We start from the raw sequence: 201,313 nt of genomic DNA, 5'->3' as shown, positions 1-201,313 counted from the left end.
GGTGGGAGGCTTTGAAGGCGTGACGCCAGTTGCGCTGGAGCCGTCCTTGAAATACCACCCTTGTATGTTTGATGTTCTAACGCAGGGCCCTGAATCGGGCTCGCGGACAGTGCCTGGTGGGTAGTTTGACTGGGGCGGTCTCCTCCCAAAGAGTAACGGAGGAGCACGAAGGTTGGCTAATCCTGGTCGGACATCAGGAGGTTAGTGCAATGGCATAAGCCAGCTTAACTGCGAGACGGACAGGTCGAGCAGGTACGAAAGTAGGTCATAGTGATCCGGTGGTTCTGAATGGAAGGGCCATCGCTCAACGGATAAAAGGTACTCCGGGGATAACAGGCTGATACCGCCCAAGAGTTCATATCGACGGCGGTGTTTGGCACCTCGATGTCGGCTCATCACATCCTGGGGCTGAAGTCGGTCCCAAGGGTATGGCTGTTCGCCATTTAAAGTGGTACGCGAGCTGGGTTCAGAACGTCGTGAGACAGTTCGGTCCCTATCTGCCGTGGGCGTTGGATGATTGAAGGGAGTTGCTCCTAGTACGAGAGGACCGGAGTGAACGAACCTCTGGTGTTCGGGTTGTCACGCCAGTGGCACTGCCCGGTAGCTAAGTTCGGAATCGATAACCGCTGAAAGCATCTAAGCGGGAAGCGAGCCCTGAGATGAGTCATCCCTGACCCCTTGAGGGTCCTAAAGGGCCGTTGGAGACCACAACGTTGATAGGCGGGGTGTGTAAGTGCAGCGATGCATTGAGCTAACCCGTACTAATTACCCGTGAGGCTTAACCATACAACACCCAAGAAGTGTTCTGGGCCTTGTAGCGAATGAACGAACTACTCAAATTCAGTGATAGCGAAGCCAACAGGCATTTCGTTATTCACGTCAGCTTTCTAGATTAAGAATTTGCCTGGCGGCAATAGCGCCGTGGAACCACCTGATCCCATGCCGAACTCAGAAGTGAAACGCGGTAGCGCCGATGGTAGTGTGGCATTCGCCATGCGAGAGTAGGACACTGCCAGGCACCTAATTAGCAATAAGCTAGCCGAATGCGGAGCGGTAGTTCAGTCGGTTAGAATACCGGCCTGTCACGCCGGGGGTCGCGGGTTCGAGTCCCGTCCGCTCCGCCACTAAATAGAAGGCCTTCCCGATTGGGAAGGCCTTTTTGCTATGGGCGATTTGCCGATTGGCCACAGCGGTGCACGCCAGAATAGACACAAAAGCCCGGTTATCAGACCGGGCTTTTTCGTATGAAAATCCATCCGGCTTGTTCATTTTTACTGGTCTGCTTTTGGCTTGTGGTGCGCGATTAGGGTTGTATCTCGCTTATAACTCGGTAGAGTAGGGGCATCTTGAGTTTGCCTGTCCCGCGCCGAGTTTGCCGGGTTCCAGGTGTAACTTGGCCAGTTTTTATCAACCTTAAGCTAGTGGTATCGATATGGAACAAGTAAACAAGTCCACCTTCAGCGATGTACTGGAATATGTGCGTATGTCCCGTCGCCAGAACAAACTCAAGCGTGAAATTGCGGATAACGAGAAGAAGATCCGTGACAACCAGAAGCGTGTACTGCTGCTCGATAACCTGAGCGACTATATCAAGCCGGGTATGAGCATTGATGAAGTGCAGGCCATCATCGCCAACATGCGTACCGACTATGAAGAGCGTGTTGATGACCACATCATCAAGAACGCCGAGCTCTCCAAAGAGCGTAAAGAGCTGAGCACCAAGCTGAAGAGCATGAGTTCCCACAAGTAATGCTTCGCTCACCTTGTTAAACAACACCGGCCATTGGCCGGTGTTTTGTTATCAGCTCTGATCTCTGCCACTCCTGCAACAATCGGCTCCCCTTTTCAGAGTTGCCCTGTTACCATCAATGCAAAGCGGTCAATAGTTTCAAGCCATTGACTTGAAACGACTAAGCTTGATTGAAACACAATAAATTGCGCAACCATGGTGGGGCTTTTTATGGGCGCATCAGAACAGACGGATTTGACACAAGTGGCATCTCAAGATTCATCTGTCCAGACCACGGACGGGAACCCCAAGCGCAAGCGTCGTTCCTGGTGGCGCTGGCTGTTTTGTTTCCTCTTCCTCGCGTGTCTTGGGGCTGTGATCGCTCTGGTTGGCTACGAGATGAAAACCTCGAAGCTGCAATCTCAGGAGATCTCGCGCTATGCCGCCAAGCTTACCTATCAGGTTGAGCCCGGCCAGAGCAAGCAAATCGCTTTCCCTGAAGATGGGCCGTTCGACAAGCGACTTGGCTACGTACAACTGCCAATGATGCAGGAACGGCTGCTGCAACGGGGCTATCAGGTGAGCAAGCAGGTGCATTTCTCCGATGCGCTCTACGACTACGCCAAGCGTGGCTTCTTTGTCCCCTATACCGAGAAGGTTCAGGCCGGGCTGTCGCTCTATGATTGCCGCGCCGAACCTTTCTACCAGTTCCGGTATCCGACCCATCACTATCCGGATTTTGCCTCGATCCCGCCGCTCATCATCCAGTCGCTGCTCTTTATCGAGAACCGCGACCTGCTGAGCAATGAGGAGCCGTTGGCCAACCCGGCTGTGGATTGGCCACGCTTTGCCAAAGCGGCTGTTTCTCAGGTAGGCAAAGCGCTGGATATGCAGGATCAATCTGCTGGCGGCAGTACCCTGGCAACCCAGGTGGAGAAGTATCGTCACTCTCCTGACGGCTTGACCATGTCCCCCACCGAGAAGATCCGCCAGATGGCATCTGCCAGTGTGCGAGCCTACCGACTTGGGCCAGAGACGCTGGAAGCGCGCAAACTGGTGGCTTGGGCCTATCTCAACTCGGTGCCCCTCTCGGCAGCTCCCGGCTACGGCGAGGTGCACGGGTTGGGTGATGGCCTATGGGTTTGGTTTGGCGCCAATGTCGAGGATGTAAACCGTCTGCTGGATCCTGCTCGTAACCAGAACGCCTCGCTGGCGGAGCAGGGCCTGGCGCTGCGTCAGGTGGTGTCTTTGATGATCGCCCACCGTCGTCCCTCCTACTATCTGGCTCAGGGGCGGAGCGCGCTGGCAACGCTGACCGATAGCTATCTGCGCCTGTTTGTGCAGGAGGGGATGATTACGCCTCCGCTGATGGAAGCAGCCCTCAAGGCCAAGGTAACTTTCCGCGACTTTTTGCAATCTCCAGCTGTCACTAAGGTCAATAACAGCAAGGGGTTGCAGGTAGCTCGTACCCGTCTGAGCCGGCAGCTCGGGGTGCAGCTTTACGATCTCGACCGGATGGATCTGACGGCCGAGACCAGCCTCAATATGCCGTTGCAGAACGAGATTTCTCACTATCTGCAACAGCTGGCTGACCCCGCTTTTGCGGCACAGGTCGGCCTGTTTGGTGAGCGCCTGCTTTCCCCCGAGAAGACCGGTGATGTGCGTTACAGCTTCACCCTGTTCGAGAAGTCGCCGGAAGGGTTCAAGGTGCGGGTGCAGACCGACAACACCGATCAGCCGTTCGACATCAACGAAGGATCCAAGCTCGAGCTGGGCTCCACTGCCAAGCTGCGGGTGCTGACCACCTATCTGGAGATAGTGGCCGAGCTGCATGACAACTATGCAGACATGCCGACAGCGAGCCTGCGCAAACTGGCTGATGCCTCTCAGGATAACCTCAGCCGTTGGGCCATCTCCTATCTGATGACTGCGAAGGACAAGAGCCTGCCCACGATGCTGGAGGCAGCGCTGGATCGCCAATACTCAGCGAGCCCCAGCGAAGGCTTCTTTACCGGTGGCGGCATGCACACCTTCAACAACTTCCGTAAAGAGGATAACGGCCGTATCCCGGCGATCCGAGATGCGCTGCGCGAGTCCATCAACCTGCCGTTTGTCCGCCTGTTGCGCGACATTGTGCGGTATAGCCTCTACAAGGAGGGGAACCGCGCCCAGCTGCTCAAGGATGACAAGGATCCGCGCCGTCAGGAGTATCTGGCCAAGTTTGCCGACAAGGAGGGTCAAACCTATCTGCTGCGTTTCTGGCGCAAGTATCACGGCAAGAGTGCCGATGAGCAGCTCGATACCTTCCTGGATGGGTTGAAGCCGAGTGCTGTGCGTCTGGCGGCGGTTCACCGCTATCTGATGCCGGATGCAGATCTGGCGACCTTCTCGGCATTCCTTGCCAAGCGTCTGCCAAATGAGAAGCTGAGTGGAAAACGGATCGAGCAGCTCTATGTCAGCTACGGTCCGGGTAAGTATTCACTGCCGGATCAGGGCTATATCGCGCGGGTGCACCCGCTGGAGCTGTGGCTGCTCTCCTACCTCAAGGAGTTCGACAAGGCGACTTTTGCCGATGCGGTTGCGGCAAGCCGTGACGAGCGGCAGGAGGTTTACAGCTGGCTGTTCAAGACCCGTCACCGCAGCGCCCGTGACAGCCGTATCCGCACCATGCTGGAGGTTGAGGCTTTCCTCGATATTCATCAGCGCTGGGCGCGGCTGGGCTATCCGTTCGACCATCTGGTACCGTCGCTGGCGACTGCGTTGGGAAGCTCGGGCGATCGTCCGGCAGCCTTGGCCGAGTTGATGGGGATTATCCAGAACGGCGGTATCCGGGTACCGACGCTGCGCATCGAGCATCTCTCGTTTGCCAGAGGAACCCCCTTCGAGACCGAGTTCGATCCGACCCATACCGAAGGGACACGCGTCTTGCCGGCCGAGGTGGCGACAGCGCTGCGCAATGCACTCTCCAAGGTTGTCGAAGGGGGGACGGCGAAGCGGATTGCCGGCGCCTTTACCATGCCGGATGGCACCGTGCTGGCAATGGGTGGCAAGACGGGGACCGGTGACAACCGGATCGAGACGGTCGGGCGCTATGGCAATGTGACCAGCTCGCAGGCTCGCAACCGTACCGCGACCTTCGTCTTCTATCTGGGGGATGATCACTTCGGCACGCTGACGGCTTACGTGCCGGGCAGCCAATCGGACAAGTTCCGGTTCACCTCCGCACTGCCAGTGCAGGTGCTCAAGGGGATGGCGCCGCTGCTGATCCCCTATCTGCAACCGGGTTCCCATACCCAGTGTCTGGCCACTCAGTGAGTGGCAGACAGAGATAAAAACGGGGAGGCTTTGAAGCCTCCCCGTTTTGTTTTCAGCTTGATGATCTAGGGCTGATTCGTCAGGCATTCAGGATGAACTGTTCAATCACCTGAGCCACGCCATCTTCATCGTTGCGAGCGGTTGTGTGCTGGGCCAGCGCCTTGATTTCGTCGGTGGCGTTGCCCATGGCGACACCCAGTCCTGCGTATTCGATCATATGGTGGTCATTGCCGGCATCACCCACGCAGATCACCTGAGATGCATCCAAGCCGAGATGCTCGGCCAGCGCGGCGACCCCGGTCCCCTTGTTGCTCTGCTTGTTCATAAATTCGAGGAAGAAGGGGGCGCTCTGCACCACTGTGTAGCGCTCATAGAGCTCTGCGGGCAGGCGCTCGATGGCGCGGGCGAGCTGGGGCGGTTCGTCGATCATCATCACCTTCATGATCTGCTCGTCGGCCGGCAGGGTGGCGAAGTCGATCAGATTGATGGGCATGCCGATAAGACGGGATTCATGCTCGGTGTAACGGCTGACGCGCGGGCTGATAAGCCCCTTGGTGACGGAAAAACCGTGTACGTTCACCTCCAGCTCGTCGGCCAGTTTGGCGACGGCGCTGGCATCGCTGCCGGTCAGCAGCTGGCTGCGGATGATGCGCTGATCGGCAACCTGCTGTACCAGAGCGCCGTTGTAGCAGATGACATAGTCATGCTCCCCGGTGAGGCCGAGCTCGACCAGATAACGGCTCATCCCCTCCAGCGGCCGGCCAGAGGCCAGTACCACGGTGACACCTTTGGCACGAGCAGCCGTGATGGCGGCGTGGGTGCGGGGAGTAATCTGGCCTTGCGGGTTGAGCAGGGTGCCATCCATATCCAATGCGATCAGCTTGTACATCATTCACTACCTGAGTCTGGGCGGCCCGCCCAATGGGGCCTGGGAAGTGGCGAGTGTAGCGAAAATCGGCGGCCGGATCACGGTCGCTACTGATATGAATAGGGGCAGCTTGACCTATTTATGCGCCTCATAGGGGATCATCTGAAGTTGATCCTCCCTGATGCAGAAGTGGATGGGGCCATGTTCAATATCGACCCGGTTGTGGTGATGGGCCATCTCTACCTCGATACCGGGGAAGAGATGCTGGGTGGCGATGATGTCCATCTCTGCCATCAGCTTTTGCAGCTCTTCGTGGTTGGCGGCAAGTTGCTCTTCCAGCTGGCGGAGCTCCTGCTGATGGCGCTCTCGGATTGGTTTGAGCTTGCGCAGGGTATCGGGATTGCGTTTTTCAGTGGGGAGTTGCACCAGCCGCATCACCAACTCCTTGATCTTGTCGAGCTGCTCCTGACAGAGCTGTTGCTGTTGTTTGAGCTGATGTTCCTGCTCCTTGTGAGTAAAGTAGCCGCCGAGGATCTGCAGCTTGGTATGGTTGCCGGCCGATGCTCCGAGCACGGGAGAGATGATAAGCCGGTTGGCGATGGCGAGCCCTCCCAGCAGGTTTCCTTTGCGCATCCCGCTGTCACCCACCTTGATGTCCTGACCGCTGCGGCTGTAGCAGTGGCTGAGCTGGGTCTGGATCTGGATATCGCCGCCGGCCTCCAGCTGGGCATATTGGGCGTAGTTGGCGTGGATCTCCCCCTGCGCGTTGAGCTGGCAGAGGTACTCGCCCTGTTCATTGCGCCGACCTATGATGCCGTGACGCACCGTGATGGTGCCTCCCGCTTCAATCCAGCCTCCCTCGATAAAGCCGCCGACGACGATGTCACCGCTCACCGAGATCTTCATGCCCGGATTGACATCATCATTGACGATGAGCCCCCCCTCGAAGGTGATGTGACCGTGGCGGGCATCCACCCGCTTCACGCTCAGCACCTCATCCACCTTCATTCCCGCCTTCTCCTGACAGGGGAGACCTGCGCGGCTTGCAATCAGCAGGTCCGGGTCATCGGGCGAGAAGAAGGTGCCCTCTCCGGCACTCATGGGGCTGTCCTTGCCATGCTTGGCAGGGAGCTCCTGACCGGTCACGGTGAAGCCGGGGACGCCCTGAGTTGCCGGGTGACGGCGCATCAGCTGGGCACCTGCCTTGACGGTGACGATGGAGCCGAGATCCCTCAGGTCGACCCGGCCATGATCCAGCTCCTGAGGTTTGAGAATACGTTCGGCAGGGGTCTCCACCAGCCGCTCGTAGCGGGTGTCCTGGCCGTTGACGGCGGCCTGGCCGCGGGCGATGACCAGTTTCAGCATGCTGCCGGGGGCCGCTTCCTTGGCGGAGAGGATGGCGGTAGCAAGCAGAGCCTCGCTGACCCCCTGCTTCACCTCGCTGATGGAGATCGCCTCTTGCAACTGTTCGAGGGTCAGGTACTTGCCACCCCAGTCGGCGGTGATCTGGGCGCTGGCACTCATCCGGTCTTTCTCGACCACAATCATCACCTTGGCATCGTGCCGCTTGGCGATGGGGATGGGTGTCGTTGGGACAGAGGCGGCAGGGTTGCCTTGCAGCATGTTGAGCAGGGTGATCGACTGTTTGATCCCCTCCGTCAGGGGTTGGTAGCGGCGGCAGTTGGAGGCGAGCAGCAGAGTCTGCACATCCTGTTCGGTGACAGGTTTGGTGAGTCCCGGCGCGATGCGCAGGCAGACCTGATCCATGTCACTTGATAGCAGCAGCCACTCTTTGCTTAACACCGGCTCTCCTTGCTGGGTGGGAGAGGGAAGTGCCCCTCTACTGTCATTAAATCTCTCAATGATGGATAAAGCGAATCACTGAGCCGAAGAGTGTGCAGTATTTGGATATTTCTGCTGGAAGGTCAATGGATTGAGTGCAAATGGGTGACGGGATCGTAAGAAATGACAGTGCTGATTGGAGATGACCCGGCCCAATGCCGGATCATGGAAACGAGCCTGTGCGGCGCAGAAGATTCAGGATTGGTTTTCAGCGTTGGTCAGTCGCCGAGCCGGGCCGTTCTGGTCAGGGTGAGGTAATCGGCCAGTACCGGCAATCCCAGCAGATGGCGGCGCAGCATGTCGAGGGCGGCGAAGGCGAGGATCTTGCGGCGGCTCTCGGGATCCGGGTGGCTGACCTTGAGGGTCTGACCGAACGAGATTTCATCGGCGCAGAGCAGCAGTGGCACGCCGTCCGGGCCAGCCTGGCCTATGGTCAGACTCACTCCATGGGGAGTGCCCGTCAGCTGGGCAAGCTCGCAGCTCAAGGCGCTGCTAAAGCTGGCCTCCAGCACAGCGTGTTCATGGCACATGGCCAGCAAGGCCCCCCGGCTCTCACATTCATACAGAGTGAGTGGTTTCTCTCCCAGCAGAGTGAGGATCTGCTGCGCCGGTTCGAGATCCCCTCTGCCGACCAGCCAGGGCTCGATGGGGGCGAGCAGTCGCGCTTCGGCTGCATCCATGTCTGCCGTGCTGGCACCATGACCGATGAGCTTCAGCTCGATAAGCGGCATAGCGGATCGGTAACCGAGTTCGATCCCGCTGGGCCAAGGGGCCGCATCCAGCATATCGCTGAGGGCTGATTCCGAGACGCCGAAGGTGTAGAAGCGGCGCAGCTCGGTATCGGTCTGGGTGCCGGCCAGCACCTTGAGGCGAGGCAAGATCTGTTCGCACACCATCTGTTTGAATTCGAAGGGGACGCCCGGGGTGAAGAAGAGCCAGCTCAGGCCGTGGCTGGCCGGGTGAGCAACCACAAAACCGCAGGCGGTACCGACCGGATTGTCGAGGATCTCGCAAGCCTGCGGCAGCCAGGCCTGCTTGGCATTGCTGGTGGGCATGGTGCGGCCCCGGCTGGCGTAGCGTGCTTCGATGGTGGCGAGCCAGTCAGGAAACAGGGTGAGCGGCTGGCCGAAGGCTTCGGCTGCCGCCTGGGCGGTGAGATCGTCGGCAGTGGGGCCGAGTCCGCCACACACCAGCACCACCTCGGCACGGCTGGCGCTCTCTTGCAGCACGCTTTTCAGGTCGGCGAGGTTGTCCCCCACCGTCAGGCGGCGGCGCACCTGCCAGCCCTGTTCCAGCAGCAGGGCGCTGAGCCAGGCGGCATTGGTATCCACCACCAGACCCGTCACTATCTCGTCTCCGGTGCTGATGATCTCGATACGCATGACGGGCTCCTTGTGCTGAAACGGGGAAAAGAGAGGGCTACTGGCCTGCGGGGATCAGGGCTTGTTGTGCTCGAAGTAGTAGCTGATCCGGGTGCGCGGATTGAGGTACTCGAACACCGCTGGCGGCAACCGCTTGGGATGGATCACCTTGGCGATGGAGAGCTCGGCCTGCTGCAGGTCGATGATGGCCGCCTCCTGGCGCGGGATGCGTGGATCGTACACCAGCACCGAGGGGTAGAGCAGGCGGGAGGCGTTGACCGACATCACCAGCCCGACTTGACCGTTGGAGAGCTGCACCACGCTGCCGGGCGGGTAGATCCCCATCAGCCGGATCAGCATGCTGAGGTACTCCGGATTGAACTGGGCCTTGCGCTGCTTGTAGAGACCGCTCAGGGCCGAGTAGGGCACCTTGGCCTGCATATGGCAGAGGTTATCGTATTCGTTGATGAGGGAGACCATCTGGGTCAGCGGATCGAGCTGCCCCTTCTTGAGCCCCTCCGGCCCGCTGCCATCCAGATATTCGTGGTGGTGCAGCACTATGCCCTTCGCTTCGGCCGGGAAATCCTTGGCCAGATTGAGCAGGTCCAGCCCGTAGCGCGGGTGCTGGGCCATCAGGTTTTGCTCCGGCTTGGTCAGCGGCTCGGTCTTGCGCAGGATCTGGCTCGGGATCTTCAGCTTGCCGATGTCGTGGAACAGGGCTCCCATGCCAACCTGGCGGATCTCGTCGGCCGTCATGCAGCACTCCTTGGCCAGCAGCATGCTGAGCACGCTCACATTGAGGGAGTGGAAGTAGAGGTTGTTGCCATCCTCGCCGTCAGAGACGAGATGGAGCACCATCTCGTCTACCGAGAGCAACTGCTCGGTCATGGCGTTGACCAGGTCCTGCGCCTCGCCGATGGCATTGAGGGGGCGTGACTGGATCTTGCTCATTACGCTGCGCACCTGCGCCAGCGACTGCTGGAACTGCTTTTCGCACTGCTGCAAATTGCGGCGATAGAGCTGCAACTGCTCGATGCGGCGATCCTTCTCCTGCTGCATCTGGGCCTGACGCTGGGCTGCATCGGCGTTTTCCGATTGCTGGGTGACGGCATGTGCCTGCTCGAGAGGCTTGGGCGGTACATCGCTCTTGTCGGGAATGATGGTCACCAGTTTGAGGCCCAGGCGACGGATCAGTTCGATCTCTTCTTCATTCTTGATTTTGAAGCTGGAAAACAGGAACGGGTGTTCGCGCCACCCCAGTGGCAGGGATACATAGTTGCCGACTTGCAGTCGATCTACGGAAATCTTGATACCGGTCATTATCTTGGATGCAGGGGAGATACTGAGCCGTATGCTAGTCAAAGGCGAGGGTGAATACAAAAGGTATCTGATGACAGGGTGAACGCTTTATTATAGGCTTCTGGATGTCCAGACATATTTACCGATGCAGTACAGGGAGTAAGCATGCCGATCAAGATCCCGGACCAGTTACCCGCCGCCGAAGTGCTGGGGCAGGAGAACATCTTCGTGATGACGGAATCACGGGCCGTCACCCAGAACATCCGCCCGCTGCGGGTGTTGATCCTCAATTTGATGCCCAAGAAGATTGAGACCGAGATCCAGCTGATGCGGATGCTCTCCAACTCGCCGCTACAGGTGGATGTGGATCTGCTGCGCATCGACGATCGGGAGTCGAAGAACACGCCGCAGGCGCATCTTGAGAACTTCTATCACGACTTCGAGCAGGTGCGTGGCAACAACTATGACGGCATGATCATCACCGGGGCGCCGCTCGGGCTGGTGGAGTTCGAGGAGGTGGTTTACTGGCCGCGCATCGTCGAGATCATCGAGTGGTCCCATCAGCATGTGACCTCCACTCTGTTCCTCTGCTGGGCAGTGCAGGCGGCGCTGAAAGCCCTGTATGGCATGGAGAAGCAGACCCGGGGTGAGAAGCTCTCCGGCGTTTATCACCACCACCGCCTCGACGAGCACGAGCCGCTGCTGCGCGGCTTTGATGACGAGTTTGTCGCGCCTCACTCCCGCTATGCGGCGTTCGACGGCGACCTGATCCGCGCTCACACCGATCTGCAGATTTTCGCTGAATCAGCAGAGGCGGGAGTCTATCTGGCGGCCACCAAGGATTGTCGTCAGGTCTTCGTGACCGGCCATCCCGAGTACGATGCGTTGACCCTTGACGGTGAATATCGCCGGGATCTGGCTGCGGGGCTCGACCCCATCATCCCGGTCAACTACTACCCGAACAACGACCCTAGCCAGACCCCGCGCGCCAGCTGGCGCAGCCACGGCCATCTGCTGTTCTCCAACTGGCTCAACTACTACGTCTATCAGCTCACCAGCTACAGGGTGGAGGATATCGGCAAGGTCTTTACCTACGACCAGAGCGGCAAGTAGTTCAGGCGTTGTGCTCCAGTCGATCGGCCTGCTGCTGCAGCCAGTGGCGGTGGGTATCCAGAGTGAATGCCTTGGGTCTGTGGGCCTTGACGGTGGCCATCGCCTCGTCAAGGGGCCGGCCAAGGGAGATCAGCAGAAGGGCGGCCAGCAGTCCGGTGCGACCGCTTCCCCCCTTGCAGTGGATGACCAGATGTTTGCCATCGCGCAGCAGCTCGGTCAGCCGGGGCAGAAGTTGCAGCCAGCTCTGCTCGAAACAGGAGTCGGGGGCCTGATCATCTTCGATGGGAAGGTGGAACCAGCGCATTCCCTCCCGTTCGACCTGCACACCAAGGTGGGCGAGGTCGAAGCGGGCCAGTTCGGCGTCAGTCATCAGGGTGATGACGGCGTGGGCCCCGGCCAGTCGCAGCTGGTCAAGGGCGAGAGTCAGCGGCACCTGCTGGGTGCCCGGACAGGGGGTCAGCAGCAGCTGACCATCGACGCGGGGAAGCTCCAGGCTCCAGAAGGGATGAAACGGGTGCATGGCGGATCCTCGTATGGTGGCCGGTTTACCGAGCCCGGCGAATGGCGCCAAGCATAGGCAGGGCGGGGGGGATGTCAATGGCCGTTGTGTTTGGCCCGGTTTACGGGCAGAGTCTAAAAAATTGAGCGGTTAGAGGAGTGAAGATGAGAAATCTGGATCAACTGGATTTGGATATCCTGGCCCATCTGTTTCGGGATGCAGGCATGACCAACAAGGATCTGGCCGCGCTGGTGGGGGTTGCTCCCTCCACCTGTCTGGAACGGGTACGCAAGCTGCAACAGGACGGGGTGCTCAAAGGGGCGCACTGCGAGGTCGATTATCAGGCCCTCGGTGGTCACATTCAGGCTATGGTATCCCTGCAACTGGCCCGTCACAGCCGCCAGATCATCGACGATTTTCGCGATGCCATTCTGGTGCTGCCCGAGGTGATCAGCCTGTTCCACATGGGCGGCAAGGATGATTTCCTGGTGCACCTCTGCGTGGCCGATACCGAACACCTGCGCAACTTTGTCTTCGATCACTTCACCTCCCGCGAAGAGGTGGTGCATCTCGAGACCTCGCTGGTGTTCGAGCACAGGTTCAGCCGCTCGCTGCCCTGTTTCCCCCAGCCATAATGCCAGTGTGAAAAAACCGCCTTTCGGCGGTTTTTTTCTATCGGGTTGCGCTGGTTGATGGCGCCTGTTCGGCAGCGGCGGTTCGCTCATCTTTAGCCGTCCGGTAGAGCCCCTTCTGATAAGCCAGGCTGCCCCAGAGCGCCAGCCCCAGCGTCGCCTCTTTCATGGCGGCTGGTTGTGCCACCGGCGTCAGTGTTTCGGTGGCGTCGTCATAACGATACCCCTCAGCCGGACGCTCCGGTTGCAGGATCACCACATCCTGACCGCGCATCAGGGCAAAGTTCTTGTCGTACTGCATGATGGCGCGCCCCAGCCAGTCGGCTGGCATGCGGGTGAGATCCTTGCCGAGCATCGGATAGTCGGCACTGATCCCCATCAGGGAGAGCAGGGTCGGTGCCATGTCGATCTGGCTGACGATGCGCGGATCTTTCTTCGGCGCTATGCCCTCGCCCACGATAACCCCCGGGATATGGAAGCGGGGAATGGGCACCAGACTGGCGCCACTGACCCGGCTGTCGTGGTCGGCGATGACCAGAAACAGCGTGTCTTTCCAGTACTCTGAATTTCTCGCCTTTTTGAAGAACTCGCCGATGGCGTAATCCGCATACTTGGCCGCGTTGTTGCGAGTCTGCTTGGGCTGCTCATAGAGGGCGATGCGATTGTCGGGAAATTCGAACGGATCGTGGTTGCTGGAGCTGAATACCAGACTGAAGAAGGGTTTGCCCTGTTTGTGCAGCCCTCTGAAGGTTTCGTCAGCCTTGGCCATCAGGTCCTCGTCGGAGGCGCCCCATGAACCCTTGAACACCGGATTGTCAAAATCCTTCTGCTCGACGATGGTGGTGAAGCCATTGCCGAGGAAGAAGCTGCGCATGTTGTCGAAGTGGCTCTCGCCGCCGTAGATAAAGCTGGTGTCGTAACCTCGCTGCTTAAGCAAATCCGCGATGGTGAAGAAGTTGGTCTGGCTCTTGCCGAGTTTGACCACGGCCTGTGCCGGGGTCGGCGTGAAGCCGGTCAGTACCGCCTCGATACCACGCACCGAGCGGGTGCCGGTGGCGTATAGCTGCTCGAACGCCCAACCCTCTTTCGACAGAGCATCGATGTTGGGGGTGAGTGGCAGGCCGCCGAGGGAGCCGACGAACTGGGCGCCCAGGCTCTCCTGCAGCAGGATCACCAGATTCTTCGGTTTGCCGCCGTAGCTGGCTTCGTTGAAGGTCTGGCTTGGCAAGGTGTCGGAGCTGAACTCATGGGCGGCCCGGCCACTCTCTTGACGCACAATCTCGATGATCTGCTTGTCAGTCATCTTGCCGTAAAACTGGCTGGCATCCTCTTCGTCTCCCATTTGCTTGATGGCAAAGAAGAGGGAGTAGGCGGAGTTGACGGTCAGAGCATTGACCAGCGGGTCATCGGCAAAGGCGACCATGGCCGGGTTCAGGGCGCGATGGCCCAGGCTGGAGCGGGCACCGAGAAAACCTATGGCCAGAATGAGCAGGGCGAAGGCGGGCCGCCAGTACCAGCGCGGGAAGGTGAGATCGCGCAGCAGACGGCCACTCAGCCACCAGCCTCCGGTCAGCACGGCGCCACTGAAAACCACCGCCAGCAACAGCTCGGCTTTGCGGCCCGCCCACAGCATGGAGAGCACCTCTTTCGGATAGATGAGGTACTCCACATAGAGGCGATTGGGGCGCACGCCATATTCGGTGACAAACGAGGGGGTGGAGATCTCGAGGAAGAGCATCAGCCAGAGCCCGACGGTCAGCCAGACGCGCATCAGCTGCATCCAGCCCCGACCGATGGCGTGAGGCCCGGCCAGCAGCAGGGTAAACATGGCCGGGACACCCCAGAGCCAGCAGATTGTGGCGAAATCGACCCGGATCCCTTGCAGCAGCATCTCCTGCCAGCCGGCGACGGCATCGACCCGTTCCAGTTGCCAAATCCCCAGCGCAATACGGCTGAGAGTCAGAGAGCCAAGGGCAAGCGCACAGAAGACGGCAAAAGGCCAGAACGGGCCTAGCCGCTGTTTCAGAGTTGTCATGGTTGTTCCTGATTGAGCCTGTAAGCATCTGTCCACAGATGCTTTTTTTGTTTTGTCGGGAGATATGACAAGGAGATGGGGAGAAGGTTGCGCGCGGATCGCGGTAAAAGAGATAAATTGCGTGCTGCTTATGCAAAAGTGTGACATCAGACCGCCATTGCACACAGCATAACCTGCTGCCGGAAGTGTGAGCCGGCACGCTAATGGGGTCATGACAGCTATTTATAATTGCCGCGAATTATCTGGGTGGAGCCGAAGGATGCCGGTCTTTATCGATGTCGACTATTTGCAGGGATGGCGCCTGTTTCTGGTGTTGTCGGATGGCACAACAGGCGTGCTGGATCTGACCCCGTGGCGAGGTCAGCCGCTGTTTGCTGCGCTGGAGACGGAGCGTCATTGCGCCCGGGTCTTCATCAACCGCCACCACCAGCTGGAGTGGCCTGTCGGCTGCACGCTATCCGCCCATGAGGTCTATCACCTCATCATGCCGATGGACGAGCGGGAAGCCTTCCGCTAATCCCTGCTTTTTGTGAGCCAACGCCAGATTCCTGTTGCTGGAATGTTTGGGCGTTTGCCTTCCTGAATCAAATTGGGTAAAAACAGCGCAACATTTTGCCAACCTGGCTTTGTTTCGTCTGATCAAGGCTTGCCGCACTCATGCAGCAGGCCTTTTTTGCGACCAGAGGTCAAACCTTTCCCTTGCTGAAAGGTTTGGCTGGCAAGATGAAAAAAACATAACAAACAAATACATAAGGAAAATGTATGGCTTGTCATATGCGCACTCCTCTTGCCCTGCTGGTGGGAGGGTTGGCCTGTCACGGCGCTGCCGGGCAGGAGCAGATTCAGCAACCGGAAACCATGGTGGTCGTGGCGAGTCGCCCCGCCAGCACCCTGGAGGTGACGCTCGATCCCAAGAAACCCGGCTCTCCCATGCCGGCGGCTGATGGTGCCGGTTATCTCAAAAACGTCACCGGCATGAGCATGGTGCGCAAGGGGGGGCTGGGCGGTGATCCCGTGCTGCGGGGGATGGGGATGTCCCGCCTCAACGTGCAGATGGATGGCGGCATGCTGGCCGGTGGTTGTGGCGGCCGCATGGACCCGCCCACCGCCTATGTGTTCCCCCAATCCTTTGACCGGATCCGGGTGCTGAAAGGGCCGCAATCCCTCGAGCAGGGGGCCACCCTGGCGGGAACTGTGCTGTTTGAGCGGGACAAACCCGAGTTTATGGCGCCGGGCTTCAAGAGCGACGCCTCAGCCCTCTTTGGCAGCTTCGGCCGCGATGACCAGATGGTCGACATGACGGCAGGCTCGACCGATGGTTATCTGCGCGGTCAGTTCACCCACTCCGACAGCGATGATTACCGCGATGGCCATGGCAACAAGGTGCGATCCTTCTATCGCCGCGAGAACGGCACCGCCCAGCTGGGCTGGACGCCGGGGGAGCACACCTGGTTGGAACTCACCGCCGAGCGCAGCAATGCCCGCGCCGCCTATGCGGACCGCACCATGGATGGCCCCATGTTTGATCGCGAATCCTTCGGGCTGAAGCTCAAGCAGGAGGAGATCACCACTCACTGGCAGCGCAGCGAGCTGACCCTGTGGGACAACTACATCGACCACATCATGGACAACTTCAGCCTGCGGCAAAACAGCGGCATGAAGATGCTCTCCAACCCGGATCGCCGCAACACCGGCGGGCGCTGGGCCAACGACATCGCCCTGCCTGCCGACTGGCTGCTGACCGCCGGGTTCGACAGCAACCGGGATCAACACAGATTTCGCAAGGATCTGGATTATGCAGACAAGCCACGTCAGCGCACCCTGCGTTTCGAGCAGCAGGGCGGTTTTGCCGAGCTGGGGCGCCAGCAGGGGGCCCACAGCTACAAGGGGGGGTATCGTCAGGATCGGGTCGAGACAACCCGTTATGGTGCGGGTGATCAGACCCTCTACAGCGAGACCGAGCACCTCGACAGCGGTTTTGGTCGCTATGAGTACCAGTGGTCGCCCCGCTGGTTCAGCTATCTGGCGTGGGGACAGGCAGAGCGGGCGCCGGACTACTGGGAGCGCAACAAGGACAGCACTCCGTTCACCCTCAACCCGGAGCGCAGCCGCCAGTGGGACGCAGGGCTGGCTCTGCGCAGCCGCGAGCTGGATCTGACCCTCTCCCTCTTTAGCGCCAACATCAAGGATTACCTGCTCTACAACAGCAAGTCGAACCAGGTGCGCAATATCGATGCCCAGACCCGGGGCGGCGAGCTGGAGGGGCGCTGGCAGTTTGCCGAGCAGTGGCGTCTCGATGGTGGTCTGGCGGTGGTCTACGGCGAAAACCAGAGCGACAACAAACCGCTGGCCCAGATGCCGCCCCTCGATGGCAAGCTGGCGCTGGGCTGGCAGCCGGACGAAGCGCTGAGCTTCACCCTGCTGGGGCGCGCCGTGGCGGCGCAGGATCGGGTAGATCTCTGGTCCGGTACCGTTGCGGGTCAGGATCAGGGGGAGACTCCGGGCTTCTTCACCATGAACCTGAGCGGCGCCTGGCAGTTTGCCAAGGGGTGGCAGCTCTCGGCCGGGGTAGACAACCTGTTCGACACCTTCTACTACGAGCACCTCTCCAAGTCGGTGCACAGCAGTCAGGCCGGGTTGGGCTATGAGCAGAGCGGCCGCATTCCCGAGCCGGGGCGTGCCTACTGGATCTCGGTTAACTACCGCTTTGCCTCCGACGGCGTGCTCTGAGCAAGACGAGCGGGTAACGTTTTCAGTCACAGACCCCTCTGCGAGCGCTCGCTATCATGGCGAAAAGCAGGTGCATTCAGACACTTGTACTCACAGCGGGAACATGACAATGAAACAGGGAACGTTGCGTTATGGCGGCCTCATCGGGGCCGCCCTGTTACTCGCCGCCTGCGGCGGCAGTGGAAGTTCTGGCGGGGGGAGTACGCCTCCCGTCGTCAATCCGCCGGTTACTCACCCTCCGGTCGCCACGGCCAGTCGGGCCTGCTACGGCGATGAGCAACCCGCCTGCAATCTGCGCATCTATCAGGTGATGGTGGAGTCTTTCGTCGATGGTGACGGCAGTGCCAACTACGGCGTCGGCTACGGCCCCTCCCGCCACAACGGTGATCTGCAGGGGATCATCGACAGCCTCGACCACATCAAGAGCCTCAACGTCAATGCCATCTGGCTCACCCCCGTGTTCGACTCCTGCGCAGGGCAAGGGGGTGATGACAAGCTCGATGCCACCGGCTACTTCGCCTGCGACTTCTTCAACGTCGATCCCAACTTCGGCAGCAATGCCCAGCTGAAAAAGCTGGTGGACGGGGCGCACCAGCGCGGCCTCTACGTCTTCCTCGATGGGGTGTTTGGCCACGTCAACAAGGTGGGGGTGAGCAAGCCTTCACCGGCCGGCTTGCTGCCCGCCCTCAAGAGCGGCGGTGCCGGTTATCCGGGTCAGCTGGTGGATTACAGCCAGCCCCAGAGTCTCGCCTACTTCAAGGAGGTGGCCCGCTACTGGGTCGAGCAGTACGGCATCGACGGCTGGCGCCTCGATCAGGCCTATCAGCTGAGCCTCGATGAGTGGCGCGCCATTCGCCGCGAGGTGGCGCAGGCCAGCGCGGCGCGCAAGGCGGCCGGTCAGCAGTGGGGCACCCTCGGCTATATGGTGGGCGAGGTGTGGAAGGGGGCCGACGAGATCCGCGCCCAGGCTTACGGCAGCAGCGACAATCCGGCGCTCTCGTCGGCGTTCGATTTCCCGCTGCGCTACGGCATCGTACAGGCGCTGGCGGTGGAGGAGTCCGGCAAGGGCGGGCAGGGGGCCAGCGTGCTAGACGCCAGCTGGAACAAGGTGGAGAACTACCCGAAACACGCCATGCCGAACCTGATGCTGGGCAACCACGATCTGGTGCGTTTCGGCGATCTGCTGGAGCGAGGCCACTTCAATCCGGCGGAGTACTGGCAGCGCCACAAGGCCGCCTTCAGCTTCCTCGCTGCCCGCTCCGGCCCCATCACTCTCTACTACGGCGAGGAGTTTGGCGACGAGGTGCCGGGCTTTGCCGCCAAGGTGGGTGGTGACTGCGCGGCGTTGGGACTGTGCGACGATCATGTGGCCCGCAGCGACGGCAAGGTGCCCGGTGTCACCGGCTTTGTACCGGGCAGCGAGCAGGCAGAGCTCAAGCTGTGGCTCAGTCAGCTGCTGGCCCTGCGCGCCGCCCACCCCGCCCTCTATCAGGGGGAGCGGGTCAAGCTGGTGGCCGAGGGGAGCCTCTATGGCGACATCAAGGAGACGGCAGCAGAGCAGATCGTCTACCTGCTCAACGTCTCGAACACGCCCCAGAGCTATGCACTGCCGGTCGGCAAATTGCGCAGCGGCAGTGCGCTGGTGGATCTGCAGAGCGGCGAGAGCCTGGCCATTGGCGGCAGCAGCGTAACGGTGGAGTTGCCACCTCTCACTGGTCGCTTCCTGTTGCTGCAATAGCGCGACCACGATCCAATGCAAAGGGCTCCATAGCGGAGCCCTTTTTCATGGCGATACCCGTCGCGGTGTCGTTCTACTTCTCGATGCCGCTGCCCAGCTCATCCGGGCGGGGAGCGGCTGGCGGGTGACCATTGCCGTTGCCATTGCGCCAGCTCTCCAGCCGGTTGTGCACCCCGCGGCGCAGGCTCTTGAAGCTGGTCTCCAGATAGTCGACACCGACCAGAATGGAGAGGGTGACGCCGGTGAGCAGCAGCGCCTGATGGAGCATCTGCATGCCGATGAGGGCGCCGAGGGCGGCCAGCATCCAGACGGTAGCGGCGGAGGTGACCCCCAGTACCTGACCATCCCGGGTCATCATCACCCCGGCACCGAGAAAGCCGATGCCAGTGATGAGCTGGCCCAGCACCCGTGCCTGATCGGCGCTCTGGGGGCTGAGGGCGGCGCCGATGGCGAGAAAGCAGTAGGTGCCGAGGATGATGAGCGAGGAGGTGCGGATGCCGACCGGCTTGCCGCGCAGCTGGCGCTCCAGCCCTACCAGAGTGCCGCACACCAGACAGACCAGGATGTTCTCCCAGCCAAGGGGAGCAATGTCCCACCAATCAGTCGTCATCATATCCACCTCTGCAATCGATGCTTGTTGTTATCCGGCCGCGCTCTGCCCCCGGTTCTCCAGCCGCTGGCGGAAGGCGCGGGCGAGGCGCTCGTAGAGGTCCTTTGCCTCTCTGTCCTCAATATCGCCACGTATCCAGGGATTGTCGATGATTTCCAGCAGCACGCAGTCGCGCCCCTGCTGGCGCAGGTCGACCCCGAACAGGCCGTTGCCGAGCTGATGCACCGCACGGCGGGCAGTTTGCAGCACCCGTTCTGGCACTTCGTTCAGTGGCAGCGCCTCGATCCGGCTCATGTCGAGAGGGTGCTTGCGGCGGCGGATGCGGTTGCCGGGCTCGGGGCGGAAACGGCGGCAGGCAAACAGCGGAGATCCATCGAGAAAGCCGATGCGCCAGTCGAACTCGGCGGGGATCCGGCTCTGCACCAGCAGCAGGGCGGATCTCCCCAGCCCCTCGTCCAGCAGGCGAGCCAGCTGCTGCTCGTCGCTGGCCATGGCCAGATCCCGTCCCTGCGCCCCGTCGGGCACCTTCACCATCAGCGGCAGGCCGAGCCGCTGTACCAGCTCGTCGACATGGTGGCGGCCGCGGCGGGTCACCACCATGGTGGGCGGCATGGGCACGCCGCTGCGCACCATCAGCTCGTAGAGATAGAGCTTGTTGCTGCAGGCGAGGATGGCGCGGGAGCTGTCGATCACCGGCATCTTGAGCTGCTCGGCGCGGCGGGCAAATTCGAAGGTGTAGTGGCCGACCGCCGTCTCGGAGCGCAGCCAGAGGGTGTCGAACTCCGGCAGCCGCTCGATGGCTGACGGCGCCAGAATTTCGGCCCGGATCCCCTGCGCCGCGGCCGCATTGATAAAGCGCTCCAGCGCCACTGCATCGCTGCTGGCGCGGCCGTCGTTGGGGTCGACCAGAATGGCGAGCTGGTAGAGCGGCGGCGCCTGCTCCTCGTCGCCGGTGCCCACCAGTGCCTGGGCGTGGTGCAGCATCAACTCTTTCTCGCTCGAGCTCAGCTCCAGCGGTGACAGGCTCTGCTGCTGGCGCACCGACCAGCCGTGGCGGCCGCGCTTGAGGGTCAGCTCCTGCAGCGGCAGCTGGCTGAGGCCGTAGTAGTAGCGGGCCAGCCCCGCCAGCTCGCTCTGTTCGCACTGACCGAAAATGGCGCGCACTCGGATTCGGCCCTCGCTCTGCTGGGCAAGCCACCCCTGCAATTTTCGCCACAGCTTGGCCGGTGGCTGCTGGGGTTGCAGCTGGCTGATGGCCTGCAAACCCGGCAGACAGTGGTGGCCGCGGGCCTGGGCCAACAGCGAGCAGTAGTAGCCGGCGCTCAGGTGTTCCAGATTGCGGCAGAGGTTGATGATGCGGGGGCGGCCGCCGGTGGTGGGCACCCCGTGTTGCAGGTAGGTGCGGGCGGTCAGCAGATAATCGGCATGGCAGGGCCAGTCGCCCAGCTCTTCGACGATGACGTAGGTACTCATATATTCGGCTCCACAGATGAAACTGCCTTAAGCGGCAGGATCCCCAGTGGGCTTCGATGCACCGACAAGCACGACAATGGCGCGAGGGGAAACAAGAGGTTACAGTGCCTAATATTCTGCCTTGGTAACTTGTGATACAAGTCGCATTTTTGGTGCTGAGGATAAATAACCGAACAAGGACTCCCCGTGTTGACCGTCCGCGCCGCCCGACCCAGCGATCTGGGCGCCATCGTTAAACTGGAACGCTACTGTTTTCCTCCCGAGGTCGCCTTTGGCCGCAGTCGCTGGCACTATCTGCTCGCCCAGGCCAGAGGCCGCACCCTGCTGGTGCTGGATGAGAAGGAGCAGCTGATGGGCTATCTCTGCCTGCTGGAGCACAAGGGGTGGGATCGTCTCATCGTGCAGACCCTCGCCATCCGCTGGACCATCCGCCGTCAGGGCTGGGCGCGGCGCCTGCTGGAGCAGGTGATCCGCGAAGGACAGGAGGCTGGCTGGGGGGCGATCCGGCTGGAGGTGGCAGATGCCAACGCCGAGGCACTGGCGCTCTATCGGGGGCTGGGGTTCAAAGCCACCCAGCGGCTGCCCGACTACTATGGCCCGGGTCAGCACGCCCATCGGCTGGTGCTGAAGCTGGCCGGAGAGAGGAGAGAAGAGGAGGGGGGATGAGCTGCGACAACTGTCTCGCCACCGCCATCAGGGCCAAACTGGGGCGCTGCCCGGTCTGCGCCGGCCAGACCTTTGTCATCGGCATGGTCGGCTGGCTGGTCTGGTGGTGGTGTGGCGCCGACACCTCGGTCAACGCCCTCACCGCCCTGCTGTTTGCGCTGGGTGGCTCGGCCCTCCTGCTGCTCCATCTGGCGGTATTTGTCTGGCGCAAGGCGACCGGACGTGAATTGAGCGATGAATAAATCAGATTGGTTTCAACAACATAAATAACAATATCGGTTGAGATAATGGAGGTTCAGATGATAGCAATGGTAACGGGCGCCTCGTCCGGTTTTGGTGAGTCCATCAGCCGCCAGCTGGTGCAGGCGGGCTACAAGGTGATCGGTACCGGTCGCCGTGCCGTGCGGCTGGCCGCGCTGGCCGACGAGCTGGGTGCGCAGTTCCTGCCGCTGGCGTTCGACGTGCAGGACAAGGCGGCCACCCGCGCCGCCATCGCTGCTCTGCCGGCCGAATGGAGCGAGGTGGATCTGTTGGTCAACAACGCCGGGCTGGCGCTGGGGCTGGAGCCGGCCCACAAGGCGGATCTGGAAGATTGGGAGCAGATGATCGCCACCAACATCAGCGGTCTGACCCTGCTCACCCGATTGCTGCTGCCGGGCATGGTGGCGCGCAATCGCGGCCACGTCATCAACATCGGCTCCATCGCCGGCACCTACCCCTATCCGGGCGGCAACGTCTACGGCGCCACCAAGGCGTTCGTGAAGCAGTTCAGCCTCAACCTGCGCGCCGATCTGGCGGGTACCGCCATCCGCGTCACCAACGTGGAGCCGGGCCTGTGCGGCGGCACCGAGTTCTCCAACGTGCGCTTCCACGGTGATGATGCCAAGGCGGCCTCCGTCTATCAGGGGGTGGATTCGATCCAGCCGGAAGATATCGCCAATACCGTGCTCTGGGTGAGCCAGCAACCGGCTCACGTCAACATCAACAGCATCGAGATCATGCCGGTGGCGCAGACCTTCGGCCCGCTCAATATCAGCCGTCGCTGATCGCTCCATTGGCTGAAACGAAAGAGGCTCCCGTGGGAGCCTCTTTGCGTTGGCGAGCCGGTCACAAGCTCATGATCTTCTTGAACTCCTCCGGCGAATACTTCTTCTCGGTGCGCTTGGTCAGATCCGTCATCAGCTTGTAGCGCAGCGTTTTGGCCATCTGATAGGTCTGCTCCAACTGGCCATAGGAGTAGTCGGCGGCCAGCCCTATGGCAGTAGCCTTGTCGCTGGCATAGGCCTGTTTCAGGCTCTTGTCGAGCAGGGCCACCTCCTTGTAAAGCTTGTTGCTCTCCTTGCTCCAGACGCCGCGCAGCAGCGGCAGGTACTTGTCCGGATCGGCGCTGGCCAGCGCGGTCAGGCTGCGGAACTGCCAGTAGGCAGAATCATCGGAGTAGCTGTCGCTGCCGGTGCGATAGGGCAGGGGATAGTTTTCCAGCGTGTTGTAGAGCGGCACCATCACAGATTCGGCCAGTACGCCGTAGCTCTGCCAGATCAATCCCTGCAGCTCTTTGGGCATCTCCTTGCGCAGCTGGATGACGTGAGATTCCAGCTGGCGATCGATGCGGATCGGCCGCTCTGCCTTGCCCGCCAGCGGCGTGCCCTCATAGGTGGCGCTCAGCAGTTTGGCTACGTCCGGCACGGCGATGGGGGCATCCGGCTTCATAAAGAGCGGATATTGCGCCTGCCGGGTCGGCTGCGGCTGGCTGGCGGTCAGCATTTTCTGGCCAAGCCACTCCCGATCCACGTTATACGGGTCAGCGATGACCCCGAACGCCTTGGCGAAGTTGAACTCTTTCGGGTCGGCGTTATCCAGCAGTTTGTGTTCGCGTACAAACTCCAGCAGCTTGGGCGAGTGCAGCACATCGGCGCTGTCGAGATTGACGCCGTGGATCCGTAGGCCGTTGGCCACCATGGCGTAGCTGTCGTCCGGCACCCGCACCGCAATCCAGTGGTGGCCGGAGCCGATCTCCATCAGCCAGGCCTCGTTCACATCCGCCAGATAGAGGCTGTTGCCCTCACCGGCGCCATATTGCTCCACATAGCGGCCAAGCAGCTCGACCCCCTCCTTGGCTGTCCTGGCCTGCGGCAGGATCAGGGTGGGGATGATAGCTTCAATCACTCCCTTCTCGATCAGCGGATCGGCTTTCTGGGCCTTGTCGTTGACCTCGGCACTGGTGGTGGCCGAAATGGCGACGTTGAACTCGTTGATGCCGCGCTCCTCGTAATACTTGCCGTCAGAGTCGCTGGCTGTGGCATCCCAGTCACGGATGGCGGAGTAGGCGAAAAACACCTTGGGCATCGGCACTTCCAGTCCGTTGCCCAGCTTCCAGACCTTGCCCTCGTTCTGCTGCGCGGGCCGGAAGGCGAGGTACTTGTTCCAGTTGTTGACGCCAAAGTCCTCGTTTCTGGCGATCATCACGCTGCCATCGGCACTGGCGCCCTTGCCGACGATAAGGCCGGTACAGGCGTCGGCACTGGTGCCAAGCAGGGTGAGCAGGGTGGCGGAGAGAAGACTCAAGGTGTGTTTTTTCATAGGTGTCCCCTAAGGGTTGCTGTGAGTGAGAGTCAGGCGAGGGGATGAGGTGTGGGGAGGCTGCAACTCCGAACTGGCAGCGGAGTGCGCTCGGCAGATTGGTCTGCCTGTTATTGGTTTTACGAACAGATCATCCATGACACGGCTGGCTGGTTGTTATGTGCGCCAAAATTGTATTCCTGAGTGGTTGTTTGTTTTGTGATCGACGGAGCGTTCCTGCGGTTTATAGGGTGCAGTGTTTGTGGGGCAGCGGTATGTGTCGGAAATCGGGGTAAAAGCAGCGGATGAGTCATGATTCTGACGCTGCGTCGGGGCTGTAACCGCTGGCAAGCTTGCCAGAGTGGGGATCTCGCCCAATCTGACAAGTTGGCCTGTAACTTGCTGGTTTTATTGTCAAAGGTGGGGCCAGACCCCATACCGCCGCATTCAGTCAGCCCGCTCCGGCGGGTCGGCACACAGAACGGGAGTCTTCATGGATATCAAACCCTACAGCCAGCAGCTTGCCCAGAGCGCCTCCAACAACCGCGCCCTCGCCACCCTCAACAGTGCCAGTAGCGGCGGACAGGGTGGTGGCTGGGAGGAGATGGTCAGCCTCTCCACCCAGCGCATGACCAGTCAGGCCCAGCAGGTGCTCACCTATGAACATCTGGCCAAGAACAGCAAGCTGCCGCCGGCGCTCGACATGAGCTCCGACAAGGGGGGCGTGGTGCAACAGCTGGTGGACAAGGCGCTCGGGTTTGATCGCAAGAAATTCAACGAGATAGAAGACAAACTCAAGGCTATCGCCGACAACAAGAAGCTGACGCCGGAAGAGCGGGCCGAGCAGAGCAAGCCGCTCAACGAGCAGAAAGATGCGATGCTGAAAGAGGCGATGGATCGCCTGACCGGCAAGAAGAGCTCATCCAAAGATGAGGCCAAAACCGCCTGATCCCGTCACTGTTGTGAGAGATACCTGGTCGGCACAGATGGGCCAGTGTCGACCGCCGATGGGCAAGCTTCTGCCACCTCTTTTGACCTCACCTCCCCACAGGCGCACAATGTCCGCGCATTGAGCCAGTCGAGGAGTCCGCCGTGTACAACTTCCAATATGCCAATCCGACCCGCATCTGTTTCGGTGAAGGGCAGATCGCCAGCCTGCCCGAACTGATCCCGCCCGGCAGCCGGCTGCTGGTGCTCTACGGCGGTGGCAGCATCAAGCAGAACGGGGTGTATGAGCAGTTGACCCGGGCGCTGGAAGGGGTGACGTGGCAGGAGTTTTCCGGCATCGGTGCCAACCCCAGATTCGAGCTGTTGATGGAGGCGGTGGCGCAGGTGAAACGCGAGCGCATCGACTTCCTGCTGGCGGTCGGTGGCGGCTCGGTAGTCGATGGCACCAAGTTTGTCGCGGCGGCCGCCTGCTACGAGGGGGATGATCCCTGGGACATCTGCGGCAAGCAGGCGAGCGTGCACAAGGCGCTGCCGATGGGCTGTGTGCTGACTCTGCCGGCGACCGGCTCAGAGAGCAATCCCACCTCGGTGGTGAGCCGGGGGGATGTGAAGATCTCCTTCAGAAGCCCGCTGGTGCAGCCGCAGTTTGCGGTGCTCGACCCGACCACCACCTTCAGCCTGCCGCCGCGCCAGACCGGCAACGGGGTGGTGGATGCCTTTGTCCATATTGCCGAGCAGTACCTCACCTTCCCGGTGGGGGGCGAGGTGCAGGACAGACTGGCGGAGGGGCTGCTGCAGGTGCTGGTGGAAAACGGCCCCAAGGCGCTGGCGGAGCCGACCAACTATCAGGTGCGGGCCAATCTGATGTGGGCGGCCAGTCTGGCGCTCAACGGCCTTATCGGTTGCGGGGTGCCGCAGGATTGGGCTTCTCACGCCATCGGCCATCAGCTGACGGCGCTTTACGGGCTCGACCACGGCCAGAGTCTGGCGGTGGTGCTGCCCGCCCTGCTGCGGGAGCGGGCTGCGCAGAAGCAGGAGAAGCTGGCCCAGTTTGCCGAGCGGGTGTGGCACTCCAGCCGCGAGGATTATGCCCTGCGCATCGAAGAGGCGATTATCCGCACCGAACAGTTCTTCCAGCAGATGGGGCTAGGCACCCGCCTCTCTGACTATGGCCTCAGCGAAAGCTGCATTCCGGCGGTCTGCTCCAACCTCAAGCGGGTCGGGCGCACCGCGCTCGGGGAGCAGCAGGATATCGACCCGGATCAGGTCGCGCGGATCCTCGCCCAGGCACTGTGAATCACCAAAGGGAGGATCGGGGGCACTCCCTCATCTGACCGCCAGAGTGACAGGTGTATGCGCCAAACAAGATTGTTGCAAGAAAAGCTGACTATAAAATTTATTTGTTGCGCTGGTGAAATAATCGCGCGACCACGCCAGCGGCTTGTTTCATCAGTGCTGGCAAATCCCGCTGGCCGATCTTCCGGTCAATTCGTGCTGGCCTGGGGCTATCCCCGGCAATAACAAGGGCCGCTTGCTGCGGCCCTTGGTGTATCTGTTACTCGGTACGTGCCTTGAGGTAGCCGGCGTAGTCCGGGATCTGCACGCTGAACGCCTGCCGCATATGGGGGCTGTCCATGATGAAGTCGGCGGTCGCTTCGTTGGTGGCAACCGGGATGTTCCACACTGCAGCAAGTCGCAGCAGCGCCTTCACATCCGGATCGTGCGGCACCGCATTGAGGGGATCCCAGAAGAAGATCAGTACGTCGATCTTCCCTTCGGCAATCAGGGCGCCAAGCTGCTGGTCGCCACCCATGGGGCCGGAGAAGAGGCAGGTGATGGGCAGCTCGGCCTTTTTGCCGAGCATGGTGCCGGTGGTGCCGGTGGCATAGAGGTGGTGGAGCTTGAGCTCCTCCTTGCGGCGCATGACCCAGTTCAGCAGAGGGGTTTTCATGTTGTCGTGAGCGACCAGTGCCACCCGCTTGTGGGGTGCCATCTCGCGTGCAATCTGTTCCATGAAGGTATCCGTAGCGTTGTGATTGGAATTGAGCCGTATCCTAATCGAAAGCCATGACAGATGCTGTGTCGGGCGTATTAACTGTGATCCTGCCGGAAAGTTTTCGGGCAATGGTGGCCCAAATGAAGAGACCCGCCAGCAGCGGGTCTCTTCATTTGAGTTCTTTGGCGGGTCAGGAGCCGTGGTGCAACTGCGCCTGCTGGTAGTTCTCCAGCCCGATGCGATCGATGAGATCGAGCTGGGTCTCCAGCCAGTCCACATGCTCCTCCTCATCTTCCAGGATCTCCTGAAACAGGTCGCGGCTGATGTAATCCTGCACCGATTCGGCGTAGGCAATGGCCACTTTCAGGTCGGGAATGGCATCCATCTCCAGCGAGAGGTCGCAGCGCAGCATCTCTTCCACCGTTTCACCGATGCGCAGCTTGCCGAGATCCTGCAGATTGGGCAGCCCTTCGAGAAACAGCACCCGCTTGACCAGCTCGTCGGCGTGCTTCATCTCGTCGATGGATTCGTGGTACTCCTTGTGCCCGAGTGCCTTGAGGCCCCAGTCATCGTAGATGCGGGCGTGCAGGAAGTATTGGTTGATGGCTATCAGCTCATTGGCCAGCACCTTGTTGAGGTGGGCAATGATCTTGGGGTCTCCTTTCATCGACAGTGCTCCTTGGTTCGTGCCAGATGTGGCAATCATCAGAGCTTAGTCGAGAAACATGACGACTTCGGGATGGCGGCGGATCAGGCCACTTCGTAGTAGAGCGGGGTTTGCTCCTGCTCCATCTTGTCGAGCTCGGCGGCGATGATCTCCATGGTCATGCGCACGCACTTGCCACACTGGGCGCCCACCTCGAGCGACTGCTTGAGCTGGCGGAATTCGCTGCTACCAGACTGCACCGCCTTGCGGATCTGGGTATCTGTGATGCCGCGGCATAAACAGACGTACATGGTGGATTACCTCATCTGAAATTGAGTGAAATCTAAATGAGAGTGGTTCGCAATGCAAATAACCATTGGTAATAAGATCCCCCGCTTGCCACTTGTCACCCCCTTGGGGAGAATGCCCTGATACAGAGGGAACCATCATGCTCAAGAAACTGTTCAGCGCCCTGTTCGGGGGCGAGCCAGCCAAGGCTGCGGAGGCCACCCCCACCGAATATGCCGGCTATCTCATCTATCCGGAACCCATGGCCGAAGGTGGCCAGTACCGGCTGGCAGGCCGCATCACCAAAGAGGTGGACGGCGTGCTGCAAACCCACCGCTTTATCCGCTCCGATCTGTTTGCCAACCCGGCCGATGCCGAGCGCTTCATGGTGCAGAAGGCCCACACCTTTATCGATCAGATGGGGGAGCGCATGTTCGAGCCCCGCAAACCGGCTGACAGCCAGGCTTCATGACGCCGCCTGAGCTCAACAGCCTGCGCGAGGCGCTGGCCCGCGCCGGCGAGCGGCGCCTGATCTGGTTGGAGGGGGAGGAGGCCGACTGCATTGCCCGCGCCCAATCCCTGCTCGGCGAGACCGTCTTCTGGCTGGGGGCGGGGCCCGAGTGCTATGCCCCGCAACCTGCCGCCAAGGCGCTGCAGCGGCTCGGTCAGGAGTGCGACACGCTGGTGTTCAACGCCTTCAGCGGCTTTCATCCCGATGCCTTCGGGGCGTTGGCGGGCACTCTGCGCGCCGGTGGCTTGCTGTTGCTGCTAACGCCGCCCAGAGCACAGTGGCCTTCATGGCCGGATCCCGATCGGATTCGGCTGGTGGCGCAGCCGGAGGAGGCCGGTCGGGCCGCTCACGGCTTTATCGCCCGGCTGGTGCGGTTGCTGGCGGGGGATCCCGCCCTCTTGCTGGAGCCGCCGGTTTGCTCGCTGCCGTGGCAACCGCTTGGGCCGGAGCGCAGGCTGAGCTGCGATCAGGCGCGGGCGCTGCCCGCCATCCACAAGGTGTTGCACGGTCATCGCCGCCGGCCGCTGGTGCTGAGTGCCGACCGCGGTCGTGGCAAGAGTGCGCTGCTGGGGCTGGCTGCCGCCGAGCTGCTGCGCCAGCAACCCTCGCTGAACATAGTAGTGACGGCTCCCTCGCAGGCGACGGTGGCGACCCTGTTTGTCCACGCCGCGCGCGGGTTAGATACTACGCCGGAACAGCTGATCGGGCTGAGCTACTGCTCGCCGGATCGGCTGGTGCACGAGGCGATGAATCCCGATCTGCTGCTGGTAGATGAAGCTGCCGCCATTCCGACCCCGCTGCTTGAAGCCATGCTGGCCCGCCACAGCCGCATTGTGTTTGCCACCACCGAGCACGGTTACGAGGGGACGGGGCGCGGTTTTCACCTGCGCTTCAAGCGGGTGCTCGATAGCCAGACCCCGGAATGGCAGGAGATCCAACTCTCTGAGCCCATTCGCTGGAGTGAGCGCGATCCGCTGGAGCCGCTGATTTTCCGCCTGCTCGGCCTCAATGCCGAAGTGGCAACGCCCTTGCCGCCAGCCAGCCCAAGCTGGCGTCTGGTCAGTCAGGAGGTGCTGGCGAGCGACGAGGCGTTGCTCAACCAGCTGTTTGGCCTGCTGGTGCTGGCTCACTACCAGACCACGCCGAGCGATCTCAGGTCCCTGCTGGAGAGCCCGGATCTCGACATCCATCTGCTGGAGCAGGATGCGAGCCTGCTGGGGGTGGCCTTGGTAGCGCGGGAAGGGGAAATAGACCCTGAACTTGCCGAGGCGATCTGGGCCGGGCGTCGCCGTCCGCGTGGCCATCTGCTGCCCCAGTCGCTGCTGGCCCACGCCGGTTTCAAAACGGCGGGGGGGCGCAGCTACGCCCGGGTAATGCGTATCGCCATCCACCCCGAGCTGCATCGCCACGGGTTGGGGTTGCTGCTGCTTGGCAAGCTTGAGGAGCACTATCGCCAGATTGGCATCGACTACCTCGGCTCTGCCTTTTCGGCCAGCGCTGACCTGCTTCCCTTCTGGCGCAAGGCCGGGCTGGCGGTGCTGCGCATCGGCCTGCAGCGGGATGCCGCCAGCGGCTGCCACGCAGCCCTGCTGCTCAAAGCGCTGAAACCCGAGCATGAAATCGAGTTGAATCAATGGCAGCAGCGTTTTGTACGCCAGCTGCCGACCTTGCTGGCGGGTGAGTTGAATGGATTGGATCCCGAGTTGGTATGGCAATGCCTGCAAGGCAGTACCGTCACCGCGCCCAAGCTTGGCGAGTTCGAGCGCGACGAGGTTGAGTGCTTTGCCCATCATCACAAGCCGTTTGAACTGAGCCAATCCAGCCTGCAGTTGTGGCTGGCGCGCAATCTGGATGTGTTGGCTTCACTGACTCCTGACGAACGTGCTCTGCTGATTGCCCCAATCTGGCAATACGCAGAGTGGGGGGCGCTGGCTGCGAGGTTGCAACTGGCGGGCAAGCCCGCCGTTATCAAGGCGCTGCGGGCGCTGCTGGCGCGTCTCCTGATCTCCCCTACCACTCGATAGGTTTGCCCTGCCAGTCGAGAAAGCTCAGCTCGCCATCCGGTTGCAGCCGGTTCATCAGGTTAACCAGATGGCCGGCCACCCGCTCGGGACTCTGCACGTTTCCCGCCGGTACGTTGGCGTGAAACGGGCGAGAGAGTGGGGTATCCACGGTGCCGGGATGGAAGGCCAGCAATTTGACGCCGGGGGCCCGCCGGGCCAGCTCGATGGCGGCACACTTGAGCAGCATGTTGAGGGCGGCCTTGGATGCGCGATAGCCATACCAGCCGCCAGCCCGGTTGTCGCCAATGCTGCCGACCCGGGCGCTGAGAACGGCCAGAGTGCAGGGATCGCGGCCAAACAGCGGTAACAGCTGGCTGATCCAGCGCAGCGGCAGCAAGGCGTTGGTCTGGTAAAGATGGGTCATGGCCGCGAGATTGAGTGCCTCCAGCCGCTTCTCCGGCTGGATCTCCCCCTGATGCAGGATGCCGTTGCATATCACCACCCGATGGGGTCGCGGCGCCAACTCCGCGATACGGGCTACCGCAGCTACCATCTGCTCATCGCTGTAATCGCAACATAGCCAGTGTAGACCCGGTGATGAGAGGCCAGCAGGTGCGGGCTGACGACTGATAGCAATCACTGGCCCGACACCCGCCGCCAACCAGTGTGCGACCAGCGCCGCCCCGATACCGCCAGAAGCGCCAATCACGACGACACCTTCACTCATCTCTGGCTCCTTATCAGCGCATGGATTTGTCCTGATTGGCAGATACGATCGTGCCAGCCTGCGGGATCAAGCGGTTAAGGCTGCAATCTTGCCGAGATCCGAGCCGCTGGGCGAATTCCATTCCTATACTGAGGGAAAACCGCAGCGGAGTGCTGCCTGCGCAACCAGAGCATGAGAGTCACCATGATGGCCAAAGACGGGGAAGAGCGTAAATCCATTCTGACCGAGAGCGGCACCAACGAGCTCGAGATCATCGAATTTCACCTTAAGAAGCAGCTGCCGGACGGGCGCGAGAAGATCGCCTACTACGGGATCAACGTCGCCAAGGTGCGCGAGGTGATCCGGGTGCCGGAGACCACCGACTACCCCAACGCCCAGCGCCATATGGTGGGGGTTTTCTCCCTGCGGGATCGCCTCATCCCGCTGGTGGATCTGGCGGGGTGGCTCGGCATCAAGACCAACCCAGACCCCAGCCACAAGGTGGTGATCGTCACCGACTTCAACAAGATGGCCAACGGGTTTCTGATTGACAGCGTCAGCCGGATTCACCGGGTATCCTGGGAGGATGTGGAGTCCCCCAGCCAGTTTCTGGAGGCTGGGGAGAACGACTGTGTGGTGGCCGTGGTCAGGCGCGATGGCAACCTCATCATGATCCTCGATTTCGAGAAGATCATCGCCGACATCAACCCCGAGCTCAGCATGGAGAAGTACGACGTCACTCAGGATCGCAAGGTGATCATCGACGATCGCATGATGGCGCTGCGTCAGAGCAAAACCATTCTGGTGGTCGACGACTCGGCCTTTATCCGCAAGATGATCGAAACCACCCTGCGTACCGCCGGCTATAACGTGATCACGGCCAAGGATGGGGGAGAGGGGCTGGAGATGATGACGGATTTCGATCGTCTGGCCCAGGAGGAGAGGATGCCGGTCTCCGGCTTCGTCAATGCGGTGATAACGGATGTGGAGATGCCGCGCATGGACGGCATGCACCTGCTCAAGCGGTTGCGGGAGACCCCCTCCTACAAGGAGATGCCCATCGTGATGTTCTCTTCGCTGATGAGCGATGACAACCGCCAGAAGGCGCTGCAACTGGGGGCGAACGATACCATCACCAAACCCGAGATTGGGCGGATGGTGGGGATGATGGATCACATGCTGCTGGGGATAGCGCTCCCTTCGCCCGCCAACAATATCTGATAGCGGATTAGCCAAGAGAAAACGGCCACCTTATGGGGTGGCCGTTTTGTTTTTACTGGTTATCCGAAGGTCAGGCTGGTTTTTCCTGATCGAGCGTCACCCTCAGGAGGCAACGCTGGCACTGGCTGCTGAGGGGGCAATCGGCAGTTCGATAACCTGTTTGGCCGGCTCTTCGGCAGGCTTGGGTGGCTTGATGCAGGGCTGCTGGGTACCGATGGTGCTGAGCGACAGGCAGGGGATCGGCAGACCGATATGGACGGGTTCGCCGAGAAACTTGGGCCCCTTGTCCAGCACGTAGAGATCGACCAGCCCCATCACCCGGGCAAACACCTCGCGGATCCGGGTGCGGATGCCCTGATAGGCGCTGGGATCATCGGCGTTGAAGCCGACCGCATCGATGCCAAAGTGACGGGCAATAAAGATGGCCCGCTCGTTGTGAAAGCCCTGGGAGACCACGGTAAAGCGATCCTGACCGAACACCTCTTTGGCTCTGACCACAGAGTCGAGGGTGCGAAAGCCGGCGAAATCCATGTAGATGGCGGAGGCCGGGATCCCCGCCTTGATCAGGGCGCGCCGCATCTGGCGCGGTTCGTTGTACTGCAGGGTAGCGTTGTCGCCGGAGACCAGGATGTAGTCCACCTTGGCATTGTTGTAGAGCTCGGCCGCCGCCTTGATGCGGTATTTGAAGTAGTGGTTGGGGCCACCGCCCGAGAGGTATTTGGAGGTGCCCAGCACCACGGCAACCCGGTTGTATGGCACATCGCTCACCTTGTCGAAGGTGTAGTGGCGTGCATCCGAGACGATCCACTCGCTATAGGCCAGCACCGAGGCAATCAGGGCCAGCAGTGACAGCAGGCAGGCGAGGAGGATCTTGGCAAACTTCTTCATGCGCGATGCGGTTTGGGTCTGAAATTGGGAATGGCTTCCGGCATTCTATTACAACTCGGCTGTTGGCGTCAGGCTTGATAGCAGTAGCGGGACGCATTGGGGCAGGGCTTGTCGCAGGAAATCACGGATATAAAGAGGGGCTGCGCTGGCAGCCCCTCGACGTTTGCAGGCCCGGATCAGTGAGCCGAGTCATTGGCCTTGCAGGCTTCCGACTCCTTGTTGGCTTGCCACCATGGCAGCAGATCCCGGCTCAGCCACGCCTGATAGGCTGCGCTGTCATTGGCGATCAGCTTGTCGAGCTCCGCCTCGAAGTCGCTCAGCGCCTGCTGCCGATCCGGATTGCGCAGTGCCTGCGCCATCGCCAGCCAGCTGGCATTGCGACCGGTATCGTTGAGGAAGCGGTGCACAGTGTACGGACCAGGAGTAGACCATCTCACCTCCCTGGTCGTAATCAAGGTGCAGGATGGATGCCAGAGTCGGCCGCTGGTTGGCGGGGCGGTTGCTCACATTGTCCAGACCTCTGGCAAAGCACTGGCCATGGGCGATGTACTCCGCCACCCCCTCGGCCCACCAGGTGGTGCGATTGAGGGGATAGTGGCCAAAGCTGCCGTACTGGTTGAAGCGGCCGTCGAGATAGTGAACATACTCGTGGCGCAGGTTCCACACCTGGAAGGCGGGGCGTTTCCACTCGGCCTCATAGGCAAAGAAGCGGGCCTGATTGCCGGGGCGAGCCGGATCTCCCTCGATGTAAATGCCGCCATTGTCGGTGGAGACGCCAAAGAGGGCGCCGCCGTACCGACTCCAGTCGGCGGAGGAGTTGAAGATCACCAGCTCCAGTGCCTCGTTGTGATCATCCGCCACCGGTTGTTCGCCGGTTTCCATCAGCTGGTGGAAATGCTGCTCTTCCTCACCCAGCTCGCGGCAGATCCCTTCGGCCTGAGCCTGGGTAAGATCCTGGGCGCGCAGGCGCAGGGTCGGTGAACAGGTGTGCTCGAAGGGCAGGATATCCTCCATGCGGATTGGGGTGCAGAGCCCGGCAAACTCGCCGCTGACACAGGCTTCGCTGGTGCGATCCGTGTAGGTGAGGTAGTAGCTGGAGAGGGTGAGGGAGACCTCTTCCAGCAGGGCTGCGGGCTGATTACCTCCCGGAACCAGCCCGTGCTGGCGCATGATGGCGATGACATCGCGGTCGAGCTGCTGGCGATAGCTGTTTGCCTCGTCCGGTCTGGTGTAGCGCATCATCTGATAGAGACGGCTGTGGGCATCGAGGATGTTGTTGAAGATAAACAGATCCCGTGAACCGTCACGCTGTTTCCAGAGTGCCAGCTCACTCATGCCGAGCATACGCAGGCTCTGGCGGATGGCTGTCTCCTGCGCCAGCATGGTGGCGGTGAAGTCCGCCTGCTGGCCATAGGATGCGCTCTGATCGACCAGATTGAGCAGTTCGAACAGCCCGTCAGCCCAGGGCTTGTGGCCATTGATCTGTGCCGCATGTTGCACTGCATAGCCGAGCGCCTGATTGAGCTGGGCCAGCATGGGGGCAGCGCTTTGCCGGAAGGCTTCCTGTCCCAGCTGTCCTTGGGCGGCCACGCTCCACGCTTCCAGCACGGTTCCGGCCTGATCCTGCGGTTCTGCGCCCAGCAGCAAGGGGTGGTTGAGCAGGTCAATCATGACGCCAGACAGTGCGCGGGCAACCTGATCGCTCTCCTGCTTGATGCCGCCGTGATAGTTGTGGGCGCGCACATAGTAGAGCAGCTTGTCCATCGCCGGATGGGTCGGCTGATTGGCCGCCAGCAGGGCACGCATGCCGCGCACCACCGCCATCAGCTTGGCATCGTCGTGACCATAGTCCGGCTGCCACGCTGGGCTGTTCTGCCCGCTCACATCGGCCACCAGCTTGGCTGCGTCGGCATCGAGCAGATCCGTATCGGGTTGCTCGGGCTCCGAGCAGGGGCGGCCGTTGGCGCGGCGGCACTCCAGTTGTTCCTCCTTGCTATCAAGGATGATGGGGCGGTTGAGTACCCGGCTCTCCTGCCACTCGTCGGTTTCCGGCAGCGGCTGCCACTCGGCCCCGGCGATCGAGTATTGGTAACCACTGTCCTTGAGGGTTACGGCGACGTTGCTGCCAGCCGGGATCACCTGACGGCAGATGCGATAGCGGATGGTATTGGTTCCCTCCTTGCGCTCCTGCGGTTCGTCGCACTCCTGCTGTGGCGTGAGCTGATCGAGCTGCCACTGATAACGGCGCCAGACGTGGATCTCGCTCACCTGAGCGGCTGCCTGAGAGCCGCGGTTCGGTTGCAGGCGGAAGAAGATCTGCTCCAGCCGGCCATCCCGTTCGCTGGGGCTCTCTTCCAGTACATGCAGCTGTTGCCAATCCTGTGGCTGGTAGTGCCACTCCGGCTCGGCGCAGCGCCCCTGTGCGTTGAGTTCACAGCGGTCCAGTTCGCGCTCGCTCTGTCCCAGGATCACCGCAGAGGGGAGTGGCAGGCGATCCTGGCGGGTGGCGGTCGGCGTGCCGGCCAGCTGCTCCCAGCGGCCCTGTTTCATGCCATAGCCGAAGTCATAGCTGCTGGCGGGGATCAGCTTGCCGGCCGGAACCCGATCTTCACAGCGGACGAAGCGGATCTGCCAGCCGGACTCTACCCTGAGCTGGGGCTCGCCACACTGCTGCTCGGCGAGGGCCGCGAGGTCGCTCCCCTGCCAGTCAAAGCGGCGATAGACCCTGAGCTGCTGATAGGGAGCGCTGGTGCTGCGAGCCTTGAGCTCGTAGGTGATCTCGGTGATGCGCGCGGCGAGTTGCCGGCTCGACTCCCCGGTCAGCTGGTACTGTTGCCAGTCGCTGGGGGAGTAGTTGGCCTGTGTTGAGGAGGCAAAAAGTAGAGGTGCTGCCAATAGCAGCCACCCGGAACCTGAACGATTCATTTTTATCCCTTGTTATTGTCTGCGTTGTAACCGACAGGCAATCTATAGGGATTCAAAAGAATATCAATGGTGATTTAAAAAATATAAAAATCAATAAGATGTGCTTTATTTTTCGGGCGGGTGGTATGATGGCGCTTCAGCAGTAGTAAAGGCTCACATGAGACATTTTCATGTATGGAGTGAAATCACGAAAATGGGAGCAACATCACATCCGGTTCTTGAGGCCAAGTCTGTTGACTTAATGAACCTCCGCTCTCTCATCCCGGTGTTGGCCGGTTCTAGAGAGCGGCAGACCCGTTGTTAGCCGCAAATCCAGCGACATACCTCTAATGCCGCGAAGGGCCCTCAGAGATAGCTGACAGTCACAATGGTCATGCTGCCACTATCAGCAACTTTATAGCTGATGGTGTTGCTGAGGAGATGGGTTTGACCACTTTGCCACAGTTTATTCAAAGCCATGCTTTGCTGGTTGGAGCCTGAATAGCAGGTCACGCTGCTGTCAGAAAAATTGCATGGGGTCTCATAGATCGTTCCGCTGAAAGTGATAGTGCCATCGTATGCAGAGGCTGCCATTGGCATCAGCGATGTGCCAACGAGCAACGCAGAACAGATTGACAATGCGGATTTACGAGCTAAGCGGGAGAGGGTGTGTTGAGCTTTCATTTCAATGTCCTTTTCGTCACTGGGTGGTACGAAAAGGGCAACGCAATATGAAGAAGATGCACATAAACAACTACATCAATCTTCTCAGATGGCGGCTCCGCTGTCTTAGGCATGGTAACCCTTAGACCGGTGGCTTTGCGTCCCGACCTTTCGATCGGTTTGCCCTTTACTCTATGTGTAGATGATAACACCCCACTTTGTGAAATCAATCATCCTAAAAAAAGTCTGGGATATCAGTCACACATCGGTTGTATTGAGTGCTATGACCATAGTAAATGACTCCCATTCATCTAAAAAATAGATTCTTCGGTTCATTTTTCGTAACAGGTATTAATATGTTTTATTTTATAAAAGTAACTTGCCATACCCTGAATATCTAAAATGATAGATTACCTGATTACCTGATTACCTGATTACCTGATTACCTGATTACCTGATTACCTGATTACCTGATTACCTGATTACCTGATTACCTGATTACCTGATTACCTGATTACCTGATTACCTGATTACCTGATTACCTGATTACCTGATTACCTGATTACCTGATTACCTGATTACCTGATTACCTGATTACCTGATTACCTGATTACCTGATTACCTGATTACCTGATTACCTGATTACCTGATTACCTGATTACCTGATTACCTGATTACCTGATTACCTCTTTGGTGGTGGTTCGCAAGGTTGGTGATAACTATTACCAAATAACTTGAAGTTATTTTTGTTTTGCTTTTGTTGTGTGCTTGTTAACCTCTTTAAATTCATGGCCTGACAATATTGAGATAGATGTCTCTTATATGAACTTTATTTATTTCATGAGATCTCATTATGTTGTGTGGTCGTGATAACTATTTGTTTTCATTGTGTTTATAAAAAAATTTATACAAATCAAAATGTATTTGATGTGCATCAAACGAGTCGTTAATTTGCTCGTCAAGCAAAAGCGGAATGCGGCTTTCTACACAGAAAACAAGGATGCATGTAGCTGTGCGGTTCAGGGGTAGCGGGAACTAGCCCTGATGCGGTGTGCTGCTTTTGCTTATTTAAATAAACCTGAAAAGGCACAGTTTATTATTGGCATGACCTCTCATCGGCTTAATGAGGGGCGAGCACCAACAGTTGCTGTGCAGTATATCGCCGCATCACTAAATATCGTGACTCCAGCATGATGTGAGTGATGCAGTACAACACACGTTAATGTAGGTATAAACGAATGAAAGCTAATAAGATTCTGGTTGCTATGGGTGTTGGTTCCATGCTGCTGTGCGGCTCCGCTTTTGCTGCTGGCGGCGCTGGTTCAGGTAAAGTCACCTTTAACGGTGAAATCATCAACGCCCCTTGCTCTGTAGCCCCTGAGTCTGTTGACCAGGTAGTTGAAATGGGTCAGATCAGCACTAAAGAGCTGGCCAATGGTGGTGAGTCCAGCTCCAAGCCGTTCAGCATCAAGCTGCTGAACTGTGAAATCTCCGACAAGGATGATGCCGTCAAGGTGACCTTCAGTGGTGCCAAAGACCCGGTAGATTCCACCCTGCTGGTGATCGGTGGTGGTGACGCCGCTGGTGCCGGTATCAAGATGACCGCTCCGGGCGGTGCTCCGATTGTTCTGGGTGCCCCGACTGCCGCCTTCGGCCTGGTCAACGGTGATAACGAGCTGCCCTTCAGCGCCGTGCTGAAAGGTTATGCAAGCCAAGACACCAACCCGCTGAAAGCAGGCGCTTTCACTGCAGTGACCAACTTTACTCTCTCCTACGAGTAATAGAGTGCCTTAACGTGTGACAAGGGTTGTGGTGGTGTGAGCCACCACAACCTCACACATTCTGTCTCCTCACATCGAACCTTGATCATGAAAACTTCAATGATGACGGCCATGGTGCTGCAGCTGGTGATGATGGCGGGATCAGTCCACGCCAATGAACGCACGGATGGATTGGCCGAATCGGGCTGTACGCTTGAGGTGCTGCGCAGCATTCCGCTGCAGGCTCAGCAACCTGGCACGCTGAAAATCAGCGGCTGTCAGGTGGAAGGGGCGACAGAGGCATTACTGCCTTTTATTTCCATGTCCGTGCGCGGTGCCATGAGCGATGAGCTGGGCATTCTCAACAACGGCCAATATCACAAGGTATCCGGCGAGCGTTTTATTGTTTCGGATATCGTCAACAGTGATCTGGAATTCAATTTGGGGCTAACCAGCAGTCAACTGTTTTTTCCGGACAGTACGACGTTGTTGGAACTCAATTATATGTAAGCAAGCCAATTGCTTAGTGTAGATACCTCATTACGTGAGACCGTTATGCAATTCCTAGAGTGAAAATATGAGCGTTTCAACATCAGACTCTGTGAGAAAAAAACATTATTCAAAAATGGCTTTTATGCTATGCGTGCCAGGCCTGATGGCGGTGGCAAATCACGCATGGGCAGAAACGGAGTTTAATATTGATGCGCTCGATCTGGATGAGCGAACCAAGATCGACCTCTCCCAGTTTGCCGACGAAGGCTATATCCTGCCCGGCGACTATTACCTCGAGATCGAGGTCAACAAGAACAAGCTGCCCCTGCAGAAGATCCCTTTCTACGAGACCGATACAGGTAAGGGAAAGGGCGGGGTTGCCTGCCTGCCGCAAGAGGTGATCCCCAAGCTGGCGCTGACCGACGAGGCTGTCGCCAAGATCGATTCCTGGCACGATGGCCAGTGTGCCAACCTGCTGGCACTGGACGGCGTGGTGATCTCCAACGACATCGGTAACGGTTTGCTGCGCATCGCCGTGCCCCAGGCGTGGATGAAGTACAGCGATCCCAACTGGATTCCGCCCGAGCAATGGGATGAAGGGATCACGGGGATGATGCTGGATTACAACATCAATGCCCAGGTCAACGAAGGGGATGGTTACTCCAATCGCAATATCAGCAGCTACGGTACTCTGGGGTTCAACTACGGAGCCTGGCGTCTGCGGGGTGACTATCAGGCCAGCTCTTACTGGGGCGACAATGAGCGGACGTCGACCGAGCTAAACCGCATCTATGCCTATCGTCCGCTGCCGAACATGGCCGCCAAGCTGACGGTAGGTGAGCAGCAGCTCAACTCTCAGCTGATCGATGGCTTCCGCTATACCGGCGTCAACCTAGCCAATGACGAGCGCATGCTGCCGCCTAGCCTGCAGGGTTATGCGCCGGAAGTGAGCGGTATTGCCAAGACTAACGCCAAGGTGACCATCTCCCAGTCCGGCCGGGTCATCTATGAGACCAACGTACCGGCTGGTCCGTTTCGCATCCAGGGGCTGGATAGCTCGGTGCGCGGCCGCCTCGACGTGCGGGTAGAGGAGCAGGATGGCAGCGTCAACTCGTTCCAGGTAGACACCGCGACCGTTCCCTACCTGACTCGCCCCGGCTACGTCCGATACAACCTGGCGGTCGGCGCCCCTTCAGAACAGAGTGATTCGGTTCATGATGTGCACGGTTCGGCCTTTGTGACCGGTGATTTCTCCTGGGGGGTGGCGAACTCCTGGTCGCTGTACGGTGGCAGCCTAATCGCCGGTGAATACAATTCCATGGGATTGGGTATCGGTCGCGACCTCTATGCGTTTGGTGCCATCTCGGCTGACCTGACCCAATCCATCTCCAAGCTGCCTGGCCTGTCGACCAAGATTGGCCAGTCGGTGCGGGTGAACTACGCCAAGCAGTTCGATGAATACAACAGCTCGATCACCTTTGCAGGTTATCGCTTCTCCCAACATGACTTCATGACAATGTCGCAGTTCCTCAATAACAAGGAGCGGTTGGAGAAAAACGAGACCACCTCGAGTGATGACTACAACAACTGGGGTGACAAGGAGCTCTATACCATCACCGCCAACAAGACCTTCTGGGCAGATGATGCAGCCAAGGCGCTGACTGTCTATCTGGACTACACCCACAGAACCTACTGGCAACACGATGCCGAGGATCGCTACGGCCTCACTATCAACAAGAGCGTGAATATTGGCAGCTTCAAGGATGTCTCTGTCTATGTGTCAGCCTACAAGACCAAGACCGAGAACTACGAGGATGACAAGAGCGTAATGCTGACCCTGAGTATGCCGATCGGGGATAGAAAGAGCGCGGGATATAGCGTGCAGTCCTCCAATGGCAAGGTAACCCATATGGCAACCTATCAGGACTACAGTCGGCCCGATGATACCTATCAGCTGGGGGCAGGTGTGCAGAGCAACGGCCACGCCGTGGCGCGGGGTTACTACAACCACAACAGCGACATCGGGGCGGTCAGTCTCAATGCCTATAGCGTGCAGAGCGAATACACCTCGGTCGGTGCCAGCCTGCGCGGCGGTCTGACGGCAACCGAGCACGGGGCGGCCCTGCACCAGGCGACCCGCCGTGGCGGTACCCGTATGATGGTGGATACCGACAAGACCTCCGGCGTCTCCTTCAACAACGGTCGTGCCGTGACCAACCGTTTTGGCGTCGCGGTGATCAGCGATATGACCGACTATCGCAAGAGCGACACCCGGGTCGATGTGGATCAGCTGAGCGACGACATCGATGCGATGAATGCCATTAAGCAAGGAACCCTGACTGAGGGCGCAATTGGGTATAATGCCTTCGAAATTGCGGAAGGGTTCAAGCTGCTTGCCAATATCAGATTGCCCGACGGCTCAGTGCCGCCGTTTGGTGCTACCGTCGTCAAGGATTCCGGCCGGGTACTCTCGGTAGTGGATGAAGATGGCCTGGTCTATCTGACCGGGGTGAAACCGAATGAAGCGTTTGAACTCTCCTGGGGCGGTGCCCGCCAGTGCAAGATAGTGGCACCGCAACAAGTAACCGATCTGTCGATGAAGACTCTCACTTGCAAGTAATGGGATACCGATGAAAAAGCTGCTCTCTTATATCTGTCTGGCCGTGATGGGCATGACCTCGCTCAACGTCAGTGCCGCCATCGTGCTGGATCGTACTCGCGCCGTCTATCCGGGCGGTGCCAAGTCCATCAGTCTCAATATCAAGAACGAGAACCAGAAGCTGCCCTACCTGGCACAGGCCTGGATTGAAGATGCCCAGGGCCAGAAGATCTCTTCTCCCTTCGTGGTGCTGCCGCCGGTACAACGGGTGGATGCCAATCAGAAGTCCATCGTGCGCATCGCCAGTGTGCCGGCCATCGACAGCCTGCCCAAGGATCGCGAGTCTATCTATTACTTCAACCTGCGTGAGATCCCGCCCAAGAGCGAGAAGAGCAATGTGATGCAGATCGCCGTGCAGTCCAAGATCAAGCTGTTCTACCGCCCCGAGGCCATCCTGCCCGAGCGTGGGGCAGTCTGGCAGGATCAGGTGCTGATCACCAAGCAGGGCAAAGCTCTGAAGGTCAACAACCCGACCCCTTACTACATCACCTACGTGGGCCTCGGCCATCCGAAGGGCAAGGAGCGGACCACCATCAAGGGTTTCTCCGCCTTTATGGTTGCCCCCAAGTCAGAGCAGACGGTCACCATCCCGGAAGCACTGGGTAATGAATTTGTGATCAGTTACGTCAATGACTACGGCGGATATATGGATATCAAATACCAGTGCAAAGGTGAGCGTTGTGAAAGCATTAAAGAGAAATAAACTTATGCTATATAAGGTATCTCTCGCTGGATTATTGGCTGCATTATGTCCAGCGCTCGCATATGGCAATGGCTATGTATATCCGGATAGTGGTACCTACGAATATAATATAGATCTAGGCCAATCCGATATTCAAAATAAAAAAGGCTATGTGACCGATCCCCCCATGAAATGGGATTTGGGACAGCAATATAGTGCTCACATTGACTGTTCAAATGGTCGGATAACTGGGCCGACCTACTTCAAGGCCGTCATGAATGAATCTATGTCACCCATTGGTGATGGTTTTATGAAGTTGAATGAATTTCTTGATATGAAGGTAGAAATATGGTTTGAAGGGAATCGGATGTCATATGTTACAGCCCCATTCACAGAAGAAAGCAATAGATTGACATGGACATGTCGTTCTCAATCTGATCGTTTTAGTTATCGTAGCGGTAGTAAAGGAAAAGTCACATTTAGGGTTCGCAAACCAATTATCAATGGTGTGCAGATTGAAGATCGTAAGGTAGTCGAAATGTTTGGTCGCCTAGGTGGAAATGCTGCTAATGGTTACGGGGCTGTGGCTATGTCTCGCATCATAATTAAATCTGCTCTGCTATATGTTCCGGAAAAGTGTGTAATAAATGGTGGGCAGACAATAGAAGTAGAGTTTGGTGATATACCTGGTAGTGGTCTTGATGGCAATAATTTTGAAAAAACATTGCCATTGACCTTTCGCTGTGAAGGGGGAGTATTTGAAGGTGATGCTCTAAAGATTAACTTGGGTATTTCTGGTAAGCCGACATCCTTTAACCAAGAATATTTACGAACCACCAAGGATGGCTATCAAGGCGGGGCAGTAATTCCAGAACTGGGGATCAGATTCAAACAACTGGATGGATCCCCATTGTTATTAAACAAATTTTATCCGGTTTCTATGCAGGGCAATATCGGTGATTGGGGCTTTATCGCTGCGCCAGTAACACCCGCAGGAGCGGATATCCCTGCTGGTGATTTTTATGCGACTGCCACCATCGTTGCAGAGTTCCAGTGAGGAGTTGTCATATGTTGCGGACATTGTGGATAGGTTTGGCGCTTTGCCCGATGCTGGCCGTGACGGCGGCCCCTCGTGCTGGCGATGATCTGGAGTTGCTGGGCAATACCGTTCATCTCCATGGCCGGATCATCGATCAGCCATGCGTGGTTGCCCCGGAATCCGTTGACCAAGAGGTCGACATGGGGGTGGTCGACGTGAAGGAGCTCTATGCCAGCGGGGCTGGGGCTCAGGTGCCCTTTGTCATCCGCCTAACCAACTGCAAGTCCGGGATCTTCCGTATGGCCAAGGTGACCTTTACCGGCTCGCAGGATACCCAGCTCAGCGGCGGGTTGGCATTCACGGCCGGGGTTGCCAAGGGCGCTGGTATCCGCCTATATGATGTGACCCAATCACCTCTGAATTTGGGTACTGCCTCTCGCGGCTATCAGCTGGGAGGTGCGGAAGATAATCAGCTGCAATTCTTTGCCCGGGTTGAAGGGCACCCGGATGCGCTGGCGGCCAAGAACATCCAGCCTGGCGACTATTCTGCCGTCGCCAATTTCATCGTTGCTTATGAATAAACTCAGAAGTCGTTGCGCTGGATGACTTTTGAATTACCATGGCTGGGCCAGGTGATGACGCCGCCCAGATAACTGGAGAGGTAAATTCCGCCTGGCAATTGAATGAACTGGGACTTTTGTTTAGGTGGCGTCAGCGCAGCCACTAGAGTGGCCACCATACCGTTATTGGTCAGTGCCTGCTGGTCAATGAAATTGACAATGGTATTTTTGATCTCGACCGAAATATCTCCGTTATCCCGCTCCAGATCCCCGACGGAATCCATATTGAACAGTATCTTTCCCTGATTGTCGGTCGCTATCATGGTTGCCACAACTATTTCCCTGTTCATGGTTACAATGAATTTACTCTTTCTGGTTATCTCTACCCAGTTGTCCGGTGCCTGACAATTTCTGTGATATCTGATAGTGGTATCTGGATTGTTGTAATAGTTGTGGGAAACATTGTCTCCCTGTTGGGTCATAGTTGTGATGACGCATTGCACTTCTTCAGCCACCGGATGACCACTGCGCAGCAAAAACACATTCTCTGATAATTTTTTGAGATTATTATCTATGGAAAAATAGCTGATAGCTTCTTTGCCAACCAAAATGGAGATCTGCTCATCGGCCTTGCGCGGAATTCGCTTTATCAAGGGGGTTATTGAATCTATTTTGACATTCAGCGCTTTTTCTGTATCGCTGGTCATATAGAGAGAAATCTGGCTGAGATTGATAGTGCGCAGCGTATTCGCCGTCACATAGTTATAAATAAAGATGGCCAGTGAAGTCAGTGAAACTAGCAGCAACACAAACAGCAGAATACGTTTGGGGTTGAAATAGCGGTCATATTTTCGACGAGTATATTGCCGTCTGGCTTGAGGGGGATGGGAAGTCATCGCCGCTTGAGTTTCTTCATTTGACGTTGGTTCTTCCGTTTCACCTGCTGCCTCAATAGGGGCACAAAAGATATATCCCACTCGCGGAATAGTGTCGATAGCATCCATCAAACTGAATGATTCCAGCTTTCTTCTCAATGAGAGGATCTGCCGGTTCAAATTGGTGTCGGTATTGTCCTGATTGGGCCACAAGGCATCCTGCAGCTTGCTTCTGGGAATGACAGTACCTGCCTCATCACACAGCATTTCGAGCAGCTCGGCTTCCTTGTTGCTGAGCTTGATGTCCTTGTCTCCTTTTGAGAGTCGGAATATTGCAGCGGAGAAAAAGATATCCTCTGCAATTTTATAAATTTTGTTACTCATGTGTGACTCGTCTTACTGCTAAGGAGTGCATTTTACCACCATGCTGTCTTTGTTCAAATAATGATAAATTACTAATTTCCTTTGCTATCAAGCAGTTATCTCATTGCTTAAATGCATGGTGGGAGATATGGTACTACAGCTCATTAATTTGGTTCAAAAAATGTGCAAAAAAATGGCCGTTTATGTAATCGTTCTCACTTACTCCTGCCTGTGCGGGAAATTTTGACGCCGTCAGTATTTTCTTTCGAATAATGTGCGTATTTGGATGACACTTGCATGCCGGTTTTTGTCGCATGGCCGATTATTGCGCCTTAAAAAAATTCTGATATTGCTTGCGCTGGGGTTTGAGATTACCGCCGAGATTGGGCCAGGGGAGCCAGCGGTCGGGCACCATAAAGCCGGGCAGGGTGGCACGGATCCAGGTTTCCAGCTCGGGGTAGGGACCGGTTTACCGTGCCAGTCGATAAAGGCGGCGGGGCGCTGTCCCCACTCGTCGCTTGGTACCGGCACCACCAGTGCCTGGGCGACAGCCGGGTGGTCCACCAGCCGCTGCTCGATGGTTTCGGGCTGGATATTTTCGCCCCCCGAGATAAAGAGGTTGTCGAGTCGCCCCTCTACCACCAGTTCGCCGCTCTCGCTGAAGTGGCCCTTGTCGCGGGTATGAAACCAACCGTCAGCATCAAGGGGCAGATCGAGAGTTCCACCGCGGTAGTAACCGGCAAACAGGGTGGCGCCGCGCACGCAGATCTCCTGCTCCCTGATGCACACCTCCCGTCCCGGTAGCGGGCGGCCGACCACACCGGTATTGCCGGGGATGGTGGTGCAGACCTGACTGCCCATCTCGGAGAGGCCATAACTCACCTTGGGTTCGAGCCCCATGGCGCAGAGACGGCTCACCAGCGGCTGCGGGATGGCGGCACCACCGAGCAGCAGCTCGCGCAGGCGAGTGCGGGCGGGGTCAAAGCCCTCTGCCAGCAGGCGCCAGAGCTGGGTCGGCACCAGCGAGAGATGGGTGATGGGTTGCTGTTCAAGCCGCGCCTTGAGCGGCTGACTGCGATCGTCCAGCACCAGAGTGGCGCCCGCCAGAAAGACCCGAAACAGGATGGCGTAACCGCCAACGTGAAACAGCGGCAGCGAGAGCAGCCAGCCGCACCCCTGATCGAGCGGGATCAGGGCGGCTGAACCGCGAGCCGAAGCCAGATGGTTGGCCAGCCGGTGTACCACGGCCTTCGGCGTACCGCTGGAGCCCGAGGTGAGGATCATGTTGTTGAGCTGGGCAGGCTCCAACATAGAGTTGCTTTCGTCTGCTGCCAGCTCATGGGCGAAGTCGAGGCGCAAGGGTTGCCAGCTGCCCGTCGGGATCTCGCCAGCCGACCAGAAGGCAGTGGCATCGAGCAGGGTTGCCAGCTCGGCCTGCCGCGCCGGCGGAAAGGCGGGATTGAGCGGACAGAAGATGATGCCGCTGCGCACGCAGGCCCACGCCAGCAGCACATCCTGCTGCGCGCCGCGCACTACCGCTGCAAGGTGATCGCCGCGCTGGAGCCCAGCTTCTGCCAGCTGCTGGCAGAGGCTGTTGATGTGGCGATCGAGCTGGCGATAGCTGAGCGTGGTCGGGCCATGGATGGCGATATGGTCGGGCGTGAGCCCGGCCCTGCGGCGTACCGGGCAGGCTTCCTTGCTGTAGGCGGGCTCAATCACGGAGAAACAGCTGGGTCAGTTGGCTCACGTCGGGCTTGCCATTGCTATCGAGCAGATCCCCCGCCATCCAGCGACGGGTATCGAGACCGGGTGCCTGCTCCGGCGCCCACTCACCCGCCAGACGGGCGAGCTGATTCAGCCCGAGACCCGACTCGAAGCAGGAGGAGATGATCACCTTGAGCCGCAGTTCGCGGGCACGGTTGACCAGCGCTTCGATGTTGGCGAGCGAGCCGAGCAGGGTGGGTTTGAGCACCAGCGCCTTCAACTGCGGGATGGGTTCCCATGGCTTGCCCTTTGCCAAAAGTTCGTCCAGCGCTACCGGCATGCCGGTGCGGTTGGCAACGAAGGCGATATCGGCGAAGTCGGCGCAAGGGTCTTCCAGATACTCGATGCGGTTCGGGTCGAGATGGCCGCAGAAAGTCCAGGCCTCCTCGCGGGTCCAGCCCTGGTTGGCATCCAGCACCAGCTTGAGGGAGGGCACCCGATCGCACAGCAGGCGGATCAGTGCCAGCTCGTCACGCATCGGATAGCGGGCTACCTTCAGCTTGGCCTTGCTGGGGGTGCTGTGGAGCCACTCTTTCCAATTTTTCAGCAGCTCTTGCGGCGAGCCCTGAATAAGGGGGTAAGGCGCGGGCAGCGGGTTGCTCTGCTCCGGCCATTTGCGGCGTGCGCAGTCGAGGCCAAATTGCACCGACGGCAGCACGGGATTCGGGGTATCTCCGGCGGCCATGGCCGCCAGAGCGGCGAGCGCTTCCTGCTCCGCCTGTTGCAGGCTCTCTTGCGAGAAGCCGGGCAGGGGGGCAATTTCCCCCCAGCCGTCGTTGATGCGCACCAACAGCCCCTCTCGCGCCACCTCCACCTTGCCGTGAAAGGTCAGTGGCTGGGTAAAAGGCAGTTGATAGCGATAGAGGGCTAGTGTCATCAGGGGTTCCGCTTGTATTTGGAGAAGTCGGGACGGCGTTTTTCGTTGAACGCGTTGCGCCCTTCCTGACCCTCTTCGGTCATGTAGAACAGCATGGTGGCATTGCCAGCCAGCTCCTGCAACCCTGCCTGGCCGTCACAATCGGCATTGAGGGCCGCCTTCAGGCAGCGCAGCGCCATCGGGCTGTTTTGCAGCATCTCGCGGCACCAGCGTACGGTTTCGCGCTCCAGATCCGCCAGCGGCACGACGGTGTTGACCAGACCCATGTCGAGGGCTTGCCGGGCATCGTACATGCGGCAGAGGAACCAGATTTCGCGGGCTTTCTTCTGGCCGACGATGCGGGCCATGTAGGAGGCGCCCCAACCGCCGTCGAAGGAGCCCACTTTCGGGCCGGTCTGGCCAAACTGGGCGTTGTCGGCGGCGATGGTCAGGTCACACATCATGTGCAGCACGTGGCCGCCACCGACCGCATAGCCGGCGACCATGGCCACCACCGGTTTCGGGCAAGTGCGGATGTCGCGCTGGAAGTCGAGCACGTTGAGGTGATGAGTCCCCTCGTCATCGCGGTAGCCACCGTAGTCGCCGCGGATCTTCTGGTCGCCGCCGGCACAGAAGGCCTTTTCGCCGAAACCGGTCAGGATGATGGTACCGACCTGATCGTCATAACGGGCATCGGCCAGCGCCTGCAGCATCTCTTTGACGGTGCGGGGACGGAAGGCGTTGCGCACCTGGGGGCGGTTGATAGTGATCTTGGCAATGCCATCGCCGGACTTGTGATAGAGGATGTCCTCGTAACCGGCGGAGCAATCACGCCACTCGACAGGTGCGTAGAGTTCCGCTTCAGTCATTGCTTCAATCATGACTCTTCTCTTCTTGTTGTTGGTTGACCCACTCCGCAAGGAGTCGGGCAAAAGCCTCGGGCTGGTGGGCATGCAGGTTATGGCCGCCATCCAGCTCCAAGTGGTTGATTTTGCGATGCTGACTCGCCATGAGGCAAGCCAGCTGATGGAATTTGTGATCCCGCTTGCCGCTGACATAAGTGACAGGCAACTCGCCTTGCGCCAGCCAGGAAGCGAGATCCGGCTGCTTGCCAAGGGAGGTGGCGCGCAGCATGGCGGCCACGGCCTTGCCGTCGTTGCCAAGGCGGCGAGCGATCTGGCGGGCGCGGGCCGCCTCGTCGAGATCGGCAAACACCCCCTGCCGATACCAGTCGGCCAGCACGTCAGCCAGAGGCTCGCGCTCGAAGCGCCCTGCCCAGCTCTCATCGTGGGCGATGCGGGCGGCCCACTCACCGGCTGGCAGCCCCGGGTGGCAGTTCTCCAGCAGCAGTCCCAACAGCCCCGCCGGCTCACGGCTGGCGTGGTAGAGGGCCAGTCGTCCGCCCAGCGAGTAGCCGACCAGCAGGTAGCGCTCGATACCGCGACTGGCGAGCTCGCGGCACAGCCACTGGTGACTCTGCTCGAAGTCGTTGACCCGCAGCTCGTGATGCTGGCCGTGACCCGGCAGGTCGAGGGCAATGCAGTGGTGGCCGGGCAGGCGGTCAATGACCGGTTGCCAGTCGTTTGCATCGCCGAGCAGACCGTGCAGCAGAACCAGCGGTGTGTCGTTACAGCTCACGGATGGTGGCTCCCAATGCCTTGAGATCATCGGCCACCTGCTCGCTCGGTACCCTGATCTCGATCAGGGTAACGCCACCCTTGAGGGCCAAACCGTACTCCTGCTCGAACCCGGCCAGGGTCGTCGGCGCGCGGTAGGCGAGGCCAAACATGGCTGCGGCATGTTCAAAGCCGAGGCCGTGGGGCAGCCGGTAGTAGCTCTCCAGCAGCTCCCCTTCGGTGGGCACCGGCAACAGGCGAAAGATGCTGCCGCCATCATTGTTGAGCAGGATCACCACCAGCGGCTGGCTCGCCTTGCTGAGCAGGGCCAGGCTGTTGAGATCGTGCAGGGCGCTCAGATCGCCGATCAGCAGGGTGGTGGGTAGGTTGCTGCTTTGCGCAAATCCGTAAGCGGTGGCGATGAGGCCGTCGATGCCGGAGGCGCCGCGGTTGGTCATCACCCGGCTCGGCCCCTTGCCTGTTTCGCCGAGCATGTCCATCAGCCGAGCCGGCATGCTGTTGCCGACAAAGAGCTGCCCCTCGATAAGGCTATTGATGCGATGGCAGACTCCGAGCTCTGAAAAGCGATCGCAGGCGGCGGCTATTGCCTGACCGACCGGCTGCAGCAGAGTTGGCAACCGATGCCAGGGAGCCTTGCTGGCCGTGACCGGATGGGCAGAGGCAAAAGCGCCGGCACTGCAGAGCAGGCGGTTGCGCAGCCGGTAGTCGGGATCGAGCCGCGCCGGCTGCGGGTCCACCAGCCAGTAGTCGTGCCACGCCTGCTGCTTGATGAACTGGCCAAGGCGCTTGGAGACCAGTCGGGCACCAAATTGCAGCAGCACCTCAGCACGGCCCAGCTCGACGGCCACGGCTGCATTGTTGAGGGCGAGATCCAGCTCGATCAGATTGCGGCGATCGAAGCGCAGCTGGCTCTGGATATCGGCCAGCAGCGGCCAGCCAAGCCGCTCCGCCAGCTCGGCGGCAGCCTCTGCTTGCTGCGGGTCGGTAATGCGACCGGCAACAACGATGCCGCGTTTTTGCCGAAAGTTTTCCCACTCTGCCTGAGGGGGGCAGCTCGGCTCGCTCTGTTGCCACGGGCTCCAGGGCGTCTGCGAGCCGAGCCAGTTGCCGAGGGGGGCCAGATAGTCGGAGAAATCCTGATAGTGTTCACCCGGGTAGAGAGGCTCGGGGTACATGCAGTTGAAGTGCACCACCCCGGGGGTGAGTGCCTGCCTGGCCAAGGCTTGATCTACCGAACTCAGCACAAACGCTGCCGGAATGGTCGGAGTGGGGCTTGGCAGGTTCTGCTGATAGACGGGGTAGCGGCCGAAGATCCCCTGCTGGTCGATCGCCTGATTGGCGCCGTTGTCGATAAGCTCGTGGGGGCGATCGGCGGAGAGAATAATCAGCGGCACGCCGGTGAGCTGGGCCTCGGCCACCGCGGGCCAGAGGTTGGCCACTGCGGTGCCCGAGGTCATGATCACCGCCACCGGGCGATAGCTCCCCTTGGCCAGCCCGAGCGCCATAAAGCCGAGACCACGCTCGTCAAAGTGCAGGTGGCGGCGAAAGCCCTGATGTGCCGCAGCCGCCATGGTCAGCGGCGCGGAGCGGGAGCCGGGAGCCAGCACCAGATCGCGCACGCCGAGGCGAAAGAGCTCCTCCAGCAACAGGGAGGAGCCAGACATGGTTGAAGGTGGCGTGCTGATTTGAAAACGGGCGGCAGGCAAACACTTCGCTGGCTGGCTCTTTACGGGTGGGCATAGGGGCTCTCGTGGCGTGAAAAGGGTGAATGACTATCCCAGCAGGGAGAGCACATTGGCGATCTTGTTGTCGAGCTCGGCCCACTCTGCGGCAGGCTCGGAACCGGCGACGATGCCGGCACCTGCAAACAGGGTGACGCTGCCGGGCTGGATGCGGGCGCTGCGGATGGCGACCGAAAACTCCGAGGTCTCCCGGCTCAGCATGCCGCAGGCGCCGGCGTACCAGCCGCGCTCGTAGGGTTCGAACTCGCGGATAAAGGCGAGCGCCGCCTCGCGCGGGGCACCGCCCACCGCCGGAGTCGGGTGGAGGGCGTCGAGCAGTTGCCAGTCGCAGACGCCGGGCTTGAGTTCTGCCTCGATATCGCACTTGAGGTGTTGCAGCAGCCGCAGTTTGAGAATGCGCGGCTCGGTCAGGGTGGCATCGTGGGCCAGTGGCGCCAGTCGGCTCAGGATGTCGGCGTGAACCAGCCGGTTCTCCAGCCGGTTTTTGCTGTCGGTGAGCAGCTCGGTGGCCAGCGCTTCATCGGTCGCCTCGTCGCCGGAGCGGCGAATGGTGCCCGCCAGCGCCTCGGTAAAGAGGTGACGCTCCTCGCGGCGGTAGAGCCGCTCGGGGGAGCAGGCGATAAAGGCTTGCTCTGGAGAGAATTGGAAACCGAAGTGGAAGCAATCCTGTGCGTGGTTGGCCCACTGATCCAGCATGGCCCAGGGATTGATCTGGCCGGCGTCGTGCTGGCTGGTCAGCACGCTTTCGCGCGACAACACCACCTTGGGGGTGCTGGCCTGAAAGTCGGGGGCGGTGACGCGCTCCACCAGCGTCTGCCAGCGCTCGGGGCCGGGGCAGTCGTGACGATGCCAGCGCTGTTTTTGCAGCGGGGGCAGCGGCGCTTCCGGTTGCAGCGCATCGAGGGCGGTTTCGGCCGCGTGCAGCTCCTGCTCCAGATTGTCGCCGGTCAGCCAGAGGTTGAGGCAGAGGCTGACGCACTCGCCGCGGCGCACCAGCTCGATGCGCGGCAGTACGAAACGGCAGGCGCCAAAGCCCTGCCAGCCCGGCTGGGTCGGGTCGAACGCCAGACCGCCATAGTAGCGGGGGCTGTCATCATGGGGCTCTGCCGTGTTGCTGCATACCTGACGGATATCTTCCGGCGCAGTCAGCTCCTGAATGGCGCCCAGCGCGACATATTCGGGGCTGCTCTGGCCACGGGCATGCCAATAGATACGCGGATAGAGGGTTTGCGCCGCGAGCCAGCTCAGAAAAGAGCGGATCTCGAACGTCACGCGCAGCCGCACGAAGCCGCTGGCCTTGCTGTGACGCAGGGCGTCCAGTTGTTGCTTGATATGGGTCTGAGCCAACATGGATTCTTGTCTGAGCCGGATAGTAACGGCCGATCCCGCAGCGGGATGCCGTAGGTTTATGCCAAAGGCGATGATTTCCTATATATTATCTGCCCATTCGTCCATGTAAATCGCCCGAGGGTGCTGCACTCTCAGGGGCCAAGTATACCCAAATCCGGTTCGATAACCCTTAATCCGATCAATATCCGATAGTTTGGCCATCACAATATGACAAATAACGTATCTGTTTGGTTGCTGGCGGCGCGTTTGCGCACCTTGCCGCTCGCCTGCTCCTCCATCCTGCTGGGCTCCGGGCTGGCTGCCAGCCGCGGTGCTTTCGATGGCACCATCATGGCGCTCTCCCTGCTGACCGCCATCCTGCTGCAGATCCTCTCCAATCTGGCCAACGACTATGGCGATGCGGTCTCCGGTGCCGACAACGGTGAGCGGATCGGGCCACAACGGGCAGTCGTTTCCGGCCTGATCACCCGCAAGCAGATGTGCGTGGCGATGGCGCTGACCGCGCTGGCGGCGGTGGCCAGCGGCCTGCTGCTGCTCGGTTGCGCCTTTGGTGGCCAGTGGTTGCAGATCCTCACCTTTGTGGTGCTGGGGGGGGCGGCCATTGTCGCTGCAGTGACCTACACGGTTGGCAAGACTCCCTATGGCTACCGCGGTTTTGGCGATATCTCGGTGTTCCTCTTCTTTGGCCTGCTCGGGGTACTTGGCTCCTACTACCTCTTTACCAAGACGCTGGAGCTGGATCTGCTGCTCCCTGCGACAGCCTGTGGCCTGCTGGCGACCGCGGTGCTCAACATCAACAATGTGCGCGATATCGAGACCGATGCCGCCAGCGGCAAGATCACTCTGGCAGTACGCCTTGGCCGCAATCGTGCCATCGCCTATCACTGGGTTCTGCTGGGGGCGGCGCTGCTGGCGACCATCGCCTTTATCCTGACCCAGCCCGCCAGCTTCTGGCCGTGGATCTTCCTGCCCGCCATGAAGCCGCTCACCGATGCCGCCAGAACCCTGCGCGAAAGCTTCGATGGCGAGGTGCTGACCGGTGCCCTCAAGAAGACTGCCATCAGCGCATTTCTGTTCAGCCTGCTGCTCTCCATCGGGTTGGCGCTCTCCTGAGACTTACTGGATGGAACGGCGATAAATGAAAAGGGCTCCCGAACGGGAGCCCTTTTTGATCGTTATCGAGGCAGCTCAGCTGGCCTTGGCAAGCGCCGGAGTCCGGCGGGAGAAGAGCAGGGTATCCAGCAGCCAGATGGCGACCAGCGAGGCGCCCACCAGCGGGAAGGCAATGCCCAGCAGGATCAGCAGGGTGATGGCGCCACGCATCGGCGGAAGTTTGGCGGGCAGCGGCGGTGCGGCGAGACGGCCCTGCGGGCGGCGGCACCACCAGATCCAGAGACCGCTCACGGCGCTGGCCAGCACCATCAGGCAGATGAGCAGCATGGCAAGCTGGTGGGGCCAGCCGTAGAGCTTGCCCATGTGCAGCATGACGCCACTCTCCACCGTTTTGGCGACCGGGCCGTAATCCTGCCAGCGCACATCGGCCAGCACCTTGCCACTGTATTGATCGATATGCAGGGTAGCGTCGTTGCGCGGGTCATCGGCAAAGATCGCGATGGTATAGACACCGGTGGTGCCGACCGGCGGGGTGATGCTGTACCCCGGACTCACCTTCCGGGCAGTGGAGATATCCACCACCTGTTGCAGCGGGATCCGCTGGCTGGCCATCACCATTCCCTCGTGCTCGCCGTGGTTCATGGCGCCGTGATCGTGCCCCTCATCAACCGGCTGCGAGCTGGGCATGGGGGTGTTCTCCACCGCCCAGGGGACGGTCTGCTCGTGGGCCTGATTCAGGCTGCGGGCCAGCGGTGCCGATTTGGGCACCTCGTTCCACATGGCGGCCGGGAAGCGGTTCCAGACTGCGGCAAACTGGTCGCCCCAGAAGCCGGTCCAGGTCATGCCGCTTAACAGCAATAGCAGCAGGAAACCTGCGCCCCAGAAGCCGATAACGGCGTGCAGATCGCGCCACCAGAGGCGGCCACGCTGGTTGACTCTGGGCCAGAGAATACCGCCCACGCCGGGCCCCTTGCGCGGCCACCAGAGATAGAGTCCGCTCAACAGCAACACAATGCCCCAGCCTGCTGCCAGCTCGATCAGCCGATCTCCCGTTTTGCCGAGCAGCAGCTCGGCGTGCAGAGCGCGAGCGACCGCCTGCAGATTCCACTTGTTATCCATGGTACCGAGCAGGGCGCCGCTGGCGGGATCGAGGAACAGGGTCAGTTCGCGATCCCCCTGATTGACGATGAACTGGGCGCTGGCATCCGGGCTGGCGGGCGGCAGATATTTGCGCAGGCTGGCGTCCGGCATGGCGATCATCGCCTTGGCCAGCAGCTGGTCGGCACTCAGGGTTTGACTGGCGGGGGTAACCTTCATCAGCTCGGGATACATCAGGTTGTCGAGCTGGGGTTTGAACAGATAGACGATCCCGGTCAGTGACAGCAGGATCAGAAAGGGGGCGACAAAGAGCCCTGCATAGAAGTGCCAGCGCCAGATCCGCTGGTAGTGGTTAGAATCCCTGCTTTTCATTGCCCGTCCTTGTTGAGTGTTCAAACATTTCTGTAGGTGGAAGGTTTGTGGTGGCGCGGATAATAGCAGCAACGTTTCGTTAACTGCAATCACACATTCTGGCTATTCGTCTGACCATGCGAGACGGTGCCGCCAGCGGGATATTCGCGACATAACCCGCTCGGGAAGGGTTGGGGGGAGACCGGATTTATCTGGACTTTCCCATATAAATTATTACGTTATGGTAACAATCCGATTTCGGATGCCAATAAAAAGAGGGACGCAAGGATGCAGCCGCACGGTCAATTCGAGATGGAACGCAGGGGGCAGATGATGATCTGCCGGCCGAGCGGCCCCTTCAATCTGGCGGGGGCCGCCGCCTATGAAGCGCACTTTGCCCGTGAGCTGACCGGGTTGGCGGCGCATCCCTGGGGAATCGTCGAGGTGGCGACCGAGTTTGAAGCGGCCGGGCCTGAGGTGCTGAGCCGTTTTCGCCGCCAGTTTGGCTGGTGTGCCGAGAACGGCTGTCTCTTTCTGGCGGTTGTGCTGTCGGGGGGATTCAAGCGCTATCTGGCTGATCAAATCTTCAAAGGCCTGCCGTTTCGGGCGGTGCACTATTTCGAGCAGGAGGGGGCTGCCATTCGCTGGCTGGATCAGGAGCTATCGCTCTGCGAAGTGTGAGCAGCCGATCCACTCACGTCAGCTGAGGTTGATAAACCACTTGTCCCGCTCGTCGATGCAGTCGGGTTCCCCCATCTCGAAATCGCGGCAGATCAGCGGCCTGACTTCATAGATGCGGCACATCATGGTGTTGCGGTCGAGCGCCGCGCACCAGCCATCTTCCAGCCGATGCATAACCGGCACCTCGCCTTCCCGCTCCTCGATATAGCGATCCGGCACGCCGGTATCGGTAATGATCATCACTTCGAGACGGCAGCAGCAGGCTTCGCAATTCTGGCAGCTGACGGCTGGCTGGGTTGTCCGGGGCATGTTGTCTCTCTGGCCGGATAGCGGCATTGATGGATATGAAACAGGCGCCGTGACGGCGCCTGTGTCCGGGCAGGATGAACCTTAGCCCAGTTTGCGGGCGCGGTAGCTGCGACCCTTGATCTTGCCTTCCTGCAGCCGCTTGAGTGCAGCCTTGGCCACGCTCTGTTTGACCGCGACGTAGGAGTACTGCTCGGAGATCTGGATCTTGCCCACATCGGCGCCGGCAATGCCGCCTTCACCGGTCAGGGCACCCAGGATATCACCAGCGCGCACCTTGGTCTTGCGGCCCGCATCGATGGAGAGGGTCACCATCTGCGGCGCCAGCGGCTTGATGGCACGGCCGATGGTATCGAGATCCCCCAGCGGCATAGGTGCCTGCTGGTACTCCTCGATGACGTTTACCCGCTGCGCTTCATTCGGCTGATAGAGGCTCAGGGCCAGACCCTGCTGACCGGCGCGGCCGGTACGACCGATGCGGTGTACGTGCACTTCCGGGTCATAGGTGAGCTCGTAGTTGATGACGGCGCCCAGCTCCTTGATGTCGAGGCCGCGAGCCGCCACGTCGGTGGCGACCAGAATGGTGGCGCTGCCGTTGGCAAAACGCACCAGCACCTGATCCCGCTCACGCTGCTCCAGATCGCCGTTCAGCGCCAGTGCCGAGAAGCCCTTGGCTGCCAGATGGTCAGCCACGTCACTGCAGGCCCGCTTGGTGTTGCAGAACACCACGCAGGAGCTTGGCTGATAGTGGCTCAGCAGCCAGGTGAGGGCGTCGAGGCGCTGACCGGCCGGTACTTCATAGAGCTTCTGTTCGATGGCGCTCTCTTCATGGAGCGCCTCTACGCTTACCTCAACCGGATTGCGCTGCACGCCGCGGCTCATCTGGGCGATCCCTTCCGGATAGGTGGCGGAGAAGAGCAGTGTCTGCCGGTCGCGCGGGGCATGGCTGATGACCCGGTTGATATCTTCGCCAAAGCCCATGTCCAGCATGCGGTCTGCTTCATCCAGCACCAGCGTCTTGAGGCTGTCCAGCTCCAGAGTGCCCTGCTCCAGATGCTTGAGAATGCGGCCCGGGGTGCCGACGGCGATGTGGGCGCCAAAGCTCAGGGTGGCGGATTGCGGTGCGGTCGGAGTGCCGCCGCACAGGGTCACCAGCTTGACGTTGGGCAGGGTGCTGGCGAGACGACGGATCTCGGTCGCCACCTGATCCGCCAGTTCGCGAGTCGGGCAGAGCACCAGCGCCTGTACCTCGAGCCGGTTGACGTCGAGGCTGGAGAGCAGGCCGAGGCCGAAGGCGGCGGTCTTGCCGCTGCCGGTTTTTGCCTTGGCGATCAAGTCTTTGCCGTCGAGTACCAGAGGCAGGCTCTGAGCCTGGATCGGGGTCATCTGCAGATAACCCAGAGTGGTGAGGTTCTCGAGCAGGGCGGGGGAGAGGTTCAGGCTGCTAAATTCGCTGTTGTTCACAAAAAGGCTCTATTTCGGAGAAAAACGGGCAGCGCCATGGCGCCAGGGGCGCGCATCATACCAGAATCCAGCGCAGGATGTGGCGGAAATTTGAACGACTGGTCCGCATCGGGTCATCTTGGGGTCATTTGTCGCCAAAGTAACAAACACGCGAGACCTGGAGTAAATTGCCGGCATTTTTTAAACGTGTTTTTAATTATTCATCGCAGATAAACGTTTTTCGCATCAACTGATTAAATTATCGGGTGAAAAAACGGCGCAAATGGGGGTAGAGCAATTAACCGGCTGTTATGAAAATGATATGAAAATATCTGCCGCTATCGCCGCTTACATCTGCTTATTTTCTATCATTATGTTTTATATGGAGTTTGTTGGTAGTGATGTTGCGTGATTAATATGGTTTTATTGCTTAATTAATTTAAAAACGTTTGTATTATCTAGCATGCATATTATTGAGCAGGATTGTGATGGCTATCTGATTTTTAAATATGCAAATGTCTATGATGGCGCCGTCAAAAAATACAATTTACTCAGGTGCTACTGGTATGGAATACGTTCACTTTGTGCTCGGACTGGTAATCGGTCCTTGCCCTCTCTCTGCTGGCTAACCGCCACAACTGGAAACAGATCAAGCTGCGTTATATCGGCCAACTGCTGGTGGTCGAACTGGCGCTTGCCTGGTTCATGCTGAACTCCGAAGTGGGTCTGGCAGTCGTGGGTGGCTTTGCCGCCGGCTTTACCAAGTTGATGGAGTTTGCCAAACAGGGTACCGACTTTGTGTTCGGTGGTCTGGTCAACGAAGGGGCCTTCTCCTTCTTCCTGATGGTGCTGATGCCTATCGTCTTCATCTCCGTGCTGATCGGTATTCTGCAGTACATCCGTCTGCTGCCGCTGGTGATCCGTGGCATCGGTACCGTGCTGGCCAAGATCAACGGCATGGGCAAGCTGGAGTCTTTCAACGCCATCAGCTCCATGATCGTCGGTCAGTCCGAGAACTTCATCGCGCTCAAGAACATCCTGCCGCACCTGAACGAGAAGCAGATGTACACCCTGGCCGCCACTGCCATGTCCACCGTCTCCATGTCCATCGTCGGTGCCTATATGCAGCTGATCGAGCCGCGCTACGTGGTTGCCGCGCTGGTGCTCAACATGTTCAGTACCTTCGTCGTGCTGTCGCTGATCAACCCCTACGAGCCGGACAATACCGTGACCGACGCCAAGGCGCTGGCCGAGGGTGACGAGCACCATACTCCGAAGAAAGAGAACTTCTTCGAGATGCTGGGCGAGTACATCATGGCCGGTTTCTCCGTCGCCGTTATCGTGGCTGCCATGCTGGTCGGTTTCATCGCCCTGATCGCACTGGTCAACTACCTGTTCGAGATGGCGTTTGGCGTCAACTTCCAGTACGTCATGGGTTACATCTTCTATCCGATCGCCTGGATCCTGGGTATCCCGAGTGGTGAAGCGCTGCAAGCGGGCTCCATCATGGCGACCAAGCTGGTGACCAACGAGTTCGTGGCCATGATGGATCTGGGCAAGGTTGCAGCTCAGCTCTCTCCGCGTACTGTCGGCATCCTCTCCATCTTCATGGTCTCCTTCGCCAACTTCAGCTCCATCGGCATCATCGCCGGTGCGGTAAAAGCGCTGAACGAAGAGAAGGGCAACATGGTCTCCCGCTTCGGTCTGAAGCTGGTATACGGTTCTACGCTGGTCAGCCTGCTCTCCGCAGTTATCGCAGGCATCATGCTCTGATCCTCTAGTGGCACTTGCCACTGTTTAGGCCCCTGATTTCGGTCAGGGGCCTTTTTTGTTTCTGGCTTACAGGTGCCAGCCACACCACCAGCCCGCGACCAGCAGGGTGAGGGTGCAAAAGCCGGTCTCGATGGTGCCACCGCTTTTGAGCGGCCAGCCCGGCAGACGATAGCGGCGCTTGATGGGCCAGAAGAGCGGAATGCCCGCCGGGGTGAGCCAGTCCCCCAGCAGATGACTCAAGTAGCCGACGATCAGGGCATCCTTGACCCCGACCGGCAAGGTATCGGGCGGCAGCTGCTGGTTTAGCCCCCAGATGGCAGCAGCGACCGCCAGCAGGCTGTGGGTGAAGCCGCGATGGCCAAAGAGGCGCGACAGAGGCTTGGAGATCCACGGCAGTTGCTGCCCCAGCAGCGACTTGGGGTGGTCGAGATCCGGCAGCAGGGCGCTGGCCAGCGCGATCGGGATGCTCTGCCACAGGCTGGCATCGGCCAGGGCCGGTGTCAGCTGCAGTTTGTGGGCGATCAGGGTACAGGTAACGGAGAAGAGCAGGTGCCCTTGGGCGGTCATGGTGGCTACAACATGGGAAAATGGCGGCGCATCTTACCAGTGTTGTAGCCCGTTGCAGCAAAAAAAGCGGGGCTGGTGGGGGCGACCCGCTCAATCGTTGCGCGGGTCTTCCACTCTGGCATCGGCAGGCACCCGTTTTTTGCCCACTATCATGGCGCACAGCAGGTCGCTGCGAGTGAGGCGGTCGGTCAGGATCACTACGGCGGCGTGGACGCCGACGGCTGCCAGCAGGGTGTTGGCGATAGTGCCGTGCAGCTCTTCCAGCCAATCTTCGCCCCAGAAGGCATCCCAGGTGGTGAGCCAACCGGTGGTGATGGTGCTCACCAGCAGCAGGAGCAGCAGCCAGATCATCAGTGCTCCCATCGGGTTGTGGCCCAGATAGTAGGGGTGACGGCCTTTTAGCAGCTGCTGGAGATAGCTTCGCACCTTGCCCGGGGTCGGCCACCACTGGCCGAAGCGGGCATAGTAGGAGCCGGCAAAGCCCCATACCACTCTCACCAGCAGCAGGAAGGCCAGGGTATAACCGACGTAGCGGTGGGGCTTGCTCCCCTCTTCCAGAACGAAGAAGTTGAGCAGGCAGAGGGTGACGGTAGCCCAGTGAAACAGCCGGATGAGGGGATCCCACACTTTCACTTCAGATGAGGTTGTCATGGCAAGACTCCATGGAGGGGCCGCCAGCGCGGCCCGTTACTGCACTATTCGTCGATCTCTTCCTTCACTTTCTTCAGGTCGGTCGGATCAAAGTAGATTTCGACTTTGCGCTTCTCCTTGTCCCAGCCGTAGATCTCGTAGCAGTTGGTCTTGGTGACCTTGAACTTCTTGATGTCGTAGCCCATCGCCTTGATCTGCTGCTGGGCATCGGCCTCGCTCAGCCATTTGCCCTTGTCGGCCTGGGTGCACTGTGGCTCAGCCAGAGCTGCGCCGCTCAACAGGGGGATCAGTAACAACAGGGGGGTCAGTTTCATTGCTTGCTCCTTGCGGTTGATGTTGCAACAGCGACAAGGTTAGGTGGCAAGACTTAAGACAACGTTAAGAGGGGGAAGATATTTTCCCCGGCTTGCACCGGGGCGGCGCTTATTCCAGCTTGCCCTTGACCAGCCACTTGTCGAGGGCGTTGGCAAAACGCTGCTTGTCGGCGGCGTTGAAGGGGGCGGGGCCACCGGTTTGTACCCCGGCCGAACGCAGCTCTTCCATGAAGTTGCGCATGCCAAGGCGCGCCTTGATGGTTTCGCGGGTGTAGATCTCGCCACGGGGATTGAGTGCCTCACCGCCGGCATCGATCACCCAGGAGGCGAGAGGGATGTCGCCGGTGATCACCAGATCGCCGGGTTTGACCTGCTGGGCGATGACATGATCTGCCACATCGAAGCCTTTCTCCACCTGCTGGGTTTTGATGAAAGGCGAGGGGGGCACCCGCAGTCCCTGATTGGCCACCAGGGTGGTTACCACTTGAGCTCGGTGGGCGGCGCGGTAGAGGATCTCCTTGACCGGAATGGGGCAGGCATCGGCATCAACCCAGATAGGCATGGCATGGTTTTCCTGTAGTCAAACGGACGACAAAATGGCAGCGCGCATGGTAGCACAATCCCCCCGAGGCTGGCTCGGGGCTGAGTCGGCCCCGCCTTTCGTGTAAGCTGGGGGCTGCATGTGACACGAGAAGGAGACGAGATGGATCGGGTGCCCAGTGATGTAATTTATGCCCTGAGCCTGGATGGCAAGGGCGGCATGACGCCGCTGGCGGCGGGAAGCGAGATTCCGGAGCAGCAGCCGGGCTGGCTGCATCTGGACTACGGCAATCCGGAGGCGGCACGCTGGCTGCTGCAGACGCCGCTACTCAACGAGGCTGCAAAAGAGTCGCTGCTCGGCCAGAGCAATCGACCCAAGCTGGTCCGGATGGGGGAGACAGTGCTGCTGATCCTGCGCGGCATCAATCGCAACAAGGATCACCGGCCGGAAGAGATGGTGGCGCTGCGCATCTACATCACCCCGGATCTCATCATCAGCAGCCGGCGCCGGCCGCTGCTCTCCGAACAGGATGTCTTCAACCAGCTCAAGCTGGGCGGTGGCGCTGATAGCCCGGCCGACTGGCTGGTGGAGATCTGCGATGCCCTGACCGATCGCGCCGGTGAATTTGTCGAGGAGCTGCACGACCAGATCCTCGAACTGGAAGAGATGGTGCTGATGCGTGACATGCCGGCCAATGGCCGACTGGCGCTGATCCGCAAGCAGCTCATCATGATCCGCCGCTACCTCTCGCCCCAGCGGGATCTGGTGGCGCGCCTCGCCAACGAGAAGATCAGCTGGCTGGATGAGGATGACCGCCGTCGTCTGCTCGACATCGCCGACCGCTTGCGGCGCTGGCTCGACGACCTCGATGCCGGGGTGGCGCGCACTGCCGTGCTGGCGGACGAGATCAACAACCTGATGGCAGAGGCGACCAACCGCCGTGCCTACCAGATGTCGGTGATGGCGCTGCTGTTTCTGCCCGCCAGCTTCCTGACCGGCCTGTTTGGCATCAACCTGGGTGGAATGCCGGGGGCCGAGAGCCCGACCGCCTTCTGGGTCTTCTGCGGATCCCTGGTGGTGATGGCGGTGGGACTGGCGTTCTGGCTCAAACATCGACGCTGGTGGTAGGGAGGAGCGAACCATGTGGCAATCCATCGGTTTGACCCTGCTGCTGTTGCTGGGTCACACCCTGATCCGGCGACTCATCCACAAGAGCCTGATGGCCCTTGGCCAGAGCCGGCAGGTAAGCGAGAACCGGGTCATTTACGTGGCCCATGTTTTCCACTTTCTGCTCGGCTGCGCCACCCTGCTGATACTGGCTGGGGTGTGGGGGCTCGACTTCTCGCGGCTGGTGGTGCTCGCCTCCTCCTTCTTCGCGGTATTGGGCGTGGCCATGGTGGCGCAGTGGTCGATCCTCTCCAACATCACCGCCAGCATAACCATCTTCTTCGCCTTTCCCTACAAGATTGGCGACCGGATCCGTATCCTCGACAAGGATGATTCGGTCACCGGCGTCATCACCGAGATTGGTCTCTTCTATGTGCGGGTGCGCGATGACAACGGCGATCTGGTCACCTATCCGGCCAACCTGATCCTGCAAAAGCCGGTCAGAAAGCTGGAGTCCAAAGCGCCGGAACCGTTGCAACCGGAATAAGCGGAATGGAACGCAACCGGAACAGAAAAGGCTCCCTCGGGAGCCTTTTTAACGATGGATGGTGTTAGCGTTCGAAGAAGCGGTAGAGGTGCTCCACCTGCACCGGGCAGTCCGCCACCAGATGCACATGTTCGCGTGCCTGATCGACCGTGCCGAAGCTGACCGGGCAGCCGAGGGTATCGGTCAGTTCATACAGGGTGCCCTTTTTGTCGCGAAATTCGATGAGCCAGCCGGGAATGGCAACGTCGTGGAGGATTTCGGCTTCTTGCAGGATATGTTGCTGATAGAGCTTACGAAGTTCACTGACTGTCATGATGCTCTCCTGTGAGGGGATATCCGGTTCCAGTCTATGCCTGTCACCCTGCGGGGGGCAACCGGATCATCCGCGCAGGCACTCCCAGCCCCAGCGGATGCGAATAAAGGTCTCGGCATCGCCCCCCCGATCCGGATGATGCGCAAGGGCCAGCTCTCGCCAGCGGCGGCGGATGGCCTCTGGCGTGGCGTCCATCGCCAGCCCGAACAGGGCCAGTGCCTCCTCTCGTTGTCCCGCGCCATCGCAGGTGCGCCAGAAGCTTGCAAGCAGGGCTTCCACCTCCTCCCTACCGGTTTGCCAGAACACCTGCCAGTCGAGGTAGTAGCTGCACAGCGCCTCGCCCCGGACGAGTGCACTCCCCGCATCAGCATTGGAAGCAAGCGGTTCGAGGCGGATATCCAGCGTGCTTATCACCAGCCACCAACCCTCCTCATAAAGCTCGGCCTGCAGCTGGTAAAGGGCGTTCATGATGAGGAAGTTGAGCCGAAACAGCTGGATCTGCTCGTCGTCAGCCAGCAGCGGAATTGCCCCCTGCTGGCGCAGTGCCGCCATCAGCTCGTGCACCTTGTAGCTGCCATCGGCCCGTTGCAGCAGAGCCAGCAGCGGGGCGATCAGCGGGTTGGCACTCTGGTCGCTCATGGGGTGCGATTCCTCCGGATGAGAGCTGTGGTGACAGAAGAGGCCACTGTACAGGCGAGGTGGCGATGAGCCAGAGTGACATCAGCCAGAGGTTGGGGCAAGGCGCAGGGGCAAGGGCGGCGCAGAAAAAGACCGCCAGCAGGCGGTCATGTCATGGGGCCGGATTAGATGGGGCTCTCCTTATGGAGCTCGCCGACACAGTCGGCCAGCGCCAGTACCAGTGCGGAGCGCACCATCTGATCGAGCCGGTTGAGCTGCATCTGGTAGAAGGCCCAATCCTCTTCGCTGGCGGGGGGCTCCAGCTTCATCATGCCGCCCTGATTGACCCCGTGCAGGCGGTCGAGCAGATCGCGGATCGGCTTGTCGCTGAAGCGGTAATCCTTGGGGTCGCGCACCAGAAAGTCGCGGATCTTGAGATAGGCTTCCAGATCCTGATAGCGCTCGAGGGAGATGAGGCCGAGGGCGAAGATGAGCTTGAGGCGCACCTCCAGCTGGCCGAGGGGGCCGCTCTGGTTGAGCAGGGGTTCGATGGCGTATTTGACGGCATACTCCTCCTGACGAAAGGCGCGTCGCATCAGGGAGTCGACCGCTTCTTCCAGGATGGTCACGGCTTCGAGAAAGAAGCCGCGGGGGCCATCCTGCTCGTTCAGTCGTTCCAGTACTTCATCTTCCTGGTGTGTGGTCATAGGTGCATTGGGTCCAGCTGACAGGGAGAGAGTCAGCCTCTCTCCCGGTTTTTATCATATGGGGCGCATTTCCTTGCGATTCAATCAATTGGAGCATCCAGTCATGCGCCGCCAGCAGGGTATTACAAGGTCTCGTAACGAGCCACTATGGTGCGGACGATTTCGCTCTCTGCATCCAGTCCGGTGACGCGGGCCAACGCTTTGGCCGGGCCAAGCTCCGCCAGCAGCTGTTGCAGCTCGACCGCCTGCGGATCATCGGCATTGCGATAGTGGAGAGCCGCGGCGATCCCCTCCTGCAACTGCTCGTTGGGCAGGCCGTACTCCAGGGTGCCGAGCAGCGGTTTCACCAGTCGATCCCCCGCCGCCAGCTTGCGCAGCGGCTGACGGCCGACCCGGTCAATCTCGTCCACCAGATAGGGGTTGGCGAAGCGGGCCAGGATCTTCTCGATATAGGCGGCGTGCAGGCGCGGGTCGAAGCCGTAGCGTTTTACCAGCACGGCACCGCTCTCCTCCATGGCGCGGCGTACCTTGCTGCGGATCACCGGATCTTCGATCGCCTCGCGCACTGTGCGGTAGCCCCTCAGTTTGCCGAGGTAGGCGGTGACGATGTGGCCGGTGTTGAGGGTGAACAGCTTGCGCTCGACGAAGGCCATCAGGTTGTCGGTGGGCTCCATGCCCGCCACCTGTGGCAGCTCCCCCTTGAACTGGGTCTGGTCGACGATCCACTCGCTGAAGCTCTCGACCGTCACTTCCAGCGGATCATCGTTGGCAGCCGCGGCGGGCGGCACGATGCGATCCACCGCCGAGTCGACGAAGCCTATACAGGATTCGAGCGTGGCATGATACGCGACCGGCAGGTACTTGAGTACCTCCCGCTTGAGGTGGCTGGTGCCGCGCACCATGTTTTCACAGGCGATGACGTTCAGCGGTGTCAGGTTGCCGGCATCGAAGCGGGCCTGCAGCCCCTTGGCCAGGGTACTGGCAATCTTGTCCAGAATGTTGGGGCCGACCGCGGTGGTGACCAGATCGGCAGTGATGATACGGGCTATCACCTCGTGACCGGCGGAACTGACCGCCGCCACGTTGCGCACCACGTCCAGTTTCTGATCCGCCCCTACCACATGAACCTTGTACTCCTGACGGTGGTTGAGCTGGTCGATCAGGGTGTCGTTGACGTCGGCGAAGGTGACCTGATGGCTGGCATCCGCCAGCACTTTGCCGATAAAGCCGCGACCTATGTTACCAGCACCAAAATGTAATGTTTTCATGATATTAACCTCTTGAACCAAAGACGATGAAAGATGATTAGGCAGCCTGTTCGGCACCCAGCAGATCCAGGAAGGCCTGGGGATCCGTGGTGCTGGCCAGCCGGTCGATGAGACCGGGTTCATCCAGTGCATTGGTCAGGCGGGTTATTACCTGCATGTGTTCGTCGTTGCGAGCGGCGATGCCGATCACCAGCCGCGCCACCTCATCGGCGGCTTCGCCAAAGGCGACCCCGGCCGGGTACTGGCAGATGACGATGCCGGTGCGCTTCACAAACTCCTTGGCGGCGATGGTGCCGTGGGGCACGGCGATGGATTCGCCGAGGTAGGTGGAGACCAGCTGTTCACGCTCCAGCATGGCGTTGACGTAGTCGGGCGCTACGTAGCCGCGTTCCGCCAGCAGTCGGCCTGCGGTCAGGATGGCGGCCTCCTTGTTGTCCGCTTTCAGTCCCAGATGCACGTCATGACGGCTCAGGGTGAACACTTCGGCCGCTTGCGGTTCGTAGCTGTCGTCGTTGGCGGCCACCAGCAGCTGCGGGTTGGCGACATCGTCGTTGGCGGCTTGAGTCAGACTCTGTACCAGCTTCTGATAGAGGCCGTTGTCGAGGAAGTTGGTTAGTGAAATATGGTGGGCATGCGGCGCATGGCGACGGGCCCGCTCGGTCAAATCCTTGTGGGTGATAACCCAGTCCACCTGATCGTCGAGCTGATCGATGGCGCGGTTGGTGACGCTGATATCGAGCCCGGCGGCCTGTACCCGCTTGCGCAGCATGCCGGCACCCATGGCGCTGGAACCCATGCCCGCATCGCAGGCGACCACGATATTGCGCACTGCCATCAGCTCGCCGCCTGGCTTCTTGGCCGCTGCGGTTTCGGGCTTGCCGCCCTTCATGGCTTTCATCTTGCGGGTGGCTTCACCGAGGGCATCGGCCTCGTCAGCTTCCGGCTGCTGGGCGCGGACGAACACGGCGGCGACCAGGAAGGAGACCAGAGTGGCGCTGATGATGGAGAGGGCGACCCCGATCAGGGAGGCTTTCGGCGTCATCAGCAGCACGGCGAAGATGGAGCCCGGCGACGCGGGGGAGACCAGACCGGCATTGAACAGGGTCAGGGTAAAGACCCCGGTCATGCCGCCGGCGATCACCGCCAGAATGAGGCGCGGGTTCATCAGCACATACGGGAAGTAGATCTCGTGGATGCCGCCGAAGAAGTGAATGATGGAGGCACCTGCAGCGGACTGCTTGGCGGCGCCACGACCGAACACCATGTAGGCCAGCAGCACGCCCATGCCCGGGCCCGGGTTCGCTTCAATCAGGAAAAAGATGGAGCTGCCGTGCTCGGTCGCCTGCTGGATCCCCAGCGGCGAGAAGATGCCGTGGTTGATGGCGTTGTTGAGGAACAGGATCTTGGCCGGTTCGACAAAGATGGAGGTGAGCGGCAGCATGTGGTTATCCACCAGGAAGCCGACGCCACCGGCCAGTACGCCGGAGAGCACCTTGACGAAGGGGCCGATCACGAAGAAGGCGAGGATCGCCAGCAGCATGCCAATAAGACCGGCGGAGAAGTTGTTTACCAGCATCTCGAAGCCACTTTTGACGCGACCGTCCATCGCCTTGTCGAAGCGCTTGATGGCCCAGCCACCGAGCGGGCCGACCATCATGGCGCCCATAAACATGGGGATGTCGGTGCCCACGATGACGCCCATGGTGGTGATGGCACCGACCACGCCGCCACGCTCACCGCCCATCAGCTTGCCACCGGTGTAGCCAATCAGCAGCGGCAGCAGGTAGGTGATCATGGGGCCGACCAGCTTGGCCAAGGTTTCATTGGGCAGCCAGCCGGTGGGGATAAAGAGGGCGGTAATAAAGCCCCAGGCGATAAAGGCGCCTATGTTGGGCATGACCATATTGGACAGGAAGCGTCCAAAATTCTGTATCTTGACTTTGGTATCCGGTGATAACATGTCGGGACCCCGTTTTAAGCCTGTTTGATTAAAAGTGGTAGTTCGGGATGGCCGGTTTTGCCGAACCTCCATCCCTGTCGTCTAAGCAACTTCAATCTACCAGCTTGCGATCAAATTAGGCTGAAAACGGGGTGTCTTGTGATCCACATCTCAGATACCCCGTCATACCCCCTCTCCAACCAGTGATGAAGATCACATTCGTTCGCTGTAATTCGGCTACATTTCGATCTTTTCTATTTTTAATGACCATTTTTTGTGATTTAGATCACCAACTCAGCTTTGCCATGCCTTTGTGTAAAAGTGATTTACTTCACAAATTCAGTTTTTGTATTCGAATGGGGCAAATCACTCAATAACTCATCAGCGGGTAGTGACGATGGATCTATCGAAATCTCTCTCTACTCACCAATGAGTCAATAGTTTTGTAACCCTCTTTCAGTTTTTGCAGGCAGTGATGAGGGTTCTTTTGTGGCTGGTTGATGGAGATGGTCGGCAGATTGCAGGAGATCGTGCAGGAGGTTCGTGCAGCAGGTTATGGTGCGGTTGACGCTGGGGGAGCTTGCTTGCCGCACAGGGCTGACAGCGGGAAAAAGCAAACCGCCAGCAGGCGGTTTGTCGGTTTTGGCGATCTGGCCCCAGTCGGGGGTGTTACCGCTTAGTAGAAGCTTGCATCCTCGGGGGAGGGGCGGGTCTTGAAACGGCGATGGAGCCACATGTACTGCTCCGGCGCCTTGCGCACCGCGGCTTCAATCTCGCGGTTGGCGCGGGCGGCATCGACCATGTCATCCCCGCTGGGGTAGTCGGCGAGGGGCGCCCCGATATGCAGGGTGTAACCCTCGCTGGTGCGGAGGTTGTAGCAGGGCAGGGTGACGGTGTTCTTCACCCGCGCCAGAGTGGCGGTGCCGGTGATGGTGGCCGCCTGCTCCACGGCGAAGTAGGGCACGAACACGCTGGCGTGGGAGCCATAGTCGTGATCCGGCGCGTACCAGAGGGCGTCACCGTTGCGCAGCGCCTTGATCATCCCCTTCACATCCATCCGGTCTACCAGATATTTGTTGGAGGCGCAGCGACCGTGATACTGGGCATACTCCAGCACCGGGTTGGTATTGGGGCGATAAACCCCGACCCCTGGCCGTACCAGCCCGAAACAGCGGGCGTTGAGTTCCAGCGTCAGGAAGTGGCAGGAGAGCAGCAGCATGCCCTGACCTTTTTCCATGGCGGCAATGACGTGCTCTTCCCCTTCCACCTTCATCAGGTTGCGCATCCGCCAGTCTGGCCAGAACCATGCGATACCCACCTCGAATACGGCGCAGCCCACGCTCTCGAAGTTTTGCTTGAGCAGCTTCTCGCGCTCGGCCAGAGTCAGCTCCGGCAGCGCCAGCTCCAGATTGCGACGGGCAATCTTCACCCGTGATTTGAGCACTTTGGCGGCGAGATGACCAAGCTGGCGACCCAGCCACATCTGGCTGCGCCACGGCAGCAGAGTCAGCAGCCAGAGCAGGCCGAGGCCAAACCAGCTGGCCCAGTAACGGGGATGAAACAGGCGGGGCTCGAGGCGAGGAGCGTTGTCATGGGCCATGGAGAATCTCTTTGCTTGCGAAAACAATCGGGGGATTCTAGCCGAAAAGGGGGGGCGGGGGCGAATGGCTATCTGCTGGTCAGAGGGGCTGCTTGTGTCTTGTCCGTGTGGCGCGAAGAGTAACTATGGGTTTCCTTCCGCGTTCTTAATGGCAACCACAGGTTTGCTTTTTCTCCTTCAAATAAAAGAGTGTGATAAAATCGGCGACTGATTTTTCAGGTTTTGAGAGTCGATACAGATGAAGATCACCCTGCCCGAGTTTGAAAAAGCCCGCGTCCTGGTCGTTGGCGATGTCATGTTGGACCGTTATTGGCATGGCCCCACCGGCCGGATCTCGCCCGAGGCACCGGTGCCTGTGGTCAAGGTTGAACACATTGAGGAGCGTCCGGGCGGTGCCGCCAACGTGGCCCTCAACTCCGCCGCCCTTGGCGCTCATGCCGTGCTGCTTGGCCTGACCGGTCAGGATGAGGCTGCCGATGCTCTGGCTGGCCAGATGGCCGGCGTCAAGGTCGCCTGTGACTTCGTTCGTCTGGCCGACTACCCGACCATTACCAAGCTGCGGGTGCTGTCGCGCAACCAGCAACTGCTGCGCCTCGATTTCGAAGAGGGGTTCCACGCTGTCGACTCCACCCTGCTGGTGAGCAAGGTCGAGCAGGCGCTGCCAAACAGCGACGTGATGATCCTCTCCGACTACGGCAAGGGTGCCCTCAACGATGTGCCCGGCATGATCCAGCGCGCCCGTGCCGCCGGCATTCCGGTGCTGGTCGATCCCAAGGGGACCGACTTCGAGAAGTATCGCGGCGCCACCCTGCTGACCCCCAACATGTCCGAGTTCGAGGCTGTAGTGGGCAAGGTGAAGAGCGAGGAGGATCTGGTCGCCAAGGGGCTGGATCTGGTCAAGCGCTTCGAGCTGGATGCCCTGCTGGTCACCCGTTCCGAGAACGGCATGACCCTGATCCGCGAAGGCCAGCCGGAGCTGCATCTGCCGGCTCAGGCCCACGAGGTTTACGATGTGACCGGTGCCGGTGATACCGTCATCTCCACCTTGGCCACCTCGCTGGCCGCTGGCAAGAGCCTGGACGAAGCCTGTGCGCTGGCCAATACCGCCGCCGGTATCGTGGTCGGCAAGCTGGGTACCTCAACCGTCAGTCCGGTCGAGCTGGCCAACGCCCTCTACACCGAGCAGGAGACCGGTTTTGGCGTCATGTCGGAAGCCCAGCTGAAAGTGGCAGTTCGTGCCGCCCGTCTGCGCGGCGAGAAGGTAGTGATGACCAACGGCTGTTTCGACATCCTGCACGCCGGCCATGTCTCCTATCTGGCCAACGCCGGCAAGCTGGGGGATCGCCTGATCGTGGCGGTCAACACCGACGAATCGGTTCGCCGTCTGAAAGGGCCGGGTCGTCCGGTCAATCCGACCGAGCGTCGCATGGCCGTACTGGCCGCACTGGGTGCCGTGGACTGGGTTGTGCCGTTCGGTGAAGATACCCCGCAGCGCCTGATCGCCGAGATCCTGCCGGATCTGCTGGTCAAGGGCGGTGACTACAAGCCGGAAGATATTGCCGGTTACGCCGAGGTGACTGCCAATGGCGGCGAAGTGCGCGTGCTCAACTTTGAAGATGGCTGCTCCACTACCGACATCATCAAGACGATTCGCGAGCGCGGCTAACGAGCTGCTGGCCCCGTAATCTGGCGGGGCTCACTATCGGCGGGAGCAAGCCGATAGCAACACGGATAACAAAAAGGCGACCTTGCGGTCGCCTTTTTCATTCCCGATAACGGCTATCAGGCTTTGGTTTTGGCTTTTGCGGTAGCCGGCATCAGACCCTGGTTTACTTCCACCAGATCCTGCGCTTCCAGCACACCGGCAGCCTGCTTCAGGCTCAGGATGTTGAGGATGTAGTTGTAACGGGCCTCGGAGAGCTTCTGCTTCGCTTCGTAGAGCTTGCGGGTGGAATCCAGCACGTCGACGATGGTACGGGTACCCACCTCGTAACCGGCCTCGGTTGCCTTCAGGGCGCTGTCGGCGGAGACCACGGACTGGCTGTAGGCGCGTACCGAGCCGATGCTGGCGTTCACGTTGTTATAGGAGGAGCGCACAGTGCTCTGTACCGAGCGGAAGTTCTTCTCCAGCAGCTCGCTGGCAGCCACGTAGTTGAACTGGGCCTGCTTCACCTTGGAAGTGGTGGCGCCACCGCTGTAGAGCGGCAGCTTGAAGGTCAGACCGATATTGGCCTGGTTGTCGTTGCCACCCGGAATGCTGTCCAGCTTGTAGTCGGTATTGCTGGTTTGCAGGCCGGCACCCAGATCCAGAGTCGGTTCGTGGCCGGTTTTGGCCAGATCGATCTGCTGCTTGGCGATGTCCTTGGCGATGCGGGCATTGTGCAGTTGCAGGTTCTTGTCCAGCGCCAGCTCCAGCCACTTGTCAGAACCGAAAGCGGTCTTCTGCGGGCTGAAACGCTCGGTATTGAGGATGTCCAGATTGCGGTGATCGACACCGGTCAGCTCGCGCAGGGCTTCGTAGCTGTTGTCCAGGGTGTTCTCGGCATTGATCTCGTCAGCCAGAGCCTGGTCACGGGATGCCTCGGCTTCATGGACGTCGGTGATGGCGGTCAGACCCACCTCAAAACGCTGCTGGGTTTGTTCCAGCTGACGCTCCACGGCAACCTTGTTGGCACGGACAAATTCCAGGGTATCCATCGCCTTGAGCACGTTGAAATAGGCGGTGGCGCTGCGCACCATCAGGTTCTGGACTTCGAGGTTGTAGGCGACATCGGACTGGGTAGCGCCCTTCTCGGTCAGATCCAGGTTGACCCAGTTGCTGCGACGATAGATGGACTGATCCAGCGAAATAGAACCGGAGGCTTTGTTGTTGGTCTGGGTATCATTCTTGTTTTGCAGGTAGTTCAGACCGGCACCCAGGTTGATCTGTGGCAAGAGCGCAGCGCGAGATTCGTTGATCTTCTCGAAGGCCTGGTCGCGAACCGCTTTGGATTGCAGCAACTGCGGATCTTTGATCTGGGCTTGCTGGTAGATATCGAGCAGGTTTTCGGCGTGGGCACCGGCACTGACGCCCAGCAACACCATGACGGACAAAAGTGTTCTTTTCATAGATCGTTTTAACCTTATGTAGTAACCCAAAACGGTTGCTGGAGAGGGCAAATATTGTCATCAACCAAGCTTGATTGCAGCTTAATCACTCTACTATAAGCAAAATTTAATGCTAAGAGTCTTCGGTCCGGTAACGGGAACGTCAAGAACCAGCGGCAGTTTTCTCCCCGCGCGCCTAGCCAAATGGTCTGTGGCTGCTAAAATCCACCCCTCATTGCCATGGCACGCCGAGTGAATGAACGTTCATTCATGTTCCTCGGATTTTATGGTCAAACTGATACAAGTCAAGCTGACGGGAGCCCCGGATGTCGCAGCAACCCTTGCCACAAGATCGGCACTATGCCGCTGATGATGTAAAAATCATTGAAAAATCAGCTGGATATAACGGTTTCTTCAAGGTGAACGTCTATCGCCTGCAGCACAGGTTATTTGCAGGTGGCTGGAATCAGCCCATCGTCCGCGAGCTGTTCGAGCGGGGCCATGCCGCCGCGTTGCTGCCCTATGATCCGGTGCGCGACGAGATTGTGCTGGTGGAGCAGTTCCGTATCGGTGCCATGGAGACCTGTTCCACCCCCTGGCTGCTGGAGCTGGTAGCCGGCATCATCGACGAAGGGGAGACCGCCGAGGCGGTGGTGCGCCGCGAAGCGGTGGAAGAGGCCGGGATCGAGGTGGCCCGCTGTGAACATGCCATCAGCTATCTGGTGAGCCCGGGCGGCAGCACCGAGCGGATCGAGGTCTATGTGGGCGAGGTGGATGCCAGCAAGGCGAGCGGTCTGCACGGTCTGGCTGATGAGGGCGAGGATATCCGGGTGCACGTGGTGAGCCGCGAGCAGGCCTATGCCTGGCTCAAAGAGGGGCGCATCGACAACGCCGCCTCGGTCATTGCCCTGCAGTGGCTGGCCCTCAACCATGGCGAGCTGCGTGCCCGCTGGCTGGCGGATCGCTGAGGTGGCACTGACCCTGCAACAGAGCAGGCGCTATGTGCCTGACCTGATGTCCTTGCAGCGTACCTGCGAGGTCAACTATATGGCGCTGATGAAGCTGCTACCGCCGGAAGGGGAGGTGGGAGCCGAACGCCGCTATCGGGTCGGCAACGATCTGCAGTTCCAGCTCACCATTTGTGGTGAGAGCCGCTTCACAACTCAGGTTCTTTTGAGTCAGCACAACCCCGAATTGCCCGAATATTTACAGGCTCAAATAGAGATTCGTTTGTATCATGACGTGCGGATGGCGGAAGTGTGTGCAGCGCAACAGATTTCCCGTTTGCAACCACGTTATGATTATCCCAATAAAAAGATGCACCAGCGGGATGAAAAGGAGCAGGTAAATCTGTTTCTGGCCGAGTGGCTAAAATTTTGTCTCAGACATGGTACCAGTCCGATCAATATCTCCAGTTGAACAAATATAAAGAAGCGTGATTTTGGAAACAGAGCTCCCCCAGGCGCAGGACGGCAGTGTGCGCCTGTTGCAAATTACTGATACCCATCTTTTTGCCAGTGCCGAGGGTCGGCTGCTGGCTGTGCGCACCGCCGAGAGTCTGGCTGCGGTGCTGGAGCGGGTGCAGGCCAACGACCATCCCTACGAGGTGATTCTGGCGACCGGCGACCTGTCGCAGGATCACAGCCCGGAGTCCTATCAGCGCTTCGCCTCCATGATGGCGCCTCTTGGTCGCCCCATTTACTGGCTGCCCGGCAACCACGATGACAGCCCCCTGATGACCGAGCAGCTTCATGCCGCCGGGATCAGCGAATCCAAGCAGCTGGTGGGCGACCACTGGCAGGTGATCCTGCTGGACACCCAGGTGCGCGGCAAACCCCACGGCATGATCGGCGATCACCAGCTGGAGGCGCTCGACCGTGCCCTGCGTCAGTATCCGGATCGCCATGCCCTTATCGCCCTGCACCATCAGGCGGTGCCGGTGGGCTGTGCCTGGCTGGATCAGCACAATCTCAAGAATGCCGACGATCTGTTTGCCGTGCTGGCGCGTCACCCGCAGCAGAAGACCATCCTGTTTGGCCACGTCCATCAGGAGTTTGACGAGGTGCACCGAGGCGTGCGGCTGATTGCCAGCCCATCGACCTGCATCCAGTTCAAACCGCTCTCTGATGGCTTCGCGCTGGACGAGTCCGGCCCGGGCTGGCGCTACCTCACCCTCTACCCGGATGGTCGTATCGCCAGCCAGGTGTGGCGTCTGCCGGTGGGGCAGTTTGTGCCCGACCCCAATGCCACCGGTTATTGAGGGGTCGTCATGAAGCCCGTTCTCCTCTACCTGCACGGTTTCAACTCCTCGCCCGGTTCAGCCAAGGCGCAGCAGATGGCTGCCTGGGTGGCAGAACACAGACCCGATATCGAGGTGGTGATCCCGGCCCAGCCCAACACCCCGGCGGCGGCCTGGGCGGCCATCGAACAGACCATCGCCAATTTGCAGAGTCGCTATGGCAGCGAGTTCAAGCTCGGCGCAGTAGGCAGCTCCCTCGGTGGCTTTATGGCGACCCGGGTCAGCGAGCAGTACGGCTGCCACGCGGCACTGATCAATCCGGCGGTGCGCCCCCACGAGCTCCTTTGTGACTACCTCGGCCCCCAGACCAATCCCTATACGGGCGAGCAGTATCAGCTGCTGCCTGAACATATGGACGAGCTGCGAGCCCTGGCAGTGCCTGTGACCGCCCCCGCTCGACTCTGGGTGCTGCAACAGCAGGAGGACGAGGTGCTCGACTACCGCAAGGCGCTAGAAGAATACCGCTTTGCCCGCCTCTCGCTGGAGTGCGGCGGCGACCACGCCTTCGTGGCGTTCGAGCGCTACCCCGCCCAGATTATCCGTTTCCTCGGACTTTAATCATGCAACCGCCGTTGGCCGCCTTTCTGGAACAGGTACTGGCCACGGCGCAAGCGGGCCTCACCTACTCCAAAGATCCCTTCGATATCGGCCGTTTCGAGGCGCTGCGAGCGGCCACCGTGGCCCTTATCGCCAACCAGAGCGAGCTGGCGCCGGAAGCCATTAGCGACTGGATTGCCCTCGACAGCGGTTATCCCACCCCCAAGCTCGATGTGCGGGCCTTCATTCAGAACGATGCGGGCCATATCCTGCTGGTACAGGAGCGCAGCGACGACTGCTGGACTCTGCCCGGTGGCTGGTGCGATATCGGCGACTCGCCGGCGGATGCTGTGGTGCGTGAAGTGGTGGAGGAGACCGGCCTTGAGTGCCGTGCGGTGCAGCTGCTGGCCCTGCTCGACAAGCTAAAACATCCTCATCCGCCCCAGCTGCCCCACGCGCACAAGGCTTTCTTTCTGTGCGAGGTGACCGGCGGCCAGCTGCTGGGCGAAACCGATGAAACCAAAGGGGCGGGGTACTTCCCCATCGACAACTTGCCCCCGCTCTCCTGCCATCGGGTGGTGGCCTCCCAGTTGCGCACCCTCCATGAGCACTTGCTGCAGGGGCGGCGCGATACCCTGTTTGATTGACATCTGAGGAAGTGAACCCGTCTGCAAGGAGGCAGGATGATCAAGCGCATCGGCAATACCCCAATTCAAGAGAAACACAAGGCCAGCTGCCACTGCGGCGCCGTGGTGCTGGAGCTGACCCTGCCGGATGGGGTGGTGGATCCGCGCCGCTGCGACTGTTCGTTATGCCGACGTCGGGGCGCTATCGTCGCCTCGGTGCCACTGTCCGGCATCCGCATTCTGCAAGGGGAGGAGGTGCTGCGCTGCTACCAGTTCAATACCCGCACCGCCAAACACTACTTCTGTAGCATCTGCGGCATCTATACCCACCATCAGCGCCGCTCCAATCCGGCCGAGTATGGCTACAACCTCGCCTGTCTCGAGGGGGTCAACCCGTTCGAGCTGGGGGAGGTGCCGACGCGCGATGGCGTGCACCATCCAGCGGATCGAAAGGCCTGAATAAAAGGGTCTCATATGTTCCTGTTGCGCCCTGCGGGGCAGTGTTAATCTTTAGCGGCCTGTTTACTTTGCCTCGCCCGGGGCAGGGGATGGCCTGACTCTTCTGAACTTCACTGCCAACAGGGAGCACGTTTGTGACAACTCCTTCTGCGCTGCCGGATCTGGTACTGGGCGCCTCTCTCTACTTTCCGCCGCTGTTCAAGGCGGTGCTGCTCGGCCTGCTCTGCTGGCTGCCGGTGCACCATCTGCTGCGTGACTGGCTCTATGGCGGGGATGTCTGGCACCCCTTGCTGATGGATCTCTCCCTCTTTATCCTCGCCGTCAGCGGCGCTCTATGGATGCTGTTACATGGCTAAATCACCTCTCGCGACCCTCAAATACTTCTCCACCCTGCTGGTCTGCGCGCTGGCGCTGGCGGCGGGCTGGTGGCTGTGGAACTACTACATGCAGGGGCCCTGGACCCGTGATGGCAAGGTGCGCGCCGAGCTGGTCAGCATTACCCCCGAGGTGTCGGGCAAGATCATCAAGATAGCGGTGAAGGACAACCAGCTGGTGAAGGCGGGGGAGGAGATCTTTACGCTCGACCCCGAGCCCTACCGGATCGCCCTCGATAATGCCCGGGCGGCGCTGGCCAAGGCGAAATCGGATCTCGACAAGGCAGAGCACGAGGCGAACCGGCGCAGCGGCCTGTCGCGCAGCGTCATCTCAGCCGAGACGATGGACGAGGCTCGCCTCAATGCCCAGGCGATGCTGGCGGCCTATCAGGTGGCACAGGCCAATCTGGAGAAGGCGGAGTGGTCGCTGGCCAAGACCCGGGTGCATGCCGCGAGTGATGGCTACATCACCAACCTGCAGACCCGGGTCGGCAACTACGCCAGTGCCGGTGTGCCGCTGGTGGCGCTGGTGGATACTCACTCCTTCTATGTGCAGGGTTACTTTGAAGAGACCAAGCTCGGCCACATAGCGCCGGGCAAACCGGCTGAAGTGGTGCTCTACAGCGGTGAACAGCGGTTGCGCGGCGAGGTGGAGAGCATAGGGCGCGCCATCCACGATCAGAGCGTCGATGGCGGCAACGGTCTGCTGATCGACGTCAAACCCAACGTGCCCTGGGTGCGGCTGGCCCAGCGGGTGCCGGTGCGGATCAAGCTGCTGGATGTGCCGGCGGACGTGACGCTGATCGCCGGTACCACCTGCACCATCACCATTGGCGAGTAGGGTGAGCGAGTCGTACTGGCTGTGCACCCCCTGGGGGAAGGCGACAGGGGGGCAGTGGCGCTATGCCCTGCGCAATGCGCTGGCCATGTGCCTGTCGCTCTGGCTGGCCTTCGTGCTGCAGCTCGACTCCCCCTACTGGGCCATGAGCTCGGCTGCCGTGGTGAGTTTTCCCACCGTGGGCGGAGTGATCAGCAAGAGTCTGGGGCGAGTGGTCGGCAGCCTGATGGGGGCGATGGCGGCGGTGGTGATCACAGGTCTTGGTATCAGCGATCCCTGGCTGTTCAGCTTCCTTATCGCGCTCTGGCTGGGCTTGTGCACCTACATCTCCAACCACTATCAGAACAACGTCTCCTACGCCTTTGCCCTCGGTGGTTATACGGCCGCCATCATCGCCTTCTCCTGCGTCAATGTGGCGGATCCCCACCACATCTTCGATATTGCCCAGGCGCGGGTGAGCGAGGTGATCATCGGTATCCTCTGCGGCGGTCTGATGATGATGATCCTGCCCAGCACCTCGGACAGCGAAACCCTGCTGGAATCCCTGCGCAAGAGCCAAGCTCGCCTGCTGGAACATGCCCAGCTGCTCTGGCTGGGGGAGATGACGCCCGAGGTGCGCTGCTCCCACGAAGGGCTGATCGGCCAGATCCTCACCATGAACGTGCTGCGCATACAGGCGGTCTGGAGCCATCACCGGCTGCGGCGCCAGAACCGGCTGCTCAACTTCCTGCTCCATCGCCAGCTGCGTCTGATCAGTCTTATCTCCAGCCAGCGGCGCATGCTGCACAACTGGCCGGAACAACCGGAAGGCATTCAGGCGCTGCTCGCCACCCTGCTGACCGAGCTTGGCAAGCCGGAGTGCGACAAGTATCGGGTCGCGAGGTTGCTGGCTCCCCTGATGCCGACCAGCGAGCATGATTACCGGCTGCGCACCTTTTTACTGCGGCTGCGCCACTTCTGCTGGAGCTATCTGGAGTGTCAGCGCTGGCTCGACCGGTTGACCCGCTACGACGATCAGGAGTGGCCGGCGCCGCCCCGTCACACCTCCCTCACCAGCCATACCGACACGCTGGAGGCCGCCTACAACGGCGGGCGCACCTTCCTCTGCGTGCTGCTCGGCTGCACCTTCTGGATCAACAGTCAGTGGGATGCGGGCAGCTCGGCGCTCACTATGCTCTCCATCTGCTGCGTGCTCTACTCGGCGACCCCGGCCCCGGCTCAGGGGGCCAACACCATGCTCAGGGCGATCCTGCTGCTCAGCCTCATCTGCTTTGCGGTCAAGTTTGGCCTGATGATCCGCATCGACGACTTCTGGATCTTCTGCCTCTTGCTCTTTCCGGCGCTGCTCACCATGCAGCTCTGCAAACAGCAGCAGGTGCGGCAGGCGGGCCTCTGGGGCCAGATGATCGTGCTGCTCGGCTCGTTTCTCGCCATCACCAATCCGCCCAGCTACGACTATCAGCAGTTCATCAACAGCAGCCTCGCCCAGATGCTGGGGGTGATGAGCGCCGCGCTGGCGTTCCAGCTGCTGCGACCCAGCTCGGATCGGCGCAAGAGCCGCCGGATTATCCGCTCCCTGCGCCGCCACTTCATGGATCAGCTGGAGCCGGCCCCGCGCCAGAGCGAGAGCCAGTTCGAGTCGCTCATCTACCACTGCATCAGCCAGCTCGGTCAGAGTCAGGATCAGACTGCCCGCCTCTGGGTGCTGCGCTGGGGCGTGGTGCTGCTCAACTGCAGCCATATCGTCTGGCAGCTGCGCCAGTGGCGCGGTGACGAGCACCCCCTCTATCTGGTGCGCGACAACTGTATCCGCAGCCTGAAGGGGATCCTCACCGAGCAGGGGGTGCAGCACGCCTCCCTCGACCGCACGCTGGCCGAGCTGCAGCGGATCAGTCAGGGGCTGGCCAACCATGGCGATGGCACGGCGCGAGAGCTGGCAGGCATGGTGTGGCGGCTGCAAAGCTCCCTCTCCCAGCTGCAACAGGCGCTGCCGGGCCCCGCCGAAGGGAGCTGAAACCGCCTTGGGAGGGGCACAATCCCCTCCGGATCACCCTTTCCCGCAGCCAAGTTTGTCCAATACCCTCCCAACGAGTAAGATTCTCCCCAAACGTCAATTCGCAAGGCCCTCCATGTCTACTCAATACAATGCGGATGCCATTGAGTTGGCCTCAATGGCCTTGAACCGGTGCGTCGCCGCCCCGGCATGTATACCGACACCACCCGGCCCAACCACCTCGGCCAGGAGGTCATCGACAACAGCGTCGATGAAGCGCTGGCAGGTCACGCCCGCAATCTGGAGGTGATCCTGCATGAAGACCAGTCCCTCGAAGTGATCGACGACGGCCGCGGCATGCCGGTCGATATCCACCCGGAAGAGGGTGTCAGCGGGGTGGAGTTGATCCTCTGCAAGCTGCACGCTGGCGGCAAGTTCTCCAACAAGAACTACCAGTTCTCCGGCGGTCTGCACGGGGTGGGTATTTCGGTGGTGAACGCCCTCTCCGATCGGGTCGAGGTGACGGTGCGTCGCGACGGTCAGGTCTACGACATCGCCTTCGAGCGTGGCGAGAAGGTGCAGGAGCTGACCATCACCGGCACCTGCGGCCGTCGCAACACCGGCACCCGGGTGCGCTTCTGGCCGCAGGCGAGCTACTTCGATTCGCCCAAATTCTCGGTCACCAAGCTGGAACACCTGCTCAAAGCCAAGGCCGTACTCTGCCCTGGCCTCACCATCAAGTTCCTCGACAAGAACACTGGCATCAAGCTGGAGTGGTGCTACGAAGATGGCCTCAAGGATTATCTGGTCGATGCGGTCAAGCAGTTCACCTGCCTGCCGGAGCAGCCCTTTATCGGCTCGTTCAGCTCCGAACAGTCGGCGGTGGACTGGGCACTCTGCTGGTTGCCGGAAGGGGGCGAATGCCTCGCCGAATCCTATGTGAACCTCATTCCCACCGCGCAGGGCGGCACCCACGTCAACGGTCTGCGTCAGGGGCTGCTCGACGCCATGCGCGAGTTCTGCGAGTTCCGCAACCTGCTACCGCGCGGGGTCAAGCTGACTCCGGAAGATATCTGGGATCGCTGCGCCTACATCCTCTCCATCAAGATGCAGGATCCGCAGTTCGCCGGTCAGACCAAGGAACGCCTCTCCTCCCGCCAGAGCTCGGCGTTTGTCTCCGGCGTGGTGAAGGATGCCTTCAGCCTCTATCTGAATAGCAACACCGAGCTGGCGGAGCAGATCGCCGAGCTCTGCATCTCCAGCGCCCAGCGCCGGATGCGTGCCGCCAAGACGGTGGTGCGCAAGAAGATTACCCAAGGCCCGGCGCTGCCCGGCAAGCTGACCGACTGTGGCTGCGCCGACCCCATGCAGGGCGAGCTGTTCCTGGTGGAGGGTGACTCCGCGGGTGGCAGTGCCAAGCAGGCGCGGGATCGCGAGTTTCAGGCCATCATGCCGCTGCGCGGCAAGATCCTGAACACCTGGGAGGTGGAGGCCGGTCAGGTGCTCGCCTCGCAAGAAGTGCACGACATCTCGGTCGCCATCGGTCTTGACCCCGACTCCAACGACCTCAGTGGCCTGCGCTACGGCAAGGTGTGCATCCTCGCGGATGCGGACTCGGACGGTCTGCACATCGCTACTCTGCTCTGCGCCCTGTTCGTAAAACACTTCCGTGCGCTGGTGGAGAAGGGCCACGTCTATGTCGCCATGCCGCCGCTTTACCGGATCGATATCGGTAAAGAGGTCTACTACGCCCTCGACGAGGACGAGAAGAACGGGGTGCTGCAGCGGGTCGAAGCCGAGAAGAAGAAGGGCAAGGTGATGGTGACCCGATTCAAGGGCTTGGGCGAAATGAACCCGAAACAGCTGCGGGAAACCACCATGGATCCCAACACCCGCCGTCTGGTGCAGCTCACCATGGATCCGGCAGGGGAGAGTGAAGGGGATGCAGCTGACGAGACCCTGCAGCTGATGGACATGCTGCTGGCCAAGAAGCGGGCGAGCGATCGCCGCGAGTGGCTCGAAGAGAAGGGCAACCTCGCCATCATCTAAGCCGTCGGCTGGCCCGCACAGGGCCAGCAAGCATTTAGCCGGAGTCGCCCTGTGGCGGCTCCCGAACCGAAAGAGAAAATCACATGAGTGATGCTATCGAGCTCAGTCTGGACGGGGTAGAGCGCCAGCCAATGCGCACCTTTACCGAACAGGCTTACTTGAACTACTCCATGTACGTCATCATGGATCGGGCCTTGCCGCATATCGGCGACGGCCTCAAACCGGTGCAGCGGCGCATCATCTACGCCATGAGCGAGCTGGGTCTGTCGGCGCTCTCCAAGCACAAGAAGTCTGCCCGTACCGTGGGTGACGTGCTGGGTAAGTACCACCCCCACGGCGACAGCGCCTGTTATGAAGCCATGGTGCTGATGGCCCAGCCCTTCTCCTACCGCTACCCGCTGGTGGATGGTCAGGGCAACTGGGGGGCGCCGGACGATCCCAAATCCTTCGCCGCCATGCGTTATACCGAGGCGCGGCTGTCGCGCTTCTCCGAACTGCTGCTCTCGGAACTTGGCCAGGGCACGGTGGAGTGGACGCCGAACTTCGACGGCACCATGAAGGAGCCGGTGGTGCTGCCCGCCCGTCTGCCGCACATCCTGCTCAACGGGGTGACCGGTATCGCGGTGGGCATGGCGACCGACATCCCGCCCCACAACGCGCGGGAAGTGGCCTACGCCTGTGCCGAGCTGCTCGACAACCCCAATGCGGGGCTGGATGTGTTGATGCAGCACATTCAGGGGCCGGACTACCCGACCAATGCCGAGATCATCACTCCGCGCGACGATATCCGCAAAATCTACGAGACCGGCAAGGGCTCCATCAAGCAGCGGGCGGTCTGGAGTGAGGAGGATGGCGACATCGTCATCACGGCGCTGCCCCATCAGGCCTCCGGCGCCAAGATCATGGAGCAGATCGCCGCCCAGATGGTGGCGAAAAAGCTGCCGATGGTCACCGATCTGCGCGATGAATCGGACCACGAGAACCCGACCCGTCTGGTGATCGTGCCGCGCTCCAACCGGGTGGATGTAGAGGGGCTGATGGCCCACCTGTTCGCCACCACGGATCTGGAGAAGAACTACCGGGTCAACCTCAACATCCTCGGCCTCGACAACCGGCCGCAGGTGAAGTGCCTCAAGACCATCCTCAGCGAGTGGATCCAGTTCCGCCGTGAGACGGTGCGTCGCCGTCTGCAGTTCCGCCTCGACAAGGTGCTGGCTCGCCTGCACATCCTCGAAGGCTTGCTGATCGCCTACCTCAACATCGACGAGGTGATCGAGATCATCCGCACCGAGGATGAGCCGGGCAAGGTGATGGTGGAGCGCTTCAACATTACCGAGACCCAGGCCGAAGCGATCCTCGAGCTGAAACTGCGCCATCTGGCCAAGCTCGAAGAGTTCAAGCTGCGCGCCGAACAGAACGAACTGGCCGAAGAGCGCGACAAGCTGGAGCTCATTCTGGGCTCCGAGCGCCGTCTCAACACCCTGCTCAAGAAAGAGCTGCTGGCCGATGCCGAGAAGTACGGCGACGATCGCCGCACCCCGCTGGTGGAGCGTGCCACCGCCGTGGCGCTGACCGAGAAAGAGCTGGTGCCGAGCGAACCGGTCACCGTCATCCTCTCCGACAAGGGGTGGGTGCGTGCCGCCAAGGGCCACGACGTGGATGTCGAGGGGCTCTCCTACAAGGCGGGGGACAACTACCTCACCCACGCCTTTGGCCGCAGCAACCAGCAGGCGGTGTTCCTGTCGAGCTTTGGCCGTACCTACTCGCTGGAGGCGCACACCCTGCCCTCCGCCCGCAGTCAGGGCGAACCGCTCACCGGCCGCTTTGCGCTGGGTGCCGGTGAAGAGGTGCGTCATCTGGTGATGGGCAACGAAGGCGAGCCGTATCTGATCGCGAGCGATGCCGGTTACGGTTTTGTCTGTACCTATGACGACCTCATCGGCAAGAACAAGAACGGCAAGGCGCTGCTCACCGTGCCGGAAGGGGGTCTGGTGATGGCACCCCAGAAGATTGGCTCGCCAGAGACCGATCTCTGCATGGCCATCTCCAACGAGGGGCGCATGCTGCTGTTCCCGATGAATACCCTGCCGGTGCTCGGCAAGGGCAAGGGCAACAAGCTCATCAGCATCCCCTCTGCTCGCGTCAAGGCGCGGGAGGAGTTTGTGGTGATGGCCGCCGTCATCCCGCAGGGCCAGTCGGTCACCCTGTTTGCCGGCAAGCGCAAGCTGACCCTCAAACCGTCCGATCTCGACTACTACCGTGGCGAGCGCGGCCGCCGTGGCGCCAAGCTGCCCCGCGGTTTACAGCGGGTCGATCGCATCGAGATTGAACCCGCCGCCGGTGCCGAACCGGCAACCGGGGAAAATCAGGAAGGGTAATTAATATAGAAGGGCGCGAAAGCGCCCTTCTTATTTTAACTTTCCCATCGAAAAATTAGATATGTCAGGAATGATACATTCTATATAATTCATGGCCTGAATAAATCCAGCATTAAATTAAAGGTGTTGCTTAATGTTGCATTGTCCTTTAGTGTTATATTTATGTTTTTTTAAGAATTAATTTCTGGTTGCTGAAAATCGATAGTGTTTACTGATTTTTTTAACTTCATGCTCTATTTTAATTAGTTCTAGACGTTTTATTTTTAAATCTAGCAAAGTGAGCTCATTAGTTGGCTTTTGAATGTTTGTATACCAACCGGAAAACCCAAAAACTAATAAGGCGCATGATAAAGACTCTATAAACATAAATATGTAATATATTACGCCATTAAAAACCCAATCAATGTTATCTCTTAGTGGTTGTGATAATGTTTTGAATTTATCATATTCCTGAATTGTGGAAATCTCATTTTTCTTAATGATCTCCAACAACTCTAACTCATCTTGTAAATTTTCCTTTTTGATTTCTTTGTATCGGCACTCATCTACCTTTCCTGCTTTTATAGCGTTAATTCTGCAATCTATTTCTTTGATGGACTTATCTGCAAGTCGTGCCTGGCCCATTAAAGTTGTCGTTTTTTGCATGTTAGATATCTGAAATGTAAGATAAACATAGCAAGCTAAACTAAATATTATTATTAGCATTCCTGAAATGGCTGAAAATTTATACAGGCTATCTGTAGGGGGCGTCGGTAGTATATTCATGTTGGACTCTTTATTGGTTTGTTTAACATGCGATGTCAATTCTATAATATCATTCATTTTACACATAGGATCGATGTGATAAAAAGGTCAGGGTATTAGGTTTTATTAGCGATGCGTAATCAGACGATCGCGAAAACAGGTTGCCGCTATTCTGTTAGTGCCCCAGCTGATCTCTTCTCTATGTCCATCGCCACCGAGATTGCGGTGCGGACGATTACGCTTCGCTAATCGACCCTACTTCTCTCTGTTTTCTTTAACGCTCTGCGGCTTGTCGGTGGCTTCTGTTGTGATGGTTTGTTTCCCCTCATCCCCGACCCTTCTCCCCTTATCTATGGCAAAGAATGGGAGAAGGGAGCAGAGATCGCAGCCATTGATAGTGACCGTGGTATGGCGTGATAGCTAAGGGTGACAGCTATGGCTACTGGTGGGCAGGCACTGGCTCCCTCTCCCCTTGGGAGAGAGTGAGGGGGAGGTAACCGTAGGGTGCAATGAAATTGCACCGCTATTGAATCTGCGAGGTTGCCGCTGCAACGGGCCGGATTTGTTGCGCCTTTCGGCAATATAGGGCGGCAATAAAAGGTGGCGGACTGGCCGCCACCTTGAGGGTGATTAACGCAGGCTCAGCAGGTCATAGATGACGGGATTATCGGCGCACTGTCCCGCGCCGCACTCCAGCACGGTAGAGATCAGGTTTGCCGCAATCAGCAAAACAAACAGCAGGGAGGCGATACGTCCCCAGCGCGCCAGACCCAGCTTGGGCAGCGCAATAGCGAGCCCGTCCCGCACCATCAATATCAGGGCGACGGCCAGGATGATCAGCAGGGCGCTGACCAGCGACCAGCTATAAAAGTGCAGCCCGAGAAAGGTGGAACCATAGCCGGGGTCGCCGGGCAGAATATGCAGCAGCACCTGCCGGGCGCCGATCATGGCGGTGGTCAGGGCACCGACAATCACGATGCCGTAGTGGGCCCCTTTTGCGCCAAATTGCAGGTTGAACATAAAGCCGAAACCGGCGACGACCAGGCCGACCCGCTGCAATAAACACAGGGGGCAGGGGAGTTCGGCCAGATAGAGCTGGTAATAGAAGGCGACGATCAGGGTCAGACAGATGCCCGCCAGCCCCAGCGTATCGAGCAGCTGGGGCAGGTCACTCTTCGCGGCGGTGGCAGAGGTCGAAAGGCTCATGGCTGGCTCCTAGAACGAGAGGGTGAGCGGATCGGTCACATGGTGCATAAAGGAGAGCAGGGTCACCACCAGCAACAGAGCCCAGAGCAGATAGGAGGCGCCGCGCTTGTTCAGCAAGATGCTGATCCCCGTTATCAGCGCCAGCAGGAAGGGTAAAAACATATACATCTCATCTCTCCTTATCGTGGTGAGTCTGGCTCACAAGGCTTTGAGTATATGGCGGGCGGCACAGGGCGACCCGGCTAACAGCCGTCGCTATATGGCTCCGACTTCACTCATCCTACCCCTGTCGGCGGGAAATACCTACCGGGCGGCTGACGCTGTGCAGAATCCCCTTACCCCCCGATCTGCGTGATTGTTTCATCAGTGCGACAGTAAAAAATAGATTGGCTTCTTTGGTGCAAAAATGTTCACTGGCGTCGCACCGCCAGCCTGAAACGAACCCGCCATCCCGCCAAAAGCAGAGGCCCCGCAATCCATGATTGCGGGGCCTCTGGTCTTGTCTGCGGCTCACGCCGCCAAGCGGTTCAAATCGATCAGACGGGGATAGCTGTCGCCGCCGGTTGCGGGGTGATTTTCGAGGCGATCAGCAGGCGCAGACGGGGCACCAGCAACAGCAGGACGATCCCGCCCGCCATCGAGCCCCAGCCGAGCATGTTGAACACCGAGCTGTAGCCCGGGTTGGTGGCCACCGGAGAGCTGCCGATATTCTGCGGCATGGCGCTGGAGACATAGCCCGCCAGCACCGAGGCAACGCCGGTCACCATCATCCAGCAGCCCATCATCAAGCCTTGCAGGCTGGCGGGGGCCAGCTTGCCGATCATGGCGTAACCGATGGGGGAGATAAGCAGCTCGCCAAAGCTCTGCAGCACATAGCTGATGGCGATCCACTTGAAGGCGACCAGCCCGTCGGCCCCCGCCAGATGGATGCCGAGCGGCAGCACCAGCATGCCGAGCCCCATGCAGAACAGGGAGGCGGCAAACTGGGAGGGGATGTCGATATTCCAACCCTGCTCGCGCAGTCGCTTGAACAGCAGCGCCATCAGCGGGCCACCGATGACGATGACGATAGTGTTGATGTTCTGGATCCACTGGGGAGCGACCCGCAGCCCGAACACGTTGAGGTTGATGTTGTGTTCGGAGAAGAGCATCAGCCCCATGGGCGCCAGCTGGTAGAGCGACCAGAAGATGAGGGAGCCAAGGGCGAGGATCAGGTAGGCCACCATGCGGCTGCGCTCGGCGGCGTCCGGGTGGCGGGCGGTCATCACGCAGAGCAGCACCAGCACCACGGCGCCCAGGATCAGCACGAAGCTGCCGCTGAAGCTGGCGTGGGTCAGCAGTAGGCGCAGCGCCGGCACCAGCATGGCCAGAATGGCGATCCCGGCCAGCATGCGGCGGTAGAAGCCGCTCCCTTTGACATGGCGCAGCGGGGTGCTGATATCCGCCAGAATGGGCCAGCAGGCGAAGGTGGCGATGATGGCGATGATGTTGCCCAGCGTCGCAAACAGGAACAGGGTGCGGTAATCCTCGGTGAGCTGGAAGTAGCCCGCCACCGTGAAGCCGATAAAGAAGCCCAGATTCATCCCGGCGTAGTTCCACAGGAAGGCGCTCTCGCGGCGGTGATCATCCGGGGCGAAGCGCTGGGTCAGCATCATGTTGAGGCAGGTGACGTTGAGGCCGCTGCCGGTGAGGAACATGGCGAGCCCCCAGTAGAGGCCGGTGATCCCCATCTCGGCGATGAAGTAGCAGCCGATCACCTGCAGCACCATCCCCATCACGAACAGGTTGCGGTTGCTGAGGTAGCGCCCGCCGAGATAGCCGCCAAACAGGTGCAGGCCATAGTTGAAGGCCCCGAAGACCCCCATCATGGCGTTGGCCTGGGATTCACTGAAGCCGAGCCGCTTGGTGGCGTAGAGCACCAGCGTGGAGTAGAGCACGGCAAACCCCAGGGTCGAGAAGGTCTGGATAAAGAACAGCGCCCCGGAGCCGGGGGGAATGGTGGGGTGTTGATTCGAAGCGCTCACGGTCTGTCTCCTGTGAGAGAAGAAAGTCATAACTCGTCCTGAGAGCGTACCGGTCTGCTGCCGGCTAGCCTTGTGCGCTTCCATGCTGGTCTGAAGGCCGGTCTGTCATTTAGCGGCCAAGCGGTGCAAATAGCCATACCTGAAATTTAATCTGGCGAGATTAATTGTCTTTTATTGATCTATTCCGGTTTTTTATGCGGTTTTGGCTGCTGAAAAGCTGGCGCTGGCTGGGTAGGTATCAGAACTATCGGGGTTGAATGGAGCCCTTTTTGACATGAACTGATTTGATAGTGAGATCGCCATCCCGCTTTTGGCTGCTCTTTCGCCATTGCCGCCGGCATGTTGAGTGGCAGCTTATTTATTCAGTTTCACTGTTTGAGTGAATAAATATTGAAAATGAGGGCTTGATCAGAACCTGATGGTGTGGGGGATTTTTGAGCGTTTCATCGCAGGGGAAAATATATATTCTTTTTGTAATAACGTGGTAAAGATTCGTTTCGACAGATAGGTGACTTAAGATAGCCTGATAATATATAAATCAGAGAATTTGGGGGTTGGGAATCGTGATGCTATTTTTATGAAAATATATTTCCTTTGCATGCTTTGAGTATTTTTTCTCAGAGATAAAATCTGATTATGATGAGAAAAGCTCGTAGTCCGGTGTGATAATAGAACCTTTCCGATAGGTCATGTACACAATGGTTCCTTCCTCATCGACCATGGCATATGGCCATTTTCCGTTGGCTCCGTACATGGCCACATAGAGTGGGTTGAAATAATCTTGAGTCTGCCCAGCCGGGTCATACGGGAGTCGAACATGATAGATTGGATATTTACCATCGTTACATAACTCGACTCTCTTTAATATAACGCCTCGTTCCAGTAATACCTTTCTGGTCGGATGTTGCCAATTTTCCAAATCTACATTTTTACAATTATTGGCGACTTCTTTATAAAGGCGGGTATCTGACAGTAGCGGAGTATTGGCGCTGATAAGCATTAAAAGTGGCAGCAGCATAAAAATCTGACCTGTATTATGACCGGTTTATTCAGCTCTGAATCAGGGGCGCAGTATAGCTGCGAACAAGGTTTGAATGAAGCCATCTGAACTGGTTGCATCCCGATTTGTTACGTCAATCGTGGGGGGCTGATGACGTAGATAGAACAACGCCCGGCGGGCCGGGCGTTGGGTTATCCCACATTGGGGGCAACAAAAGAGGCGGCGAAAGCGGCCTTAGAAGTTGTGGTAGAGCGGCCAGCCGAGCAGCGGGTGCTTGAGACCGGCGCGCATCTCGATGTTGTCGAGCTTCTCTGGCGAGGCGTTCTCTTTTTGCAGCAGCTGGTACTGGCGCACAAAGCCGAGGGTGTGCAGCAGGTTCGGCACAAAACCCGGGCTCAGCTCCTGGCGCAGGGCGGCGGCCATGTCGGCGGGCAGCGCGCTTAGCATCAGGGCGAGCTGGGCGGCGAGGTAGTCGGTGTCATACCAGCCCTCGTCGAGCTCAATCTCCCGCGCCAGTTTGCGCTTGAGATCCTGCTTCACCTTGAGCGGGGCGGCGCCACTGCCCTTGCCGCAGAGGATGCGGTAGAGCAGCGCTTCGGCCAGCTTGTCCTCCATGGTGGGGTGGTCGCTCTCGCAGGCGAAGAAGTGCTGGTCGATGAGTTCCATCAGACGGCTCTTGTTGTGCTCGGTCAGCGCCTTCTCGTACTCCTGCCACCCTTGCCACTCCTCCACATCGGGCGGGCTCGAGATCTTGTCCAGCAGGCGGGCATCGACGTCACCGTAGAGGCTGTTGCCAGCCTGCTTGGGGCTGACGGTAATGAGCATCGACCAGCCCTTCTGGAACGGTTTTATGGGGCCTTCCGGCGCCTGCAGCAGCGCCAGCGCCTTGGCCGGATCCCGCGCCGAGAGCTCCTGCAGGCCGAGGCTCACCACGCCGATGACGTCGTGGGCCGCCTGCTCCAGCAGGTGCATCTTGTACTTGTTGTAGTACTTGTCGGCGAATTTGAGGCTCATCAGCACCGCCTTGCCCTTGATGGCGGCCAGCTGCTGCTGACTCAAGAGTTCATTGTCGCGGCCAAAGCGCAGCACCTGGGTCAGAAAGGGGCCCTGGTTGGCATCGCGAATGACTAACTGCATGAATGGGCTCCTTAATCCAGAAAGCTGAACATGTCGTCGACGTCGCCGTACTCGTCTTCCTCGACCTTGTTCTTCTCTTTGGCCTGCATCACCAGCTCGGCGGCAAACTTGTTGATGATGCCGTCCCAGGTGGAGTGCTCGTTGCGCAGCAGCGCCTTGATGGCTTTCTCCACCTCGGGGGCCAGCTCGCGAATGAGCATCAACAGGCTTCTCGGGTCATCCAGCGCGTAGTCGTGGACATCCTCGCTCTGCTGGCGCTCGCTGTAGCGCAGGGATTCTTCGAGATCTTCCTCTTCGGCGTGCAGCACGTCGCGATAGCCTTCGTCCTCTTCATAGCGATCGCCGCGATAGAACTCGATAAAGGGGATGGCGAGGTAGAAGAGACCGGCCGGATCTTCGGCCACGCACTCGAGGATCTCGCGCTGCTTGGCCTCGCTATCCTGGGTGCGGATCAGGTAGTTGAGGAAGTCGAAGGTGTGCTGTTGCAGCTCGTCGGCGTTATTCTTGATCGCCTCTTCCCAGTAGAGCGGCTGCTGGCAGACGATGTCGCGGATCCGCTCCGGGGTCATCAGCTCGGAGATGATGGAGGGGAAGGAGATATCGTGCTGGCCGTTAATCTGGGTCAGAGTAACGATATCAATGTTTTCAATCACTTCTGCCAGCTGGTCGTCAGACATGGTCTTGGCGATCAGCTCGAACTTCTCGCTGGCCTGCTTCGGCTCGATAACGGCCAGCTCTTTGATCTCGATGGCGGTAATTTCTATCAGACTGTTGCTCATGCCTTGCCCCAATTAGAAACGGACTTCGTCGTACATATCCTGATCGCCGTCGTCATCACCATAGCGGTCACTGCCGCCATGGTAGTCGGCGTCGGCATCTTCCCCGTCTTCATCTTCTTCGTCGCGCAGCTCATAGTCGTCATCACCGCGGTGGCTACCGCGCGGTAGCGGGTTGTCGAGCAGGAACAGCACGGCGCAGGCTTCCATCAGCTGATCTTCGCTCTGGGCCCGCACCGCCTTGACCAGCGGCAGGGCGGCGTTGTTGAAGCCGACGCTCACCTTGAACTCGTCCCAGCTTGGCTGCTCGCCGCTGGCGAGCCACTTGTTCCACTGCGACTTGGCCTTGGCCGGGAACTGCACCCGGCCATAGAGGGCCAGCGGCAGATACTCGGGCATAAACTCCAGCATGCTCATATCGGCCAGCAGCAGGCTCTTCATCTGATCGGTGAACTGTTCCAGCCCCTTGGGGTCGTCCTGATCCCGGTAGGATTCGATGTTTTCGCTGGCATCGCTTTGCAGCGACTTGAGCCGCGCCTGGTCCCATCTCTTTTGCATAGTTGCTCTTTCTGCCTGCTGTTTCAGGGGTAGAACTGATCCCACATCTCCTGCATGGCGGAGGCGGGGTCGGTCACGATGACGTTGTTGAAATCCTTGATAAAGGCGGCCCGCTGTTTCGGATCGGACAGCACTTCATAGGCCTGCTTTACCTGGTGCAGCTTGATGGCTGCCTGCTCTTTCTCTTCTTCACTGGCCCCGTGCAGCTTGTCGGGGTGGTACTGGTTCGACAGCCGACGATAGGCTTTCTTGATGTCGTTTTCGCTGGCGTTGGACTTGACGCCCAGCACCCGAAAGTAGTTGTTCATGGCAGATCCTGCATCACTGGCATCATAGGATTCACGCTGCGAGTGCCTGATGGTGGGGATTGGCAAACCAGGCACGGCAAAAACCCGTCATTTTAACGGAAACAGCCCGCCAACGCGATGAGTTGGGCGATCAATTAACGGGCGAAATGAAGAGGGGTCAGTTGAGTGCCTATTGTTGCCAGTCGGTCTGGCCAGTGCAAGGGCAGCGGGGAAAAAGCGATGAAAAAACGGGCAGAAAAAGGGCGGGCGGCAGGCCGGGGCGAGGCTGCCGCCGCAGGGGTTACTCCTCCCAGAAGGAGGCAGAGGTGTGGTAGATCATCTTCTTGCTCATCCCGCCATCGACCACCAGATTGGCACCGTTGATAAAGTCGTTACGGGGATCCGCCAGAAAGAGGCAGGCGCGGGTGATGTCGTCGGGGCGACCGACCCGGCCACTCGGGTGCTGGCGATGATCCGCCTCGGTCAGGGTGTGGTAATCCTCCGCCTGGATCCAGCCCGGACTGATGGCATTGACCGTGACGGGGTAGTCGGCCAGCGAGTTGGCGAGGGACTGGGTGAGGGCGACCAGCGCCCCCTTGGAGGCGCCGTAGGCATCCCAACCCGGTTCGTTCTGCTGCCAGCGGGTGGAGGCGATATTGATGATGCGGCCATAGGGCAACCCGCGGTTGGCCTGCACAAAGGCGCGGGCGCAGAGCATGGCGCCGCGCACATTGACCGTCATCACCTGATCGAACTGGGCTGCGCTCAGCTCCTCGAAGCGGGTGTGGAACTTGCTGATGGCGCCGTTGTTGATCAGCAGATGGATGCCGCCGTGCTGCTCGCGCACCTCGGCAAAGAGGCGCGTGATAGCCTGCTCGTCCCGCAGATCGAGCGGATGAAAGTGGATTTCGGGATGGTCGAAAGCGTGAGGGGCCAGATCGGTGGCGATCACCCGATAACCCGCCTCGGCCAGCCCGATGCAGAGCTGGCGGCCAATCCCGCCAGCGGCGCCAGTGACCAGTGCGATTTGTTTACCGTTCATAGTGCCGCTCCATTGCGTGCCCGCAGCACCTTGATGAGGGCTGACACCTCCTGCTGACCAAACCCTTGCGCCACCCCTTCCTCAAACAGATCGGTGGCAAAGCGCGGGAAGCGGCTGTCGATCCCGACATCGCTGGCGTGACCGGCGAGGCGGCTGATGGCGGCGCTCCAGGTTTTCAGGCTGGCGTAGGGGTGATCGAAATCGCCGCTCGCCAGCGTCTTGCCAAGGTGGGCCACATCGCCACCGAGAATGGGGGAGAGCTCGCTGAACTGGGCGCACACCTTGGCCACCGGTAGCCCTTCCGCCTCGCAGATCAGTGCGCCGTGCAGGGCTCCGAGCAGACCACCGGCAAAGTAGGCGGCGACGGCGCAATCTTGCGCCGCAGCGGCCCCCACCGCCTCGGCCACATGGTCGAGGGTAGGGGCGAGCAGGCGCAGCACCGGCTCGGCGTCGCTAAAGGCAGCGCTGGCCCCCGAGCAGATGATGCTGGCATCGCTGGTACCGATCTGATCCGGGAAACAGAGAATGGCGCCATCGAGATAGCTAGCGGCGCGAGCGTGGCTCCAGCTCTCCAGCGCTCTGGCCCCCTGCGGGCTGCCGGTGGAGAGCTGCACCAACAGCTTGCCCGCCACCGCATCGCTCGCCTCGTCCAGCAGCTGCTGGCTGACGGCGTAGTTATCGACGCAGACAAGGGTGATATCGCTTGCGGCGATGGCTGCACCAACCGAGGGGGCGAGTGTCGCACTCAGCGCCTGCAGCGGGGCAGCCTTGGCGGCGCTGCGATTCCAAACGGTGACCGGATGGCCCGCCTTGAGCAGGGTGGTGGCGAGGGCGGAGCCCATGGCCCCGAGGCCGATGACAGAAAGATGGCGCATGATGGCTCCTGACGGTGTTGATAGACGCTGATATAGGGAATTGAGATGCCTTGTGGCAGGTAAGCCACTATATTTGCCCAATGTCGCCGTGAAAAATGGCTTTTATGACTGTCTGGTATAGGTAAATTCTATGGATGTGCGAACCCTGCGTGCGTTTGTGGCTGTCTTCGAGGAGCGCAACATCACGGCGGCGGCCACCCGCCTCTTCATCACCCAGCCCACCCTCTCCACCACTATCAAGACGCTGGAGGATGAGTTGGGGGTGACCCTGTTTGTGAGGCAGGCGCGCGGGGTGGAGGGGACCGAAGCGGCGCACCGGCTCTATCCCCGCGCCAAGCGGTTGATCGCCGATACCGACTCCCTCGCCCGCGAGTTTCGTGAAACCTCCCCCTGTCTCGAGGTGACGGTGGGGATTGAGGCGGATCTGGGTGATGGCGTGGTGGGGGCGCTGGTGCAAGGGGTGCTCGCCCACGAGGAGATCCTGCTGACTCTGGAGGAGGGCTGCTGTGGCGATGTGCGGCTGGGCTGCGAATCCCTGCGCTGTGGTGACGAGCTCTTTATTCCCCTGCTGGAGGAGGAGTTCGTGCTGGTGCTGCCACCGGATCACCCGCTGGCAGGCAAGGGGGCGCTCACCCCGGCAGCGTTGGCGGACGAGCCCTGGGTTACCTGTCCGCGCCACGACTCCCACCTGCGGCTGATCGCCATTCTCGGCAATCAGGCGCCGCTCTATCCACGGCGGGCGGGGTCGCTGCGACTGGCGGCGACCATGGTGGCCGCCGGGGCGGGGATTGCCTGGTTGCCCCGTTCGCTTTGTTTGCCCGGTTGTTCGGTCGTCGAGCTGGCGGCCTCTTCCTTCAAGCGGCGGGTGGGGCTCTGCTACGCCCCCGATGCGTTGCGCTCGGCGGCCGTGGTCGCCCTGCTGGCGCAGGTACGCGGCATGCAGCTCACCGCCTGATGTCGGCATAAAAAAGGCCATCCGGTGGGATGGCCCTGTTGCAGGCAGCGATGTTGCGTGGCTAGAGCGACGCCCACCAGAGCCGCAGCTGCAGGCCCCACTTCGAGCTCCAGCCGGTGGTACTGCTCACCAGCTTGCCATCCTTGATGATGAGGAACGTCGGGGTGACGCCCACCTGCCACTGGGCGGCCAGCGCTCCCGACTCGTCATTGTGGGTCGGGAAGGTGAGGCCCTTCTTGCTCATCCCCTTGCCAAGCTGCTCTGCGTTGCCGGAGCGAAGCGCCACCGTCAGCACGTTTTCCCCCTCCTGCCAGAGCTGTTGCACGGCCGGGGTGGTGAAACGACACACCCCGCACCAGCTGGCCCAGTAGTAGACCAGCAGCGGCTTGCCGCGGCTCAGGGTGGCCAGATCCGTACTGGTGCCATCCTGCAGGGTGACGGGGGCGCTCATCGCCCCCTCTAGCAGGGTCGGGCTGCGCCACAGATCGAGCAGGGTCGAGATGACCAGCGCCAGCAACAGCAGCCAGATCGCCTCCTTGCTCCAGCGTCGCCAGCGGGGTTGAGGGTTGGTGCTCATCCCTTACCCCAGCTTGGCCAGTTCGGCCTTCACCAGCTGCTCCAGCTCCTCATAGGGAACGGCGCCCGGCACCAGCTGGTTGCCGATCAGGGTCGCCGGTGTGCCCTGCACCCCCAGAATGGTGCCGATGCGCAGGCTGTTGCGCAGCTCTTCGGTCGCCTTGGGTGCGGGCTTGAGCGCCACGTTTCCGGTGGCGGCCAGCGCCTTGTTGATATCCGCCTCGGTCAGCATCCCCTGCTTGCTCATCAGCTTGTCATGCAGGGCGAGGAAGCGGGCCGGATCCTGCTGCCACAGGGTCAGGCTGTACTGGGCCGCCTTGGCAGAACTCTGCCCCTTGAACGGCAGTAGCTTGATCACCAGCCCCAGATCGTCGGGATAGGCCTTGAGCAGCTTGGTCAGCCGGGGATCGAACTGCTTGCAGTAGGCGCAGTTGTAGTCGGTGAACAGCACCAGCGTCAGCTTGGGGTTATTGGCGCCGAGGCGCGGGCTGGTTGGGCTGTTGAACAGCACATCCTTGTTGCCCTTGATGAAGTTGCCAAGCTGCGCCTGTTGGGCTGCCGCGTTCTGCTTCTCCCAGGATTCGGCCGCCTCGTCGAGGATCTTGGGGTTGGCGATCAGGGTCTCGCGGATCAGCTCCTTGATGCGGGCCTCCTGCTCCGGGGTGAAGGGGGCGGCGTGCAGGGCCGGGGTCGTCAGCGAGCCGGTAAACAGGGCGGTGAACAGGGCGATGGAGCGCAGGTTCATGGAGTTCTCCTTAAAAATGGGTGGCGTTGGTCTGGATCAGACCGGCCTGATTCAAGAGGGTAAGCAGATCGGCCTTGTCCAGCAGGGGGGAGAGGGTCTCTCCCTGTGGCAGGCCGGGGCCGTAGATCTGGTTGAAGGGGACGGCTGCTGCCCCGCGCTGGCGCAGGAAGGCGGCGATGGTGTCGTCCGGTTTGCTCCAGTCGCCGCGCAGGGCCACCACATCGGGGGCCGAGAGGGCCTGTTGCACCTCATCGCGCAGCAACACGTTGTATTTGTTGGCTTTGCAGGTGACGCACCAGTCGGCGGTGACATCGACAAAGACCCGCTTGTTCTGGGCGAGGGCATCGGTGATGGCGCGTTCCGAGAGTGGCTGCCAGATCACCCGGTCGACGTTGCCCGACCCCTGCGCCGTAAAGGCGCCCCCCAGCAGCAGGGCTGCGCCGACAAGCGCCGAGAGGGAGAGGGCCAGCGTGAAGCCGCGCATGCCATAACGCCAGATGATGCCAATCAGCAGGGCCAGCAGCATGGCAGCCATCAGCCAGTAAACCTGCATGTTGCCCAGATGGTTACCAAGCAGGCTCGCCAGCCAGAGGCTGGAGCCCAGCATCAGCAAGCCGAGCAAGATGCGCAGGCGCCCCATCCAGCGACCCGGCTTGGGCAGCCAGAGGGCGAGCCGCGGCAGGGCCGCCACCAGCAGCCAGGGCAGGCTCATGCCAATCCCCAAAGCGGTGAAGATAAGCCAGAGCTGGCCAAGGGGCGCCGCCAGCGCAAAGGCCACTGCGGTGCCGAGGAAGGGGGCCGAGCAGGGAGTCGCCAGCAGGGTGGCGAAACTTCCCTGCAGAAAGTGGCCGCCGAGGCCATTGCCGCCGCTGGTGGCGAGGCGGGTGTTGAGGTTGCTCGGCAGACGAATTTCGAACAGCCCCAGCAGGTTGGCGCAAAACAGCAGGGTGACCAGCACCATAAAGGCGATAAAACCGGCGCTCTGGAACTGGATGCCCCAGCCGACGGCCCCTTGCGTGGCGCGCAGCAGAGTGCTCATGGCCGCCAGCGCCCAGAAGGAGGCGATGATCCCGGCGCTGGCGGCGAGGAACTGCTTGCGCACGGTTCCCTGTTCACGCTCCTGATGTTGCAGCACAGACCCCAACTTGAGCGCCAGCACCGGCAGCACGCAGGGCATCAGGTTGAGGATAAGGCCGCCGAGCAGCGCCGCCCCCAGCAACCAGAAGAGGGGCTGACTCGGCGCTGGCAATACGAGCGATTCGTCAATTGAGCCTTTGGTCTGCCACACCTGTTCGCCACTGGCCAGCAGCAGGCCGAGGGATTGGCCGCGCAGATCCGGCGCATCCCCCTGCCAGCCATCGCTCACCGGCACCCGGGCGATCAGGGTGTTGCCCTCGACCTCGAGCACCGGCTTACCAAATTCTGCCCCCTCCAGCGCATCGATAAAGAGGGCCGGTGATTGCCAGCCCTCTGCCCGCTCGGCGCGCAGTTGCAGCTGGTTGTGCTGATAACCGAGCTCGACCCGGGTGTCGGCGGGCAGCGGCTGGGGCAGGTTGCTGATGGCCTTGGCCCAGCCGAAGTCGAAACCTACCGGGGCCTGACCATCTACCGCGAGGGTAAAGGGGAAGTCGGTCAGGATGCAGACGTTGCTGCAGGTGGAGAGGCGCAAGGTGCCCTTGAGCGATTGGCCGGCCGGGTAGTTGAGGCTCAGAGGGAAGCGCACCTCACCCTGATAACCCTGGGTACTGAGTCCGGCCACCTCGAAGTGGCGCGGAGCGGGCCAGCGCCACTGGAAGTCGCCGACCGGCTCATCCCACAGGATCTGGGGGGCAATGCCCCCTTCGCCCGGGCTGTGCCAGTAGGTCTTCCAGCCGGACTCGAGGGCCACGTCGAGCAGGATGCGGGTGTGGTCAGGGGCGCTGCGGTCGGCCTGCAGCCGTACCCGGGCGTGATCATTCTGTGGGCTGGTGAGCCAGCCCGTATCGCTGGCCAATCCCGTGGATTGCCACAGCAGGCAGGCCATAAGCAGGGCTGCCTTGAAAAAGTTTGTCATCTGTCTGGTCTCGCAAAAAATGAGTAACGGCGAATGGAAAAAGGCCGGAATCATTCCCGCCAGACGCAGAGCGTGAGGTGAAGTCGCCGCTCGGGTGGTGAGATAACCCTTGGCGGTGGTAAGGGAGGGGTATAGCGCCAGAGTGGTGCCAGCAGGGCAATCAGCAGGGCGACGGCAAAGAAGAGTTGTTCGACGCAGAGCAGGCTGGCGGCGCTCAGCCATTTGCCATTGAGCTGGCAGCTGGTGGGCTGCGGGCTGACCGGCTTGCCGTCGTTCTGCTCACCATCGATGCTCTGAACGGGCAGGGCCTGACAGGTGAGGGCATGAGCGAGCAGTGCCAGCCGGGCCAGCGGCTGGGCCGCGCAATTGAGCACCAGCAGGCAGACCAGCAGCAGGAGTCGTTTCGCCACGCGTTGTTGGTGAATCATGCTCGCCCCGTTCATCAAGATGGCCACATCCTAACGGCCAATGGCGGGTGGGGCAAGTTGCCGGCCGTTTTATGAGCGCTGAGGCTGGCACCGTGTGGTCGGTTCTGTTTGGCGAACGCTTGTTCGCTAAAAGGGGGATCAGTATACTGCGCCGAGTTAAAATTCGAGGTGTTCGATGCTCAAAATTGCCCGTGTGCTGCTGCTTGGTCTGCTGCTCATCTTCTGGTTCCTGTTCGGCCTGCTGCTCTGTCTGGTTCGTCCGCGCCACCCCAACAACGTCTATGTCTTTGCCCGCATGTATCACGCGGTCTGTCCGCTGATCGGGGTCCGGGTCAAGGTGACGGTAGCCGACGAGGTGAAATCGGTCGGGCCTGCGGTCTATGTCTGCAACCACCAGAGCAACTATGACATCTTCACCGTGACCGGTGCCGTGCAGCCCGGCGTGGTTGCGGTGGGCAAGAAGAGCCTGCTGTGGCTCCCCTTCTTCGGCCTCATCTTCTGGCTCTCCGGCAACGTGTTGATCGACCGCTCCAACCGCTCTCGCGCCATCGGCACCATTGGTCAGGTCGTTGAGCGTATCAAGGCGCGCGGCACCTCCATCTGGATGTTCCCGGAAGGGACCCGCTCGCAGGGGCGTGGTCTGCTGCCGTTCAAGGCGGGCGCTTTCCATACCGCCGTGCAGGCTGAAGTGCCGGTTGTGCCCATCGTCTGCTCCAGTTACTTCGGCCAGATTGACCTCAACCGCTGGGATAACGGCGAGGTGCTGCTGGAGGTGATGGCCCCGGTTTGCAGCAAAGAACACGGCGCCGCCGGCATTCGCGAGCTCTCCGAGGTGTGCCGTGCCCGGATGGAGGCCAAACTGGCCGAGCTGGATGGCAAGCTGGGTCGCCATCACGCCGCCTGAACGCCATCATAACTGCATTGAACAGGGAGCCACGGGCTCCCTTTTTGTTGGTAAAAATCACCACGCCATTGGTGTTTTTCACCAACAAACCGTTATTGGATTCCCTCGTTAAATTCCCATCTATCTGTAAAACAACAATAATTTTTCTTGGCACGGCTCTTGTAATGCAATGGGAAGAGATAGTCATCCCATCCACAAGGAGCCAGACCATGAGCGTGTTCAGCCGCCTGACCGACGTAATCAATGCCAACCTGCACAGCCTGCTCGACAAGAGTGAAGAGCCCGAGAAGATGCTGCGCCTGATGATCGAGGAGATGGAGCAGGTGCAGGTCGATATGCGCACCCAGGCCGCTCGCGTCATCGCCGAGCAAAAACAGCTGGAGCGCCATCAGCAGGCGCTGCAGGTGCAGACCCAGGAGTGGTCGGCCAAGGCCGAGTTAGCCATCCAGAAGGGACGTGAGGATCTGGCCCGCGCCGCCCTCACCGAGAAGCTGGCGGAGGTCAAAAAATGTGAACAGCTGGAGCAGGACAAGGCCCGGGTCGCCGAAGTGCTGGCCCAGCTTACCGCCGACAGCGAACGGTTGGCCGCCAAGCTGACCGAGGCGCGGGAGAAGCAGAAACTGCTGACCCTGCGCGAGCAGACCGCCCATAGCCGCATTCGTGCCCGCGCTCAGGTGGACAACCAGCGCATGCATGAGCTGATGGCCCGCTTCGAAGGCTTTCAGGGGCGGGTCGATCAGCTGGAAGCCCAGCTGGAGGCGGCTACTCTGGGGCAGAATCCCTCGCTGGAGGCACAGTTCCGCGAGCTGGAGCTCAATGACGAGATCGAACGCGAGCTGGCCCGTCTCAAGGGTCAGAAGGTGGAGGCATAACCATGACTCCCTGGCCCAAGGATCTTGTCCATCGCAAGCTGACCGGCGTCTGCGCCGGCATTGCCAAACGGCTGGGGATATCCAGAGTGACGGTGCGAGTGGTGGCTCTGCTCGCCCTGATCCTGGTGCCGCCGCTGGCGCTTGCTGCCTATCTGCTGGCGGTGCTGGTGATGCCGCCCCGTTATGAATTGAAACGCTGGCTGGATTGACCGCAAGGCAGCCCGGCGGCACAGAGTGCCTGTAAGGAGCAAGTTATGCTGGAATTTTTCATATTGCTGGGAGTGTTGCTGGTGATGGCGCTGACCGGTTTTACCCTGGTGGCCATGCTGCTGGTGAGCGGCGTGTTTGTGCTGCTGGGGGCGCTTGGCGGCATGCTTGCCCTGATCATCAAGCTGGCCCCCTGGTTGCTGCTGGTGCTGGTGGTCTGCTGGCTTATCAGCCACCGCAGCAGGCGGTCCAATACCTACCTGTAATCGCCGCAAGTCGTGTCGTTATCCCTGAACTCCCTTTTGTCGGCCACCCGTGAGGTGGCCTTTTTTATGGCCCGGCTTTGCCTTTATGGTTCTGCGTTGCCGGGATTGAGCCAGCGCAGGCTCCACGGCAGCCAGAGATCGGGGCTGGTGATGAGCTGCTCCTTGAACGCCTTGGGCTGCTGCTTGAGGCGATATTCGAGGCGCAGGGCCGCTCCTTTGTCGCCTACCTCCTGCTGCCACACCAGTGCCAGCGGCCCCTTGCCACGCAGGGCGCGGGAGCCCTTGCCGCTCTGGTGCTGGCGCAGGCGGCGCTCCGGCTCCGTGCTGATCCCGGTATAGAGCAGGCCAGCCGCGGTGCGCACCATATAGATTGACCAGCAGGAGGGCGGGGTGGATGGCGATGCCGGAGCCCCGGTCGGGGGTTTTCTCATTCGAACTCTCTGTGCCAAACTCAAAAGCAGCTCAAGGAGGTGCGATGAGAGTCTGGTTCTGGTTGTGGTTGCTGTTGTCGGTTCCGGCTCTGGGGGAGACGATCCGTCTCTATGATTACCACCAGCATCCCCCCTTCAATACCGGGGTGAATGCCGGCTTGAGCAGCGAGCTGGTGAAGTATCTCAATGAAAGGCTGGGAGGTGAACCCAGGATCGAGCTCTGGCTGGTCAATCGCGCCAGACTGGCGCTGGAGATGTCGGATCCTGCCTTCAACGGGCTGGTCGCCTGGGTCAACCCGGCCTGGGTCGGGGATCCCCAGCGCGAGCTATACCTCTGGACCTTCCCCATCATGCGCGACACCAACGAGCTCATCTCAAGTCGCCAGCATCCGGTTACCTATCGTGGCCCTGACTCCCTCAAGGGGATGGTATTTGGCGGTGTCGAGGGGTATCGCTATCTGGGGATCGATGATGCTGCGGCCCGGGGCGAACTGGAGCGCCACGATGCCAAGAAGGTGAAGACCAATCTCGATCTGCTGGTGCGCGGCCGCATCGATGTGACCCTGGTGCCCGGTTCGGCCCTCGCATTTTTCACCCACGTCCCGGACTATGAGGGCAAGCTGTTCGTCTCGCCCTTTGCCCAGTCCAGCTATACCCGCCACATTCTGGTGCCCAAGTCCCGCCCCGAACTTCATGCCCGGCTCAACGACATTGCCGAGCAGATGGATCGGGATCCCGCCTGGCACAAGATCCTGGAGTCCTACCGCGGCGCCCCCTGAGGCTGACGCTTGAGGCGGTGCAGCGGCACCAGACTCACCAGCAAGCCCGCCCAGACGAAGGCGAAGCCGACCGTCTTGATGGGATCCGGCGTTTCACCAAACCAGTAGATGGCGAGCAGGAAGGCAAGGCTGGGCTCGATATATTGCAACAGTCCCACCGTGCTCATCCGGGTTCTTGCCACTGCATAGCAGAAGAGCCCGACCGGCAGCAGAGTGGCGGGCGAACTGCCCATCAGCAGCAGTTTGTCGGCCAGATCCCCGTTCACGAATGCCCCTTCCCCGTGCCATGCCAGCGTGCCGATGATGATCAGCGCGACGGGCAGTTGCACCATGGCTTCCAGATAGAGGCTGGTGCCGGTGTCGTAGTGGATCTTCTTCTTGATAAGGCCGTAGCAGGCGAAGTTGGCCCCCATGATGAGGGAGAACCAGGGGAGCTGGCCGTAGCAGAAGAGCATGTAGGCGAGACCCGCCAGCGCCAGGGCGACCGCCAGATGTTTTTGCGGGGTAAGCCGCTCTTTCAGGAAGATGACGGCGAATACGATATTGAACAGCGGCGTCATGAAGAAGGCGAGGCTGGTGGTCAGTACCTGTCCTGTGGTGAGGCACCAGGTGAACATGCACCAGCTGATCGACATGACCGGGCCGGCCAGCAGAATGAGGCCGAGCTGGCGCGGCTCGCTGCGCAGCCGTGTCCAGGGCACCTTGTGGCCAAGCAGCAGAAACAGGCAGCCAAGCAGGGCAACCGACCAGAGCACGCGGTGGGAGATGAGCTCCCACATGTTGACCTCGGGCATGAACTGATAATAGAGCGGCAGCATCCCCCAGAGGATGAAGGAGAGGGTCGCCGTGCCCGTGCCTAGCCAGTTTTTCATCTCTACCTGTTTATTAAATTAAACATCTATCGGTGAATAATAAATAGAGGCCAGTCCTTTCACAAGCGAGATCTGGTGGAAAACTCTGTTACTATCGCGCTCATGAGTCGACTGGATAGCCTGTTTGAAGAGATCCGCGCCTGCCGCCTGTGCGAGGCGCATCTGCCGCTCGGGCCGCGGCCGGTGATCCGCGGGGCCGAGAGTGCCCGCCTGCTGATCATCGGTCAGGCCCCCGGCACTCGGGTGCATGCCAGCGGTATCCCGTGGGATGACCTCTCTGGCGATCGCTTGCGCCAGTGGCTCGGGGTCGATAAACCCACCTTCTACGACGAATCACGCATTGCGATTATGCCGATGGGGCTCTGTTATCCCGGCAAGGGCAAGTCGGGCGATCTGCCGCCCAGACCCGAGTGCGCGCCTGCCTGGCACGACAAGGTGCTGATGCTGCTGCCCAATATCGAGTTGACCCTGCTGATCGGCCAGTATGCGCAAGCCTACTACCTGCGGGGGGCGGCCAGGGGATCGCTCACCGAAACGGTGCGCAGCTGGGCCGACTATGGCCCCGGCTGGCTGCCGTTGCCGCATCCCTCCCCGCGCAATACCCTCTGGCTCAAAAAGAATCCCTGGTTCGAGCAGGAGATAGTCCCCCATCTGCAACAAAGGGTCGCCCCTTTGCTGAAACGACCCTGAGTATTAGACCGCTGGCTCGGCCAGCGGTTTTGGCTTGCTGCGCGCCATGGCGATAAGCGGCAGGACGATGCAGATACAGCCCAGCAGCAGCGGCAGACCCGGCTGCTCGTCAAACAGCCATACCCCGATGGCGACGGCCATCAGCAGACCGGTATATTCCGCCGAGGCGATCTTGCTCGCCTCTGCCTTGCGATAGGCCACCACGCACAAGCCCGCATAGACCATGATCAGCGCCGAGGAGCCGAAGGCGGGCCACCACATCTGCCACTGCCAGTCGCCCCCTTCCCACCAGGCCAGCGCGAGAATGAAGGGCATGCTCAGCACGTTGGTGAAAAACAGGGTCTGGGCGATGGGCTGCTTGAGCGGGATCCGCTTGATCAGCAGGTTGTTGAGCGCCATCGACAGCGCTACCCCGAGCGCCGCCAGCGCAGCCCAGTTCACTTCGGTCGGGCGTAGTACGATCAGTACCCCGATAAATCCGATGACCGCGGTCAGTACCTTCTGGCGAGAGATCGCCTCTCCTGCCATCCATACTGCCAGCGGCACCATCATCAGGGGCGCGGCATAGAAGAGGGCATTGGCAGTAGCGAGCGGCAAGCGGGTGAGGGCGACCACCATCAGGCAGACACCGACCGCCCAGATATGGGCACGCAGCAGGTGCCACTTGATGGCCACCGGCGGGTTGCGGCGCCATGACCAGAGCAGCCAGGGCATCAGCAGAAGGGCTGCAGAAACCTGGCGGAAAAAGACAAACTGGAAGATGGGCTGATCCGGCTCCAGCACCTTGACCAGCGCATCGGAAAAAACCGCCACCATATTGCCCAGCACCAGATAAAGGATGCCGATCCCCACTGCATTCATACCACCTCCCACTTCAGATGAGGGGAGGGTAGCGTGCCGGTTGATATCCAGTAAAATGATAAAAAATGACCACCCATGAGATATTTAGATAATGAAACTTCCTCCCCTGCGTGCGGTGCAATATTTCGAGGTGGTGGCCCGGCTGCTCAGCTTTTCCCGTGCAGCCCTTGAACTGAACGTCAGCCAGAGTGCGGTCAGCCACCAGATCCGCCTGCTGGAGGATTTTCTGGGGGAGCGGTTGCTGCTGCGTCAGGGGCGGCTGCTCTCGCTGACGACGCAGGGCGAGAGCTATTTCGAGGGGATTGCTGCCGGGCTCGGCCAGATTGCCCAGAGCAGCGAGCAGCTGCGCGGGGGCGGCGAGATGCGGTTGCGCCTCGCGGTCTACAGCTCGTTTGCGGTGAAGTGGTTGATCCCGCGGTTGGCCGGATTGCGCCAGCTCTATCCCGAGTTGGATTTGAGTCTGGAGATGGTAGCGGAGGATCCCGAGCTCTCCGATCGGGTGGCCGACTGTTTTATCACAGTCTCACCCCATGGGCGGGGCTACTGCCATGACCTTATCTATCAGGAGCGGCTCTTTCCGGTCTGCAGCCGCCGTTTGTTACAGCAGGTGGAGGGGGAGTGGCCAGATGCCATCTGGCAACTGCCGCTGCTGTCGGTACAGTCCATCTACAAGGCGCGGGGGGAGGATTGGCAGCGCTGGGCCAAGGCGGGTGGTTTGGTGATCCCAGACGAGGCGCGGATGCACCACTTCAGCCATGTGTTGCTGGCGATGGAGGCGGCGGCTTGGGATCAGGGAGTGGCGTTCGTGAATGACTACATGCTGCGGCCCGATGATCCCCAGCTGGTGGCCTTGCCGGTACACCAGCTGGAGACGGGGGATGCCTTCTACTTTACCTGCAAGCGCTCGCGGGCCCATGAGCCCGCCATCAACCGGTTACGCCAGTGGCTGATGATGGAGACACGCCAGAGCATGCCTCTCTAGCCTGCGCCGTTACGCTCTTTTGAACTGGCTCAGCACAAACAGGCTGGTGGCACAGACCACCACTGATGGGCCCGCCGGGGTGTCCTGATACCAGGAGAGGGTCAATCCACCCAGCACGGCGAGGCAGCCGATCAGCGCGGCAAAGCCGGCCATCTGCTCCGGCGTCTGGCTGAAACGGCGGGCGGTAGCGGCGGGGATGATCAGCAAGGAGGTGATGATCAGCGCGCCAACAAACTTCATCGCTACGGCGATCACCAGCCCGATCAGCAGCATCAGCACGCAGCGCAGCACATCGACCCGGATCCCCTCTACCCGTGCCAGCTCTTCCGAGATGGTCATGGAGAGCAGGGGATCCCACAGTCGCCATAGGGTGAGCAGCACCAGCGCGCCACCGCCGTAGATCCAGAGCAGATCCATCGGTTGTACCGAGAGCAGGTCGCCAAACAGGTAGGCCATCAGATCCACCCGCACGTTATCCATAAAACTCAAGGTAACCAGACCGAGGGACAGAGCGCTATGGGCCAGAATGCCGAGCAGGGTGTCGGTGGCTACCTGCTGGTTGCGACTCATGATCACCAGCAGCATCGCCATGGCAAGGCAGCAGACTACCACCGCCAGGGTGAGATCCACCTGCAGCAGGATGCCCAGCGCGATGCCGAACAGGCTGGCGTGGGAGAGGGTGTCGCCAAAATAGGCCATTTTTCGCCATACCACGAAGCTGCCGAGGGGGCCAGCCAGCAGGGCGATGCCGAGGCCGGCCGCGAGGGCGTATAACAGAAAGCTGTCCACTTGAATGTCCTGTTGCTTGCGCTATTTGCTGTGAGCGTTGTTGCGAGAAGGCAGGCGGATGACGGGGGCCTGCGGTTCATGATGATGGTGTTCGCCGTCGCAGTGGTGATGGTGGGTATAGACCGCCAGCACCTCCTGCTCCGGTCGCCCGAACAGACGGGCAAATTCGGGGTGGCGGGCCACGCTTTCCGGCTCGCCATGACAGCAGACGTGGCGATTGAGGCAGATCACCTCGTGGGTGCTGGCCATCACCAGATGCAGGTCGTGGGAGACCATCAGCACGGCGCAATTGAATTCGGCGGCGAGCTTGCCGATCAGGGCGTAGAGCTCGATCTGGCCGTTGATATCCACCCCCTGCACCGGCTCATCAAGCACCAGCAGTTCGGGTTTGACCAGCAGAGCGCGCGCCAGCAGTACCCGCTGCATCTCGCCACCGGAGAGCTTCTGCATCCGGTTGTCCAGCAGCCCTTCGGCGCCGACTCTGGTCAACGCCTCTTCGATGGAGATCCGCCCCTTCTTGCCCAGTTGCAGAAAGCGGCGCACTGTCAGCGGCAGGGTGGGATCCAGATAGAGGCGCTGGGGTACATAGCCGACTCTCAGGTCGCGGCTGCGGATGATCTGGCCTGAATCGGGGGTGAGCAGACCCAATACCAGTTTGCTCAGGGTGCTCTTGCCCGCCCCGTTGGGGCCGACCAGGGTGGTGATTTTGCCTTTATTGAGGGTAAAGGAGACCTTGTCGAGCACTGAGCGTCCATCGAACGAAAGACAGACCTCTTTCAGCTCTACCAGTTGGGTCATGACAGCTCCGGGGTTTACAGCCAGTGAGAGTTATAATATAACAAAAAACAGAAGCTGTTATATTATCACACAATCACCCGCTGACGAGATTCACCAATGAGAATTATTGCTTTTTTCACTGCCCTGCTGGCGGTGAGTTTGCCTGTTCGTGCCGTGGAGGTGCTGACCACCATCAAGCCCCTCGGCTTTATTGCAGCGGCGATCACGGAAGGTGTGAGCGAGCCGGAAGTCCTGCTGCCAACCGGCGCTTCCCCCCACGACTTCTCTCTGCGTCCCTCCGATGTTCGCAGCATCAGAGAGGCCGATTTGGTGGTCTGGGTCGGCCCCGAGCTGGAGGGTTTCATGAGCAAGCCTCTGGCCAATCATCCCCATGTCTTGACCCTGACCCAGGTGCCGGGCATGCCGCTGTTCAACTACGCGACCAAGGGTAGCCATGATGGCCATCAGCACGATGACCATGCGGCTCATGACCATGGCGATGAAGGGCATGAAGGTCATCATCATGAAGGGATCGACCCCCATATCTGGCTTGAACCGATGCAGGCCAAGGTAATTGCCAACGCTATCGCCAGCGAGCTGGGCAAGCAGGATCCGCCCAACAAGGCGCGTTACGAGGCCAATCTGGCCGCGTTTACCGCCAAGGTCGATGCCAGAGACAAGGTGATCGCCGGGCAGATGAAAGCGGTGAACCAGAAGGGGTACTTCGTATTCCACGAGGCTTATGGCTACTGGGAGCGTCACTATGGCATGAGTTCCAAAGGCCACTTTACCGTCAGTCCGGAGCGTCGTCCGGGAGCAAAAACACTGGTCGAGATCCGCAAGGCGCTGGAGGAGAAGCAGGCAAGCTGCATCTATGCCGAGCCGCAATTCTCGCCAGCGGTGATCGAGTCGGTTGCCCGCAATACCGGCGCCAGAGTGCTGCTGCTGGATGAGGTGGGTGAGCAGGTTCCGCTCGGCCCGGATGGTTATCCCCAGTTCATGGATCAGTTGGCCAACGCTTTTGCCCAGTGTCGTTGACACTGGGCCCGAAGAGCCTGCTCTCTGTTGTCTGGGACTATACTGACCTCCAGCATCTGACATGGAGTGTCCGGTATGAAATGGCTGTTAATCCCCACCTGCATGCTGGCACTCGGTTGTGTCGGCGTGCAGGCTTCCCGCCTGTCGGAATATATTGCCAGCCCCGAGCTGCGGGAGAAGTTGCAGGAAGTCTACGGCGGGCGCGCCATTCAGCGCGCAGAAGCGTTTTCCCACTTGCTGACGCCCAGAGCCGGCACCACGGATCAGCAGAAGATCGAGCTGGTAAATCACTACTTTAACAACCTGACCTACAGCGATGATCCCAGATTGTGGGGAGAATCGGATTACTGGGCCAATCCGCTGGAGTTCATTGGTGCCCGGGGTGGGGATTGCGAGGATTACAGCATCTCCAAGTACTACACCCTGATGGAGCTGGGGGTGGACGAGAAGAAGCTGCGGCTGGCTTACGTCAAGGCGGTGCGTTACAACCAGTTCCACATGGTTACACTCTATTTCGCGACCCCCAAATCAGATCCGCTGGTGCTCGACAACATCAACAGCCGCATTCTGCCCGGCAGCCTGCGCACCGACCTTATCCCTGTCTACAGCTTCGATGCCAAGAGCATCTGGATCATGAAGTCCCGCCGTGAGGGAACGCTTGCTGGCAGTGCCGACAGGCTGGCACAGTGGACATCGATGAAGACCCGGTTCTCCAGCGAGCAGCTGCGCTCCCCCCGCCGCCAGCTATAGCTTTCCGGCGGCTTTCAACTCGGCAAAATAACGGGCTGCGCCCGGATGCTGCTCAATGCTCAGCACCGGGCCGGTTTTGTTGCGCGCCTGATGGAACATGTTGGCGTAGCCATAAGTCTGTTCGTTGAACTTGGTCTGCTGTGCCAGCATGGCACGGGTCAGGTTATAGACCTCTTCTTCGGGAGTAGTTGCATTGGTCACCAGAGTGGCCGCGATGGCAAAGGTGGGTGTGGCTTTCAAGTTACCCGGATAGATGCGCGCGGGCACCTGGCTGCGCTGGTAATACCTGACCCCCTTGATCAGCTGGTCGCGCAGAGCGCCATCGACCGGCAGAAATCGGATGGCACACCGCTTGGCGGTATCGAGCACAATCCGGTTGGGGTGTCCCATCACCAGCCCATAGGCATCGATCTGTTTGCTGCAGAGCGCCTCGGCTGCATTGGCCATGCTTTTCAGATCGAGATCCTGCTCCTTGGCGCCCAGCAAGTTGAAAAGAGCCAGCGCAGTCTGGCGGGTACCGGAGCCCTTTAGTCCCATATCGATAGGGGCGAGCTTGAGCTGCTCTAGCGAGGTGATGTCACCGTCGGCCCGGATCACTATGGTAAAGGGTTCGGCGTGGGTCGCGAACAGCGCGCGCAGGCCGGTTTGTGCGGCGTTGGCGAAGGGGCCGCTACCCTGACTGGCCTGATAGAGCCAGTCTGACTGCACCATGGCGTAGCGGCTTTCACCGCTCCGCAGTCGCTGCAGGTTCTCCATCGAACCGGAGGTTGCCTGCAGCGCACAACCGATCTGCGGGTCTGTCTTGTGAGCCAGGCGGCAGAATTCGCTGGTGACCTGATAGTAGATCCCCTGTTCACTCCCTGTTGCTATGGTGGCCGGTGCGGCCATTGCTCCGGCTTGGCCGAACAGCATCAGCAAGATAGCCAGCTTTTTCATGATTGTGTCTCCCTGGCATAACCATCAATTCCCCAGGTGCGCAGCTTGTCGATGTCACTGCCAGTACCCGCCTCGGCCAACAGGGTGTAGCCAGCCGCATGCATGGTTTGCGAGAGGAGATGCCAGTAGAGCGGCTCCTCAGTCAGCTGGCAGCAGACAAAGACAGGATTGAGGGGATCGAGTTGATTGAAGGTCTCCGTATTGAGCGGAATAGCGCTAAACGCCAGCTCTACCCCCTGCTCCTGCAAGCGGGTCAATATCGACTCACCCTCAGCCGGGAAAGCGGTCACATCCCAGCGCCAGTCGAGAGTCTTGCCTCTACCTTGAGTCAGCAGCGGTACTATGGCTTGCCACTGCGGGTGGTGGAGCAGGGAGAGCGGTAGCGAGATACCTTCAACATGGAGTTGTAACCACTGTTCCAGAACCGCTTGAATGGTGGCCAGCTCGCTGTCGGCGGTGAGTGCCGGGTGTGGCAGGAAGCGCTGGTAGAGGGTGATCTGGCCCTGTGTCGAGACGAAGGTTTGCAGGTGGCCGCCACGGGTGTCGGTCAGCCCTTGCAGGGGCTGCGCTGCGGATGGCTGCAGTTGCTTGCCCATCTGGGTGATTTTGAGGCGTTGCTGCAACAGGTCGCGCTTGCGCTCGGAGACCAGCTGGTTGATGGAGAGCGCCACCTCTTTGAGATCCTGCAGCCAAGGGGTGGGGAGGGCGCTGTTGAACTGGTGCTTGCGGATCCGGATTAGCTGCTGGTTGATCTGCGCCAGCGGCTTTAGCAGCCGTTGGCTGACCAGGGAGATCACCAGAGTAAAGACAATCAGTCCACCCAACAGTGCCAGTCCGATACGGCTGATGGCATTCCACAGGTGCTGGTAGGCGTAGCCGCCGTGACCTTCCAGTGTCAGGGTACCGAGCATGCGCCAGCCATCGGTCAGTTCTTGCTCAATCTTGACCGGTGGCATGCCGATAACCGAGGGAAGCCAGCCAGGCACGTTTTGCTGGGTAGCCTGGAATACCTTCTGGAACAGCAATTGTCCGTCCGGGTCGACCAACCTGACCGAGCTGACGAAGCCGCCATCGAACATTGCATTGACGATGGTTTCGGCCAGCACCTTGTCATCGTTGAGCAAAGTACCTTGCAGCACCAGACCCAGAGCGGTGACGGCAGTCTCCAGATTGGCGGACATCTGGTCGATGATGGATTGGCGGACTGTGGTGATTTCCAGCACAAACAGCAGGACGGCACCGATCAGAAACAGGATGAGGATTATCCTGCTCAGTAGTTTTGATAACGTCATCTCCACTCCATGGAAAAGTTATTGCAACATTTGCGGTTTTTATTCTGGCGCTATGGCGAGCCGGTTCTTAAAAATAGGAAAAAATGGTTAAAAAAGACGATCATTTCTGCCCATCCGGGCTGGTTATGCATAAAATGTGAAGTTCATGCAGATTGCGATGAACTATTTGTATCGTTTTTTGTCAAACAGACAGTTTTATGCGGATTTGGTACTACCACATCGCAACTCACACTCTTCAGATATAAAGACAGGATAGCGGATGAAACGTCTCCGTCCCTTGGTAGCACAGGCTGCCAATTGGGAACCACCGGTTCCCCGCAAACACTTTTATGCAATGGTGATGCTGACGGCGATGACCCTGTCAGCAGTGGCATTGCTGCCTGCTCCGGGTGACATTCTGGAGCGGCCCCTGCGTCTGGAACTGCCGATTGATACCGCGGGTACGGCAACCAACGAAAACAACACCGACTTTAACGAAATCCCCGATCACGAACTGGTTGAACCCACCACATCTGACGATGACATTCCGGTCGATACCGCACCGCAGTGGCAGGATTACCGGGTACGCAATGGCGAGAATCTGACCGCCATCTTCAACAATCTGGGGCTCTCGACCACCACCCTTTACAAGGTGCTGGATGCGGATAACAAGAACTATCTGGCGCGGCTCAAACCGGGTCAGACCATCGAGCTGCTGATCGATCAGGACAACATCCTGCAGCAGCTCAAGATCCGCCTGAACATCAAGCAGACGCTGGTGATGGCGCGCACTGACGACACCTATACCGCTTCGATGATCAACGAGAAGGTGGATTGGCAGCCGCAGCGTTACGACGGCCAGATCAACGGCAGTTTCTATGTCAGTGCCCGCAATGCCGGCATTCCATCCACCCATATTCAGAAGATTGCCAACCTGTTCCAGTGGCGGATGAACTTTGCTCAGGATCTGAAAAAGGGTGACAAATTCAAGGTGTTGGTACGCCAGGAGACTGTCGAGGGCAAGAGCACCGGCAACAGCCAGCTGCTGGGTGTGGAAGTGACCAGCCAGGGCAAGACGGTATCGGCCTGGCTCTCCGATGATGGCAACTATTACGATGGTCAGGGCAACAGTCTGGAGCGCGGCTTCCGTCGCTATCCGACTCACAGCCGCTACCGGATCAGCTCCAGCTTCAACCCGGCCCGTAAACATCCGGTGACCGGTCTGGTGCGTCCTCACGAGGGTACCGACTTTGCACTGCCGATCGGCACTCCGGTGCTGGCGACCGGTGATGGTGTTGTCCAGAAGGCAACCAGCCACCCGCTGGCAGGTACCTATGTCGTCATCAAGCATGGCCGTACCCTGTCGACCCGTTATCTGCACCTGAGCAAGCTGCTGGTCAAACCGGGTCAGCGGGTCAAGATGGGCGACAAGATCGGCCTCTCCGGCAACACGGGTCGTTCGACCGGTGCTCACCTCCACTATGAGCTGCGCATCAACAACCGCCCGGTCAACGCCATGACAGCCAAGCTACCGATGGCCGAACCGCTCAGCGGCAAGGAGCGTCGCCAGTTCCTGGCCAAGGTGAAAGGCTACCGCAAGGAGCTGGAGGCGAGTTAATACCGCCCTCCGGATATGAAAAAGAGAGGCCCCGCCAATTGGCGGGGCCTCTCTTTTTGCGGCAAGGATTGGGTGTTAGTAGCCCTTGTCGAAGTCTATTTTGCCGTCGAGGGGCTGGCCGTCGATGAAGCGGATATAGTTGCGCACGAAGATTTGGGCCACATCCTCGGGGAAGCTGTAGGCGCTGTTGTGAGGGGTGACGATGAGGTTGGGTTGCCCCCACAGCGGGCTGTCGGCGGGCAGTGGCTCCTGCTCGAATACATCCAGCACCGCCATCGCCAGCTTGCCGGTGCGCAGGGCGGTCAGCAGATCGCCGGAGTGGACGGCATTGCCGCGTCCCACGTTGAACAGGATGGCGCCCGGCTTGCAGAACTCGAAGCGGGCCGCATTAAAGAGATGGCGGGTGTCGCGGGTCGCCGGCAGAACGCTGACGATCACATCGGCCTGCGCCAGGATCTTGTTGAGCGCCGGCAGCTGGTAAACCTGATCAAAGCTGGCCCGCTCCCGGCCGCTGCGGCTGATGCCAAGTACCTTCATGCCAAAGTGCTTGCCGGTCTGGGCGATATGCTGGCCAATGCTGCCGGTGCCAAGGATCAGCATGGTTTTCCCCTTGAGCCCCTGATAGGGGTGGCTCTGCCAGAGACGCTGCCTCTGCTGTTCCCGATAGAGAGGAATTTGTCGCATCAAGCTGAGCAGATGGCCAAAGACATATTCGCTCATCAGCGGGCCGAAGATACCGCGCACGTTGGTAAGCTGGTAGTCGCGCCGGCTGTCCGGGTCGAGCAGTACGTCCACTCCGGCATAGGTGGACTGGAACCATTTGAGTTTCCCCGCCTTGGGGAGAAGCGGTTTGGCACGGGCCGGTTCTGCCATCAGAATATGGGCTTCGCCAATCAGCTTCTCGGCATCGCTCTGGTTATCGGCTCGCAGAATGCGCAGATGGGGGAGATTGGCGGCCTTGAGCAGACGTTCGTAGTGAGCATTATCCTGGCTGAGCAAAAGAAGGGTACGTTGGCTCATACTCTTGTTCCTTATCAGAATTTGCGGCGCAACAAGATGCCGCTCTCGTCCCATCTTACCCGAGTTGCCTGCGCAACATAGCCGACCAGGGCGCTTTTTCGTTTTCGCCGCGCCCCTCGTGGGCTACAATCTGCCCCACATTTTGCAGAGGATCCGACTCCAGTGTTTGGTGACAAGTTTTATAAGCGACTGGCCGAGCTACAGCCTTGGCAACAGACCGTCTACACCCTGGCGCTGGCAGAGCGCATGTACCCCAACTATGCCCTGTTCAGTCAGGCCTCCGGCTTTGGCAATGCAGAGGCCTTCCGGCATGCGCTGGATCAGATGTGGAACTACCTGACCGTCAAGGGTTCCCGGGTCAATCTGGGTGCCATTCTCGAAGAGTTCGAAGCTCATATTCCGGATCCCCGCAAGTTTGAATCCTACGGTGCCTATCCGGCACTGGATGCCTGCGTGGCGCTGGGCTGTGCCTACAACTCGGTGATCTGCCGTGTTGGGGAAGAGGCCAACGATGCCAGTCATGCCTCCGTCGGTACCGTTGCCGGTTTTATCGAGATGATGGAAGAGCGGGATCTGACCGAAGAGGAGCTCTACGAGCACGAATACATGGAAGCCGAGCTGGAGTTTCAGGTCGAGCTGCTCAAGCGGGTTGCCCACGAGCGTGACAGCGACCGGATTCTGGCCATCAAGGCCTTTGCCGCTCAGGATGGCGTCTCCAACATTGGTATCAGCCTGGAAGAGTAATCGCCGGTGCCAGCCCACTAAAAAAGCTCCCGTTTCGGGAGCTTTTTTTATGCCTGCTCGGCGGTCAGGGGGCTGACGCTCAGCACCGGGGCGGCATCGATTCCATCGGCATTCATCATGGCGGAGATGCGCTGCAGGGAGGAGAGCAGCAGGGTCTGTTCCCAGGTTTCAAGGGATTGAAAACGCTGGATAAAACTCTCTTGCAGTGGTGTCGGCGCCTCGGTCAGCAGGGCGCGGCCGGCATCGGTCAGGGTCGCGTGTACCTTGCGCTTGTCGGTCTCGCTGCGAACGCGCTGCACCAGTTGGCGGCTCTCGAGGCGATCCATGATGGTGGTGGCGGTGGCCTGACTCATGTTGGTGTGGTCGGCCAGCTGGCGCATGGAGATCTGGCCCAGCTCGTCAATTCCTTTGAGCAGCAAGAGTTGTGGCGAGGTAAGACCCGCCTCCTTGATCAAGCGCTTGGAGTGCATGTCGATGGCACGAATGATCTGGCGCAGCGCTACCAGCACTTCATCATGTTTTTCCATGGTGTCGGAGTAGGAAGTCGGGTTGAAAGGAGGAAAATTCTGCTCCCGGCAGATAAAAAGGTCAATATAGTTATTACTCAAATGGTTTATGTTCAAATTAATTTTGTGTTAGTTTAGCCCCTCTTTGCGCGGTTTAACCTGACAAGAGAGGAGTAAACATGACCAATGAACTGGATATCAAGACCCTGGCCAGCGGCCTGAAAGTTGTGCGGGTTCGCTATGAACTGCCTGATACATCAGCCTTTGTCCGCTATCAGCCCGCCTATGATGAAGACCCGAACAACCTCAAGGTTCACCACTACGACGGCGAACTGCCGCTCTCCTGTAGTGAAACAGGTACTTTCAACCTAAAGGAGTTGGTGAACGAATTGCGTTACGCCTATGTGCTGGTGCACCTCTTTCCTGACGAAAGCGCCATGCAGTTCTATCTGACCGGCCTCGATACCGGATTGGCCCAGCTGGAGTTCATCGGCGGCTCTTACGACTTCAACCGGCTCTGGATCACCAGCGGTATCTCCAATCTGGGCGTGCCCATGGCCATCTTCCTCGGCAAACGCCACGCCGTGAACGGTCAGCCCTCGGTCACCCTGGTGGATCACCGTGAACAAGCGGCAGGCAAGCTGGTCTATCGCGCCATCGGTGGTGCCGGTGATCACGTGGGCGAAGAGTTTTTCAACAACGACTAAGGAGGCTGGATGAGAGCAAGCAAAGGGCTATTTAAAGGCCTCAACCCCACCATGGCCATGACGGCGTTGACCGTTATCACCCTGTTTCTGCTGTTCGGGGTCTTTGTCCCCGAGACGGCCGCCAGCTGGTTTGTCGGGGCCAAGGATCAGATTATTGCCGGGTTTAAATGGTACTACATTCTGGTAGTCGCCCTGTTCCTGTTCTTCGCCGTCTACCTGATGTTCAGCCGTTTCGGCAACATCCGGCTGGGCGACGACGACCAGGTACCGGAGTTCGGCTACTTCGCCTGGTTCTCCATGCTGTTTAGCGCGGGCATGGGGATCGGGCTGGTGTTCTGGAGCATCGCCGAGCCGATGAACCACCTGCAGGGCAACCCTTTTATTACCGAAGGGATGACCCCGGAGGCGGCCCAGATCGCCATGCGCCTCACCTTTTTCCACTGGGGCCTGCACCCCTGGGCAATCTATGTGATCGTCGGCCTGTCGCTCGCCTTCTTCAGCTACCGGCGCAAACTGCCACTGGCAATTCGTTCTGTGCTCTATCCGCTGCTTGGCGATCGCATCTACGGCTTCTGGGGCCATGCGGCCGACGTGCTGGCGGTGTTCGGTACCGTGTTCGGGGTGGCGACTTCCCTTGGCCTGGGTGTCTCCCAGATGAACACCGGCCTCAACCAGATGTTTGGCATGGAAGTATCGCAAACGAATCAGCTCTGGCTGATTGGTGGCATCAGCCTGATCGCCACCCTCTCGGCGGTCTCCGGGGTCGGGCGCGGGGTGAAGATCCTCTCCGAGCTCAATATCTGGCTGAGCGTCTTCGTGCTCGCGCTCTTTCTGGTACTGGGGCCGACCACCTATATCCTCAACGCCTACGTGCAAAACATCGGTGATTACCTGCAGAACATCGTCAAACTGAGCTTCTGGACCAACACCGAAGCTAATGGCACCTCGGCTTGGCAGTCGAGCTGGACGGCGTTTTACTGGGGCTGGTGGATTGCCTGGGCGCCGTTTGTCGGCATGTTTATCGCCCGTATCTCCAAGGGGCGTACCATCCGTGAATTCGTGCTCGGCGTGCTGCTGGTGCCTTCGCTGCTCGGCATGTTCTGGCTCACCGTCTTTGGCGGTACGGCGATGAATCTGGAGCTGTTTGGTGGCGGCGGCGTGGTCGCTGCGGTCAATCAGGATGTGACGCTGGCGCTCTACAAGACGGTCGAGCTGCTGCACTGGGAGACCTTCGGCTGGATTGCCAAGGGCGTGCTGACCCTGCTTATCTGTACCTACTTCATCACCTCCAGTGACTCGGGCACGCTGGTGATTACGACCCTGCTCTCCATCGGTGATCAGGATCCTCCGGTGCCGCACCGCGCGCTCTGGGGGCTGGGCCAGGGGCTGGTCGCTGCGATTTTGCTGGTCTCCGGCGGCCTTGCCGCCCTGCAGGCGGCCAGCATCATAGCCGCGCTGCCCTTCTCGGTGATCATGCTGGCTATGTGCTATTCGCTGATGCTGGGGCTCAAACAGGAGAGCCAGCGCCAGTTCGAGTATCGTCAGAACCTCAAGCGCCACGATGGCTCATCCCATATGAGCTTGCTGGAGCGCATCGGCCCGGCGTAAACCGCCAGTCTGAACTCAGCTAAATGACAAAACGGCCGTACTGGTGAGGTCTCCTGCGGGAGCCTCGTCAGTACGGCCGTCTGTTCTTGCGCCGGGGTAGGGGTTACTCCTCGATAAAGGCTCACTCATCCTTGATGCGGCTGATGGCATCGGTCCGCTTTTTGGCAAGCTGTTCCTTGATCTCTTCCCCCTTGTAACCGGCCGCCACAATCTCTTTTGCCGGCACCGCCTGGGCGGCAGCCAGCGCTTCGGCCACATAGTCTGGCTCGGCGTAGACCCGCTCCTCGAAGCCGGTGCGGCCATGGAAGTCGGCGCGGCAGGCATCCAGCAGCTGGGCAAAGCGCTCGGGGCGGCGCCAGGCATCTGCCTTATCAAACACCTTGAGCAGGGTAGCGGGCTTGAGCTCAAAGGCGATGTGGATGTGGGTGTGCAGATCGCTCACCAGCAGCGCCAGATCCCGGCACTCGTTGGGTACCCGGAACCGCTCGCACAGGGCGCGAATAAGCGGCAGCCCCTTCTGGCCGTGACCATGATGGCTGGGCCAGAACTCCTTGGGGGTCACTCCCTTGCCAAGGTCGTGGCAGAGGGCGGCAAAGCGGACGGTCAATTCCGGGGAGATCCGGCACGCCTGCTCCAGCACCATTAGGGTGTGGATGCCTGTGTCGATCTCAGGGTGCCACTTGGCCGGGGCGGGGACGCCGAACAGGGCATCAATCTCGGGGAAGAGCGCCTTGAGGGCACCACATTGGCGCAGCACCTCGAAGAAGATCTGCGGGGTTGGCCCCAGCAGCACTTTTTCCAGCTCCTTCCAGACTCGCTCCGGCGTGAGGTGGGCCAGCTCGCCAGCCGCTGTCATTTCGCTCATCAGGGCTAGGGTTTCCGGCGCGATGACAAAGCCCTGAGCGTGGAAGCGGGCGGCGAAGCGGGCGACCCGCAGGATGCGCAGCGGATCTTCGGCAAAGGCGGGGGAGACGTGGCGCAGCAGCCGTTGTTCCAAATCCTTGATGCCACCGTAGGGGTCGTGGAGCTCTCCCTGTTCATCTTCGGCGATGGCGTTGATGGTGAGATCCCGGCGCAGCAGATCCTGCTCCAGCGTCACATCGGGGGCGGCGTGGCAGACAAAGCCGGTGTAGCCCTGACCCTGTTTGCGTTCGGTACGGGCGAGGGCATACTCCTGCTGGGTTTTGGGGTGAAGAAACACGGGAAAGTCGCGACCGACCTGGGTAAAGCCCAGCGCCAGCATCTGCTCCACAGTGGCGCCGACCACCAGATAATCCCTGTCGCCCTGCGGCAATCCCAGCAGGCGATCCCGTACTGCGCCCCCAACCAGATAAGTCTGCAAACCATCTCTCCCGTCAACAATCGTGGGGCCGAGTATATCGTCTTTGTTACTGCATTGCTGCCCGACCGTGACCGGGAAAATGTGGGGTAATCGAGTGTGTCAGCAGGGCTTTGACTTGGGCGTGACGAGGCCGTACCCTGCCGCACCAGACGGCTGGCTCTGTATTGCGCAATGGCCTTACTACCGAGCAGCCAAAATAAGCCGAAGGAACCGCAGAGTTCCCTATATATCAACGACATGAGAACAACGTGAATCAATCAACCTTCGCAAGCCGGGTTCTGGAGTGGTATGAGCTTCATGGCCGCAAGAGCCTGCCCTGGCAACAGGAGAAGACTCCTTACCGGGTCTGGGTCTCGGAGATCATGCTGCAGCAGACCCAGGTCGCTACCGTGATCCCCTATTACCAGCGTTTTATGGCGCGCTTCCCCGATGTGGTAGCGCTGGCCGATGCCCCCGTGGACGAAGTGCTGCATCACTGGACCGGGCTTGGCTACTACGCCCGGGCCCGCAACCTGCACAAGGCGGCCCAGCAGATCCGCGATCATCACCACGGCCTCTTTCCCGAGCGCTTTGACGAGGTGATGGCGCTGCCGGGGATTGGCCGCTCAACCGCCGGGGCCGTGCTGTCGCTCTCCCTCGGTCAGCCCCACGCCATCCTTGATGGCAACGTGAAGCGGGTACTCACCCGCTGGCTGGCGCTGCCGGGCTGGCCCGGCCAGAAGCAGGTGGAGAACGAGCTGTGGGAGATCGCCATCCGGCTCACTCCAAAGCTGGGTGTGGCGCAATACAATCAGGCGATGATGGATATCGGGGCGACGATCTGCACCCGCAGCAAGCCTGCCTGTGAACGTTGCCCGGTGCGGGCCGATTGCCAGGGGCTGTCGCAAGGCAACCCGACTGCCTACCCCAACAGCAAGCCGAAGAAGAGCATTCCGGCCCGGGATGGCATCATGCTGCTGATCCGCCATGACGACGAACTGCTGCTGGAGAAGCGGCCGCCGCAGGGGATCTGGGGTGGGCTCTACTGCTTCCCGCAGGTCGCCTCGCTGGCGGAGGTGGAGGGTCTGCTGGCGTCCCTTGGCCTGAGTCATCACGGTTATCGGGAACTGGCTGGTTTTCGCCATACATTCAGTCACTTCCACCTCGATATCCAGCCGCTGCTGATCGAGATTGAGGCAGCGCCAGCGCTGCGCCTCATGGAAGCAGATAACCGACTCTGGTATAACTTACGCCATCCTGCCGAGGTGGGGCTGGCGGCCGCCACGGCCCGTCTGCTCGCCTATCCGGAGCTACAACCATAGAGGTCAACATGAGCCGTACTGTATTTTGCCAACGCCTGAAAAAAGAGGGCCCGGGCCTGGATTTTCAACTCTACCCGGGCGAACTCGGCAAGCGGATTTTTGACAACATCAGCAAGGAAGCCTGGGCCGAGTGGCAGAAGAAGCAGGTGATGCTGATCAACGAAAAAAAGCTCAATATGATGAATCTTGAGCATCGTCAGTTGCTGGAAAAAGAGATGGTCAGCTACCTGTTTGAAGCGGGTGAAGTGCAGATCGAGGGTTATACCCCTCCCAGTCAGTAAGCAATCGAGCTGTAGTACCTGTGAGCGGGGAGTGGAGCCAAAGGTGGTCAGTCTCCCCTTGTTTACTCGCGGCATATGAATGATGGGCGGCACTGCCGCCCTGTTTGAGGATCCTATGGGCCGAATTTTTTGGCTGCTGTGCACCCTGCTGTTTCTCTCTGCCTGTTCATCTTCTCCCAAGCCCAGCGGGAATGAGGATGATGATCTCGTCAACGGCAAGGACATCCGCGGCTTTGAACACATGATCAGTGCGCTCTCCCATAACGTGAACGAAATATGGGGGCGAGAGGCGCTGTTTGCGGGCAAGTATGACTACGTCAAATACACGGATCAGTACAAGAGCCGTGCCCACATCGACTTCTCCAGCGGCCATATCATGGTCGAGACGGTATCTGGCATAGATCCCCGTGCTCACCTGCGTCGCGCCATTGTCGAGACCCTGCTGACACCGGACGATCCGGCCGAAGTGGATCTTTACTCCGACCGGGAGATCATGCCCGGCGGCGAGCCTTTCCTCTATGGCCAGGTGGTGGACAATCAGCGTCAGCCCATTCGGGCATCCTGGCGTGCCGAACGCTACGCCGACTACCTGCTCAACACGGCGATGAAGAAACGCACCCTTGGTATTCGCACCATCTTCTTCGTCGATATCCCCATGGTGGCCAACCACGAAGATAGACGGGGCTACAAGTACGCCAGCCTGATCCGTGAAGCCTCCCGCAAATACGGGGTCTCTGAAAGTCTGATCTATGCGGTGATCAAGACCGAGAGCAGCTTCAACCCCTATGCGGTGAGCCATGCCAACGCTTATGGCCTGATGCAGGTCATTCCGGCGACGGCCGGGCGTGACGTCTATGTGCGGGTCAAAGGCAAGAGCGGTCAACCGACCCGGGAAGACCTGTTCAATCCGGCCTACAACATCGATGTCGGGACTGCCTATCTGCATCTGCTGCAGACCGTCTATCTGTCGGATATTCAGGATCCCCAATCTCGTCGCTATGCGGTGATCTCCGCCTATAACGGTGGGGCTGGCGGGGTGCTCAACACCTTCTCCAGCGATCGCAAGGCGGCGCCCGGGATGATCAACCAGCTCTCACCCGAGGCGGTCTATCAGGTGCTGACAGAGCAGCATCCCAAGGCAGAAGCTCGTCGCTATCTCTACAAGGTCAATCAGGCCGAGAAGGGGTTCAAGCGAACATTTGCCAGCCGTTCCGGTTAACGGGTCGCAGCGGCAGAACGGAAAATGAAAAAGGGCGCTTTCAACAGCGCCCTTTTTTACGTCTGGTCAGTCAGGGATCATTCCGGCCTTACTTGGCGATGAAGCCGCCTTTAGCCTTGGGCGCCGCGCCCACTTTCTCCAGACTTTCCACATCAAGCTCGGTCTTGTTCCAGCTGTGGTTCACCTCGCCACGGATGCGGATCAGATCGTCCGGCCCGACCTCGGTGCCGCGCCATACCTTCTCGTCTACCTCGACCTCTACTTCGCCGCTCTCGTCGCGGAACAGGTAGTTTTCACCGCCGAGGTGCTTGACTAGCTTGCCCTCCAGCGTGGCCCAGCTGTCATCGGCCAGATCCTTGAGTTGCGCCACGGAGACCTTGTTCTGCTCCATTGGGCCTGTGTAGGCCGCCATGGCGAAAGAGGATACGGACATCAGGGTCAACATTCCGATAATGGCTGCGCTTGCTTTGTTCATTTCATGCTCCTGTCGTTGGGATGGGGGCATTGTGCGGTGGGGGGCGTGAAACAAGCGTGAAAGCATCCGTTTTATTTGCGAGAAGGGGATAGAGCACAAAAAGCACGCGCTTTTTCCGACTGTGGCAGCAGCCGAAATGGGGTGAAAATGGAATAAGAGATCGTCTGTTTTGTGAGCGCAATCGATTCTATTGCGCGAAAGAGTAGGTGAAGGTTTAGCCAGCTCGTTAATCTGTCGCCCTGATCAGGCGTCAGTGGAGATCTGCTTCTTCCCAAAGGGATCTCCGTTCGAGGAAAGCGAGCAGGGGTAACCCTTGCCGAACAATGAGAATAACAATATGAAAAAGTGGCTTGTTTGTTTATTGGGGTTGATGGCATTGACCGTTCAGGCGGTCGAGCGTCCTGCCTTTTCCCGTATCGTGATGTTTGGCGACAGCCTCTCCGATACCGGCAAAATGTACCAGAAGATGAAAGGGTATCTACCCTCCAGTCCCCCCTATTTCAAGGGGCGTTTCAGTAATGGGCCAGTCTGGCTGGAAGTGTTGCAACAAGAGCATTTCCCGGGGCTTAAACTGGTCAACGAGGCTGAAGGCGGAGCCACTGCGGTGGCCTATAACCACCTTGGCCCCCTGAATGGCTGGCTTGGCTTCTGGTTCGTGGGATCCCAAGTATCAGGTGATCAATAACCTGGAGTACGAGATCAAACAGTTCCTGAAAAAAGACAAGTTCCGCCCCGATGATCTGGTAGTGATTTGGGTGGGTGCCAACGATTATCTGGCCTATGGCTGGAACAAGGAGAAGGATGCCGATCGGGTGGTAGCCACCATTCAGGCGGCAGCGAATAATCTGGTTTTAAATGGCGCCAAACAGATACTGCTGTTCAACATTCCTGATCTGGGGCAGACCCCGTCGGCTCACAGCATGAAGGTGGTCGACAAGGTACGCCATGTGGCCAAATACCATAACCAGCGTTTGCAGGCGCTCACCAACGAGCTTGCCCCTCTTGGCATCGTGAAGCTGTTCGAAGTCGACAAGCAGTTTGACGAGATGGTGCGCGACCCGCAGCAGTTCGGGCTCAGCGATATCGAACATGCCTGCTACGGCGGTGGCTATGTCTGGAAGCCCTTTGCCAAGATGCCAAAAGCGGCGGCGCTGACGCTGCCGGAGCAGCTTGCCATTGCGAGCAACCCGATCCTGGCGCAGGCTGTGGTCAGCCCCGAGTTGATGCGGGCGGCCATGACAGCCAATTGCGAGGGCAACATGTTCTGGGATCAGGTACACCCGACTCGTACCGTGCATAAAGTTCTGGGTCAGCGTGTGGCCGATTTTATCGAGCAGAACTACGAGTTCATCCGTCAGTAACAACCCTTCCGGGCCAGCGACAGGCTGGCCCGTTTCCCCGCAGAATGATGCATTCATCCCTTTCTTGGTCAAATAACAGACATTTGTTGCTGTTTTTGTGATGTCATTGAGTTAAAGTGTTATTTGTTAATTGATATCAGGTACTTGAAAATAGGCTAACGTTGATATGCTGCGATCGTGTTTGTGCGATTGCGCCTATAAGACGAGGTGATATCAATCAACCTCCTCCTACATAAAGTTGCAGAGGCTAAGACATGAAAAAATCATTGATTACCTTACTGGTTACCGGTTTGCTTGCTGCCAACGCACAGGCGGCCGGTCAGGACAACACCTGGTATGGCGGTGCCAAACTGGGCTGGTCCAACTTCTATGGCATTGATGAAAGCAACGCCTTGACTCTTGGCAATGAGACCAATGATGCACTGGGCGCCGGTGTGTTTGGTGGCTATCAGGTCAACAAGAACCTGGGTATCGAGCTGGGCTATGACTACCTGGGTAAATATAAATACGATGCGGTGAAAAGCGGGGCTGCATTCAGTGATGAAGTCACTGCACAGCTTGCGCAGCTGACTCTGAAACTGGGCTTCCCGGTGACAGATAGCCTAGATCTTTATGGCCGCGTTGGTGGTGGTTATGGCTGGGCGGATGCCAAGAGCGATGTCTTCAAGGATGACAGCCGCTTTGTTGTCGTAGGTGCGCTGGGCGCTGAATATGCCTTCAACCGCGACTGGGCTGCTCGCCTCGAGTATCAATACTCCACTCCGTATGGCAGCCGTGACGACACTGGTCTGCGCATGGACAACGGCCTGCTCTCGCTGGGCGCTGTCTATCGCTTCGGTCAGGTTGCTCCTGTGGTTGCCGCACCGGCTCCTGCACCGGCACCCGCTCCCGAGCCTGTTATTGTCGAGAAGCAGTTCACCCTGAGCTCCGACGTGCTGTTTGACTTCAACAAGGCAACGCTGAAGCCGAAAGCCAGCGAGGCGCTGGACAACCTCTACAGCCAGATTGAGTCTGCGCGTCCGAAGGATGGCGTCGCCACCGTGATCGGTTACACCGACCGCATCGGTTCTGACTCCTACAACCAGAAGCTCTCCGAGCAGCGTGCCCAGACCGTTGCCAACTATCTGGTTGGTAAAGGGATCCCGGCCAGCAAGGTCAATGTGGAAGGGCGTGGCAAGGCTTCCCCGGTTACCGGCGACAGCTGCGTCAGCAAGTCCAAGCGCGAGCTGATCGTCTGCCTGGCTCCGGATCGCCGTGTCGAAGTGAAAGTGGAAGGGGTCACAGAGGCCCAGCAGTAATCGTCTGACTGATCCACCCCGGCGGCATCGGTAAGAGATGAAGAAAAGCCAGTCAGTGATCTGACTGGCTTTTCTATTGGGGACGATCCGGCAATTCGACGGCTCTCAGGAGGGGAGTGGCATGACCCGGTTACGGCCAAGCTCTTTGGCCTTGTAGAGCAGTTTGTCGGTTCGCTCGACCAGACAGTCGGCACTCTCCTGACCGTTGAACTCGCCCACGCCAAACGAGGCGGTGATGTGGTCGATGCGCCGGCCTGACTTGCGATCCAGAATCGACATCCGCTCGATGGCGCGGCGCATGCTCTCTGCCATCTGCCTGGTCAGTGCCAGATTGCGATGGGGCACCAGCATGGCGAACTCTTCGCCACCCAGCCGATAGGCAGTCACGCCCTCCTTGCAGGCGTCGCGCAGCCGTTTGCTGAAGGCGCGCAGCACCTGATCGCCAAGCAGGTGACCATATTCGTCGTTGAAGTTCTTGAAGCGGTCAATGTCGGCGAGGATCAGCGAGAAGGGCTGCTGGCTGCGGATCAGGCTCTCCAGTTCGAGGTCAAAGGCGCGCCGGTTGAGCAGGCTGGTGAGGGCATCCTCGTTGGCCAGTTTACGGGTCTCGTTGAGTGCCGCCCGCAGCTCCTTGATCTCCTTCTCGGCATTGCTGAGCTGGTTGCGAAAGTGCATGGTCGACATGCGTACATCCCGCGATTCACGCACCAGATCGCGCAGGATCCCCATGGTGTCTTCCAGACTGAAACCCTCGTCGTCGATACGGCTCAGCTTGTCAAAACTCTTGTCGAGCATCTCCTGAAACATGCCGGTATCCGAGATGGCGTCCTGCATGGAGTGGCCCAGCTCGTTGGCCATGGCGGCGAGGTTGAGCTTCATCGCCTCCATCTGCTTCTCGTCCTGAGCCGCCAGATATTGGTGGTAGAGGCGCTCGCAGGTGGTAAGAGAGCAGGTGCCCTGCAGCTTGACCGCCTGATCGATCGCCTGATTGAGCTCGGGCATGCTGGCCGCAACGTAGTTGTACCAGAGGTGATAGTTATCCGGCGTCGTGGGGATCTGGTACTTGATCATCAGGGGGACTGCCTGCTTGAGATAGGCGGCAGATTGGGCAAATGTGTCCTTACTCATGAGTTCTGTGTCTCATCATGCCAGCGAACTGAAGATAGTATGACAGAGAGATTGGCCAAAAGGCAGCCGATGGATGCCATTCGCCCCCCCCTCCGATATAATGGCACCGTTACCACCTACCCTAAGGCCTGCTTATGTCTCAAAAAGATCCTTTCCTCGAACGCGAGGCCGAAAAATACGAGAATCCCATCGCCAGTCGCGAGATGATCCTCGACCTCATCAAGGGCCACGAAAAACCCATGTCACGGGAAGAGCTGGCCAAGGTTCTCAAGCTGACCGATGAAGAGCCACTGGAAGCCCTGCGTCGCCGTCTGCGTGCCATGGAGCGCGATGGACAGCTGGTCTTCACGCGCAACCAGTGTTATGCCCTGCCGGATCGCCTGAATCTGGTGAAAGGCTACGTACTCGGCCACAAGGATGGCTTCGGTTTCCTGCGTCCCGAGGGTGGTGGCCCGGATCTGTTCCTCAACAACCGCGAAATGCAGCGTCTGATGCACGGCGACTATGCACTGGTGCAGCCGACTGAAATCGACCGCAAGGGGCGCCAGGAGGCGCGTCTGGTGCGTCTGCTCAAGTCCCGCGAGGCGGATATCGTCGGCCGTTACTTCGTCGAGAACGGCGTTGGTTTCGTGGTGCCTGACGACAGCCGCATCGGTCAGGACATCATCATCCCGGAAGGGGAGAACAAGGGGGCTCGCCAGAGCCAGGTCGTGGTCGTGCGCATCAACCAGCGCGCCACTGCCCGCTTCAACGCGGTCGGTACCGTGCTGGAGGTGCTGGGTGAAAACATGGCGCCCGGGATGGAGATCGAAATCGCCCTGCGTACCCACGGCATTCCGCATACCTGGCCGGAAGAGGTGACCAAAGAGGTCGCCGGTCTCGGCGAGCAGGTGCCGGAGAAGGCCAAAGAGGGCCGTATCGACCTGCGTGCCCTGCCGCTGGTCACCATCGACGGGGAAGATGCCCGCGACTTCGATGACGCCGTCTTCTGTGAAGCCAAGCGTGGTGGCGGCTGGCGCCTGTGGGTTGCCATTGCCGACGTATCTGCCTACGTGAAGCCGGGCACAGCCCTTGACACCGAAGCCTATCAGCGCGGCAACTCGGTCTACTTCCCCGAGTTCGTGGTGCCCATGCTGCCGGAGGTGCTCTCCAACGGTCTCTGTTCCCTGAACCCGCAGGTTGACCGCCTCTGCATGGTGTGCGAGATGACCATCTCCGCCTCTGGCCGCATGTCCGGCTACAAGTTCTACGAAGCGGTAATGAACTCTCACGCCCGTCTCACCTACACCAAGGTGGCGGCGATCCTCGACGGGGATCCCAAGCTGCGCCAGCAGTACGATCCGCTGGTGGGCCATATCGAGGAGCTCAACAACCTCTACAAGGCGCTCAAACAGGCCCGTCATCAGCGCGGCGCGGTGGAGTTCGAGAGCGAGGAGACCCGCTTCATCTTCAACGCCCAGCGCAAGATCGACCGCATCGTGCCGCTGGTGCGCAACGACGCCCACAAGATCATCGAAGAGTGCATGATCCAGGCGAACGTGGCTGCCGCCCGTTATATCGAGAAAAACGAAGCCGCCGCCCTGTTCCGGGTCCACGACCGTCCGGGCGAAGAGCGTCTGACCGGTTTCCGCGACTTCCTGGCCGAACTGGGTCTGGAGCTCAAGGGCGGTCTCGAGCCCGAGCCGAAGGATTTCGCCGAGCTGGCTGCCAAATTTGAAGGGCGCCCCGATGCGGAGCTGCTCTCCACCATGCTGCTGCGCTCCATGCGTCAGGCCATCTATCAGGCCGACAACATCGGTCACTTCGGTCTGGCCCTGAAGTCCTACGCGCACTTCACCTCGCCGATCCGTCGTTACCCCGATCTCATCCTGCACCGCGCGATCAAGTATCAGACCGCCAAGGAGCAGCAGGCCAACCTGCGCCACAAGTGGACCCCGAGCGGTGGCTACCACTACCAGCTGGAAGAAGTGGATCCGATGGGCGAGCACTGCTCCATGACCGAGCGTCGTGCCGACGATGCCACTCGCGATGTGGCCGACTGGCTCAAGTGCGAGTACATGCTGGATCACGTGGGTGACGAGTTCGACGGCGTCATCGCCAGCGTCACCGGCTTTGGCTTCTTCGTTCGTCTGGCCGAGATCCACATCGACGGTCTGGTGCACGTCAGCACCCTCACCAACGACTACTACCAGTTCGACCCCCTGCACCAGCAGCTGATCGGCGAGAACTTCCGCCGCCGCTACCGTCTGGGCGACAAGGTGCGGGTCAAGGTGATGGGCGTCAATCTAGACGATCGCAAGATCGACTTCGTGATGGTGGAAGAGCCCCTCAAGATCACCGGCAAGAACGCCAAGCAGGCGGTTCGCAAGATGGCCGAGATCAAGAAGGAGAAGGCCAAGAGCGCCGAGCGCCACGAAAAGCGCAAAGAGAAAGATGGCAAGGAGAGCGGCAAACCCGCCAAGGGTGGCCGTGCCAAACCCAGCAACAGACGACCGGGCAAAAAAGCTCGCGATAAGGCCAAGAGCACTAAATGAGTACTGAACTGATCTACGGCATTCACGCTGTCACCGCGCTGCTGGAGCGCACACCCGAGCGCTTCATCGAAGTGTGGGCCCTCAAGGGGCGGGATGACGACCGGCTGCAACCTCTGCTGGCCGAGCTGGAGTCCCTCGGCTTGCGCGTGCAGAGCGTAAATCGCAAGACCCTTGATGACAAAGCGGAAGGCAACAATCACCAGGGCATCATGGCCCGGGTGAAAGAGGCGCCGAAGCTGGCCGAGCACGATCTGGCCAGCCTGCTGGACGAGCTGGCGGCACAACAGAGCCAGCCCTTCCTGCTGGTGCTGGATGGCGTGACCGATCCGCACAACCTCGGCGCCTGCCTGCGCAGCGCCGATGCCGCCGGGGTGCACGCTGTGATCGTGCCGCGCGACAAGGCCACCGGCCTGACTCCAATCGTGCGCAAGGTCGCCTGTGGCGCCGCTGAAGTGGTGCCGCTCATCCAGGTCACCAACCTGGCCCGCACTCTGCGCGAGTTGCAGGAGCGCGGCGTCTGGATCGTCGGCACCGCTGGCGAGGCCGATCATGACCTCTATCAGGCCAAACTGACCGGCCCGATGGCGCTGGTGATGGGTGCTGAAGGCAAAGGCATGCGTCGTCTGACCCGTGAACATTGCGACGAGCTGGTGAGCATCCCGATGGCGGGGGCGGTATCCAGTCTCAACGTTTCGGTGGCGACCGGCGTTTGCCTGTTTGAAGCCGTGCGTCAGCGCCGTGCTTGATCATGCTGACTGACAGACCCCCCTTCGATTGGGCGCAGGTCGCAGATAGAGAGGAGGCCGCGCGCCTCCTCTCTTTTGCCCGCCCGCTGACCCTCAGCCCGAAAAGTTGTCTCTGGCATGCCGGCGACAGCCCGGATCTGCTGGTCAGGGTGGAGCAGGGGCTGCTGCGGGCCAAGCTGGTGCTGGAAGATGGCCGCGAGTACATCAAGGAGTTCTACTGGGAGGGGGACGAGTTTCTCGACTTCCACCACCTGCTCAGTGGCGAGCCTGCCCGCTACAGCGTGGAGGCGCTGGAGCCCTGCCGTCTGCAGCTGTTCAGTCTTGCCGACCTGCGCCAGCTGCCCGGCTGGCCGCGCTGGTACCAGCACCTGCTGGAGGTGCAGCTGCGCATCAAGGAGGAGAAGGAGCAGTTGCTGCTGACCGGCAGCCCGCAGGCGCGCTATCAGCACTTTCTTGACAGCTTTCCCGCACTCGATGCCAGAGTGCCCGACCACCAGATCGCCGCCTATCTCGGCATTACTCCCATCAGCCTGAGCCGTATTCGCAAGCGACTGAAAGAACTTAACAAAGGTTAATGCAGGGGGCTGGCGCCACGATTATGCTGGCAGGCCGAACTGATAAGGAGTTGCCTATGAACTGGATCCTGAAACCCTGGTCTGAACTGACCACTGACGAGTTGTATGAGTTGCTGGCGCTGCGGGCCGAGGTGTTCGTGGTGGAGCAGACCTGCCCCTTTCAGGATCTGGACGGGCTCGATCGCCGCGAAGGGGTCTGGCACCTGCTCGGCTATCAGGGCGATCTGCTGGCCGCCTATGCGCGGATCATGGCGCCCGGCATCGGCGACGAGAGTGGCGCCGCCATCGGTCGGGTGGTGACCTCACCCAAGGCGCGCGGCGGTGGTCTCGGTCACCAGCTGATCGGCGAGGGGGTCAAGGCGTGCGAGGCGCGCTGGCCGACCCACAGCATCTGGTTGGGGGCGCAGGCCCATCTGCAAGGCTTCTACGGCCAGCATGGCTTTGTGGCCGAGGGAGAGGGATATGTCGAGGACGATATCCCCCATATCGGCATGCGCAAGACGGTGGCCTGACAGGCCGGCAGCATTCAGGCGTGATTCGTTGCCCGGATCGGGCGATGGCTCCGCAGGGCGTCTGACGGGCACATTCATGCCCTGATGATCGGATGAGATTCACTATAAGTTTTGGTTAGGTCATTTCCCTAAAACCCATAAATTAAATTTATAGTAAGCTGGTCTGGCTGCAAATAGCCCTGCAACGGCGGTGGCGAGCCCGGAGCGGCAGCTCTCCGATTTGCCAGATGCACAGAATGCAGAAGGGCCATCCCGCGGGATGGCCCTTCTTGTTTAGCGGTCAGCTATTACTTCTTCTTTTTCTTCTTGGTCGCTTTCTTCTTGCCATCGACCGGCTTTTTCTTCTTCACCGGTACCCGCGCCTCTTTGTGTTTGGGGCGCAGTTCGTCGATCACCCGGCGCTTGAGGCGCTCCTCGGTGTAGCGTTCGATCTTGGCGACCATCGCCATGTCGTGGGCTTCCACCAGGCTGATGGCACAGCCACGGTTGCCGGCGCGGCCGGTACGGCCGATCCGGTGGACGTAGACATCGGCGCCGTAGGGCATGTCATAGTTGATGACATGGCTGACGTTCGGCAGGTCGATACCGCGGGCGGCGACGTCGGTGGCGATCAGGAAGGGCACTTCACCTTCGTGGAACTTGCGGATCGACTCGATACGCTTGCTCTGCTCCATCTCGCCGCGGATCCAGGCGCAGGAGATACCTGCCGCCTGCAGCTGGCCGGAGAGCTCCGCCAGACGCTCGCGGGTCTTGACGAAGATGATCGCCTTCTGGGTTTCCGGGTTTTTCAGGATGTGGGTCAGCAGCGCCAGCTTGTGGGCGGCGTCATCGGCCAGATGGATCCACTGGGTGATGGGGCGACGCTCGCTGCGCGGCGGCTCGGCGTGCAGCTCCACCGGATCTTTGAGGATTTCGCTGGCGAACTTCTCAAGGCCGGCCCCTTCCAGAGTGGCGGAGAAGAGCATGGTGTGCTTGCGGTAGCGCGCCTCTTCTACGATGCGGTTCACATCCTTGATGAAGCCCATGTCCAGCATGCGGTCCGCTTCATCCAGTACCAGCACCTCGATGTCGTGGCTCTCGAACTCCTCTTTCTCGATGTACTCGAGCAGGCGGCCCGGGGTGGCGACCACGATGTCGGTGGTTTTGGTCAGGGCAGGCAGCTGCTCTTCATGGCTGACGCCGCCGATGATGGTCTCGATGCTGAGGTTGGTGTGGGCCGCCAGCGCCTTGGCGTGGGCAGTCACCTGCAGCGCCAGCTCGCGGGTCGGGGTCAGGATCAGCATGCGGCAGGGGCCCGGCTTGCGGCGCGGGAAGTCCAGCAGGTGCTGGAGCGCCGGCAACAGGAAAGAGGCGGTCTTGCCGGTACCGGTCGGAGCGGATGCCAGAATATCGCGGCCGTCCAGGGCTGGCTCCAGTACCATCTGCTGGATGGTAGTGGGGCGGGTGAATCCCATCTCGGCCAAAGCCCGGTTGAGGGCAGGGTGCAGGTCGAAATCATCAAAGGACTGGCTCATGGCAATACTCGGTCATTAAGGAAACGGCAGATTATAGGCGATTATCTCGTCGGCTCCTATGGCGAGTGTGGCTTAGTCGCTATAATCGCCAACCATTTTTGCAGATGACGGGGGCCAGATGGGGCGTAGTCGCGGTTTTACCTTCAAACAGTTCCATATCAATCACGATCGCTGCGCCATGAAGGTGGGCACCGACGGCATCCTGCTCGGTGCCTGGGCCCCGGTCGAACAGGCGCGCCGGGTGCTCGATATCGGCTCCGGCAGCGGCCTCATCGCCCTGATGCTGGCCCAGCGCAGCAGATCTGACTGTCATATCGACGGGGTGGAGCTGGATAGTGATGCAGTGATCCAGGCCAGAGAGAACGTCGCCGCCTCCCCTTGGGCCGATCGCGTGACCATCACCGAAAGCGCGGTGCAGGGGTATCAGGCCGACCCTTACGACCTGATTGTCTCCAACCCCCCTTACTTCGTGGCAGGCCAGTCATTTAGCGACCCGGCGCGGGCGATGGCCCGCCATACCGGTGCCCTCGACAGCCATGCACTGCTCGCTGCCTGCGACCGACTGCTGGCCCCGAATGGCGAGGTGGCACTGGTGCTGCCGACGGCCATGGCTGATGAAATTTTATGCATCTCGGCGGATTATGATCTGCATGGCATTTGTTATACAGCTGTTATCACCAGAGAGGGTAAAGAGGCAAATCGTGTTTTATTGCGACTTGGCAGAGGATTAAACAGGTGTGAAAGGGGGGATATTGTGATCCATTCTGCTGATGGAGCCTATTCCGACAGATATATCCAACTGACCAGCCCCTTCTATTTGAAGATGTAAATTTCGTCTTGAACTATTTTTTCATGCCATTATGCTGGTTCGAGATCGAGCGCCCGCTCCAGACCAGCCAAAACCACTGGTCACGATGAAAAATCAAGCGGGGCTCTTTTTTTTACCCATATGAACAAACTGGTCAATGACCGATAAAAACTATAACAAGCAATAATTTACAAGACAGACGAGGTTGAACTTGAAGAAATCACTCACGTTGTCCGACGTACTCGGATTGGGGTTCATGACCTTCGCCTTCTACCTGGGCGCCGGTAACATCATCTTCCCGCCGCTCGCTGGTTACATGGCTGGCGAACACCTCTCTCTGGCGATGCTGGGTTTTCTGGTTACCGCTGTGGGCCTGCCGCTCATCACCATTATTGCCGTCGCCAAGGCCGGTAACGGCTGGGCCGGCATGACCAAGCTGCTGCCTGCGGGCGTGGCCACTGCGCTGGCGGTTGCCATCTACATCATCATCGGCCCGGCCTTTGCGGCTCCCCGTACCGGTCTGGTGGCCTACGAGATGGGTCTCAAGCCTTTTATCGGCGATATGGGTCAGGCGGGTCTGGCTGCCTACACAGTGCTCTTCTTCGGGGTGGCCGTGCTGGTTTCCATGAACCAGGGCAAGCTGATGGACGCCATCGGCAAATACCTGACTCCGGTGCTGATGTTGCTGCTGCTGACCCTGGCGATCGGGGTGTTTGTGGCGCCGCAGGGCACCATGCCGGAATCTGCCGGTGACTATCAGAACAGCCCGTTTGTGAAAGGGATCCTGGAAGGCTACAACACCATGGATACCCTGGCTTCCCTGATGTTCGGTGCCCTGATCGTCGACCTGCTGCGCCAGAAAGGGATTAACGACTACCAGAGCCAGTTCAAGTATCTGGCCATCGCCGGCCTGATCTCTGCCATCGGCCTCTCCGTGGTCTACATCTCCCTGTTCGAGCTGGGCAACACTGCCGCTGGTGTGGCGACCGACATCAGCAATGGTGGCGCCATCGTCAACGCCTATGTGCTGAGCCTGTTTGGTCAGCCGGGTCAGTTCATTCTGGCTGCCATCATTACTCTGGCTTGCTTCACCACTGCTGTGGGTCTGATCTCTGCCTGCTCCGACTTTTTCCACAATCTGACCGGCATGGCTTACAAGAAGCTGGTCGTGCTGCTGGGCGTCATCTGCGCCGTGGTGGCCAACGTGGGTCTGAGCCAGCTCATCAGCCTCTCCATTCCGGTGCTGGTTGCCATCTATCCGGTTGCCGTGGCGCTGGTGCTGGTCACCTTCCTGAAGGGTTACTTCGGTCGCCCGCGTCTGGTGTTCCGCGCTGTGCTGGTGGTGGCTTTCCTGTTCGGCTGCCTGGATGGTCTGGGTGCTGCCGGCATGAAGATGGATGCGTTTGCCTTCCTGCCGCTGTTTGACAAGGGCCTCGCCTGGCTGATGCCGACCCTGCTGGCTTGCGTGGTAGGGATGGTGGTTCGCCCGGCCGAGAAGCTGGCCGCCGAAGCTGCCTGATAGCTTCCCTTTCTCTGAATAAAGAGCCTGCCTTGTGCAGGCTCTTTTGTTTGTTGAGCCCTGCACTGCTGCCGGATGCTTTCCCGCTTCCTTTCTCTCTCCCGCGCTTCAGCTCCTTCTCCACCGTGGTCATTCAGCGATTAATTCTGGCCAAGCAAATTGTTTCAAGATATTAATGTGTGATTGAGATCAAATATCTCTTCTTTATGCTCAGGATGGCGCTCCTCATCCGATTGTCGGGGAGAGCGGGAAGCGAGCATATGGTTGTCAGGTTATCTGCCAGGCAGTGGGTGTAATCAACAAGAACAAGCTGATAAGGCAGATGAGGTTGGGTTTGACGAAATCATTGAAGTTGTCCGACGTATTCGGATTGGGGTTTATGACGTTCGCCTTCTATCTGGGGGCAGGCAATATCATTTTTCCGCCGCTGGCTGGTTTTATGGCCGGTGAGCATCTGGTTGCCGCCATGTGCGGTTTTCTGCTGACGGCGGTGGGGCTGCCGCTGATCACCCTGATTGCGGTAGCCAAGGGTAGCTCCGGGCGTGGTGCCGGTGGCTGGACCGAGCTGACCCGCTATCTGCCGGCAGGCGTTGCCACTGCGTTGGCCATCGCCATCTACATCATCATGGGGCCTGCGTTCGCCATTCCCCGCACCGGTCTGGTTGCCTACGAGATGGGGCTCAAGCCCTGGCTCGGCGATGCCGGCCATGGGGGGCTGCTGCTCTATACCCTGAGCTTCTTTGCGCTGGTGATCCTGGTGGCGCTCGATCGCGGCAAGCTGCTCGATGCGGTCGGCAAGTACCTGACGCCGGCGCTGATGGTGATGCTGCTCATTCTGGCGGTCGGGGTCTTTGTGGCGCCGCAGGGCACCATGCCCGATGCCAGTGGTGAGTACATAGAAGCAGCCCTGACCAAGGGGATGCTGGAGGGGTACAACACCATGGATACCCTGGCCTCCCTGATGTTCGGTGCCCTGATCATCGGCTTGCTGCGCCAGAAGGGGATTGAGGATTATCGCAGCCAGTTCAAATACTTGACCATCGCGGGGTTGATCTCGGCGGTCGGGCTGTCGGCTGTCTATATCTCGCTCTTTCATCTGGGCAACAGTGCTGAAGGGGTGGCGAGCGATATCAGCAATGGCGGCACCATCGTCAATGCCTATGTGCTGAGCCTGTTTGGTCAGCCGGGTCAGTTCATTCTGGCGGCCATTATCACGTTGGCCTGCTTTACCAGTGCGGTCGGCCTGCTTTGTGCCGGTGCCGACTACTTCCACGGTCTGACTGGCTGGGCCTATCGCAACTGGGTCATGCTGCTGGGGGCGCTCTGTGCGCTGGTGGCCAATGTGGGTCTGAGCGAGTTGATTGGCCTCTCCATTCCGGTGCTGGTGGCCATCTATCCGGTCGCCATCGCGCTGGTGCTGGTTACCTTCCTCAAGGGCTACTTTGGTCGCCCGCGTCTGGCGTTCCGCTGCGTGCTGGCGGTGGCCTTCCTGTTTGGCTGTCTCGATGGGCTGGGGGCTGCCGGCATGAAGATGGAGGCGTTTGCCTTCCTGCCGCTGTTTGACAAGGGGCTCGCTTGGCTGATGCCAACCCTGCTGGCCTGTCTGCTTGGCATGCTGGTGCGGCCGGTCGGCGATCTGGCTGCCGAGGCAGCGTAAGCAGGTGATTTACCCGTTCGCATAACAAAAGAGGCCAGCAGATGCTGGCCTCTTGGTATGGGTCTTCAAGCAGGCGAACTAGATGCGCGGGCCTTCCGGTTTGGGCTTGCCATCCAGACCATACCAGTGGGTCTGAATGCGCCCGGCATGCCATTCGAAAGTGCCCCACGGTGCTTTGGCTTGCCAGCGCGGGAAGTTGATGACTACCCGATTGTCTTCGTATTTGTAGAGGGAGGTGCTGATCTGGATATCAGAGAGGATCAGCAGCAACGCCCAGCAGATAAAGAACCATTTCAAGGCAGTCCACATCGTGACTACTCGAAGCAGATTTCGATGGTGGCGCGACCAAAATCAGATTCGAAAGGCATCATGATCTTGGTGCCATCTGCGCGGTGAGTGATGGTGTGGTTAGGGCCGGAGACGATAACCGGAGTGGCCATGTCAAACTCGTAGCCCTTCTCGCCCAGCATCCGCTTGGCACCACCGGTCACCATGTTGGTGATCTCGCCCACCATGTCGGTCACCTCTTCATTGATGGTGGCAGGCGCTTCCCCCAGCATGCGGCGCATGATCTCCAGCGCCAGCCCTTTTTCAAAGCTGATGGAGAGGGAGCCACGGGTCTGCGGGCCGACCATGCCGATCAGGCCTGAGACATCGCCGCGAGCCAGCTCGTCCATCTTGCGTTTCGGTTTGCCCGGTTTGAGTTCCAGTTGTGCCATGGTAGAGAGCACATTGAGCAGAGAGAGCAGGAACGGATTTACAAAATCAGCCTTCATGATGACTTCCTACAGTGGGCGTACAGCGAGCACATTGGCCATGTGCCTCTATCGTCTTATTGGTAATAGTAAAACCATGCAGATGGGCCTGCTCGGAAAACGCGCTATCGATCGCCGTGTCGTGCAGCTCGACCACCTCGCCGCAGTCATCGCAGATGAGCAGCTGCATCGGGTGAGCGTGATCGAAGTGGCAGCAGAAGATAAATGCGTTCAGCGATTCCACCTTGTGGGCAAAGCCCTGTTCGAGCAGAAAATCGAGTGCCCGGTATACGGTTGGCGGTTTGGCGTTGGCTTCCGTTCGCTGCAGTTGAGCCAACAAATCATAGGCGCTGATGGCGTTGCCATGTGCCGCCAGCAGGCGAAATACCTGACGTCGGGTCGGGGTGAAGCGGATCCCTCGCTGTACACAGAGTCGCTCGGCTCGTTGTAAAAGTTGGTCTTGATTCATGATCGCGCAATTGCCCTTTCTATTAGCTGGATACTATCACAGGGCCTCGCATGGCGCGGCGACAAAATTCATTTTCTGGGGCTGCTTCACGTTGTGATAAAATCCGCCCCTTTCTTTAGCCAACCCGGATGATTTTTATGCAGGCGCAGCGTTTTTCCATCGCCCCCATGCTGGACTGGACCGATCGGCATTGCCGTTATTTTCATCGACTGATGAGCCGCCAGACCTTGCTCTATACCGAAATGGTGACCACCGGCGCCATCATCCACGGCAAGGGTGATTATCTGGGTTACAGCGAGCAGGAGCACCCCATCTCCCTGCAGCTGGGTGGCAGCAATCCGGCCGATCTGGCGCGCTGTGCCAAGCTGGCCGAGGAGCGCGGCTATGACGAGGTGAACATCAACGTCGGCTGCCCCTCCGATCGGGTGCAGAATGGCCGCTTTGGTGCCTGCCTGATGGGGGAACCGGCACTGGTGGCGGACAGCGTCAAGGCGATGCGCGATGTGGTCGATATTCCGGTAACGGTGAAGACCCGCATCGGCATCGACGATCAGGACTCCTACGAATTTCTGCAGACCTTTATTGAACAGGTGCGGGACGCCGGTTGCGATACCTTCATCGTCCATGCCCGCAAGGCCTGGCTGAGCGGCCTGAGTCCCAAGGAGAACCGCGAGATCCCGCCCCTCGATTATCCTCGCGTCTATCGGGTCAAGCAGGATTACCCGGATCTCACCATCGCCCTCAACGGCGGCGTCACCTCCATGGAGCAGACCCTTGAGCACCTGCAACACGTGGACGGTGTCATGATGGGGCGCGAAGCCTATCAGAATCCCTACATTCTGGCGCAGGTGGATAATCTGGTGTTCGGCCAGAACAACGCCGTGCCGAGCCGCCATGAGGTGGTACGGATGATGCTGCCCTATATCGAGCAGGAGCTGGCCAAGGGCAACTACCTCTCCCACATGACCCGCCACATGCTGGGGTTGTTCCAGAATATGCAGGGGGCGCGCGCCTGGCGCCGTCACCTGAGCGAAAACGCCTGCAAGCCGGGGGCGGATATTCAGGTGGTGCTGGATGCCATGGCCAAGGTGCCGGAGTTTGCCGCCAGCGAGCAGAGCGAATAACTCTCCTGTCAGGCAAAGCGAGAAAAGCGCGTCTTGTGACGCGCTTTTTTATTTCAATCGGCTGTGGTCAGAGGCTCAGCTGGCGGGGTGGAAGTTGTGGATCTCCCCCTCGCGCGGGGTGAAGCGGGGATCGCTGTCGCGATGCGCCTCTATTTGCAGCATGGTCTGGCAGAAGCTGCCCGCTTTGTCGTACTCCTGCCGGGCGAGATCGATAGCTCGTTCGGCCCGTCGCCGCGTCATCTTGTCCGCCTTGCGATCGCTGAACTGCTGTTGCTGATGCAGCATCCAGTCGACAAAGGCTTGCTGGCAGCGAGATTCACTCTCGGCCAGGGCTGGCAGTGTCCAGAGCAGGGAGAGCAGTAACAGGTAACGCATGATAAATGGCGATCGACAACGGCTGATGGAATCGGAAAGCGGGCATTCTATGCGGCGATATCGGGTGTGAACAGTATCAATAAGAGGGCCACCCGCAGGCGGCCCTCTTGTGCTTCAGCGCGCTATATCAGCTCAGTGTTTGACGATATAGAGCTGGCGGCTGTAGGCCACATCTTCCGGGTTGTTGATGGGGTAGCCCTTGAGCCAGGGCTTGATGAGCCGGGCATTGGTGTACTGATAGATGGGGGCGATGGGCGCCTGCTGTTCGAGGATGTTCTCCGCCTGATCGAACAGCCGGCTGCGGGCGCCGCTGTCGCGGGTTTGCGCCGCCTTGTCCAGCAACTGGTCATAGCTTGCATTGGCAAAGCCGGTCATGTTGCCGCTGTGGTGAGAGCCCCACAGGCCGAGGAAGGCGGACGGGTCGTTGTAGTCGGCCACCCAGGAGGAGCGGATCACCTCGAACTGGCCGCTCTGGCGGCTGTCGAGATAGGTTTTCCACTCCTGATTGGTCAGCTCTACCTGAGCGCCCAGCTTCTGTTTCCACATGTTGGCGATGGCGAGCGCCAGTTTCTTGTGTACTTCGGCGGTGTTGTAGAGCAGCGAGAGCTTGAGCGGTTTGTCCGGGCCGTAGCCAGCCTCCTTGAGCAGCGCCTGTGCCTTGCTGTCCAGCTCCTGTTGGCTGCTGCTCGAGAGCAGGTTGGCCTTGGGCTCGAAGCTGGCGGTGACATCCGGGGTGAAGTGGTAGGCCGGTTTCTCGCCGGTGCCGAGCACCTTGTCGGCAATCAGGGCGCGATCGATGGTGTAGGAGAGCGCTTTGCGTACCCGTACATCGTCGAGCGGTGGCTGACGGGTATTGAAGGCGTAGTAGTAGGTACCAAGCTGCATCGGGGTGTAGACCTCACCCGGGATCTCTTTCATCAGCTTGTCGTACTGCTCCTTGGGGAAGGATTCGGTGATCTGCAGATCCCCCGCCAGATAGCGGTTGGTGGCGGTGGTCTCCTGATTGATCGGCATGAAGATGACCTTGGTCAGCACAGTGTGGGCCTTGTCCCAGTAGTGGGGATTGGGCACCAGCTCCAGCTTCTCGTTGACCACCCGACTGCTCAGCACGAAGGCGCCGTTGCCGACCAGCTTGCCGGGCTGGGTTCACTTGTTGCCAAACTTCTCGATGCTGGCCTGATGCAGTGGCGACAGGCTGGGGTGGGTGAGCAGGCTCAGGAAATAGGGAACCGGTTGGGAGAGGCTAATCTGCAGGGTGTGGTCATCGATCGCCTTGACACCCAGCTCGCTGGCAGGCAATTTGCCAGCCATGATCTCGTCCACCTTGTCGAAGCGGGCAAGCTGGGCAAACCAGGCGAAAGTGGCCGCCTCTTTCGGGTCGACCAGCTTGCGCCAGCTATAGACGAAGTCGCCAGCCTTGACCAGATCGCCGTTGAACCAGCGGGCATCCGGGCGCAGGTGGAAGGTGAAAAACTGGTTGTCCTTGTTCTCCCAGCGCAAGGCAACGGCGGGGACGGGTTTGCCATCCGGCCCCTGGGTCAGCAGCCCCTCGAACAGATCCCGCAGCACCTGCAATTCGGGCAAGCCGACCAGCTTGAGCGGACTGAGACTGGCAGGTTCATCTTTCAGGTGGCGAACCACCACCTGTTTGGCGGCCAGTTCAGTTCCGGCGGGAATATCGGCAGCCTGGACTGCGGCACAGCCCAAGAGGGCCAGCAAGGGGCTCCATCCTTTCATGGGTCGGATCCTTCAAATTGTGTGAAGCGGGGAGAAAACTCGGCGAGAAAATGTCGCCGACAGACGGGAAATCATGATATCCCGTTTACTGGTCTGACCGCCAGCATTCGGCTCTCATCTGTCGCCGGGGCGGCGTCGTGTTGTCGCGTGTCCGGGATTGAATGTGACTAGGAGTAGCAAACGATGAAAGCATGGTTATTGCCGGGCTGTTTCCTGATGGTCGGGGCGCTCAGCCAGAGTGCCTGGGCGTTGACCCCGTGTCAGCGCGACACGGCGGTGGGTAGCTGGTGCGAGGCGGGGATCGAGACCCTGCACCCGACCCAGGGTGGGGTGGGGCAGTTGCAGGTGGATGAAACCCAGGCGACGCTGGCGGACATGAATCCCAAGCAGCTCGACAAGCTGATGAAAAAGAAAGAGATCCCTGTGGTGATTGCGCCGGATGGCGGCTACTGGCTGGTGGATCGACATCACCTGACCAAGGCGCTCTGGCAGCAAGGGGTCAAGCAGGTGCGGGTCAAGGTGATCGGTCGCTTGCAGGATAAAGACAACTTCTGGAGCCAGATGCAGAACAACCACTGGGCCTGGCTCAAGGACGAGAAGGGGTTACCCCTCACGCCGGAGCAGCTGCCGACCAGCATCGACAAGTTGCCTGACTACCCCTATCGCACTCTGGCGGGGTTGCTGCAGGATGCGGGTTACTTCAGCAAGCAGGATCAGGTCTACTTTGTCGAGTTCGCCTGGGCCAGCTGGCTTGGCAAGCAGATGCAGTGGATGCCAATCGACAGCGCCAATCTGGCGGCTCGGCTGCAGCAGGCCAAACGGCTTGCCTGTGGCAGCGATGCCAAAGATCTGCCCGGTTATCCCGGCCGGCAGTGCAGCCTCAACCAGTCGAAGACGGCGAACTGACAGCCAGACAACGAGAGAGGGCGACCCGTGGGTCGCCCTCTTTTTATACCAGTCTGTGCGTTATGGTGTCGCATCTGGCGTTGAAGCCTGGCTCTGCCAGGTGGCGGCAGCTTGTTCGAGCAGGGTCACCTCGCCCTGCTGGATCAGTGGCAACAGGGCATTGACCTGTTCGTCCGGCCAATCCCACCAGGCGAGGGCCTGCAGCCTGGCTATCTCGCTCTCGGTGAAGCGCATCCGCACTATGGCCGCTGGCGTGCCCGCCACCATGGCGTAGGGCGGCACATCTTTGGTGACCAGCGCCCGGGCGGCGATGATGGCGCCATCGCCGATGGTGACGCCGGGCATGATCATCGCCTCCATGCCGATCCAGACATCGTTGCCGATGCGGGTATCGCCGGCAGGGCGGTAGCTGCGCTTTAGCGCCTCCAGATCAGCAAACGGATAGGTGCTGATGAAGGCGGTATTGTGGGTGTGGTTACCGCCCATGATGATCTTCACCCCGGCGGCGATCTGCACGTAGTCACCGATATGGAGCTGGTCGACATGCCAGAGCGGCTCCCAGCCGGTATCGGGATGGCGGCTGAAGCTGTCGCCATAGAGGTAGCGCACTACCTCCTGTTCGAAGGGGCCATCCCAGGCACCCGAGTAGTAGCTGTGTTGCCCCTTGAGGCGGATGTTGGGGTTGCTGACCGTCAGATGCAGGTATTCGACCTGTGACCAGTGCTGGCAGGTTTTCATCCTGGTACTCCTTTGTTGAATGGATTTAATTGGTTGCGTTCGATGGAGCGCAGCTAATAGATCCAGACCAGCATGCGGGGCACGCAGAGCAGTGAGCAGCCCAGCATTTGGGGCAGACGGGGTCGCATTCGGGGTTGGCCCTGATATGGGAAATCGGCGCGATCATAAGGGTAATAATGGCGATTTGCCAAGCAGAATGGAGAGATCCTGCACTAACCATCTGGTTGATATTTATTCTCAATTAGCCATCATGGATCACCCTGATGAATAGCAAGGGGGAGTGAGATGACACCAGAGAGTTGGCAGCGTTACATGCTGGAGGCGGAGCGGTCGTGGCAGTCCGGTTCGCTGGGGGCCGCCGTGTGTTTCTATCAGCAGGCGCTGGGGGATGTCTACGAGATGAGCGAGGTAGCGCTTGCCGAGCTGGCCAGCATGCGGGTCGCTACCTGCCACCGGCTGGCCGATTTCTGGCGGGCGATGGATGAGCCCGCCTACGAGCTGCGTTATCTCAAGCTCGCCTCCGAGCTGGTGACGGCGCTGGTGCCGCAGTGCCCCAACCGGGAGTGCGAGGCGCTGATCAGCGAGCTGGGCTGCTGCCGCGGCGCCCTGCTCGCCTTCTTGAAGCGCCACCCCAACCCCGAAATAGCCAAACTGATCCAGTTGCAGGACAAGGTGCAGGGCTGCGAACTGATCGGCCGCTTTCGCCTCAACTGACAGGCGTCGATCTTAGCTGCGGCGTTTGAGCTTTTGAGCGATGCGCTGCTGCGCCTCTTCCCCTTGCAGCGCCTGGGCGAAGGCGCGCGCCTCCAGATCGATGACGAAGTGGACCGCCTGTTTGAGCTCCTGTTTCATAAGCGCTTTGCTCTTTTGCACCGCCCTGGGCGCCTTGGCTGCCAGCTTGAGCCCCTGCTCGCGGGCAAAGGGGAGCAGGGCATCGGCGGCCACCACCTTGTTGGCGAGTCCGAGCCGCAGCGCCTCGTCGGCATCGATTGCCTCGGCCAGCAGCAACAGCTCCGCTGCCTTGAGGTGACCCACCATGCGCGGCAGCAGCAGGCTGGAGGCGAACTCCGGCACCAGCCCCAGCTCGACGAAGGGGAGTTGCAGGCGGGCGTTATCCGCCAGATAGACCAGATCGCAGTGGAGCAGGATGGTGGTACCGATCCCCACCGCCGGGCCGCCGACCGCCGCAATCACCGGCTTGGGGAAATCGGCCAGGGTGTGGAGGAACTGCAGGATGGGATCGTCGGGTTCCAGCGAGCTCTTGCCGACAAAATCGGCCAGATCATTGCCCGCGGTAAAGCAGTCGCTCTGTCCCTGCAGCAGCAGGGCGTGCACCTCCTCATCGTTTGCCGCCTGCTGCAGGGCGCTCACCAGCTGCTGATAGAGGGCGGTATTGAGGGCATTGCGCTTGTCGGGGCGGTTGAGCGTCAGGGTGAGCAAGCCATCCTGCTGCTCGGCGACGAGAATGGGGGCCATGTCTAAATCCTTGTTATTGAAGGGTGCACAAAGGTTACTGCCGGAGTAACCTTGGAGCCGTTTAACAACATCATAAAAGGATTTCAACCATGTTTAAACGTGCGTTTTATTCTCTGCTGGTGCTTGGCATGACGGCTCCCGCGCTGGCCAAGGTGGATGCGGTTGACGGCTATGTGCGTTTGCTGCCGCCGGGCTCTCCCAACACCGCCGCCTTCATGGTGCTCAAGAACGATGCCGACAAACCGGTCAAGCTGGTGGCGGCAGCCTCTCCTGCGGCGGGTCGCGCCGAGCTGCACACCCACCTGCACGAGAATGGCGTGATGAAGATGCGTCAGGTCGAGAGCATCGAGATCCCGGCCAAGGGTGAGGTTGCGCTCAAGCCCGGCAGCTTCCACATCATGCTGTTCGAGATTGGCGCGCTCTCCGAAAAAACTCCGATGCCGCTCACCCTGACCATGGATGATGGCGAGAAGCTGGAGCTCTCCCTGCCGGTCAAACCGATCGAGCCGATGGCGGGGATGAACATGAAGCATATGAAACACTGACATTTGTCGTCGCTTGTTCAGATTTGAGACTGGGTATTTTGGCTGCACCGGGTAAAATAGCGCTCTTTCCATGTATGCAAGAGGAAGTGAAGTGATGAAAAAGACGCTGATTGCCGGTGTTCTGTTTGCCCTGTGCAGCCAGGGTGCCATGGCCGCCAATGACTGGCGTTTCGCCGCCGGTGCCGACGTATGGAACGCCCAGGGCAGTGGTCAGGTTTATGGTGCCAGCACCAACTATGACGATCACTACAACTGGAACGGCTACCTGCAGCTGGAACACGGCATCATTTTCCTGCCGAACGCCAAGTTTGAGATCTCCGACTTCAGCACCTCCGGCGGCGCCTTCAAGAACGAGCTGACTGCCTACGATCTGAACCTCTACTACCGTCTGTTCAACAACGATCTGTTCAAGATCGATCTGGGTCTGACCGGTCGTTACTACGATGGCGAGCTGACCTCCTACGGTCGCAAGGGCTACGACAAGGACACCGTGATGGCCTACGCCGGCAGCGAACTCTACATCCCGAACACAGGTTTCGCCTTCTTCGGTGATCTGCGTACTCACGACGTGGACAACTATGACTACCGTCTGGGCGCTTCCTACAAGTTCTCCAACATGCCGGTGAAGCTGCGCGCCGGCTGGCGTGAAGCCAATGTGGACTTCGACAACGTCGACCAGCGTATCGACGGCTGGTTCATGGGCGGCGAATTCACCTTCTAATCTGAGCGTCTGACGACAAGGAGAAGTAATGGGCTACATCATAGTGACGGGGGCTGGTTCCGGTCTGGGCCGCGCCTTGACCGCAGGGCTGGTTGAGCGGGGCCATCGGGTTGCCATGATGGGGCGCCGTTACGAGAAGCTGCAGGAGCAGGAAGATCAGCTCGGTCAGGCGGTGATCGGCATTGCCGCCGATCTCGCGCACCACGAAGAGGTGGAGATGGCCTTTGCCGCCGCCGTCGAGTGGGGCGGCCTGCCCGAGATGGTGATCCACTGCGCCGGGGTTGGCGAGTTCGGCCCGGTCGGCATCTACACCGCCGAGCAGATCCGCAGTGTGGTGGAGAGCAATCTTGTCTCCACCATACTGGTGGCCCAGCAGACGGTGCGCCTTATCGGCGAGAAAGGCGGGGTGCTGGCCAACGTGCTCTCCTCTGCCGCTCAGGTGGGCAAGGCCAACGAGAGTCTCTACTGCGCCTCCAAATGGGGGATGCGCGGCTTTCTGGAGTCGTTGCGCGCCGAGCTGAAAGGCTCGCCGCTGCGGCTGGTGAACCTCTACCCGAGCGGGATCCGCAGCGCCTTCTGGGACAACTCGGATCACGTTGACCCGACTCGTTTCATGACCCCGGAAGATGCCGCCGCCTACATGCTCGATGCATTGGCGGCGCGTAGCAGCTGCCACGTGACCGATCTCTTTATCGGTCGCAACGAGTAGGCTCCTTGCGGCAATCCTCTTTGCTTTAGAAGAGAAGACAAACAAAAAGCGCGCCATCGGGCGCGCTTTTTTATATCGGGAAGAGGGTGGGCTTAGCGGCCCAGTTTGGCCTTGATCATGGCGACGATGTCGCTGATGGCCACTTCCTGCTTCTCGCCGGTGCGGCGGCACTTGTACTCGACCACGCCGTTGTCCATGCCGCGCTCGCCGATGACGATGCCGTGCGGCACGCCCAGCAGCTCCATGTCGGCGAACATCACGCCCGGGCGCTCTTTACGGTCATCGAACAGTACATCCACACCGGCCGCTTTCAGCTCGGCGTAGAACTGCTCGGCCAGCTCGGCAACGCGCACGGACTTGTGCATGTTCATCGGCACGATGGCCACTTCGAACGGGGCGATGGCGTCCGGCCAGATGATGCCGTACTGGTCGTTGTTCTGCTCGATGGCGGCAGCCACCAGACGGGAAACCCCGATACCGTAGCAACCCATCTCCATGGTGACGGACTTGCCGCCTTCGTTCAGCACGCTCGCCTTCATCGCTTCGGAGTACTTGGTACCCAGCTGGAAGATGTGGCCCACTTCGATACCGCGCTTGAGCAGCAGCTTGCCCTGGCCGCACGGGCTCGGGTCGCCTTCTACTACGTTGCGCAGGTCGGCAACTTCGTAAGCGGTGATGTCGCGATCCCAGTTGGCACCAGTCAGGTGGAAACCGGTCTCGTTGGCGCCGCAGACGAAGTCCGCCAGATGGGCGGCGCTGCGATCGACGATGATGCGACCGGCAAAGCCGACCGGGCCGATGGAGCCTGCGTCGCAACCGGCGGCCGCTTTGATCTGCTCGTCGTTGGCGAAGGTGAGCGGGTTGGCTACGCCAGAGAGTTTCTCGGCCTTGATTTCGTTCAGCTCGTGGTCGCCACGCAGTACCAGCGCGATGACGGCCTGCTTGCCAGCTTCATCCTCTTCGCCCAGTACCAGCAGAGTCTTGGCGATGGCGGTCGGCGCCACGTTCAGGAAGGCAGCCACTTCGTCGATGGTGTGGACGTTCGGGGTGGCAACCTTGGTCAGGGCAGCAGTGGCGGCAGCGCGCTCGCCGGCCGGTGCCAGCGCTTCGGCCATCTCGATGTTGGCGGCGTAATCTGATGTATCGGAGAAGGCGATCAAGTCTTCACCGCTCTCGGCCAGCACCTGGAATTCGTGGGAACCGGTACCACCGATGGAGCCGGTATCGGCCTGCACCGGACGGAAGTTCAGACCCATGCGGGTGAACGCCTTGCAGTAGGCAGCGTGCATCTTCTCGTAGGTATCGACCAGAGACTCTTTGTCGATATGGAAGGAGTAGGCATCCTTCATCAGGAATTCGCGGCCACGCATCACGCCGAAACGGGGGCGCACTTCGTCGCGGAACTTGGTCTGGATCTGGTAGAGGTTGAGCGGCAGCTGCTTGTAGCTGTTCACTTCGTAACGCACCAGCGCAGTGATCACCTCTTCGTGGGTCGGGCCCAGCACGAAGGGACGGTTGTGACGGTCGGTCAGGCGGCACAGCTCGGGACCGTAGTCATCCCAGCGGCCGGACTCCTGCCACAGCTCGGCGGGCTGCACCACCGGCATGGATACTTCGATGGCACCAGCATTGTTCATCTCTTCGCGAACAATGTTCTCGATTTTCTTCAGTACCCGCAGACCGGTTGGCAACCAGGCATACATGCCGGAGGCCAGTTTACGGATCATCCCGGCGCGCAGCATCAGCTGGTGGCTGACAACTTCAGCGTCGGAGGGGGTTTCCTTGAGAGTGGAAAGCAGATATTGGCTGGTACGCATCGCGGTAGACCTTAGCTAGAACGGGCGCGGGGCCCAGGATAATTTCAAGGGCGGAATTTTAACAGGCTGGGCGTTGCGGCCCAAGGGCTAAATTTGCCGCAGCCGCGAAAGGGCGGCGCGGGCTGGCCATCTTGTCCGGATCGGAGGGGATGCCCGGCTGGCCATCACCGGCTTGCCGGAGGCGCATGTGGTTGCAATTGGCTTGGTATAAGTAAAGGTTTGGCCATTTTGGCAAAATCCATAAATTTTATTTATACCGCGCGGTTTGTCCCTGCAACGGGCCGCAGCGTGCCACTGATAGCTCGCCAGGGGGACTGGCCGATCCTGACGATGCAAATCTTGCCGCAACCCGCGGGAACGGGGGCTGGCGGGGCCTCGCCCACGGGCCATTTGGCCGGGCTGCAAAAGCGGGGCGGGTAGTACCACAACCATTGGGCTTTTAATGCCTGCAATTTGGCCGGATCTCCGCTAAACTCTGCCACCTTTTCGTGACGGGTCGGCCAAACCGGCCCCGTCGCCCCCTCTTTATTTGTACTTTTGGAGCCGCTCATGCCGCTAGTGGGACATCAACACCAGATCGAGATCCTGGAACTGACCGACAAAGGAGATGGCAAAGGACGCCTGTTCGACCGCCCCCTGTTTGTCGAAGGTCTGCTGCCGGGTGAGCAGGCGTTGGTCGAACTGACCGAGGTGAAGCCCAACTACCTGCACGGCAAGGTCGCCGAGCTGCTCCAGCCCTCCGCCGACCGGGTAGCCGACTTCTGCCCCAACACCGAGTGCGGTGGCTGTCAGGTGCGCCCGCTGGCCTATCCGGCCCAGCTCAAGCTCAAGCAGAGTCTGGTGCAGAGCGCCCTGGAACAGGTCGGGCTGGGTGAGGCCGTGGTCAATCCCATCCTCGGCATGGAGACCCCGTTCGCCTATCGCAACAAGGCGCAGTACGCGGTGCGCGGCTGTGACGCCGGTGCCGAGATCGGTTTTTATCGCAAGCACTCCCACGACCTCATCACCGCCGATGATTGTGCGGTGCAGGACTCGCTGCATGTGGAGCTGAACGCCCGGGTGCGCAACTGGATGCGCGCACACGAGATCAAAGCCTATGACGAGGTGAACCACACCGGCTGTGTGCGCAACCTGATGACCCGCAAGGGCTTCAAGAGCGGCGAGCTGATGGTGGTGCTGGTGACCCTGAGCGAGGAGCTGCCGTTCGAAGCCGAGCTGCTGGCGGCCCTGCAGGATCTGCCGATCACTACCCTGGTGCAGAACATCAACGAGGCGCGCACCAACCGCATTCTGGGCGATAACAACCGGGTGCTGCTGGGCAGCGGGGTGATCCGCGACAAGATCCACGAGCTCGAATTCGAGATCTCGCCGCTCTCCTTCTTCCAGAACAACCCGAGCCAGACCGACGTGCTCTACTCCAAGGCGCTGGAGTATTGCGAGCTGACCGGCAACGAGACGGTGTTCGACATCTATTGCGGTATCGGCACCATCTCCCTGTTCCTGGCCGGCAAGGCCGCCAAGGTAGTGGGGATCGAGTCGGTCGAGAGCGCCATCAGCGATGCCCGTCGCAATGCGGCCCTCAACGGCATCGAGCAGACCGAGTTCCACGTCGGCAAGGCGGAGCAGCTGATGCCTGCCCTGCACGCCGAAGGGGTGAGCGCCGACGTGGTGGTGATGGATCCGCCGCGCAAAGGCTGTGACAAGGCCGTATTGCAGACCCTGGTGGCCATGGCGCCCCGTCGTCTGGTCTATGTCTCCTGCAACCCGCAGACCCTGGCCCGCGATCTCGCCTGGCTGGTCAAGCAGGGCTTCGTGCTGGACGAGGTGCAGCCGGTCGATATGTTCCCGCACTCCATGCACGTCGAAGCTGTCGCTCGCCTGAGCCTGCCAGCGAAAGCGTAATCGGACATTGGCGCGGAGCGATTGACATGTTCCTCCTCCACGCCATGCACGTCGAAGCTGTTGCTCGCCTGAGCCTGCCCGCCAAGGCATAAGTCGCCTCTGACTTGCGCCCATAAAAAAACGACGCCAACTGGCGTCGTTTTTTTTATCTGATGCTCGCAGCTTGCGGTGTTCAGCCCTGCTTGCGTACCTCGTCGGCAATCTGGTCGAGCAGCTGTTGCCAGCCCAGACCCAGCTCGCTGACCAGCGCGTTGTAGCCATCGGCCGGCAGTACCCGCACCTGATTGAAGGGGGCTTCGCGCAGTACCGAGCCATCTTCCGCCAGCAGGCGCCAGCGCCCGCTCAGCACGGCGCGGCCATCGTGACGACCCTGAAAGCGCTCGACCAGAATGGTCAGCACCGGGCCCTTGCGGCCGCCATCCTGACGAACGACCCAGCCCGGCAGGCGGGTGGAGAGGCCGTTGAGGGTGAGCTGGTTGAGCTGATCGTCGAGCGAACCGGCCCAGCGGTGGTACTCGGTGAAGTGGAGCTCCTGCCCCTCCAGCTGATAGACCAGACTGATCCGGTCGAGCTGGCCCGCCAGCGCGATGGGGCGCAGCACCAGCTGGTGCTGCGGGGTAACCGGCGCCGCTGCCGGTTGCTGGCTGTCGGCGGCGAGGGAGTAGTAGTGCAGCGCGGGCTGGGTGCCACTGCACCCGGCCAGCAGGCCGGTCAGCGCCAGCGTCAGGATGAACTTTTTCATGGTGTGCCTCGCTTGGGTTCAGGGCACCGGGGACGGACGCGATCGAAGATCAGCGAACTCGGCTGCTCGTTGAGAGAGTGCACCAGCGGCTGCAGCTCGCGCATCAGCTGGTTGAGGGTCTGCACCGACTGACGCAGATCCTGATTGGTTTGCGACTGGGCATCATAGGCCTGAAGGGTCTCCTGCAACTGCTTGAGGCTCTCGTTGAGCGACGCCGGCAGCTGCTGGGTGGAGTCCTTGGCGGTGAGCTTGTCCAGATTGGCGCTGACCGCACTGATGTTCTTCAGGGTGCCATCCAGCGTCGAGAGCGAGCTGTTGACCTTGGTCAGGGTGGTGGCCATATCCATGTCGACAAACTTGTCGAGGATCAGGTTCACCTTGCGCTCGATCTGATCCAGCCCGCCCTGCACGGTCGGGAAGACCTGATAGCCGGCCAGCTTGACCTGATCAAAGCGGGGCGCCGTGGGGTAGAAGTTGAGATCGATGATCTTGCCGCCGGTCAGCAGACTCGAGGTCTTGAGGCTGGCCCGCAACCCCTCCTTGAACTGTTTGCTGAACAGGGCGCGCCACTGATCTTTCTCCGCCTTGGCATAACGGTGGGAGAGACGCTGTACCTCGATGCGGGCCAGTACCGGGATCTGGCGGTTCTGGAAGATGCGAACCCCCTTCTCCTCGATCATGTAGGGCGCCGAGATGACGGTGCCGACCCGGATGCCGCGATACTGCACCGCCGCGCCAGGATGGAGACCCGCCACGTTGTCGTCGAACAGGAAGACGTAGTCGATGAACTGATCCAGACTACCGGCCAGCACGCTCGCCTCATCCTGGAACAGGGTGAACTCGTCGTGCTGCTTGACCGGATCACCCGGTGACCAGCCGGCAGGCAGGCCCATGGTGATGCCGCCGTCGATCAGGCTCTCCAGCGAATCCATCTTCACCTTCATCCCTTCGCTGCTCATGGAGACCTCGAAGCCCGGGGTCAGCCAGAAGCGGGAGTTGCTGCTCACCAGAATGTCGTAGGGAGCGTTGATGAAGATCTGATACTGCATCTCCCGCTTCTCGGGCAGGAACTTCGCCTCTTCTACCTGACCTATGGTGAAGCCCTGGTAGTTGATGGGCGAGCCCTCGCCAAGCGCCTTGGCTTCACGGCTGGAGAGGGAGAGGCGCAGCCCCTTGGCATTGATGGAGGAGAGCGGCGGCTTGTCGAGCATTGCGTACTCGTCGCGTGCCTTCCCTTTCTTGCCGGGGGAGAGCTCGATATAGGCGCCGGAGAGCAGGGTGCTGAGACCCGATACCCCTTCACGGCCGACCCTGGGCTTGACCACCCAGAACTTGCTGTCGCCGCGCAGCATGCTGGCGGCGTCGTTGGTCAGGCGCCCCTTGAGCACGGCGTGGCTGTAGTCATCGCTCAGCTGGACGGCATCGATGCGGCCGACGGTGACCTCGCGCGAGCGGATCTCCGTCTTGCCTGCCACTATGCCTTCGGCGGTGGCGACTGTCAGGGTGAAGCTCGGGCCCTGGGAGTACCAGTGCTGAAACAGCATCCAGAGACCGATGAACAGCGCCAGCAGAGGCACCATCCAGATTGCGGCGGCGGAGCTCAGAAAGTCAGAGCCCGGTTTCCACCTTGTTTTACGCTCACTCACGTTCGCGTTCTCCTTGTTGTAAATCCCAGATCAGGCGCGAGTCGAAGCTCATGGCGGCGACCATGGTGATCAGCACCACGCCTGCAAATGCGACGGCCGCAGGGCCGGGGTAGATGGTCATCAGGTTGTCGAGCCGGATCAGGCCCGCCAGGATGGCCACCACGAAGACGTCGATCATCGACCAGCGTCCGACAAATTCGGTCATGCGATAGAGCTTGAGCTTGCCGAGCGGCGACTCGGCATGGCCGCTCTGCACCATGTAGCAGAGCCAGAACAGCGCCAGGATCTTCACCAGCGGGACTACCACGCTGGCAAAGAAGATGACGGCTGCGATGGGGTAGGAGCCCATCGCCCAGAGCAGCACCACGCCGCCGAGGATGGTGGAGGGGCTGTCATCGCCGAGAAAGACGGTGTCCATGATGGGGTAGACGTTGGCCGGGATGTAGAGAATGGCCGAGGTGATGAGCAGGGCCCAGGTGCGGTTCAGTCCGCCCGGTTTGCGGGCATGCAACTTGCCGCCGCAGCGCTGGCAGCTGTGGCTGCCCGCCTCGCTCAGGGCGCCGCAGATATGGCAGCCCACCAGACCCGATGCCATGGCGCCCGCTTCGGGGTCGAGCTCACGCTGCTCGGTCGGGCCGAACAGCCGTTGCCAGAGCCACATCCGATCCAGCGACGAGATGGTCTTGATGAGCAGGATGGTGTAGCCGACGAAGGCCCAGAACGAGAGGCCCATCTGGATGTCGGCCATCCCCATCAGCTTGACCAGCGAGATGAGCACCCCCACCAGAAAGACATCCACCATCAGCCAGGGCTTGATACGGCAGAGCAGGCGGCCGAGAGAGCGCAGGGCGTGGCTGTGCAGGTCTTTGTCGAGGCGCCACAGTACCAGCATGATGGAGCCGATATAGACCAGCGGCAGACCGATCAGGGTGATGCTGAGTACGGCGCTGAGAAACAGATACCCTTCGTCCACCAGAGTCGAGATGCACTGGAGAAAGGTCATCTCCTGCCCGATCCCCTTGGCCGAGAAGGACATGAAGGTAAAGGAGTTGGAGAGCACGAACATGATGAGCGCCGCAAACCCGTAGGAGATGGGACGCAGCTCCTGCTGTGGCAGATGCTGGCTCAGGGTGTGACCGCAGCGGGGGCAGTGGCTGGCTTCGCCCACCGCCAGCGGTGTGGCCGGGATCAGCAGGTCACACTCTTCGCAGGCGGTGTCGTCATGAACGTAGGTGGTATGGTGTTGGTGTGAAACCGGATGCAAGATAAAACCCCAGATTAGGCTCGCGAGAGAACCAGAGGGGCGATTATCGCAGTTGTACCGGTCAGCGACCAGTCCTGCGGCGGTGCGATTTGCGGGGCGGTGTGTGAGAATGACTTTGACAAGCCAGTGGCCATTTAGCACAATCAAACGCCACTTTTTTTCCGCGGGACAATAATTTATGACAACTGAATCCCCAAGCTACTCCACGATTGAGCAAGCCTTCTCCCTCGGGAACGGGCAAGATTCTGCCCTCAACTGGTTGCGTAAAAACCGCAGTCAGGTCGCCATTTTCCTGGTGAGCGGCATCAAGCTGGAGGGCACCATCAGCGGGTTTGACCAGTACAGCGTGCTGCTGACCGATGCACACGGCAACCAGCAGCTGGTCTACAAGGCCAAGATCTCCACCATCGCCATGCACACCGGCCGTCCGCAGGTAAACATCCAGCGTGCTCGCAAGCCGCGTGTCTCCATGGCGCCGCGTCCCCACGGTGCGCCGGGTCGCTATGACGACAATCAGGGCGGCGGCAACAACGAGTAATCGTACGTCACTGCCTGTCCGTTGACCGCCTGCTGCGTCAACGGCTGACGGGAGTTCCGCTCATTCTCCATCCTGTCCCGTATGAGCGCGGACTCCCGTTATCGCCCTGCCAGGGCGATAACTTTCACCTCATCAGAAGTCGATCCCTACCGGTTTACCCTCTTTGACCATGCAGGTCTGCATCCCGGCAGCCTCGCCCGCTTGTACGCCGATCCCGGTATCTTCAAACACCAGACAGCCTGACGGTGCGACCCCCAGCTTGCTGGCGACCAGCAGGAAGGTGTCTGGATTGGGCTTGTGCAGCTCCACGTCGTCGGCTGTCACCACCACCTGAAAGTAGCGATCCAGCCCGGTATTGCGCAGCACCGCTTCGGCATTGACCCGGGGTGAGCCGGTGCCAATTCCCATCGGGATGGTGCCGTGATAGCGATCGAGCAGTGTCTGCATGGCCGGAAACACTGTTGCCTTGTGCAGGTTGGCTGCATAGTGGGCGGTCTTGCAGCGGGTCACCTCGAGCGGATCGAGGGGGATCTGCTGCTCTTCGGCGACCAGCAGCGCGATCTTGCGGCTCGGCATGCCACCCAGTTCATAGAACCAGTCGGCATCGAAGCGAAAGCCAAACTCGCGGGCGGTGTGCTCCCAGGCGGCGAGGTGCAGCGGCATGGAGTCAACCAAAGTGCCATCAAGGTCAAAGACCAGGCCTTGGAATCCGGAAAGGGTCATGGTGCGGGGTCTGTCTCTGAAAAAAGGGAGCCCATTCTAGCCAGTGGCTCCCCGCCTCGCCATCACCTAGCTGGTGAGAAACGCTTGCCCCCACATTTGTGCCTGAAAATAGATGGGGGTGAGCTTGGCCGGATTGAGCTGATAGTGCGGGGCCAGCTGTGCCAGCAGAGCCCAGTTGCCCTGCTCGTAGGTGTTGACCAGCTGGAACAGATGAAACAGCGGCCCTTCGCGCAGCTCGATGGCCCGTTTGACGTTCGTGGGCAGGTGGCGCTTCATCTCCTCCGACAGCAGGGAGGCATCCTGCACCAGCCCGACCAGAAAGGCCCAGCTGGCGTCGGCTTTACCGAGCGCAGTGAGGGCGATGAGCTCGCAGAAGCGGCCGCGAGCGATGGCCATCCGGGTACAGGCTTCGGGCATATGCTGGCTGGCCCGGGCCAGCCCGTTGATCAGCACGAATTTGCGGATCTCCTGCTCCCCCAGATAGGAGAGGGCGCGGGGCACCGAGGTGATGGGGGTCGCGTGATCGAAACCGGGGGCGTTGACATAGGTGAGCAGCAGGCCCGGCAGCCAGGCATCCTGCTCCAGCAGGCGGGCGACCTGGGCAAACGAGAACTCTTCGTGGCAGATGAGCTGGAGGATCTGCTGCACCAGCGCCATGTCGGGCTGCTGGGCGCGCTGGTTGACCAGCTCGGGACGGGCGAGAAAGCCGCCGGCGAAGAAATCGACCCCCGCCTCCCGCAAGGGGAGAAAGTCCTGCCACGCCTCGACGTTGAGCGCCATCCGCTTGTGATCGGTGGGCTGACAGATCCCCTCTTCGCCCGTCCAGAATACCAGCAGGCGGCTGGCACCGAGCCAGCGGGCATCGCGCTGGGCGCCATGCACGGCGAGTCTGCGCCGGCTGTCGCGCCACTGTTCCAGCACCGGAAAGGAGGTGGGTAGCCGTTCGCTGGATGCCTCGACCAGCGGGATGGTCTCCTGAGCAAACAGCAGGGGGCGTTGCTCATCGAGCTGTTCGTGGTTGAAGGGGAGCAGATATTGGCGCCCCTGCGCCAGCAGGTGGCTATGTTGGGCCAGTGCGGGCCATTCGGCCGGTGAGCTGAACTGATAGTCGATGCCGTAGGCCACCAGAGCCAGGCGACGGTTGAAGATGGGATAGCGACGCAACAGCATGGGATCACCGATAAGCCAGTGTGCGGGCCCTCCCTTCTGATTTGGCGTGGTAGAGCGCCTGGTCGGCCTGTTCGGTCAGGCTCTGCCATGCCTCGTCCTGGGAGGGAACCAGATAGCTAAAGCCTATGCTAACCGTAATGAAATCAGCAACTCGGGATGCGGGATGTGGCAGGTGCAGGCGGGCGAGCCCCTCGTGAATCCGCTCCGCCAGCTGCTCCGCTTCACCAGGTTGTGGCGCGCAGAGCAGGATGACGAACTCCTCCCCGCCATAGCGAGCCACCAGATTGGTGCGGCGGCGCTCCGCTTCCTGTAGCACCCGGGCCACCTGCTGGAGGCACTCATCCCCCTTGGCGTGACCAAAGTGATCGTTGTAACCCTTGAATTCGTCCACATCGATCATCAGTACGGCCAGCAGGCTCTGGGTGCGTCTTGCCCACTCCCACTCCCGTTGCATGGTGATATCCCACTGGCGCCGGTTGGCGATGCCGGTGAGGGGATCTTCTAGGGAAAGCAGGGAGAGGCGCCGGTTGGCCTCTTCCAGCGCACGGTTGGTCTCGGCCAGTTGCATGGTGCGCTCGGCGACCCGCTCCTCCAGCTCGCGATTGAGCCGCTCCAGCTGCTCCTGGGTGCGCTGGCGGATCAGCAGTTGTGACAGGATGGCGGCGTACTGTTTGAAGATCTCGCTCTGATAGGCTTTGAGCGGACGGTGCCACAGCAGGTTGTCGGCGGCAATCCAGCCGATGGGGATGGCGCCATCCCAGAGCGATACCATGGCGTTCCAGCCCTGTCCCACCTGCTGTTTCTCGTAGTAGAGAGGGGTATCTTCCAGCACCAGCACGTAATCCTTGCGCTTGAGCGCCTCCTGCACCGTGGGGTGATCCGGGATAGGGCTGACAAAGTCGTGTTCGTCGACCAGCTCTCCCTCTTCACTGGTGCCCCAGGTGCCGCGCATGGTCTTGCCGTCGGGCTCAATGAGAAAGATGGCAACCCGGTCAAATTGCAGCTCCTTGCGTGCCAGCAGCACGGCATCACGCAGTAACTGGTTCTCGCTGCGGCTGCGGGAAAGGGTGACGCTGACCATGTGCAGTGCCTGCAGCATGGTGAGGAAGGAGCCCTGCAGCGCCTGACTCTGCACCAGATCTGTCTGGGTATGCAGTCGCTGGTCCCGCTCCTGATCAACCTGATCTGCGAGCAGATGGTTGCTCAGTTCGGCGGTCAGGTAGTGGATCAGCAGCTGGATCCCCTGACGCTGATGGCGGGAGAGGCGATCGATCCGGCGGTGGGTTTCGAGGTAGATGACCCCTTCCAGCTTCAAGTGACGTTTGAGGGGGAAGCAGGCGCGCAGACGAGGAGGCTGGGGCTCCGATTCATCCCGCTCGTCCGGAGGCTGGTGAACCGGCTCGATCATCAGCTGGCCCTGATGAATCGCCTTGTCGATCAAGGTGTGGGGCAGGGGCAACGCATCCAGATGGGTGAGATCGAGCGTCGTCAGCCCCTGCTCCAGCTGGAAGCGATAGAGTTTCGGTTCGGGGGATTTCAGCCAGAGATAGAGGTAGTCGGCATCTGTCTTGTCACGAATGGTAGCGAGGCTGACTTCGCATAACTGGGCAAAGTTGGTGAAGTGTTCCGGATCCCATTCCTGCATGCCAATATCCCTTTGGGTCTAACCCCGCGAGTATATATAGAGTCCGTTTAATTTATTGATTGAAATGTCAAAATGGAGATCCAGAGCCCAGATTTTGGCTCCTTTTATGGTGCGTGATGACGGGCTTTGCATGGGGCTATTAACTGTTACGGGTAACAGCAATCAGTGGCCGGTTGGCAGGGAGATTTGAAGGATTATGAAAAGAAGAGCCCGCACAGTGGCGGGCTCTGGAGAGGGGGATTTATTCCGCCTTGCCGGCTTCATCGGCCGGTGCCGCGGCGTTATCAGCACTGTTCTCGGCGACCGGCGCTTCCGGTGCTGCGCCCGGTACCAGATCTACCGCCGGTTTGGCGATGAGAGAACGGGTCTCTTCCACCGCTTCGGTCAGCTTCACCTCGATGATCTGGCCGAGCTCGTAGACCACCTCGGTCTTGTCCAGATAGACGCGGCCGTTGTCCCAGTTGCACTCCAGTCGATCCTTGTTGTCGAGGATATGACGGGCAGGCATGAAGACCACGGCGCCGTTCTCCTGCAGACGCAGCTTGAGACCGGCACGCATCACGTCGATGATCTCGGCGTTGAACACCTGATCGGTGCCCGCGGCGGCTTTCAGATAACGGACATAGAGCCAGTCGCCGATGTCGCGCTCCACCATGCGGTGCAGACGGCGGCAGGCGGTCAGATGCTCGGTGAGTTCGGTGCTCGGGCGCTCGCCCGGGGTCTTGCCGGCGATAACGGCTTTGAGCAGACGATGGTTGACCATATCGCCGTACTTGCGAATAGGTGACGTCCAGGTGGCGTAGGCATCCAGACCCAGGCCGTAGTGGGCGCCCGGCTCGGAGGACATCAGCGCATAGCTCTGGAAACGGCGGATCTTGCCATCCAGCCAGCGGGTGTCGAGGTTGTCGATCCAGCGGCGCAGGGCACAGAAGCCGGAGAGGCTGGCGATCTCGTCGCGCTCGAACGGGGCTTCGGCACTCTTCAGCAGGTCGATGGCGCCGTCGAGGGACTCTTCGTCAAAGCCGGTGTGAACGTTGAAGATGCCGTAACCGACGCTCTTGCCCAGCACGCGACCGGCGCAGATGTTGGCGGCGATCATCGACTCTTCCACCATGCGGTTGGCGATGCGGCGTGGCTCGACGTGGATAGCCAGCACTTCGCCATTCTCGCCCAGCTCGAAGTCGTAGTCGGGACGATCCGGGAATACCAGCGCATGTTCGGTGCGCCACTTGATGCGCGCTTCGGTCATGGCCTTCATCAGCGGCAGCTGGGCCTGCACGCCGGCGTCGATGACCAGCTCTTTGCCATGCTCCGCCCAGTCGGAGACGTCGTCATAGTTGAGACGGGCGTGGGAGCTGATGCGGGCGGCGAAGAACTCGGTCTCTTCCAGCAGCAGACCATCTTCGGCGATGAGCAGACGGGCGCACAGGGTGTTGCGCTCCTCGCCCTCCTTCAGGGAGCAGAGCTCGTCGGAGAGGGTGCGCGGGATCATGGGTACGTTGCGGCCCGGCATGTATACGGTGAAGGCGCGCTGGGCGGCCTCCTTGTCCAGCTCGCTCCCTTCGGCCACATAGGCGGTCGGGTCGGCGATGGCGACCAGCAGCTCCCAGCCGTTATCCAGCTTGGTGATGGCCAGCGCATCGTCCATGTCCTTGGTCTTGGCACCGTCGATGGTGAAGAAAGGCACCTTGGTCAGGTCACGACGGGGCAGCTCCTCCTCTTCGATCACCTTCCACTCCGGCAGATCAGCCGGTTCGACCTGGGCCAGGTTGTGGCGCGCCAGCACCACCCACCAGGGCACGTTGTGATCTTCCTGAGCGGCGATCTTCTGGATGATCTCGGCAGAGAAGTTGCCGTCAACCAGCGCATGGCGTTTGAGGGTGGCGACCACCCAGTCCCCTTCCTTGAACTCTTTCTCATCCAGACCCTTCTTGACGCGGGCCTTGATGGCATCCTTGATCAGCGGGTGGTCGGCGACCACGTTGAGGCGGTCGCGGAACATCTTGACCCGGGCCACGAAGCGGGTGACGGACTGCTCCAGCAGGGCATCCGGCTCGGCCACTTCCTTCTCTTTTTCGGTGCGGATCAGGGCGCTCACCCGGTCACCGTGCATCACCTTCTTCATGTAGGGAGGCGGCACGAAATAGCTGGTCTTCTCATCGACCTCCAGAAAGCCGAAGCCCCGATCGGAGGCGCGGATAACACCCTCTTTCTTGGGGATGTTTTCGCGGATTTGTTGCTTGAGCTGGGCCAGCAGCGGATTGTCTTGGAACATAAGTGAGGAACCTGAAGTGAAAACCTGGGTGGAGACCTGATGAAGGATCGCCCAGCACTATACGTTTTTAGCCCTGCAAAGCCAAGATGAATGGCCTGCTCAGCGTGGTTTCAACTGCGATCTGGCATGGTCAATGAGACGTTGGGAGAGCTGCTTGTGTACCCCCTTTTCCAGTACCCAGCGGTGCCAGTAGAGGCGTTCCGTCAGGAGATAGTCGGGACTGAGGTTGAGCAGTGATCCGCCAGCGAGCTGGCCTCTGATCTGCAATTCGGGGATGAGACAATAGGCCAGGCCCTGTTCGGCCATGGCGACGAAGGCCTCGGACGAGTGAACCGTGTGGCAGGGATAACCGCCGGGCTCCAGCCCGAAGTGTTGCGCCATGAAGCTGACATGCATGTCGTCGCGTTGATCGAAGGCCACTGCCGGAGCCTTGGCCAGCGCCTCCCGGGTCAGACCCTGGGGAAAGTGGCGCGCCACGAACGCGGGGCTGGCGGTAAGCTGATAGTTCATTTCGCCCAGCTCATCGACGCAGCAACCGGCCAGTGGCTGGGGGCTCAGGCTGACGGCGCCGAAGGCTTGGCCCTCGCGAACCTTGTCGAGGGTGCGGCTCTCGTCATCCACCAACAGATTGAGTTCGATGGGATGCTGCTCCAGCAAGGGGGCGATAGCGGGCAGAAACCAGGTGGCCAGGCTATCGGCATTGACGGCGATGCTGATACGGATAGGAGCTTTTGGCGTGGCGGGGGCCAGTTCGCCCGCCAGCTCAAGTTCGAGCTGGTGCACCTGACGATAGTGAGCCAGCAGCTTTTCCCCCAGTGGGGTTGCCTGCAACGGCTGACTGCGGATGAGCAGCGGTTCGGCAAATTGCTGCTCCAGCTGCTTGATGCGTTGAGAGATAGCCGATTGGGTGATGTGCAGCGACCTAGCTGCTCGCTCGAAATTCTGCTCCTGCAACACGGCATCCAGTGCCCGCAGCAGTTTGTAATCCAGCTCTTTCATCCCTCATCCTCCCCTCGGCGCAGAGCATAACTCTACGTGACTGCGCCGGGGACAACAACGGCGAGAGATGGCGCCATTCTGGCGGTGCTGTGATATCTGACAGTGGTAGAGGAGCCTTTTGGAGCAGATACTGGGCTCGTCGCGCTGGCAGCCCGGCGCGGAGTCATGGCGAGCCATTTGTCCCGGGGCGGGCTCCCGGGATTTTTTATACCTGAGCAGCCAGTTGTTCCACCTTGTGCTCGACGCTCTGGTATTGACCCAGCAGGGTTTGCGAGACGACTTTGCCAAAGTGTTCATTGAGGTGAAAACGTAGGCCAACGCCTCTGACGGCCCCGAGATCCACGGATTGGCGGTGGCCCAGACGTTCCATCGGTATGCCCATTCTGCGGTAGATACGCTCAGCAGGCAGACTGGCGACGCCAACCACCTCCTTGATGCCGTTGGCTTTGGCAAAAGCATAAACTTCGCGAAGAATGACGAAAGTGAGTTCGCTGACGCCATTTTCCATGCGAGGTGCACGGCTGGCATCTATGGCCAGACGAGTCAGCTCCCAGATGTCGGGTGTGTCGGGAGGGCATTCGCCAGCCAGCGCAGTTGGAAAAATGGTGGACAACATGTAGGTACCAGAGCAGTCGAGCATGCGGATACAGCCGCATATCCCTTCGCTGTCTTCGATCAGTACCCAGTGGGTGTCCGGGGAGTCGAAGCTATCGCGCTCAAGACCGCGGTATGATTCGACATCCCAGCCCAGACGACCAGAAAAGATGCGATTTCGAAAGCGATAGAGCTCGTTCTCTATCTCATTTCGCGGGTGATCTCTCAATTTTCCTGTGAAAACCAACATTGTGGCCCCTCTCTCTTTCTATTCGCCGTTATAATCACATGCTCTGCCAAGGGGGCTAGCACATGCAACGAGAGCAACTGTTTGAATATCTGGAACATTTCACTTCGGTGACTGATGGGGATTGTCTGGCCAGATTAATTGGTCAGTTCGCACTCGATATGGGGTATGACTACTATGGCTTTACCCTGATCATTCCCATGTCGATGCAGCGCCCCAAAGTTGTGCTGTTCAATCAGTGTCCTGCTCCCTGGGTACAGACTTATACCGACAACAACATGCTGGCTTGCGACCCCGTTATTCAGCTGGCGCGCAAACAGACGCTTCCTATCTACTGGAACCGGCTCGACGAGCGGGCCCGTTTTCTGCAGGAAGGGAGCATGAACATGATGGGGCTGGCAGCCGAATTTGGGCTGCGCAATGGCCTCTCCTTCCCACTGCATGGCGCAGGCGGAGAGAACGGAATCCTCTCCTTCATTACTTCCGAGCGGGCATCAAGTGATTTGCTGCTGGAGTCCTCGCCCATCCTCTCCTGGATGTCCAACTACATCTTTGAAGCTGCAATTCGGGTCGTTCGTCATAACATGCAGGAGGCTCCAGCCCCTGAGCTATTGACCGAGCGTGAAACCGAGTGCCTTTTCTGGGCCAGTGAAGGGAAAACCTCGTGCGAAATTGCCTGCATTCTCGGCATCACCGAGCGCACGGTGAATTACCATCTCAATCAGGTCACTCGTAAAACCGGCTCCATGAACCGCTATCAGGCGATTGCCAAGGGCGTGAGCAGCGGCATCCTGTTACCCAATCTGGAGCAGGTCGTCGTGACCCATTACCCGGTATCGCTGCAGTAGTGTTGTTCCTGGCGGGAGCGATGAATTCTCCTGCCGCTATTCAGGGGGTACAATTGTCAGATCCGGTAATTGACAAGAGAGCTGCAACTGCATTTAGAGGGGCATGGCTGAGTCCGTTGCTATTAGCAAATCGAATCAAGCAGTAAATTAATGAATTTTTCTGGATAGAAGCTCACCGCTATAGTGCCGTTCATTCCCAATTTCAGACGGTGCTTTTCATGTTCGCGACTACTCTGCAAGGCTTTACCCTTGGCCTTGCCATGATCATTCCTATTGGTGCCCAGAACGCCTTTGTGCTTAGCCGCGGCATTCATCGCAACCACCATCTGCTGACCGCAATGCTCTGTAGCTTCTGCGATCTCATCCTGATCGGGATTGGCGTATTTGGTGGTGCTACTGTCCTCTCGGCAAGCCCCATCGGGATGGCGCTGCTGACTTGGGGCGGTGTGCTCTTTCTCTCCTGGTTCGGCGTGCGCTCCCTGCGCAGTGCCTGGCGTGGTGCTCAGGTCGGGCTTGCCGACTCGCCCCAGCAAATGGGGGCCAAAAGCGTGCTGGCGATGACGTTGGGCGTCACCCTGCTCAATCCCCATGTCTATCTCGATACCCTGATGTTGCTCGGCTCCGTGGGCAGTCAGGTGGCAGTGTCCTTGCGCCCGGCATTTGCCGCAGGTGCCATGCTGGCCTCGCTGGTATGGTTTTACTCACTGGCGCTGGGGGCTGCAGCTCTGGCCCCTTGGCTGGCAAAGGGGAGGGTGCAGCAGGGGATCGATTTGCTGGTCGGCATCATCATGCTGATCCTGGCGCTGCAACTGGCCAGAGGGGGGTAACTCATCCAGATAAAAAGATGCCACTCGCTGGGAGTGGCATCTTGGTTGTTAAGAGGGATCAGACCCGGAACTGCGAAAGCAGCCGCTGTTGCAGCAGGCTGGCCTGATGCAGTGACGAGGCGAGTTGCAGACACTCCTGTGCCTCCTGTTCACCGGTTTTGGCCTGTAGGCTGATCCCCGAGACTTTGTCGGAGGAGTTGCTGAGGGTGTGTGACAGCTGTCCGGTGGCGACGGCCACCTGCTGCACCATATCGGCCAGCTGATCGATGGCTCCTTGTACCTTGAACAGGATCTGCTTGGTGTTCTCGGAGTCTTGCATACCCGCTTCCACCGTCTTGAGGTTACGCTGCATCATCAGGTAAGCGGTCTCGGTTTGTTGCTGGATGCTGCTAATCACCTGGCTAATCTCGGCACTGGAAGCCGCTGTGCGGTTGGCCAGGGTGCGCACCTCGTCAGCCACCACTGCAAAACCCCGCCCCATTTCCCCTGCTCGGGCCGCCTCGATGGCTGCATTGAGTGCCAGCAGATTGGTTTGCTCCGAGATACCGCTGATGGTGGAGATGATCTGGCCGATCTGCCCCGCCTGCTCCTTGAGGGAGTTGATGGCGATGGCGCACTCGCTCACCTCCTGTACCACACGCTGCATGCCCGCGCTGGCAGAGGCGACATACTGGCTGCTCTCGGTGGTCAGCTGGCGTACTTCATTGGCATTTTGGGCGGCCATGCTGCAGTTGTCCGAGATACCGGTGGCAACCTGTACCATCTCTTCACTGTCATGATGCAGAGCCAGCGCGTGTTCTGCTGTCTGGCGGCTGCTCTGGCTGATGGCTTCCACCCGATTGACCGAGGTATGGACATGCTCGCTGATGTGCTGATTGTTGTGCATCGTCGAGCTGATCATCTTCTGCAGCTTCTCGATAAAGCGATCCACGCTATTGGCGAGCGATCCGATCTCATCATCCCGTTTCAGGTTGATGCGCACGTTGAGATCGCCATCGCCTGCGGCTATATCCTCCATGCGTTTATTTACCTGGAGCAGTGGGGTTACAAGCTTGCGGGTCAGCCAGAAGCCACACAGGGTGACGATGACGAGGCTGAATACAAGGCCAGCCAGGATCAGAGTGTTGGTCTGGCCGATGATGCCATTGAGCTGGATAATCTGATCTTCCACGGTTGCATCGCCTTTTGCCTCGACATCGACCAGCTGTTGCGCTAGTTGATCTGCGCTTTGCTCATAGGTCGCCTGTTGTGTCTGATAACTGGCGAGGGCCGCTAGCCAGCTGCCCAGCAACTGTTTGTGGCGGGCCTGCAGCTCGCGGTATTGGCTCGACAGCGTATGGCCGCCGAATTCTCCGCTGCCCTGTGCATCGAACATGCCAGTGGCCAGCATCCGGCTGGCGGCACTCTCATAAAATGTGATTGCCTCTTCCAGCTCCTTTTTGATGGCATCCGAGATGCCGAGTCTACGCATCTTTTCCATGGCGTAGAGTTGACGCAAGAAGCCGATATTGGCCTCCATACCGCCATCGGCAGCCTCCCATCGCGTTTCCAGACCGCCATTCCAGCTAATGGGTTGATCAGGCGATTGCGTCAGGCCTTCCACGGCCCCATCACCGATGACCTCCATCTGTTCCGAGAGGCGAGCCAGTCGATCGGCATTATCGCGCAAGGATTGATCCACATCGGTATAGCTGCGATAGAGCGCCAACAAGGCATCTTGCTGCTGTCGATAGTCCTGCTGCTGCTGCTGCATGATCTTGACTGCGGAAGGGTCGATGAGTTGCCCGTTGGCCACCCGCGTCAGTGCATCATCGGTTGCCGCCTTGGCTGAATTCAGTTTGCCATTATCGAGCGGGATCCCGTTGAGCATCTTCTGTATTTGCAGTTGCTGGTGGCCCAGTTCGATGGAGCCTTCCATGGCGCCATCTGCAGTTTGCCAGGCTGCCCCCAATACATAGGAGAGCAGATTGGCCAGTCGCTGGCTGCCGTACCAGCCGACGATCCCCATGCCCAGCGTGCAGCCAAGCAATATGGTGAGGCCCAGATTTGAGGTCGTAACAATCTTCATGTGATGGCCTTCCTTGGTGTATAGCACTATCAGGTGCCGAATAAGTCTAATCAGACAACGCCATGTTTGCCAAAGATGCGGAGTCGGCTACCGGTTATCCCGTGCCTGAAAAAGCACAGGATCAAGCATGGTGGATCTTGCATAAAATGCTTCTCCGATGAGCGGCCACCGATAGGGCAATGCTGGATACTTATCCAGTTATTCTTTATGCTATGAGCCAATTTGCGAATTGCTGTACTGGTGAGGAGAGAGCCGTGATTGGTCGCTTGAGAGGCATTGTCATTGAGAAGCAGCCCCCCGAGGTTTTGCTGGAAGTGGGTGGCGTTGGCTACGAGGTGCAGATGCCAATGAGCTGTTTCTATGATTTGCCGGAAATCGGCAAGGAGGCGACCATCCACACCCATTTTGTGGTGCGTGAGGATGCCCAGCTGCTCTATGGTTTCAACCACAAGCAGGAGCGGGCCCTGTTCCGCGAGCTGATCAAGACCAACGGGGTCGGCCCCAAGCTGGCGCTGGCGATTCTCTCCGGTATGACGGCCAGTCAGTTTGTCATCTGTGTCGAGCGTGAAGAGATAAGCTCACTGGTCAAGCTGCCAGGGGTAGGCAAGAAGACGGCTGAACGGCTGGTGGTGGAGATGAAGGATCGTCTCAAGGGATGGGTCAGTCATGATCTCTTCTCCCCGGCAGCGGTCACCTTGCCATCTCGCGAGCCGGAACTGCGGGCTCCGGATGCCGCGGAAGAGGCGGCCAGCGCCCTGGTGGCGCTCGGTTACAAGCCGCAACAGGCGAGCCAGATCGTCAGCAAGATCGCCAAAGATGGCATGTCGGTGGAAGATATCATCCGCGAATCCCTGCGTAGTCTGGTGTGAGGTAGCAGATGATTGAAGCAGATCGTCTCATTTCGTCCAGTGCCGCCCGTGAGGACGACATAATCGACCGTGCCATCCGCCCCAAAAAACTGGCGGACTATACCGGTCAGGATGCCGTTTGCGAGCAGATGGAGATCTTTATCGAGGCGGCGCGGCAGCGGGGGGAGGCGCTCGATCACCTGCTGATCTTCGGCCCGCCGGGTCTGGGCAAGACCACCCTCGCCAACATCGTCGCCAACGAGATGGGGGTCAACATCAAGACCACCTCTGGCCCCGTGTTGGAGAAAGCGGGTGATCTGGCTGCATTGCTCACCAACCTCGAACCACACGATGTGCTCTTTATCGACGAGATCCACCGCCTCAGCCCGGTGGTGGAAGAGGTGCTCTATCCGGCGATGGAGGATTACCAGCTCGATATCATGATCGGGGAGGGGCCGGCGGCCCGCTCCATCAAGCTCGATCTGCCCCCCTTTACCCTGATCGGTGCTACCACCCGGGCCGGCTCTCTCACCAGCCCGCTGCGGGATCGCTTCGGCATCGTGCAACGCCTCGAGTTCTACAACGTCAAGGATCTCACCGATATCGTCTCCCGCAGTGCTCGCTGTCTGGGGCTCGACATGACAGAAGATGGTGCCATTGAGGTCGCTCGTCGCTCTCGCGGCACGCCGCGGATTGCTAACCGCTTGTTAAGACGGGTGCGCGACTTTGCCCAGGTCAAATCCGATGGCCGGATCGATGGCCCCATCGCTGCGCGGGCGATGGACATGCTGGACGTCGATAATGAGGGGTTTGATTTTATGGACCGCAAGTTATTGTTGGCTGTCATAGACAAGTTTATGGGGGGGCCGGTGGGTCTCGATAACCTGGCGGCGGCTATCGGTGAAGAGAAAGATACCATTGAGGATGTACTGGAGCCCTATCTGATCCAGCAGGGCTATCTGCAACGTACCCCAAGAGGGCGGATAGCGACTACGCGGGCATATGCTCATTTTGGCCTTCAGCGGCCTGATGAGAAGTAAGAAAACAGCTGTTTGAGTAAAAAACCGCCACATAAGGCGGTTTTTTGTTATCCGGGCAAAAAAAAGCCCACGGCGGATGCGGTGGGCAAAGACAATTCAGGATGGATGTTCACAGACAGTGAGTGCGTCTGGACACAGACCGGAAAATAAACAGGTGAGCCGTCGCGAGCTCTCAGAGTCGGTTCAGTTGATAGAGCTGAACAAAGGAAAGCTTGTAGTAACGGATGGTTTTAGCAACAAACTTTTTCATCTTCGATTCCAATAGTCAGGTTCAAAATGATGGTCGAATACGTACCGTGAACCCCGATTAACCGGCCTGTATCCAAGGGTATGCCCTCACTGCGAGGCGCATTGTAGGAGTTCGAATCGGCGTGGGCAAACAAGAAAAATTGCACCGTTCAGATTAGTTTATCTAATTTATTTTTTGATTGGTTTGGCTCGCATGAGTATGCATTTTTAGCAGTATTAAATTGTGTTTTTCAGAGCCGGAGTCAGTTGCGAATAACATAAGAAAAAGAGGCTTGGCTCCATTTTTAAAATTAAATGAAGGCATTGTCGGTTAAATAATTAAATTGATTTAAATCAATAAATTACTGTTTTTGTTATTCTGTGATCTGACTCATGTCATCAGACGTTAAATAGTTTAAAAATGCCTTTTGCAGCCATCTTTGGCGGGTGCTTTTACATTGATTTCAATCAAATAAAGGTGATATAAAACCACAGTCATCATGGGCGAGAATAAATTCCAGCTGGTTGTTTTATAAATGTTAAACATTAGCTTTCTTTGTTCTCAGTTATTGCCTTGTTGTTAATGCTGGTTGTTAGTAATGGGGTTTTGTTGTGAGTGCTCATGGCGGGACCCATTTGATGGCCATCAACGGAAGCTTTGTGCTTAAAACTTAAAATAGCCGTGCCAATAATCGGTGAGGAAACATCATGATTGCTGAGCATGTGGTCGACCTATCGCGGTTCCAGTTCGCTGCGACGGCCCTTTATCACTTCTTGTTTGTCCCCCTGACGCTGGGAATGACCTTCATTCTCGCGATCATGGAATCTGTCTATGTTATGACCAACAACCCCATCTACAAGGACATGACCAAGTTCTGGGGTAAGTTGTTCGCCATTAACTTCGCCCTCGGGGTAACGACCGGTTTGACCATGGAGTTCCAGTTCGGAACCAACTGGGCTTACTACTCCCACTATGTTGGCGACATCTTCGGGGCCCCACTGGCTATCGAAGGTCTGATGGCTTTCTTCCTTGAATCTACTTTCGTCGGCATGTTCTTCTTCGGTTGGGATCGCCTGAGCAAGCATCAACACCTGGTTGCGACCTGGTTGATGGCGCTGGGTACCAACCTATCTGCCCTCTGGATCCTGGTTGCCAACGGCTGGATGCAGAACCCGGTTGGTGCCGAGTTCAACTTCGAATCCATGCGGATGGAGATGGTGAGCTTCGCAGACCTGGTCTTCAACCCGGTTGCTCAGGTCAAGTTCGTCCACACCGTGGCGGCTGGCTATACCTGTGGCGCCATGTTCGTTCTGGGCATCTCCTCCTACTACCTGCTGAAGAATCGTGATGTGGCCTTTGCCCGTCGCTCTTTCGCCATCGCTGCCGCTTTCGGTATGGCTTCCATCCTCTCCGTACTGGTGCTGGGTGACGAGTCCGGTTACGAGACCGGTGAAGTGCAGAAGGTGAAACTGGCTGCCATCGAAGCCGAGTGGGAGACTGAGCCTGCTCCGGCTGCCTTTACCCTGTTCGGTATTCCGAATCAGGAAGAGATGCGCACCGACTACGCCATCAAGATCCCCTATGCCATGGGCATCATCGCGACTCGTTCCCTTGATACTCAGGTCACCGGTCTCAAGGATCTGAAGAGCGAGCACGAACTGCGCGTGCGTAACGGTATGACCGCTTACGATCTGCTGACCAAGCTGCAGTCTGGTGACAAGTCTGACGAAACCCGCGCTCGCTTCGATGAAGTGAAGCAGGATCTGGGTTACGGTCTGCTGCTCAAGCGCTACACCAGCAATGTGACCGACGCTACCGACGAGCAGATCAAGGCCGCCGTGGATGACTCCATCCCGCAGGTACTGCCGCTGTTCTTCGCTTTCCGCATCATGGTTGCCGTCGGCATGCTGATGCTGGTGCTGATCGGTATGGCCTTCTATGACAGTGCCCGTCACCAGATCGGCCAGCGCAAGTGGCTGCTCAAGGGCTTGCTGTGGGGTATTCCGCTGCCGTGGATCGCTATCGAAGCTGGCTGGTTCGTTGCCGAATATGGTCGTCAGCCCTGAACCATTGCCGAAGTGCTGCCGACCTCGGTCTCCGCTTCCAATGTGCCTGCCGCTGAAATCTGGTTCTCTCTGATCGGTATCTGCCTGTTCTACACAGTGCTGCTGGTGATCGAGATGTACCTGATGTTCAAGTTTGCCCGTCTCGGCCCAAGCAGCCTGAAGACCGGCAAGTATCACTTTGAACAGCTCAAGGCATAAGGAGAGTGACCATGTTTGATTACGAAACTCTGCGTGTCATCTGGTGGGTACTGGTCGGCGTACTGCTGATTGGCTTCGCCATCACTGACGGCTTCGACATGGGGGTGGGCGCACTGCTCCCCTTCGTCGGCAAGAAAGATATCGAGCGTCGCGTCATGATCAACTCCATTGCCCCCCACTGGGACGGCAACCAGGTGTGGCTGATCACTGCGGGTGGTGCTCTGTTCGCTGCCTGGCCGCTGGTTTACGCAACTGCGTTCTCCGGCTTCTATGTGGCGATGATCCTGACCCTGATGGCGCTCTTCTTCCGTCCGGTCGGTTTTGACTACCGTTCCAAGCTGGAGAGCCCGAGATGGCGCAACAACTGGGACTGGTGCCTGTTTATCGGTGGTGCGGTTCCGCCCATCGTGTTCGGCGTCGCGTTCGGTAACCTGCTGCAGGGCGTGCCGTTCGAATTCAACCAGTTCCTGATGTCCACCTATCACGGCAACTTCTTCGGCCTGCTCAACCCGTTCGGCCTGCTGGCCGGTATCGTCAGCCTCAGCATGTTCCTGGCTCAGGGCGCGACCTGGCTGATGATGAAGACCGAAGGCGAAGTGCTGGCTCGCTCCCGTACCGCCGCCATCGGCAGCTCGCTGCTGCTGCTGGTGCTGTTCGCGGTGGCTGGCTGGTGGGTTAGCGGCATGGAAGGCTATGTCATCGTCAAGGCTGCGGCCAACGATGCGGTCTCCAATCCGCTGGGCAAGGAAGTTGTGCTGCAGGCTGGCGCCTGGATGAACAACTACAGCCTCTACCCGTGGATGATTGCCGCGCCGGTACTGGGTCTCTCCATGAGCCTGCTGACTGCGCTGTTCGCCATGCTGAACAAAGGTTGGGTAGCGTTCACTACCTCCTCCCTGGCGATGGCTGGCGTGATCCTGACTGCCGGTTTCTCCATGTTCCCGTTCGTGATGCCCTCAAGCCTTGAGCCGTCACAGAGCCTGACCATGTGGGATACCACTGCCTCTTTCAACACCCTGCAGGTGATGACAGTGGCCGCAGCTATCTTCGTACCGATTGTGCTGGGTTACACCATCTGGACCTACATCAAGATGTTTGGCCGGGTGACCAACAAGCACATCGAAGATAACCAACATTCGGCCTACTAAGAGGAGCCCTGATAATGTGGTATTTCACCTGGATCTTGGGTCTGCTGCTGGCCTGTGCATTTGGCATCATCAATGCGCTGTGGTTGGAACATACCGAGAACATGGATCGTCAGATCGATGAGGATAAGTGATCGACTGGCTAGGCTGGCTGCTCCACTGGAGCGCCAGCCATGGCAAGGGTTGATGTTGCTCGCGGCGGCCTTGTTGGCCGTCGCTATTTTGCAGGCCCCCAATCTGATAGCAGCCAACACCAGCAGCCACGGCCACTGGTTGTCGTTCTGGCTGATGTGGGCAGTCTGCTGCGGCATCCTGAACGGACTCGGCTTTCATCTGAAAAGCGTGTTCGGGCGGATCCTGTTTAACCCTTGGCTCGCCTGGCCCAGTTTGTTGTATGGCCTTTGGCTGACACATTCATATTTCCTCTCATAAAAAACAGGGGGAGGCAGGATTTCCCTGCTTCCCCCTGCTTCTTTCCTATTCAGCCCTGCGCTATGATAGCCCCCCATCTGACTGTCGAATGGATCACAGATTGTTATGGGGGAAGTCCATGAGTTTCCGGTGCGTGTCTATTACGAGGACACCGACGCCGGGGGCATCGTCTACAACGCCAATTATCTCAAGTTTATGGAACGTGCTCGCACCGAGTTCCTTCGTGCCAAAGGGGTCGAACAGGACGTCTTGCTGCAGGAGGGATATGCCTTCGTCGTGAGTCGAACAGAGATCGATTTCCGCTCGGCGGCCCGTTTTAATGAACTTTTGAATGTGTTAACGCAAGTGACTGAAGTGAAACGCGCATCCATGCGTTTTTCACAGCAGATCCTGGCGGCTGATGGGCGACTGGTCACCCAGGCCATGGTACAGATAGCCTGTGTCAGTCATCCGCAAATGAAACCTGTTGCAATACCTGTAAATGTGAAGGGAGTGCTGTAAGTGCACGCTGAAATTTCGTTTATTGGCCTGTTTTGGCAAGCCAGCCTGTTGGTAAAACTGGTCATGATGACCCTGATGAGCATGTCGATTGTCTCCTGGGCGCTGATTATCCAGCGCTCCAAGGCGATCAAGGCTGCCAATATCGCATCTGAGCAGTTTGAAGATCGCTTCTGGTCCGGGGTTGATCTCAATCGCCTCTATCAGGAGTCCTCTTCCCGCCGCGATGACATCGAAGGCATGGAAGATATCTTCTACTCCGGTTTCAAGGAGTATGCCCGCTTGCTGAAGGCCGGTGCCCGCGGTCAGGATGCGGTGATGGACGGTACCTACCGTGCCATGCGCGTCTCCCTCTCCCGTGCGGTGGACGATCTCGAATCCAACCTGCCCATCCTGGCGACCATCGGCTCCATCAGTCCCTATATCGGCCTGTTTGGTACCGTATGGGGGATCATGAACGCCTTTATCGCCCTGGGTCAGGTGCAACAGGCGACCCTGCAGATGGTAGCCCCCGGTATCGCGGAAGCGCTGATCGCCACCGCCATGGGTCTGTTTGCCGCCATCCCGGCCGTTATCTTCTACAACCGCTTCTCCAACAAGGTGGAAAAGCTGGAGAACGCCTATGCCAACTTCATGGACGAGTTCACTACCATTCTGAACCGTCAAATTGCACAGCAGCAGGGTGATCAGTAATGCAAACCTATCAGCGGATCCGGCGCAAGAAGGTGGCCGAGATCAACGTGGTTCCCTATATCGACGTCATGCTGGTGCTGCTTATCATCTTCATGGCGGTAACGCCGGTGATCACCCAGGGGGTCAAGGTTGACCTGCCGCAGGCGGAATCCGAGCAGTTGCCGGAAGATGCCAAGCCGCCCTTCATCGTCAGCGTCAACACCGATGGCGAGTATGTCATCAAGGCTGGCGAAGCCGAGGATGAGCCGGTACCCAGCGGCACGCCCGAAGCGATGCAGCAGTACATCACCGAGAAAGCCATGGGCTATCTGGCCATCAACCAGAACGCACCCGTGGTGGTGGCCGGTGACAAGTCGGTGCGCTACGAAGAGGTGATCCTGTTGATGGTGGCTCTCAAGAAAGCCGGTGTGCCTCAGGTGGGCCTGATGACTGATCCGGTGAATTGACGGAGATGGATGTGAAGCGTGGTATTTCCGGTTATCTCATCGCATCGTTTCTGCTGCACCTGATCATCGGCATCATCCTGTTTGTCGGTCTCGACTTCAGCAAGCCGAAGCGGCCCGAGTCGCAGGGAGTCATCCAAGCTGTCATGCTCGATGAAAACTTCCTCAACGAACAGGCCAAGCAGATCCAGCAGCAGAAATCTCAGCCCAAGCCTCAGAAGGTAGAGAAAGAGAAGGATAAGGAAGACACGGATCTCGCCAAGCGCGAGCTGGCCGAGCAGCAGGAGCGCCTGCGTATTGCCGAGACCAAGCGCAAGCAGGCCGAAGAGGCGACCCGCAAGGCAGAAGCCGAAAAGCAGAAGAAAGAGGCTGAGCAGAAGCAGGCGGAAGAGAAGGCCCAGAAAGCCGAGGAAGCCCGCAAGCTGGAAGAGCAAAAAGCCAAGAAGGCAGAGGCCGAGAAGAAAGCGGCGGAAGATGCCAAGGCGCTCGCGCTGAAGAAAAAGAAAGAGCTCGAGAAAAAACAGGCGGAAGAGAAAGCCAAGGCTGAAGAGGCCAAGGCCAAGAAAGCGGAAGCCGAGAAGAAGGCCAAAGCCGAAGCTGAGAAAAAAGCGAAGGCAGAAGCTGAGAAGAAAGCCAAAGCCGAGGCCGAGAAGAAGGCCAAGGAAGAGGCTGATAAAAAGGCAAAAGCTGACGCAGAGAAAAAAGCCAAAGCCGAAGCCGAGAAGAAGGCCAAGGCGGATGCCGAGCGCAAGCGCAAGGCAGAAGAGGCCAAGCTGCAGAAAGAGATGGAAGCCATGATGGAGCAGCAGATGGCGGCTGAAGCCAATGCGCGCAGTCAGGCTGCATCGGCGGCAGCCAAGGGTGAAGTCGACAAATATGCGGCACTCATCAAGGCCACTGTTGAGCGTTATATGATTTTGGATCCCACCATGCGGGGCAAAACATGTACTATCGGCGTACGTCTTGCGAGCAGTGGCTTTGTCATTTCGGTGGATAACGGCCAGGGTGACCCGGCGGTATGTCGTTCCGGTAAAGCGGCCGTATTGAAGGCCAACCAGCTGCCGGTGCCGAAGGATCCTGCGGCATTCGAGATGTTGAAGGAATTTAACCTCAAATTGGAACCGAGTATTTAAGCCATGATCAGAAAAGTGTTTTTTGCTTTGGTTGGTTGTTTGCTGCTGGGCCAGAGTGCCCATGCGGCTCTGGATATCGTCATCACTGGCGGTATTGACAGCGCCCGTCCCGTCGCCGTTGCCCCCTTCAAGTGGGAAGGCAACGGCCAGCTGCCGCAGGATATCGCGGAAGTGGTCTCCAACGACCTGATGCGCAGCGGCAAGTTCAAGCCGCTGGCGCGCAGCCAGATGCCGCAGACCCCGAGCAGCAGCAGCGAAATCAACTTCGCACCCTGGGCTGCCCAGGGGGTCGAGGCTGTGGTGGTAGGCTCCATCGCCGCCGTGGGTGACGGCACCTACAAGATCAACTTCGAGCTGGTCGATGTGCTCAAGGGCCAGTTGGCCAAGGCGCAGGGTGGCGAGAGCAACGGTTACATCCTGGATAGCCGCATGGCGACCATCCCGGGTGCCCAGATGCGTCAGTTCGCCCACCGCATCTCCGACATCGTCTATGAGCGTCTGACTGGCGAGCGTGGCGCCTTCCTGACTCGTCTGGCTTACGTTTCCGTACAGCAGGGGACCCAGTTCCCGTATCAGCTGCGGATCTCCGACTACGACGGTTACAACGAGAAGACCCTGCTGCGCTCCCGCGAGCCGCTGATGTCCCCGGCCTGGTCGCCGGATGGCAGCAAGCTGGCCTACGTGAGCTTCGAGAACCAGAAATCCGAGATTTACGTGCAGGATATCTACACCCAGCAGCGCAGCCTGATCACCAGCTTCCGCGGTATCAACGGTGCGCCGGAGTGGTCTCCGGATGGTCGTCGTCTGGCTATCGTTCTCTCCAAGGACGGGTCACCTAACCTCTATGTTGTTGATGTCGCTAGCAAGCAGTTGACCAGGGTCACCACCAGCCGGGTAATCGACACCGAACCCTCCTGGATGCCGGACGGGCAAAATTTGCTGTTCACCTCTGAACGTGGTGGCAAACCCCAGATTTATAGCGTAAATTTGGCGACTGGCATGACTCGCCGGATGACCTGGGAAGGTGAATCCAATCAGGGCGCATCCATCACACCTGATGGCAAGATCATGGTGATGGTGACCCGGGTTCAAGGGCAATACCGTATTGCCCGTCAGGATATGGACACCAATGCCCAGTTGGTCCTGACTCAGAGTGCACTGGACGAGTCCCCAAGTGTGGCTCCCAATGGCAGCATGATCATTTATGCCACCATCTATCAGGGTCGTAAGAGTCTTGCGTTGGTGTCGACTGATGGTCGCTTCAAGGCTGTGCTTCCGACCAGTAGCGGTGAAATTCGTGCACCAGCTTGGTCGCCCTTCTTGAATTGATAAAAATCCAATTGTTTTTTGTTTTGTTATAAAGGTTTAAGGAAATAGCATGCAACTCAATAAACTGCTCAAGGGTTTGGCCATCGCACTGCCACTGTTCACCCTGGCTGCTTGTAGCTCCTCTTCTGATTCAGGCTCTGCTGGTGCCGAATCAGGTATGACCGACGGCATGGGCGGTGTACAAACCGGTGGCGCCAACGGCATGTTGTCCCCGGAAGAGCAGATGCGTCAGAAGTTCGAAGCGCTGCAGCGCGACAACGTCATCTACTTCCCGTTTGACGGCTACGAAATCCAGGGTCAGTACGCTGATCTGCTGGATGCCCATGCCAGCTACCTGCGCGAGCGTCCGAGCGTGAAAGTACTGATCGAAGGCCACGCCGATGAGCGCGGTACTCCGGAGTACAACATCGCTCTGGGTGAGCGTCGTGCCAAGGCTGTTGCCAAGTATCTGCAAACCCTGGGTGTGCAGGCCGAGCAGCTCTCCATCGTCAGCTATGGCGAAGAGAAGCCGCTGGATCTGTCCCACACCGAGGAAGCCTTTGCCAAAAACCGCCGTGCGGTTCTGGTTTACTAAGGTTCTATACGGATGAATTTTGTGTATAAGCAAGCGGCCATTTCGATGGCCGTTTTATTTGCAGTCTCTGCCCACGCCGCGGCTCCGGTCAGCGATTTGGGGGGGGATTCCGGCGGCGTTGTCCTGAGTGGCAATAACGGCGCCATCGTGCCCACCGGTAGCCTCGAAGATCGGGTTGCCCTGCTGGAGCGCACCCTGAACGCCCGTCTGCGCTTGCAAGCCGACTTGCAGCAGCAGGTCGACTCCCTGCAAGGGGAGGTCTCCGAGCTGCGTGGTCAGCTGGAGCAGCAGACCTACCAGATGGAGCAGTCGCAAGAGCGTCAGCGTCAGCTCTACCAGGAGCTGGACAAGGTGAGCAGCCAGCAGCAGGCCGCTGCTCCGGCCGCCGCCGCACCAGCTGCAGCCACCGCTGCCAATCCGGCCCCGGCCGTCAACTACTCGACCAATCAGGACGAGAATCAGGCCTACGACGCTGCCGTGAACATGGTGCTCAAAGAGAAGAACTACGACAAAGCCATTCCGGCTTTCCAGGGCTTCATCAAGCAGTACCCCAGTTCAAGCTATGTCCCCAATGCACACTACTGGCTGGGCCAGCTGCTGTTCAACAAGGGTGACCGAGCCGGTGCTGCTGCCCAGTTCTCTACCGTCGCCAACAAGTACAGCAAGTCGCCCAAGCGCGCCGATGCACTGCTGAAGCTGGGGATGCTGTCACAGCTGGATGGCAAGAAGGCCGAGGCGAAAGCGTTCTACGAGCAGGTGATCAAGGGTTACCCCAACACCTCTCCGGCACAGCTGGCGAAGCAGAGCCTGAGCAAGCTGTAACATTGCCGTATGTCACTGTTTTCGTAACGGTACTGTAAAAACAGCCTGCATTTGTACGCACAGTGAGCAAACGGATTTAAATTACGAATTTTCTGTTGCACCGGAAATTTAAATCCGTAATATAGGCCGCCGTCAGAGCCGAAGCAGTAATGCAGTCGGTACTGGTCGTGGTGAGGGTCGTTAGCTCAGTCGGTAGAGCAGTTGACTTTTAATCAATTGGTCGCTGGTTCGAATCCAGCACGACCCACCATTTTCTCCACCAGGTGGAGACAGAATTCCCAGGTCGTTTAGCTCAGCTGGGAGAGCACCTCCCTTACAAGGAGGGGGTCACTGGTTCGATCCCAGTAACGACCACCAGTTTGTAAAAAATGATTTAGATGGGTCGTTAGCTCAGTCGGTAGAGCAGTTGACTTTTAATCAATTGGTCGCTGGTTCGAATCCAGCACGACCCACCATCATTTCAGAATTCCCAGGTCGTTTAGCTCAGCTGGGAGAGCACCTCCCTTACAAGGAGGGGGTCACTGGTTCGATCCCAGTAACGACCACCATATTTGTAGTAAAAAGTTTAAAAAATGATTCAGATGGGTCGTTAGCTCAGTCGGTAGAGCAGTTGACTTTTAATCAATTGGTCGCTGGTTCGAATCCAGCACGACCCACCATCATTTCAGAATTCCCAGGTCGTTTAGCTCAGCTGGGAGAGCACCTCCCTTACAAGGAGGGGGTCACTGGTTCGATCCCAGTAACGACCACCAGTTTATAAAAAATGATTTAGATGGGTCGTTAGCTCAGTCGGTAGAGCAGTTGACTTTTAATCAATTGGTCGCTGGTTCGAATCCAGCACGACCCACCATCATTTCAGAATTCCCAGGTCGTTTAGCTCAGCTGGGAGAGCACCTCCCTTACAAGGAGGGGGTCACTGGTTCGATCCCAGTAACGACCACCAGTTTGTAAAAAAATGATTTAGATGGGTCGTTAGCTCAGTCGGTAGAGCAGTTGACTTTTAATCAATTGGTCGCTGGTTCGAATCCAGCACGACCCACCATCATTTCAGAATCCCAGGTCGTTTAGCTCAGCTGGGAGAGCACCTCCCTTACAAGGAGGGGGTCACTGGTTCGATCCCAGTAACGACCACCAGTTTGTTAAAAATGATTTAGATGGGTCGTTAGCTCAGTCGGTAGAGCAGTTGACTTTTAATCAATTGGTCGCTGGTTCGAATCCAGCACGACCCACCATCATTTCAGAATCCCAGGTCGTTTAGCTCAGCTGGGAGAGCACCTCCCTTACAAGGAGGGGGTCACTGGTTCGATCCCAGTAACGACCACCATATTCGCAAGCGAGGCTGAGATATCAGCTGCGGTTGCAGAGAAAGTCCCCACTCAGATGGGGATTTTTTTTGCCTGAAATTCAGTGAGCAGCATTTTCTATTGCTCGATCTCTTAACCTATCCCGTCTGCTCCTGTCTTATCCAAGCGCCCTTTCCATTCCCGCTCTTGGTCTGTTGATGCCTGCTCATCTTATTGCCGCTCCTTGACTGTCGTTTCTGGTGAGCGGCAAGAAAAAGGGCAGGCCAGAGCCTGCCCTCATCGGGATGGTCGACGTTACATGATCCCGCGGATCAGGATCCCGCTGATCAGCAGCGGCGCCACCACGCGCCAGCACCAGAGCAGCGCAAGGCGCAAAGAGGGTGACAGGCTTGCAGGCAGAATGGCATCACCCAGTCGCCAGCCCAGCAGCAGGGTCAGTACCAGACCAAACAGCGGCATCATCAGGTTGGAGGTGAGGTAGTCGAGCAGCTCGAAGATGGTCTTGCCAAACAGGGTCAGATCGCTCCATGGGCCGAATGACAGGCTCACCGGAATGCCGGAAGCCATGATGAGCAGGGTCAACACCCGGCAGGCACCACGGCGTGACCAGCCCCACTCCTCGGTGGTGAAGCGCACCAGATGCTCCAGCATGGAGATGGAGGAGGAGAGCGCGGCGACCAGCAGCAGCAGGAAGAAGACCACCCCCAGCCCCTGACCGAACGGCAGATGGCTAAAGACGGCGGGCATGGTCATAAAGGTGAGCCCGGGCCCGGCAGTGGGGTCGATGCCGGTGGAGGCCAGCGCCGGGAAGATCATCAGCCCCGCCAGCACCGAGATCAGGCTGGCCAGGGTAACGACCCAGACGCCGGAGCGCACCACGCCGTCGCTATTGGGCAGGTAGGCACCATAGGTGGTATGTACACCGAGCCCGATGGAGAGGGAGAAGAAGGCCAGTCCCAGCGCATCCAGCACGCTCTGGCCGGTCAGCATGGAGAAGTCCGGCAGCAGCAGCTGGCGCACGCCCGCCATGGAGCCCGGCATGGAGAGGCCAACCCCCACCAGCAGCAACATCATGATGAACAGCGCTGGCATCATCCAGCGCAGTGCCCGCTCCACCCCTTTCTGAATGCCTCCCTGCACGAACCACCAGGTGAGCCCGGCAAAGATCAGATGGGTCAGCACCGGCCACCAGGGGTTGCTGACATAGCCATTGAACAGAGCGGTGAGGGCGCTTCCTTCGCTCAGGTTGAGCTTGCCTGCCATCGCCAATGCGGCATAACCCACGGTCCAGCCACCCACCACGCTGTAGAAGCTGTAGATAAAGAAGCCGCAGGCGATCCCCATATACCCCATCCAGCGCCAGTTCGGCCCCACCAGCTTGCGGAAGGCGCCGAGCACCCCGCGCTGGCTATGGCTGCCGAGCAGGGTCTCGCCGACCTGTACTGCTACCCCCAGGGTGAAGCTGAACAGCAGAAACACCAGCAGGAAGGCGCCGCCGCCATTGGTGGCGGTCACATAGGGAAACTTCCAGATGGCACCAAGGCCAATCGCTGTGCCTGCTGCGGCCAACACATGACCGAGACGGGAAGACCACTGAACCTGGCTCATACAACCTCCGGGTAACACGACATCGAAGCAATACTCCTCTGTAGCAATAAACGACAGACAACAAAAAGGCCGCCCGAGGCGACCTTTGCAATGAACATTCAGAAAACTGTGCGTGCAAGGTCACCTCTCTTGCGAGATAAAAAATCGACCAAACAGCACGAGGATGGCAGACATGGGTGACAGCCTGAATAGTGAATGAGGGGACAGCCTAAACCATGGAAAGAAAAATTGACACATAAAATAAATTTTTTTTGATGGCGATGGGCTGCATTCATGATTCACCGCAGAGGCGGGGCTGGTGTGCCCTATCTTTTATCCCTTTTCACCCGTTACTGGGCGATAATCCAGCTAGCTTCTTGTGGAACTTGCGGTCATCAGCTGACCCGGCAGTCGCCAAACATGAAACAGGATGTCGTATGAGATGGATGGTTTTGCCCTGGCTGTTGTTGAGTCTGAGCTTGTCGGCCCAGCCGGGATTAACGCTGCTAAGTCATGATCTACCCCCCTTTACCGAGTCCCGCGACGGCAAACTCGACGGTCTGGCCATTCGGCTGGTGCAGCAGGTGCAGCATGAGCTGGGTAGTGATTATCCCGTTCGGCTCTATCCGCTCAAGCGCGCGCTGGCGCTGACTCAGGTCGAGCCGGGTTACGCGCTCTTTGTGGTGCAGCGGATCCCGGAGCGGGAGGCGTTGTTCAAATGGGTGGGCCCGCTTTTTATCAACCGGGTCTTTATCTATCAGGCGCCGGGCAGTGCCCGGCCACTGACCGAACTGGCCCAGCTGCGTCAACTGCCTAGAGTGGGGGTGGTGCTTGGCAATGCGGATGATGTGCGGCTGACCCACGAGGGCTACACCAATCTGGTGCGCTACAAAACGGTGACAGAGGCCATCGAGCGGCTGATGCTGGGCAAGATTGATGCCTTGCCGATGGCGGAGAGAGTCATGGATGCCACCCTCGACAAGATGGGGTTATCCCGTCACAGCGTGGCCAGCAGTGGCGTGCTGCTCCATGAGGCTGGCCTCTACATCGCCTTCTCCAGAGCCACTGACGATGGTGAGATAGTCCGTTGGCAACGTGCCCTGGACAAGGTGAGAGCCATAGATGGGCGGGCCGGTGAGCCCACCCATCATCATTGATCCTCAGATAAGACCGCGAACCAGGATCCCGCCGATCAGCAGCGGAGCAATCCAGCGCCAGCAGTTCATCAGCAGGTGATGCCAGTGGGCAGAGAGCCCTTGCGGCAGCGCCTTGCGCCCCAGTTTCCAGCCCAGCAGCAGCGTCAGCATCAGGCCGAACAGCGGCATCATCAGGTTGGAGGTGATGAAGTCGAGCAGCTCGAAGATAGTTTTGCCAAACAGGGTGACATGTTGCAGCGGGCCAAACGACAGGCTGACCGGAATGCCGCACACCATGACGAACAGGGTGATGGCGCTGCAGGCGTTACGACGCGACCAGCCCCAGGTTTCGCACAGGAAGCACTGCAGGTGCTCCAGCAGCGAAATGGCGGAGGAGAGCGCGGCAAAGACCAGCAGGGAGAAGAAGATCACCGCCAGACCCTGACCGAAGGGCAACAGCTGGAACACCGCCGGCATGGTCATGAAGGTGAGGCCCGGGCCCGCAGCAGGATCGATACCGGTCGATGCCAGCACCGGGAAGATCATCAAGCCCGCCAGTACCGCCACCATGCTGGCCAGCAGCACCACCCAGAGGCTGGAGCGACCAACCCCTTCACTGGAGGGCAGGTAGGCGCCGTAGGTGGTATGAATACCCAGACCGATGGAGAGGGAGAAGAAGGCCAGTCCCATGGCGTCGAGCACGCCGGACATCCCCAGCTTGCTGAAGTCGGGCATCAGGAAGTGGCGTACCCCCGCCATGGCGTTGGGCAGGGTAAGGCCAAAAGCGACCAGCATCAGGATCATCACGAACAGGGCCGGCATCATCCAGCGCAGGGTGCGTTCCACCCCTTTCTGGATCCCGCCCTGCACCACCATCCAAGTGAGGGCGGCAAACAGCAGATGAGTGAGAATGGGCCAGACGTCGCCGCTGACATAGTCATTGAAGCGGGCGGTGAGGGCCGCCGCATCCCCATGATTGAGCTGGCCGGCAGCGGCCATGCCGGTATAACCCAGGGTCCAGCCGCCCACCACGCTGTAGAAGCAGAAGATCAGCAGGGTGCTCAGCACCCCCATGACGCCGACCCAGCTCCAGCGCTTGCCGAGCAGCTCGCCAAACGCACCCGCAACGCCGCGACGACTCATGCTGCCAAGCAGGGTCTCGCCCATCAGCACCGCAACCCCCAGGGTGAAGCTGAACAGCAGAAAGACCAGCAAAAAGGCACCACCGCCGTTGACGGCAGTGACGTAGGGAAACTTCCAGATTGCGCCGATACCGACGGCGGAGCCGGCGGCAGCGAGAATATAGCCGAGGCGGGACGAACCATTGGGACTGCATCATTTGAACTCCAATCGAGGGCCCATGGCTGGGCCAGAATGGCGCTCATATTACGGAAAGGGGTCCGCAATCACTACGCAGCTTGTCAGCCGTAAATACGATTTATTGGCACGATTGCCTAATAAAATTCGCTTATTTGCGCGATTGTGCCAACAAATAAAAACCGGAGCATTTTTGCTCCGGTTTTGGGGTGATGCCAGACTGGCAGGGCAGGTCAGATGACGCCCAGCTCGCGCAGCCGCTCCATCAGGTAGCTGTGGGCGGTATGACGCTCGGAGAGCACCACCTCGGGCCGCGGATGGAGGAACAGTGGCAGGGAGATGCGCGACTTGCTGGCGCTGCCGCCGGTCGGGTTGATGACGCGGTGGGTGGTGGAGGGGTAGTAGCCGCGGGAGGCTTCCTGCAGCATGTCACCGATATTGATGATGAGGGTGCCAAAGTCGCACGGCACATCCATCCACTCGCCGTCGGAACCCTTCACCTGCAGACCTGGCTCGTTGGCGGCGGGCAGAATGGTGAGCAGGTTGATATCCTCGTGGGCGGCGGCGCGGATGGCACCCGGCTCCTCGGTGCCGTTGAACGGCGGATAGTGCAGCACCCGCAGCAGGGTCTTCTGGCTATCGTCGATCATCGAGGAGAGGGGGCAGCTGTAGTTGGCGGCGATATCGGCCGGGGTATGCTGCTCAACCCAGCCCAGCAGCTCGGCGGCCAGACCGTTGGCCAGACGATAGTACTCCATCGCCTGCTCTTTCAGCTCTGCCGGCATCTGGCCCCAGGGGTAGATGTGGAAGTACTCCTTGATATCTTTCTGGCTATGGCCCTTGGCCACTTCGGAGACCGATGGCGGGAAGTAGCCATCCTGGGTTTCGCGGTTGAACAGAAAATCCTGTTTCTGCTCGCTCATGAAGAAGCGATACCAGTTGTCGTAGATGGATTGCACCAGCTCTTTCGGGATGGGGTGGTTGGTCAACACGCCAAAGCCGGTGGTACGCAGGGATTCGGTGAAGCGTTGGGCCGCATCGGGTGAGCGGTAATCGACGGTCAGGACTTTCATTGTTTTTGTTGCGCGCCAGTTAAAAGATGGCGCAGTTTACCCTGCAAGCCGTAACAAGGAAAGGGACGCGGCCTCCAGCGGCCGCCCCCTGCCTGATAGTGATAAAAACATCAGATAAAAGAGGCGGATAGTGACGAGAGTGGCTCCCTTGTCCTGCCTGCCCATCCTCACTAGAATGCCAGCCACTGTCTTTTCCGGAGTCTGTCCATGTCCTCGAAGATCCTGTTGCTCACCCTGCCACTGCTACTGGCCGGATGCAGCTCCCTGTCGGAAGATGAGTGCCGCACCATGAGCTGGTACAACCTTGGCTATCAGGATGGTGAGCAGGGCAAGACCCGCAATCAGGCGCGGGACTACGTCTCCACCTGCGGCGAGTATGGCCTCAAGGTGGACGAGGCGGAGTGGAAACGGGGTTACGACAAGGGGCTGGAGCTCTACTGCATTCCCGAGCTGGCCTACAGCAAGGGCAAGGAGGGGCAGGAGTATCGCGGTGTCTGTCCCAATGACGCCAGCTTCCTCAAGCAGTACCAGCGCGGCTATGAAGAGTACCAGCTGGCGACCCGGCTGCGGGAGATCAGCGACGAGCTGGAGCGCACCGAGCGGGATATCGACGATCTCGAGCGCAGCATCCGCAACGAGACCAACAGCGAGCAGCGCGACTACTACCGCGCCAAGCGCAATCGCGCCATTCGCCACTATGAATCCCTGCGCCGTGAATATGACCGGCTGCGCTATCCGGATCGGGTGATCCAGTTCTCCTTCGGCAATTAAGCCATCTCTTTTGGCCAGCCATCTCGGCTGGCCATCTTGCATCCTGTTCGCTCAGGGCAGCACCCAGCGCTGCAGCGCCAGCGCGATGCCATCCTCGTTGTGATCGGCAGTGATCTGATCGGCATGGTGCTGGATCTGCGGTGCCGCATTACCCATCGCTACCGCCAGCCCCACCTGCTCGAACATGCTGATGTCGTTGTTGTTGTCACCGAACGCCACCACCTGCTCCATCGCAATGCCCTCGCTGGCGGCCCACTGGGCCAGCCGGTTGCCCTTGCTGCAGCCGGGCTGCACCAGCTCCACCGCGTAGGGGGCAGCCCAGTCGCGGGTGAAGGGGATGAGATCGCGCTCTTCGTCCATAAAACGGTGCAGACGCGCCGGATCCTGATTGAACAACTCCAGCTTCCAGACCGGGTTGTCGAGCCAGCCTGCCAGCTCCTCGACCGGATGGATGGCGATCTTGAGGTGGTCCGGCTGATTGGCCGACCAGTGGCGGATGCGGGTGACATGCTCCTCGCAGCCGATGTAGCCGATCCCCTCGCTCAGGTGGAACAGGGCGCCCATCTGCTGCGCTTCGACTTGTGCCAGCAGGGCGTTGAGCGGGGAGCTGGCCAGCGGATCGCCGGCCAGAATGCGGTCTGTCGTCGGGTCGTAGAGACAGGCGCCGTTGCTGCAGATGATGGGGGTATCGAGCGCCAGCTCGTGGTGAAAGGGGCGCGCCGTCATGAAGTGGCGCCCGGTGACCAGCAGCACCTTGATGCCGTGGGCGCGGGCCTGCGCCAGTGCCGCCCGGGTGGCCGACGAGATCTTGTGATCCCGGGTCAGCAGGGTGCCATCCATATCGAGGGCGATGGCCTTGTACTCACTCATAACTCCTCCAGCATCGAACAAACCAGCAAGAGCCTTACCGTCCCAGACCCGGCGCCCCGATGCAAGTTTTGCCGCATGGCGGAGCGCCGAACTGTGATCTTTTGCCGGCTCAGGCGCAGCTGGCCAACTGCTGGCGGCGGTCGGCACGCTGGCGCAGCAGATAGAAACCGGCGGCGCTGGCAAGGGCGCACAGGGTGGCGAGGTAGAAGGGCCACTCGCTCCCTGCCAGCAGCACCAGACTGCCCAGCACCACCGCCAGGATCTCGCTGCCCACCGCGAGGGCGCGGTAGAGCCCCATCGCCTGTCCCTGCTGCTCGGCATGACTGCGGTTGGAGACCGCCACCGAGGTGGCCAGCTCCCCCAGACTCATGCCGATGCCGGCCGGAATGAAGGTGAGCGCCAGTCCCCACCAGTGGCTCGGCAGGATAAAGAGCAGCATGCCGGTCGCCATCACCAGATGGCCGACGATGCCGAGAGTGCTGCCGCGCCAGTGGCGGGCGATGCGGGAGCCGAGCCAGGAGCCCGCCATCATCGGCAGGCTCACCAGCACCGCCGCCTGCGCCAGCTGGGCCGGATCCCAGGCCAGCCGCTCTACCAGCCAGATATTGAAGTAGGTGAAGTAGAGCTGCACCGCGCCATAGCTGACCAGAGTGAGGGCGAAGTAGGGGAGCAGGGCCGGTTGCAGCAACAGCTGACGGCTGGAGAGAGTCGGGGCCAGCCGGGCGGCTGCCACCGGCGGGCGATGGGGCACCAGCCAGAGCACCAGCAGCAGGTTGAGCAGGGTCATCGCGACGGCCAGCCAGGCCGCCAGACTGTAATCCCCCGAGATCACCGCGGCGTAGCCCCCGATCACCGGCCCCACCACCCAGCCCAGATTCATGCCGATATTGATCCAGGCGAAGCTGCGCGCCTTGTGCTCCTTGCCGGCGAGATCCGCCGCCATCGCCTGCACGATGGCGATGTTGCCGTTGCACAGCCCCTCCACCACCCGGCTGAGCAGCAGCAGGGGGAGGGAGCGCCAGGCGATGCCGAGTGCCATCAGGGCATAGCCGGTCAGCACGCCCGCCAGCGAGAGCAGCAGCAGTGGCTTGCGGCCGTAGCGGTCGGAGAGCCGCCCGAGCCAGGGGCTGCCCACCAGCTGGAACAGGGGATAGAGCCCCATGATGACCCCCAGCCACACCTTGCGGCTCCAGTCGGAGGCTTCCGGCGTCAGCATCCCCTGCGCCGGATCCAGCAGCAAGGGGGCCAATACCGGGGAGGGGAGGCTGAAGCCGGCGACCGCCAGCGTGACCGTCATCACCAGCACCCAGAGGGGGTTTTTGTGCTGTTGTTTCGCCATGTTGCATCCATTAAGTAAAGTAATTTGTTTATTTATGCTGGGTGATAATCGGCATTAAGTAAAGCGAATTGTTGATTTAATAAAGGGGGCTCCCCATAATGGGGTCATGAACGCAAGCACCGACAAGATCCTGTTTCTGCTCAAGAGCCATGGCCCGCAGAGCGCCGCCGCGCTGGGGGAGCAGTTGCAGATGACCTCCATGGGCGCCCGCCAGCACCTGCTTGCACTGGAGCAGGAGGGGTGGGTCACATTCAGCGACGAGGCGCGCGGACGCGGTCGTCCCGTGCGGCTGTGGCAGCTCACCGAGCAGGCCTGGCAGCGCTTCCCCGATACCCATAGCGACCTGACCGTGCAGCTGATCGACAACGTGCGCGAGCTGTTTGGCGAGGAGGGGATGGAGCGGCTGATCCTGCAGCGGGAGCAGCAGATGCTGGCGCGCTATCAGCAGACGCTGGGCAACAAGGGGTTGTCCGGTCGGCTGGAGGCGCTCAGGGAGCTGCGCAGCCGCGAAGGCTATATGGCGGAGATCCGCCGTGAGGAGGATGGCAGCTGGCTGCTGTGGGAGAGTCACTGCCCCATCTGTGCGGCGGCGCGCAGCTGCCGCGGTTTTTGTCGCAGCGAGCTGGCGCTGTTTCGCCAGCTGCTGGCACCGGCGACGGTGGAGCGGGAGCAGTATCTGCTGGATGGCGCGCACCGCTGCCTCTATCGCATCACGCCGACCGCGCTCTGATAGCGCCGTTGGCAACCCTCCAAAAACAACAAAGCAGGCGCCGGGATGCCTGCTTTGTTGCCTTCGGGGGAGTGGATGCTCTCGTTCCAGCCCGTCGTTGCCCGATAAGGTGAGACGGCTGATGGGGCTCTTGACCCGGTAAGGTCACTTCGCCACAGAGACCCGGTCAGGTATCTGTCTTGCCACCGGAAGATGTAACCATAGTATCCCTCCCGTGCCAGTGAGTGGTTGCAAAGTAGCCACTTATTTCGGTTGTTTTTGCAATAGTTCACCCTTAACCTAGGAAAAGTGGATTAGTCATTGCAACGAGGAAGGGGTAATGCTGAAACTGGATCGCATAGACAGACACATTCTGGAACTGATGCAGGAGAATGGCCGCATCAGCAATCTCGAACTGGCCGAGCTGGTGGGGCTCTCGCCGTCACCCTGCTCCCGTCGGGTCAAGGCGCTGGAGGATGCCGGTCTCATCGACACCCACGTCACCCTGCTCAATGCCCGCCAGCTTGGTCTCACCCTCACCGCCTACATTCATATCTCTATGGACCGCCACACGCCGGAGCGGTTCGAAAACTTCGACCGTGCCATCAGCGAGCTGCCCGAAGTGCTCGAGTGTGACCTCATCACCGGCAACGATGCCGACTACCAGCTCAAGGTGGTGGTGCGCGACATGGAGCACTACCAGCACTTCCTGCTGGACAAGCTGACCCATATTCCGGGGGTGACCGGGGTGCGCTCCAGCTTCGTGCTGCGCCGCATCAAGCACAAGACGGCGCTGCCGCTCAACCACCTCGGCTAACGGCGGGGCGACCAAAGCAAAAGAGGAGGCCAATGCCTCCTCTTTGTTTAACCGGTTGCCGGTCAGACGGCCACTTCGCGGACCTGCTCCACCTGCAGCAGCCAGCCGCTCTGATCCTGTTGCGGTGCCCCGCTCACCCGCAGCCGTTCGCCGGCGGGCACCCAGGCCCCGTCGGGCAGGGAGACCTGCAGACTCTCGCTGCCGTTGTCGAACAACCAGCGATTTTCGCCAAGCGATTCAATCAGATAACCTTCCATCTCCACTCTGGATCCGGTTTGCCAGGATGGCGCAACGGAATCACGGCTCTCGATGAAATCCCCCTGAACACCAAAACTGGCTAGCCCCCACAGAATGGAGAGCCCGACCAATGATGACTCCATCTTGTCTCTCCTCTTTTGGAACTGTGGGGCCAGTATGGGAAGAGAAAACTGAGCGCTCTATGAACAAAACCGTAAAGTGGAACCGGGATCGCTAAAAAATCGATATCCGGTACCACTTTCGTCATTTTATGGCGCAGAGATCACACTCTCTGGCGGCTTGCTCCGTGGCGGCGGTCGTTGTTGGCGTATCTCTCTGCGGGCCGTTTTTGCGGTTTATGGCGTGCAGCGCCTCCGGCAGGCTTGTCCTGCCCGTTTATCCGGCCTAAGGTAGGCCGTTTTCATTGCGCCATTGAGGAGGCTTGCTCATGTCCACCCCCTATCCCCGCGTCGGTGTCGGCGTCATCCTGACCAACCGCGACGGTCTGGTGCTGCTTGGCAAGCGCAAGGGGAGCCACGCCCCCTACTGGTTCATCCCGGGTGGTCATCTCGAGCTGGGGGAGAGCTTCGAATCGGCGGCGATCCGCGAGGTGGCCGAAGAGACGGGGCTGGCGATCAGCGCGCCCGAGGTGGTGGCGGTGACCAACAATCTGGAGACCTGGCGCGAGAGCGGCCTGCACTATATCTCGGTGACCCTGCACGCCCGGGCCGATGGCGAACCGCAGCTGCTGGAGCCGGAGAAGTGCGAGGGGTGGGTCTGGTGCGATCCGCGCGCGCTGCCCGAGCCCCATTTCGATGCCAGCCGTCAGTCGATCGCCTGCTGGCTGGCGGGGCGCAGCTATCTGCCGGGAGATGTGGCCATGGTGTCGGGCGGATCAGTCTGATTGTCATAAAAAGATCATCGCGCTGTCATATTATCTCCTCTCCATCGGCGTGAAAGGGACGGGAGCAGCAGCGTGGGCGAGGTCTTTTGGCGGTTTTTGTGGTTGGGATGCGTCAGTTTTGGCGGCCCGGCCGCCCATATCGGGTATTTCCAGCGCACATTTGTCCAGCGCCTGGGCTGGCTGGAGCAGGGCGAATTTGCCCGCCTGCTGGCGCTCTGCCAGCTGCTGCCGGGGCCAGCTTCCAGCCAGCTGGGCTTTGCCATCGGCCGCCATCGTGCCGGCCTTGGCGGGGCGCTGGCAGCCTTTGTCGGCTTTACGCTTCCCTCTTTTATCCTGCTGCTGGCGGCAGCCCTCGGGATAGCGCTGGTGGGCAGCAACCTCTGGCTGGCGAGCGCCCTGCACGGCCTCAAGCTGCTGGCGCTGATCGTGGTGGCCGATGCCGTGCTCGCCATGAGTCGCCAGTTCTGCAGCAACCGCTTGGCTCAGGGGATCATGGTGGCGACCGCCGCCGCGCTCTGGTGGCAACCCGGTTTGCTGACCCAGCTGGGGATGCTGGCGCTCGCCGCGCTGCTCTCGGCCCGCTTCCAGCGCGGGGAGGAGAGACAAGAGGCTGCCGAGTCACAAGCTGTCACCACCAGCCAACCAAACTGGCTGCTTCTGCTGCTCTTTGCCACCCTCTTCTTCGGCCTGCCGCAGCTGGGTGGCCCCCTCGGCCAGCTGGTGGCCGACTTCTATCGCGCCGGAGCTCTGGTCTTTGGTGGTGGCCACGTGGTGCTGCCGCTGCTGGCCGAGAGCGTGGGTCACACCCTCAGCGAGCAGCAGTTCCTGACCGGCTACAGTCTGGCCCAGCTGGTGCCGGGCCCCATGTTTACCCTTGCCACCTACCTTGGCGCCCAGCTGTTGCCCGGGACGCCGCTGCTCGGGGCCTTGGCGGCGACGCTGGCGCTCTTTGCGCCCGGCTTTCTGCTGCTCTGGGCGGTGGGCCCTTGCTGGCAGCAGTGGCTGGCGCGACCCCGTCTGGCGGGGGCCGTCGCTGGCATCAATGCCGCCGTGGTGGGTCTCTTGCTGGCAGCGCTCTATCAGCCGGTGTGGCAGAGCGCCGTGCTGGCGCCCAGAGATCTGGCGCTGGCCGCCATCGGCTTGTATCTGCTGCGGGTGGTGAAGCTGCCGGTGCCGGCTATCGCAGGGTTGCTGGTGCTGGCGGCTCTGTTGCAGGCGTGACGGGGATTTTCCCTGCTGCGTTTTCAATGGATGCCGCTTGGCGTTTTGCTGTTAATCGCTCATAGCGGATCGGGCGCTGGCCTGTGGCAGCTGCCGACATGCCGCGAAAGGCGAGGGAGGCTGTGACTGGCTTGGCATAAGGAAAAATTGGGTCATGCAGCCAAAATCCATAAATCAAATTTATAGTGTCGGCTTGGCGGTGCGGCAGGCGTTGAGTGCGGTGATCGCCGCTTACAGAGAGCCCCCTCCGATGCTGTCAGGCAGATAAAAAACGGCGCCTCCATGATGGAGGCGCCGTTTTTTTATCTGGTCGGGCTCAGGCGTCCGGCTCGAAGTCGAGGCTCAGGCTGTTGACGCAGTAGCGCTGGCCGGTATCGGTCGGCCCGTCGGGGAAGACGTGCCCGAGGTGGGAGCCGCACTGGCTGCAGGTGATCTCCACCCGCTTCATGCCGTGGCTGTTGTCCTCGGTGTAGGTCACGGTTCCCTCGATGGCGCGGTCGAACGAGGGCCAGCCGCAGCCGGAGTCAAACTTCGCATCCGAGTGAAACAGCACGCTCTTGCAGCAGACACAGAGGTAGTCGCCACTCTTGCGATTGTGGAGCAGGGCGCCGCTGTAGGGGCGCTCGGTGCCCTTCTCCCAGCAGACATGAAACTGCTCGGCGCTCAGTTTGCTGCGCCACTGTTCCGGGTTGTTACTGCTCATACCGACTCCTTGCCATCAATAACGGAGCCCAGCATAGCGGCTCCGTAAAGCTGACTCCAGCATGCTTGTTATGGTTTGCCCGGATCTGTGATCGGGGTTTCAGCCATATCCGCACTGGATGCCGGCAGCAGCGCCTGCTCCGGCGGCTGGGCATCCTCAGCCGTGCAGGCCAGTGCCACCCGCTCCAGCAGTTTGAGGGAGTGGGCGCGGCCGACCGCCACCTGCCGCTTGATATCGTCGGGCAGGAACGGCAGCCCGTCGTTGGTGGCGGTGTCGATGGTCTGGATCCACTCCAGCCCTTCCCCCGGCGGCGGCAGGCGGAACTGGATATCGTAGTCGCTGGCGTTGAACAGCACGTACCAGCGCTCGCCGACGCAGTTGATCATGCCGATATCCATGGCAAACGCCTGCCCCATGGGGGCGTGCCAATCCTGATCGGTGAGCTGGTGGCCATCCGGGTGATACCAGTTGACCTGATGGCAGCTGGTGGCGGTGCCGTGCCAGCTGTCATCGCTCAGTTGCAGGTTGGAGAAGACAGTGGACTCCGCCCGCAGCGCCATCATCTGTTGGGTGAAGGCGAACAGCCGCTCATCCTCCGGCCGCCACTGCCAGTTGACCCAGCTGATCTGGTTGTCCTGACAGTAGGCGTTGTTGTTGCCAAGCTGGCTGCGCCCCATCTCGTCGCCGGCAAGGAAGTGCGGGGTGCCTTGCGACAACAGCAGGGTGGCGATCAGGTTGCGCTTCTGCTGCTGGCGCAGGTTGTTGATGCGCGGATCCAGGGTCGGCCCCTCGACGCCGTGATTGCTGGAGAGGTTGTTGCCGTGGCCGTCGCGGTTATCCTCGCCGTTGGCCTGATTGTGGCGCTGGTTGTAGGAGACCAGATCCTCCAGGGTGAAACCGTCGTGATAGCAGAGGTAGTTGACGCTGGTGTGGGGCGAGCGCCAGTTCTTCGGGAAGAGATCCCGCGAGCCGACCAGCCGGGTGGCAAAGTCGCCCATCTTGCCCGCATCGCCGCGCCAGAAGGAGCGCACCGTGTCACGGTAGCGGTCGTTGATCTCCAGCCACTGGCTCGGGAACTGGCCGAGGCGATAACCGAAGGGGCCGATATCCCAGGGTTCGGCGATGAGCTTGACCTGTGACAGCACGGGGTCGGCCATCACCGCCTTGAAGAAGGCGCCCATGGGGTCGAACTCGCCCGCTTCGCGGGCCAGCGTCACCGCCAGATCGAAGCGGAAGCCATCCACCTGCATCTCGGTCACCCAGTAGCGCAGGGCATCGAGCACCAGTCGCAGGGTGTTGGGGTGATCCAGATTGACGCTGTTGCCACAGCCGGTGACGTTGGCGTGACGGGTGTAATCGGGGCCGTGGGAGCCCGCCTCGAAGGCGTAGTAACCGGCGTTGTCAAAGCCCTTGAAGGAGAGCATGGGGCCGTCGAAGCCCGACTCGGCGGTGTGGTTGTAGACCACATCCAGAATTACCTCGAGCCCGGCCCGGTGCAGCTCGCGCACCATGGTCTTGAACTCGGTCACGGCATCGTCTTGTCTGGTGCCGTAACGGGGCTCGGGGGCGAAAAAAGCGATGGGGTTGTAGCCCCAGTAGTTGGTCAGTCCCAGCTCTTCCAGCCGGGGCTCCGACATGAAGGCGGCCACCGGCATCAGCTGCAGCGAGGTGATGCCGAGGGACTTCATGTGTTCGATCATCAGCGGGTGGCTGATGCCAAGATAGGTGCCCTGCAGCTCCTTGGGGATCCCCGAGTGCTGGCGGGTAAAGCCCTTGACGTGGGCTTCGTAGAGAATGGTGCGCGAGTGGCAGATGGCCGGTTTGCTCACCCCCTGCCAGTCAAAGGCGTCATCCACCACCAGCGACTTGGCGATCATGGCGGCGCTGTCACCCTGATAGAGGGCCTTGTCCCAGTAGGTGGGGCGGCTCACCGCCCGGGCATAAGGGTCGATCAGCAGCTTTTGCGGGTCGAACAGCATCCCCTCCTGGGGGATGCCATAAACCCGGTAGCCGTAGCGCTGGCCGGCTTGCACGCCGCTTACATAGCCAAAGCGATACTGGCCGCGGCGGCCGGGCAGCTCGAGGCGCGCCAGCTCCTGCTCCTGTTCGTCGAACAGACAGAGTTCCACCTTGTCCGACTGGGGAGCCCAGACGCAGAAGTTGCAACCGTTCTCGTCAAGACGGGCCCCCAGCGGGTAGCCCGACCCTTTTTCCATTACCAGCATCAGGACTCCTGTTTGATGAACAAGGTCGCCAGTGGCGGCAGATCCAGCACTATGCTGTGTGCCATCCCCTGCCAGGGGGTCGGCTCGGCCGCAAAGACCAGACCCACATCATAGTTGCTGCCCCAGTAATACTCGCTGTCGGTATTGAGCACCACCCGATAGTGGCCCGCCGCCGGTACGCCAATCCGGTATTCGATGCGCGGCACCGGGGTGAAGTTGCACGCCACCATGATGGCCTGTTTACCCTCTTTGTCGGCCCGCAGCCAGGCAAAGATGCTGTTGTCGGCATCGTTGTGATCCAGCCAGCGGAAGCCGTTCTGCTCATAGTCCGCCTGATACAAGGCAGGCTCATGACGGTAGAGGTGGTTGAGGTCGTGGATCAACCGCTGCTGGCCGCCGTGCTTGGGATATTGCAGCAGGTGCCAGGGCAGCTGGGCATCGTGGTTCCACTCGTTGCTCTGGGCAATTTCGGTGCCCATGAAGTTGAGCTTCTTGCCCGGGTGGCCGTACATAAAGCCCATGTAGGCGCGCAGGTTGGCGGCCTGCTGCCACTCGTCGCCCGGCATCTTGTAGAGCATGGAGTGCTTGCCGTGCACCACCTCGTCGTGAGAGAGCGACAGGATGAAGTTCTCGTCATAGTGGTAAACCATGGAGAAGGTCATGTCGTTGTGGTGGTAGCGACGGTGGATCGGCTCTTTCTGCATGTAGGTGAGGGTGTCGTGCATCCAGCCCATGTTCCACTTGAAGCCAAACCCCAGGCCGCCGAGGAAGGTGGGACGGGAGACCCCGGCAAAGGCGGTGGACTCCTCGGCGATGGTCATGGCGTGGGGGTACTTGCGATAGACCTCCTCGTTGGTCCACTTGAGCAGGCTGATCGCCTCGTAGTTGTGGTTGCCGCCATCGACGTTCGGTACCCACTCGCCGGCATTGCGCGAATAGTCCAGATAGAGCATGGAGGCGACCGCATCCACCCGCAGACCGTCGATATGGAACTTGTCGAGCCAGAACAGGGCGCTCGCCACCAGGAACTGGCGCACTGTGTTGCGGCCGAAGTCGTAGATGTAGGAGTTCCAGTCCGGGTGCCAGCCACGGCGCGGATCTTCGTACTCGTAGAGCGGGGTGCCGTCGAAACGGGCCAGCCCGTGAGCGTCGGACGGGAAGTGGGCGGGTACCCAATCCAGAATGATGCCGATCCCGGCCTGGTGGCACTGGTCAACGAAGTATTTGAAATCATCAGCGGTGCCGTAGCGGCTGGTGGGAGAGAACATGCCCACCGGCTGATAGCCCCAGGAACCGCTGAAGGGGTGCTCGGAGACCGGCAGCAGCTCGATGTGGGTGTACTCCATCTCCTTGATGTAGGCGACCAGCTCCACCGCCAGCTCGCGCCAGCTCAGGCTGTCGCCGTTGGGGTGACGCTTCCAGGAGCCGACGTGCAGCTCATAGATGGAGAGCGGCTGCTCGCGCTTGTCGTTGAGCTGGCTCTCGCGCCAGGCGGCATCCTGCCACTGGTACTGATCGTGGTCATAAACCACAGAGGCGAATGAGGGATACTGCTCGCAGTAGAAGCCGACCGGGTCGCTCTTGTGCGGCAGCCGGTTGCCCATGGGATCCTTGAGCTCGAACTTGTAGCGATCCCCGGCCTTGATGCCCGGCACGAACAGCACCCAGTGGCCGCACTGGCTGCGCTCCATCGGGTGGCGACGGCCATCCCAGAAGTTGAAATCGCCGATCAGGCTCACCGAGGTGGCGCTCGGCGCATAGACCGCAAAACGGACCCCTTCCACCTGCTGACCGAGATGCTCCACGGTGCGCAGCTGGGCGCCAAGGGTGTGGTAGAGGTTTTCCGGCTGGGCGGTCAGTTCGGCCAGGCCTGCCCAGGCGGCATCCTGAAACTGGTAGGGATCGATGACTTCGGCAGTCGCTTCTGCGTAACTGACGAGCAACTGGTAGGGGAAGGCGTTCTTGCGGCGGGTGAAAACAGTTTCAAAAAGACCCGATTCATCGGTGGGCGCCAGGGTGGCAACAACTTTGCCCGACTTGAGATCCTTGACGCGAACTTCAACGGCATCAGGCAACCAGGCAGTCAGTTTGAGGCCGGGCCCATCCGGATTGGCCTGCAGGCCTAAGTGTGAGAAGGGATCGGAACAGCGGGCAGCAACCAAACGTTCAACGAGCATCGAGATTTCCTTTCATGACAGAGCGTCCGCTCCGGCCTGAGCCGGAGCGGATTTAGGTGAGTCGGCTGTAGCGGACAACCGCTCAACGACTGGCCTCATCACGGGCGCGGCTCATCTTGCCGGCCAGTGCCTTGAGTGCCTCATTGGCAAAAATATCTTCCAGGTCGGTGGAGAGCTTGCGGCGCCAGTTGGGGTATTCGTAACTGGTGCCCGGTACGTTGACCGGCTTGTCCATCTCCAGCCAGTCTTCCAGCTGGGTACTGAACAGGGCGCAGCTGCCACGGGACATGTGGATCTGCAGACCGTGGTTGAGTTCGGTATTCATACCGACCCAGTTCACGTCATGGCTGATGCTCTCGGGGATAACACCGTGGCCATGCAGGCTGTCGAGGATCCGCTGTTTGGCCTGGTGGCGATCAGCATACAGACTCTTCAGCACATCTTCATCTGGATACAAACCCAGTTGGCGGCCCAGCGCCAGATCATCGCAGTGCCAGAAGCCCTTGAGGGTTGGCATGTCGTGGGTGGTCAGGGCAGACATCGCCTGCTCGGCATAGTGAGCCGGGGAGATGAAGCCGCCATCGGCCTTGGAGCGCTCGAAGAAGAACACCTTGTAGGAGTGGACGCCGTTCTCCTTCAGGGTCACATCGATCCCCTCCGGCACGGTACCCAGATCTTCGCCGATCAGCAGGCACTGGTTGCGGTGGGACTCGAGTGCCAGGATGCCCAGCAGGTCGTTGACCGGATAGTAAATGTAGGCACCCTTGGCGGCGGACTCTCCGGGCGGGACCCACCACAGGCGCAGCAGCGCCATCACGTGGTCGATACGCAGTGCGCCGCAGGAGCGCATGTTGGCACGGAACAAGTCCACCATCGGCTGGTAGGCCGCTTCGAACAGCTTGTTCGGGTTCATCGGGGGCAGACCCCAGTTCTGACCGAGCGGGCCGAGGATATCGGGCGGCGCACCGACTGAGGCTTTCGGGCAGTAGAGATCCTGGTTGGCCCAGATCTCGGTGGAGCCTTCGGAGACGCCCACCGCCAGATCGCGGTAGATCCCCATCACCATGCCGGCAGCCTTGGCGCGGGCATCGGCTTGCGCCAGCTGCTCGTCGGCCAGGAATTGCAGGTAGAGGTAGAAGTTCACATCCTGCTGGTGTTCGGCCATCCACTTGGCAACGGCGGGATTGTGGTAGTTGCGGAACTGCTCCGGCCATACCGGCCAGCCCCAGGCATTCTCGCCTTTGCCATAGAAATAGGCTTGCAGGGCATCGAACGCAGCCTGCTGCTGCAGGCTGTCGCCACCGGCGGCGACGAAGGCATCGAAGGCGGCCTGACGTTCGGCGCTCAGGGTGGCGTCGTCGAACACCTGACGCAGCATGCCAATCTTGGTCTCGATGACGCCGGTGTAATCGACGTTCTCTTTGGCGCGCAGATCGGCCAGATGCTGCTGGAAGGCAGGGCTCGCCACGTCAGCTTTCAGGCGCGCATTGCTCTGGAATTCGGGCACCGCTTCCACATTGATGTAAGCCACGTTGAGCCAGCGACGGGAAGAGGGGCTGTAGGGGCTGGCACTCTCCGGGTTGGCCGGATAGAGGGCGTGGATGGGGTTGAGGCCGACGAAGTGGGCACCCCAGTCGGCCGCTTTCTCGACCAGCTGGCCGAGATCGCTGAAATCGCCGATACCCCAGTTGTGGCGGCTGCGCAGGCAGTAGAGCTGCACGCTCGGGCCCCACACCTTGCGACCATTGGCGATAGGCGCCTGTTTGTAGCACGCCTTGGGTGCAACGATGAGGCGCATGGTGGCCAACGGCTCGTCGTTGCCATCTTCCAGCAACACCAGCTCGTGATAACCCAGTTCAGGGGCCATCTCCAGCGTCACGCGGTAGGCGTGGCACTCCATCTCTTCAAATTCGGCCACGCCAACCAGCTCGCCCTCGATAGGGGTGAACTGGCCGGAGAGCTCGCCGCCCTGCTCCAGCTTGAGCTGCCAGGTGAGGGCGTCATTGACGAATTCGATGGGGAGGCGTACTTCGAGCGTGACGGCGTCACCGGTGCGAACCACCATGACGGGATCCAGCGCTCGCAGCCAGTGCTGGCGATGTTCCTCTTCCAGCTGCTGCATCAGGGCTGCTTCGTCATCGACGCGATAGCCCATGGCGCCCAGCATGGCGGCCTTGCTCTCTTCGGATACCTGAGCCGGCTGGCCCCAGGCATCGACATACTCGCTGGCAATGCCTTTTGCGGCAGCCAGCTGTTCAATCAGGGTGGTCATAGTTTGAGAATTCCCGCTGTGGATTCTATCTATACTATTTTGTTTGATTTTTATGGGGTGGTACTTGAACAGTGGCTCTATGGGCCATGCTAAACCGCGCACATTTTTACATATCCATCATCACGGTTGTGTGACGTGGCAGGCACTATTGTCGATCTCCGGGCGATGCAACAACTGACCTCTTTTTCGACAAAACGTGGTAATCAGTTACATAAACAGAAAATAAATTTCACAGTTTTTCATGATATAGCGCAATTTCAGACAGAATGTTGGTTGACTCACCAGAGAGTTCTAGTAAATTTACAAGCGGAATTTTCTTTGACTACTGAACAGTTAGGTAACTAAATATGACTATCAAAGTAGGTATTAACGGTTTTGGCCGTATCGGTCGTTTCGTATTCCGTCTGGCTTGCGAGCGTTCTGACATCGAAGTTGTTGGTATCAACGACCTGATCGATGTTGACTACATGGCTTACATGCTGAAGTACGACTCTACCCACGGTCGTTTCAAGGGTACCGTTGAAGTTAAAGACGGCAACCTGGTTGTAAACGGCAAAACCGTACGTGTTACCGCTGAGCGTGACCCGGCCAACCTGCGTTGGAACGAAATCGGTGTTGACGTTGTTGCTGAAGCTACCGGTCTGTTCCTGACCGACGAGACTGCTCGCAAGCACATCGCTGCCGGTGCCAAGAAAGTTGTTCTGACTGGCCCGTCCAAAGACGCGACCCCGATGTTCGTAATGGGCGTTAACCACGCTACCTATGCTGGCCAGGACATCGTTTCCAACGCTTCCTGCACCACCAACTGCCTGGCTCCGATCGCTAAAGTACTGAACGACACCTTCGGTATCGAATCCGGTCTGATGACCACCGTTCACGCTACCACTGCTACCCAGAAGACCGTTGATGGTCCGTCTGCCAAAGACTGGCGCGGTGGCCGCGGCGCGGCTCAGAACATCATCCCGTCCTCTACCGGTGCTGCCAAGGCTGTTGGCGTAGTTATCCCGGAACTGAAAGGCCTGCTGACCGGTATGGCTTTCCGTGTTCCGACTCCGGACGTGTCTGTTGTTGACCTGACCGTTAACCTGAAGAAAGCTGCCACCTACGCAGAAATCTGCGAAGCGATGAAAGCTGCTTCCGAAGGCTCCATGAAGGGCGTTCTGGGCTACACCGAAGACGAAGTTGTATCTACCGACTTCCTGGGTGAGCGTCAGACCTCCGTATTCGACGCCAAAGCTGGTATCCAGCTGACCGACAAGTTCGTTAAAGTTGTATCCTGGTACGACAACGAAATGGGCTACTCCAGCAAAGTTCTGGACCTGATCGCTCACATCACCAAGTAATTTGGGATGCGCAATCGCGTAGCTTGAAAAAGGCGGCCATGGGCCGCCTTTTTGTTTTCCGGTTTCCCTGATGACAGGAGTCCTCATGCAATCCATTCGTCCCCTGACAGCCAGCTGCCAGCTCGCCAACAATGCAGCCGGCCTGCCCGTTCTCACCGTCAACAACGACTATGCCAAGGCCGAGATCAGCCTGTTTGGTGGTCACGTGCTCACCTATCAGCGCCATGGTGAGCCAGCCTCCATCTGGTTGAGCGACAAGGCGGTGCTGGATGGCAGCAAGCCGATCCGTGGCGGAATTCCGCTCTGCTGGCCCTGGTTTGGCCCGGCGCCGGCCCGTGTCGGTAGCGGCAAGCCCTCCCACGGTTTTGCCCGCACCACCCTCTGGATGCTGGACGGGGTCTCCGACCATGCCGACGGCACGCTCGTCCATCTCTCTCTGCGCGACAGCGACGCCACCCGTGCCCTGTGGGATCACGCCTTCGAGCTGGAGCTGGATGTGCTGGTCGGCAAGGAGCTCTCGCTGGTGCTGACCACTCGCAATACCGGCAGCCAGCCGCTGGTCTATAGCGGTGCGCTGCACACCTATTTGCAGATCAGCGCACCGGAGGCGGTGAGCGTCACCGGCCTTGGCGAGCCTTATGCCGACAAGCTGACCGCTCTGAATGGCCAGCAGCAGGGGGCGTTGACCCTGAACGGGCCGCTGGATCGGGTCTACTGGCAGCCTGAGGCACTGGTAAGCGTGAAGGATGGCGAGCGCGAGATCCGGGTGGTAAGTGGCAACCATGACAGCACAGTGGTCTGGACCCCCTGGCTGGAAGGGGCTACCGCCATGGCCGACATGAGCGATGACGGCTATCGCACCATGCTCTGCGTCGAAGCTGCCATTGCTGGCGATGCGGGGGTGACCGTAGCACCGGATGAGGAGCACAGCTTCTCTACCGTGATCATCTGAGCAGGATGAGGTTCAGCTAAATAAAGAGGGCTCCCGCGGGAGCCCTCTTTGCATCTCGTTATCCCGGCAATCAGGCGTTGCCCTGGGTTTTCAATTTGAGTTCGGCGGCGAAATTGAGCATGCGGTCGAGCGGGATGAGGGCCTTAACCCGCAGCGCTTCATCGACATGGATCTCGTGGCGCTCGGCACCATCGGTGAGCGCTTCCTTGATCGCCACCAGACCGTTCATTGCCATCCAGGGGCAGTGGGCACAACTGCGACAGGTGGCGCCATCACCACCGGTCGGGGCCTCCACCATCTCTTTCTCCGGACAAGCCTGCTGCATCTTGTAGAAGATGCCCCGGTCGGTCGCCACGATCAGCTTCTGCTGGGGCAGCTCTTTGGCTGCCTTGATCAGCTGGCTGGTGGAGCCGACCGCATCGGCCAGCTCGATCACCGAGGCGGGGGATTCCGGGTGAACCAGCACGGCAGCGTCCGGATTCTGCTCTTTCAGCTCGCGCAGGGCGCGGGCCTTGAACTCGTCGTGGACGATGCAGTGCCCCTGCCAGCGCAGCATCTGGGCGCCGGTCTTCTTCTCGATATAGGCACCCAGATGGCGATCCGGACCCCAGATGATCTTGTGACCCAGACTGTCGAGGTGTTCGACGATCTCGAGCGCGATGCTGGAGGTAACGACCCAGTCAGCCCGCGCTTTGACCGCAGCCGAGGTATTGGCGTAGACCACCACGGTATGATCCGGGTTGGCATCGCAAAACGCTGAGAACTGCTCGATGGGACAGCCCAGATCGAGCGAGCATTCGGCCTCCAAGGTCGGCATCAGCACCCGCTTGTGGGGGCTCAGGATCTTGGAAGTTTCGCCCATGAAGCGCACCCCGGCGACGATCAGGGTCTGCGCCTCGTGATCGCGGCCAAAACGGGCCATCTCCAGCGAGTCACCAACAAAACCGCCGGTGGCTTCGGCCAGTGCCTGGATCTCGGGATCCGTGTAGTAGTGGGCTACCAGCACCGCCTTGCGCTCCTTGAGCAGTGCCTTGATCTCTGTCGTCAGGGCGGCTCTCTGCTCGGCACTCAGGGGCTGCGGTTTGGCCGGAAAGGGGTAGTCCATTTCGACTACCGGTGGGATACTGCTCAGTGCATTGCTCATTTGCGACTGTTCCATCAACGCTCGGGAAGGCAAAAATTATAACCAGAAGCCGGCTGCAAACCCATCAACAAATCGGGTGAGTGGCAAGTAGGGGAATATACTCAACTTATTCGTTGTTACTCTTGCCATAAGGAGTTGCTGCATGAAACAACGTTCGCTCAAGTTCAAGCTCTTGTGTCTGACCATGGGGCTCTTTCTGCTCACCGGGTTGGCCATGACCTTGTTGCAATCGGCCTCTTTCAGCTCTCTTCGTACCATGGTGATGACCCAGACCAGCGATGCGCTGGAGCAGGAGGTCTCCCACAGCCTGCAATATCAGGCTGAGCGCTATGCCATCCAGATCTCCTCTCTGATGCAGAACTCCTACCAGGTCCCCCTGACGGTCACTGCCCAGATTGAAGCGGCCATGGCCAAACCGGAACAACGTCTCTCACGGCCACAGGTGGAGTCGCTGCTCGGCAGCAGCTTGCAGCAGGCGAGCGGGATCAGCTCCATCTATGCCCAGTTTGAACCGAACGGCTACGATGGCGAGGATGCCAACTGGGTGGCCGGAGCCAGCCACTCGGTGGCGGGCAAGGGGAGCCTGGAGGTTTACTTCACCAAGGATCAGGGTGGCGCCGTTACCCAGCAGCCGATCGATGCGGCTGCCAGCGAGGCAAAGTTCGATACTTCCCTCAACGAATTCGGTATCCGCAACAGCGAGTGGTATCTCTGTGGCCGCGATACCCGCCAACCCTGCCTGATGGAGCCCTACCTCTACGAGATAAGCCCGGGCAACAAGATGCTGATGACCAGCCTGACCGTGCCTGTTCTTCATGACGGCAAATTTGTTGGTCTGACCGGGGTCGATATGAACCTGCCCATCTTCCAGCAACTGGCCGAAACGCTGGGCAAGAGCCTTTATGACAACAAGGCGGATGTCACCATTGTCAGCAAGATGGGGTTGATTGTGGGCAGCAACCGCTACGCCAACAAGCTGGGTCGCCCGCTCAAGGAGGT

At 59.8% G+C, this 201,313-nt stretch carries 180 protein-coding genes, 13 tRNA genes, 2 rRNA genes, 10 pseudogenes and 1 riboswitch (2 of these 206 only partly in view); of the genes and pseudogenes, 111 read left to right on the top strand and 94 right to left on the bottom strand.

The features are described from left to right. From WE862_RS01600 to WE862_RS01580, 5 genes are all read left to right on the top strand, one after another. A 23S ribosomal RNA gene (locus tag WE862_RS01600) occupies positions 1-786 on the top strand; it begins 2,103 nt to the left of the window's first position. 117 nt (positions 787-903) lie between these two features. Beyond that, a 5S ribosomal RNA gene (gene rrf / locus WE862_RS01595) occupies positions 904-1,018 on the top strand. Positions 1,019-1,047: 29 nt separating this feature from the next. Further along, positions 1,048-1,124 (top strand) — tRNA-Asp (locus tag WE862_RS01590). Positions 1,125-1,432: 308 nt separating this feature from the next. Then, positions 1,433-1,750 (top strand): PTS system regulator TmaR, encoded by a 318-nt coding sequence (gene tmaR, locus WE862_RS01585; protein ID WP_033115541.1) that lies wholly within the window; start codon positions 1,433-1,435, stop codon positions 1,748-1,750. Positions 1,751-1,960: 210 nt separating this feature from the next. Further along, positions 1,961-5,044 carry a transglycosylase domain-containing protein gene (locus WE862_RS01580; RefSeq protein WP_042032842.1) on the top strand — a complete coding sequence of 1,028 codons (3,084 nt, stop codon included), beginning with the start codon at positions 1,961-1,963 and terminating at the stop codon, positions 5,042-5,044. Between the two features lie 79 nt (positions 5,045-5,123). Here the strand turns inward: WE862_RS01580 and yidA are convergent, their stop codons facing one another. From yidA to WE862_RS01560, 4 genes are all read right to left on the bottom strand, one after another. Continuing rightward, on the bottom strand, positions 5,124-5,933 hold the full coding sequence (yidA, locus tag WE862_RS01575) for a sugar-phosphatase (RefSeq protein ID WP_042032840.1): 810 nt from the start codon (positions 5,931-5,933) through the stop codon (positions 5,124-5,126). A gap of 114 nt (positions 5,934-6,047) precedes the next feature. Next, a complete protein-coding gene (locus tag WE862_RS01570) occupies positions 6,048-7,715 on the bottom strand; it encodes a DUF342 domain-containing protein (RefSeq protein ID WP_082035513.1) in 1,668 nt (555 codons plus the stop codon). Positions 7,716-7,972: 257 nt separating this feature from the next. Beyond that, the gene (locus WE862_RS01565) at positions 7,973-9,136 is read right to left on the bottom strand and encodes a molybdopterin-binding protein (RefSeq protein WP_042032836.1); all 1,164 of its coding nucleotides are present in this window, start codon (positions 9,134-9,136) and stop codon (positions 7,973-7,975) included. 54 nt (positions 9,137-9,190) lie between these two features. Next, the gene (locus tag WE862_RS01560) at positions 9,191-10,435 is read right to left on the bottom strand and encodes an HD-GYP domain-containing protein (protein WP_042032835.1); all 1,245 of its coding nucleotides are present in this window, start codon (positions 10,433-10,435) and stop codon (positions 9,191-9,193) included. Between the two features lie 144 nt (positions 10,436-10,579). Between WE862_RS01560 and metA the strand changes: the two genes are divergently transcribed. After that, the gene (gene metA, locus WE862_RS01555; RefSeq protein WP_042032834.1) at positions 10,580-11,527 is read left to right on the top strand and encodes a homoserine O-acetyltransferase MetA; all 948 of its coding nucleotides are present in this window, start codon (positions 10,580-10,582) and stop codon (positions 11,525-11,527) included. Between the two features lies 1 nt (position 11,528). Here the strand turns inward: metA and WE862_RS01550 are convergent, their stop codons facing one another. Beyond that, positions 11,529-12,047: a tyrosine-protein phosphatase gene (locus WE862_RS01550; protein WP_042032832.1), complete on the bottom strand. Its 519-nt coding sequence runs from the start codon at positions 12,045-12,047 to the stop codon at positions 11,529-11,531. A 143-nt stretch (positions 12,048-12,190) separates the two neighbouring features. Between WE862_RS01550 and WE862_RS01545 the strand changes: the two genes are divergently transcribed. Beyond that, positions 12,191-12,661: an Lrp/AsnC family transcriptional regulator gene (locus WE862_RS01545; RefSeq protein ID WP_033115549.1), complete on the top strand. Its 471-nt coding sequence runs from the start codon at positions 12,191-12,193 to the stop codon at positions 12,659-12,661. 37 nt (positions 12,662-12,698) lie between these two features. Here the strand turns inward: WE862_RS01545 and WE862_RS01540 are convergent, their stop codons facing one another. Continuing rightward, entirely contained in the window at positions 12,699-14,693 is a 1,995-nt protein-coding gene (locus WE862_RS01540) for an LTA synthase family protein (protein ID WP_042032831.1), read from the bottom strand. A 259-nt stretch (positions 14,694-14,952) separates the two neighbouring features. Between WE862_RS01540 and WE862_RS01535 the strand changes: the two genes are divergently transcribed. The 3 genes from WE862_RS01535 (at position 14,953) to WE862_RS01525 (ending at position 19,161) form a co-directional block, all read left to right on the top strand. Beyond that, a complete protein-coding gene (locus WE862_RS01535) occupies positions 14,953-15,210 on the top strand; it encodes a DUF2442 domain-containing protein (protein ID WP_033115550.1) in 258 nt (85 codons plus the stop codon). Between the two features lie 245 nt (positions 15,211-15,455). Further along, positions 15,456-17,423: a TonB-dependent copper receptor gene (locus tag WE862_RS01530; RefSeq protein ID WP_339058692.1), complete on the top strand. Its 1,968-nt coding sequence runs from the start codon at positions 15,456-15,458 to the stop codon at positions 17,421-17,423. A gap of 109 nt (positions 17,424-17,532) precedes the next feature. Further along, positions 17,533-19,161 (top strand): alpha-amylase family protein, encoded by a 1,629-nt coding sequence (locus tag WE862_RS01525; protein ID WP_042032828.1) that lies wholly within the window; start codon positions 17,533-17,535, stop codon positions 19,159-19,161. 73 nt (positions 19,162-19,234) lie between these two features. Here the strand turns inward: WE862_RS01525 and WE862_RS01520 are convergent, their stop codons facing one another. Continuing rightward, positions 19,235-19,774, bottom strand: a complete 540-nt coding sequence (locus tag WE862_RS01520) for an MgtC/SapB family protein (RefSeq protein WP_042032827.1) — start codon at positions 19,772-19,774, stop codon at positions 19,235-19,237. 27 nt (positions 19,775-19,801) lie between these two features. Then, complete coding sequence (locus tag WE862_RS01515; protein ID WP_339058691.1) at positions 19,802-21,244, bottom strand: RimK family protein; 1,443 nt, start codon at positions 21,242-21,244, stop codon at positions 19,802-19,804. Positions 21,245-21,430: 186 nt separating this feature from the next. Here WE862_RS01515 and WE862_RS01510 point away from each other — a divergent pair, with 186 nt between their 5' ends. From WE862_RS01510 to WE862_RS01500, 3 genes are read left to right on the top strand one after another with little or no spacing between them, the layout of a single operon-like run. Then, a complete protein-coding gene (locus tag WE862_RS01510; protein ID WP_042032825.1) occupies positions 21,431-21,910 on the top strand; it encodes a GNAT family N-acetyltransferase in 480 nt (159 codons plus the stop codon). Then, positions 21,907-22,152, top strand: coding sequence for a DUF3624 domain-containing protein (locus WE862_RS01505; protein WP_042032823.1), 246 nt, complete (start codon positions 21,907-21,909; stop codon positions 22,150-22,152). The genes WE862_RS01510 and WE862_RS01505 overlap by 4 nt, the downstream gene beginning before the upstream one ends. Positions 22,153-22,209: 57 nt before the next feature. After that, positions 22,210-22,956, top strand: coding sequence for an SDR family oxidoreductase (locus tag WE862_RS01500; protein WP_042032821.1), 747 nt, complete (start codon positions 22,210-22,212; stop codon positions 22,954-22,956). 61 nt (positions 22,957-23,017) lie between these two features. Here the strand turns inward: WE862_RS01500 and WE862_RS01495 are convergent, their stop codons facing one another. Continuing rightward, positions 23,018-24,490, bottom strand: a complete 1,473-nt coding sequence (locus WE862_RS01495) for a C69 family dipeptidase (protein ID WP_042032819.1) — start codon at positions 24,488-24,490, stop codon at positions 23,018-23,020. A 472-nt stretch (positions 24,491-24,962) separates the two neighbouring features. Between WE862_RS01495 and WE862_RS01490 the strand changes: the two genes are divergently transcribed. Both WE862_RS01490 and WE862_RS01485 read left to right on the top strand, forming a co-directional pair. Further along, positions 24,963-25,418 (top strand): hypothetical protein, encoded by a 456-nt coding sequence (locus tag WE862_RS01490; RefSeq protein ID WP_042032817.1) that lies wholly within the window; start codon positions 24,963-24,965, stop codon positions 25,416-25,418. Between the two features lie 143 nt (positions 25,419-25,561). Further along, positions 25,562-26,713 carry an iron-containing alcohol dehydrogenase gene (locus WE862_RS01485; protein ID WP_042032815.1) on the top strand — a complete coding sequence of 384 codons (1,152 nt, stop codon included), beginning with the start codon at positions 25,562-25,564 and terminating at the stop codon, positions 26,711-26,713. 259 nt (positions 26,714-26,972) lie between these two features. Here WE862_RS01485 and WE862_RS01480 read toward each other — a convergent pair whose 3' ends face one another. The 3 genes from WE862_RS01480 to WE862_RS01470 form a co-directional block, all read right to left on the bottom strand. After that, positions 26,973-27,431, bottom strand: coding sequence for a methylglyoxal synthase (locus tag WE862_RS01480; RefSeq protein ID WP_033115561.1), 459 nt, complete (start codon positions 27,429-27,431; stop codon positions 26,973-26,975). Positions 27,432-27,603: 172 nt separating this feature from the next. Further along, positions 27,604-28,080: a bacterioferritin gene (gene bfr, locus WE862_RS01475; RefSeq protein WP_033115562.1), complete on the bottom strand. Its 477-nt coding sequence runs from the start codon at positions 28,078-28,080 to the stop codon at positions 27,604-27,606. Positions 28,081-28,163: 83 nt separating this feature from the next. Further along, entirely contained in the window at positions 28,164-28,370 is a 207-nt protein-coding gene (locus WE862_RS01470) for a bacterioferritin-associated ferredoxin (protein ID WP_033115563.1), read from the bottom strand. A 137-nt stretch (positions 28,371-28,507) separates the two neighbouring features. On the opposite strand from WE862_RS01470, the gene WE862_RS01465 reads away from it, so the two are divergent. Continuing rightward, positions 28,508-28,819 (top strand): HlyU family transcriptional regulator, encoded by a 312-nt coding sequence (locus tag WE862_RS01465; RefSeq protein WP_042032813.1) that lies wholly within the window; start codon positions 28,508-28,510, stop codon positions 28,817-28,819. Next, positions 28,816-30,882: a tRNA(Met) cytidine acetyltransferase TmcA gene (locus tag WE862_RS01460; protein ID WP_042032812.1), complete on the top strand. Its 2,067-nt coding sequence runs from the start codon at positions 28,816-28,818 to the stop codon at positions 30,880-30,882. Before WE862_RS01465 ends, WE862_RS01460 begins: the two co-directional genes overlap by 4 nt. Here the strand turns inward: WE862_RS01460 and WE862_RS01455 are convergent. Continuing rightward, entirely contained in the window at positions 30,869-31,588 is a 720-nt protein-coding gene (locus WE862_RS01455) for an SDR family NAD(P)-dependent oxidoreductase (protein WP_042032810.1), read from the bottom strand. The genes WE862_RS01460 and WE862_RS01455 overlap by 14 nt on opposite strands. Before the next feature lie 183 nt (positions 31,589-31,771). Here WE862_RS01455 and WE862_RS01450 point away from each other — a divergent pair, with 183 nt between their 5' ends. Then, positions 31,772-32,788 carry a chemotaxis protein gene (locus WE862_RS01450; protein ID WP_042032809.1) on the top strand — a complete coding sequence of 339 codons (1,017 nt, stop codon included), beginning with the start codon at positions 31,772-31,774 and terminating at the stop codon, positions 32,786-32,788. Between the two features lie 105 nt (positions 32,789-32,893). Here WE862_RS01450 and WE862_RS01445 read toward each other — a convergent pair. The 3 genes and pseudogenes from WE862_RS01445 to WE862_RS01435 form a co-directional block, all read right to left on the bottom strand. Then, positions 32,894-33,676: pseudogene (locus tag WE862_RS01445) on the bottom strand (SanA/YdcF family protein); the annotation flags it as partial. A 176-nt stretch (positions 33,677-33,852) separates the two neighbouring features. Beyond that, a pseudogene (locus WE862_RS01440) lies at positions 33,853-36,601 on the bottom strand (collagenase). Between the two features lie 345 nt (positions 36,602-36,946). After that, entirely contained in the window at positions 36,947-37,264 is a 318-nt protein-coding gene (locus WE862_RS01435) for a type 1 fimbrial protein (RefSeq protein ID WP_042032806.1), read from the bottom strand. An 87-nt stretch (positions 37,265-37,351) separates the two neighbouring features. After that, a riboswitch (cyclic di-GMP riboswitch) is annotated at positions 37,352-37,438 on the bottom strand. Positions 37,439-38,481: 1,043 nt separating this feature from the next. On the opposite strand from WE862_RS01435, the gene WE862_RS01430 reads away from it, so the two are divergent. The 6 genes from WE862_RS01430 (at position 38,482) to WE862_RS01405 (ending at position 44,456) form a co-directional block, all read left to right on the top strand. After that, positions 38,482-39,024: a fimbrial protein gene (locus WE862_RS01430; RefSeq protein ID WP_042032805.1), complete on the top strand. Its 543-nt coding sequence runs from the start codon at positions 38,482-38,484 to the stop codon at positions 39,022-39,024. 99 nt (positions 39,025-39,123) lie between these two features. After that, positions 39,124-39,513 carry a hypothetical protein gene (locus tag WE862_RS01425; protein ID WP_198493562.1) on the top strand — a complete coding sequence of 130 codons (390 nt, stop codon included), beginning with the start codon at positions 39,124-39,126 and terminating at the stop codon, positions 39,511-39,513. A 67-nt stretch (positions 39,514-39,580) separates the two neighbouring features. Beyond that, positions 39,581-42,115 carry a fimbria/pilus outer membrane usher protein gene (locus WE862_RS01420; protein WP_339058690.1) on the top strand — a complete coding sequence of 845 codons (2,535 nt, stop codon included), beginning with the start codon at positions 39,581-39,583 and terminating at the stop codon, positions 42,113-42,115. Between the two features lie 10 nt (positions 42,116-42,125). Next, positions 42,126-42,857: a fimbrial biogenesis chaperone gene (locus WE862_RS01415; protein ID WP_042032797.1), complete on the top strand. Its 732-nt coding sequence runs from the start codon at positions 42,126-42,128 to the stop codon at positions 42,855-42,857. 4 nt (positions 42,858-42,861) lie between these two features. After that, on the top strand, positions 42,862-43,893 hold the full coding sequence (locus WE862_RS01410; protein ID WP_042032796.1) for a fimbrial protein: 1,032 nt from the start codon (positions 42,862-42,864) through the stop codon (positions 43,891-43,893). Between the two features lie 11 nt (positions 43,894-43,904). Beyond that, entirely contained in the window at positions 43,905-44,456 is a 552-nt protein-coding gene (locus WE862_RS01405; protein WP_042032794.1) for a fimbrial protein, read from the top strand. 2 nt (positions 44,457-44,458) lie between these two features. On the opposite strand, the gene WE862_RS01400 is transcribed toward WE862_RS01405, so the two are convergent. From WE862_RS01400 to WE862_RS01370, 7 genes and pseudogenes are all read right to left on the bottom strand, one after another. Next, positions 44,459-45,694, bottom strand: a complete 1,236-nt coding sequence (locus tag WE862_RS01400) for a winged helix-turn-helix domain-containing protein (RefSeq protein ID WP_042032792.1) — start codon at positions 45,692-45,694, stop codon at positions 44,459-44,461. A 301-nt stretch (positions 45,695-45,995) separates the two neighbouring features. Beyond that, positions 45,996-47,392: pseudogene (locus tag WE862_RS01395) on the bottom strand (AMP-binding protein). Next, entirely contained in the window at positions 47,385-48,314 is a 930-nt protein-coding gene (menC, locus tag WE862_RS01390; protein WP_198493464.1) for an o-succinylbenzoate synthase, read from the bottom strand. Before menC ends, WE862_RS01395 begins: the two are co-directional and overlap by 8 nt. After that, positions 48,314-49,174, bottom strand: a complete 861-nt coding sequence (menB, locus tag WE862_RS01385; RefSeq protein ID WP_041209282.1) for a 1,4-dihydroxy-2-naphthoyl-CoA synthase — start codon at positions 49,172-49,174, stop codon at positions 48,314-48,316. The genes menC and menB overlap by 1 nt, the downstream gene beginning before the upstream one ends. Then, on the bottom strand, positions 49,167-49,961 hold the full coding sequence (gene menH, locus WE862_RS01380; RefSeq protein WP_042032699.1) for a 2-succinyl-6-hydroxy-2,4-cyclohexadiene-1-carboxylate synthase: 795 nt from the start codon (positions 49,959-49,961) through the stop codon (positions 49,167-49,169). The genes menB and menH overlap by 8 nt, the downstream gene beginning before the upstream one ends. Further along, positions 49,921-51,670, bottom strand: a pseudogene (menD, locus tag WE862_RS01375) (2-succinyl-5-enolpyruvyl-6-hydroxy-3-cyclohexene-1-carboxylic-acid synthase). The gene menH and the pseudogene menD overlap by 41 nt, the downstream one beginning before the upstream one ends. Before the next feature lie 32 nt (positions 51,671-51,702). Further along, positions 51,703-53,022, bottom strand: coding sequence for an isochorismate synthase (locus WE862_RS01370; protein WP_042032694.1), 1,320 nt, complete (start codon positions 53,020-53,022; stop codon positions 51,703-51,705). Between the two features lie 207 nt (positions 53,023-53,229). Between WE862_RS01370 and WE862_RS01365 the strand changes: the two genes are divergently transcribed. Next, positions 53,230-54,135 (top strand): 1,4-dihydroxy-2-naphthoate polyprenyltransferase, encoded by a 906-nt coding sequence (locus WE862_RS01365; protein ID WP_041209279.1) that lies wholly within the window; start codon positions 53,230-53,232, stop codon positions 54,133-54,135. Positions 54,136-54,210: 75 nt separating this feature from the next. Here WE862_RS01365 and WE862_RS01360 read toward each other — a convergent pair whose 3' ends face one another. Continuing rightward, complete coding sequence (locus tag WE862_RS01360; protein ID WP_042032691.1) at positions 54,211-55,605, bottom strand: PepSY-associated TM helix domain-containing protein; 1,395 nt, start codon at positions 55,603-55,605, stop codon at positions 54,211-54,213. Between the two features lie 267 nt (positions 55,606-55,872). Between WE862_RS01360 and WE862_RS01355 the strand changes: the two genes are divergently transcribed. Then, positions 55,873-56,265 carry a hypothetical protein gene (locus tag WE862_RS01355; RefSeq protein WP_042032689.1) on the top strand — a complete coding sequence of 131 codons (393 nt, stop codon included), beginning with the start codon at positions 55,873-55,875 and terminating at the stop codon, positions 56,263-56,265. A gap of 18 nt (positions 56,266-56,283) precedes the next feature. Here the strand turns inward: WE862_RS01355 and WE862_RS01350 are convergent, their stop codons facing one another. Together WE862_RS01350 and dbpA are read right to left on the bottom strand one after the other, a co-directional pair. Continuing rightward, positions 56,284-56,574, bottom strand: coding sequence for a YkgJ family cysteine cluster protein (locus tag WE862_RS01350; protein WP_041209276.1), 291 nt, complete (start codon positions 56,572-56,574; stop codon positions 56,284-56,286). An 81-nt stretch (positions 56,575-56,655) separates the two neighbouring features. Continuing rightward, the gene (dbpA, locus tag WE862_RS01345) at positions 56,656-58,035 is read right to left on the bottom strand and encodes an ATP-dependent RNA helicase DbpA (RefSeq protein WP_042032688.1); all 1,380 of its coding nucleotides are present in this window, start codon (positions 58,033-58,035) and stop codon (positions 56,656-56,658) included. A gap of 545 nt (positions 58,036-58,580) precedes the next feature. Between dbpA and WE862_RS01340 the strand changes: the two are divergent. Continuing rightward, positions 58,581-59,787: pseudogene (locus WE862_RS01340) on the top strand (NupC/NupG family nucleoside CNT transporter). A gap of 66 nt (positions 59,788-59,853) precedes the next feature. Here the strand turns inward: WE862_RS01340 and WE862_RS01335 are convergent. From WE862_RS01335 to WE862_RS01320, 4 genes are all read right to left on the bottom strand, one after another. Next, entirely contained in the window at positions 59,854-60,354 is a 501-nt protein-coding gene (locus tag WE862_RS01335) for a metal-dependent hydrolase (protein WP_042032684.1), read from the bottom strand. A gap of 90 nt (positions 60,355-60,444) precedes the next feature. Next, the gene (locus tag WE862_RS01330) at positions 60,445-61,005 is read right to left on the bottom strand and encodes a cytochrome b/b6 domain-containing protein (RefSeq protein ID WP_042032683.1); all 561 of its coding nucleotides are present in this window, start codon (positions 61,003-61,005) and stop codon (positions 60,445-60,447) included. A 44-nt stretch (positions 61,006-61,049) separates the two neighbouring features. Then, entirely contained in the window at positions 61,050-61,319 is a 270-nt protein-coding gene (locus WE862_RS01325) for a PepSY domain-containing protein (protein ID WP_042032682.1), read from the bottom strand. Between the two features lie 109 nt (positions 61,320-61,428). Further along, on the bottom strand, positions 61,429-61,881 hold the full coding sequence (locus tag WE862_RS01320; protein WP_042032680.1) for a YaiI/YqxD family protein: 453 nt from the start codon (positions 61,879-61,881) through the stop codon (positions 61,429-61,431). 141 nt (positions 61,882-62,022) lie between these two features. Here WE862_RS01320 and zntB point away from each other — a divergent pair, with 141 nt between their 5' ends. Both zntB and WE862_RS01310 read left to right on the top strand, forming a co-directional pair. Further along, positions 62,023-62,988 (top strand): zinc transporter ZntB, encoded by a 966-nt coding sequence (zntB, locus tag WE862_RS01315; RefSeq protein WP_167335511.1) that lies wholly within the window; start codon positions 62,023-62,025, stop codon positions 62,986-62,988. Between the two features lie 13 nt (positions 62,989-63,001). Then, positions 63,002-63,514: a mechanosensitive ion channel domain-containing protein gene (locus WE862_RS01310; protein WP_042032677.1), complete on the top strand. Its 513-nt coding sequence runs from the start codon at positions 63,002-63,004 to the stop codon at positions 63,512-63,514. Positions 63,515-63,578: 64 nt separating this feature from the next. Here WE862_RS01310 and WE862_RS01305 read toward each other — a convergent pair whose 3' ends face one another. From WE862_RS01305 to lpxL, 6 genes are all read right to left on the bottom strand, one after another. Continuing rightward, positions 63,579-63,827, bottom strand: coding sequence for a hypothetical protein (locus WE862_RS01305; protein ID WP_033113006.1), 249 nt, complete (start codon positions 63,825-63,827; stop codon positions 63,579-63,581). Positions 63,828-63,893: 66 nt separating this feature from the next. Further along, positions 63,894-64,466, bottom strand: coding sequence for a DNA-J related domain-containing protein (locus WE862_RS01300; RefSeq protein WP_042032675.1), 573 nt, complete (start codon positions 64,464-64,466; stop codon positions 63,894-63,896). 164 nt (positions 64,467-64,630) lie between these two features. Further along, positions 64,631-65,152, bottom strand: a complete 522-nt coding sequence (locus tag WE862_RS01295) for an MltR family transcriptional regulator (RefSeq protein WP_005354914.1) — start codon at positions 65,150-65,152, stop codon at positions 64,631-64,633. 122 nt (positions 65,153-65,274) lie between these two features. Further along, positions 65,275-66,420: a mannitol-1-phosphate 5-dehydrogenase gene (locus WE862_RS01290; protein ID WP_042032672.1), complete on the bottom strand. Its 1,146-nt coding sequence runs from the start codon at positions 66,418-66,420 to the stop codon at positions 65,275-65,277. A gap of 37 nt (positions 66,421-66,457) precedes the next feature. Continuing rightward, positions 66,458-68,380: a PTS mannitol transporter subunit IICBA gene (locus WE862_RS01285; protein ID WP_042032670.1), complete on the bottom strand. Its 1,923-nt coding sequence runs from the start codon at positions 68,378-68,380 to the stop codon at positions 66,458-66,460. A gap of 655 nt (positions 68,381-69,035) precedes the next feature. Further along, positions 69,036-69,959 carry an LpxL/LpxP family Kdo(2)-lipid IV(A) lauroyl/palmitoleoyl acyltransferase gene (gene lpxL / locus WE862_RS01280; protein ID WP_042032666.1) on the bottom strand — a complete coding sequence of 308 codons (924 nt, stop codon included), beginning with the start codon at positions 69,957-69,959 and terminating at the stop codon, positions 69,036-69,038. 238 nt (positions 69,960-70,197) lie between these two features. Between lpxL and hldE the strand changes: the two genes are divergently transcribed. Then, a complete protein-coding gene (gene hldE / locus WE862_RS01275) occupies positions 70,198-71,625 on the top strand; it encodes a bifunctional D-glycero-beta-D-manno-heptose-7-phosphate kinase/D-glycero-beta-D-manno-heptose 1-phosphate adenylyltransferase HldE (protein WP_042032664.1) in 1,428 nt (475 codons plus the stop codon). 116 nt (positions 71,626-71,741) lie between these two features. Here the strand turns inward: hldE and tolC are convergent, their stop codons facing one another. Continuing rightward, positions 71,742-73,067: an outer membrane channel protein TolC gene (gene tolC / locus WE862_RS01270; protein WP_041209262.1), complete on the bottom strand. Its 1,326-nt coding sequence runs from the start codon at positions 73,065-73,067 to the stop codon at positions 71,742-71,744. A gap of 305 nt (positions 73,068-73,372) precedes the next feature. Here tolC and nudF point away from each other — a divergent pair, with 305 nt between their 5' ends. The 11 genes and pseudogenes from nudF (at position 73,373) to parC (ending at position 84,599) form a co-directional block, all read left to right on the top strand. Further along, the gene (nudF, locus tag WE862_RS01265; protein ID WP_042032663.1) at positions 73,373-74,014 is read left to right on the top strand and encodes an ADP-ribose diphosphatase; all 642 of its coding nucleotides are present in this window, start codon (positions 73,373-73,375) and stop codon (positions 74,012-74,014) included. Further along, the gene (locus WE862_RS01260) at positions 73,977-74,465 is read left to right on the top strand and encodes a DUF1249 domain-containing protein (protein WP_156853645.1); all 489 of its coding nucleotides are present in this window, start codon (positions 73,977-73,979) and stop codon (positions 74,463-74,465) included. Before nudF ends, WE862_RS01260 begins: the two co-directional genes overlap by 38 nt. Before the next feature lie 22 nt (positions 74,466-74,487). Then, positions 74,488-75,306: a 3',5'-cyclic-AMP phosphodiesterase gene (cpdA, locus tag WE862_RS01255; protein ID WP_033113016.1), complete on the top strand. Its 819-nt coding sequence runs from the start codon at positions 74,488-74,490 to the stop codon at positions 75,304-75,306. A 9-nt stretch (positions 75,307-75,315) separates the two neighbouring features. Continuing rightward, a complete protein-coding gene (locus WE862_RS01250; protein WP_042032661.1) occupies positions 75,316-75,903 on the top strand; it encodes a YqiA/YcfP family alpha/beta fold hydrolase in 588 nt (195 codons plus the stop codon). A 2-nt stretch (positions 75,904-75,905) separates the two neighbouring features. Beyond that, positions 75,906-76,529, top strand: coding sequence for an NUDIX hydrolase (locus tag WE862_RS01245; protein WP_042032659.1), 624 nt, complete (start codon positions 75,906-75,908; stop codon positions 76,527-76,529). Between the two features lie 36 nt (positions 76,530-76,565). Next, a complete protein-coding gene (locus WE862_RS01240) occupies positions 76,566-76,967 on the top strand; it encodes a GFA family protein (RefSeq protein WP_042032658.1) in 402 nt (133 codons plus the stop codon). Positions 76,968-77,080: 113 nt separating this feature from the next. Beyond that, the gene (locus WE862_RS01235; protein WP_033113020.1) at positions 77,081-77,323 is read left to right on the top strand and encodes a DUF1656 domain-containing protein; all 243 of its coding nucleotides are present in this window, start codon (positions 77,081-77,083) and stop codon (positions 77,321-77,323) included. Continuing rightward, positions 77,316-78,182, top strand: coding sequence for an HlyD family secretion protein (locus WE862_RS01230; protein WP_042032655.1), 867 nt, complete (start codon positions 77,316-77,318; stop codon positions 78,180-78,182). Before WE862_RS01235 ends, WE862_RS01230 begins: the two co-directional genes overlap by 8 nt. A 1-nt stretch (position 78,183) precedes the next feature. Beyond that, complete coding sequence (locus tag WE862_RS01225) at positions 78,184-80,193, top strand: FUSC family protein (RefSeq protein WP_042032653.1); 2,010 nt, start codon at positions 78,184-78,186, stop codon at positions 80,191-80,193. Between the two features lie 115 nt (positions 80,194-80,308). Further along, positions 80,309-82,221 (top strand): annotated as a pseudogene (gene parE, locus WE862_RS01220) (DNA topoisomerase IV subunit B). A gap of 83 nt (positions 82,222-82,304) precedes the next feature. After that, on the top strand, positions 82,305-84,599 hold the full coding sequence (gene parC, locus WE862_RS01215; protein ID WP_042032650.1) for a DNA topoisomerase IV subunit A: 2,295 nt from the start codon (positions 82,305-82,307) through the stop codon (positions 84,597-84,599). A gap of 177 nt (positions 84,600-84,776) precedes the next feature. On the opposite strand, the gene WE862_RS01210 is transcribed toward parC, so the two are convergent. The 11 genes from WE862_RS01210 to WE862_RS01160 form a co-directional block, all read right to left on the bottom strand. Beyond that, the gene (locus tag WE862_RS01210) at positions 84,777-85,364 is read right to left on the bottom strand and encodes a hypothetical protein (RefSeq protein ID WP_042032648.1); all 588 of its coding nucleotides are present in this window, start codon (positions 85,362-85,364) and stop codon (positions 84,777-84,779) included. A gap of 609 nt (positions 85,365-85,973) precedes the next feature. Further along, entirely contained in the window at positions 85,974-86,549 is a 576-nt protein-coding gene (locus WE862_RS01205; RefSeq protein ID WP_042032646.1) for a disulfide bond formation protein B, read from the bottom strand. Positions 86,550-86,558: 9 nt separating this feature from the next. Then, positions 86,559-86,717 carry a DUF5993 family protein gene (locus tag WE862_RS01200; RefSeq protein WP_005343116.1) on the bottom strand — a complete coding sequence of 53 codons (159 nt, stop codon included), beginning with the start codon at positions 86,715-86,717 and terminating at the stop codon, positions 86,559-86,561. Positions 86,718-87,085: 368 nt separating this feature from the next. Beyond that, positions 87,086-88,573 carry a peptide MFS transporter gene (locus WE862_RS01195; protein WP_225628321.1) on the bottom strand — a complete coding sequence of 496 codons (1,488 nt, stop codon included), beginning with the start codon at positions 88,571-88,573 and terminating at the stop codon, positions 87,086-87,088. Positions 88,574-89,207: 634 nt separating this feature from the next. Continuing rightward, positions 89,208-89,591, bottom strand: a complete 384-nt coding sequence (locus tag WE862_RS01190) for a hypothetical protein (protein WP_082035509.1) — start codon at positions 89,589-89,591, stop codon at positions 89,208-89,210. A 216-nt stretch (positions 89,592-89,807) separates the two neighbouring features. Next, complete coding sequence (gene atcC / locus WE862_RS01185; protein ID WP_042032641.1) at positions 89,808-90,710, bottom strand: cold adaptation protein AtcC; 903 nt, start codon at positions 90,708-90,710, stop codon at positions 89,808-89,810. 11 nt (positions 90,711-90,721) lie between these two features. Continuing rightward, the gene (gene atcB / locus WE862_RS01180) at positions 90,722-91,489 is read right to left on the bottom strand and encodes a cold adaptation protein AtcB (RefSeq protein WP_005335887.1); all 768 of its coding nucleotides are present in this window, start codon (positions 91,487-91,489) and stop codon (positions 90,722-90,724) included. Between the two features lie 12 nt (positions 91,490-91,501). Beyond that, positions 91,502-92,044 carry a cold adaptation protein AtcA gene (gene atcA, locus WE862_RS01175; RefSeq protein ID WP_042032639.1) on the bottom strand — a complete coding sequence of 181 codons (543 nt, stop codon included), beginning with the start codon at positions 92,042-92,044 and terminating at the stop codon, positions 91,502-91,504. Between the two features lie 23 nt (positions 92,045-92,067). Further along, entirely contained in the window at positions 92,068-92,352 is a 285-nt protein-coding gene (locus WE862_RS01170; RefSeq protein WP_005343121.1) for a DnaJ domain-containing protein, read from the bottom strand. 280 nt (positions 92,353-92,632) lie between these two features. After that, positions 92,633-93,373: an SDR family NAD(P)-dependent oxidoreductase gene (locus WE862_RS01165; RefSeq protein ID WP_042032637.1), complete on the bottom strand. Its 741-nt coding sequence runs from the start codon at positions 93,371-93,373 to the stop codon at positions 92,633-92,635. After that, positions 93,370-94,248, bottom strand: a complete 879-nt coding sequence (locus WE862_RS01160; RefSeq protein ID WP_042032634.1) for an NAD(P)-dependent oxidoreductase — start codon at positions 94,246-94,248, stop codon at positions 93,370-93,372. Before WE862_RS01160 ends, WE862_RS01165 begins: the two co-directional genes overlap by 4 nt. Positions 94,249-94,378: 130 nt before the next feature. On the opposite strand from WE862_RS01160, the gene WE862_RS01155 reads away from it, so the two are divergent. Beyond that, a complete protein-coding gene (locus WE862_RS01155) occupies positions 94,379-95,203 on the top strand; it encodes a LysR family transcriptional regulator (RefSeq protein ID WP_042032633.1) in 825 nt (274 codons plus the stop codon). A gap of 61 nt (positions 95,204-95,264) precedes the next feature. Here WE862_RS01155 and WE862_RS01150 read toward each other — a convergent pair whose 3' ends face one another. The 4 genes from WE862_RS01150 to WE862_RS01135 are packed head-to-tail and all read right to left on the bottom strand — an operon-like array spanning position 95,265 to position 99,005. Further along, complete coding sequence (locus WE862_RS01150) at positions 95,265-95,780, bottom strand: protein disulfide oxidoreductase (protein WP_042032632.1); 516 nt, start codon at positions 95,778-95,780, stop codon at positions 95,265-95,267. Between the two features lie 3 nt (positions 95,781-95,783). Next, the gene (locus tag WE862_RS01145) at positions 95,784-96,524 is read right to left on the bottom strand and encodes a DsbA family protein (RefSeq protein WP_042032631.1); all 741 of its coding nucleotides are present in this window, start codon (positions 96,522-96,524) and stop codon (positions 95,784-95,786) included. Positions 96,525-96,534: 10 nt separating this feature from the next. Then, positions 96,535-98,577, bottom strand: coding sequence for a protein-disulfide reductase DsbD family protein (locus WE862_RS01140; protein WP_042032629.1), 2,043 nt, complete (start codon positions 98,575-98,577; stop codon positions 96,535-96,537). Between the two features lie 50 nt (positions 98,578-98,627). Next, a complete protein-coding gene (locus WE862_RS01135) occupies positions 98,628-99,005 on the bottom strand; it encodes a hypothetical protein (protein WP_042032706.1) in 378 nt (125 codons plus the stop codon). 175 nt (positions 99,006-99,180) lie between these two features. On the opposite strand from WE862_RS01135, the gene WE862_RS01130 reads away from it, so the two are divergent. The 4 genes from WE862_RS01130 to pspG all read left to right on the top strand — a co-directional run bounded on the left by WE862_RS01130 (position 99,181) and on the right by pspG (position 101,254). Further along, a complete protein-coding gene (locus tag WE862_RS01130) occupies positions 99,181-99,909 on the top strand; it encodes a 1-acylglycerol-3-phosphate O-acyltransferase (RefSeq protein WP_033115089.1) in 729 nt (242 codons plus the stop codon). Between the two features lie 209 nt (positions 99,910-100,118). Further along, complete coding sequence (gene pspA, locus WE862_RS01125) at positions 100,119-100,781, top strand: phage shock protein PspA (protein ID WP_042032627.1); 663 nt, start codon at positions 100,119-100,121, stop codon at positions 100,779-100,781. Between the two features lie 2 nt (positions 100,782-100,783). Next, positions 100,784-100,990, top strand: a complete 207-nt coding sequence (locus tag WE862_RS01120) for a PspC domain-containing protein (protein WP_033115086.1) — start codon at positions 100,784-100,786, stop codon at positions 100,988-100,990. Positions 100,991-101,035: 45 nt separating this feature from the next. Then, complete coding sequence (gene pspG / locus WE862_RS01115; protein ID WP_042032626.1) at positions 101,036-101,254, top strand: envelope stress response protein PspG; 219 nt, start codon at positions 101,036-101,038, stop codon at positions 101,252-101,254. 83 nt (positions 101,255-101,337) lie between these two features. On the opposite strand, the gene WE862_RS01110 is transcribed toward pspG, so the two are convergent. Beyond that, a complete protein-coding gene (locus WE862_RS01110) occupies positions 101,338-101,685 on the bottom strand; it encodes a GIY-YIG nuclease family protein (protein WP_042032625.1) in 348 nt (115 codons plus the stop codon). A gap of 44 nt (positions 101,686-101,729) precedes the next feature. Between WE862_RS01110 and WE862_RS01105 the strand changes: the two genes are divergently transcribed. Beyond that, positions 101,730-102,464 (top strand): substrate-binding periplasmic protein, encoded by a 735-nt coding sequence (locus tag WE862_RS01105; RefSeq protein WP_041209237.1) that lies wholly within the window; start codon positions 101,730-101,732, stop codon positions 102,462-102,464. Here WE862_RS01105 and rarD read toward each other — a convergent pair. Next, positions 102,446-103,336 carry an EamA family transporter RarD gene (rarD, locus tag WE862_RS01100; RefSeq protein ID WP_042032623.1) on the bottom strand — a complete coding sequence of 297 codons (891 nt, stop codon included), beginning with the start codon at positions 103,334-103,336 and terminating at the stop codon, positions 102,446-102,448. The genes WE862_RS01105 and rarD overlap by 19 nt on opposite strands. A 102-nt stretch (positions 103,337-103,438) precedes the next feature. Between rarD and WE862_RS01095 the strand changes: the two genes are divergently transcribed. Then, a complete protein-coding gene (locus tag WE862_RS01095; RefSeq protein WP_042032622.1) occupies positions 103,439-104,026 on the top strand; it encodes a uracil-DNA glycosylase family protein in 588 nt (195 codons plus the stop codon). A 3-nt stretch (positions 104,027-104,029) separates the two neighbouring features. Here the strand turns inward: WE862_RS01095 and WE862_RS01090 are convergent, their stop codons facing one another. Further along, positions 104,030-104,887 carry a DMT family transporter gene (locus WE862_RS01090; RefSeq protein ID WP_041209234.1) on the bottom strand — a complete coding sequence of 286 codons (858 nt, stop codon included), beginning with the start codon at positions 104,885-104,887 and terminating at the stop codon, positions 104,030-104,032. Positions 104,888-104,978: 91 nt separating this feature from the next. Here WE862_RS01090 and WE862_RS01085 point away from each other — a divergent pair, with 91 nt between their 5' ends. Then, a complete protein-coding gene (locus WE862_RS01085) occupies positions 104,979-105,869 on the top strand; it encodes a LysR substrate-binding domain-containing protein (protein ID WP_042032621.1) in 891 nt (296 codons plus the stop codon). Between the two features lie 9 nt (positions 105,870-105,878). Here WE862_RS01085 and znuB read toward each other — a convergent pair whose 3' ends face one another. Then, entirely contained in the window at positions 105,879-106,658 is a 780-nt protein-coding gene (znuB, locus tag WE862_RS01080) for a zinc ABC transporter permease subunit ZnuB (RefSeq protein WP_042032620.1), read from the bottom strand. Positions 106,659-106,679: 21 nt separating this feature from the next. Further along, positions 106,680-107,456, bottom strand: a complete 777-nt coding sequence (znuC, locus tag WE862_RS01075) for a zinc ABC transporter ATP-binding protein ZnuC (RefSeq protein WP_042032619.1) — start codon at positions 107,454-107,456, stop codon at positions 106,680-106,682. A gap of 96 nt (positions 107,457-107,552) precedes the next feature. Between znuC and znuA the strand changes: the two genes are divergently transcribed. Both znuA and WE862_RS01065 read left to right on the top strand, forming a co-directional pair. Further along, positions 107,553-108,473, top strand: a complete 921-nt coding sequence (znuA, locus tag WE862_RS01070) for a zinc ABC transporter substrate-binding protein ZnuA (RefSeq protein WP_339058689.1) — start codon at positions 107,553-107,555, stop codon at positions 108,471-108,473. A gap of 75 nt (positions 108,474-108,548) precedes the next feature. Next, the gene (locus WE862_RS01065) at positions 108,549-109,223 is read left to right on the top strand and encodes a transglutaminase-like cysteine peptidase (RefSeq protein ID WP_042032616.1); all 675 of its coding nucleotides are present in this window, start codon (positions 108,549-108,551) and stop codon (positions 109,221-109,223) included. Here WE862_RS01065 and WE862_RS01060 read toward each other — a convergent pair. Together WE862_RS01060 and WE862_RS01055 are read right to left on the bottom strand one after the other, a co-directional pair. Then, positions 109,218-110,159, bottom strand: coding sequence for a TAXI family TRAP transporter solute-binding subunit (locus tag WE862_RS01060; protein WP_042032615.1), 942 nt, complete (start codon positions 110,157-110,159; stop codon positions 109,218-109,220). The genes WE862_RS01065 and WE862_RS01060 overlap by 6 nt on opposite strands. After that, a complete protein-coding gene (locus WE862_RS01055; protein WP_042032614.1) occupies positions 110,156-111,451 on the bottom strand; it encodes a LapD/MoxY N-terminal periplasmic domain-containing protein in 1,296 nt (431 codons plus the stop codon). The genes WE862_RS01060 and WE862_RS01055 overlap by 4 nt, the downstream gene beginning before the upstream one ends. A 259-nt stretch (positions 111,452-111,710) precedes the next feature. On the opposite strand from WE862_RS01055, the gene mepM reads away from it, so the two are divergent. Continuing rightward, complete coding sequence (gene mepM, locus WE862_RS01050) at positions 111,711-113,048, top strand: murein DD-endopeptidase MepM (protein WP_042032613.1); 1,338 nt, start codon at positions 111,711-111,713, stop codon at positions 113,046-113,048. Positions 113,049-113,123: 75 nt separating this feature from the next. Here mepM and WE862_RS01045 read toward each other — a convergent pair whose 3' ends face one another. Next, complete coding sequence (locus WE862_RS01045; RefSeq protein WP_033115071.1) at positions 113,124-114,068, bottom strand: D-2-hydroxyacid dehydrogenase; 945 nt, start codon at positions 114,066-114,068, stop codon at positions 113,124-113,126. A gap of 162 nt (positions 114,069-114,230) precedes the next feature. Between WE862_RS01045 and WE862_RS01040 the strand changes: the two genes are divergently transcribed. Further along, complete coding sequence (locus tag WE862_RS01040; RefSeq protein WP_041209226.1) at positions 114,231-114,812, top strand: YjaG family protein; 582 nt, start codon at positions 114,231-114,233, stop codon at positions 114,810-114,812. A gap of 47 nt (positions 114,813-114,859) precedes the next feature. Here the strand turns inward: WE862_RS01040 and WE862_RS01035 are convergent, their stop codons facing one another. Continuing rightward, a complete protein-coding gene (locus WE862_RS01035; RefSeq protein ID WP_042032704.1) occupies positions 114,860-115,339 on the bottom strand; it encodes a MarR family winged helix-turn-helix transcriptional regulator in 480 nt (159 codons plus the stop codon). Positions 115,340-115,497: 158 nt separating this feature from the next. Here WE862_RS01035 and WE862_RS01030 point away from each other — a divergent pair, with 158 nt between their 5' ends. After that, positions 115,498-116,025 carry a hypothetical protein gene (locus WE862_RS01030; protein ID WP_042032612.1) on the top strand — a complete coding sequence of 176 codons (528 nt, stop codon included), beginning with the start codon at positions 115,498-115,500 and terminating at the stop codon, positions 116,023-116,025. A gap of 9 nt (positions 116,026-116,034) precedes the next feature. Further along, on the top strand, positions 116,035-117,633 hold the full coding sequence (locus tag WE862_RS01025; RefSeq protein WP_042032611.1) for a BCCT family transporter: 1,599 nt from the start codon (positions 116,035-116,037) through the stop codon (positions 117,631-117,633). Between the two features lie 121 nt (positions 117,634-117,754). Here the strand turns inward: WE862_RS01025 and WE862_RS01020 are convergent, their stop codons facing one another. Further along, entirely contained in the window at positions 117,755-118,975 is a 1,221-nt protein-coding gene (locus WE862_RS01020) for a multifunctional CCA addition/repair protein (RefSeq protein ID WP_339058688.1), read from the bottom strand. A 248-nt stretch (positions 118,976-119,223) separates the two neighbouring features. Between WE862_RS01020 and mutY the strand changes: the two genes are divergently transcribed. The 3 genes from mutY (at position 119,224) to mltC (ending at position 121,776) form a co-directional block, all read left to right on the top strand. After that, positions 119,224-120,276 carry an A/G-specific adenine glycosylase gene (gene mutY / locus WE862_RS01015; protein WP_042032608.1) on the top strand — a complete coding sequence of 351 codons (1,053 nt, stop codon included), beginning with the start codon at positions 119,224-119,226 and terminating at the stop codon, positions 120,274-120,276. Positions 120,277-120,284: 8 nt separating this feature from the next. Further along, positions 120,285-120,557, top strand: a complete 273-nt coding sequence (locus WE862_RS01010; RefSeq protein WP_041209221.1) for an oxidative damage protection protein — start codon at positions 120,285-120,287, stop codon at positions 120,555-120,557. 115 nt (positions 120,558-120,672) lie between these two features. Beyond that, positions 120,673-121,776: a membrane-bound lytic murein transglycosylase MltC gene (gene mltC, locus WE862_RS01005; RefSeq protein ID WP_033115098.1), complete on the top strand. Its 1,104-nt coding sequence runs from the start codon at positions 120,673-120,675 to the stop codon at positions 121,774-121,776. Between the two features lie 88 nt (positions 121,777-121,864). On the opposite strand, the gene WE862_RS01000 is transcribed toward mltC, so the two are convergent. Beyond that, positions 121,865-122,251: a NirD/YgiW/YdeI family stress tolerance protein gene (locus WE862_RS01000; protein WP_339058687.1), complete on the bottom strand. Its 387-nt coding sequence runs from the start codon at positions 122,249-122,251 to the stop codon at positions 121,865-121,867. Positions 122,252-122,588: 337 nt separating this feature from the next. On the opposite strand from WE862_RS01000, the pseudogene WE862_RS00995 reads away from it, so the two are divergent. Next, positions 122,589-123,612 (top strand): annotated as a pseudogene (locus WE862_RS00995) (SGNH/GDSL hydrolase family protein). 254 nt (positions 123,613-123,866) lie between these two features. Beyond that, positions 123,867-124,910: a porin OmpA gene (ompA, locus tag WE862_RS00990; RefSeq protein WP_033115063.1), complete on the top strand. Its 1,044-nt coding sequence runs from the start codon at positions 123,867-123,869 to the stop codon at positions 124,908-124,910. Positions 124,911-125,015: 105 nt separating this feature from the next. Here ompA and WE862_RS00985 read toward each other — a convergent pair whose 3' ends face one another. After that, entirely contained in the window at positions 125,016-126,038 is a 1,023-nt protein-coding gene (locus tag WE862_RS00985) for a GGDEF domain-containing protein (RefSeq protein WP_033115062.1), read from the bottom strand. A 134-nt stretch (positions 126,039-126,172) separates the two neighbouring features. Between WE862_RS00985 and rnr the strand changes: the two genes are divergently transcribed. The 4 genes from rnr to WE862_RS00965 are packed head-to-tail and all read left to right on the top strand — an operon-like array spanning position 126,173 to position 130,405. Further along, positions 126,173-128,572, top strand: a complete 2,400-nt coding sequence (rnr, locus tag WE862_RS00980) for a ribonuclease R (protein WP_041209218.1) — start codon at positions 126,173-126,175, stop codon at positions 128,570-128,572. Then, a complete protein-coding gene (rlmB, locus tag WE862_RS00975; RefSeq protein ID WP_040067006.1) occupies positions 128,569-129,318 on the top strand; it encodes a 23S rRNA (guanosine(2251)-2'-O)-methyltransferase RlmB in 750 nt (249 codons plus the stop codon). Before rnr ends, rlmB begins: the two co-directional genes overlap by 4 nt. A 2-nt stretch (positions 129,319-129,320) precedes the next feature. Next, positions 129,321-129,893 carry a Crp/Fnr family transcriptional regulator gene (locus tag WE862_RS00970; protein WP_005354833.1) on the top strand — a complete coding sequence of 191 codons (573 nt, stop codon included), beginning with the start codon at positions 129,321-129,323 and terminating at the stop codon, positions 129,891-129,893. A 56-nt stretch (positions 129,894-129,949) separates the two neighbouring features. Beyond that, positions 129,950-130,405, top strand: coding sequence for a GNAT family N-acetyltransferase (locus tag WE862_RS00965; protein WP_042032604.1), 456 nt, complete (start codon positions 129,950-129,952; stop codon positions 130,403-130,405). Between the two features lie 287 nt (positions 130,406-130,692). Here WE862_RS00965 and srmB read toward each other — a convergent pair whose 3' ends face one another. Then, positions 130,693-131,919, bottom strand: coding sequence for an ATP-dependent RNA helicase SrmB (gene srmB, locus WE862_RS00960; protein ID WP_041209215.1), 1,227 nt, complete (start codon positions 131,917-131,919; stop codon positions 130,693-130,695). A 118-nt stretch (positions 131,920-132,037) separates the two neighbouring features. Between srmB and WE862_RS00955 the strand changes: the two genes are divergently transcribed. The 3 genes from WE862_RS00955 to brnQ (WE862_RS00945) all read left to right on the top strand — a co-directional run bounded on the left by WE862_RS00955 (position 132,038) and on the right by brnQ (WE862_RS00945) (position 135,903). Further along, positions 132,038-132,748, top strand: coding sequence for a tRNA1(Val) (adenine(37)-N6)-methyltransferase (locus WE862_RS00955; RefSeq protein ID WP_042032603.1), 711 nt, complete (start codon positions 132,038-132,040; stop codon positions 132,746-132,748). A gap of 190 nt (positions 132,749-132,938) precedes the next feature. Continuing rightward, a complete protein-coding gene (brnQ, locus tag WE862_RS00950) occupies positions 132,939-134,246 on the top strand; it encodes a branched-chain amino acid transport system II carrier protein (RefSeq protein WP_082035508.1) in 1,308 nt (435 codons plus the stop codon). Positions 134,247-134,625: 379 nt separating this feature from the next. After that, positions 134,626-135,903 (top strand): branched-chain amino acid transport system II carrier protein, encoded by a 1,278-nt coding sequence (gene brnQ / locus WE862_RS00945; protein WP_042032600.1) that lies wholly within the window; start codon positions 134,626-134,628, stop codon positions 135,901-135,903. 78 nt (positions 135,904-135,981) lie between these two features. On the opposite strand, the gene WE862_RS00940 is transcribed toward brnQ (WE862_RS00945), so the two are convergent. The 3 genes from WE862_RS00940 to zur are packed head-to-tail and all read right to left on the bottom strand — an operon-like array spanning position 135,982 to position 137,127. Next, entirely contained in the window at positions 135,982-136,212 is a 231-nt protein-coding gene (locus tag WE862_RS00940; protein ID WP_042032599.1) for a hypothetical protein, read from the bottom strand. Between the two features lie 5 nt (positions 136,213-136,217). Beyond that, positions 136,218-136,679, bottom strand: coding sequence for a chemotaxis protein CheX (locus tag WE862_RS00935; protein ID WP_033115052.1), 462 nt, complete (start codon positions 136,677-136,679; stop codon positions 136,218-136,220). Then, positions 136,669-137,127, bottom strand: coding sequence for a zinc uptake transcriptional repressor Zur (zur, locus tag WE862_RS00930; protein WP_082035507.1), 459 nt, complete (start codon positions 137,125-137,127; stop codon positions 136,669-136,671). Before zur ends, WE862_RS00935 begins: the two co-directional genes overlap by 11 nt. Positions 137,128-137,264: 137 nt before the next feature. Between zur and dusA the strand changes: the two genes are divergently transcribed. Beyond that, positions 137,265-138,251: a tRNA dihydrouridine(20/20a) synthase DusA gene (gene dusA, locus WE862_RS00925; RefSeq protein WP_042032597.1), complete on the top strand. Its 987-nt coding sequence runs from the start codon at positions 137,265-137,267 to the stop codon at positions 138,249-138,251. A gap of 75 nt (positions 138,252-138,326) precedes the next feature. Here the strand turns inward: dusA and WE862_RS00920 are convergent, their stop codons facing one another. Then, on the bottom strand, positions 138,327-138,626 hold the full coding sequence (locus WE862_RS00920; RefSeq protein ID WP_042032596.1) for a hypothetical protein: 300 nt from the start codon (positions 138,624-138,626) through the stop codon (positions 138,327-138,329). 132 nt (positions 138,627-138,758) lie between these two features. Beyond that, positions 138,759-140,363 (bottom strand): annotated as a pseudogene (locus tag WE862_RS00915) (peptide ABC transporter substrate-binding protein). Between the two features lie 183 nt (positions 140,364-140,546). Between WE862_RS00915 and WE862_RS00910 the strand changes: the two are divergent. Next, complete coding sequence (locus tag WE862_RS00910) at positions 140,547-141,269, top strand: ParB-like protein (protein WP_042032594.1); 723 nt, start codon at positions 140,547-140,549, stop codon at positions 141,267-141,269. 60 nt (positions 141,270-141,329) lie between these two features. Here WE862_RS00910 and WE862_RS00905 read toward each other — a convergent pair whose 3' ends face one another. Further along, positions 141,330-142,007: a CatB-related O-acetyltransferase gene (locus WE862_RS00905; protein WP_042032592.1), complete on the bottom strand. Its 678-nt coding sequence runs from the start codon at positions 142,005-142,007 to the stop codon at positions 141,330-141,332. A gap of 285 nt (positions 142,008-142,292) precedes the next feature. On the opposite strand from WE862_RS00905, the gene WE862_RS00900 reads away from it, so the two are divergent. Beyond that, positions 142,293-142,721 carry a DUF2753 family protein gene (locus tag WE862_RS00900; RefSeq protein WP_042032590.1) on the top strand — a complete coding sequence of 143 codons (429 nt, stop codon included), beginning with the start codon at positions 142,293-142,295 and terminating at the stop codon, positions 142,719-142,721. Positions 142,722-142,733: 12 nt separating this feature from the next. On the opposite strand, the gene WE862_RS00895 is transcribed toward WE862_RS00900, so the two are convergent. Continuing rightward, a complete protein-coding gene (locus tag WE862_RS00895; protein ID WP_042032589.1) occupies positions 142,734-143,483 on the bottom strand; it encodes an enoyl-CoA hydratase-related protein in 750 nt (249 codons plus the stop codon). 89 nt (positions 143,484-143,572) lie between these two features. On the opposite strand from WE862_RS00895, the gene WE862_RS00890 reads away from it, so the two are divergent. The 3 genes from WE862_RS00890 (at position 143,573) to WE862_RS00880 (ending at position 145,458) form a co-directional block, all read left to right on the top strand. After that, complete coding sequence (locus tag WE862_RS00890) at positions 143,573-144,028, top strand: copper chaperone PCu(A)C (RefSeq protein ID WP_042032588.1); 456 nt, start codon at positions 143,573-143,575, stop codon at positions 144,026-144,028. A gap of 94 nt (positions 144,029-144,122) precedes the next feature. Next, complete coding sequence (locus WE862_RS00885) at positions 144,123-144,749, top strand: TIGR04219 family outer membrane beta-barrel protein (RefSeq protein WP_033115111.1); 627 nt, start codon at positions 144,123-144,125, stop codon at positions 144,747-144,749. Between the two features lie 28 nt (positions 144,750-144,777). Further along, a complete protein-coding gene (locus WE862_RS00880; protein ID WP_042032586.1) occupies positions 144,778-145,458 on the top strand; it encodes an SDR family oxidoreductase in 681 nt (226 codons plus the stop codon). A gap of 92 nt (positions 145,459-145,550) precedes the next feature. Here the strand turns inward: WE862_RS00880 and WE862_RS00875 are convergent, their stop codons facing one another. Further along, a complete protein-coding gene (locus WE862_RS00875) occupies positions 145,551-147,275 on the bottom strand; it encodes a proline--tRNA ligase (protein ID WP_042032585.1) in 1,725 nt (574 codons plus the stop codon). A 549-nt stretch (positions 147,276-147,824) separates the two neighbouring features. Here WE862_RS00875 and rlmD point away from each other — a divergent pair. Beyond that, complete coding sequence (gene rlmD, locus WE862_RS00870) at positions 147,825-149,177, top strand: 23S rRNA (uracil(1939)-C(5))-methyltransferase RlmD (protein WP_042032584.1); 1,353 nt, start codon at positions 147,825-147,827, stop codon at positions 149,175-149,177. Between the two features lie 172 nt (positions 149,178-149,349). Here the strand turns inward: rlmD and WE862_RS00865 are convergent, their stop codons facing one another. From WE862_RS00865 to WE862_RS00855, 3 genes are read right to left on the bottom strand one after another with little or no spacing between them, the layout of a single operon-like run. Then, positions 149,350-149,919 carry a PqiC family protein gene (locus WE862_RS00865; protein WP_042032581.1) on the bottom strand — a complete coding sequence of 190 codons (570 nt, stop codon included), beginning with the start codon at positions 149,917-149,919 and terminating at the stop codon, positions 149,350-149,352. Next, positions 149,916-151,565 carry an intermembrane transport protein PqiB gene (gene pqiB, locus WE862_RS00860; protein ID WP_339058686.1) on the bottom strand — a complete coding sequence of 550 codons (1,650 nt, stop codon included), beginning with the start codon at positions 151,563-151,565 and terminating at the stop codon, positions 149,916-149,918. The genes WE862_RS00865 and pqiB overlap by 4 nt, the downstream gene beginning before the upstream one ends. Next, positions 151,558-152,829 carry a paraquat-inducible protein A gene (locus WE862_RS00855; protein WP_042032577.1) on the bottom strand — a complete coding sequence of 424 codons (1,272 nt, stop codon included), beginning with the start codon at positions 152,827-152,829 and terminating at the stop codon, positions 151,558-151,560. The genes pqiB and WE862_RS00855 overlap by 8 nt, the downstream gene beginning before the upstream one ends. 178 nt (positions 152,830-153,007) lie before the next feature. On the opposite strand from WE862_RS00855, the gene hfq reads away from it, so the two are divergent. Then, a complete protein-coding gene (gene hfq, locus WE862_RS00850) occupies positions 153,008-153,367 on the top strand; it encodes an RNA chaperone Hfq (RefSeq protein WP_005335772.1) in 360 nt (119 codons plus the stop codon). Positions 153,368-153,499: 132 nt separating this feature from the next. On the opposite strand, the gene WE862_RS00845 is transcribed toward hfq, so the two are convergent. The 6 genes from WE862_RS00845 to WE862_RS00820 form a co-directional block, all read right to left on the bottom strand. After that, the gene (locus WE862_RS00845) at positions 153,500-154,090 is read right to left on the bottom strand and encodes an HAD family hydrolase (protein WP_042032575.1); all 591 of its coding nucleotides are present in this window, start codon (positions 154,088-154,090) and stop codon (positions 153,500-153,502) included. Between the two features lie 66 nt (positions 154,091-154,156). Then, entirely contained in the window at positions 154,157-155,260 is a 1,104-nt protein-coding gene (locus tag WE862_RS00840; RefSeq protein ID WP_042032573.1) for an EAL and HDOD domain-containing protein, read from the bottom strand. Positions 155,261-155,264: 4 nt separating this feature from the next. Next, entirely contained in the window at positions 155,265-156,905 is a 1,641-nt protein-coding gene (locus WE862_RS00835; RefSeq protein ID WP_042032570.1) for a GGDEF domain-containing protein, read from the bottom strand. Between the two features lie 241 nt (positions 156,906-157,146). After that, on the bottom strand, positions 157,147-159,180 hold the full coding sequence (locus WE862_RS00830) for an exoribonuclease II (protein ID WP_339058685.1): 2,034 nt from the start codon (positions 159,178-159,180) through the stop codon (positions 157,147-157,149). 99 nt (positions 159,181-159,279) lie between these two features. Further along, a complete protein-coding gene (locus tag WE862_RS00825; protein ID WP_198493465.1) occupies positions 159,280-160,179 on the bottom strand; it encodes a LysR family transcriptional regulator ArgP in 900 nt (299 codons plus the stop codon). A gap of 205 nt (positions 160,180-160,384) precedes the next feature. Next, the gene (locus WE862_RS00820) at positions 160,385-161,023 is read right to left on the bottom strand and encodes an acyl-homoserine-lactone synthase (protein ID WP_042032563.1); all 639 of its coding nucleotides are present in this window, start codon (positions 161,021-161,023) and stop codon (positions 160,385-160,387) included. A gap of 62 nt (positions 161,024-161,085) precedes the next feature. Between WE862_RS00820 and WE862_RS00815 the strand changes: the two genes are divergently transcribed. Both WE862_RS00815 and lysE read left to right on the top strand, forming a co-directional pair. Next, positions 161,086-161,868 (top strand): LuxR family transcriptional regulator, encoded by a 783-nt coding sequence (locus tag WE862_RS00815; RefSeq protein ID WP_042032561.1) that lies wholly within the window; start codon positions 161,086-161,088, stop codon positions 161,866-161,868. Between the two features lie 218 nt (positions 161,869-162,086). After that, positions 162,087-162,695 carry an L-lysine exporter gene (lysE, locus tag WE862_RS00810; protein WP_042032560.1) on the top strand — a complete coding sequence of 203 codons (609 nt, stop codon included), beginning with the start codon at positions 162,087-162,089 and terminating at the stop codon, positions 162,693-162,695. A 58-nt stretch (positions 162,696-162,753) separates the two neighbouring features. Here the strand turns inward: lysE and WE862_RS00805 are convergent, their stop codons facing one another. Beyond that, on the bottom strand, positions 162,754-164,763 hold the full coding sequence (locus tag WE862_RS00805; RefSeq protein ID WP_042032558.1) for a methyl-accepting chemotaxis protein: 2,010 nt from the start codon (positions 164,761-164,763) through the stop codon (positions 162,754-162,756). A gap of 254 nt (positions 164,764-165,017) precedes the next feature. Between WE862_RS00805 and ruvA the strand changes: the two genes are divergently transcribed. The 25 genes and pseudogenes from ruvA to WE862_RS00680 all read left to right on the top strand — a co-directional run bounded on the left by ruvA (position 165,018) and on the right by WE862_RS00680 (position 177,537). Continuing rightward, on the top strand, positions 165,018-165,632 hold the full coding sequence (gene ruvA, locus WE862_RS00800; RefSeq protein ID WP_041209185.1) for a Holliday junction branch migration protein RuvA: 615 nt from the start codon (positions 165,018-165,020) through the stop codon (positions 165,630-165,632). A gap of 8 nt (positions 165,633-165,640) precedes the next feature. After that, the gene (gene ruvB, locus WE862_RS00795; RefSeq protein WP_033115129.1) at positions 165,641-166,651 is read left to right on the top strand and encodes a Holliday junction branch migration DNA helicase RuvB; all 1,011 of its coding nucleotides are present in this window, start codon (positions 165,641-165,643) and stop codon (positions 166,649-166,651) included. A gap of 936 nt (positions 166,652-167,587) precedes the next feature. Continuing rightward, positions 167,588-169,144: pseudogene (locus WE862_RS00790) on the top strand (cytochrome ubiquinol oxidase subunit I). Positions 169,145-169,155: 11 nt separating this feature from the next. Beyond that, positions 169,156-170,292, top strand: coding sequence for a cytochrome d ubiquinol oxidase subunit II (gene cydB, locus WE862_RS00785; protein ID WP_041209183.1), 1,137 nt, complete (start codon positions 169,156-169,158; stop codon positions 170,290-170,292). 14 nt (positions 170,293-170,306) lie between these two features. Continuing rightward, the gene (cydX, locus tag WE862_RS00780) at positions 170,307-170,423 is read left to right on the top strand and encodes a cytochrome bd-I oxidase subunit CydX (protein ID WP_026456928.1); all 117 of its coding nucleotides are present in this window, start codon (positions 170,307-170,309) and stop codon (positions 170,421-170,423) included. A gap of 52 nt (positions 170,424-170,475) precedes the next feature. Then, complete coding sequence (locus WE862_RS00775) at positions 170,476-170,721, top strand: cyd operon YbgE family protein (RefSeq protein ID WP_081849344.1); 246 nt, start codon at positions 170,476-170,478, stop codon at positions 170,719-170,721. A gap of 105 nt (positions 170,722-170,826) precedes the next feature. Next, positions 170,827-171,222: a tol-pal system-associated acyl-CoA thioesterase gene (ybgC, locus tag WE862_RS00770; protein WP_033113515.1), complete on the top strand. Its 396-nt coding sequence runs from the start codon at positions 170,827-170,829 to the stop codon at positions 171,220-171,222. Positions 171,223-171,234: 12 nt separating this feature from the next. Further along, the gene (gene tolQ, locus WE862_RS00765; RefSeq protein WP_215803751.1) at positions 171,235-171,912 is read left to right on the top strand and encodes a protein TolQ; all 678 of its coding nucleotides are present in this window, start codon (positions 171,235-171,237) and stop codon (positions 171,910-171,912) included. After that, entirely contained in the window at positions 171,912-172,358 is a 447-nt protein-coding gene (gene tolR / locus WE862_RS00760; RefSeq protein WP_033113513.1) for a protein TolR, read from the top strand. The genes tolQ and tolR overlap by 1 nt, the downstream gene beginning before the upstream one ends. 5 nt (positions 172,359-172,363) lie before the next feature. Then, positions 172,364-173,488: a cell envelope integrity protein TolA gene (gene tolA, locus WE862_RS00755; RefSeq protein ID WP_042032555.1), complete on the top strand. Its 1,125-nt coding sequence runs from the start codon at positions 172,364-172,366 to the stop codon at positions 173,486-173,488. Between the two features lie 3 nt (positions 173,489-173,491). Then, complete coding sequence (gene tolB, locus WE862_RS00750; RefSeq protein WP_041209179.1) at positions 173,492-174,817, top strand: Tol-Pal system beta propeller repeat protein TolB; 1,326 nt, start codon at positions 173,492-173,494, stop codon at positions 174,815-174,817. Positions 174,818-174,866: 49 nt separating this feature from the next. Next, the gene (pal, locus tag WE862_RS00745) at positions 174,867-175,391 is read left to right on the top strand and encodes a peptidoglycan-associated lipoprotein Pal (RefSeq protein ID WP_033113510.1); all 525 of its coding nucleotides are present in this window, start codon (positions 174,867-174,869) and stop codon (positions 175,389-175,391) included. Positions 175,392-175,403: 12 nt separating this feature from the next. Further along, the gene (ybgF, locus tag WE862_RS00740; protein WP_042032553.1) at positions 175,404-176,213 is read left to right on the top strand and encodes a tol-pal system protein YbgF; all 810 of its coding nucleotides are present in this window, start codon (positions 175,404-175,406) and stop codon (positions 176,211-176,213) included. Between the two features lie 174 nt (positions 176,214-176,387). Then, positions 176,388-176,463: transfer RNA gene (locus WE862_RS00735), tRNA-Lys, on the top strand. Positions 176,464-176,494: 31 nt separating this feature from the next. After that, positions 176,495-176,570: transfer RNA gene (locus WE862_RS00730), tRNA-Val, on the top strand. Positions 176,571-176,592: 22 nt separating this feature from the next. Beyond that, a tRNA-Lys gene (locus WE862_RS00725) sits at positions 176,593-176,668 on the top strand. A 17-nt stretch (positions 176,669-176,685) separates the two neighbouring features. After that, positions 176,686-176,761, top strand: a tRNA-Val gene (locus tag WE862_RS00720). Positions 176,762-176,796: 35 nt separating this feature from the next. Then, positions 176,797-176,872, top strand: a tRNA-Lys gene (locus WE862_RS00715). A 17-nt stretch (positions 176,873-176,889) separates the two neighbouring features. Next, positions 176,890-176,965 (top strand) — tRNA-Val (locus tag WE862_RS00710). A gap of 22 nt (positions 176,966-176,987) precedes the next feature. Next, positions 176,988-177,063: transfer RNA gene (locus WE862_RS00705), tRNA-Lys, on the top strand. A 17-nt stretch (positions 177,064-177,080) separates the two neighbouring features. Continuing rightward, positions 177,081-177,156, top strand: a tRNA-Val gene (locus tag WE862_RS00700). Between the two features lie 23 nt (positions 177,157-177,179). Further along, positions 177,180-177,255: transfer RNA gene (locus tag WE862_RS00695), tRNA-Lys, on the top strand. 16 nt (positions 177,256-177,271) lie between these two features. After that, positions 177,272-177,347 (top strand) — tRNA-Val (locus WE862_RS00690). Positions 177,348-177,369: 22 nt separating this feature from the next. Next, positions 177,370-177,445 (top strand) — tRNA-Lys (locus tag WE862_RS00685). 16 nt (positions 177,446-177,461) lie between these two features. Beyond that, a tRNA-Val gene (locus WE862_RS00680) sits at positions 177,462-177,537 on the top strand. A 274-nt stretch (positions 177,538-177,811) separates the two neighbouring features. Here WE862_RS00680 and WE862_RS00675 read toward each other — a convergent pair. Further along, complete coding sequence (locus WE862_RS00675; protein WP_042030779.1) at positions 177,812-179,125, bottom strand: sodium-dependent transporter; 1,314 nt, start codon at positions 179,123-179,125, stop codon at positions 177,812-177,814. Positions 179,126-179,541: 416 nt separating this feature from the next. On the opposite strand from WE862_RS00675, the gene WE862_RS00670 reads away from it, so the two are divergent. Continuing rightward, complete coding sequence (locus WE862_RS00670; protein WP_042030777.1) at positions 179,542-180,261, top strand: substrate-binding periplasmic protein; 720 nt, start codon at positions 179,542-179,544, stop codon at positions 180,259-180,261. Positions 180,262-180,264: 3 nt separating this feature from the next. Here WE862_RS00670 and WE862_RS00665 read toward each other — a convergent pair. Next, positions 180,265-181,579, bottom strand: a pseudogene (locus tag WE862_RS00665) (sodium-dependent transporter). A gap of 211 nt (positions 181,580-181,790) precedes the next feature. Next, entirely contained in the window at positions 181,791-182,630 is an 840-nt protein-coding gene (locus tag WE862_RS00660; protein ID WP_042030776.1) for an isopenicillin N synthase family dioxygenase, read from the bottom strand. Positions 182,631-182,837: 207 nt separating this feature from the next. On the opposite strand from WE862_RS00660, the gene WE862_RS00655 reads away from it, so the two are divergent. Then, a complete protein-coding gene (locus WE862_RS00655; RefSeq protein WP_042030775.1) occupies positions 182,838-183,401 on the top strand; it encodes a DUF2799 domain-containing protein in 564 nt (187 codons plus the stop codon). Positions 183,402-183,452: 51 nt separating this feature from the next. On the opposite strand, the gene WE862_RS00650 is transcribed toward WE862_RS00655, so the two are convergent. Together WE862_RS00650 and WE862_RS00645 are read right to left on the bottom strand one after the other, a co-directional pair. After that, positions 183,453-184,271, bottom strand: coding sequence for a Cof-type HAD-IIB family hydrolase (locus WE862_RS00650; protein WP_198493466.1), 819 nt, complete (start codon positions 184,269-184,271; stop codon positions 183,453-183,455). Between the two features lie 109 nt (positions 184,272-184,380). Further along, complete coding sequence (locus tag WE862_RS00645; RefSeq protein WP_198493467.1) at positions 184,381-185,610, bottom strand: MFS transporter; 1,230 nt, start codon at positions 185,608-185,610, stop codon at positions 184,381-184,383. Positions 185,611-185,716: 106 nt separating this feature from the next. Between WE862_RS00645 and WE862_RS00640 the strand changes: the two genes are divergently transcribed. Both WE862_RS00640 and WE862_RS00635 read left to right on the top strand, forming a co-directional pair. After that, a complete protein-coding gene (locus tag WE862_RS00640; RefSeq protein WP_041210258.1) occupies positions 185,717-186,340 on the top strand; it encodes a helix-turn-helix transcriptional regulator in 624 nt (207 codons plus the stop codon). Positions 186,341-186,659: 319 nt separating this feature from the next. After that, on the top strand, positions 186,660-187,136 hold the full coding sequence (locus tag WE862_RS00635) for an Lrp/AsnC family transcriptional regulator (RefSeq protein WP_005304871.1): 477 nt from the start codon (positions 186,660-186,662) through the stop codon (positions 187,134-187,136). 62 nt (positions 187,137-187,198) lie between these two features. Here the strand turns inward: WE862_RS00635 and WE862_RS00630 are convergent, their stop codons facing one another. Beyond that, the gene (locus tag WE862_RS00630) at positions 187,199-187,516 is read right to left on the bottom strand and encodes a hypothetical protein (protein WP_041210257.1); all 318 of its coding nucleotides are present in this window, start codon (positions 187,514-187,516) and stop codon (positions 187,199-187,201) included. A gap of 305 nt (positions 187,517-187,821) precedes the next feature. On the opposite strand from WE862_RS00630, the gene WE862_RS00625 reads away from it, so the two are divergent. Together WE862_RS00625 and chrA are read left to right on the top strand one after the other, a co-directional pair. Then, the gene (locus WE862_RS00625) at positions 187,822-188,277 is read left to right on the top strand and encodes an NUDIX hydrolase (RefSeq protein ID WP_339058684.1); all 456 of its coding nucleotides are present in this window, start codon (positions 187,822-187,824) and stop codon (positions 188,275-188,277) included. Positions 188,278-188,349: 72 nt separating this feature from the next. Beyond that, a complete protein-coding gene (chrA, locus tag WE862_RS00620; protein ID WP_042030417.1) occupies positions 188,350-189,498 on the top strand; it encodes a chromate efflux transporter in 1,149 nt (382 codons plus the stop codon). 316 nt (positions 189,499-189,814) lie between these two features. On the opposite strand, the gene msrB is transcribed toward chrA, so the two are convergent. From msrB to malQ, 4 genes are all read right to left on the bottom strand, one after another. Continuing rightward, positions 189,815-190,201 (bottom strand): peptide-methionine (R)-S-oxide reductase MsrB, encoded by a 387-nt coding sequence (gene msrB, locus WE862_RS00615; RefSeq protein WP_033113220.1) that lies wholly within the window; start codon positions 190,199-190,201, stop codon positions 189,815-189,817. A 68-nt stretch (positions 190,202-190,269) separates the two neighbouring features. Next, positions 190,270-192,426, bottom strand: coding sequence for a glycogen debranching protein GlgX (gene glgX / locus WE862_RS00610; RefSeq protein ID WP_042030419.1), 2,157 nt, complete (start codon positions 192,424-192,426; stop codon positions 190,270-190,272). After that, on the bottom strand, positions 192,426-194,603 hold the full coding sequence (glgB, locus tag WE862_RS00605) for a 1,4-alpha-glucan branching protein GlgB (protein WP_042030422.1): 2,178 nt from the start codon (positions 194,601-194,603) through the stop codon (positions 192,426-192,428). Before glgB ends, glgX begins: the two co-directional genes overlap by 1 nt. Before the next feature lie 82 nt (positions 194,604-194,685). Next, entirely contained in the window at positions 194,686-196,875 is a 2,190-nt protein-coding gene (gene malQ, locus WE862_RS00600; RefSeq protein ID WP_042030424.1) for a 4-alpha-glucanotransferase, read from the bottom strand. Between the two features lie 347 nt (positions 196,876-197,222). Between malQ and gap the strand changes: the two genes are divergently transcribed. Further along, positions 197,223-198,218: a type I glyceraldehyde-3-phosphate dehydrogenase gene (gap, locus tag WE862_RS00595; RefSeq protein ID WP_033113224.1), complete on the top strand. Its 996-nt coding sequence runs from the start codon at positions 197,223-197,225 to the stop codon at positions 198,216-198,218. An 85-nt stretch (positions 198,219-198,303) separates the two neighbouring features. Beyond that, entirely contained in the window at positions 198,304-199,170 is an 867-nt protein-coding gene (locus WE862_RS00590) for a D-hexose-6-phosphate mutarotase (RefSeq protein WP_042030425.1), read from the top strand. Positions 199,171-199,240: 70 nt separating this feature from the next. Here WE862_RS00590 and nadA read toward each other — a convergent pair whose 3' ends face one another. Beyond that, on the bottom strand, positions 199,241-200,314 hold the full coding sequence (gene nadA / locus WE862_RS00585; RefSeq protein ID WP_042030426.1) for a quinolinate synthase NadA: 1,074 nt from the start codon (positions 200,312-200,314) through the stop codon (positions 199,241-199,243). A 142-nt stretch (positions 200,315-200,456) separates the two neighbouring features. Here nadA and WE862_RS00580 point away from each other — a divergent pair, with 142 nt between their 5' ends. Further along, positions 200,457-201,313, top strand: the 5' portion of a protein-coding gene (locus WE862_RS00580; protein WP_042030429.1) for a methyl-accepting chemotaxis protein. 1,249 nt of this gene lie beyond the right edge of the window; the window shows 857 of its 2,106 coding nt (coding positions 1-857); its start codon is at positions 200,457-200,459; its stop codon lies off the right edge, out of view.

The organism is Aeromonas jandaei (genome assembly GCF_037890695.1).
Taxonomy (GTDB): domain Bacteria; phylum Pseudomonadota; class Gammaproteobacteria; order Enterobacterales; family Aeromonadaceae; genus Aeromonas; species Aeromonas jandaei.
The sequence above is the reverse complement of the archived record's forward strand: the minus strand, read 5'-3'. Positions and strand labels throughout refer to the sequence as shown.

What these genes read in the sequence shown, in the direction of transcription:
- WE862_RS01460 (WP_042032812.1), top strand. Translation starts at nt 28,816, where the DNA reads ATGACGCCGCCTGAGCTCAACAGCCTGCGCGAGGCGCTGGCCCGCGCC.
- WE862_RS00890 (WP_042032588.1), top strand. Translation starts at nt 143,573, where the DNA reads ATGTTTAAACGTGCGTTTTATTCTCTGCTGGTGCTTGGCATGACGGCT.
- WE862_RS00590 (WP_042030425.1), top strand. Translation starts at nt 198,304, where the DNA reads ATGCAATCCATTCGTCCCCTGACAGCCAGCTGCCAGCTCGCCAACAAT.
- WE862_RS00885 (WP_033115111.1), top strand. Translation starts at nt 144,123, where the DNA reads ATGAAAAAGACGCTGATTGCCGGTGTTCTGTTTGCCCTGTGCAGCCAG.
- WE862_RS01230 (WP_042032655.1), top strand. Translation starts at nt 77,316, where the DNA reads ATGGCTAAATCACCTCTCGCGACCCTCAAATACTTCTCCACCCTGCTG.
- cydX (WP_026456928.1), top strand. Translation starts at nt 170,307, where the DNA reads ATGTGGTATTTCACCTGGATCTTGGGTCTGCTGCTGGCCTGTGCATTT.
- rlmB (WP_040067006.1), top strand. Translation starts at nt 128,569, where the DNA reads ATGAGTACTGAACTGATCTACGGCATTCACGCTGTCACCGCGCTGCTG.
- WE862_RS00820 (WP_042032563.1), bottom strand. Translation starts at nt 161,023, where the DNA reads ATGTTGGTTTTCACAGGAAAATTGAGAGATCACCCGCGAAATGAGATA.
- mltC (WP_033115098.1), top strand. Translation starts at nt 120,673, where the DNA reads ATGGGCCGAATTTTTTGGCTGCTGTGCACCCTGCTGTTTCTCTCTGCC.
- WE862_RS01520 (WP_042032827.1), bottom strand. Translation starts at nt 19,774, where the DNA reads ATGATGACGACTGATTGGTGGGACATTGCTCCCCTTGGCTGGGAGAAC.
- WE862_RS00805 (WP_042032558.1), bottom strand. Translation starts at nt 164,763, where the DNA reads ATGAAGATTGTTACGACCTCAAATCTGGGCCTCACCATATTGCTTGGC.
- WE862_RS01155 (WP_042032633.1), top strand. Translation starts at nt 94,379, where the DNA reads ATGGATGTGCGAACCCTGCGTGCGTTTGTGGCTGTCTTCGAGGAGCGC.
- WE862_RS01055 (WP_042032614.1), bottom strand. Translation starts at nt 111,451, where the DNA reads ATGACGTTATCAAAACTACTGAGCAGGATAATCCTCATCCTGTTTCTG.
- WE862_RS01170 (WP_005343121.1), bottom strand. Translation starts at nt 92,352, where the DNA reads ATGAACAACTACTTTCGGGTGCTGGGCGTCAAGTCCAACGCCAGCGAA.
- WE862_RS01030 (WP_042032612.1), top strand. Translation starts at nt 115,498, where the DNA reads ATGACCAATGAACTGGATATCAAGACCCTGGCCAGCGGCCTGAAAGTT.
- WE862_RS00775 (WP_081849344.1), top strand. Translation starts at nt 170,476, where the DNA reads ATGTTGCTCGCGGCGGCCTTGTTGGCCGTCGCTATTTTGCAGGCCCCC.
- WE862_RS01565 (WP_042032836.1), bottom strand. Translation starts at nt 9,136, where the DNA reads ATGCGTATCGAGATCATCAGCACCGGAGACGAGATAGTGACGGGTCTG.
- WE862_RS01145 (WP_042032631.1), bottom strand. Translation starts at nt 96,524, where the DNA reads ATGAACCTGCGCTCCATCGCCCTGTTCACCGCCCTGTTTACCGGCTCG.
- WE862_RS00955 (WP_042032603.1), top strand. Translation starts at nt 132,038, where the DNA reads ATGGGGCGTAGTCGCGGTTTTACCTTCAAACAGTTCCATATCAATCAC.
- WE862_RS01240 (WP_042032658.1), top strand. Translation starts at nt 76,566, where the DNA reads ATGATCAAGCGCATCGGCAATACCCCAATTCAAGAGAAACACAAGGCC.
- WE862_RS00825 (WP_198493465.1), bottom strand. Translation starts at nt 160,179, where the DNA reads ATGAAAGAGCTGGATTACAAACTGCTGCGGGCACTGGATGCCGTGTTG.
- WE862_RS00865 (WP_042032581.1), bottom strand. Translation starts at nt 149,919, where the DNA reads ATGAAAAAGTTCATCCTGACGCTGGCGCTGACCGGCCTGCTGGCCGGG.
- WE862_RS01200 (WP_005343116.1), bottom strand. Translation starts at nt 86,717, where the DNA reads ATGTATATGTTTTTACCCTTCCTGCTGGCGCTGATAACGGGGATCAGC.
- WE862_RS01320 (WP_042032680.1), bottom strand. Translation starts at nt 61,881, where the DNA reads ATGCCTATCTGGGTTGATGCCGATGCCTGCCCCATTCCGGTCAAGGAG.
- WE862_RS01035 (WP_042032704.1), bottom strand. Translation starts at nt 115,339, where the DNA reads ATGGAAAAACATGATGAAGTGCTGGTAGCGCTGCGCCAGATCATTCGT.
- tolB (WP_041209179.1), top strand. Translation starts at nt 173,492, where the DNA reads ATGATCAGAAAAGTGTTTTTTGCTTTGGTTGGTTGTTTGCTGCTGGGC.
- brnQ (WP_042032600.1), top strand. Translation starts at nt 134,626, where the DNA reads ATGACGTTCGCCTTCTATCTGGGGGCAGGCAATATCATTTTTCCGCCG.
- WE862_RS01150 (WP_042032632.1), bottom strand. Translation starts at nt 95,780, where the DNA reads ATGAGCACCAACCCTCAACCCCGCTGGCGACGCTGGAGCAAGGAGGCG.
- ruvB (WP_033115129.1), top strand. Translation starts at nt 165,641, where the DNA reads ATGATTGAAGCAGATCGTCTCATTTCGTCCAGTGCCGCCCGTGAGGAC.
- WE862_RS01495 (WP_042032819.1), bottom strand. Translation starts at nt 24,490, where the DNA reads ATGAAAAAACACACCTTGAGTCTTCTCTCCGCCACCCTGCTCACCCTG.
- WE862_RS01430 (WP_042032805.1), top strand. Translation starts at nt 38,482, where the DNA reads ATGAAAGCTAATAAGATTCTGGTTGCTATGGGTGTTGGTTCCATGCTG.
- WE862_RS00845 (WP_042032575.1), bottom strand. Translation starts at nt 154,090, where the DNA reads ATGACCCTTTCCGGATTCCAAGGCCTGGTCTTTGACCTTGATGGCACT.
- WE862_RS01335 (WP_042032684.1), bottom strand. Translation starts at nt 60,354, where the DNA reads ATGACCGCCCAAGGGCACCTGCTCTTCTCCGTTACCTGTACCCTGATC.
- WE862_RS01135 (WP_042032706.1), bottom strand. Translation starts at nt 99,005, where the DNA reads ATGATTCACCAACAACGCGTGGCGAAACGACTCCTGCTGCTGGTCTGC.
- malQ (WP_042030424.1), bottom strand. Translation starts at nt 196,875, where the DNA reads ATGACCACCCTGATTGAACAGCTGGCTGCCGCAAAAGGCATTGCCAGC.
- WE862_RS01410 (WP_042032796.1), top strand. Translation starts at nt 42,862, where the DNA reads ATGCTATATAAGGTATCTCTCGCTGGATTATTGGCTGCATTATGTCCA.
- WE862_RS01305 (WP_033113006.1), bottom strand. Translation starts at nt 63,827, where the DNA reads ATGACAGTCAGTGAACTTCGTAAGCTCTATCAGCAACATATCCTGCAA.
- WE862_RS01090 (WP_041209234.1), bottom strand. Translation starts at nt 104,887, where the DNA reads ATGAATGCAGTGGGGATCGGCATCCTTTATCTGGTGCTGGGCAATATG.
- WE862_RS00905 (WP_042032592.1), bottom strand. Translation starts at nt 142,007, where the DNA reads ATGAAAACCTGCCAGCACTGGTCACAGGTCGAATACCTGCATCTGACG.
- WE862_RS01355 (WP_042032689.1), top strand. Translation starts at nt 55,873, where the DNA reads ATGCAGCCGCACGGTCAATTCGAGATGGAACGCAGGGGGCAGATGATG.
- tolA (WP_042032555.1), top strand. Translation starts at nt 172,364, where the DNA reads ATGGATGTGAAGCGTGGTATTTCCGGTTATCTCATCGCATCGTTTCTG.
- pspG (WP_042032626.1), top strand. Translation starts at nt 101,036, where the DNA reads ATGCTGGAATTTTTCATATTGCTGGGAGTGTTGCTGGTGATGGCGCTG.
- WE862_RS01405 (WP_042032794.1), top strand. Translation starts at nt 43,905, where the DNA reads ATGTTGCGGACATTGTGGATAGGTTTGGCGCTTTGCCCGATGCTGGCC.
- WE862_RS01480 (WP_033115561.1), bottom strand. Translation starts at nt 27,431, where the DNA reads ATGGAACAGATTGCACGCGAGATGGCACCCCACAAGCGGGTGGCACTG.
- WE862_RS01110 (WP_042032625.1), bottom strand. Translation starts at nt 101,685, where the DNA reads ATGAGAAAACCCCCGACCGGGGCTCCGGCATCGCCATCCACCCCGCCC.
- WE862_RS00630 (WP_041210257.1), bottom strand. Translation starts at nt 187,516, where the DNA reads ATGGAGTCATCATTGGTCGGGCTCTCCATTCTGTGGGGGCTAGCCAGT.
- rarD (WP_042032623.1), bottom strand. Translation starts at nt 103,336, where the DNA reads ATGAAAAACTGGCTAGGCACGGGCACGGCGACCCTCTCCTTCATCCTC.
- WE862_RS01560 (WP_042032835.1), bottom strand. Translation starts at nt 10,435, where the DNA reads ATGACCGGTATCAAGATTTCCGTAGATCGACTGCAAGTCGGCAACTAT.
- WE862_RS00840 (WP_042032573.1), bottom strand. Translation starts at nt 155,260, where the DNA reads ATGCTGTTGCGTCGCTATCCCATCTTCAACCGTCGCCTGGCTCTGGTG.
- WE862_RS00650 (WP_198493466.1), bottom strand. Translation starts at nt 184,271, where the DNA reads ATGAGTGAGTACAAGGCCATCGCCCTCGATATGGATGGCACCCTGCTG.
- WE862_RS01160 (WP_042032634.1), bottom strand. Translation starts at nt 94,248, where the DNA reads ATGCGCCATCTTTCTGTCATCGGCCTCGGGGCCATGGGCTCCGCCCTC.
- WE862_RS01535 (WP_033115550.1), top strand. Translation starts at nt 14,953, where the DNA reads ATGCCGGTCTTTATCGATGTCGACTATTTGCAGGGATGGCGCCTGTTT.
- WE862_RS00815 (WP_042032561.1), top strand. Translation starts at nt 161,086, where the DNA reads ATGCAACGAGAGCAACTGTTTGAATATCTGGAACATTTCACTTCGGTG.
- WE862_RS00645 (WP_198493467.1), bottom strand. Translation starts at nt 185,610, where the DNA reads ATGGCGAAACAACAGCACAAAAACCCCCTCTGGGTGCTGGTGATGACG.
- WE862_RS01360 (WP_042032691.1), bottom strand. Translation starts at nt 55,605, where the DNA reads ATGAAAAGCAGGGATTCTAACCACTACCAGCGGATCTGGCGCTGGCAC.
- WE862_RS01415 (WP_042032797.1), top strand. Translation starts at nt 42,126, where the DNA reads ATGAAAAAGCTGCTCTCTTATATCTGTCTGGCCGTGATGGGCATGACC.
- WE862_RS00920 (WP_042032596.1), bottom strand. Translation starts at nt 138,626, where the DNA reads ATGCGTTACCTGTTACTGCTCTCCCTGCTCTGGACACTGCCAGCCCTG.
- gap (WP_033113224.1), top strand. Translation starts at nt 197,223, where the DNA reads ATGACTATCAAAGTAGGTATTAACGGTTTTGGCCGTATCGGTCGTTTC.
- WE862_RS00875 (WP_042032585.1), bottom strand. Translation starts at nt 147,275, where the DNA reads ATGCGTACCAGCCAATATCTGCTTTCCACTCTCAAGGAAACCCCCTCC.
- rnr (WP_041209218.1), top strand. Translation starts at nt 126,173, where the DNA reads ATGTCTCAAAAAGATCCTTTCCTCGAACGCGAGGCCGAAAAATACGAG.
- WE862_RS00880 (WP_042032586.1), top strand. Translation starts at nt 144,778, where the DNA reads ATGGGCTACATCATAGTGACGGGGGCTGGTTCCGGTCTGGGCCGCGCC.
- pspA (WP_042032627.1), top strand. Translation starts at nt 100,119, where the DNA reads ATGAGCGTGTTCAGCCGCCTGACCGACGTAATCAATGCCAACCTGCAC.
- WE862_RS00655 (WP_042030775.1), top strand. Translation starts at nt 182,838, where the DNA reads ATGTCCTCGAAGATCCTGTTGCTCACCCTGCCACTGCTACTGGCCGGA.
- WE862_RS01350 (WP_041209276.1), bottom strand. Translation starts at nt 56,574, where the DNA reads ATGCCCCGGACAACCCAGCCAGCCGTCAGCTGCCAGAATTGCGAAGCC.
- tmaR (WP_033115541.1), top strand. Translation starts at nt 1,433, where the DNA reads ATGGAACAAGTAAACAAGTCCACCTTCAGCGATGTACTGGAATATGTG.
- WE862_RS00835 (WP_042032570.1), bottom strand. Translation starts at nt 156,905, where the DNA reads ATGCAGGAATGGGATCCGGAACACTTCACCAACTTTGCCCAGTTATGC.
- WE862_RS01420 (WP_339058690.1), top strand. Translation starts at nt 39,581, where the DNA reads ATGAGCGTTTCAACATCAGACTCTGTGAGAAAAAAACATTATTCAAAA.
- mepM (WP_042032613.1), top strand. Translation starts at nt 111,711, where the DNA reads ATGAAACGTCTCCGTCCCTTGGTAGCACAGGCTGCCAATTGGGAACCA.
- WE862_RS01120 (WP_033115086.1), top strand. Translation starts at nt 100,784, where the DNA reads ATGACTCCCTGGCCCAAGGATCTTGTCCATCGCAAGCTGACCGGCGTC.
- ompA (WP_033115063.1), top strand. Translation starts at nt 123,867, where the DNA reads ATGAAAAAATCATTGATTACCTTACTGGTTACCGGTTTGCTTGCTGCC.
- lysE (WP_042032560.1), top strand. Translation starts at nt 162,087, where the DNA reads ATGTTCGCGACTACTCTGCAAGGCTTTACCCTTGGCCTTGCCATGATC.
- WE862_RS00985 (WP_033115062.1), bottom strand. Translation starts at nt 126,038, where the DNA reads ATGAGTAAGGACACATTTGCCCAATCTGCCGCCTATCTCAAGCAGGCA.
- nudF (WP_042032663.1), top strand. Translation starts at nt 73,373, where the DNA reads ATGTCGCAGCAACCCTTGCCACAAGATCGGCACTATGCCGCTGATGAT.
- WE862_RS01515 (WP_339058691.1), bottom strand. Translation starts at nt 21,244, where the DNA reads ATGAGTACCTACGTCATCGTCGAAGAGCTGGGCGACTGGCCCTGCCAT.
- WE862_RS01000 (WP_339058687.1), bottom strand. Translation starts at nt 122,251, where the DNA reads ATGAACAAAGCAAGCGCAGCCATTATCGGAATGTTGACCCTGATGTCC.
- WE862_RS01310 (WP_042032677.1), top strand. Translation starts at nt 63,002, where the DNA reads ATGTGGCAATCCATCGGTTTGACCCTGCTGCTGTTGCTGGGTCACACC.
- metA (WP_042032834.1), top strand. Translation starts at nt 10,580, where the DNA reads ATGCCGATCAAGATCCCGGACCAGTTACCCGCCGCCGAAGTGCTGGGG.
- WE862_RS00940 (WP_042032599.1), bottom strand. Translation starts at nt 136,212, where the DNA reads ATGTGGACTGCCTTGAAATGGTTCTTTATCTGCTGGGCGTTGCTGCTG.
- dusA (WP_042032597.1), top strand. Translation starts at nt 137,265, where the DNA reads ATGCAGGCGCAGCGTTTTTCCATCGCCCCCATGCTGGACTGGACCGAT.
- WE862_RS00830 (WP_339058685.1), bottom strand. Translation starts at nt 159,180, where the DNA reads ATGTTCCAAGACAATCCGCTGCTGGCCCAGCTCAAGCAACAAATCCGC.
- WE862_RS00900 (WP_042032590.1), top strand. Translation starts at nt 142,293, where the DNA reads ATGACACCAGAGAGTTGGCAGCGTTACATGCTGGAGGCGGAGCGGTCG.
- WE862_RS01130 (WP_033115089.1), top strand. Translation starts at nt 99,181, where the DNA reads ATGCTCAAAATTGCCCGTGTGCTGCTGCTTGGTCTGCTGCTCATCTTC.
- WE862_RS01140 (WP_042032629.1), bottom strand. Translation starts at nt 98,577, where the DNA reads ATGACAAACTTTTTCAAGGCAGCCCTGCTTATGGCCTGCCTGCTGTGG.
- WE862_RS01540 (WP_042032831.1), bottom strand. Translation starts at nt 14,693, where the DNA reads ATGACAACTCTGAAACAGCGGCTAGGCCCGTTCTGGCCTTTTGCCGTC.
- znuC (WP_042032619.1), bottom strand. Translation starts at nt 107,456, where the DNA reads ATGACCCAACTGGTAGAGCTGAAAGAGGTCTGTCTTTCGTTCGATGGA.
- WE862_RS01330 (WP_042032683.1), bottom strand. Translation starts at nt 61,005, where the DNA reads ATGACAACCTCATCTGAAGTGAAAGTGTGGGATCCCCTCATCCGGCTG.
- WE862_RS01530 (WP_339058692.1), top strand. Translation starts at nt 15,456, where the DNA reads ATGGCTTGTCATATGCGCACTCCTCTTGCCCTGCTGGTGGGAGGGTTG.
- lpxL (WP_042032666.1), bottom strand. Translation starts at nt 69,959, where the DNA reads ATGGCCCATGACAACGCTCCTCGCCTCGAGCCCCGCCTGTTTCATCCC.
- WE862_RS01550 (WP_042032832.1), bottom strand. Translation starts at nt 12,047, where the DNA reads ATGCACCCGTTTCATCCCTTCTGGAGCCTGGAGCTTCCCCGCGTCGAT.
- WE862_RS01065 (WP_042032616.1), top strand. Translation starts at nt 108,549, where the DNA reads ATGAAATGGCTGTTAATCCCCACCTGCATGCTGGCACTCGGTTGTGTC.
- hfq (WP_005335772.1), top strand. Translation starts at nt 153,008, where the DNA reads ATGACAACTGAATCCCCAAGCTACTCCACGATTGAGCAAGCCTTCTCC.
- nadA (WP_042030426.1), bottom strand. Translation starts at nt 200,314, where the DNA reads ATGAGCAATGCACTGAGCAGTATCCCACCGGTAGTCGAAATGGACTAC.
- atcA (WP_042032639.1), bottom strand. Translation starts at nt 92,044, where the DNA reads ATGCAAAAGAGATGGGACCAGGCGCGGCTCAAGTCGCTGCAAAGCGAT.
- WE862_RS00635 (WP_005304871.1), top strand. Translation starts at nt 186,660, where the DNA reads ATGCTGAAACTGGATCGCATAGACAGACACATTCTGGAACTGATGCAG.
- WE862_RS01165 (WP_042032637.1), bottom strand. Translation starts at nt 93,373, where the DNA reads ATGAACGGTAAACAAATCGCACTGGTCACTGGCGCCGCTGGCGGGATT.
- bfr (WP_033115562.1), bottom strand. Translation starts at nt 28,080, where the DNA reads ATGAAAGGAGACCCCAAGATCATTGCCCACCTCAACAAGGTGCTGGCC.
- WE862_RS00965 (WP_042032604.1), top strand. Translation starts at nt 129,950, where the DNA reads ATGAACTGGATCCTGAAACCCTGGTCTGAACTGACCACTGACGAGTTG.
- hldE (WP_042032664.1), top strand. Translation starts at nt 70,198, where the DNA reads ATGAAGATCACCCTGCCCGAGTTTGAAAAAGCCCGCGTCCTGGTCGTT.
- WE862_RS01060 (WP_042032615.1), bottom strand. Translation starts at nt 110,159, where the DNA reads ATGAAAAAGCTGGCTATCTTGCTGATGCTGTTCGGCCAAGCCGGAGCA.
- WE862_RS01025 (WP_042032611.1), top strand. Translation starts at nt 116,035, where the DNA reads ATGAGAGCAAGCAAAGGGCTATTTAAAGGCCTCAACCCCACCATGGCC.
- WE862_RS01010 (WP_041209221.1), top strand. Translation starts at nt 120,285, where the DNA reads ATGAGCCGTACTGTATTTTGCCAACGCCTGAAAAAAGAGGGCCCGGGC.
- WE862_RS00935 (WP_033115052.1), bottom strand. Translation starts at nt 136,679, where the DNA reads ATGAAGGCTGATTTTGTAAATCCGTTCCTGCTCTCTCTGCTCAATGTG.
- WE862_RS00910 (WP_042032594.1), top strand. Translation starts at nt 140,547, where the DNA reads ATGAAAGCATGGTTATTGCCGGGCTGTTTCCTGATGGTCGGGGCGCTC.
- pal (WP_033113510.1), top strand. Translation starts at nt 174,867, where the DNA reads ATGCAACTCAATAAACTGCTCAAGGGTTTGGCCATCGCACTGCCACTG.
- WE862_RS01490 (WP_042032817.1), top strand. Translation starts at nt 24,963, where the DNA reads ATGGATATCAAACCCTACAGCCAGCAGCTTGCCCAGAGCGCCTCCAAC.
- yidA (WP_042032840.1), bottom strand. Translation starts at nt 5,933, where the DNA reads ATGTACAAGCTGATCGCATTGGATATGGATGGCACCCTGCTCAACCCG.
- msrB (WP_033113220.1), bottom strand. Translation starts at nt 190,201, where the DNA reads ATGAGCAGTAACAACCCGGAACAGTGGCGCAGCAAACTGAGCGCCGAG.
- WE862_RS00675 (WP_042030779.1), bottom strand. Translation starts at nt 179,125, where the DNA reads ATGAGCCAGGTTCAGTGGTCTTCCCGTCTCGGTCATGTGTTGGCCGCA.
- WE862_RS01465 (WP_042032813.1), top strand. Translation starts at nt 28,508, where the DNA reads ATGCTCAAGAAACTGTTCAGCGCCCTGTTCGGGGGCGAGCCAGCCAAG.
- menB (WP_041209282.1), bottom strand. Translation starts at nt 49,174, where the DNA reads ATGATTGAAGCAATGACTGAAGCGGAACTCTACGCACCTGTCGAGTGG.
- WE862_RS01105 (WP_041209237.1), top strand. Translation starts at nt 101,730, where the DNA reads ATGAGAGTCTGGTTCTGGTTGTGGTTGCTGTTGTCGGTTCCGGCTCTG.
- WE862_RS01545 (WP_033115549.1), top strand. Translation starts at nt 12,191, where the DNA reads ATGAGAAATCTGGATCAACTGGATTTGGATATCCTGGCCCATCTGTTT.
- WE862_RS01370 (WP_042032694.1), bottom strand. Translation starts at nt 53,022, where the DNA reads ATGTTGGCTCAGACCCATATCAAGCAACAACTGGACGCCCTGCGTCAC.
- WE862_RS01525 (WP_042032828.1), top strand. Translation starts at nt 17,533, where the DNA reads ATGAAACAGGGAACGTTGCGTTATGGCGGCCTCATCGGGGCCGCCCTG.
- zur (WP_082035507.1), bottom strand. Translation starts at nt 137,127, where the DNA reads ATGAATCAAGACCAACTTTTACAACGAGCCGAGCGACTCTGTGTACAG.
- WE862_RS00660 (WP_042030776.1), bottom strand. Translation starts at nt 182,630, where the DNA reads ATGAAAGTCCTGACCGTCGATTACCGCTCACCCGATGCGGCCCAACGC.
- WE862_RS01285 (WP_042032670.1), bottom strand. Translation starts at nt 68,380, where the DNA reads ATGTTATCACCGGATACCAAAGTCAAGATACAGAATTTTGGACGCTTC.
- WE862_RS00670 (WP_042030777.1), top strand. Translation starts at nt 179,542, where the DNA reads ATGAGATGGATGGTTTTGCCCTGGCTGTTGTTGAGTCTGAGCTTGTCG.
- rlmD (WP_042032584.1), top strand. Translation starts at nt 147,825, where the DNA reads ATGCCGCTAGTGGGACATCAACACCAGATCGAGATCCTGGAACTGACC.
- WE862_RS01250 (WP_042032661.1), top strand. Translation starts at nt 75,316, where the DNA reads ATGAAGCCCGTTCTCCTCTACCTGCACGGTTTCAACTCCTCGCCCGGT.
- cydB (WP_041209183.1), top strand. Translation starts at nt 169,156, where the DNA reads ATGTTTGATTACGAAACTCTGCGTGTCATCTGGTGGGTACTGGTCGGC.
- parC (WP_042032650.1), top strand. Translation starts at nt 82,305, where the DNA reads ATGAGTGATGCTATCGAGCTCAGTCTGGACGGGGTAGAGCGCCAGCCA.
- WE862_RS01435 (WP_042032806.1), bottom strand. Translation starts at nt 37,264, where the DNA reads ATGAAAGCTCAACACACCCTCTCCCGCTTAGCTCGTAAATCCGCATTG.
- WE862_RS01245 (WP_042032659.1), top strand. Translation starts at nt 75,906, where the DNA reads ATGCAACCGCCGTTGGCCGCCTTTCTGGAACAGGTACTGGCCACGGCG.
- WE862_RS01295 (WP_005354914.1), bottom strand. Translation starts at nt 65,152, where the DNA reads ATGACCACACACCAGGAAGATGAAGTACTGGAACGACTGAACGAGCAG.
- WE862_RS00640 (WP_041210258.1), top strand. Translation starts at nt 185,717, where the DNA reads ATGAACGCAAGCACCGACAAGATCCTGTTTCTGCTCAAGAGCCATGGC.
- WE862_RS01190 (WP_082035509.1), bottom strand. Translation starts at nt 89,591, where the DNA reads ATGCTGCTGCCACTTTTAATGCTTATCAGCGCCAATACTCCGCTACTG.
- WE862_RS01455 (WP_042032810.1), bottom strand. Translation starts at nt 31,588, where the DNA reads ATGAGTGAAGGTGTCGTCGTGATTGGCGCTTCTGGCGGTATCGGGGCG.
- WE862_RS00970 (WP_005354833.1), top strand. Translation starts at nt 129,321, where the DNA reads ATGCTGACTGACAGACCCCCCTTCGATTGGGCGCAGGTCGCAGATAGA.
- srmB (WP_041209215.1), bottom strand. Translation starts at nt 131,919, where the DNA reads ATGAGCCAGTCCTTTGATGATTTCGACCTGCACCCTGCCCTCAACCGG.
- WE862_RS01325 (WP_042032682.1), bottom strand. Translation starts at nt 61,319, where the DNA reads ATGAAACTGACCCCCCTGTTGTTACTGATCCCCCTGTTGAGCGGCGCA.
- atcC (WP_042032641.1), bottom strand. Translation starts at nt 90,710, where the DNA reads ATGCAGTTAGTCATTCGCGATGCCAACCAGGGCCCCTTTCTGACCCAG.
- WE862_RS01260 (WP_156853645.1), top strand. Translation starts at nt 73,977, where the DNA reads ATGGCGAGCTGCGTGCCCGCTGGCTGGCGGATCGCTGAGGTGGCACTG.
- WE862_RS00895 (WP_042032589.1), bottom strand. Translation starts at nt 143,483, where the DNA reads ATGGCCCCCATTCTCGTCGCCGAGCAGCAGGATGGCTTGCTCACCCTG.
- ybgF (WP_042032553.1), top strand. Translation starts at nt 175,404, where the DNA reads ATGAATTTTGTGTATAAGCAAGCGGCCATTTCGATGGCCGTTTTATTT.
- WE862_RS01470 (WP_033115563.1), bottom strand. Translation starts at nt 28,370, where the DNA reads ATGTACGTCTGTTTATGCCGCGGCATCACAGATACCCAGATCCGCAAG.
- WE862_RS01210 (WP_042032648.1), bottom strand. Translation starts at nt 85,364, where the DNA reads ATGAATATACTACCGACGCCCCCTACAGATAGCCTGTATAAATTTTCA.
- glgB (WP_042030422.1), bottom strand. Translation starts at nt 194,603, where the DNA reads ATGCTCGTTGAACGTTTGGTTGCTGCCCGCTGTTCCGATCCCTTCTCA.
- zntB (WP_167335511.1), top strand. Translation starts at nt 62,023, where the DNA reads ATGGATCGGGTGCCCAGTGATGTAATTTATGCCCTGAGCCTGGATGGC.
- WE862_RS01205 (WP_042032646.1), bottom strand. Translation starts at nt 86,549, where the DNA reads ATGAGCCTTTCGACCTCTGCCACCGCCGCGAAGAGTGACCTGCCCCAG.
- glgX (WP_042030419.1), bottom strand. Translation starts at nt 192,426, where the DNA reads ATGCTGGTAATGGAAAAAGGGTCGGGCTACCCGCTGGGGGCCCGTCTT.
- znuA (WP_339058689.1), top strand. Translation starts at nt 107,553, where the DNA reads ATGAGAATTATTGCTTTTTTCACTGCCCTGCTGGCGGTGAGTTTGCCT.
- WE862_RS01365 (WP_041209279.1), top strand. Translation starts at nt 53,230, where the DNA reads ATGACAAATAACGTATCTGTTTGGTTGCTGGCGGCGCGTTTGCGCACC.
- atcB (WP_005335887.1), bottom strand. Translation starts at nt 91,489, where the DNA reads ATGAGCAACAGTCTGATAGAAATTACCGCCATCGAGATCAAAGAGCTG.
- menH (WP_042032699.1), bottom strand. Translation starts at nt 49,961, where the DNA reads ATGATCTCAAGGCATTGGGAGCCACCATCCGTGAGCTGTAACGACACA.
- tolC (WP_041209262.1), bottom strand. Translation starts at nt 73,067, where the DNA reads ATGAAAAGAACACTTTTGTCCGTCATGGTGTTGCTGGGCGTCAGTGCC.
- WE862_RS01085 (WP_042032621.1), top strand. Translation starts at nt 104,979, where the DNA reads ATGAAACTTCCTCCCCTGCGTGCGGTGCAATATTTCGAGGTGGTGGCC.
- WE862_RS01045 (WP_033115071.1), bottom strand. Translation starts at nt 114,068, where the DNA reads ATGAGCCAACGTACCCTTCTTTTGCTCAGCCAGGATAATGCTCACTAC.
- WE862_RS01290 (WP_042032672.1), bottom strand. Translation starts at nt 66,420, where the DNA reads ATGAAAACATTACATTTTGGTGCTGGTAACATAGGTCGCGGCTTTATC.
- ybgC (WP_033113515.1), top strand. Translation starts at nt 170,827, where the DNA reads ATGGGGGAAGTCCATGAGTTTCCGGTGCGTGTCTATTACGAGGACACC.
- WE862_RS01425 (WP_198493562.1), top strand. Translation starts at nt 39,124, where the DNA reads ATGATGACGGCCATGGTGCTGCAGCTGGTGATGATGGCGGGATCAGTC.
- WE862_RS01500 (WP_042032821.1), top strand. Translation starts at nt 22,210, where the DNA reads ATGATAGCAATGGTAACGGGCGCCTCGTCCGGTTTTGGTGAGTCCATC.
- WE862_RS00625 (WP_339058684.1), top strand. Translation starts at nt 187,822, where the DNA reads ATGTCCACCCCCTATCCCCGCGTCGGTGTCGGCGTCATCCTGACCAAC.
- WE862_RS01450 (WP_042032809.1), top strand. Translation starts at nt 31,772, where the DNA reads ATGATGGCCAAAGACGGGGAAGAGCGTAAATCCATTCTGACCGAGAGC.
- WE862_RS01400 (WP_042032792.1), bottom strand. Translation starts at nt 45,694, where the DNA reads ATGAGTAACAAAATTTATAAAATTGCAGAGGATATCTTTTTCTCCGCT.
- menC (WP_198493464.1), bottom strand. Translation starts at nt 48,314, where the DNA reads ATGACACTAGCCCTCTATCGCTATCAACTGCCTTTTACCCAGCCACTG.
- WE862_RS01095 (WP_042032622.1), top strand. Translation starts at nt 103,439, where the DNA reads ATGAGTCGACTGGATAGCCTGTTTGAAGAGATCCGCGCCTGCCGCCTG.
- WE862_RS01300 (WP_042032675.1), bottom strand. Translation starts at nt 64,466, where the DNA reads ATGAGCGACCAGAGTGCCAACCCGCTGATCGCCCCGCTGCTGGCTCTG.
- WE862_RS01505 (WP_042032823.1), top strand. Translation starts at nt 21,907, where the DNA reads ATGAGCTGCGACAACTGTCTCGCCACCGCCATCAGGGCCAAACTGGGG.
- WE862_RS01580 (WP_042032842.1), top strand. Translation starts at nt 1,961, where the DNA reads ATGGGCGCATCAGAACAGACGGATTTGACACAAGTGGCATCTCAAGAT.
- tolR (WP_033113513.1), top strand. Translation starts at nt 171,912, where the DNA reads ATGCAAACCTATCAGCGGATCCGGCGCAAGAAGGTGGCCGAGATCAAC.